Origin of the sequence: Pseudoalteromonas sp. NSLLW218 (assembly GCF_015864775.1) — a bacterium.
In the GTDB taxonomy this organism is placed as follows: Bacteria; Pseudomonadota; Gammaproteobacteria; order Enterobacterales; family Alteromonadaceae; genus Pseudoalteromonas.
In genome coordinates this window covers 115,343-323,760 of the sequence record NZ_JADYWO010000007.1, presented here as the reverse complement: position 1 = coordinate 323,760, position 208,418 = coordinate 115,343, and the positions used below count along the sequence as shown (strand labels likewise).

Annotated in this window: 189 protein-coding genes, 3 tRNA genes and 1 pseudogene (1 of these 193 cut by a window edge); 141 read left to right on the top strand and 52 right to left on the bottom strand. The window is 39.6% G+C overall.

Features of this window, described 5'->3' with window-relative positions; genetic code table 11:
* On the top strand, positions 1-7,044 hold a 7,044-nt coding region (locus I6E80_RS13160), incomplete at its 5' end, for an Ig-like domain-containing protein (protein WP_197185713.1).
* 147 nt (positions 7,045-7,191) lie between these two features.
* Here I6E80_RS13160 and flgN read toward each other — a convergent pair.
* The 3 genes from flgN to flgA all read right to left on the bottom strand — a co-directional run bounded on the left by flgN (position 7,192) and on the right by flgA (position 8,720).
* Positions 7,192-7,623, bottom strand: a complete 432-nt coding sequence (gene flgN, locus I6E80_RS13155; RefSeq protein ID WP_197185712.1) for a flagellar protein FlgN — start codon at positions 7,621-7,623, stop codon at positions 7,192-7,194.
* The gene (flgM, locus tag I6E80_RS13150) at positions 7,616-7,936 is read right to left on the bottom strand and encodes a flagellar biosynthesis anti-sigma factor FlgM (protein ID WP_002959436.1); all 321 of its coding nucleotides are present in this window, start codon (positions 7,934-7,936) and stop codon (positions 7,616-7,618) included. The genes flgN and flgM overlap by 8 nt, the downstream gene beginning before the upstream one ends.
* 76 nt (positions 7,937-8,012) lie before the next feature.
* Positions 8,013-8,720, bottom strand: coding sequence for a flagellar basal body P-ring formation chaperone FlgA (gene flgA / locus I6E80_RS13145; RefSeq protein ID WP_197185711.1), 708 nt, complete (start codon positions 8,718-8,720; stop codon positions 8,013-8,015).
* Positions 8,721-8,860: 140 nt separating this feature from the next.
* On the opposite strand from flgA, the gene I6E80_RS13140 reads away from it, so the two are divergent.
* The 18 genes from I6E80_RS13140 to fliD all read left to right on the top strand — a co-directional run bounded on the left by I6E80_RS13140 (position 8,861) and on the right by fliD (position 28,616).
* A complete protein-coding gene (locus I6E80_RS13140) occupies positions 8,861-9,793 on the top strand; it encodes a chemotaxis protein CheV (RefSeq protein WP_007581858.1) in 933 nt (310 codons plus the stop codon).
* Between the two features lie 20 nt (positions 9,794-9,813).
* Complete coding sequence (locus I6E80_RS13135; protein ID WP_024599234.1) at positions 9,814-10,644, top strand: protein-glutamate O-methyltransferase CheR; 831 nt, start codon at positions 9,814-9,816, stop codon at positions 10,642-10,644.
* A 145-nt stretch (positions 10,645-10,789) separates the two neighbouring features.
* The gene (gene flgB / locus I6E80_RS13130) at positions 10,790-11,197 is read left to right on the top strand and encodes a flagellar basal body rod protein FlgB (protein ID WP_010553246.1); all 408 of its coding nucleotides are present in this window, start codon (positions 10,790-10,792) and stop codon (positions 11,195-11,197) included.
* Between the two features lie 5 nt (positions 11,198-11,202).
* Complete coding sequence (gene flgC / locus I6E80_RS13125; protein WP_010553247.1) at positions 11,203-11,634, top strand: flagellar basal body rod protein FlgC; 432 nt, start codon at positions 11,203-11,205, stop codon at positions 11,632-11,634.
* A gap of 13 nt (positions 11,635-11,647) precedes the next feature.
* Positions 11,648-12,328, top strand: a complete 681-nt coding sequence (locus I6E80_RS13120) for a flagellar hook assembly protein FlgD (protein ID WP_024595787.1) — start codon at positions 11,648-11,650, stop codon at positions 12,326-12,328.
* A gap of 59 nt (positions 12,329-12,387) precedes the next feature.
* A complete protein-coding gene (gene flgE / locus I6E80_RS13115; protein ID WP_007581862.1) occupies positions 12,388-13,758 on the top strand; it encodes a flagellar hook protein FlgE in 1,371 nt (456 codons plus the stop codon).
* A 157-nt stretch (positions 13,759-13,915) separates the two neighbouring features.
* A complete protein-coding gene (locus I6E80_RS13110) occupies positions 13,916-14,659 on the top strand; it encodes a flagellar basal body rod protein FlgF (protein WP_007581863.1) in 744 nt (247 codons plus the stop codon).
* A gap of 21 nt (positions 14,660-14,680) precedes the next feature.
* Positions 14,681-15,469, top strand: coding sequence for a flagellar basal-body rod protein FlgG (flgG, locus tag I6E80_RS13105; RefSeq protein WP_002959420.1), 789 nt, complete (start codon positions 14,681-14,683; stop codon positions 15,467-15,469).
* Positions 15,470-15,485: 16 nt separating this feature from the next.
* Complete coding sequence (gene flgH, locus I6E80_RS13100) at positions 15,486-16,169, top strand: flagellar basal body L-ring protein FlgH (protein WP_024599232.1); 684 nt, start codon at positions 15,486-15,488, stop codon at positions 16,167-16,169.
* A gap of 11 nt (positions 16,170-16,180) precedes the next feature.
* Positions 16,181-17,275, top strand: coding sequence for a flagellar basal body P-ring protein FlgI (locus I6E80_RS13095; protein WP_024599231.1), 1,095 nt, complete (start codon positions 16,181-16,183; stop codon positions 17,273-17,275).
* 166 nt (positions 17,276-17,441) lie between these two features.
* Positions 17,442-18,458 carry a flagellar assembly peptidoglycan hydrolase FlgJ gene (gene flgJ, locus I6E80_RS13090; protein WP_197185710.1) on the top strand — a complete coding sequence of 339 codons (1,017 nt, stop codon included), beginning with the start codon at positions 17,442-17,444 and terminating at the stop codon, positions 18,456-18,458.
* Position 18,459: 1 nt separating this feature from the next.
* Positions 18,460-20,463, top strand: a complete 2,004-nt coding sequence (flgK, locus tag I6E80_RS13085; RefSeq protein WP_182724508.1) for a flagellar hook-associated protein FlgK — start codon at positions 18,460-18,462, stop codon at positions 20,461-20,463.
* Between the two features lie 2 nt (positions 20,464-20,465).
* Positions 20,466-21,719 carry a flagellar hook-associated protein FlgL gene (gene flgL, locus I6E80_RS13080; protein ID WP_197185709.1) on the top strand — a complete coding sequence of 418 codons (1,254 nt, stop codon included), beginning with the start codon at positions 20,466-20,468 and terminating at the stop codon, positions 21,717-21,719.
* A 277-nt stretch (positions 21,720-21,996) separates the two neighbouring features.
* Complete coding sequence (locus tag I6E80_RS20580) at positions 21,997-23,442, top strand: flagellin (RefSeq protein WP_024599227.1); 1,446 nt, start codon at positions 21,997-21,999, stop codon at positions 23,440-23,442.
* A gap of 69 nt (positions 23,443-23,511) precedes the next feature.
* The gene (locus I6E80_RS13070; protein WP_024599226.1) at positions 23,512-24,960 is read left to right on the top strand and encodes a tetratricopeptide repeat protein; all 1,449 of its coding nucleotides are present in this window, start codon (positions 23,512-23,514) and stop codon (positions 24,958-24,960) included.
* Between the two features lie 134 nt (positions 24,961-25,094).
* The gene (locus I6E80_RS13065) at positions 25,095-26,537 is read left to right on the top strand and encodes a flagellin (RefSeq protein ID WP_231616788.1); all 1,443 of its coding nucleotides are present in this window, start codon (positions 25,095-25,097) and stop codon (positions 26,535-26,537) included.
* A gap of 155 nt (positions 26,538-26,692) precedes the next feature.
* Positions 26,693-27,118 carry a flagellar protein FlaG gene (locus I6E80_RS13060; protein WP_024599224.1) on the top strand — a complete coding sequence of 142 codons (426 nt, stop codon included), beginning with the start codon at positions 26,693-26,695 and terminating at the stop codon, positions 27,116-27,118.
* A gap of 67 nt (positions 27,119-27,185) precedes the next feature.
* Positions 27,186-28,616, top strand: a complete 1,431-nt coding sequence (gene fliD / locus I6E80_RS13055) for a flagellar filament capping protein FliD (RefSeq protein ID WP_197185708.1) — start codon at positions 27,186-27,188, stop codon at positions 28,614-28,616.
* Between the two features lie 146 nt (positions 28,617-28,762).
* Here the strand turns inward: fliD and I6E80_RS13050 are convergent, their stop codons facing one another.
* Both I6E80_RS13050 and fliS read right to left on the bottom strand, forming a co-directional pair.
* Positions 28,763-29,074 carry a hypothetical protein gene (locus tag I6E80_RS13050; RefSeq protein ID WP_197185707.1) on the bottom strand — a complete coding sequence of 104 codons (312 nt, stop codon included), beginning with the start codon at positions 29,072-29,074 and terminating at the stop codon, positions 28,763-28,765.
* Positions 29,075-29,082: 8 nt separating this feature from the next.
* Positions 29,083-29,484 (bottom strand): flagellar export chaperone FliS, encoded by a 402-nt coding sequence (gene fliS / locus I6E80_RS13045; RefSeq protein WP_197185706.1) that lies wholly within the window; start codon positions 29,482-29,484, stop codon positions 29,083-29,085.
* Positions 29,485-29,894: 410 nt separating this feature from the next.
* Here fliS and I6E80_RS13040 point away from each other — a divergent pair, with 410 nt between their 5' ends.
* Positions 29,895-31,331, top strand: a complete 1,437-nt coding sequence (locus I6E80_RS13040) for a sigma-54-dependent Fis family transcriptional regulator (protein ID WP_197185705.1) — start codon at positions 29,895-29,897, stop codon at positions 31,329-31,331.
* Between the two features lie 290 nt (positions 31,332-31,621).
* On the opposite strand, the gene I6E80_RS13035 is transcribed toward I6E80_RS13040, so the two are convergent.
* Positions 31,622-32,215 carry a DNA-3-methyladenine glycosylase I gene (locus I6E80_RS13035; protein ID WP_197185704.1) on the bottom strand — a complete coding sequence of 198 codons (594 nt, stop codon included), beginning with the start codon at positions 32,213-32,215 and terminating at the stop codon, positions 31,622-31,624.
* 132 nt (positions 32,216-32,347) lie between these two features.
* On the opposite strand from I6E80_RS13035, the gene I6E80_RS13030 reads away from it, so the two are divergent.
* From I6E80_RS13030 to I6E80_RS12880, 31 genes and pseudogenes are all read left to right on the top strand, one after another.
* Positions 32,348-33,460, top strand: coding sequence for a PAS domain-containing sensor histidine kinase (locus tag I6E80_RS13030; protein WP_007581877.1), 1,113 nt, complete (start codon positions 32,348-32,350; stop codon positions 33,458-33,460).
* A complete protein-coding gene (locus I6E80_RS13025) occupies positions 33,457-34,923 on the top strand; it encodes a sigma-54 dependent transcriptional regulator (protein WP_197185703.1) in 1,467 nt (488 codons plus the stop codon). Before I6E80_RS13030 ends, I6E80_RS13025 begins: the two co-directional genes overlap by 4 nt.
* Before the next feature lie 156 nt (positions 34,924-35,079).
* Positions 35,080-35,412 carry a flagellar hook-basal body complex protein FliE gene (fliE, locus tag I6E80_RS13020; protein WP_008168784.1) on the top strand — a complete coding sequence of 111 codons (333 nt, stop codon included), beginning with the start codon at positions 35,080-35,082 and terminating at the stop codon, positions 35,410-35,412.
* 20 nt (positions 35,413-35,432) lie between these two features.
* Entirely contained in the window at positions 35,433-37,148 is a 1,716-nt protein-coding gene (gene fliF / locus I6E80_RS13015; RefSeq protein ID WP_197185702.1) for a flagellar basal-body MS-ring/collar protein FliF, read from the top strand.
* Complete coding sequence (gene fliG, locus I6E80_RS13010; RefSeq protein WP_007581881.1) at positions 37,141-38,181, top strand: flagellar motor switch protein FliG; 1,041 nt, start codon at positions 37,141-37,143, stop codon at positions 38,179-38,181. Before fliF ends, fliG begins: the two co-directional genes overlap by 8 nt.
* 3 nt (positions 38,182-38,184) lie before the next feature.
* Positions 38,185-38,991, top strand: coding sequence for a flagellar assembly protein FliH (gene fliH / locus I6E80_RS13005; protein WP_197185701.1), 807 nt, complete (start codon positions 38,185-38,187; stop codon positions 38,989-38,991).
* Positions 38,992-39,009: 18 nt separating this feature from the next.
* The gene (gene fliI / locus I6E80_RS13000) at positions 39,010-40,344 is read left to right on the top strand and encodes a flagellar protein export ATPase FliI (RefSeq protein WP_002959338.1); all 1,335 of its coding nucleotides are present in this window, start codon (positions 39,010-39,012) and stop codon (positions 40,342-40,344) included.
* Positions 40,344-40,790: a flagellar export protein FliJ gene (gene fliJ, locus I6E80_RS12995; RefSeq protein WP_010553907.1), complete on the top strand. Its 447-nt coding sequence runs from the start codon at positions 40,344-40,346 to the stop codon at positions 40,788-40,790. The genes fliI and fliJ overlap by 1 nt, the downstream gene beginning before the upstream one ends.
* An 89-nt stretch (positions 40,791-40,879) precedes the next feature.
* The gene (locus I6E80_RS12990) at positions 40,880-42,976 is read left to right on the top strand and encodes a flagellar hook-length control protein FliK (RefSeq protein ID WP_197185700.1); all 2,097 of its coding nucleotides are present in this window, start codon (positions 40,880-40,882) and stop codon (positions 42,974-42,976) included.
* A 57-nt stretch (positions 42,977-43,033) separates the two neighbouring features.
* Positions 43,034-43,564 (top strand): flagellar basal body-associated protein FliL, encoded by a 531-nt coding sequence (fliL, locus tag I6E80_RS12985; protein WP_024599213.1) that lies wholly within the window; start codon positions 43,034-43,036, stop codon positions 43,562-43,564.
* A gap of 9 nt (positions 43,565-43,573) precedes the next feature.
* Positions 43,574-44,665, top strand: a complete 1,092-nt coding sequence (gene fliM / locus I6E80_RS12980) for a flagellar motor switch protein FliM (protein ID WP_024599212.1) — start codon at positions 43,574-43,576, stop codon at positions 44,663-44,665.
* A 20-nt stretch (positions 44,666-44,685) separates the two neighbouring features.
* Entirely contained in the window at positions 44,686-45,084 is a 399-nt protein-coding gene (fliN, locus tag I6E80_RS12975) for a flagellar motor switch protein FliN (RefSeq protein ID WP_024599211.1), read from the top strand.
* A pseudogene (gene fliO, locus I6E80_RS12970) lies at positions 45,081-45,465 on the top strand (flagellar biosynthetic protein FliO). Before fliN ends, fliO begins: the two are co-directional and overlap by 4 nt.
* 4 nt (positions 45,466-45,469) lie before the next feature.
* The gene (gene fliP / locus I6E80_RS12965) at positions 45,470-46,210 is read left to right on the top strand and encodes a flagellar type III secretion system pore protein FliP (RefSeq protein WP_076923505.1); all 741 of its coding nucleotides are present in this window, start codon (positions 45,470-45,472) and stop codon (positions 46,208-46,210) included.
* Positions 46,211-46,250: 40 nt separating this feature from the next.
* Positions 46,251-46,520 carry a flagellar biosynthesis protein FliQ gene (fliQ, locus tag I6E80_RS12960; RefSeq protein ID WP_002959325.1) on the top strand — a complete coding sequence of 90 codons (270 nt, stop codon included), beginning with the start codon at positions 46,251-46,253 and terminating at the stop codon, positions 46,518-46,520.
* 2 nt (positions 46,521-46,522) lie between these two features.
* Complete coding sequence (fliR, locus tag I6E80_RS12955) at positions 46,523-47,302, top strand: flagellar biosynthetic protein FliR (protein ID WP_007585805.1); 780 nt, start codon at positions 46,523-46,525, stop codon at positions 47,300-47,302.
* 9 nt (positions 47,303-47,311) lie between these two features.
* A complete protein-coding gene (gene flhB / locus I6E80_RS12950; RefSeq protein ID WP_010553902.1) occupies positions 47,312-48,442 on the top strand; it encodes a flagellar biosynthesis protein FlhB in 1,131 nt (376 codons plus the stop codon).
* A 72-nt stretch (positions 48,443-48,514) separates the two neighbouring features.
* A complete protein-coding gene (gene flhA, locus I6E80_RS12945) occupies positions 48,515-50,626 on the top strand; it encodes a flagellar biosynthesis protein FlhA (RefSeq protein ID WP_197185698.1) in 2,112 nt (703 codons plus the stop codon).
* A gap of 21 nt (positions 50,627-50,647) precedes the next feature.
* The gene (gene flhF, locus I6E80_RS12940) at positions 50,648-52,132 is read left to right on the top strand and encodes a flagellar biosynthesis protein FlhF (protein ID WP_076923504.1); all 1,485 of its coding nucleotides are present in this window, start codon (positions 50,648-50,650) and stop codon (positions 52,130-52,132) included.
* Positions 52,125-52,985: a MinD/ParA family protein gene (locus tag I6E80_RS12935; protein WP_002959312.1), complete on the top strand. Its 861-nt coding sequence runs from the start codon at positions 52,125-52,127 to the stop codon at positions 52,983-52,985. Before flhF ends, I6E80_RS12935 begins: the two co-directional genes overlap by 8 nt.
* A 26-nt stretch (positions 52,986-53,011) precedes the next feature.
* On the top strand, positions 53,012-53,722 hold the full coding sequence (locus tag I6E80_RS12930) for an RNA polymerase sigma factor FliA (protein WP_024599207.1): 711 nt from the start codon (positions 53,012-53,014) through the stop codon (positions 53,720-53,722).
* 40 nt (positions 53,723-53,762) lie between these two features.
* Entirely contained in the window at positions 53,763-54,146 is a 384-nt protein-coding gene (gene cheY, locus I6E80_RS12925; protein ID WP_008132609.1) for a chemotaxis response regulator CheY, read from the top strand.
* Positions 54,147-54,163: 17 nt separating this feature from the next.
* Positions 54,164-54,937, top strand: a complete 774-nt coding sequence (locus tag I6E80_RS12920) for a protein phosphatase CheZ (RefSeq protein ID WP_197185697.1) — start codon at positions 54,164-54,166, stop codon at positions 54,935-54,937.
* Between the two features lie 15 nt (positions 54,938-54,952).
* Complete coding sequence (locus I6E80_RS12915; protein WP_197185696.1) at positions 54,953-57,160, top strand: chemotaxis protein CheA; 2,208 nt, start codon at positions 54,953-54,955, stop codon at positions 57,158-57,160.
* A 58-nt stretch (positions 57,161-57,218) separates the two neighbouring features.
* Entirely contained in the window at positions 57,219-58,364 is a 1,146-nt protein-coding gene (locus tag I6E80_RS12910) for a chemotaxis response regulator protein-glutamate methylesterase (RefSeq protein WP_197185695.1), read from the top strand.
* The gene (locus tag I6E80_RS12905; protein ID WP_024599203.1) at positions 58,357-59,121 is read left to right on the top strand and encodes a flagellar motor protein; all 765 of its coding nucleotides are present in this window, start codon (positions 58,357-58,359) and stop codon (positions 59,119-59,121) included. Before I6E80_RS12910 ends, I6E80_RS12905 begins: the two co-directional genes overlap by 8 nt.
* A gap of 1 nt (position 59,122) precedes the next feature.
* Positions 59,123-60,082, top strand: a complete 960-nt coding sequence (locus tag I6E80_RS12900; protein WP_197185694.1) for a flagellar motor protein MotB — start codon at positions 59,123-59,125, stop codon at positions 60,080-60,082.
* Positions 60,083-60,094: 12 nt separating this feature from the next.
* Positions 60,095-60,865 carry a ParA family protein gene (locus I6E80_RS12895; protein ID WP_197185693.1) on the top strand — a complete coding sequence of 257 codons (771 nt, stop codon included), beginning with the start codon at positions 60,095-60,097 and terminating at the stop codon, positions 60,863-60,865.
* 3 nt (positions 60,866-60,868) lie between these two features.
* The gene (locus I6E80_RS12890) at positions 60,869-61,669 is read left to right on the top strand and encodes a chemotaxis protein CheW (protein WP_076923501.1); all 801 of its coding nucleotides are present in this window, start codon (positions 60,869-60,871) and stop codon (positions 61,667-61,669) included.
* A gap of 24 nt (positions 61,670-61,693) precedes the next feature.
* Positions 61,694-62,191: a chemotaxis protein CheW gene (locus tag I6E80_RS12885; RefSeq protein ID WP_002959294.1), complete on the top strand. Its 498-nt coding sequence runs from the start codon at positions 61,694-61,696 to the stop codon at positions 62,189-62,191.
* Between the two features lie 17 nt (positions 62,192-62,208).
* On the top strand, positions 62,209-62,610 hold the full coding sequence (locus tag I6E80_RS12880; protein WP_076923500.1) for a DUF2802 domain-containing protein: 402 nt from the start codon (positions 62,209-62,211) through the stop codon (positions 62,608-62,610).
* 31 nt (positions 62,611-62,641) lie between these two features.
* On the opposite strand, the gene I6E80_RS12875 is transcribed toward I6E80_RS12880, so the two are convergent.
* Both I6E80_RS12875 and I6E80_RS12870 read right to left on the bottom strand, forming a co-directional pair.
* On the bottom strand, positions 62,642-62,950 hold the full coding sequence (locus tag I6E80_RS12875) for an EscU/YscU/HrcU family type III secretion system export apparatus switch protein (protein WP_076923499.1): 309 nt from the start codon (positions 62,948-62,950) through the stop codon (positions 62,642-62,644).
* A gap of 2 nt (positions 62,951-62,952) precedes the next feature.
* Entirely contained in the window at positions 62,953-65,406 is a 2,454-nt protein-coding gene (locus I6E80_RS12870; RefSeq protein WP_197185692.1) for a flagellar hook-length control protein FliK, read from the bottom strand.
* Between the two features lie 113 nt (positions 65,407-65,519).
* Here I6E80_RS12870 and ccmA point away from each other — a divergent pair, with 113 nt between their 5' ends.
* Genes ccmA through I6E80_RS12820 form a run of 10 tightly spaced genes read left to right on the top strand, consistent with a single transcriptional unit; the run spans position 65,520 to position 73,240 of the window.
* A complete protein-coding gene (gene ccmA, locus I6E80_RS12865; RefSeq protein ID WP_197185691.1) occupies positions 65,520-66,140 on the top strand; it encodes a cytochrome c biogenesis heme-transporting ATPase CcmA in 621 nt (206 codons plus the stop codon).
* Positions 66,140-66,826 (top strand): heme exporter protein CcmB, encoded by a 687-nt coding sequence (gene ccmB, locus I6E80_RS12860; protein WP_197185690.1) that lies wholly within the window; start codon positions 66,140-66,142, stop codon positions 66,824-66,826. Before ccmA ends, ccmB begins: the two co-directional genes overlap by 1 nt.
* A complete protein-coding gene (locus I6E80_RS12855) occupies positions 66,826-67,563 on the top strand; it encodes a heme ABC transporter permease (protein ID WP_024599194.1) in 738 nt (245 codons plus the stop codon). Before ccmB ends, I6E80_RS12855 begins: the two co-directional genes overlap by 1 nt.
* 2 nt (positions 67,564-67,565) lie before the next feature.
* Entirely contained in the window at positions 67,566-67,769 is a 204-nt protein-coding gene (gene ccmD / locus I6E80_RS12850) for a heme exporter protein CcmD (RefSeq protein ID WP_024599193.1), read from the top strand.
* Positions 67,766-68,245, top strand: coding sequence for a cytochrome c maturation protein CcmE (gene ccmE / locus I6E80_RS12845; RefSeq protein ID WP_024599192.1), 480 nt, complete (start codon positions 67,766-67,768; stop codon positions 68,243-68,245). Before ccmD ends, ccmE begins: the two co-directional genes overlap by 4 nt.
* Positions 68,246-68,247: 2 nt before the next feature.
* The gene (locus I6E80_RS12840) at positions 68,248-70,218 is read left to right on the top strand and encodes a heme lyase CcmF/NrfE family subunit (protein WP_076923497.1); all 1,971 of its coding nucleotides are present in this window, start codon (positions 68,248-68,250) and stop codon (positions 70,216-70,218) included.
* Positions 70,215-70,784 carry a redoxin family protein gene (locus I6E80_RS12835; protein WP_197185689.1) on the top strand — a complete coding sequence of 190 codons (570 nt, stop codon included), beginning with the start codon at positions 70,215-70,217 and terminating at the stop codon, positions 70,782-70,784. Before I6E80_RS12840 ends, I6E80_RS12835 begins: the two co-directional genes overlap by 4 nt.
* The gene (locus I6E80_RS12830) at positions 70,784-71,245 is read left to right on the top strand and encodes a cytochrome c-type biogenesis protein (RefSeq protein ID WP_024599189.1); all 462 of its coding nucleotides are present in this window, start codon (positions 70,784-70,786) and stop codon (positions 71,243-71,245) included. The genes I6E80_RS12835 and I6E80_RS12830 overlap by 1 nt, the downstream gene beginning before the upstream one ends.
* Entirely contained in the window at positions 71,246-72,499 is a 1,254-nt protein-coding gene (gene ccmI, locus I6E80_RS12825; protein ID WP_197185688.1) for a c-type cytochrome biogenesis protein CcmI, read from the top strand.
* A 9-nt stretch (positions 72,500-72,508) separates the two neighbouring features.
* A complete protein-coding gene (locus I6E80_RS12820) occupies positions 72,509-73,240 on the top strand; it encodes a VacJ family lipoprotein (RefSeq protein WP_197185687.1) in 732 nt (243 codons plus the stop codon).
* 62 nt (positions 73,241-73,302) lie between these two features.
* On the opposite strand, the gene I6E80_RS12815 is transcribed toward I6E80_RS12820, so the two are convergent.
* Positions 73,303-74,529, bottom strand: coding sequence for an EAL and HDOD domain-containing protein (locus tag I6E80_RS12815; RefSeq protein WP_170071849.1), 1,227 nt, complete (start codon positions 74,527-74,529; stop codon positions 73,303-73,305).
* 332 nt (positions 74,530-74,861) lie between these two features.
* Here I6E80_RS12815 and putP point away from each other — a divergent pair, with 332 nt between their 5' ends.
* Complete coding sequence (putP, locus tag I6E80_RS12810; RefSeq protein ID WP_024599185.1) at positions 74,862-76,340, top strand: sodium/proline symporter PutP; 1,479 nt, start codon at positions 74,862-74,864, stop codon at positions 76,338-76,340.
* A gap of 276 nt (positions 76,341-76,616) precedes the next feature.
* Here putP and I6E80_RS12805 read toward each other — a convergent pair whose 3' ends face one another.
* Positions 76,617-76,934 carry a YebG family protein gene (locus I6E80_RS12805; protein WP_007584105.1) on the bottom strand — a complete coding sequence of 106 codons (318 nt, stop codon included), beginning with the start codon at positions 76,932-76,934 and terminating at the stop codon, positions 76,617-76,619.
* A 314-nt stretch (positions 76,935-77,248) separates the two neighbouring features.
* Here I6E80_RS12805 and I6E80_RS12800 point away from each other — a divergent pair, with 314 nt between their 5' ends.
* Complete coding sequence (locus I6E80_RS12800) at positions 77,249-77,545, top strand: helix-hairpin-helix domain-containing protein (RefSeq protein ID WP_024599184.1); 297 nt, start codon at positions 77,249-77,251, stop codon at positions 77,543-77,545.
* Between the two features lie 24 nt (positions 77,546-77,569).
* Here the strand turns inward: I6E80_RS12800 and I6E80_RS12795 are convergent, their stop codons facing one another.
* Positions 77,570-77,872 (bottom strand): DUF6170 family protein, encoded by a 303-nt coding sequence (locus tag I6E80_RS12795; RefSeq protein WP_076923493.1) that lies wholly within the window; start codon positions 77,870-77,872, stop codon positions 77,570-77,572.
* Position 77,873: 1 nt separating this feature from the next.
* Positions 77,874-78,392, bottom strand: a complete 519-nt coding sequence (gene dsbB, locus I6E80_RS12790) for a disulfide bond formation protein DsbB (RefSeq protein ID WP_197185686.1) — start codon at positions 78,390-78,392, stop codon at positions 77,874-77,876.
* 386 nt (positions 78,393-78,778) lie between these two features.
* Between dsbB and fadR the strand changes: the two genes are divergently transcribed.
* Both fadR and I6E80_RS12780 read left to right on the top strand, forming a co-directional pair.
* On the top strand, positions 78,779-79,492 hold the full coding sequence (fadR, locus tag I6E80_RS12785; RefSeq protein WP_004335692.1) for a fatty acid metabolism transcriptional regulator FadR: 714 nt from the start codon (positions 78,779-78,781) through the stop codon (positions 79,490-79,492).
* A 364-nt stretch (positions 79,493-79,856) separates the two neighbouring features.
* Entirely contained in the window at positions 79,857-80,462 is a 606-nt protein-coding gene (locus tag I6E80_RS12780; RefSeq protein ID WP_007378637.1) for a peroxiredoxin, read from the top strand.
* Positions 80,463-80,521: 59 nt separating this feature from the next.
* Here I6E80_RS12780 and I6E80_RS12775 read toward each other — a convergent pair whose 3' ends face one another.
* Together I6E80_RS12775 and smpB are read right to left on the bottom strand one after the other, a co-directional pair.
* The gene (locus I6E80_RS12775) at positions 80,522-83,113 is read right to left on the bottom strand and encodes a TonB-dependent receptor (protein WP_197185685.1); all 2,592 of its coding nucleotides are present in this window, start codon (positions 83,111-83,113) and stop codon (positions 80,522-80,524) included.
* Positions 83,114-83,810: 697 nt separating this feature from the next.
* The gene (gene smpB / locus I6E80_RS12770; protein WP_024599180.1) at positions 83,811-84,290 is read right to left on the bottom strand and encodes an SsrA-binding protein SmpB; all 480 of its coding nucleotides are present in this window, start codon (positions 84,288-84,290) and stop codon (positions 83,811-83,813) included.
* Between the two features lie 147 nt (positions 84,291-84,437).
* Here smpB and I6E80_RS12765 point away from each other — a divergent pair, with 147 nt between their 5' ends.
* Complete coding sequence (locus I6E80_RS12765) at positions 84,438-84,878, top strand: type II toxin-antitoxin system RatA family toxin (protein WP_007584120.1); 441 nt, start codon at positions 84,438-84,440, stop codon at positions 84,876-84,878.
* Positions 84,875-85,198: an RnfH family protein gene (locus I6E80_RS12760; RefSeq protein ID WP_007584122.1), complete on the top strand. Its 324-nt coding sequence runs from the start codon at positions 84,875-84,877 to the stop codon at positions 85,196-85,198. Before I6E80_RS12765 ends, I6E80_RS12760 begins: the two co-directional genes overlap by 4 nt.
* A 134-nt stretch (positions 85,199-85,332) precedes the next feature.
* Here I6E80_RS12760 and I6E80_RS12755 read toward each other — a convergent pair whose 3' ends face one another.
* Positions 85,333-85,692, bottom strand: coding sequence for an outer membrane protein assembly factor BamE (locus I6E80_RS12755; protein WP_170071853.1), 360 nt, complete (start codon positions 85,690-85,692; stop codon positions 85,333-85,335).
* A 107-nt stretch (positions 85,693-85,799) separates the two neighbouring features.
* On the opposite strand from I6E80_RS12755, the gene I6E80_RS12750 reads away from it, so the two are divergent.
* Positions 85,800-86,129 (top strand): GIY-YIG nuclease family protein, encoded by a 330-nt coding sequence (locus tag I6E80_RS12750; protein WP_197185684.1) that lies wholly within the window; start codon positions 85,800-85,802, stop codon positions 86,127-86,129.
* A gap of 95 nt (positions 86,130-86,224) precedes the next feature.
* Here the strand turns inward: I6E80_RS12750 and I6E80_RS12745 are convergent, their stop codons facing one another.
* Positions 86,225-88,144, bottom strand: coding sequence for a methyl-accepting chemotaxis protein (locus tag I6E80_RS12745; protein WP_197185683.1), 1,920 nt, complete (start codon positions 88,142-88,144; stop codon positions 86,225-86,227).
* Between the two features lie 192 nt (positions 88,145-88,336).
* On the bottom strand, positions 88,337-89,809 hold the full coding sequence (gene ilvC / locus I6E80_RS12740) for a ketol-acid reductoisomerase (protein WP_024599175.1): 1,473 nt from the start codon (positions 89,807-89,809) through the stop codon (positions 88,337-88,339).
* A gap of 138 nt (positions 89,810-89,947) precedes the next feature.
* On the opposite strand from ilvC, the gene ilvY reads away from it, so the two are divergent.
* The 6 genes from ilvY (at position 89,948) to I6E80_RS12710 (ending at position 95,589) form a co-directional block, all read left to right on the top strand.
* Entirely contained in the window at positions 89,948-90,853 is a 906-nt protein-coding gene (ilvY, locus tag I6E80_RS12735) for an HTH-type transcriptional activator IlvY (RefSeq protein WP_197185682.1), read from the top strand.
* A 116-nt stretch (positions 90,854-90,969) separates the two neighbouring features.
* Complete coding sequence (locus tag I6E80_RS12730) at positions 90,970-92,016, top strand: GGDEF domain-containing protein (RefSeq protein ID WP_197185681.1); 1,047 nt, start codon at positions 90,970-90,972, stop codon at positions 92,014-92,016.
* Positions 92,017-92,351: 335 nt separating this feature from the next.
* Complete coding sequence (locus I6E80_RS12725) at positions 92,352-93,227, top strand: MipA/OmpV family protein (protein ID WP_231616787.1); 876 nt, start codon at positions 92,352-92,354, stop codon at positions 93,225-93,227.
* Position 93,228: 1 nt separating this feature from the next.
* Positions 93,229-93,609 carry a DUF3019 domain-containing protein gene (locus I6E80_RS12720; protein WP_197185680.1) on the top strand — a complete coding sequence of 127 codons (381 nt, stop codon included), beginning with the start codon at positions 93,229-93,231 and terminating at the stop codon, positions 93,607-93,609.
* A gap of 14 nt (positions 93,610-93,623) precedes the next feature.
* Positions 93,624-94,316 carry a response regulator gene (locus I6E80_RS12715; RefSeq protein WP_076924494.1) on the top strand — a complete coding sequence of 231 codons (693 nt, stop codon included), beginning with the start codon at positions 93,624-93,626 and terminating at the stop codon, positions 94,314-94,316.
* Positions 94,317-94,341: 25 nt separating this feature from the next.
* On the top strand, positions 94,342-95,589 hold the full coding sequence (locus tag I6E80_RS12710) for an ATP-binding protein (RefSeq protein WP_197185679.1): 1,248 nt from the start codon (positions 94,342-94,344) through the stop codon (positions 95,587-95,589).
* Positions 95,590-95,687: 98 nt separating this feature from the next.
* On the opposite strand, the gene I6E80_RS12705 is transcribed toward I6E80_RS12710, so the two are convergent.
* Both I6E80_RS12705 and I6E80_RS12700 read right to left on the bottom strand, forming a co-directional pair.
* Positions 95,688-95,903: a DUF3820 family protein gene (locus tag I6E80_RS12705; RefSeq protein WP_170071858.1), complete on the bottom strand. Its 216-nt coding sequence runs from the start codon at positions 95,901-95,903 to the stop codon at positions 95,688-95,690.
* Positions 95,904-96,254: 351 nt separating this feature from the next.
* Positions 96,255-97,829: a cation:proton antiporter family protein gene (locus I6E80_RS12700; RefSeq protein ID WP_024599168.1), complete on the bottom strand. Its 1,575-nt coding sequence runs from the start codon at positions 97,827-97,829 to the stop codon at positions 96,255-96,257.
* Positions 97,830-98,095: 266 nt separating this feature from the next.
* Here I6E80_RS12700 and I6E80_RS12695 point away from each other — a divergent pair, with 266 nt between their 5' ends.
* Both I6E80_RS12695 and I6E80_RS12690 read left to right on the top strand, forming a co-directional pair.
* Entirely contained in the window at positions 98,096-98,839 is a 744-nt protein-coding gene (locus I6E80_RS12695; protein WP_024599167.1) for a sporulation protein, read from the top strand.
* Between the two features lie 74 nt (positions 98,840-98,913).
* Positions 98,914-99,363 (top strand): GNAT family N-acetyltransferase, encoded by a 450-nt coding sequence (locus I6E80_RS12690; protein ID WP_024599166.1) that lies wholly within the window; start codon positions 98,914-98,916, stop codon positions 99,361-99,363.
* 78 nt (positions 99,364-99,441) lie between these two features.
* Here I6E80_RS12690 and I6E80_RS12685 read toward each other — a convergent pair whose 3' ends face one another.
* The 6 genes from I6E80_RS12685 to I6E80_RS12660 all read right to left on the bottom strand — a co-directional run bounded on the left by I6E80_RS12685 (position 99,442) and on the right by I6E80_RS12660 (position 105,478).
* Positions 99,442-100,797, bottom strand: a complete 1,356-nt coding sequence (locus tag I6E80_RS12685) for a sodium-dependent transporter (RefSeq protein WP_024599165.1) — start codon at positions 100,795-100,797, stop codon at positions 99,442-99,444.
* 203 nt (positions 100,798-101,000) lie between these two features.
* Positions 101,001-102,293: an ATP-binding protein gene (locus tag I6E80_RS12680; RefSeq protein WP_024599164.1), complete on the bottom strand. Its 1,293-nt coding sequence runs from the start codon at positions 102,291-102,293 to the stop codon at positions 101,001-101,003.
* 19 nt (positions 102,294-102,312) lie between these two features.
* Positions 102,313-103,017, bottom strand: coding sequence for a response regulator transcription factor (locus tag I6E80_RS12675; protein ID WP_024599163.1), 705 nt, complete (start codon positions 103,015-103,017; stop codon positions 102,313-102,315).
* Between the two features lie 25 nt (positions 103,018-103,042).
* Positions 103,043-103,426: a DUF3019 domain-containing protein gene (locus I6E80_RS12670; protein ID WP_024599162.1), complete on the bottom strand. Its 384-nt coding sequence runs from the start codon at positions 103,424-103,426 to the stop codon at positions 103,043-103,045.
* Positions 103,416-104,198 (bottom strand): MipA/OmpV family protein, encoded by a 783-nt coding sequence (locus tag I6E80_RS12665; RefSeq protein ID WP_231616786.1) that lies wholly within the window; start codon positions 104,196-104,198, stop codon positions 103,416-103,418. Before I6E80_RS12665 ends, I6E80_RS12670 begins: the two co-directional genes overlap by 11 nt.
* Before the next feature lie 476 nt (positions 104,199-104,674).
* Positions 104,675-105,478: a hypothetical protein gene (locus I6E80_RS12660; protein ID WP_024597864.1), complete on the bottom strand. Its 804-nt coding sequence runs from the start codon at positions 105,476-105,478 to the stop codon at positions 104,675-104,677.
* Between the two features lie 112 nt (positions 105,479-105,590).
* Here I6E80_RS12660 and I6E80_RS12655 point away from each other — a divergent pair, with 112 nt between their 5' ends.
* Positions 105,591-106,745, top strand: a complete 1,155-nt coding sequence (locus I6E80_RS12655; RefSeq protein ID WP_197185677.1) for a serine hydrolase — start codon at positions 105,591-105,593, stop codon at positions 106,743-106,745.
* Positions 106,742-107,242, top strand: coding sequence for a histidine phosphatase family protein (locus I6E80_RS12650; protein ID WP_197185676.1), 501 nt, complete (start codon positions 106,742-106,744; stop codon positions 107,240-107,242). The genes I6E80_RS12655 and I6E80_RS12650 overlap by 4 nt, the downstream gene beginning before the upstream one ends.
* An 80-nt stretch (positions 107,243-107,322) precedes the next feature.
* Here the strand turns inward: I6E80_RS12650 and yhbY are convergent, their stop codons facing one another.
* On the bottom strand, positions 107,323-107,619 hold the full coding sequence (gene yhbY, locus I6E80_RS12645; RefSeq protein WP_002963153.1) for a ribosome assembly RNA-binding protein YhbY: 297 nt from the start codon (positions 107,617-107,619) through the stop codon (positions 107,323-107,325).
* Between the two features lie 88 nt (positions 107,620-107,707).
* Here yhbY and rlmE point away from each other — a divergent pair, with 88 nt between their 5' ends.
* The 8 genes from rlmE to I6E80_RS12605 all read left to right on the top strand — a co-directional run bounded on the left by rlmE (position 107,708) and on the right by I6E80_RS12605 (position 115,785).
* Positions 107,708-108,337: a 23S rRNA (uridine(2552)-2'-O)-methyltransferase RlmE gene (rlmE, locus tag I6E80_RS12640; RefSeq protein ID WP_024597867.1), complete on the top strand. Its 630-nt coding sequence runs from the start codon at positions 107,708-107,710 to the stop codon at positions 108,335-108,337.
* A gap of 66 nt (positions 108,338-108,403) precedes the next feature.
* Positions 108,404-110,347 carry an ATP-dependent zinc metalloprotease FtsH gene (gene ftsH / locus I6E80_RS12635; RefSeq protein ID WP_033012255.1) on the top strand — a complete coding sequence of 648 codons (1,944 nt, stop codon included), beginning with the start codon at positions 108,404-108,406 and terminating at the stop codon, positions 110,345-110,347.
* Between the two features lie 78 nt (positions 110,348-110,425).
* Complete coding sequence (gene folP / locus I6E80_RS12630) at positions 110,426-111,274, top strand: dihydropteroate synthase (protein ID WP_197185675.1); 849 nt, start codon at positions 110,426-110,428, stop codon at positions 111,272-111,274.
* Positions 111,271-112,620, top strand: coding sequence for a phosphoglucosamine mutase (gene glmM, locus I6E80_RS12625; protein WP_024606173.1), 1,350 nt, complete (start codon positions 111,271-111,273; stop codon positions 112,618-112,620). Before folP ends, glmM begins: the two co-directional genes overlap by 4 nt.
* A 71-nt stretch (positions 112,621-112,691) precedes the next feature.
* On the top strand, positions 112,692-113,441 hold the full coding sequence (gene tpiA, locus I6E80_RS12620; RefSeq protein ID WP_170071862.1) for a triose-phosphate isomerase: 750 nt from the start codon (positions 112,692-112,694) through the stop codon (positions 113,439-113,441).
* 1 nt (position 113,442) lies between these two features.
* Positions 113,443-113,796, top strand: coding sequence for a preprotein translocase subunit SecG (gene secG / locus I6E80_RS12615; RefSeq protein ID WP_024597872.1), 354 nt, complete (start codon positions 113,443-113,445; stop codon positions 113,794-113,796).
* Positions 113,797-113,875: 79 nt separating this feature from the next.
* Positions 113,876-113,960: transfer RNA gene (locus tag I6E80_RS12610), tRNA-Leu, on the top strand.
* Between the two features lie 199 nt (positions 113,961-114,159).
* Entirely contained in the window at positions 114,160-115,785 is a 1,626-nt protein-coding gene (locus tag I6E80_RS12605; protein ID WP_076924485.1) for a methyl-accepting chemotaxis protein, read from the top strand.
* A gap of 430 nt (positions 115,786-116,215) precedes the next feature.
* On the opposite strand, the gene I6E80_RS12600 is transcribed toward I6E80_RS12605, so the two are convergent.
* Positions 116,216-116,623: a phosphate ABC transporter substrate-binding protein gene (locus I6E80_RS12600; protein ID WP_197185674.1), complete on the bottom strand. Its 408-nt coding sequence runs from the start codon at positions 116,621-116,623 to the stop codon at positions 116,216-116,218.
* A 12-nt stretch (positions 116,624-116,635) separates the two neighbouring features.
* On the bottom strand, positions 116,636-117,766 hold the full coding sequence (locus I6E80_RS12595) for a porin (protein WP_197185673.1): 1,131 nt from the start codon (positions 117,764-117,766) through the stop codon (positions 116,636-116,638).
* Positions 117,767-118,220: 454 nt separating this feature from the next.
* Here I6E80_RS12595 and I6E80_RS12590 point away from each other — a divergent pair, with 454 nt between their 5' ends.
* The 6 genes from I6E80_RS12590 (at position 118,221) to I6E80_RS12565 (ending at position 123,948) form a co-directional block, all read left to right on the top strand.
* Positions 118,221-118,691, top strand: a complete 471-nt coding sequence (locus I6E80_RS12590) for a hypothetical protein (RefSeq protein WP_076924483.1) — start codon at positions 118,221-118,223, stop codon at positions 118,689-118,691.
* 53 nt (positions 118,692-118,744) lie between these two features.
* Positions 118,745-119,221, top strand: a complete 477-nt coding sequence (locus I6E80_RS12585) for a hypothetical protein (protein WP_024597953.1) — start codon at positions 118,745-118,747, stop codon at positions 119,219-119,221.
* Between the two features lie 60 nt (positions 119,222-119,281).
* The gene (locus I6E80_RS12580) at positions 119,282-119,980 is read left to right on the top strand and encodes a molecular chaperone (RefSeq protein ID WP_024597954.1); all 699 of its coding nucleotides are present in this window, start codon (positions 119,282-119,284) and stop codon (positions 119,978-119,980) included.
* Between the two features lie 74 nt (positions 119,981-120,054).
* Positions 120,055-120,696: a hypothetical protein gene (locus I6E80_RS12575; protein WP_231616785.1), complete on the top strand. Its 642-nt coding sequence runs from the start codon at positions 120,055-120,057 to the stop codon at positions 120,694-120,696.
* A gap of 2 nt (positions 120,697-120,698) precedes the next feature.
* Positions 120,699-123,107, top strand: coding sequence for a fimbria/pilus outer membrane usher protein (locus I6E80_RS12570; RefSeq protein WP_197185671.1), 2,409 nt, complete (start codon positions 120,699-120,701; stop codon positions 123,105-123,107).
* The gene (locus tag I6E80_RS12565; protein WP_197185670.1) at positions 123,097-123,948 is read left to right on the top strand and encodes a hypothetical protein; all 852 of its coding nucleotides are present in this window, start codon (positions 123,097-123,099) and stop codon (positions 123,946-123,948) included. The genes I6E80_RS12570 and I6E80_RS12565 overlap by 11 nt, the downstream gene beginning before the upstream one ends.
* Here the strand turns inward: I6E80_RS12565 and I6E80_RS12560 are convergent.
* A complete protein-coding gene (locus I6E80_RS12560) occupies positions 123,938-124,528 on the bottom strand; it encodes a LuxR C-terminal-related transcriptional regulator (RefSeq protein WP_024597700.1) in 591 nt (196 codons plus the stop codon). The genes I6E80_RS12565 and I6E80_RS12560 overlap by 11 nt on opposite strands.
* A gap of 409 nt (positions 124,529-124,937) precedes the next feature.
* Between I6E80_RS12560 and I6E80_RS12555 the strand changes: the two genes are divergently transcribed.
* The 10 genes from I6E80_RS12555 (at position 124,938) to purF (ending at position 140,926) form a co-directional block, all read left to right on the top strand.
* Positions 124,938-127,160, top strand: coding sequence for a TonB-dependent receptor (locus I6E80_RS12555; RefSeq protein WP_024597699.1), 2,223 nt, complete (start codon positions 124,938-124,940; stop codon positions 127,158-127,160).
* 265 nt (positions 127,161-127,425) lie between these two features.
* The gene (locus tag I6E80_RS12550; RefSeq protein ID WP_197185669.1) at positions 127,426-128,547 is read left to right on the top strand and encodes a 4-phosphoerythronate dehydrogenase; all 1,122 of its coding nucleotides are present in this window, start codon (positions 127,426-127,428) and stop codon (positions 128,545-128,547) included.
* Positions 128,548-128,595: 48 nt separating this feature from the next.
* A complete protein-coding gene (locus tag I6E80_RS12545; protein ID WP_197185668.1) occupies positions 128,596-129,612 on the top strand; it encodes an aspartate-semialdehyde dehydrogenase in 1,017 nt (338 codons plus the stop codon).
* Between the two features lie 354 nt (positions 129,613-129,966).
* Positions 129,967-134,781 carry a FimV/HubP family polar landmark protein gene (locus I6E80_RS12540; protein WP_197185667.1) on the top strand — a complete coding sequence of 1,605 codons (4,815 nt, stop codon included), beginning with the start codon at positions 129,967-129,969 and terminating at the stop codon, positions 134,779-134,781.
* Between the two features lie 153 nt (positions 134,782-134,934).
* Positions 134,935-135,732 (top strand): tRNA pseudouridine(38-40) synthase TruA, encoded by a 798-nt coding sequence (gene truA / locus I6E80_RS12535; RefSeq protein ID WP_007584098.1) that lies wholly within the window; start codon positions 134,935-134,937, stop codon positions 135,730-135,732.
* A 140-nt stretch (positions 135,733-135,872) separates the two neighbouring features.
* Positions 135,873-136,748: an acetyl-CoA carboxylase, carboxyltransferase subunit beta gene (accD, locus tag I6E80_RS12530; protein ID WP_007376856.1), complete on the top strand. Its 876-nt coding sequence runs from the start codon at positions 135,873-135,875 to the stop codon at positions 136,746-136,748.
* A gap of 25 nt (positions 136,749-136,773) precedes the next feature.
* The gene (folC, locus tag I6E80_RS12525; RefSeq protein WP_197185666.1) at positions 136,774-138,039 is read left to right on the top strand and encodes a bifunctional tetrahydrofolate synthase/dihydrofolate synthase; all 1,266 of its coding nucleotides are present in this window, start codon (positions 136,774-136,776) and stop codon (positions 138,037-138,039) included.
* Positions 138,040-138,050: 11 nt separating this feature from the next.
* The gene (locus I6E80_RS12520; protein ID WP_024600092.1) at positions 138,051-138,692 is read left to right on the top strand and encodes an SPOR domain-containing protein; all 642 of its coding nucleotides are present in this window, start codon (positions 138,051-138,053) and stop codon (positions 138,690-138,692) included.
* Positions 138,693-138,886: 194 nt separating this feature from the next.
* A complete protein-coding gene (locus I6E80_RS12515) occupies positions 138,887-139,381 on the top strand; it encodes a CvpA family protein (protein ID WP_007376853.1) in 495 nt (164 codons plus the stop codon).
* A gap of 18 nt (positions 139,382-139,399) precedes the next feature.
* A complete protein-coding gene (purF, locus tag I6E80_RS12510) occupies positions 139,400-140,926 on the top strand; it encodes an amidophosphoribosyltransferase (protein WP_024600093.1) in 1,527 nt (508 codons plus the stop codon).
* Between the two features lie 100 nt (positions 140,927-141,026).
* Here purF and I6E80_RS12505 read toward each other — a convergent pair whose 3' ends face one another.
* A complete protein-coding gene (locus I6E80_RS12505) occupies positions 141,027-141,626 on the bottom strand; it encodes a Yip1 family protein (protein ID WP_197185665.1) in 600 nt (199 codons plus the stop codon).
* 206 nt (positions 141,627-141,832) lie between these two features.
* Here I6E80_RS12505 and miaE point away from each other — a divergent pair, with 206 nt between their 5' ends.
* Positions 141,833-142,594, top strand: a complete 762-nt coding sequence (gene miaE / locus I6E80_RS12500) for a tRNA isopentenyl-2-thiomethyl-A-37 hydroxylase MiaE (protein ID WP_197185664.1) — start codon at positions 141,833-141,835, stop codon at positions 142,592-142,594.
* Here the strand turns inward: miaE and I6E80_RS12495 are convergent.
* The 3 genes from I6E80_RS12495 to I6E80_RS12485 form a co-directional block, all read right to left on the bottom strand.
* A complete protein-coding gene (locus I6E80_RS12495; protein ID WP_197185663.1) occupies positions 142,591-143,385 on the bottom strand; it encodes a transporter substrate-binding domain-containing protein in 795 nt (264 codons plus the stop codon). The two genes, miaE and I6E80_RS12495, sit on opposite strands and share 4 nt — an antisense overlap.
* A 54-nt stretch (positions 143,386-143,439) precedes the next feature.
* The gene (locus tag I6E80_RS12490; RefSeq protein ID WP_197185662.1) at positions 143,440-144,177 is read right to left on the bottom strand and encodes a UDP-2,3-diacylglucosamine diphosphatase; all 738 of its coding nucleotides are present in this window, start codon (positions 144,175-144,177) and stop codon (positions 143,440-143,442) included.
* Between the two features lie 76 nt (positions 144,178-144,253).
* Entirely contained in the window at positions 144,254-144,745 is a 492-nt protein-coding gene (locus I6E80_RS12485) for a peptidylprolyl isomerase (protein ID WP_024600098.1), read from the bottom strand.
* Between the two features lie 155 nt (positions 144,746-144,900).
* Here I6E80_RS12485 and cysS point away from each other — a divergent pair, with 155 nt between their 5' ends.
* Complete coding sequence (gene cysS / locus I6E80_RS12480; protein ID WP_024600099.1) at positions 144,901-146,280, top strand: cysteine--tRNA ligase; 1,380 nt, start codon at positions 144,901-144,903, stop codon at positions 146,278-146,280.
* A gap of 72 nt (positions 146,281-146,352) precedes the next feature.
* Here the strand turns inward: cysS and folD are convergent, their stop codons facing one another.
* Positions 146,353-147,207 carry a bifunctional methylenetetrahydrofolate dehydrogenase/methenyltetrahydrofolate cyclohydrolase FolD gene (folD, locus tag I6E80_RS12475; protein ID WP_002958348.1) on the bottom strand — a complete coding sequence of 285 codons (855 nt, stop codon included), beginning with the start codon at positions 147,205-147,207 and terminating at the stop codon, positions 146,353-146,355.
* Positions 147,208-147,559: 352 nt separating this feature from the next.
* On the opposite strand from folD, the gene I6E80_RS12470 reads away from it, so the two are divergent.
* The 8 genes from I6E80_RS12470 (at position 147,560) to I6E80_RS12435 (ending at position 156,735) form a co-directional block, all read left to right on the top strand.
* Positions 147,560-147,636: transfer RNA gene (locus tag I6E80_RS12470), tRNA-Pro, on the top strand.
* A 70-nt stretch (positions 147,637-147,706) separates the two neighbouring features.
* Positions 147,707-147,783 (top strand) — tRNA-Pro (locus tag I6E80_RS12465).
* A 378-nt stretch (positions 147,784-148,161) separates the two neighbouring features.
* Entirely contained in the window at positions 148,162-149,466 is a 1,305-nt protein-coding gene (gene tig / locus I6E80_RS12460) for a trigger factor (RefSeq protein ID WP_197185661.1), read from the top strand.
* A 164-nt stretch (positions 149,467-149,630) separates the two neighbouring features.
* Positions 149,631-150,248: an ATP-dependent Clp endopeptidase proteolytic subunit ClpP gene (gene clpP, locus I6E80_RS12455; protein ID WP_024590978.1), complete on the top strand. Its 618-nt coding sequence runs from the start codon at positions 149,631-149,633 to the stop codon at positions 150,246-150,248.
* 135 nt (positions 150,249-150,383) lie between these two features.
* The gene (clpX, locus tag I6E80_RS12450; RefSeq protein WP_002958344.1) at positions 150,384-151,667 is read left to right on the top strand and encodes an ATP-dependent protease ATP-binding subunit ClpX; all 1,284 of its coding nucleotides are present in this window, start codon (positions 150,384-150,386) and stop codon (positions 151,665-151,667) included.
* A 151-nt stretch (positions 151,668-151,818) separates the two neighbouring features.
* Positions 151,819-154,188 (top strand): endopeptidase La, encoded by a 2,370-nt coding sequence (gene lon / locus I6E80_RS12445; RefSeq protein WP_024600101.1) that lies wholly within the window; start codon positions 151,819-151,821, stop codon positions 154,186-154,188.
* A gap of 183 nt (positions 154,189-154,371) precedes the next feature.
* Complete coding sequence (locus I6E80_RS12440) at positions 154,372-154,662, top strand: HU family DNA-binding protein (protein ID WP_157823336.1); 291 nt, start codon at positions 154,372-154,374, stop codon at positions 154,660-154,662.
* A gap of 171 nt (positions 154,663-154,833) precedes the next feature.
* Complete coding sequence (locus tag I6E80_RS12435) at positions 154,834-156,735, top strand: SurA N-terminal domain-containing protein (protein ID WP_076924469.1); 1,902 nt, start codon at positions 154,834-154,836, stop codon at positions 156,733-156,735.
* Between the two features lie 108 nt (positions 156,736-156,843).
* On the opposite strand, the gene I6E80_RS12430 is transcribed toward I6E80_RS12435, so the two are convergent.
* The 7 genes from I6E80_RS12430 to pspF form a co-directional block, all read right to left on the bottom strand.
* Positions 156,844-157,335: a VOC family protein gene (locus I6E80_RS12430; RefSeq protein ID WP_197185660.1), complete on the bottom strand. Its 492-nt coding sequence runs from the start codon at positions 157,333-157,335 to the stop codon at positions 156,844-156,846.
* Positions 157,336-157,440: 105 nt separating this feature from the next.
* A complete protein-coding gene (locus I6E80_RS12425) occupies positions 157,441-158,202 on the bottom strand; it encodes an ABC transporter ATP-binding protein (protein ID WP_024600104.1) in 762 nt (253 codons plus the stop codon).
* Positions 158,202-159,194 carry an oligopeptide/dipeptide ABC transporter ATP-binding protein gene (locus I6E80_RS12420; RefSeq protein WP_002958338.1) on the bottom strand — a complete coding sequence of 331 codons (993 nt, stop codon included), beginning with the start codon at positions 159,192-159,194 and terminating at the stop codon, positions 158,202-158,204. Before I6E80_RS12420 ends, I6E80_RS12425 begins: the two co-directional genes overlap by 1 nt.
* Positions 159,195-160,088, bottom strand: a complete 894-nt coding sequence (locus I6E80_RS12415) for an ABC transporter permease subunit (RefSeq protein ID WP_024600105.1) — start codon at positions 160,086-160,088, stop codon at positions 159,195-159,197.
* Positions 160,075-161,109: an ABC transporter permease subunit gene (locus I6E80_RS12410; RefSeq protein WP_024600106.1), complete on the bottom strand. Its 1,035-nt coding sequence runs from the start codon at positions 161,107-161,109 to the stop codon at positions 160,075-160,077. The genes I6E80_RS12415 and I6E80_RS12410 overlap by 14 nt, the downstream gene beginning before the upstream one ends.
* Complete coding sequence (locus I6E80_RS12405; protein ID WP_197185659.1) at positions 161,109-162,716, bottom strand: ABC transporter substrate-binding protein; 1,608 nt, start codon at positions 162,714-162,716, stop codon at positions 161,109-161,111. Before I6E80_RS12405 ends, I6E80_RS12410 begins: the two co-directional genes overlap by 1 nt.
* A gap of 15 nt (positions 162,717-162,731) precedes the next feature.
* Positions 162,732-163,796, bottom strand: a complete 1,065-nt coding sequence (gene pspF, locus I6E80_RS12400; protein WP_197185658.1) for a phage shock protein operon transcriptional activator — start codon at positions 163,794-163,796, stop codon at positions 162,732-162,734.
* Between the two features lie 186 nt (positions 163,797-163,982).
* On the opposite strand from pspF, the gene pspA reads away from it, so the two are divergent.
* The 8 genes from pspA to I6E80_RS12360 all read left to right on the top strand — a co-directional run bounded on the left by pspA (position 163,983) and on the right by I6E80_RS12360 (position 170,954).
* Positions 163,983-164,642 (top strand): phage shock protein PspA, encoded by a 660-nt coding sequence (gene pspA / locus I6E80_RS12395; RefSeq protein ID WP_024600109.1) that lies wholly within the window; start codon positions 163,983-163,985, stop codon positions 164,640-164,642.
* A 67-nt stretch (positions 164,643-164,709) separates the two neighbouring features.
* Positions 164,710-164,943, top strand: coding sequence for an envelope stress response membrane protein PspB (gene pspB, locus I6E80_RS12390; protein ID WP_002958332.1), 234 nt, complete (start codon positions 164,710-164,712; stop codon positions 164,941-164,943).
* Complete coding sequence (gene pspC / locus I6E80_RS12385) at positions 164,940-165,341, top strand: envelope stress response membrane protein PspC (RefSeq protein WP_007580963.1); 402 nt, start codon at positions 164,940-164,942, stop codon at positions 165,339-165,341. Before pspB ends, pspC begins: the two co-directional genes overlap by 4 nt.
* Positions 165,342-165,404: 63 nt before the next feature.
* Positions 165,405-166,823 carry a YcjX family protein gene (locus I6E80_RS12380; RefSeq protein ID WP_197185657.1) on the top strand — a complete coding sequence of 473 codons (1,419 nt, stop codon included), beginning with the start codon at positions 165,405-165,407 and terminating at the stop codon, positions 166,821-166,823.
* Positions 166,820-167,845 (top strand): TIGR01620 family protein, encoded by a 1,026-nt coding sequence (locus I6E80_RS12375; protein ID WP_197185656.1) that lies wholly within the window; start codon positions 166,820-166,822, stop codon positions 167,843-167,845. The genes I6E80_RS12380 and I6E80_RS12375 overlap by 4 nt, the downstream gene beginning before the upstream one ends.
* Positions 167,846-168,355: 510 nt before the next feature.
* Positions 168,356-169,537, top strand: a complete 1,182-nt coding sequence (gene megL, locus I6E80_RS12370) for a methionine gamma-lyase (RefSeq protein ID WP_197185655.1) — start codon at positions 168,356-168,358, stop codon at positions 169,535-169,537.
* A gap of 237 nt (positions 169,538-169,774) precedes the next feature.
* Positions 169,775-170,572, top strand: a complete 798-nt coding sequence (phhA, locus tag I6E80_RS12365; protein WP_002958327.1) for a phenylalanine 4-monooxygenase — start codon at positions 169,775-169,777, stop codon at positions 170,570-170,572.
* A 37-nt stretch (positions 170,573-170,609) separates the two neighbouring features.
* Positions 170,610-170,954 (top strand): 4a-hydroxytetrahydrobiopterin dehydratase, encoded by a 345-nt coding sequence (locus tag I6E80_RS12360; protein WP_002958326.1) that lies wholly within the window; start codon positions 170,610-170,612, stop codon positions 170,952-170,954.
* A 128-nt stretch (positions 170,955-171,082) separates the two neighbouring features.
* Here I6E80_RS12360 and I6E80_RS12355 read toward each other — a convergent pair whose 3' ends face one another.
* The 4 genes from I6E80_RS12355 to map form a co-directional block, all read right to left on the bottom strand.
* Positions 171,083-171,910 carry a hypothetical protein gene (locus tag I6E80_RS12355; protein ID WP_197185654.1) on the bottom strand — a complete coding sequence of 276 codons (828 nt, stop codon included), beginning with the start codon at positions 171,908-171,910 and terminating at the stop codon, positions 171,083-171,085.
* A 130-nt stretch (positions 171,911-172,040) separates the two neighbouring features.
* On the bottom strand, positions 172,041-172,868 hold the full coding sequence (gene dapD, locus I6E80_RS12350; RefSeq protein WP_197185653.1) for a 2,3,4,5-tetrahydropyridine-2,6-dicarboxylate N-succinyltransferase: 828 nt from the start codon (positions 172,866-172,868) through the stop codon (positions 172,041-172,043).
* A 9-nt stretch (positions 172,869-172,877) separates the two neighbouring features.
* Entirely contained in the window at positions 172,878-175,496 is a 2,619-nt protein-coding gene (gene glnD, locus I6E80_RS12345; RefSeq protein WP_024599055.1) for a [protein-PII] uridylyltransferase, read from the bottom strand.
* Between the two features lie 30 nt (positions 175,497-175,526).
* Positions 175,527-176,312 carry a type I methionyl aminopeptidase gene (gene map / locus I6E80_RS12340; protein ID WP_024599056.1) on the bottom strand — a complete coding sequence of 262 codons (786 nt, stop codon included), beginning with the start codon at positions 176,310-176,312 and terminating at the stop codon, positions 175,527-175,529.
* 271 nt (positions 176,313-176,583) lie between these two features.
* Between map and rpsB the strand changes: the two genes are divergently transcribed.
* From rpsB to I6E80_RS12270, 14 genes are all read left to right on the top strand, one after another.
* Positions 176,584-177,312, top strand: coding sequence for a 30S ribosomal protein S2 (rpsB, locus tag I6E80_RS12335; protein WP_024599057.1), 729 nt, complete (start codon positions 176,584-176,586; stop codon positions 177,310-177,312).
* 103 nt (positions 177,313-177,415) lie between these two features.
* Positions 177,416-178,267: a translation elongation factor Ts gene (gene tsf / locus I6E80_RS12330; RefSeq protein WP_008168613.1), complete on the top strand. Its 852-nt coding sequence runs from the start codon at positions 177,416-177,418 to the stop codon at positions 178,265-178,267.
* Positions 178,268-178,424: 157 nt separating this feature from the next.
* Positions 178,425-179,174 carry a UMP kinase gene (gene pyrH / locus I6E80_RS12325; protein WP_024596498.1) on the top strand — a complete coding sequence of 250 codons (750 nt, stop codon included), beginning with the start codon at positions 178,425-178,427 and terminating at the stop codon, positions 179,172-179,174.
* A gap of 13 nt (positions 179,175-179,187) precedes the next feature.
* Entirely contained in the window at positions 179,188-179,745 is a 558-nt protein-coding gene (frr, locus tag I6E80_RS12320; RefSeq protein WP_024599058.1) for a ribosome recycling factor, read from the top strand.
* A gap of 58 nt (positions 179,746-179,803) precedes the next feature.
* Positions 179,804-180,583, top strand: coding sequence for an isoprenyl transferase (locus I6E80_RS12315; RefSeq protein WP_024599059.1), 780 nt, complete (start codon positions 179,804-179,806; stop codon positions 180,581-180,583).
* A 19-nt stretch (positions 180,584-180,602) separates the two neighbouring features.
* Positions 180,603-181,469, top strand: a complete 867-nt coding sequence (locus I6E80_RS12310; RefSeq protein ID WP_076924457.1) for a phosphatidate cytidylyltransferase — start codon at positions 180,603-180,605, stop codon at positions 181,467-181,469.
* The gene (ispC, locus tag I6E80_RS12305) at positions 181,466-182,671 is read left to right on the top strand and encodes a 1-deoxy-D-xylulose-5-phosphate reductoisomerase (RefSeq protein WP_170071879.1); all 1,206 of its coding nucleotides are present in this window, start codon (positions 181,466-181,468) and stop codon (positions 182,669-182,671) included. The genes I6E80_RS12310 and ispC overlap by 4 nt, the downstream gene beginning before the upstream one ends.
* 1 nt (position 182,672) lies before the next feature.
* Complete coding sequence (gene rseP / locus I6E80_RS12300) at positions 182,673-184,025, top strand: sigma E protease regulator RseP (protein WP_024599062.1); 1,353 nt, start codon at positions 182,673-182,675, stop codon at positions 184,023-184,025.
* Positions 184,026-184,121: 96 nt separating this feature from the next.
* Positions 184,122-186,593: an outer membrane protein assembly factor BamA gene (bamA, locus tag I6E80_RS12295; RefSeq protein ID WP_024599063.1), complete on the top strand. Its 2,472-nt coding sequence runs from the start codon at positions 184,122-184,124 to the stop codon at positions 186,591-186,593.
* A gap of 11 nt (positions 186,594-186,604) precedes the next feature.
* Complete coding sequence (locus I6E80_RS12290; protein ID WP_007580993.1) at positions 186,605-187,123, top strand: OmpH family outer membrane protein; 519 nt, start codon at positions 186,605-186,607, stop codon at positions 187,121-187,123.
* A gap of 7 nt (positions 187,124-187,130) precedes the next feature.
* The gene (gene lpxD / locus I6E80_RS12285; protein WP_197185652.1) at positions 187,131-188,153 is read left to right on the top strand and encodes a UDP-3-O-(3-hydroxymyristoyl)glucosamine N-acyltransferase; all 1,023 of its coding nucleotides are present in this window, start codon (positions 187,131-187,133) and stop codon (positions 188,151-188,153) included.
* A 26-nt stretch (positions 188,154-188,179) separates the two neighbouring features.
* Entirely contained in the window at positions 188,180-188,632 is a 453-nt protein-coding gene (gene fabZ, locus I6E80_RS12280; protein WP_024599065.1) for a 3-hydroxyacyl-ACP dehydratase FabZ, read from the top strand.
* A 2-nt stretch (positions 188,633-188,634) separates the two neighbouring features.
* Positions 188,635-189,405, top strand: coding sequence for an acyl-ACP--UDP-N-acetylglucosamine O-acyltransferase (gene lpxA / locus I6E80_RS12275; protein ID WP_007580998.1), 771 nt, complete (start codon positions 188,635-188,637; stop codon positions 189,403-189,405).
* 148 nt (positions 189,406-189,553) lie between these two features.
* On the top strand, positions 189,554-189,946 hold the full coding sequence (locus I6E80_RS12270) for a septal ring lytic transglycosylase RlpA family protein (protein ID WP_197185651.1): 393 nt from the start codon (positions 189,554-189,556) through the stop codon (positions 189,944-189,946).
* Here I6E80_RS12270 and cydC read toward each other — a convergent pair.
* Genes cydC through I6E80_RS12245 form a run of 5 tightly spaced genes read right to left on the bottom strand, consistent with a single transcriptional unit; the run spans position 189,929 to position 196,346 of the window.
* Positions 189,929-191,674, bottom strand: a complete 1,746-nt coding sequence (cydC, locus tag I6E80_RS12265) for a thiol reductant ABC exporter subunit CydC (protein ID WP_197185650.1) — start codon at positions 191,672-191,674, stop codon at positions 189,929-189,931. The genes I6E80_RS12270 and cydC overlap by 18 nt on opposite strands.
* On the bottom strand, positions 191,667-193,460 hold the full coding sequence (cydD, locus tag I6E80_RS12260) for a thiol reductant ABC exporter subunit CydD (RefSeq protein ID WP_197185649.1): 1,794 nt from the start codon (positions 193,458-193,460) through the stop codon (positions 191,667-191,669). Before cydD ends, cydC begins: the two co-directional genes overlap by 8 nt.
* Positions 193,450-193,614, bottom strand: a complete 165-nt coding sequence (gene cydX / locus I6E80_RS12255) for a cytochrome bd-I oxidase subunit CydX (protein ID WP_002958303.1) — start codon at positions 193,612-193,614, stop codon at positions 193,450-193,452. Before cydX ends, cydD begins: the two co-directional genes overlap by 11 nt.
* A gap of 12 nt (positions 193,615-193,626) precedes the next feature.
* On the bottom strand, positions 193,627-194,766 hold the full coding sequence (gene cydB / locus I6E80_RS12250) for a cytochrome d ubiquinol oxidase subunit II (protein WP_024599069.1): 1,140 nt from the start codon (positions 194,764-194,766) through the stop codon (positions 193,627-193,629).
* Entirely contained in the window at positions 194,763-196,346 is a 1,584-nt protein-coding gene (locus tag I6E80_RS12245) for a cytochrome ubiquinol oxidase subunit I (protein ID WP_010553739.1), read from the bottom strand. Before I6E80_RS12245 ends, cydB begins: the two co-directional genes overlap by 4 nt.
* A gap of 301 nt (positions 196,347-196,647) precedes the next feature.
* On the opposite strand from I6E80_RS12245, the gene lpxB reads away from it, so the two are divergent.
* The 6 genes from lpxB to I6E80_RS12215 all read left to right on the top strand — a co-directional run bounded on the left by lpxB (position 196,648) and on the right by I6E80_RS12215 (position 204,594).
* Positions 196,648-197,805 carry a lipid-A-disaccharide synthase gene (lpxB, locus tag I6E80_RS12240; protein ID WP_076924449.1) on the top strand — a complete coding sequence of 386 codons (1,158 nt, stop codon included), beginning with the start codon at positions 196,648-196,650 and terminating at the stop codon, positions 197,803-197,805.
* Positions 197,795-198,397, top strand: a complete 603-nt coding sequence (rnhB, locus tag I6E80_RS12235; RefSeq protein WP_197185648.1) for a ribonuclease HII — start codon at positions 197,795-197,797, stop codon at positions 198,395-198,397. The genes lpxB and rnhB overlap by 11 nt, the downstream gene beginning before the upstream one ends.
* 2 nt (positions 198,398-198,399) lie before the next feature.
* Positions 198,400-201,891: a DNA polymerase III subunit alpha gene (gene dnaE / locus I6E80_RS12230; RefSeq protein WP_024606281.1), complete on the top strand. Its 3,492-nt coding sequence runs from the start codon at positions 198,400-198,402 to the stop codon at positions 201,889-201,891.
* A 16-nt stretch (positions 201,892-201,907) separates the two neighbouring features.
* Entirely contained in the window at positions 201,908-202,864 is a 957-nt protein-coding gene (gene accA / locus I6E80_RS12225) for an acetyl-CoA carboxylase carboxyl transferase subunit alpha (protein ID WP_024599973.1), read from the top strand.
* Positions 202,865-202,947: 83 nt separating this feature from the next.
* Positions 202,948-204,252 (top strand): tRNA lysidine(34) synthetase TilS, encoded by a 1,305-nt coding sequence (tilS, locus tag I6E80_RS12220; RefSeq protein WP_197185647.1) that lies wholly within the window; start codon positions 202,948-202,950, stop codon positions 204,250-204,252.
* Positions 204,253-204,594 carry a hypothetical protein gene (locus tag I6E80_RS12215; protein ID WP_024599975.1) on the top strand — a complete coding sequence of 114 codons (342 nt, stop codon included), beginning with the start codon at positions 204,253-204,255 and terminating at the stop codon, positions 204,592-204,594.
* 73 nt (positions 204,595-204,667) lie between these two features.
* Here I6E80_RS12215 and I6E80_RS12210 read toward each other — a convergent pair whose 3' ends face one another.
* The gene (locus tag I6E80_RS12210) at positions 204,668-205,564 is read right to left on the bottom strand and encodes a GGDEF domain-containing protein (RefSeq protein WP_024599976.1); all 897 of its coding nucleotides are present in this window, start codon (positions 205,562-205,564) and stop codon (positions 204,668-204,670) included.
* 133 nt (positions 205,565-205,697) lie between these two features.
* Here I6E80_RS12210 and I6E80_RS12205 point away from each other — a divergent pair, with 133 nt between their 5' ends.
* Positions 205,698-207,671, top strand: a complete 1,974-nt coding sequence (locus tag I6E80_RS12205) for a monovalent cation:proton antiporter-2 (CPA2) family protein (RefSeq protein WP_076924444.1) — start codon at positions 205,698-205,700, stop codon at positions 207,669-207,671.
* 15 nt (positions 207,672-207,686) lie between these two features.
* Here the strand turns inward: I6E80_RS12205 and I6E80_RS12200 are convergent, their stop codons facing one another.
* Positions 207,687-208,418, bottom strand: partial view of a patatin-like phospholipase family protein gene (locus tag I6E80_RS12200; protein WP_024599802.1) — the 3' portion only. Its footprint extends 414 nt past the window's final position; the window shows 732 of its 1,146 coding nt (coding positions 415-1,146); its start codon lies off the right edge, out of view — the gene reads right to left on this strand; it ends in the stop codon at positions 207,687-207,689.

The following is a 208,418-nucleotide window of genomic DNA, read 5'->3' as shown; positions in this document are numbered from 1 at the left end:
ATTAGTGGGACATCGAACGCGCCAGCAGGCACGGTTATAACGATTAACGTCACGGATGCAGATAATACAGAAACGTTCATCGCGACAGTGCAAGCCGATGGCAGTTGGTCAGCGGATGTACCGAACGCGCTAACGGATGGTCCATTAACGATTGAAGCAAGCGTCAGTGACAGTGCAGGTAATACCACCACATTAAGTGAAACAGCAACACTCAACACCACGGCCCCAAGCATCAGTATTAATACATTGGTTGATACCAACGACACCACCCCAACCATTAATGGTATAAGCGATGCGGCAGATAACACCACCATTAGCTTAACGTTTGAAGACAGTACAGGAAATATTACCACTGTTGATACAACCGTAACGGGTGGCGTCTGGAGCGTTGATGCACCAACTGATTTAGCCGAAGGCGAATACACCGTAACAGCTACCGTTAATGATGGACTGGGCAATATAGGGAGTGCAACAGAGACAGGTCAGATAGACCTTACTGGCCCGAGCCTTGTTATTACCGACAACGGCGTAGGCAACGATACCACCCCAACTATTACCGGTACCAGCGATGCACCGCAAGGCAGTACGGTAACGGTTATAGTGACAGATACCAGTGGCACACCACAAACAATGAGCGCCACCGTACTTGCCAATGGCACGTGGTCAATCCCTGTCCCGGTAGCACTTGCAGAAGGTGCATACACCATTAGCGCGAGTGTTGAAGACACCGCTGGTAATGAAGCCACCGCCACAGGCACTGGTGAAATAGATACCACCGCACCGACACTTGTACTTACCAGCCCAGGCTCAAGTAACGACATCACCCCGACACTCAGCGGAACAAGCGATGCCGTTGAAGGCACGGTTATTAACTTCATCGTTGTGGACGATCAAGGCAATCCACAAACGTTTACTACCACTGTTGATGCCGATGGCACCTTCTCAGTCGAAGTGCCAACAGCACTTGCAGAAGGGCCGTATAGTATTGAAGCCAGCATCAGCGATGTGGCAGGTAACAGCACGGACATTACAGGTAACGGCACAATAGACACCGCTGCACCAAGTATTACTGTGGATGCACCAGTATTAACAAACGACAGCACGCCAACCCTTACTGGCACCAGTGATGCACCTAACAGCACGATTACGGTTACGTTTACAGATGCAGCAAATGCCATCCAAAGCATTGATGTACAAACCGATGTTAATGGTAACTGGAGTGCGACACCAACAGGTACATTAGCTGAAGGTAATTATAGCGTCAGCGCCAGCATCACTGATGCTGCAGGCAATACAGGCACTGGCACAGATAATGGTGAACTAGATGTAACCGCTCCGGAGCTTGAAATTATTCCATCGTTTTTATTAGGAAATTTGGTTTCTCTTTCGGGGGATTCTGATTTACCAGGAGGCTCTGTGATCACTATTACAGAGTACCTAGTTGGTGGGTTAGTTGGTGCAACTTATACAGCAACGACAAATCCTGATGGCACGTGGGGGCTTGCAAACATAACAGTACCTTTACTAAGTCTTGCTTATGTAACAGCCAGTGCTAGTGATGCCGCTGGTAATGTCAGAACAATCAATACACTAGATTTTGATAACGTAGCGCCAGAACTAACCGTTAGTGTTGATGCACTTTCAAACGATAGTACCCCAGTAATTAGCGGCACCACTGATATGGGGCAAGGCACTGTAATTAATATGACGGTTACCGATAGTGCAGGGCAAAGCCAAGAGTTTACGGCGATTGTTCAAGCCGGTGGCGACTGGTCTGTTGCTGTACCTGCAGAGCTAGCGCAAGGTCAATATACCGTTGTTGCAGAGGTTAGAGACAGTGTTGGTAACTTAACAACGCAGCAGGCTCAAGGTGAAATAGACAGTGTTGATCCTACATTAATTGTGAACGAAGTTAACGCGACAATAGATACAACACCTACAATTTCAGGCACAAGTAATGAGATAGGTGCAGATGTAAGCATTATTATTGGTGGTCAAACACTAACAGCAACTGTGGGTACTGATGGCAATTGGCAAGTAGATGTCCCCGTAGCACTTGTTGATGGTGATTATACGGCGCAAGTAAGTATTACCGATGACGCTAATAATATCAGCAGCACGACTATTGATTTAACAATTGATACCCAAGTACCTGTTATTGTACTTAATGATATAACTGTATTTAACACTAATACACCAATTGTAAGTGGTACTTCAACTGAACCACAGAATACGGTGGTCGATATAGTCATTACAGATAGCAACGGTGATATACATACTTTAACCGCAATAGTTGATGCTAACGGCGATTGGCAAGTTACAGCGCCAAGCTTGCCAGATGGCGATTATGATGTAGAGGTAAGTATTACCGATGATGCTGGTAATACAGGCTCTGATACAGGTTCGAGTTTTGTTGATACTCAAGCACCAAGTATTACTATAAATGCATTAGGTACAATTAATAACAGCACGCCAACTATTTCAGGCACATCCAATGAACCTGAAAACACGAGTATTACAGTAACTGTGACCGATGGAGATAGTACCGAGACTTACACAACTGTTGTTGGCGCAGGAGGTGCTTGGAGTGTAGATATAACCGACGCACTGACTGATGGTGAAGTTATAGTTTCTGCAACTATTGTCGATACCGCAGGTAATAGTGCTTCAGCAAATGCTACCGCAACGCTAAATACTAATGCGCCAACAATCAACATTAATACAATTGTTGATACGAACGATCAAACACCAGCAATATCGGGCACAAGTAGTGCGGCAGATAATACAGAAATCACGGTTGTCATAACTGACGTTAATAACGTTTCACATACTGTAACTACTTCGGTAGTAGGCGGGATTTGGAGTGTTGATGCGACAGATATTCTACCTGAAGGTGAATTTACTGTTTCGGCAAGTGTAACTGAAGGAGGATTAACGAGTAATGCAACGGGCGGTGGTGTTATCGATTTAACAGCACCAGCACTTAGTATTACGCCGCTTGTAACTTTAAATGACACAACGCCAACTATTTCAGGTACAACCACTGCACCACAGGGCGCATTAGTTATTATTTTAATTACTGATAGCTTAGGTGCAGAGCAGACGGTTAATGCTACTGTTGGTGCAAATGGCACATGGTCAGTCGCTGCAAGTACAGAGTTGAGTGAGGGCATTTACACGGTTTTAGCTTCAACCACAGATACTGCCGGTAACCCTGTAAACACAAGTACTACAGGGGTAGTTGATATAACTGCGCCAGTTGTAACTATTAGCGATATTGTTGGAAGTACAGACCTAACCCCGGGTATTTCTGGAAGTGTGACAGGTGCCAATGTGGGTGATGCAGTTGCTGTGGTATTTACCGATGCACTAGGGAATAAGCATACTGTAAATACAACAGTTCAAACTGGTGGTGTATGGTCTGTAGAGGCAAGTAGTTCTCTTTCACAAGGAGATTATTCAGTTGAAGCATCTGTTACTGACAGCGCTGATAATACCGGGGATGCAACAAATACAGCAACTATAGATACAATTGCCCCCGAAATCAGTATTGATCAAAGTTCATTAATACTGACTCAAGATAGCACTCCATTAATTACAGGCGCATCTAACGAAGCAAATACAAACGTTATTGTTACCTTTACTGATTCTGCTGGAGCTTCTCATCAAATGACCGTTCAAACCGATGGCAATGGAGACTGGCAAGCGGCTGCTGATAATATTTTAGCTGACGGTGTTTACAGTGTTACTGCATCAATTTCAGATGCAGCAGGTAATACCTCAGTTGATAGTAAAACGGGCGGTGAGGTTGATACCGTTGGACCAGAGCTAACAATTGTGCCTTCCTTCCTATTAGGTCAGTTGGTTTCTTTATCTGGTACATCTGATTTGGGCGAAGGTAAAACCGTTACGGTTACTCTAGAGCTTGCAGGTGATTTACTCGATTTAACATACGATGTAACCACAGATGCAAATGGTGATTGGGAGCTATTAGGCCTAGCAGTTAATGTTATTGGCTTATCGGTTGTTGAAGCTTCTGCAACTGATGATGCTGGTAATACAACCACTATAACTACGGCTGATGTAGACGCTTCAACTCCAGTACTTAATGCGGTGGTTGACTTTGTAACTGGAGAGGGCGATTTACCAATAATTAGTGGTACGACCGACCAAGCACCAGGCACAGAAGTGCTAGTTAGAGTGGTAGATAGCGAAAATGTAGTACAAGAGCTTACTGCAATAGTACAAGATGACAATACGTGGGTTGTACAGGTACCTAAATCATTGGCTGAAGGTACATTTAGCGTAACAGTTGACGTGTTAAGTGAGGTCGGCATTACTACCACGCAACTACTTACCGCAGTGGTGGATACAATATCGCCAACACTTGGCTTACAGGTTATTGGCACAACATCGGATTCAACGCCAATTATCCAAGGTACCAGTGATTTAATTAATGGTGTTGTTGAAATACAACTTGATGGTGGTTCAGTTTTAACCACTACGGTTAATGCAGCTGGATTATTTTCACTCGAGGTAGATGCATTAACTGAAGGGCAACATGTTGCTAATGTAAGTATTACAGATGAAGCAGGAAACGTAGTTACTGATACGCTTGAATTCGTCGTTGATACGCTAGTGCCAGTGGTTGGAATTTTACCACTGAGCATTAGCAACACTGATATATTAACAATTTCAGGTACATCGGAAGAAACACCCGGTACAGACATTGACGTAACAGTTATTGGTAGCAATAGTGATGAAACAGTATTTGATGCTGTAGTTGGGAGTGATGGCACTTGGTCTTTAGTAACAACTAGCCTATCAGATGGTGTTTATGATGTTTATGCGAGTATTACTGATGCCGCAGGTAATATTGGGCAGTCAGCCATTGAACAAGTAACTATAGACACCATTCCACCAGCGTTAGAGATAGTTGCGTTTGGAGTACTTAATACTCTAACACCAACAATTACAGGCTCCAGCGATGAGGAAGTAGGAAGTTCAATTACAGTAAATATCACTGACTCAACAGCCGCAGTACAAACAGTTACTGCTACTGTTTTAGGCGATGGTACTTGGTCTGTCATTGCTCCTTTATTACCTGAAGGAGAAATTACAGTTGAGGCCATAAGTACCGATAGCGCTGGTAATACAACCACTGTAAATCAAATAGGTACTGTCAGTACAACCCTGCCAAGTTTGTTGATAAACCCAATAATTGATACAAGCGATACAACGCCTACTATTAGCGGTACAACTGATGTATTAAATGGAAACGTAGAAGTCGTTATTACTGACAGTGACGGCACGGCTACCACTTATAATACAACGGCTATAGCAGGTATATGGACTTTAGTACCTACAGTACCGTTAGCAGAGGGCGCTTTTACAGTCGATGCCACTGTAGAAAACTTATCACTTACGAGTAGTACAAGTCTTGATGGCATTGTTGATTTAACACCACCAACAGTTGAAGTTGACCAGTTATCCGTTACTAATAATCCACTACCAACTATTACTGGTACAAGTGATGCACCAGCAGGTACAACGCTGAGCGTGGTTATTACCGATGCTAATAATGATTCACAAACTGTTCCCGCTCAAGTTTCAGGAAGTGGCACATGGTCAGTAACAGCTACCACCGCGCTTAGTGAAGGTAGCTTTAGTGCAACAGCATCAATAAGCGATACAGCGGGTAACTCTGCTAGCGATACTATGGTTTCAAGCACAGACTACACAGCGCCAACTGTAGTCATAGATCCAATTATTGTAACAGTAGGGCAAGAAACAACCCCTACTGTTACAGGGTCAGTAATTGGAAGCTTTGCAGGACAAGATGTTATAGTTATGTTTACTGATTCAGCAGGCGCCACTCATGATGTTGAAACAACAGTTGGGCCTGATGGAACTTGGAGTGTGACCTCTGCAGAAGTACTTGCTGAGGGTAACTACAGCGTAGATGTAAGCATTGCTGATGATGCAGGTAATATCGGTACGCAATCATCAAGTAGCGTAATTGACTCAGGTATTACAATTGACTCGGGGTTAGAGCTAACCGCAGATCAAAATCCACTTGTTACGGGGACTGCGGGCGCTGGTGAAACTATATTAGTCACCTTTAGCGGTGCAACAGAAGTCACTAAACAGGTAACTGCTAACGCATCCGGTGCATGGAGTACTTCACCGGATACGGAGTTAGCTGATGGGGCTTATACTGTGACTGCAGTAGCAACTGATACATCAAATAATACAACATCAAGCGGTAGTTTATCTGGATTGGTTATTGATACTACACCAATTAACTTTACAGTAACGCCTGAGTACCTCCTAGATGTGTCACTACCATTTCTACCTCCTGTGAGTGTTTTAGTTGGTTACGAAGGTACATCTGATGGCGGTGAGGGAAGTAAGGTCTATATTTTCGATTCATTAGTTTTAGGCATTGATTTAGCATTAACTTCAGCGCCATATGCAGTTGTAGATGCTCAAGGTAATTGGGACTCTACTAATTTAGATCTGAATCTTTTAGGTTTACTGGGTACAGGTCTTGAAAACACGTATTTCTATACTGTGGACGAAGCAGGTAACTATCAAGTTAAAAATGGTAATGATGTATTTGTAGAGTCAGGCAATATTTACGATAATGGAGCAAGCGCTGCCTCTGGCGATACAATCCCTGCATCATTTAGTGAAGAATCTTCATTAGGCGATACAGACCCTAATGAGGTTTCAAGCAACAACATATTAAGTACTGAAACTATTGATTTAGGTAACTTGAGTGGTCTATCAACACCTGAGCAAACGGTGCAAATGAGTTCGGCGGAGCCGCTTAATATTGATGATGTAATCATTAACGAAGATGCAGAGCAGCTTATAGCGCTAAATACACTGGTTGAAGACGAAGGTTCTGCAATTGCTTATACCCCAGCCCAAAGCGGGGGAAGCATTGATACAGCAGCACCTGCAGTTGATGTACAAAATCAATCGGAGGAAATGATTAAACACTTAATTGAAAGTAGTAATAATCAAACGGATATTTAATACCAATAAAGCCCCCCTAATTATTTATTAAGGGGGCTTACATAATTAAGTGAATTGGTATTATTTATAACTAAATTTAAGAATAAAGGACATTAAAAAAGCCTTATTGATAAGTCAATAAGGCTTTTTTAATGTAAAATTTTGGGCTTAAGCTTTTAGATTACGAACCAGTGTACTTTCGGTATTTACAGACTTACCGGCTTGGTCGTAGGTCATTGACGTTGGTGCGCCAATTAATATCTCTTTTAATTGTTTAACACTTAGTTGCGCTTGGCGGGCAGCATGAGCATTAACGTTATTTTGTTTTTGGCATTGTGCAAGTTGAGTTTTAACTTGGCTTATTAGCTCAGATATTTCAGGATTTTGTGAGTCGTTACTAGCAATTAGCTTACTTAGCTCTTTATCAAGAGTGCTTAACTTAGTTAAAAAAGACATTTTTTGTTGGGCAATTTCTTTTAAACCAGCACCACGTCGTGAGGCAATAGCAGTAAGCTCGTCGTTTAATAGCGTATGCAAAGAATCTAAACAACTTACTTGTTGGTTTAGTTTTACGCTAATTAAACTATTATGATCAGCCATACACGTTAAACTCAAAATCAGCTAAGTTTTTAGCAAGCTTTTCACTATCCACTTGGTATTTACCTTCAGTTATTGCTTTTTTTAGCTCAGCAACTTTATCGCTGTCAAAGCCAGGCGATTGCTGCGCTTTATCTTGAAGCGTTTTTAATTGCTGTGCCTGCGGCGTTAAACTTACAGAATCACTAGCAGCTTTAGGCGAAGGAGCCTGAGCAGCTTGTGTATTAGCATTATCTTTTTTTAAATCAACTTGTTGCTGCTTTGCATTTGTAAGCGCATTAGCTTGTTGATTACTGCCATTAACTTGATTAACCATAATAATAAACCCGTATATTACCCAACTTATGCCATGTTATCGGCATATACGTGGGATACTTTAGTATAAATCTAAATTAAATATTCACTTGAACAGACTCTACACCATCTACTCGCGCATTTAAAACTTTACCTGATTTTTTGTTTTTTATTTGTATCTGTTCGCCCAAAGTACCGTCTTCTAAAGCAATACCTGTGGTTTTAATTCTAAGGCCTCTGAGATTAGCGTAAATATTAACAGAGTCACCTTTACACACCATACAAATTTGGTTTAGTAATACTGGCATACCACTTCTAATATTTCGTTTACTTCTGCTGCCTATTAGCATTGTAGGGTCATCTAAGTACTGAATTCGTACAAAGTGAGTTGGTTTCATTTCAATACTTAAATGCGATTTAGTTATTACTTCACCACGAGTTAAATTAGCAGTGGCAACAACAACTGGAGCCATTTCAACAACTCTTACATGAACGTATTGAGTCCACGTTAGCGCATCATTGCACTTGGCTTGTAAGGTTACTTGGCGGTTAAATGGTGGCTCATCGGATGTTGATAATTCAAGCTCAGTATTACAGACACGATCAGGGATGCGACTATCTAAAGGCAGTGCACTTAATTGAATATTAGTATTTTGTAATGTACCAATCTGCTTACCTATGTAAGTGACGGCCATGTCTTGTAATAAATCTTTACTAAACACTTTAGCGTGCAAAGGGAATGCAAAGCACAAGCTAGTAACAAAATAAAAAACACTGTATCTTCTGATTTTTTTTAACAAACTCATAATGTTTCGACTATGCTTATGGTTTCAAACAGGGTATAAATATTTTGCGTCAAAAAGTAGACGCACCCGCGATGTTATGTAGCTTTATAAATAGAAAGCAATTATCGTTCCGTATTATTTGTTTTCTTTAGGAGATTTGAATGGCAGGCATTTTAGACTCAGTAAACCAACGCACACAGTTGGTTGGGCAGAACCGCCTAGAATTACTTTTATTTAAGCTCAGAGGGCGTCAGCGTTTTGGTATTAATGTATTTAAAGTGAGAGAAGTGCTGCAATGCCCTCCACTAACAAGCATGCCAAAATCTAATCCGTATATTCGTGGTGTTGCACATATTCGTGGTCAAACTATTTCAGTAATCGACTTATCGATGGCTGTAGGTGGGCGCCCAATCGACAACATTAAAGACAGCTTCATAATCATTGCTGAATACAATCGCTCTGTACAAGGGTTTTTAGTGGGCGGAGTTGAACGTATTGTAAATATGAATTGGGAAAAAATAATGCCACCGCCATCAGGCGCCGGACGTTATTCATATTTAACGGCAGTGACCGAAATCGAAAATGAATTAGTCGAAATTCTCGATGTAGAAAAAATTCTCAACGAAATTTGCCCAGTAAACACAGAAGTAAGTGCTGAAGTTGCACAAAGTGGCGATATTCAAAAAGATTTAGGCGAACGTATCGTATTTATTGCAGACGACTCTGCTGTTGCGCGTAATCAAGTTAAACGTGCCCTAGAGCCTTTAGGCGTGCAAACAGAGCTTGCCAAAAATGGTAAAGAAGCACTTATAAGATTAAAAGAAATAGCAGAGCTTGATTGTAAAAACGATATTACTGAGCGGGTAGCATTACTCATCTCAGACGTTGAAATGCCAGAAATGGACGGCTATACCTTAACAGCTGAAATAAAAGCAGATCCCAAACTTGCACCTTTGCATGTTATTTTGCATACCTCTCTGAGTGGTGTTTTTAACCAAGCGATGATTGAAAAAGTAGGGGCTGATGACTTTATTGCTAAATTTAACCCAGACGAATTAGCAACAGCGGTTAAAAAGTGGGTTCATTGTGATTAACAAAAATAGGTGCTACTAACTTGAATAATAAAGATTTGCAGCAAAGTGAATACGACCAGTTTCGTTCGTTTTTAGAGCAGCAATGCGGCATTGTTTTAGGTGAAAATAAACAGTATTTAGTTAAAAGCCGACTTGCTCCGTTAATGACTCGATTTAATGTGGGATCTTTATCGGAGTTGGTTAGTAAAACACTTGGGCCTCACGAGCGGCAATTAAGAGCCGCTGTAGTTGATGCAATGACCACAAACGAAACTTTGTGGTTTAGAGATCAATACCCATTTGAGTTGCTCCAAAATAAGCTTTTTCCTGAGTTTAAAGACTTAAGGAGGCCTTTAAAAATTTGGTCTGCTGCCAGCTCGTCAGGACAAGAACCCTATTCAATAGCTATGTCAGTAGCTGAATTTAACGCCAAGCAACCAGGTGTGCTTCGTATGGGGGCACAAATTATTGGTACCGATATATCTAATACCATGCTTGATATGTGTAAAAATGCAGAATATGACGCGCTTGCACTTGCCAGAGGGTTATCTGCAGAGCGTCGTAAAAAGTTTTTTAAAGACAGCGGCAATGGTATGGCACAAGTAAACGATACAATAAAAAAACAAGTTAGTTTTAGGCACCTAAACCTGCTTGATTCTTACGCGTTAATGGGCAAGTTTGATATTATTTTTTGCCGTAATGTACTTATTTACTTTGCGCCTGAAATAAAAGCTAAAATTATTAATCAGTTTGCACAAGCATTAAACCCAAAAGGGTATTTGTTTTTAGGCGCGTCAGAGTCCCTAACAGGCCTAAGTACTGAATATGATATGGTTAGATGCAACCCCGGTATCATTTACCAAAAGAAATAACTAAGTTAATCCATTTCCCTAAAACGACGCCCTCAGCGTCGTTTTTCTATTTAGATACATAACCTTATAAAAATATAATACTTCCTAATATTAATGGCTTATTTTTTGCTTTATTCATGGGTAAGTCAATTTTTTGGAGAAGGTTATGGCTATCAGTTTTGATAAAGCATTAGGTGTGCATCCGCAAGCCATGTTGATACGTTCACAGCGAGCAGAATTAATTGCAACTAATATAGCTAACGCTGATACGCCTGGCTATAAAGCAAAAGATATAGACTTTGCCTCAGCTTTAAAAGCGGCAAGGTCAACTCAGCAAAGCGGCAATACTATGGTAAGAACTAATGATAAACACATTGGTGGAGGTACTCATAGTATGGGCAGCTCTGAATCATTTCGTTTGCCAAATCAATCAGATACAGGCGATGGTAACTCGGTTGATATACAAGTGGAACGAAACTTGTATACACAGAATGCTATGGAGTATCAGGCCAGCTTGCAATTTTTAAGCGGCAGATTCAAAGGTCTGAATAAAGCTCTCGGTAGTCAAGGATAAAAATTATGAGTTTATATAATGTTTTCGATATTGCAGGTTCGGGTATGAGCGCACAAAATGTTCGCTTAAATACCACAGCTAGTAATATTTCTAATGCTAATACCATTAGTTCATCTCAAGACAAAACGTACCGAGCGCGCCAACCTGTATTTGCGGCTGAGCTAACAAAAGCTTCAGCATCAGCAAGTAACCAGCAGGGCTCCGCAGTTGGTGTTAAAGTTTTGGGCATTGTTGAAAGCGATGCTCCATTACAAATTGAATATAACCCAAATCATCCAAGTGCGGATGAAAATGGCTATATCTATAAACCCAACGTTAATGTTGTAGAGGAGATGGCAAATATGATTTCTGCCTCTCGTTCTTACCAAACAAACGTGCAAGTTGCTGATGCAGCAAAGCAAATGCTAAGTAAAACACTGTTGCTAGGGCAGCGGTAACCGAGGGTAGGTTATGAGTAACGATATTAGTACATCTTCATCCTATTTAGACTCTATACGCTGGCAAGAGCAACAAGTTGCTACCAGTGATACTGAGAGTGATGCGTTAACACAAGAAGACTTTTTCTCTTTGTTAACTCAGCAATTATCGTTTCAAGATCCCAGTAACCCTGCGGATAACGATCAAATGATTGCTCAAATGACGAGCTTTACAATGGCGCAAGGGATCAGCGATTTAAATTCAAATTTTGATAGCTTAGCGTCATCTATGACATCAAATTCAGCATTGCAAGCATCAACACTTGTTGGCAAGCAAGCTTTACTTGAGTCAAACACCTTAGATTTAAATGAAACGGGTGATGCCAGAGGCTCCGCAGTGGCAGAAGAAGCCGTTGATAACTTAAAAATTAAAGTGACAGATGCATCAGGTCAGCTAGTAAGAACTATTGATATGGGTTCTCAATCAGCAGGTGCAGTTCGCTTTGCGTGGGATGGCAAAAATGAAGCCGGTGAGCGCTTACCTGAAGGTGAATATTCAGTAACCGCTGAAGGAAGCACTGACGGTGAATTTTCAAGCTTGCCCATTGCTACATTTAAAAACATTGAAAGCGTTAATATTAATGGCTCAAGTGGCATAATTATTAACACTAAAGAAGGTGCGGTTAGGCTGACAGATGTAGCAGAAATCGCGTAATAAATTTTAGTATTTTTCGCCTGCTAGCAGGCCACAGACTAACAGGTTAGAGGTGAATTATGAGCTTCAATATTGCATTAACCGGCCTTGCTGCCGCGCAAAAAGATTTAGACGTAACGGCAAATAATATTGCAAACGTTAATACCACAGGTTTTAAAGAGTCACGCGCTGAGTTTGCCGATGTTTACGCTTCATCAGTATTTAGCTCTGGTAAGACTAAAAATGGTGACGGTGTGCAAACAACCATGGTTGCGCAGCAGTTTCACCAAGGCTCACTGCAATTTACAAATAACTCACTTGATTTAGCAATCACTGGTGAAGGTTATTTTGCGATGACCGACGATTTATCTTCGCAAGATTTAACATATACACGTGCGGGTGCATTTAAGCTTAACCAAGATAACTTTATGGTTGACGCAAAAGGTAACTTTTTACAAGCATTCCCAGTTGATTCATCTACAGGTGATACAACGTCGGTAAGTTTGAGCACAACTGATCCAATTCAAATCCCTGATTCGTCTGGTTCTCCTCGCGCAACCGAAAATGTATTTTTGTCGTTTAATTTAGATGCAACGGCGGATCCATCAGGTCTAGATTTTGACCCTACGTCTAGTGGTACTTATAACTCATCTACGTCAACAACAGTATATGATTCACTAGGTGAACCTCATATTTTACAATACTTTTTTGCTAAAGAAGATGATGCCGCAGCAGGTGGTACAGATAACAGTTGGGAAGTATACGCAACACTCGATGGCAAAGTAGTTGATGGCACAACTGGTGGAGAACAAACAACGACACCTTATACACCACTGACTACCCTAGGTTTTAACTCAAGTGGTTTGCCATCAACAACAGGTGGTGTGGCAAATACAAATACAACTACTTTTGATGAAATACTACTGCCAGCGGGTTCTGGTGCTGGTTTATCAACATTACTAGACAATGGTGCAACTTTCCCAGGTACTGGTATTGAGCTTAACTGGCGCGATGAAAATAACACGGCAGGACGTATCCCAACTCAGTATTCAAGCGGTTTTGAAGTAAAAGCACTCGATCAAGATGGCTCAACAGTTGGTCGTTTAGCCGGAATTGATATTGGCACAGACGGTAAAATTGTTGCTTCTTACAGTAATGGCGACTCAACATTTTTAGGCCAAGTGGCTATGGTACGTTTTCCAAACTCACAAGGGTTATCACAAGTGGGTGATACAAGTTGGAAGCAAAGTATTGATTCAGGTGAACCTGTAGCGGGTGAAGCTGGTTCGGGTACGTTTGGTGGAATTAACTCATCAGCACTTGAGCAATCAAATACTAACCTTACTAATGAGCTTGTAGACTTAATTACTGCACAGCGTAATTACCAAGCAAACTCACGTGCGCTTGAAGTTAACTCAACTATTCAGCAAAGTATTTTGCAGATTCGATAAGTTAAACCCCATTGAATATATTAGGCTGCATTTTTGCAGCCTTTTTTATAAGTCCTCTTTGTAAGCCCTTCTAAATACCTCTCAATGTTGTGTCAAATTTAATCTGGCACCTATTTTGCATTTATAAGTTCAGAGATTTTTTATGTGAGTCGATACTATGGACAAAATGGTCTACATTGCGGCCTCTGGCGCTAAGCAAAGCCTACAAGGGCTTGCGCTTAAAGCCAATAATTTGGCGAATGCAAATACAACAGGATTTAAAGCCGACTTTGCGCAGGCGCGTTCTATGCAAGCGTTTGGCGAAGGTTTGCCTACCCGTGTATTTTCAATGCAAGAGCGTCCGGGTTCTAACATGGTATCGGGTGGCATTGTTCAAACCGGGCGCGACTTAGATATCGCGATGAGCGATAACGCATGGCTTGCTGTGCAAGATGCCTCCGGTAATGAAGCTTACACAAAAGTGGGTACGTTAAACGTTACTGCTCAAGGCATGCTCGTAACCAGCCACGGTCGTCAAGTTATTGGCGAAGGGGGACCTGTTATTTTACCCGTCCCAGTCGAAAAAATAGGGTTTAGTCAAGATGGCGCTATTCAAGTACGACCACAAGGCGCTCCCGCTAACTTTTTAGAAGAAATAGATACGCTTAGAGTGGTAGAAGCAAATAGCTCACAGCTCGAAAAAGGTAACGATGGTTTATTTAGACCAAAAGCAAATGTAACAGTAGATACCTCTGCCAATGTAAAAGTTTTAAGTGGTTCGCTTGAAATGTCGAATGTGAATCCTGTTCACGAAATGGTCGACATGATAAGCCACCAGCGCCAATTTGAATTACAAGTGAAATTAATGAAAACAGCTGAAGAAATTGACGAGCGTCAAGATCAGTTATTACGCATAGTTTAACTTTAAAGTGAGGACACGATTATGAATCCAGCATTGTGGATCAGTAAAACTGGGCTAGACGCTCAACAAACCGATATATCGGTTATTTCAAATAACTTAGCGAATGCGAGTACCGTAGGTTACAAAAAAAGCCGCGCTATATTTGAAGATTTACTTTATCAAAATATTAATCAACCAGGTGGTCGTTCATCGCAAGATACCGAAATGCCGTCGGGTTTAATGTTAGGTGCGGGTGCTAAAGTTGTAGCTAACCAAAAAGAGTTTACGCAAGGCAACATGTTGACCACCGAAAACTCACTAGATTGGATGATTTCTGGTGAAGGCTTTTTTGAAGTACTGCAACCAGATGGCAATATTGCTTACTCGCGCAATGGTCAGTTTACTACTGATGGCGATGGACGCATTGTAACATCGGGCGCTGGTTACGTTATTCAGCCAGAAATGAATGTACCTGATGACGCGCAATCAATTACGGTTTCGCAAGACGGCGAAGTATCTGTACGTGTTGCAGGGCAAGCCGATAACGTTGTAATTGGTCAGCTAACAATTAGTGACTTTATTAATCCATCAGGCCTTGAGCCAATTGGTCAAAACCTTTATACCGAAACCGCTGTAAGTGGTGCACCGGTACAAGGTAACCCGGGTGTTGAAGGGTTAGGTAGCATTATTCAAGGCTCTCTTGAAACTTCAAACGTAAATGTAACTGAAGAGCTAGTAAATCTAATCGAAACTCAGCGTATTTACGAAATGAACTCAAAAGTAATTTCGGCCGTTGACGAAATGATGAGTTACATCAATCAACAGCTTTAATAGAGTAGGGGGAATTATGCGTAATATTATTTTATTTGCAGCGGGCACATTATTTTTAAGTGGCTGTATGTCTACGCAAAATAGTGAAGTAGTGCAGGACGACCCTTACTACGCTCCTATGTACCCCGAGCCTATTTTAGAGCCGCTGGTAGCCACAGGTTCATTGTTTAATACTCATACATCAAACGACTTATATTCCGATAAAAAAGCGCTACGTACTGGCGATATAATCACGGTTAAGTTGCAAGAGTCTACTCAAGCAACAAAAGCCGCCAAAACAGAAACAGACAAAGAAACCGAGGCAAGCTTAGACCCCGTTATTGGATTAGGTGGCCTACCTGTCAATATAGGTGGTGACAGCATTCAGTTTGGTATTGGCAGTGATTCGTCGTTTACAGGCGATTCAAAGTCGAACCAGTCAAACAGCTTAGTGGGCGATATTTCGGTTAATGTAATGCGCGTTTTGCCTAACGGTAATTTAGTTATACGCGGCGAAAAATGGCTAACGCTTAATACCGGCGAGGAGTTTATCCGTTTAGAAGGGCTAGTACGCCCTCAAGACGTAAGCGCCGATAATACGGTTGAATCAAACCGTATTGCTAATGCACGTATTCAATACTCAGGTAAAGGGCAAACGCAAGAAGCGCAAAGTCCTGGTTGGCTTACACGTTTCTTTAGCAGTTCGCTGTTTCCATTTTAGAGGGTAACAACATGAATAGCCTTAAAGCTTTATGTTTAGTTGTGTTATTAGGTTGGCATTTTACTGCCAGTGCTGAGCGCATAAAAGATGTGTCTATGGTTGAAGGCGTACGCTCTAACCAGCTAGTTGGTTATGGCTTAGTGGTTGGTTTACCGGGCACTGGCGAGCAAAACTCATATACACAACAAAGTTTTAGAGGCATGTTGAACAGCTTTGGTATTACGCTACCTTCAACTCAAAGTCCTAAAATTAAAAATGTTGCCGCTGTGGCGGTGCATGCAGAACTACCTGCATTTAGAAAGCCTGGGCAAGCAATCGATATTACGGTTTCTTCTATTGGTAGTGCAGGCAGCTTACGTGGCGGTACTTTACTACAAACTTTTTTAAAAGGTGTAGACGGTAACGTGTACGCAATTGCACAAGGTAGTTTAATTGTCGGTGGCTTAGGCGCACAAGGCCTTGATGGTAGTAGAGTTGTAATTAACACCCCTACAGTTGGTCGTATACCAAATGGCGCTACAGTTGAGCGCGCCGTGGAAAGCCCATTTATGCAAGGCGATTACATTACTTTTAATTTAAACCGCCCAGACTTTACAACGGCAAAACGCCTAGAAAAAACAATTAATGACTTAGTTGGCCCAAATAGCGCACAGGCAATTGATTCTGTTTCTATTCGTGTTATAGCTCCACGCGATGCATCCCAACGTGTATCGTACTTATCGACACTCGAAAACTTAGAATTTAAGCCAGCTGATATGGCCGCTAAAATTATAGTTAACTCGCGCACTGGTACAATTGTCATTGGTAAAAACGTTAAGCTTCAGCCTGCCGCTATAACTCACGGTGGCTTAACAGTAACAATTGCAGAACAACAAAACGTGTCACAACCAAACCCGCTAGCAAACGGTGATACTGTTGTCACGCAGCAGAGCATTATTGATGTAAATCAAGATGACTCGCGCGCCTTTGTATTTAATCCAGGTGTAAGCCTTGACGATTTAGTTCGCGCAATTAACGAAGTAGGCGCAGCGCCTGGCGACTTAATGGCTATTTTAGAAGCACTAAAAGAAGCTGGCGCAATTAACGGACAGTTGGTTGTTATATAAATAACCCAAGCCAATAAATAACATACTACTTGAGCCCTATATTTTTGAAATTAGGGCTTTTTATTTACAGCAACCTAAGTTTATTATTTTTATCTCCCTCGTTTTATCGGTAGTGGCTCAATTTTTGCATTTTTAACTGCATTATTCATTTTGTGTCAAAAAGCCGATGGAAACTAATCACCTCGATAAACAAAACTTTTTTGATTTAGGCAACTTAGATTCACTTCGTAAAGAAGCCTTAACCAGTGGCGATGCATCAACTGATGCCTCTAAAGCTGCGCTCAAAAAAGCGGCCGCACAATTTGAAGCTATTTTTACGCAAATGTTGCTCAAAGGAATGCGCAAAGCTAACGAAGCATTTGAAGACAAAGACAGCCCATTTAATTCAAGTGGCGTAAAGTTTTTTGAAGAAATGCACGACCAGCAACTTTCAACAGAGCTTTCTTCAAATGGCTCGTTAGGCCTTGCCGATTTAATTGTTCAGCAGTTATCGCCTGAGTCTAAAAACTTTATGCCAGGCTCGGTGCTTAGAACAACCAACGATATCTTTAGCGATACACAAGTGGGATCTGCTCTTCCTTATGAGCAAAAAAATAAGCAATCCGATCTTATCGTTAATAACACTAAAGCCGATATTGCTGAGCCTAAAGTCGATACTGCAGGGTCTAAAACCGATAGCCCAACATTTAAAAATGCAGAAGAGTTTGTAAGTTCAGTATGGGAACACGCTAAAACTGCAGCGCAAAAAATTGGTTTAAATCCTGCGGTAATGGTTGCACAAGCGGCACTTGAAACCGGTTGGGGTAAACACATTATTAATAAAAGTGACGGTGGCAGCTCAAATAACTTATTTAATATTAAGTCAGATAAAAGCTGGGAAGGCGATAAAGCAAGCAAAGTAACGCTTGAGTTTGAGCAAGGTACACCCGTTAAAAAACAAGCCAGCTTTAGAGCCTACGATTCAATTAAAGATAGCGTGAACGACTTCGTTGATTTTTTAACGCAAAACCCACGCTACCAAGAAGCATTACAAAATACAGCAAAACCAAACGACTTTTTAGATTCATTACAAAAAGCAGGTTATGCAACCGATCCAAATTATGCCAGCAAAATAAAAAAAGTACTCAATAGCAGTCAGCTAAAAGACATTGCGGCAAACGTGATCCGCCAAGGAGTAGAGTAACATGTCGTTTAATTTATTAAACATTGCCAGTTCTGGGGTTAGAGCAAGCTCGGAGCTACTGCAAACGACAAGTAAAAATATCGCCAATGTCAATACCGAAGGCTATGTGCGCGAGCGTACAGAGTTTACTACTATGGTTGATAACCAAGTAGGGCGAGGCGAAACATACCGATTATTAAACGAGTTTGCTCAGTCACAGCTAAATCGTGATACCTCTAATAAATCGTTTTTCGATCAGTTTATTACTGAGGCTAATCGAGTTGATACTATTTTTTCTGAAGAGTCGAATAACCTTTCGACTGGTATTAACTCTTTATTTAATAACGTGCAAGAGGCGCTAAATCAGCCTTCGTCTACTGTTGCTCGCTCATTAGTAATGACAGATGCGCAAAGCTTAATTGATCAAATGGATAGGCTTTCGGGCATCGTGCTTGATCAAAAAAGTATAGTGAACGAGCAGCTCGAAATATTTTCAGATGAAGCAAACTCACTCATTCAAAGTATTAGTACGCTAAATCAAAATATTGCAGCCGTTAATGGCACTAATAATGCCGCAGATGCGAGCTCTACCTATAACGAACGCGATAAAGCAATACGCGACTTATCAGAGCTAATAGACATAGAAACGCTTGATGGTCCAAATGGCGAAAAACTCGTTTTTATGGGCACAGGCGAAGCGGTTGTTATGCAAAATGGCGCATTTAACTTATTTTCGATGACGGGCGACCCCGATCCTAACTTTAAAGAATTCACGCTTGACGTTAATGGTGGCAAAGCAGTGCCGCTTGAAGTTGATGTAAGCAAGCTTAAAGGCAAAATTGGCGGCTTACTTGCTTTTAGAGATGACATATTAGTCCCTGCGCAAAACCAAATTGGTCAAATGGGCTTAGCGATAGCCGACGCATTTAACGAGCAAAACAAATTGGGTATGGATGCAACAGGTCAGCTAGGTGGTAATATTTTTAATATTCCTACCGTTGGCGCTTATGCGTATCAAGCTAACACGGGTACTGCCGGTATGACTGCTACGGTAGAGCCAGGTAAAGGCAGTGAACTTCCTGCTAGTGACTTTATTATTACCTATACAGGCAATGCCAACGAAGTAAGTATTCAGCCTATAGATAACAAAGGGGATCCGCTGGGGCAGCCTTCACTTGCTGATATATCGTCAGGTGTTATTGATTCATCGACTATTACCTCAGGCGAATCATTTGGCCTTCAAGTGAATGTATCTGGGGCTGGTGTTGAAGGCGATCAGTTTCAAATAAAGCTTAATTCAGATGCCGCTTCAAGTATTACACTTGCAACAGGACGCGCAGAAGATTTAGCACTAGCATCGCCAATTCGTACTGCTAACGATTTAAATAATATAGGTACCGCTACTATTTCAGCGGGAGAAGTAACAAGTGTTACCTCCGGTGGATTTACTTCAACACCAAGCTTAACAAACGGTGAAATAACACTTGTTAAAACAGGTAATGCTAACGAGTATCAAATTACTGATAATAGCGGAACGAGTACTTTTACTATTACGCCTCCTGCAAAAGGAATGTTATCGCAAGCGGGTGCTCCATTTGATACCTACGGATTCGATTTTGATATAGAAGGTACACCAGCAACAGGCGACACCTTTACACTTGAGTTTAATGAAGGCGGCTTTGACGATAACCGTAATGGTTTAAAATTAGCTGATTTACAAAATGGCGAGTTAGTACGCTTAAACGTAGAAACAACAGCAACGGCCGATAACCATAAAACGTTCAACCAAGCTTATTCAGGATTAGTGAGTGATATAGGTGTTATAACTGGCCAAGCAATCACAAGTGGGGCTGCATTTGACGCACTAGCACAGCAATCTGAGGCATGGTATGAATCACTATCGGGTGTAAACCTTGATGAAGAGGCCGCGAATTTACTGCGTTTTCAACAATCATATTCAGCATCAGCACAAGTTTTAGCAGCAGCTCAAGAAATTTTTGACACCTTATTAAATGCGGCGAGGTAATTATGCGTTTATCAAATAATTTAATGTACCAAAACAACATAAATAAAATACTCGACAACCAACAAGGTGTTGCAAATGCTCAAGAGCGAGTAACGACAGGTGAAAAGTATTTAACCACCTCAGAAGCGCCAGCTGCTATTTCGCAAGCTATGCTGTATTCAAATAAAATACAAACTAATGAGCAATACACTAAAAATATCGATCAGCTTACCGGCAGGCTAGAAACTGAAGAAAGCGTATTACAAAGTATAAATAGTAATATTCAACAAGCGCAAGAACTCACTATTCAAGCTGGTAATGGTGCGTACACTAAAGACGATTTAAAATCGATTGCATCAGAACTTAGTGGCATTCAACAAACGCTAGCTAACTTAATGAACACCCGATCAGAAGACGGGAAGTTCATATTTTCAGGATACCAAGACAGCACGCAGCCGTATCAGTTTGATTCTGCAGCGGGTGAGTACACCTATAATGGCGACCAGGGCCAGCACCAAATAACTATAGCTGAAGGTGTATCAATTAAGGCAAGTGATAACGGCTTTGATACGTTTGAAAAAACTAACGCGCGATTAAATGTAGAATCTAACACGGCAAGTGTTTCAGGCTCTATTACAGCGGCAAGTGTATATGTTGACGGCCAAGCTGAGTTTGACAAGTTTCATCAAGCAAATTACAACGCAGACCCAACAGCTCTAGCAACTGCAAATACATATAGTGTATTAGTAAGCGCAGGTGCTACAGCAACGGATCCACAAACATACGAAATATACCGAGACGGCGCAGCACTAACCCCCGCAGTAACAGGTGAAGTTACTGATGAGCCTATCGATTTTGCAGGTATGAAAATTGAATTTGAAGGCACAGCACCAGGCCAACTCGATTTTAGACTTGAAAAACCAGGCAAAGAAAACGTACTTAATACGTTGCAATCGCTTATTACAGGTTTAAATGACGGCACACTTGAGGGTGATGACTTTCAGCAAGTACTTGCTGATGGCTTAGTGCAATTACAAAACGCCAGCGAGCAAGTTGTGTTTACCCAAGCAAGTTTAGGTGGACGTATGAACGCACTTGAAAGAGTAAGCGATTCAAACTTAGCACTCGATATTCAAAATAAAAGTAATCGCTCTAACTTAGTTGAAGTTGATATGGCAGAAGCTATTAGCGAACTAACCAAACAAGAAACGGCACTGCAAGCATCGCAAGCCACTTTTGGCCGTTTAACTAACCTCTCGTTATTTGATTACTTATAAGCAGAAATACCTTGCCGCTTTACCCACTTTAAAGCGGCAATACTTTGCGGCAAAAATCGGCTACAAAACCGCGGCAAAAAAATGTCACTCCCTTCTAAAATAACTTCACTATTTATTTACAATTCAATAAATTATATATTTCCAATTAAAAACAACAACTTAAAAATAAATTAAAGTTGGCACAGTAAATGCTTTTCTTATTGTAAGAAATTATCGAACAGTGGTTCCTGTTAAATCGTGTTGAACCACACTCTGTTTAAACCTAGGAGATGGTAAAATGGCATTAACAGTAAATACTAATGTGTCGTCACTAAACGCACAACGTAACTTAACTAAATCTGGCGAAGGCTTAGCTACTTCAATGGAACGCTTATCATCGGGCATGCGTATTAATAGCGCAAAAGATGATGCCGCCGGCCTACAAATTTCAAACCGCTTAACCTCACAGGTAAATGGACTAGCAGTTGCTCAGAGAAATGCTAATGATGGTATTTCAATGGCGCAAACGGCTGAAGGTGCAATGCAAGCTTCGACTGATATATTACAACGTATGCGAGAACTGGCATTGCAGTCTGCGAATGGTTCTAATTCAGATTCTGATAGAGAAGCGTTGCAGAAAGAGGTAAGCGCTTTACAAACCGAGTTAACTCGTATCTCAGATACAACATCATTTGGTTCTCAAAAGCTATTAGATGGCTCGTTTGGGACTAAAAGCTTTCAAGTTGGTGCTAATGCAAATGAGACTATTTCAATGAGCTTAAGTAGTATTGCATCCACTGATATAGGAACAAATCAATTAACTCTAGCAGGGACCGGTTTAGGTGCTGCTGTTACTGGTACTGGTAATAATGGAGTAACTACATTAAGCCCAGCTGTAACTATAACAGGTAAAGACGGGCAAGCTAAAGCATTTGCCACTACAGCAAACGATGGAGCAGATACTCTCGCTACCTTAATTAACTCAAAGACTACGGATACAGGCGTAACAGCAGATGCAAGAACCGTAGTCGCAATAGATACATTAAGTGCATCTGGAGCTACTTCGTTTACATTGAATGGATCATCAATTACAGCAACAACATCTAGTCAGACTGATTATATTTCTATTGCAGAAGCTGTAAATGAAAAATCAGGTGCGCATGGCGTTACAGCTACTGTTGATGAAACGTTAGGTCTTGTATTGACCGATGAAAGTGGAAAAGACATTACAATTGGAGCATTAACTGGTGCTACAGCATCTATTCGCGCCGTTGAGCACGACGGAAAAACAGCGAGTACCACTGTGTTGGCCACAGCAACCTCAGCAACAGTTGCAGGTTCTATTAAATTGAATTCTACTGAATCATTTGCAGTTGCTAGTGCTAATGTTGTAATCGAGCCTACAGGGGCACAAGTGTCCGCGAGCGTTGATGTTGGTACTATTAATTTAGGAACAACAAAAGGAGCGCAAGATGCGCTGGATATTATTGACGGAGCTCTTTCACAAATAGACTCTCAACGGGCTAGCTTAGGTGCAATTCAAAACAGATTTGGCCATACAATTAGTAATCTTGCAAATATTCAAGAAAATGTATCAGCGTCGCGTAGTAGAATTCAAGATACTGATTTTGCTACTGAAACAGCACAAATGACAAAAAATCAGATATTACAACAGGCCGGTACTTCAATTCTTTCTCAAGCTAACCAAATACCACAAGCTGCAATTAGTTTATTAGGCGGTTAGAGTTTAGTTTATTATTTGACGTAATAAGAAGGCTCCAATATAGAGCCTTCTTTTTTATATGGAGACGTTATGGGAATTAAAGAAAAGCTAAATAAGGCTTCTGTACTTTATAAGCAAAAAAAATTTGATTCGGCGAATGAAATTTTAAAAAAATTATTAAAAAAAAATCCTAAACTATTTGATGCTTTACAATTAATGGCACTTACACTTCATGGAATGAAAAGGTTTGATGAAGCTATCGAGTTATTTAATAAAGTTATAACTAAGAATCCACAGCATGTTGAAAGTGTTAACAATTTAGCTAATGTCTATAGTGATATGGGTCAATTGAAATTAGCTGAAAGTACTTATTTAAAAGCAATTAATATTAATAATGCTTATGGCGACGCGTTAAATAATCTAGCAAACGTACAACGTAAATTAGGCGACTATATTGGCGCGGAAAAGAATTACAACAAGGCAGTCTTATGTGAGCCAAGTAAAGCAGAGTACTATTTAAATTTAGGAGTGCTATTCAGCGAACGAGGGCTATTTGAATTAGCCCTTAATGTACAATTAAAAGTTTTAGAATTAGATCCAAGCCAGTCAATCGTATACTTTCATATATTTAATAACTTTATGTTTTTACACCGTTATCAAGATGCTCTGGAGTTCGCCGATTTAGGCTTGATAAATCATCAGTTAAATGACTTTCAGTTATGTGAGCTATTGATAGGGAAAGCTATTTTATTTTGGCTTTCCGGTAATGATGATGAAGGGCTAGAAGCGCTCGCTTTGAGTGAAATGATCCATCGGATAAATTCAGAGAACATAAATTTGAAAAACCATCGAGTGTTTCATAACTTACTCAAGTATTTATATCGATATAGGCAAACAAACCGACAAGTCTATGAGGCTAATGAATTACCCACTATTTATTTTATTTCTGAAAGCCATGGTTTTTCAGCAAATGGTATTACAGTTGAACACGAAAATGAAAAGCACAAAATAAAGTCTCTTTTTATTACTGGCGCTAAAATATTCCACTTTACTAAAAATGATGAACATAAATGCAAGGCTAGCCTAAATGTTCTGTTGAGCAATTTGCCCAAAGGAAGTACCTTAGCACTTGGGTTTGGTGAGATTGACTGCAGAATAAATGAAGGAGTTTTAAAATACAGCGTTAAATATAATAAAAACCCGCTTTCTATTATTGATGATATGTTGGAAAAATATATAGCTATACTTAATAATGCAGCAAGCCTTAGAGAATATTCACTCATTATATATGGTGTGCCTTCACCGCATCCCTTAGTTGTCGAAGGGCTAACAAAAGAGCAAGCAGAGGAGTTCAAAAATTTAGTTTTTCACTTTAATCATCAGCTTTATTTACAGTGTAAGAAAAGTGAAATTCCATTCTTAGATGTATACAAGCTTACGAATAACAATGGTGTTAGTAATTTAAAGTACCACAACGATTATGTGCATGTTAAGCCTGAAACTTTACCAAAACTTTTTGAATTGTTGAGCGAAGTATAAAAAAATAAAAAAAATATTAAAGTAATTCTTCAGACTGCCGTTAACTTAATCAGTACGGAGCTTGAACATATAATTGTGACAGCTCTTGGTTAAATCAAAACAGCAATATTACGAAAGTAATCAGGAGTTTTATTATGATTTCAGTAAACACAAATGTATCTTCATTAAACGCTCAACGTAACCTTTCTCAATCAGGTTCAGACTTAGCGACTTCAATGGAACGTCTATCATCAGGTATGCGTATTAATAGCGCAAAAGATGATGCGGCAGGCCTTCAAATTTCAAACCGTTTAACATCACAAGTAAATGGTTTGGGTGTAGCACAACGAAATGCGAACGATGGCATCTCAATGGCACAGACTGCTGAAGGTGCAATGTCAGCATCAACGGATATATTGCAACGCATGAGAGAGCTTGCACTCCAGTCAGCTAACGGTTCAAACTCAGACTCAGATAGAGAAGCTTTACAAAAAGAAGTTAGTGCATTGCAAACTGAATTAACACGTATCTCAGACACAACATCTTTTGGTTCACAAAATCTGTTAGACGGTAGTTTTGGAACAAAAAGTTTCCAAGTAGGCGCTAATGCTAACGAAACAATCTCTATGAGTTTAGGTAGTATAGCTGCTTCTGACATTGGCACTAATCAGTCTATACTTGCAGGTACTGCATTAGGAGCTGCCAATGCTAGTGGTACAGCTAATGGAGTTACAGCAATTTCTCCAGCAGTTACACTGACAGGTAAGGATGGTAAAGCAACAGCATTTGCTACTGGGCTAGCACAAACTGCAGAATCGCTTGCTAATGATATTAATGCTAAAACATCAGATACAGGAATTGTTGCTGACGCAAGAACAATTGCAGGTATAAATGGTATAATTGGCTCTGGTGCAGTGTCATTTTCGTTAAACGGTTCAACTATATCAGCTACCACATCAAGTACAACTGACTATAGCTCAATTGCTGAAGCTGTAAATGAAAAGTCGGGTTCACATGGTGTTACAGCTACAGTGGATGATACTAAAGGTTTAGTTTTAACTGATGAGAGCGGTAAAGATATTAAAATAACTGCTATGACTGGTATGACAGCTGCTATTAGCGGTTATGAAGCTGATGGAAAAACTTTAGCTGGTGTGGCCTTAGCTGCTACTTCAACTGAAGGTGTTGTATCTGGTTCGATTAAATTAAACTCAACTGAGTCATTTGCTGTCTTAGGCGCCGATGCTTCTATTGAGTCAACCACTGCCGCAGTTTCTAATAGCGTTAACGTTGGAGAGGTTAATTTAGGAACAACATCTGGAGCGCAAGATGCTTTAGATATCATTGACGGTGCATTAGCTGAAATAGACTCTCAAAGAGCTAGTTTAGGTGCGCTTCAGAATCGCTTTGATTACACCATAAGTAATTTAGCAAACATTGAAGAAAATGTGTCGGCTTCGCGTAGTCGTATTCAAGATACAGACTTTGCAACTGAAACCGCAGAGATGACGAAAAACCAAATATTGCAACAAGCGGGTACGTCAATCTTGTCGCAAGCGAACCAGTTACCACAGGCAGCACTTAGCTTATTAGGTTAATAAGCTAAAAGTAATAGCTTAATGGTTAGCTAACTAATACATAAAGTCAGTATTAGTATTTAAAAAAGGAGGTGGCTTTAGCTACCTCCTTTTGTGGTTTAAGAATATAAACTAAGCTATTGTTGGTTTAATTAAGTGAAAAATAGGAATCTGTTATGAATACAATTACTTCAAACGCAGAAATTACAACATTACCGACCCCCGTTGCTGGTGATGATAAGCAAGTAGGGCAAGCTGCTCACTCTTTAACTGAGCGAGCGATTGATGATGTAAAGCAGACGGAAGCGCAAAATCAACAAAAATTACAGCAAAACCAATACAAAAATAACAATCAAGATGAAAAAGCTCAGCCGTTAGAGCGCGAACAACTAGAACAAATGGCGCAACAATTGCAGGATTTTATGGGTGAAATGAACCGAAGTTTACAATTTAAAGTTGATGAAGATTCAGGCCGCGATGTCATTAAAGTGCTTGATAAAAACAGTGGCGAAGTTATTAAGCAATATCCTTCTGAGGAAGTTTTGAGTTTGGTTTCTAAATTGTCTGAATCTGCAGGTATTTTAATTGATCAAACAGTTTAGTAAGCACCTATAAGTGTTAACTTATAAAAGTTAGCTGGTTTATTTTTAAGTATTGAAGAGGTGAAGTATGGCTATTTCGTTTACTGGTTTAGGTTCTGGATTAGCAGTATCAGATATTGTTGATGCACTAGTAAATGCAGAACAAGCACCTGCTGAAGCTCGATTAAATACAAGAGAAGGCAAGTTAACAACTGATATTTCAGCTGTAGGCGCACTTAAGTCTGCGCTCGAAAAAGTGCAAACGTCAATGGAAGCATTGGGCGATAGTGATAACTATCAAAAGCGAACAGCATCTGGCAATGATGATTTTATATCAATTAGTGCAGATCAAGACGCTCAACCAGGTAGCTACAACGTAAAAGTGGATGCATTAGCGCAAGCTCATAAGTTATCATCCCCTGCATTTGCAGCAGACGAAGCAATTGGTGCTGGCGTAATTACGATAGGTTCTGGCACAAATAGTTTTTCTACGGTTTTATCGGCTACAAACACGTTAGAAGATTTACGAGACCAAATTAATAACGGCCCTTTTACTGGCAGTGATAGCAATGATTCTGTTGTTGCAACTATAATAACCAGCGATACCGGTCAGCATTTAGTGCTTACAAGTAAAGAAACCGGCGAAGACAACGCAATTACAATAACTGTACAAGACGATGACGGTAATAATACTGATACAGGTGGCCTATCTCGGTTAGCTTATGATGTATCAGACGCAGACCCAGCTAATCACACTACTAATCTTACTGAAGTAAACGCTGCGCAAAACGCACAAATAACGATTGATGGCACGTTAACTGTATCAAGCAATACTAATGAATTTAGTAATGTAATTGATGGCGTGGATATAACAGCTAAAAAATTACATGATGTTGACGACGACATTAGTGATATATCGGTTACCGAAAATAACAATAATATAAAATCTGGGCTAGAGAATTTCATTGAAAGTTACAATGATCTGCTTGAACTTAGTAAAAATTTAGGTGCGTCTAGTACTGATGGTGTAGGTGTCATGGCTGGTGATTCGCTGCTTCGTGGTGTTATGTCAAAGCTCCGTAGTGAAATAACTGAGTCAGTTGACTTAGGTGATGGTAATTCGTTATCGCTTTCGCAGTTAGGTGTTGAAACCGATCGCTATGGTGTTTTAACGTTAAATACTGAAACACTGGACGAGCAAATAGATGCAGATGTAGATTTAGTGCAGCAATTTTTTGTGGGTGATGATAGTGGGTTTGCAGAGTCATTTGATGAGCTAATGAGCTTTTATACAGACTCCGACGGTATTATCCAAAACCGAATCGACAGTAAAACGAATCAACTAGATGATTTAGATGATCAGCGTTTGAGCCTTACTAGTAAAATGGAGTCTCTATCTTCTCGACTATATGCTCAATATAATGCGATGGATTTACTAGTCGCGAGCCTTAATAACACCAGTAGTTATGTTCAAGCTCAGTTAGAGAACATGCCAGGCGTAGTTAGGCAATCAAATTAATAACTGGGTTAAAAGTATTACGAGTCAATAAAAAAACCGCTAAGTTTAAATCTAGCGGTTTTTTATTGTGTACTGCTCTTTGATTCAAATAGTAAGCTATAGCTATGTATTTAGTAAGAATAAAGGTTATTAATCAAACCTACTTACTAGGTGGCTTTATAAGCCTTAATCGCCTTACCAGACTTTTTATGTTTAATAATAGCTTTGGATGATTCGTTTTTTGCACTATTCGCTTTAACTAAAATAGTATTTATACGAAGCTGAATTAATTCTAATTGCTCTGCGCTTGGAGCTTTGCTGCTTTCGCACCATTGCTTTATATTAGTATTTAAAGTGTCTAAAAAAGGCTGAGCTTCGTCTGCGTTATTTTCATTTACTAACACTTCTATTTTACTAAGCAACGTTTGTATGAGCTCAGAGCAGTTTGTTAGTTGCTCTGAAGATGTTGGCGAGTCCATACTTAAAATTAAACCGCAGGGCTGCGTTGATCTAGCGGAATGTTATCCCAGCCTTCTTTAATTTCTTTAACAATACTTGATACTTCCACAATTGCTTCAATATCGTTGTGTAAGTTAGCTTGCGTTAAACGGCGTTGGCAGTAATCGTAAAGCGCCAATAAATTATTAGAAATACTAGGGTCTTGCTCTACGTCTAAATTAAGTGCGTCTTGCAGTGCACCAAATAATAAAACACAGGCTGAAATATTTTCACCTTTTTTTGCTATTTCTTTGCGCTCAATAAACCCTTTTGTTGCTGCTAAGCGACCGATAATATTACTGAATATAAGGTTTATTTGTTCGTAAGGAGCCATTTCGGCAATACTACTGGCACGAACTTGGCCGTATTTTTTTACTGAGACATGAGCCATGGGAAAATCCTAAAATTTAAAACGATAAAATTATGTGAAAGCTAATATAAAAAATCAATAAAGCTTTTATACTTTTATAAGAACAAAGCAATATTAATGCCAAGCATTTTCACTTATTTATGTATCGGCATTTGTAACTTCAACTTAAATTTATAATTGAGTTTATTTACTAACAATAGCATTTTTATAGCCGAGTAAATTAATTTTTAGAGCTAAGTTATAGCTAGGTAATAAATAAGTTAAAACTATAACCCATACTTAATGATTAACTATTAAGTATGGTTAACTTAACTAGCCCGTCTGTTTTTTGGCGTTTATGTCAAAAAACTGCCGCTATCACTTGCATCCATGCTGAACTGGCTTACAATTTAACTAATTATACAAATTAGTGAAAGTACGGCTCGCTAAATATGATCTTGATTTTAGATAATAATAACAACCGCGCAATAGGATTAAATGCTTCACTTGGCTTTATTGGTGAAGCTGTCCAACTATTAAGCGAAGACTGCTTTGAACAAGAATGCAAAAAATATCAGCAGCAAGAATGCATGATTATTTTAGGCGCGTTGCAATCACTTGACCACGAAAGCTTAATTAAACGCTATCCAACCCTACCGTTTTTATTAATTGGCGAAACGCTAAAACCACTATTAAGTATAGCTAATGTAGTGGGGCTTATTTGCGAGCCGTTTAATCACGAAGTAACCACTCAGTTACTTCACGATTGCCAGCAGTATCAGCGTATGCTGCCTAATGAGCATAAGCATACTAAACCGCATAAAACCTTTGACGGGCTAGTTGGTGAAACAGAGGCCGTAAAAGATGTTCGCTTTTTAATTGAACAAGTGGCAAAAACCGACGCTAATGTTTTAATTTTAGGCGAATCAGGCACAGGTAAAGAAGTGGTTGCCCGTAATGTACACTTGCTTTCAAAGCGTATTAATGGACCGTTTGTACCTGTTAACTGTGGTGCTATTCCGGCAGAGCTGCTCGAAAGTGAACTATTTGGCCACGAAAAAGGCGCGTTTACTGGTGCTATATCGGCTCGTAAAGGGCGCTTTGAACTAGCTCAAGGCGGGACACTATTTTTAGATGAAATAGGCGATATGCCACTGCAAATGCAAGTTAAGTTGCTGCGAGTATTGCAAGAACGCAGCTACGAGCGTGTTGGTGGTACAAAGGCTATTCAGGCTGATGTACGCGTTATTGCGGCCACGCATCGTAACCTAGAAACAATGATTGAAGAGGGCAGTTTTAGGGAAGATTTATATTACCGCTTAAATGTATTTCCTATCGAAAACCCATCGCTAAGTGAGCGAGCTGATGATATTCCGCTGCTTTTAAAAGAGCTAATGCGCCGTGTTAACGACCAAACAGGTTCTACTGCTAAGTTTACAGAACGCGCAGTTGAGAGTTTAAAAGAACATGCTTGGCCTGGTAATATTCGTGAGCTTGCTAACTTAGTGGAGCGTATGGTTATTATGTTTCCTGAAAAAGTGGTCGATATTCCCGATTTACCTAATAAATATCGTTACATTGAAGTTGAAGCCTACGAGCCAGAATACCCCGAAGAGTTAATGGAAAAAGATGCCTTTAACGACATATTTAGTACAGGCTTTAGTGATTACGAAACTGAGCCAGACGCTGAGTTTAGCCAAACGGGTAGTGGGCTATTGCCTGATGATGGTATTGAACTTAAAGATTATTTAGCAGAGCTTGAAATTAGCTTAATAACCCAAGCTCTAGAGCGCTATGATTACGTTGTAGCTCGCGCTGCAGAAATATTAGGTGTACGCAGAACCACACTCGTTGAGAAAATGAAAAAGTATAATCTTTCACGGGATTAAGGTTTAAAAGCAGCTGTCAGTGTTTAGTTATAAATTGGCCAAACACAGTAGATAAATAACCCCTCGTTTTGTAGGTGCGGTTTTATACCGCACTTTACTTAAAAAATATTAGCAAGAGCGCGAAGTAAATTCGCACCTACACGGTTTTTACTTTTGTTGTAGACGCTAGACTTGCTCGCGTGAAAAACGAGGATAAATGAGAAGCCATGGTCAACTTACGCGTTACTTCTCTAAAGCGCAGCGTCTCTTAACCTCTTTGTGAACAAATCACTTTTATGGTTATAAATCTCTTACTCACTAAAAGTCTTAATAATTTCTTCTTTTCTAAAACAATCATTACTGTGATCGTTAACCATACCGCAGGCCTGCATATGAGCGTAAACCGTTGTAGGACCTAAAAACTTAAAACCCCGTTTTTTTAAATCTTTCGCAAATGCGGTTGATGCCTCTGTAATTGCTGGGTAGTCTTCAATGTTATTTAAATTACTTATAATCGGCTTATTACCCACAAACTGCCATTGGTAGTTACTAAAACCTCCAAATTCATTTTGTATTTCTATAAAGCGCTTTGCGTTGTTAACAGTTGCCGAAATTTTTAAGCGATTGCGCACAATACCCTCATCAAGCATTAGTCTCTCAACGTCATCTTGTGTGAATTGTGATACTTTTTTTACATCAAAATTAGCAAATGCTTTTTTATAACCGCTGCGCTTTTTTAAAATTGTGTACCAGCTTAAGCCGGCTTGCGCGGATTCAAGTGTGATAAATTCAAACAGCTTTGTATCATCATAAAGGGGGACGCCCCATTCTTCATCATGGTAAATAACGTAGTCGGGTTTAGTGGTGTCGAGCCACGGGCAACGGCACTTTATTTGCTCACTCATTATTATTCCTTTTTGCGTGCGTCATTTTTATGTCGCTCAAATTGTTGATGTAACTTAATGATAAGTATGCAAATAAATTTTGGTATAAATCGTGCATTTAGACATATATCTACATCAATTCGAGATTTGATTATGGCCCTTGCTAGCGTGCTAAAACCACAGTTTTTTTCTGCAAATCAGTATAACCCATGTTTACTTCAAGAGGAGTACATTGGTGAATTAAGCGATCTGCGCAAGCAAGCAAGTTGGCTTTCGCATTTGGTTGATACAATGCCAGCAGGCGTGGTTGTACTTGATGGCAAAGGGTTGATTGCAAAAGCGAATCAAATAGCGATTGATATGCTTGGCGAGCCACTTGAAGGCGAACGCTGGTTTAATGTTATTCAGCGCTCTTTTAGGCCACATCAAGATGATGGTCACGAAGTGTCTTTAAAAGACGGGCGCCTAATAAAGCTTGATATTACTGCTTTAGCACCAGAGCCTGGGCAACTTATTTTAATGACGGATTTAACCGAAACCCGCCGCTTACAAAAACGTGTTGCACATATGCAGCGATTAAGCGCGCTGGGTAAAATGGTTGCGTCATTAGCGCATCAAGTCCGTACACCGCTCTCAGCCGCTATGCTTTACGCTGCTAATTTAGGGTCTAAGCGCTTACCCGAAGCTTCTCGCGATAACTTTCAAACAAAGTTAATGTCGCGTTTAAAAGATTTAGAAACTCAAGTAAACGACATGCTGTTATTTGCTAAAAGTGGCGATCAGCAAGTTGTTGAGCAAGTTTCAATGCAGCAGCTTTTAACAGAAGTTAAAGCAGGTGCTGATGCGATGGTCGCACTTAATGAAAGTGAACTGGATGTAAGCTTACCAGAACCCGATATACAGATAGTTGGTAATAAAACGGCATTGGCCAGTGCTATTCAAAATCTAGTGCACAATAGTATTCAAGTTATTGGCGGCGGCGCAAAAGTAAAAATAAGTGCACAAAGAGATTTAAAAGATTTAGATATGGTTCGTATTAGTGTGAGCGACAATGGCCCAGGTGTTGATTTAAGCCAAAGCGATAAAATTTTTGAACCATTTTTTACTACAAAAAGTCAGGGCACAGGTTTAGGGCTTGCTGTAGTGAGTTCGGTGGCTAGTGCGCACCAAGGTCGTGTTGATGTGACCAATAATACGCAGGGTGGTGCCTGCTTTAGTTTGTTACTGCCTATTAAGGCAACATCTAAACTAGAGGGATCATTATGAGTAACACTATTTTAGTTGTCGAAGATGACGCAGGGCTTCGTGAAGCCTTAATAGATACCCTTGAAATGTCGGGTATTGAATGTGTTGCAGCCAACAGTGCTGAGCAAGCAATGTTACTGCTTAAAAAAGATCAATTTTCGCTTGTTGTAAGCGACGTGCAAATGGGCGCAATGAGTGGACTTGATTTACTACGCAGTATTAAATTAAACCACCCTGACTTACCTGTATTGATGATGACGGCGTACGCCACAATTGACGATGCGGTAGAAGCCATGCGTCTAGGTGCAATTGACTACATGGCTAAACCATTTGCACCTGAAGTGCTGTTAAATATGGTGAGCCGTTATTTGCCTGAAAAAGCAAAAGAAACCGACGGACCTATTGTTGCTGACCCAACTAGTATTCAATTATTGGAGCTTGCGAGTAAAGTAGCACGCTCTGATGCAAGTGTAATGGTACTTGGCCCAAGTGGTTCAGGTAAGGAAGTACTTGCTCGCTATATTCATGATAAGTCGAGCCGCTGTAATGAGCCATTTGTGGCGATTAACTGCGCGGCTATTCCTGAAAATATGCTCGAAGCCACTTTATTTGGTTACGAAAAAGGGGCTTTTACAGGCGCGATTCAAGCATGTCCGGGTAAGTTTGAGCAAGCACAAGGCGGGACTATTTTACTTGATGAAATTACAGAGATGGACTTAGGGCTACAAGCAAAGCTGTTACGCGTACTGCAAGAGCGTGAAGTAGAGCGTTTAGGGGGTCGTAAAACAATCCAGCTCGATGTACGTATTTTGGCAACCAGTAATCGTGATTTAAAAGAAGCCGTGTCTGAAAACCAATTTAGAGAAGATCTATATTACAGGCTTAATGTTTTTCCACTAATGTGGCGACCATTGTGCCAACGCCCTGGCGATATTATTGTATTGGCTAAGCATTTAATTGAGCGCCATATCAGTAAAAGTAAAGAGCCCATGGCGTATTTAGATAAAGCTGCCGAGCAAAAGTTACTGGCCCACGCGTGGCCTGGAAATGTGCGCGAGCTTGATAACGTTATACAGCGTGCGCTTATACTGCGAAGTGGCGATACAATAAACGAGCATGCTATTTATATTGAAAACTTAGCGCCTAATAACTTTGTTATGGAGCCTTCATTGGCACCGGCGCAAACAGTATCGCCAACAGAATTAGCTCACGTAAATAAAGGCGTTGATAAAAGCACGCTAAGCTCGGCATACTACGATGAAAAAGCATCTGTTGAGGCTGAACCTAAGCAGGGCTTGCTAGCGGCAGATACCGGTAGCTATAAAGATGAGCTTAAAGACAAAGAGCATCGCATTATTTTAGAAACCCTTGCACGTTGCCAAGGTAAGCGTAAAGACGTTGCCGAAACGTTGGGCATAAGCCCACGAACTTTACGTTATAAACTAGCGCAAATGCGCGATTTAGGTATTTCACTTCCTGCATAACCTCCTATAAACCCTAAGTTTGCGCTGCGAACTTAGGGTTGTCAAAACTCTGACTCACATAATTTAAAGTTAACTGTATGTATTTTAACAATTAATTATTTGGCATGTTTTGTGCTTTATTACTTGTAAGAGTTCACTGCGTGTCAGAGATAAATTATGAAAATTCAAAACAGTGCTGTATTTCAAGAAATGCAATCAATGGCTTTAGAAGCCGGCCGTAATAATCAGATAAATAAATTGCCGACTCAAGTTCAGCCTACTTCTACTTCCCAGTTTGGCGACATGCTTAGTGATGCACTAAATACAGTGCACGGTTTACAGCAAGATGCAGGTCAAAAAGTAAAAGCGGTTGAAATGGGTGATCGAAGTGTATCGCTTGCTGAGGCGATGATTGCTTCTCAAAAATCGTCAGTTGCTTTTGAGGCTACAGTACAGGTTCGTAATAAACTTGTTGAAGCTTATAAAGAAATCATGAACATGCCTGTTTAATTAGGTAGTGGAGAATTATTGTGGCGCAATCTAACCAATCTACAGACCTAGCACTTGCTGGCGGCGGTATCGACCAAAGTGGTGGTGATGATCAACAAGAACAAAAGTCAGGCTACTTAAGTGCTTTAAGTGGTGTTGATGTATTGCGCCAAGTAACACTGGTAATAGCATTAGCGATTTGTTTGGCTATCGCGATTTTCATTATTATTTGGGCTCGTCAGCCAGATATGCGCCCGTTAGGCAAAATGCAAACTGAAGAGCTTATTCAAACATTAGACTTTTTAGATGCACAAAAAATTGAATATCAACTCGATGGCAATGTTGTATCGGTTGATGAAAGTGAATACAAAAACATTAAGCTACTAATGACCCGTGAAGGGTTAGAGCAAGGTCCAGCATCAGGCTCTGACATTATTATGCAAGATATGGGCTTTGGTGTAAGCCAACGCTTGGAGCGTGAGCGCCTTAAACATGGTCGTGAACAGCAATTAGCACGCACAATTGAAGAGCTTAACAACATTACTCGCGCCAAAGTATTGTTAGCCATTCCTAAAGAAAACGTATTTGCCCGCAGAGAGAAAAAACCATCAGCTACCGTTGTATTAACACTTAAACGTGGGCGCTCACTTGACCGTGAAGAAGTAGACTCTGTTGTTGATATGATTGCCTCAGCAGTACAAGGCTTAGAACCTGCACGTGTTACAGTTACCGATCAAAATGGTCGATTATTAAATTCAGGTTCGCAAAGCTCATTAGCAGCACGCTCTCGCAAAGAATACGATTTAGAGCGTAAGCGCGAACAAGAGTACCTTGAAAAAATAGACAGTATTTTAATACCGGTTGTTGGGCTTGCAAACTATACAGCTCAAGTTGATTTGAGTATGGACTTTAGCTCGATTGAGGAAACTCAAAAGCGTTATAACCCAGACTTACCAGCGGTTAGAAGCGAAACCACATTTGAAGAAAATAACATTGGCGGCCTAGCTGTTGGTATTCCAGGTGCGCTTACAAATCAGCCACCGCTAAATTCAAATATTCCTGAGGTTGCGGGGCAAGGTGGTGCAGGCACTGCTACTTCTCCAACACGCAGCCACAAAGAAGCTACACGTAATTATGAACTCGATACAACCATTTCGCACAAGCGCCAGCAAAGTGGTGTTATACGCAGAATAAGCGTATCAGTTGCTGTTGACTATATTCCTAAAGTGGGAGAAAACGGCGAAACAACCATGGCTCCACGCTCGGTTGAAGCATTGTCAAATATTCGTCGCTTACTACAAGGCGGTGTGGGCTTTGATATGCAACGTGGTGATGCACTTGAAGTAGTAACAGTGCCGTTTGTACGTGAAGCAACAGATTTAGCTATAGAAGTGCCACTGTGGGAACAAGACTGGTTTATGAAAATAGCCCGCCTTGTATTGGGCGCCTTAGTTATCATTGTATTAATAATGGCAGTGGTAAAACCAATGCTTAAACGCTTGATTTACCCAGACGATACACTAGAAGAATACGACGAAGATGCACTAAGCTCAGGCGTAGATATTGGCGACAATACTCTTGATATGCTAAATAAAGACTTTGATTCTGCTTCGGTTGGTTTCTCAAGTGATGGTACACTGCAGTTACCGGATTTACATGGCGACGAAGATCTACTTAAAGCAATTCGTGCCCTTGTAGCTAACGAACCAGAACTATCATCACAAGTAGTGAAAGCGTGGTTAACAGAAGATGACTGATCAAGAACAAAAACAACTCCCGCCAGCCTTTGATGTTGATAAGCTCGATGGGGTAGATAAAGCCGCTATATTACTTTTGAGTTTATCAGAAGAAGATGCCGCGCAAATCCTTAAACACTTAGAACCTAAACAGGTGCAAAAAGTGGGTATGGCGATGGCTGGGTTACAGGATTTATCTCAAGCTAAAATAAGCGCTGTACACAACTTGTTTATAGAACAAATTCAAAGTTTTAGTACCATTGGTTTTCAGTCAGAAGACTTTATTAAAAAAGCGCTTACAGCCGCTCTTGGTGAAGACAAAGCTGCTAGCCTTATTGACCAAATTGTTATGGGCTCAGGCGCTAAAGGCCTGGATTCATTAAAATGGATGGACTCTAAGCAAGTAGCGAATATTATACGTAATGAGCATCCACAAATTCAAACCATTGTATTATCGTATTTAGAACCAGAACAGTCAGCTGAGATTATTGCTCAGTTCCCTGAAAAAGTACGCTTAGATTTAACCATGCGTATTGCAAACCTCGAAGAAGTTCAGCCAGCAGCACTGCAAGAGCTAAACGAAATCATGGAAAAACAATTTGCCGGTCAAGCTGGTGCGCAAGCGGCTAAAATGGGCGGCTTAAAAGCTGCTGCAGATATTATGAACTACCTAGATACTAACGTAGAAGGGCAGTTAATGGATTCTATTCGTGAACATGACGAAGAGATGTCGCAGCAAATTCAAGACTTAATGTTTGTGTTTGAAAACTTAATGGATGTTGAAGACCGTGGTATTCAAGCAATCCTACGAGAAGTACAACAAGACGTATTAATGAAAGCAATTAAGGGCACCGACGATGCCCTTAAAGATAAAATACTGGGCAATATGTCTAAACGTGCAGCCGAAATGCTTGCTGATGATTTAGAAGCAATGGCACCGGTGCGTATAAGTGAAGTAGAAGCGGCGCAAAAAGAGATTTTATCAACAGCGCGTCGTTTATCTGACTCAGGTGAAATTCAGCTGGGCGGCGGCGGTGGCGAGGAGTTCCTGTAAACCATGAGCAAACTCAAAGGGCGCACACTTCACGCTGATGAAGCAGATGAACTATTAAAAAACTGGGCTATACCGGATGTAGCACCAGATGAGAGCAGCTTTGGCAATCGCTCTACAGCTTACGGCACACCGCTTAGTGAGCTGTACAAAAAAGAATTAGCTGAAGAAATGCCAGTTGATGAGCCACAAGAACCAGAACTCCCTGCGCTTACCATGGTTGAGCTTGAACGCATTAGACAAGACGCGTACGAAGAAGGCCTCAAACAAGGTCATGAGCAAGGCTACATAGACGGCTTTGAAAAAGGCGTTGGCGAGGGTAAAGAAGCAGGTTACAAAGAAGGGTTAGGGCAAGGTAAAACACAAGGCCTTGAAGATGTAAAACCATTAATTGAAGAGCAGTTAACAAGTTTAAAAGCCATTTTAGAGGGGTTAACTGCACCGCTAGATAAAGTGGACGAACAAGCCGAGAAGCAATTAGTACAACTTGCTAGCATGTTGGCGGAAGCTGTTATTTATCAAGAAGTAAAAACATCGCCAGGTGTGATTTTACACACGTTAAAGCAAAGTATTAATTCACTTAATGCGGAGCAAGAAAAAGTACGAATCCATTTAAACCCCGAAGACTTAGAACTCATAAAAGAGAGCTACGGCGAACAAACCATTATTGATAATAACTGGCAACTAATGGCAGAACCCACTCTTGAACGCGGTGGCTGTGAAGTTAAAACAGCGCAATCGTCACTCGATATGACTCTAAAAACACGTGTCAAAGAAACGTTGGATAGTTTTTTGCATAATAGTGGTATCTAACTATTTTATTGGCGTGTTATGTCAACTCAACGTGCACCTTTAAGCGAACGCTTATCTCAATATCAACAACATATTAAAACCCCAGCGCCTGCTGTTGCAGGTATTTTAACGCGTGTTGTTGGCCTTACCCTTGAGGCTAGAGGTTTACGTGCACCCGTTGGTAGCCAATGTAAAATAGAAACCATGAACGGCTTTGTTGACGCCGAAATAGTCGGTTTTAACGACCAAACTTTGTACTTAATGCCTAACGACCATATTTCTGGTGTATTACCTGGTGCGCGTGTTATTCCTCAAGTTAATAACTTAGGTTTGCCTGTAGGGATGAGTTTATTAGGCCGCGTGGTAGATGGTTTAGGCCGGCCGCTAGATGGCCTTGGTAAAATTAATGCTGAGCATCATTTAAAGTTTGCGCAAAATACTATAAACCCGCTTTCTAGAAGACCAATCACTAAGCCTATGGATGTAGGCGTGCGTGCCATAAACTCGGTAATTACAGTAGGGCAAGGCCAGCGTATGGGCTTGTTTGCAGGCTCTGGTGTGGGTAAATCTGTACTACTGGGTATGATGACCCGAGGTAGTGAAGCCGATGTTATTGTTGTTGGCTTGGTGGGGGAGCGTGGCCGCGAAGTAAAAGAATTTATTGAAGAAATACTCGGTGTAGAAGGACGCAAACGTTCAGTTGTTGTCGCAGCACCCGCTGATTCATCACCACTTATGCGTTTAAAAGGCTGCGAGAGCGCCGTAACTATTGCAGAGTATTTTAGAGATCAGGGTTTAAACGTATTATTGTTACTCGATTCGGTAACGCGTTACGCAATGGCGCAACGTGAAATTGCACTTGCTGTAGGCGAACCGCCGGCAACCAAAGGTTATCCGCCTTCGGTGTTTGCTAAATTACCTGCACTAGTAGAACGCGCCGGTAATGGCGGAGAAGGGCAAGGTTCAATTACTGCCTTTTTTACAGTGCTTAGTGAAGGCGATGATATGCAAGACCCTATTGCTGATGCAGCGCGAGCTATATTAGATGGCCACATTGTATTATCGCGTGATTTAGCCGACAGCGGGCACTATCCCGCTATAGATATAGAAAAGTCGATTTCGCGTGTTATGCCTCAAGTTGTTTCTGAGCCGCATATGCAACAAGCCCGAGTGCTTAAGCAAGTATATTCAATGTATCAACAAAACAAAGATATGATTACTTTAGGTGCCTATCAAAAAGGGACCGATCAAATGCTCGATCAAGCCATAAATATGATGCCAAGAGTAAATGCATTTTTACAACAAGGTATGCGAGATGTCATTAGTTACGATGATGGTCTGCAAGGTCTTGCTCAGTTACTAGGACAAGCATAATGGCTAAAAATAAACTCGATTTATTGCTCAAAATTGAAAATGACAAAGAAGAAAGTTTGCGCATGAGTTACTTACAAGCCAATCAAAACTTGCAATCGAATCAACAAAAGCTACAAGGTTTAAATAATTTTAGACTTGAGTACTCTCAGCAGTTACACCTTAAGGGAAAATCGGGTTTATCTAGTGCCGGATTTGGGCAGTATCATGCCTTTATAGCTAAAATTGAAGAAGCAATTCGCCAACAAGCAAGTACGGTAAATACCGCTAAGCAAGTTGTTACTCAACGTAAAACGCTATGGCTTAAGCAGCAAATTAAAGCTAAAGCAGTCGCCAAATTAATCGAAAATCAAAAACTCAAAGCAAATGCGTTAATGGCTAAAAATGAGCAAAAAATGTTAGATGAATTTTCAGCTAATCAGTTTTTTCAACGTCGTAAAGCTTTGTAATTCAGGCACGCTAATTGCTTTATTACTTAGTGGAATTCAACTTTTGGCGGTATGCGGTGGCATATTGCCGTAATGGTATTAGGTGATTTATGGCGATGAATAACATTTCGTTTTTAGTTTCTTCTGAAAAAGACTCTTTGTTAGCCTTTAAAGACAATAGCTTAGCTAATAATGAAGGCGATTTAGGCGCGGAGTTTTCAAGCCAATTACACGAAGCGCATAATTCTATGGAGCCTTTGCTTAAAGGCAATAAAAATCCCGGTGCCGAAAATTCGATTGCTATTCCAAAGCATAAACAGCCAGAAAAAAATGAAAACCTGAGCGTAAAGCTAGATGAAGTAGCAACGGGCGAAGTTACTTTTGTGTCTGTTGAGATGCTTGATCAGATTAATTCAGCACAAGCAATGAGCACTTCGGTCAATAAGCCTTTTGAGACAGCTGAAAATACAGATCTAGAAGCTACACAGGTAGAAAATACAGAATCAGAAAATACAGAATTAAAAAGCACATCAGGAATTGCATCAGCTAATGCAAGTGGCGAAGTATCGACTGAAGAAGCGAATGCAGCGAGTGTAGTGCAAAATCCAATTGCCACTAATGTAGACTCTAAAGCGGCTAAATTAACTGATTCAAAAAGCGATAACTTTAGCTCACTATCTTTAAATTCATTACCATTAAATGAAGGCAAGCATCGTAAAAGTGGTGTTGCTGAGGCAATTGAAGGGCCATTAAACCCTATAAGTAAAAAACCCGATGACAGCCTTGGCTCTATAGTTGATGACACTGAATTAGTTTCAATGGATATTAAGGGACAATTAGCTCAAGATAAATCCGTTGATAAAAGTGCAAAAAATATAGTGTTGCCGACACCAGTGCCTACGCCAGCTGCTCCATCTGTAGCGACACCTTCTTTAACTGAATCAGAAACGATGCAATCAAGTTCACAGACATCTGAGAGCGAAAAAGGCGCAGCAATTGACGCCTTAATAGCTAAAGATGCGAGCTTAATTAAATCTAATAATGTTATTGCTAGTTTAACGCCAGAGCAGCGCTCACAACTTAATGCGCAAGTTAAGGTGTTAGAAAATACTGATTCAATGAACGGCGCGACTAGCAGTACTACTGATCTTAAGCAAATGCTTGCGCAATTTATTACTGATAACGAAAAAGCACAGAGCACAGTAACTAAACACTCTTTTAGCACAGAAATAAATTCACTTAATACAGCTGAAAAACAAAGCTTATTAACGCAATTAAACACTTATATGAAAACAGATCAGCCTAAAGGCGAACAGTTGTCAGCGCTTAAGCAAACTGTTAATGAGTTAAAAGCTTCAATTGAAATAGGACTTGCCGACACAGCTAAATCAGACTCAAAAACGTTTGTAGCGTCAGAGACTCCTAATACAGTATATAATCCACAAAAGTTAAGCTTAAAGACATCGACAAACGAAGGGGCTGATTTAAATAAAGCCGTAACAACCTCAACTGAGGGTGATGATTTATTAAAATCACTTGAAGAATTACAAAAAGATGGCCTTAAAAAAATAACTGCAGAACAAACACCTGCACGCGTAGCACAAGTATTTACGCAAATTACAGCTGCTTTAAATACTCAGCAAACGAGCACATTAAGCCAATACGACTCATTAAATTACGAGCAGAGCTTACTTGATACCCAAATAATACAAACTCAACAATTACAAAGTACATCGCAAGTTAAGCAAGTAAGTATTGATCCTGGTGTAATGCAGGCAATTAATATTGTTAAAAGTGATGCAGCTAAATTACTGCAAGAGCGCGTTAGCTCAATGCTGAGCATTAATAACAAAGAAGCAGAAATTCGTTTAGATCCTCCCGAAATGGGTAGTATGCAAATACGTATTCGTAGCGATGCAGAACAAGCACATATAAACTTTGTAGTACAAAATCAGCAAGCCAAAGAAGCACTTGAACAATCAATGCCGCGCTTACGTGAAATGTTAGCGCAACAGGGGTTAGAGCTTGGTGAAAGCACTATTTCTTATGGGCAATCAGGTGGTGAAACTGCCGAGCACAGTGAAGGTGGAACTCAAAGTAATTTGGCTAATAATAAGTCAGTTAATGATGAAAACGACGAGCAAGCAAATAACACTGCACAAAGTTCTCGACAACAAACTTCATCATCAATAGATTACTATGCCTAAGTACTGCTATTATAATAGTTAAAACAAGCAAGTACCTTTGCGATTAAAGGAATCATGATGGCTGAAGAAGCAAGTTTAGAAATAGAAGAAACCGGTAAAAGCAAAAAGAAACTCATAATAATTATAGTGGCTGTACTACTTATAATAGGTGGTGCTGCGGGTTACTTTTTTATGTCAGGTTCGGATGCGTCAGTTGAAACCTTGGATGAAGAGACTGCAATATCAGCAGATACCCCCTCAGCTGAGCCTAGTGATTCAGCTGAGATAGGCAGTGCTTTATATGTTGCGATGCCACGCCCATTTGTATTTAATGTGCCTGGCTCAAGTCGCGACAGAATTGTGCAAATTAAAGTACAGTTATTAGTACGTGGTGAAGTAAACGAAGAAACCGCTAAAAAACATATTCCGCTAATAGAAGGGACGCTACTAAGTGTGTTTTCTACTACAACAGCCGATGAGTTAAGTACGAGTTCTGGTAAAGAAACACTTCGTTTTTCTGCACTTGAAAAGGTACAAAAAGCCTTGATGGATGTTGAAGGCAGCAAAGTAATTGAGCGGGTATTGTTTACCGGCTTTGTGATGCAATAAGGGGTTAGCGTGAGCGATTTATTATCCCAAGACGAAATTGATGCGCTATTACACGGCGTTGATGACGTTGAAGAGGAAGATATACACGAAGGTGAAGATGGCGGGGGAAGTACGCTTCAGTACGATTTTTCTTCGCAAGATCGGATCGTGCGTGGTCGTATGCCGACACTGGAAATTGTTAATGAACGCTTTGCTCGTCATATGCGAATTAGCCTATTTAACATGATGCGCCGCACCGCAGAGGTGTCTATTAATGGCGTGCAAATGATTAAATTTGGTGAGTATATCCATACTCTGTTTGTTCCAACCAGCTTAAATATGGTGCGTTTTAGACCGCTGAAAGGTACCGGCCTTATTACCATGGAAGCACGACTTGTGTTTATTTTGGTAGATAACTTTTTTGGTGGTGACGGGCGTTATCATGCAAAAATTGAAGGCCGAGAATTTACGCCTACAGAACGTCGTATTGTGCAAATGCTCCTTAAGATCATTTTCGAAGATTATAAAGAAGCATGGGCACCGGTTATGGATGTATCGTTTGAATATCTCGATTCTGAAGTAAACCCAGCTATGGCTAATATTGTAAGCCCAACCGAGGTTGTGGTTATTAGTTCTTTTCATATTGAACTCGATGGTGGCGGTGGCGATTTTCATATTGCACTTCCATATTCAATGCTTGAGCCAATTCGAGAGCTGTTAGACGCGGGTGTTCAATCTGATACTGAAGATACTGATTTACGTTGGAGCAAAGCACTTCGCGACGAAATAATGGATGTAGAGGTTGATATGTCGACTCAGTTACTTGAAGTCGATTTAACCTTAAGGCAGATTATGGAACTCAAAACTGGCGATATTATTCCGGTTGAAATGCCTGAGCATATAACCGTATTTGTTGAGGAATTACCTACATTTAGAGCCAAGATGGGCCGCTCTCGCGATAATGTTGCGCTTCAAATTAGTGAAAAAATTAAACGACCTGATTCAGTTAAATCTGAGCTGCATGTATTTACCAAAGGCGGCAAGAAAATTGACTCAGATGCAGAATTAGCAGAACTAGAAGATGATTTACACCTCTCTGACGGTGTAGACTTAGACTGGTAATTGATTAAAAGGTTAAAAGTATGAGCGATGATCAAGATACAATGGATGAATGGGCAGCAGCATTAGCAGAAGCCGAAGGTCCAGATGATAGTAGCGAAGCACATGTTGCAGAGCTTGATGAGTTAAGTGATTCAAAACACGAAATGAGTGGCGATGAAAAACGAAAACTCGACACTATTTTAGATATCCCCGTTACTATTTCAATGGAAGTAGGGCGCTCTAAAATTAATATTCGTAACTTACTGCAACTCAACCAAGGCTCTGTTGTTGAGCTTGACCGTGTCGCGGGCGAGCCGCTAGACGTACTAGTTAACGGTACTTTGATAGCTCATGGCGAAGTAGTTGTAGTAAACGACAAGTTTGGTATTCGCTTAACTGACGTGATAAGCCAAGTAGAGCGGATCAAAAAACTACGATGACCTTATTAGTTGCTTTAACTAGTTCCGTTTTTTCAAAAGCAGATGTGGCAACACCAACTGGAGATATACTCTCTATGGTGCTGTCGCTTGTAATGGTGCTGGTACTGATTATTGTGCTGGCATTTTTTGTTAAAAAGCTTAATCCAAATTTAGCTAACAGCGATGAATTTAAAGTAGTCAGAAGCCTGCCTTTGGGTTCTCGTGAGCGTTTAATGGTTGTTGAGATAGATAATGCTCAGCACTTACTTGGTGTAACTCCCCACAGTATTAATTACTTACACAAGTTAGAAACCCCATTAAGTGAAAAAGAACTGCCTGAACTCGCTAAACGATTTGGTAAACTTTTTAAACCCGCAATCAAACCAAAATAAAAAGAATTAAACCTATGACAAAGTGGCTGCTTATTATTTTTGCCATGGTGTTTGTACCAAGTGTAAGTGCAGAAGGAATTGATGCACTTACTATTACAACAAACACTGATGGCACACAAGATTACTCAGTAACGTTACAAGTTTTAGCCATTATGACGGCGCTGAGTTTTATACCGGCTGCCATAATTATGATGACCTCATTTACACGAATTATTGTTGTACTCGCTATTTTGCGCCAAGCAATTGGTTTACAGCAAACACCGTCAAACCAAGTGTTATTAGGCATGTCGCTTTTTTTAAGTATTTTTATAATGTCGCCTATTTATCAGCAGGTAAACGAGCGAGCTATAGAACCTTACTTAAATGAGCAGGTTACATCAGTAGAGGCATTAGAGCTTGCTAAAGAGCCAATGAAAGCCTTTATGCTTTCTCAAGTGCGTTTAAAAGATTTAGAAACATTTGCTAAAATTGCCGGTTATGATCAGCTAGATTCGCCACAAGATACGCCATTAATAGTATTGATACCTGCATTTGTAACCAGTGAACTGCAAACCGCATTTATAATCGGTTTTATGTTTTTTATTCCATTTTTAATCGTTGATTTAGTGGTCGCCTCGGTATTAATGGCAATGGGTATGATGATGCTTTCACCCATGATTGTGTCCTTGCCGTTTAAAATTATGTTATTTGTACTTGTAGACGGCTGGAGCTTAGTGATGGGGACTCTAGCCAAAAGCTTTGGTTTAGGAACTTAGTATGCAAAGCATTAACATGACTCAACAATAGGAGTACAACATGGAACCGGAAATTTTTGTTGATATCCTAAGTGACGCTTTATTTCTAGTTATTAAACTGGTGTCTGCAATTGTAGTCCCAGGCTTAATTATTGGTTTAGTTGTGGCTGTGTTTCAGGCCGCAACGTCAATCAATGAACAAACACTGAGCTTTTTACCTCGTTTATTAATTACTATTAGTGCGCTAATTGTTGGTGGGCATTGGCTTACTCAAGAACTAATGGACTTTTTTACTCGCCTAGTATTACTTATTCCTGAAATTGCAGGTTAAATGTGGAATATCCATTTGCTGTCGTTATTCAATGGTTGAGCGATTTTTTGTTGCCGCTGGTACGCATTAGCTCAATGATTATGATTATGGCGGGCTTAGGGGCTAAAAATGTTCCTACGCGTATAAAAATGGGTTTATCAGTTGTTGTAACTTTTGTTGTTGTCCCCGTCTTACCGCCAGCTACATTCACTAATCTATTTTCGTTTGAGATGATTTTAGTGGTTATTCAACAAATGTTGATTGGTGTTGCTATTGGTTTTGCATCTATACTTTTACTAAATACTTTTGTGTTAGCAGGGCAAATACTTGCGATGCAAACGGGTTTAGGTTTCGCTTCTGTTATTGACCCTTCTAATGGCGCGAGTGTGCCTGCTGTGGGTCAGTTTTTCCTTATTTTGGCCACCCTGCTATTTTTTGCTTTTAACGGTCATTTAATGATGATTCAAATGGTGGTGCATAGTTTTCAAGTGCTACCCATTGATGGCACATGGTGGTCTGTAGATCATTACTGGGACATAGTGACCTGGGGTGGCTGGATGTTTACGACAGCACTAGTACTCTCACTTGCACCGCTTACGGCTATGCTCGTTATTAATATGTCGTTTGGTATTATGACGCGCGCAGCACCGCAATTAAATATTTTCTCTATTGGTTTTCCGTTTACCTTGGTAGCGGGACTTATTATTATTTGGGCGACACTAGGTAACTTTGTTACTCAGTTTGAGTTTCAATGGTTAAAAATGGTTGAGCTAATGTGTACTTTAGTTGGTTGCTCACCTTAGGAGAAAGTCATGTCTGAAGACTCAGGGCAAGAAAAAACAGAAGAACCCACATCCAAAAAGCTTGAAGAATCTAAAAAGAAAGGCCAAATAGCACGCTCAAAAGAGCTAGGTACCATGTTTGTACTTATCTTTTCGGCTATATCGCTTTTGATGTATGGTCCTGAAATTGGCAAAGGTTTATACAATGTAATGGGCCGAACCCTTAGCTTAAACCGTAACGAAGCCTTTGATACCACTAAAATGTTTGCTGTATGGGGAGAGGTTGCAGATGCTTTAATGTTTCCTATGGCTATGTTTGTATTAATTATAGTTTTGGCTGCATTTATTGGGAATACGTTACTAGGTGGTTTTAATTTTAGCTGGGAAGCCGCTGCGCCTAAAGCAAGTAAAATGTCGCCAATGAAAGGCTTTAAACGTATGTTTGGCCCGCAAGCGGCTATTGAGCTTGTAAAGTCACTTTTAAAATTTGGTTTGGTTGCAAGTTTTGCTGTGTTTTTAATTAATACTTATTTTGATGAAATACTGCATTTAAGTTTAGAAAGTGCACCAGGTAATATTATTCATGCCTTAGAGATTTTAGGCTGGATGTTTTTAGGCCTTTCATGCACTTTAATTATTATTGCCGCCATCGATGCGCCATTTCAAAGTTATAACCACAACAAACAACTTAAAATGACCATGCAAGAAATTAAAGATGAGTATAAAAACTCTGAAGGTGACCCACAAATAAAAGCGCGTATTAGGCAAACACAAAGGCAAATGTCGCAAAACCGCATGATGCAAGATGTCCCTGACGCTGACGTTATTGTTACCAACCCAACTCACTACTCAGTAGCATTAAAATACGATACAGAGCGTGCAGGAGCGCCTATTGTGCTTGCTAAAGGTATTGATGAAATGGCGATGCAAATTCGAAAAGTAGCAATAGGGAATGAAGTACCTATTTTAGAATCCCCTATGTTGACCCGAGCGCTTTACCATACGGCTGAAGTAGGAGAGCAAATACCCGATCAGCTATTTACTGCTGTTGCGCAAGTTTTAGCGTATGTATTTCAGCTTAAGCGCTTTAATAAAGGGCGCGGTAAACGCCCAACTAAGCTTAATAATAAGCTCCCAATCCCCGATGCCTATAAGTATTAAATCGCTAACTTAATAACTTGGAATAGTTATTGCAAATTCTATGTAGTGTCAATTTTTTGAAATTGTAGAATTATGAGTTTTAAAGCGGTATTACAACAACTTAACAGAGACAAAAAAGACTATGCCAAAGGGGTAGGTACTCCTTTGCTTGTGCTTGCTGCCTTGGGAATGGTGATTCTACCGTTACCGCCATTTTTACTCGATATCCTTTTCTCGTTTAATATTGCTCTCGCATTAGTGGTTTTACTCGTGACCGTTTACACGATGAAGCCGGTTGAGTTTGGTATATTCCCCTCTGTATTATTAATCGCTACGATTATGCGCTTAGCGCTTAACGTTGCCAGTACTCGAGTTGTACTACTTGAAGGTCATAACGGAGGAGATTCTGCAGGTAAGGTGATTGAAGCGTTTGGCTCAGTTGTTATTGGTGGTAACTACGCTGTTGGTTTGGTCGTGTTTTTAATCCTGATCATTATTAACTTTGTGGTAATTACTAAAGGTGCAGGGCGTATATCTGAGGTATCTGCACGTTTTACCCTTGATGCAATGCCGGGTAAACAAATGGCAATTGACGCTGATTTAAACGCTGGTTTTATCAGTGCTGAACAAGCGCGTGACCGCCGAGAGGAAGTAACCCGAGAAGCCGATTTTTACGGTTCAATGGATGGTGCGAGTAAATTTGTAAAAGGCGATGCTATTGCAGGTATTGTTATATTAATCATCAACATTGTTGGTGGTTTATTTGTCGGTATGATTCAGCACAATTTGAGTTTTGGCGATGCAATGGAAGTATACACATTACTTACCATTGGTGATGGCTTAGTTGCTCAGCTCCCTTCTTTACTACTTTCAATTGGTACTGCGATTGTTGTAACACGCCAAAATGAGTCGCTCAATATGGGTGACCAATTTAAGAAGCAACTTGGTAACGAAAAATCTCTCTTCATTGCTTCAGGTATTTTGATCATCATGGGCTTAGTGCCTGGTATGCCACATTTTGCTTTTTTAAGTTTAGGTGTGTTACTTGGTTATTTAGCTTACTACACGCAGCAAAGTAAATTAAAAGCCGCTGCAGCAGAAGCTGAAGAAGCCGCCAGTGGTGGAAGCGCTGCAACGGGTATTGCCAATAAACAAGAGCAAAAAGAACTTGGCTGGGATGACGTTCAGCAGGTTGACGTAATTGGCCTAGAAGTAGGTTACAGATTAATTCCGTTGGTAGATCAATCTCAAGGTGGTGAGCTACTTAATCGTATTAAAGGTGTACGTAAAAAGCTTTCTCAAGAGCTTGGCTTTTTAGTACCACCTGTGCACATTCGCGACAATTTAGAGCTTGACCCTAATGCTTACAGAATAACGCTAATGGGTGTTTCAACAGGTGAAAGCGAACTTAAACATGGCGACGAGCTGGCGATTAATCCAGGGCAAGTATTTGGTCCAATTAAAGGCGTTGAAACTAAAGACCCTGCATTTGGCCTTGATGCAGTATGGATCAAACCAGATCAAAAAGATGAAGCTCAATCACTAGGTTACACCGTTGTAGATTCAGCCACGGTAGTTGCCACTCATATCAGCCAGTTATTAACTAACAGTGCGGCGTTACTACTAGGGCACGAAGAAGTTCAGAACCTGCTTGATATGCTTGCTAAAAGCCACCCTCGCTTAGTTGAAGGACTAGTACCAGATGTGTTGCCATTAACTGCAATTGTAAAAGTACTGCAAAATTTATTGAATGAAGGCGTTGCTATTCGCGATATGCGCTCAATTGTTCAAACCCTAGTTGAGTATGGCCCGCGTAGCCAAGACCCTGACGTATTAACGGCTGCAGTGCGTATTTCTCTGCGTAGATTAATTGTTCAAGATGCGGTTGGTATGTCATCAGAAATCCCTGTCATAACCTTGGCACCTGAGTTGGAACAGATGTTGCATCAGTCATTACAAAATGCAGGCGATGAAGGTGCCGGTATTGAGCCAGGACTTGCAGAGCGACTTCAAGTGTCATTGACACAAGCTCATCAAAATCAAGAAATGGCCGGTGAACCTTCTATATTGCTAACGTCAGGAATGTTACGCACTGTGTTATCTCGTTTTGTTAAGTACACCATTCCAGGATTGAGAGTGATGTCTTATCAAGAGGTACCAGACGAAAGACAGATCAAGATTGTTAGCTCAGTAGGCCAACAATAAGATTTTAAAAGGGGTTGAATCATGAAAATTAAACGTTTTTTTGCTAAAGATATGCGCACAGCACTTAAAGAAGTTAAAGATGAGTTAGGTGTTGATGCGGTTATTATGTCAAATAAAAAGCTGGCTAACGGTGTAGAAATTGTAGCGGCAGTTGATTATGACAAAGCAGCCCCTAAAGCAACAGCGCAACCACAAGGCAATGCAGAGCCGCGTGCTCAAGCGCCACAGCAAAGTATGCACAACTTTGTAAAATCAGAACCTCAGCGTGCCAAACCTGAACCTCAAGCAAAAGTAGCAGATAGCTTACAAGCCTTATTAGAGCGTCAATCACCGCGTCCTCGCTCCCCAGAGCTTGCGTCAATGTTTTCTCAATCAGGTATTGATACTACAGATAACTACCAGGAACCTGTAGCTAAAGCGCGCCCTACTAATAATATGTTTGCACGTGATGATGTAGCCCCTGCACGTCCTCATACGCAAGCCGATAGCTTAGGTTTTGACGATTTAGACAGCGACTTTGATGATTTAGACAGCCCAGTAACTGCTCGCCAGCAAAAACCTAATAATGAAAGCGAAGAAATGACAACAATGCGTGAAGAAATGAACGCAATTCGTCAGTTATTAGAGCATCAAGTATCGGGTTTAATGCAGCAAGATATGGCGCGTCGCGATCCAACACGTGCTTGCATGGTTGATCGTTTAGTCGGTATGGGCATTGATAAAGAAGTAGCACAACAAATGGCATGTTTTGTACCTGATGATGTGTCTCGTCAACAAGGCTGGAAAGCATTGTTAACGATGGTCGAAGATCAAATGCAAACAACCAATAATGAAATACTTCGCCAAGGTGGTGTATATGCATTAGTGGGTCCGACCGGTGTAGGCAAAACAACAACTGTGGCTAAGCTTGCAGCGTTAGGCGCACAAAAATATGGCGCTGATAAAGTGGCGTTAATAACCACTGATACGTACAGAATTGGAGCCTATGAGCAACTTGCAACATATGGCCGTATTATTGGTTGTGGTGTAAAGCAAGTTAAAGATGCTAATGAATTAGCTGAAGTTTTATATCATTTACGAAATAAACGTCTAGTATTAATTGATACAGCAGGTATGAGCCAACGAGATTTACGTTTAACTGAGCAGTTAAACACGTTAATGCGCAACCAACGTGTGGATATTCGCAGCTACCTAGTACTAAGCGCGACAGCACAAATTAATGTATTACAAGAAACAGTACGCCACTTTAAAAAAGTACAGTTAAGTGGTTGTATTTTCACTAAGTTAGATGAATCTTTGAGTTTGGGTGAGATTATTAGTATTGCGATTCAAAATCGTCTTCCAATAGGGTATCTTACTAACGGTCAACGAGTACCAGAAGATATTCGTGTTGCAAATGCTGAAAAACTAGTGAAAAAGGCTGAGCAATTGTATTTAAAAAGAATAAAAGCACAACATTCAAGGCACCAAGCAGTGGCGCCAAGTACAGTAGGGATGTATGATTAACACAGTATTAGATCAAGCAAGCGGCCTGCGCAAGATGAGTCAAAACAATAACAACGGCGTAAAAGTTATCGCTGTAACCGGTGGTAAGGGTGGAGTAGGGAAAACAAATGTTTCTCTAAATACAGCTATTGCACTAGGGCAACAAGGTAACAGAGTATTAGTGCTGGATGCTGACTTAGGTTTAGCAAACTGTGATGTAATGCTTGGTTTACGTGTAGAGCGTAATTTATCACACGTTTTGTCTGGTGAATGTGAGCTTGACGAAATTTTAGTTGAAGGCCCAGCAGGTATTAAAATTGTACCCGCTACGTCTGGTTCGCAAAGTATGGTGGAGTTATCGCCATCTGAGCATGCTGGACTAATTCGTGCGTTTAGCGAATTAAATACCGAATTTGATATTTTAATTGTAGATACCGCCGCAGGTATTTCAGACATGGTACTGAGCTTTTCTCGCGCGGCACAAGATGTAATGGTTGTCGTGTGCGATGAACCAACATCAATAACGGATGCTTACGCACTTATTAAAGTATTAAGCCGTGAGCACGGTGTTTATAAGTTTAAAATTGTCGCCAATATGGTCCGCAGTATGCGTGAAGGCACCGAATTATTTGCAAAGCTTTCTAAAGTAACAGATCGCTTTTTAGATGTATCAATGGAGCTAGTCGCAACGGTTCCTTATGACGAAAATATGCGCAAAGCAACACGTCGTCAAAAAGTAATCGTAGAACTCTTTCCAAATTCGCCAGCCGCTCTTGCGTTTAAAACACTGGCAACAAAAGCAGTTAAATGGCCAATACCAAATCAACCATCTGGGCATTTAGAGTTTTTCATTGAGAAACTAGTAAACGGCTAATTATGACAACACTGGTGAATAGAGCTATGGGATATCAATCAACACAAAACTTAAATGTGATTGTTGAGAAACATGCATCACTTGTAAAAAAAGTGGCATGTCATCTAATTGCTCGATTACCACCTAGCGTTCAGCTTGATGATTTAATTCAATCAGGAATGATAGGTTTAATAGAAGCTTCAAAAAACTTTGATGCAACAAAAGGTGCAAGCTTTGAGACCTTTGCTGGTATTCGTATTCGCGGTGCTATGCTTGATGAAATGCGCCGTGGTGATTGGGCTCCTCGTTCAGTACACCGTAAAAGCCGACAAGTTGCAGAAGCAATTACTGGGCTCGAAAGTAGTCTGAACCGCGAACCAACAGATACAGAAGTTGCTGAAAAACTTGAAATTTCGCTCAATGAGTACCATCATATTTTAAATGATGTTAATACCAGTAAAGTATTAGGCATAGAAGACCTTGGTGTCGATGAGGATGTTATTACTCCCGTAGGCCAAGATTTAGCGCTAGACAAACCTTTTAATAATGTTAAAAATGACCGGTTTAATGAGTCTTTGCTAAGCGCGATAAAGTCATTACCAGAGCGTGATGCAATGGTGCTTTCTTTGTACTATAACGATGAAATGAATTTAAAAGAAATAGGACATATACTCGATGTAAGCGAATCGCGTGTAAGTCAGATACATGGTCAGGCGATGATTAAGCTTAAAGCTAAAATCAATGACTGGATAAACTAGTAGTAAGTAAACTAAGGTTAATACCTCACTGGGGGATGTTTTGGATAAAAACATGAAAATTCTTGTAGTTGATGATTTTTCAACGATGAGACGAATTATAAAAAACCTATTACGTGACTTAGGTTTCACTAACGTTCAAGAAGCTGATGACGGGTCTACAGCTTTGCCTATGTTACAAAATCAAGTATTTGATTTTGTGGTTACAGATTGGAATATGCCTGGAATGCAAGGCATTGACCTTTTAAGAGCAATTCGTGCAGATGATAAGTTAAAACATATCCCTGTATTGATGGTAACGGCAGAAGCTAAAAAAGAACAAATAATAGCTGCAGCGCAAGCTGGCGTTAATGGTTATATTGTTAAGCCGTTTACGGCTGGAACATTAAAAACTAAATTAGAAAAAGTATTTGAACGCTTAGGCTAATGATGGGGGAGAGGCTTATGTCAGCACCAGCTGCGCCTCAAATAACGTTAGAACAAGCTCGTCAACTCGTCATTTTTTTAGAAAACGATGAGCAAGATAAAGCAAATGAGTTGATTTTAGAGACCGCTTCACAAGAGCAGTCTAAATTATTTGCTGAAGTTGGGAAGTTGACTCGTCAACTGCACGAAGCACTTAAAAGCTTTGAGCTTGATACTCGCTTAACTAATATAACGACTGATGCTATTCCAGATGCTAAAAAGCGGCTTAATTATGTCATAGAAATGACAGAGAATGCGGCTAATAAAACAATGGATGCTGTTGAGGCTAGTTTACCTATAGCTCAACAACTGGCAGATGAAATATCTCATATCAAACCGACATGGGATCGTTTAATGAGTCGCGAGATTGAGCTTGGTGAGTTTAAACAACTTTGCCATAGTATCGATAAGTTTATGAATAGCTCTCATCACAAAACTGATGAGCTTCAAAGCTTAATGACAAATGTACTAATGGCTCAAGATTATCAAGACTTAACGGGTCAAGTTATTCGTCGTGTTATAGAACTTGTTAGAGAAGTAGAAGAAAGCTTACTTCATCTTTTAACAGCGTTTGCTGAACAAGATGATAGTGACAACACAGCGAATAAAGTAGAACAACAAAAAATAAAAGAACCAGTTGCCACACAAACTTTAGCAGGTCCTGAAGGCCCTATTATTGATAAAGAATCGCGTAATGATGTTGTATCTGATCAAGATGAAGTCGATGATCTTTTATCAAGTTTGGGCTTCTAAGAGGAGAGTAACTGCATGTTTGAAGTCGATGAAGATATTTTACAAGACTTTCTTGTAGAGGCAGGAGAAATCCTAGAGCTTTTATCTGAACAGTTAGTTGAACTGGAAAATAATCCAGAAGATACAGAGTTACTAAACGCTATATTTAGAGGCTTTCACACTGTAAAAGGTGGAGCAGGCTTTTTAGCGATGACAGAACTTGTTGATGCTTGCCATGGCGCTGAAAACGTATTTGATTTATTACGTCAAGGCGTGCGAACTGTCAATTCAGAGTTAATGGATGTTATTTTACAAGCGCTCGACACCATTAATGAAATGTTCGCGACTATTCAAAATAGGGATAAGCCAGAACCTGCAGATCCTGAATTACTTCACACCCTCCATATTTTGGGCTTACCCCCAACAGAAGATGAGCTTAATGGAGTCTCTTCACAAACTGAAGTTGAACAGCCTCATAATGAAGTAGCTGATACGCCAATAGCTGATGATGAAGATCCGTTTGCATTTGATGAACTATTTAGTGGAACTCCTTCGGTTAGTGACGCTGAGATAGATGAAATCACTGAGGACGAATTTGAAAACTTGCTTGATGAACTACATGGTAAAGGTCAAAGTCCTGTAGTTGAAAAGCCAGCAGTAAGTAGTAGTGATTTTAATGGTGATATTACTGATGATGAATTTGACAGCTTATTAGACGAGTTACACGGTGTTGGCAGTTTTGGTGAGGTTGCGAGTGAAGCACCTGAACAAGATAACGCAGTTAAAGCGCCTGTAGATGCAGCTAAACCAGCCTCAAATACTTCTAATTTATCAGGTGATGAAATTAGTGATGATGAGTTTGAAGCACTCCTTGATGAACTTCATGGCAAAGGTACTGCACCTAAATCAACAGAAAGCGTTCCTGCGGTGAAACAGCCAAATATTCCTGCTAAACCAGCTGAAAAAGCGAGTGTGCCTGCAAGCAAACCTGAACCTGCAAAAGTACCCGTTTCTAAACCGGCAGAAAAACCGGTAGCTAAAGCAGCGCCAGTAACGCCTAAAAAATCAGCACCGCCAGCAGCAGAGACGACAGTTCGTGTAGACACAAAACGACTTGACCAAATTATGAATATGGTTGGTGAGTTAGTACTGGTACGAAACCGTTTGGTTAGTTTAGCTACTAACTCAGACAGTGAAGCCATGGGTAAAGCAATCTCTAACTTAGATGTGGTGACTGCTGATATTCAAGGTGCGGTTATGCAAACGCGAATGCAACCAATTAAAAAGGTATTTGGTCGTTTCCCTCGCGTGGTTCGCGATTTAGCTCGCAGCTTAAACAAAGATATTGACCTAAAACTTGTAGGTGAAGAAACTGATTTAGATAAAAACTTGGTTGAAGCCCTTGCCGATCCTCTTGTGCATTTAGTTCGAAACTCAGTTGACCATGGTATCGAAATGCCAGCTGTTCGTGAGGCTGCAGGAAAGCCGAGAACAGGTAATGTAACTTTATCAGCGTCTCAAGAAGGTGACCATATCTTGCTTACCATTAAAGATGATGGCGCAGGTATGGATGCTGAAAAACTGAAAAAAATAGCAATTAGTAAAGGTGTGCTTGATCACGACCAAGCAAGTCGACTTTCTGACACTGAAGCATATAACTTGATTTTTGCACCCGGCTTTTCTACAAAAGAAGAAATATCTGATATTTCAGGCCGTGGTGTTGGAATGGATGTGGTGAAAACTAAAATCACCCAATTAAACGGTTCTGTAAGTATTCAATCTGAGTTAGGCGTCGGTACTATTTTAGAGATTAAAGTACCACTTACCTTAGCTATATTACCAACCTTAATGGTCATTGTTGGCGCACAAACATTTGCGTTACCACTTGCTGGTGTTAGTGAGATATTCAACTTAGATTTAACGAAAACAAATGTGGTAGATGGGCAATTAACAATTATTGTGCGTAAAAAGGCAATACCGTTATTTTACCTCGAGCATTGGTTAGTTAAAGGGTCAGATCGTTCGAAGCGAAAATCACAAGGTCACGTCGTTATCGTGCAAATTGGTACTCAGCAAATTGGTTTTGTTGTTGACTCATTAATAGGTCAAGAAGAAGTTGTCATTAAACCACTTGATGCGTTACTACAAGGTACCCCAGGCATGGCAGGTGCTACAATTACTTCAGATGGTGGCATTGCACTAATTTTAGACGTTCCAAACATGTTAAAACATTACGCAGGCTAATAATAAAGTAGGTATATATTTAATATATACCTACGCATAAATTTAATAAGAGAGCTAAATGGCCGTTAAAGTTTTAGTTGTTGATGATTCAAGCTTTTTTCGCCGTAGAGTAAGCGAAATTCTTGAGCAAGACAGTGACATACAAGTTATAGGCTTTGCTGTTAATGGCAGAGAGGCTGTTGAAAAGGCAGCTCAGCTACGTCCAGATATGATCACTATGGATGTAGAAATGCCTGTGCTTGATGGTATTAGCGCAGTTAAAGAGATAATGGCGAGTAATCCAACGCCGATCTTAATGTTTTCATCTTTAACACGTGATGGCGCGACAGCAACGTTTGATGCGCTAGATGCGGGAGCAATGGATTTCTTACCGAAAAAATTTGAAGACATCGCTCGCAATAATGAAGACGCTATAAAGCTTTTGCAAAATAAAGTGAAAGATATAGGGCGAAGACGCTTACCGCGAACGTTTAAAGCTGCAACGCCACCTAAGTCAGTAATTCCAGCCAAACCAACAACAAGTACACTAACGCCTTCGATAAAACAACCCGATAGAAGTTTTCAAAGAGCAGCACCTAAATCACCGTCAGGTACAAGTATTGCCTCAATGCGAGCAAGTGGAAAGCAATACCAGCTTGTGGCTATAGGTACTTCTACAGGTGGTCCTGTTGCACTACAAACTATATTAACTCAATTACCAGCTAATTTTCCTCATCCAATTTTGCTTATTCAGCATATGCCTGCGGCTTTTACACCCGCATTTGCGGCACGCTTAAATGGCCTGTGCCAAATAAAAGTGAAAGAAGCGCAACAAGGTGACCGTTTACAGCCTGGAACAGCTTATTTAGCACCCGGCGGACAGCAGATGATGGTAGAAGGGCGTGGCGCAAATAGAACACTGCGGGTATTTGAAGATCATAGTGAGAGAATAAGCTATAAACCGAGTGTGGATGTAACTTTTGCCAGTGCAGCAAAAACGTATCAAGGCGATGTGCTTGCTATTGTTTTAACAGGTATGGGCGCTGATGGACGTGACGGTGCAAGAATGTTAAAACAAACAGGTGCAACTATTTGGGCGCAAGATGAGAAAAGCTGTGTTGTTTATGGAATGCCTCAAGCTATCGCTAATGCGGGACTTTCGAGTGAAAGCTTAGCACTGAATGATGTTGCAGCGCGTATAAAGAGAGAGGTGGGTTGTGGATAAGCTCTCAATATTTGGACTATTTGTAGCACTAGGTGCAATAGGACTAGGTTACTCTTTAGAAGGCGGCGTTGTTTCTGCACTATTTAATGGCCCTGCGCTTATTATTGTATTAGGCGGCACGCTTGGCGCTGTTATGTTACAAACATCGGCCAGTACATTCAAAAAAATGCTAAATATGAGCTCTTGGGTTTTTGTTGCGCCACAATACGATATTGAAGACGCAATAGAGCAAGTTAAACGATGGTCTTATAAGGCGCGTCAAGAAGGTTACTTAGCGCTTGAAAATGAGGCGCTAGCTCATCCAGATGCGTATGCTGCAAAAGGTTTAAGTCTACTTGTAGATGGTTGCTCAGAGCAAAAGCTACGTGACACTCTTGAAATTGACTTACTGTTAGAGCGTGATCGTTTACTTGAAGCCGCACGTGTTTATGAAGCAATGGGAGGCTACAGCCCTACCATTGGTATTTTAGGTGCGGTACTTGGTTTAATACAGGCTATGTCGTTTATTACCGACCCGCAAATGCTTGGTGCGGGTGTTGCTACTGCATTTATTGCGACCATTTATGGTGTTGGTTTAGCTAATTTATTGTTTTTACCTATGGCAAATAAGTTAAAACAGCGTGTAGAGCAAAAAATGCTTTATCATGAAATGCTTGCCGAAGGCGTGATTGCAATAAGTGTTGGCGAAAGCCCAGTAAATATTGAATTAAAGCTTGAAGCCTACCGTGTAGAGCGTCCTAATTTAGTGGACGAATAACATGTTACGCCGACGACTTCGTCACTCTGATACTAAAAGTCAGCATACAGAACGTTGGCTTGTATCGTATGCCGACTACATGACGATTATGTTTGCTTTTTTTGTGGTGCTGTATGCAATAGCGATTAACAAAGAAGAACAATTTCAAATATTGTCAGACTCCCTTGAACACGTTTTTGATAAATCTGCCCGCCAGCACTCCCAGCAAGGTGAGGGCGTCAATGGTAATGGAATATTGACAGATAGAGTTAGCCCAGAACAAGAAGTTCTTTATGGTGAAAGTATTTTAAAAGAAGAACAAGGTCCAGAGTTACTCGACGGTCAAAGTGATACAAGTAACATACAACAGAAATATTTAGGAAAACCACTCGATAGCTTACTTGCTAAGCTGCAGTCAGCGCTTATTGATGAAATTCGTGACGGAGAAGCCAGCTTAGAGCTGAATCAAGATTGGCTGATTATAGAGCTCAGCTCAGGTATGTTATTTTCAAGTGGTAGCTCAGTTGCACACTCGAGAGCAAAGCAAGTCGTCAAAATTGTTAAAGATATTATTGCTCCAGTAGATAACTATATTAGGGTGCGTGGCTATACTGATGATGAAAGTATTCGCAACGAGATATTTCGCTCAAATTGGGAACTCTCGGTTGCTAGAGCAACGTCTATCTTAGTAGAGCTAGAAGCATTAGGTATTAATTCTGCCAGAATGGCGATAGAAGGTTATGGTCAATATTCACCTTTTGTAAGTAATGATACAGAACAAGGGCGAGCAGAAAATCGTAAAGTTGTTATTGCACTTTCTAAGTATGGTTTACCACCAATACAAGACATTAAAGGTGATGAACAAGTTAATAAACCAGTAGTGGCAAAGCCTGAAATTGAGCTCCCTTCAGATGACGATACAATAAAAATAATTCGTTTGCCTCATGGTGGTATTCGCATAACAACGCGCAATGAACAGTAATTAGGATGTAATGTGAAGATTTGGACTGTCGCAAATCAAAAAGGTGGTGTTGGGAAAACAACAACTGCAGTGAGCCTTGCCGGTATTTTAGCTTTGCAGGGTAAGCGTGTGTTGCTTATAGATACAGACCCTCATGCATCACTCACTTATTACTTTGGCATTGACTCAGAAGATTTAGAAGTGAGTGTGTACGATATTTTTGCTCGTGGCACAAACATGCAAAGTGAAGAGATACTTCAAGCTTTATGCCCATCAACGCTTGAAAACCTGGATATTTTACCCGCAACAATGGCAATAGCCACGCTTGATAGAAGTATGGGTAATAAAACAGGAATGGGATTAATACTAAAAAAAGCACTTGCAAAAATCAGTGAACATTACGATTATGCAATTTTAGATTGCCCTCCCGTTTTAGGGGTGTTAATGGTTAATGCGCTTGCAGCAAGTGAGCGAATTTTAGTGCCAGTGCAAACGGAGTTTTTAGCACTTAAAGGGCTTGATAGAATGATGCGCACTATGGAATTAATGCAAACCTCTCAAGCGAAAGATTATCAATATACTATAATCCCTACTATGTATGATAAACGTACTAAAGCATCGTTAGAAGCATATAAAACACTGCAAAGTACGTATGGTGATAAAGTCTGGCCAGGTGTAATACCGGTAGATACTAAATTTAGAGATGCAAGCTTTGCGCAAAAAGTGCCTGTAGAGTATTGCCCTCGTTCGCGTGGTGTATACGCATATAAAGCACTGCTAGAATATTTAATTGAACAAGGTTAATGAATGAGTAAGCAATTATTTGCTAATGAAAAAGTAATGAAACAATACCTAGGGGCTTTGTTATGTGAAGACGAGCTTGTAGATAACCTTGAGCCAGTTGCAAAATTACTCGAGCAAATGCCGCACGACTCGCAGCAAGAACATATTCATTTAAAACCTAAAGAACAGATAAAAGCGGCAGGAAAAATATTTGATCAAGATTTACTTAATGCCGAAATTAAGCCAATAGTTGAACCGATTATTGAAGCCGAAAAAGTTAATAAAGCCATTGACGATGAAGTAATAGAGCCTGTAACTACTACTATAGAAGAATCAGAGCCACAACCACAGATTGTAACCACTAGCCAATCTGACTATTTTGATGGTGAATTTCAGGCATTATTTTTTGAAGTTGCTGGTTTAACATTGGCTGTACCCTTAAAAGCATTAGGCGGTATACATCAATTAGGTGAAGTTAATCATTTGTTTGGTAAGCCAAAGTGGTTTAAAGGCGTTATGCTCAATAGAGAAGAAAAGCTTAATGTTGTTGATACTGCTCGGTGGGTAATGCCAGAAAAGTATGATGATAAATTAGAAGCGTCTTTAGATTATCAGTATTTAATTACCTTAGGTGATAGCCAGTGGGGCTTATTAGCTGAAAAGTTGATAAATAACATTACATTGAGTAAAGAAGATGTAAAATGGCGTACAAATAAAAGTAAGCGCCCATGGCTTGCTGGTGTTATAAAAGAAAAAATGTGTGCTTTAATAGACGTAGATAATTTAAATATATTATTAGAGAAAGGCTTAGATAGCCGTCAGTAGTAATGACCATTACGGGGTAATAGCATGAATCAAGATAAATTACTGTCAGCAAATAAAAACGCAGATAATAATGATGAAATTTTACAGTGGGTTACGTTTAAGCTAGAAGAAGAAACCTACGGCGTAAATGTAATGCAAGTACAAGAAATACTTCGTTACACTGAGATAGCCCCTGTACCAGGTGCTCCTTCTTACGTTATTGGTATTATTAACTTACGCGGTAACGTTGTAACGGTTATAGATACTCGTGCACGTTTTGGTTTGTTAGCTGCTGATGCAACCGATAATTCTCGTATCTTAATTATTGAAGCTGAAGAGCAAGTTATCGGCATCTTAGCTGACAGCGTATCTGAAGTGGTTTATTTACGCAGCTCTGAAATCGATAGTGCACCAAATGTTGGTACTGAAGAAAGTGCTAAGTTTATTCAAGGCGTTTGTAATCGTGATAATGAATTACTGATTTTGGTTGATTTAAATAAGTTACTCAGTGATGACGAATGGGATGAGTTAAGCGATATATAAGCTTTACCAAATAAATTATGCTGTTACTTAGTATAGCTATATCAGCGTTAGCGATAGGACTCATATCGCTGGCGTTAATTATTGCATTAAAAAATAAACAAGCGAATGAAGTTAATGCAGTGTCGCAACAGCTCAAAGATAGCTCAGAGCAAACTCATATTTTGCGAAGTGAGATTTCAGAGCTTAGAACAGGGCTCTTAAGTATTGGTAAGCGAGTGCTTGAGGTTGAACAACAAAATCAAGATTTGGTTCAACAACAAGCTGCGCAAAAATACGATGACCCTGATGCTAAAATTTACTCTCGTGCAGTAAAAATGGTTGAATTAGGTGCCGATCTTGATGAGGTGATACGCGAATGCGAATTACCGCGAGCAGAAGCTGAATTACTATTTTCATTACATAAGCAAAAAGGCGCTTAGCGCCTTTGTGTTTACAAGTGCATAAATAAGCTCATGCTTTAATATTTAACTTACCTTGAAAGTCTTGCCAGCCTGGCGGAAACTGACCTCTTAATACATATGAAAACGCAATGAGTTCTGCAATTACATAATAAAGTTCTTTAGGAATTTCCTCCCCTAAGCTCAAATGAGACAACGTTTTAGCAAGCTCAGCATCTTCGTGAATCATAATTCCTTTGAGTTTTGCCGCCGCAATTATTTCGTCAGCTAATTCGCCAAACCCTTTTACACTTACAGTGGGTGTATTGCCTGCTTCATATAAAAGCCCAATGGCTGACTTATTAATAGGTGTATCACTCATAGCTAAACCTTAATATTAATAATTGCATGAGATTTATAAAATACCTGATTATTTGCATCGCCTCGCTTTAAGTTGAGCTCTCCAACTTGTAAACCATGTTTAGCTAGTTTGGATCTTAAATTATCTAAGTGAGGGTGAGCAATTGCGCTTATTTCTTGGCTCGAGGCTAATAGCTGGCAATCAAGTGCTTTATCCATTAACTCAGCGGTAATTTGTAACTGCCCAATCTGTGCATAATCAAAGTTTAACCTGACAAACCATACATTTTTATCTTCTAATTTATCTGCGCTTGGCTTTTTATATTGCCCCAATGTTATTTCTGTTTGGGCAGCTTCTGGCGGCAATTTCATTGGTAATAAAAATTGTGCAAGCGGGTTTGTGTCAGGTTGCTGATTTGGTGTTGAAACACTTACTTGGGTAAGTGTGTTTTTAACGTGTACGATTTCGCTAGCTAATGCTTGAACTTGAGCTTGCTGCAGTTGCTCAAGTATTTTTGCTCCCGCGTTACCGGTCTTAAAAGTAGGTATGAGAACTTGTAAAAGCGCATCTAAGCCAGTTTGGTTATTAAAGCTTATTGGTGTTACTGATAGGCTAATTATAGGGGCTGCTAAAATACTCACTGCAACTTGTTCAAGCCCTTTAGTGAAGCTACTTTGTAGTATATCACCCGTTAATTGAGATGGTTGTAAGGTGGCTAATACTTCACGCTGTATGGTCGCAGGGTTAATATTATTACTTGAGACCATGCGATTAAATGCTTGGTTAATTAAGCGAGTTAAATCGGGCGTATCTTTTGTTGCTCTATTTGTAATGTCAGTAATTTGACTACTTAAAAGCTGTTTGTTACCAGCCACTCTATCCGTAGGGATTGTGGTATCAGGAAGCTTTAATAATGTGCTTAATAGCTTTGCTTCTATTGGTTGTAGCATTTGACTACGAGAGGCAATATTAGATAACGGCTCTGCTAATGGGATCGTGTTTTTAATAGCGGCAGAGTTTACACTGTTTTGATTGTTGCCGTTTATTACTTGTTGCACTGAAGAAGTTGTTTGCCCTTTAGTAACAATTTCACTTGTAGGCTTAATTAACGTATCAACTTTACTGTTGGTACTAATACTCAGAGCACTCAATTGACTCGCGTTTGGATTACTTGGCTTAGCGCTCGCCACTTCACTTTGCGTAATATTATTTGTTATTGGCGTGTTGGTTGTTGCTGTGTTTGAAGGTGATTGCCAAACACTAACACTTCCTTTTATTTGCTGAGTTAATTGTACAAGTGGTGGGAGTCTTGAAAAGTGCTCTGGTAAAATGTTACTCGTATTGCTATTCAACGCAGTACTTACATGTTGGGTAATGTTAACTCTAGTTAGCGGTGATTCTGTTACTTGTACAATTAAGCCTGGCCTTTGTATTGCAGACAATACAAATGGTGGTGTTAGCTCAGGTTTATTTGCTGCTGCAAAGGGCTTATTTTCAAAGTATTTAACCGCATCATTAATTCGCGTTTTTAAATCACTAAAGCTATTTTGTAGCCACGATTTTATTGGACTATCTGGGGTCAATAATGGGTTTACTTTTACATTAGAAACAGACGATGGCACTGCCGGTGCGTTGCTTTTTTGCGCTAAAAGTAACTCGTTAAATGGTTTAGAAAATGAGTTATTAAGCGTCACTTTTATATTGTTAGCATCGGTTTGAATAAGTAATTTATCTGCCTGATTTATTAAATTTACTTTAATAGGCGTGTTGGGTAGCTCACTAACTTGTTGATTAGTAATAGGCGTTGTAAACGAACCTGGCTTTTGAGGATGAGTTAAAATAGCGAGCTTAGGTGTTGCTTGCAGTTGCGCACTAGGTAATAAAGCCACGAGTAATTTAGTAAGTTTAGTTTGGCTAAGTGGTTGCGTATGAACTGTATCTGCAAAGCGATTAATAACATTAAGCTGTGTGCCTTTATTGGTGGTGCTAACAACTACTTTTAAAGGCTGTTCGGTTATAAGTAACTGCGCTACGTCTTTATTTATGGCAATACTGGCGTTGAGTTTATCAATTACTAATTTGGGAGTTGGGGATACAACGACTTGTACATCCAGTGGTTTGCTTTGTACCTCAGTGCCCGTGCTTACATAATTTAATAAACGCTGTAATTGTACTGGTTGATTTAAAGTCAGGGTAGTAGTGTTTGGCGTGATGTTGAGCTGTTTGCCATCGGGGTTGAGCTGTATGTTGGCACTGGCTATTTTTTGTAAATTTTGAGGTGTGCTTGCAGTGCCAAGCCTTAATGTTTGCCAATGCTTATCAATCAATACATCAAGCGTAATCGAGTCTTTCGAAAATTGAATGTTTTTAGCCGCAAGTACCTCATTAGGTAATTGTGATAACTCATTGGGTTGGGGAGTCGTTGACTGATTGATAACCAATGAATTAGATAATGTTATTTGCGTTGGCGTATTCATTATTTTAAATCAAGTTTTCTCTATTTTAAGTGAATCGATTTTAAAGCAATATTCGTATTACCCTATCATTATGGTAGACTAACGCCTAATTTTTGGCAGAGAGAATCGTCATCTTGTTACACATTAAGTCCGTCACCTGCATCAAGCAAGATCGTTGTTTGTTTGCGGATCTTAATTTTAGCCTTAATAGCGGTCAAATCATGCAATTAGCGGGTCCTAATGGGGCTGGTAAAACATCGCTATTGCGTATTATCGCAGGCTTCTCTGTGCCTGATGAAGGTGCTGTTTTATTTCAAGAACAGCCCATATCTAAGTACTACGAAGAGTATGCCAGAGAACTACTCTTTATAGGCCATAAAACAGGTGTAAATACTCAGCTTAGTGCAGTTGAAAATGTTCGCCATTGGTTACAAATTAATGGCTACATAAACGAGCCTGACTTATATGCCATTCTAGCGCAACTTGGGCTTGTTGGACTTGAAGATGTACCCGTTAGAATGTTATCTGCTGGACAACAACGCCGTGTAGCTTTGGTAAGGCTTTGGTTAAGTGATGCTAAATTATGGGTACTTGATGAGCCATTTACTGCGCTTGATAAAAGCGGTGTTGCCTTTTTACAGCAACGATTTGCTGAACACTTACAAAGCGGTGGTGCTATTTTATTAACGACCCACCAAGACTTAACGACCCACTTTAGTAACTTACAAACGGTTACATTGGAGTATCGCCACTAATGACTCGTCAACACTCTTATTGGTTGCTATTTAGTGCGGTATTTACCAAAGATGTAAAGCTTGCGTTTCGTCAGCGCGCCGAAATTGTAAACCCTATTTTATTCTTCTTAATTGTAATTTCATTATTTCCGTTAGCAATTGGACCTGAGCCCGGTCTACTGGCGAGAATGGCGCCGGGAATTATTTGGGTTGCCGCATTACTCTCTACCATGCTGGGTTTAGATAAATTGTTTAAAGATGATTTTAACGATGGCTCATTGGAGCAGTTAATTGCGTCGTCTTACCCGTTATCGTTAACAGTACTCGCTAAAGTGGCTGCTCACTGGGTAGTAACAGGTTTACCGCTTGTATTAATGACTCCGTTATTTGCGTTGTTATTAAACCTAGAAAGTACGGCGCTAACAGCGACCGTTTTAACATTATTATTAGGCACACCACTATTGAGCTTTATTGGCGCAATTGGTGCTGGGCTTACTGTGGGGCTACAAAAAGGGGGTATTTTGATGAGTTTACTCGTACTGCCTTTGTATATTCCTGTTTTGATTTTTGCAACGTCAGCTATCGATACCAGCACAATGTCGCTGGATTATAGTGGGCAGCTTGCCATCCTTGGTGCAATGTTGCTTATTGCTATTATTAGTGCACCAATTGCCATATCGTCAGCTTTAAAAGTGAGTGTAAGTTAATGTGGAAGTGGTTACATCCCTATGCTAAAGCAGAGCGTGCATATCAGTTATGCAATACGTTACTGCCTTATTTTGCCGTAGTTACCGTGGTTAGTATGATTGTTGGATGGGTATGGGGGCTTGGTTTTGCACCTGCCGATTACCAACAAAAAGACAGCTACCGTATCATTTTTATTCATGTTCCTTCTGCCATTTTATCTATGGGCGCTTACTCCTCAATGGCAATTGCCGCCATTGTTGCACTTGTATGGCAACTACGAAATGCTGAACTTGCTGTTATTGCTATAGCTCCTGTTGGTGCATGCATTACTGCTATTGCGCTTATTACTGGCGCTGCATGGGGTAAACCTATGTGGGGTGCTTGGTGGGTGTGGGATGCACGTTTAACGTCTGAACTTATTTTATTATTTTTATATCTTGGGGTGCTTTCGCTTTACCATGCGTTTGAAGATAAAAAGTCAGCAGGGCGTGCGGCTTCTATTTTGGCGATTGTTGGCGTAATTAATTTACCTATTATTCATTACTCTGTTGAGTGGTGGAATACGTTACACCAAGGTGCAAGCATTACAAAACTAGACACCAAAGCAATAGACCCAAGTATGTTTTGGCCTCTTATGGTTAATATTTTAGCCTTTGCTGCTTTTGTAGGCACAGTGACTTTGATTCGTCTTAAAAATGAAATATTGCAACGCGAAAAGCACCGACCGTGGGTGCGCTCGTTGTTAAATAAGAGGTAATTATGCAGTTTGACTCTTTTTCTGATTTTATTGCAATGGGAGGCTATGGGTTTTATGTATGGCTTTCTTTTGGTACATGCGCACTTATTTTACTTGGTATTTTAGTGAACTCTTTGAGAGATACTAAACGTATTATGGCTTCAGTAGAGCAACAAATAGTACGTGAAGCGCGAATTAAAAAAGCTAAACAGGAACAAGTATCATGAATCCAAGACGTAAAAAGCGCCTATTGGTAATTATTGCCGTACTGTTTGGTATTGGTGGATCGATTGGTTTAGTGCTTTATGCACTTCAAGAAAATATAAACTTATTTTATACGCCAAGCGAGCTTATTGATGGTAAAGGTCCTAACAAAGAAAAACCACACATAGGCCAAAAGTTACGTATTGGCGGTATGGTTGTACCTGGTACAGTTGAGCGAAATGAACAAAGCTTGCAAGTAAGCTTTAAGTTAATTGATACAGGTCCATTAGTGACCGTGCGTTATCAAGGCATATTGCCAGACTTGTTTCGTGAGGGGCAAGGCATTGTAGCGCAAGGTGTGTTAATAGAACCTAATGTTATAGAAGCATTTGAAGTACTTGCAAAGCATGACGAAGAATACATGCCAGCAGAAGTTGCAGAGGCAGTTAAAGGTATCAAACACGAAAAACCAAAATACAACTTAGATAGTGGTAATTAGCTATGATCCCAGAAATTGGTTATTTTTCTTTAACGCTTGCCATGGTGCTAAGCGTTTTACTGTGTATTTTTCCTCTTTGGGGCGCGCATACCGGTAATCTTCGATTAATGCGTGCGGCTCCATCTTTAGCAATAGGACAGTTTGCCTTTGTACTAATCTCTTTTGCTGCACTTATTTATGCGAGTTTAACTGACGATTTTACCGTATCTTACGTAGCGTATCATTCAAGTAGTACGCTGCCTTGGTACTATAAAATCACCTCTACGTGGGGCGGTCATGAAGGTGCTATTTTATTATGGCTAGTTATGCAGGCGGGTTGGACTGCTGCTGTTGCAGCGCGTTCTAAATCATTACCTTGGGTACTACGTGCTCGCGTACTGGGTGTGCTTGGCTTTTTAGGTGTAGGTTTTATGATGTACACCTTGCTGCTTTCAAGCCCATTTGAGCGTCTACTTCCTTATTTTCCAGTAGAAGGGCGAGATTTGAATCCGCTGCTTCAAGATCCTGGAATGATTATTCATCCACCATTACTGTACATGGGTTATGTAGGGCTTTCGGTTGCTTTCTCTTTTGCTATAGCTGCATTATTAACCGGTAAACTTGATAATACATGGGCTAAATGGTCACGCCCGTGGACGATGACAGCATGGGGATTCTTAGGTTTAGGTCTTACTATTGGTAGCTGGTGGGCGTATTCAGAACTAGGCTGGGGCGGCTGGTGGTTTTGGGATCCTGTAGAGAATGCAGCGCTTATGCCTTGGCTTGTTGCAACTGCATTACTGCATTCATTAAGTGTGACAGAAAAGCGCGGTATATTTAAATCATGGACAGTGTTACTCGCGATTGCAGCATTCTCTTTAAGCTTGCTGGGTACGTTTATTGTACGTTCGGGTATTATTGTATCGGTACATGCTTTTGCGACTGACCCAGATAGAGGCTTATTTATACTCGCCTTTTTAGGCGTAGTTGTAGGTGGTGGCTTGGCATTATATGCAATGCGTGTGTCGCAAGTTCACAGTGAAGGTCGATATAAGCTCGTATCACGCGAAGTTGCGTTATGGCTCAATAATATATTTTTAGTCGTTGCTACATTAATTGTTATGTTAGGCACTTTATTGCCAATGGTTCATAAAGAAATGGGGCTGGGTAGTATTTCTATTGGTGAACCGTTTTTTAATAAGATGTTTGCAATAATTTTGGTTCCTTTTGCTATTTTGATGGGAATAGGACCACTTTTACGTTGGAAGCAAAATAAATGGGCTTTCTTACAAAACAAAATATTAATGGGTGTATTAGCAAGTGTCGTGATTACCTGCGCTTGGTTGTTCTCAAGTTACGATTTAGTAAAGCCTCTTACATTATTAGCGACAACGCTTGCAGTGTGGATTGCAATATCAACAGGGATTGATATTTACACCAAAGCCGCAGTGCACGGCACATTAAAAGAAGGTTTAAAACGCTTTACTGTCAGTTACTGGGCGATGGTGCTTGGGCATATTGGTATTGCATTTATTATTGCGGGCGTAACACTGACCTCTGCTTATTCAGTAGAGCGCGACGTATCAATGAAACCGGGTGAAACCGCACAGCTTAATGAGTATGAATATCGCTTTGATGGTGTTAAAACTATTCGCGGGCCAAACTACAGCGGCCATGCGGGCGTTGTATCGGTGCTTAAAAACGATGAGCTGGTAACACGCTTACATGCTGAAAAACGTAAATATGATATAGGTATGCAGTTTATGACTGAGGCAGCAATAGATGCCGGTTTTAAACGTGATTTATATTTAGCGTTAGGTGAGCAGTTAAGTGGTGATGCATGGTCACTTCGCATTTATCATAAACCATTTGTACGCTGGATATGGATTGGTGGTGTGCTTATGTCATTTGCAGGTTTCATGATTTTGTTTGATAAACGCTACCGTACATCAGCTAAAACAGCCCGTAAAGATGCACCGGAGAGTGTTTTATGAACCGTAAAATTTTAGCACTCGCGCCGCTTTTAGTATTTGCATTTGTTTGTGTGTTTTTATACCAAGGACTTTTTGCTAACCCTCGTGAAATTCAAACGGGGCGGTTAGGCCAAGAAATGCCCGCATTTAATTTACCAGATTTGATGCAAGGCAATAAAGAGTGGACTAACGAGTCGTTAAAAGGCGAAGTTTACTTATTAAACGTGTGGGGTACATGGTGCCCGACATGTTTAGTTGAACTTGGCTATTTAACTAAATTACGTGAGCAAGGCGTTAAAATTATTGGGCTTTATTACGTACAAGGTTACGACGCTGACTTTGATGGCCCATTTAATATGCAATCACTTCGTACAGAGGTGACTGATATGCTGCAACGTGCGGGCGACCCATATCAATTTAATATTTTAGACTTACATCGTACTTTGTCGTTGGATTTAGGTGTCTCGGGTGCGCCTGAGACATTTTTAGTTGATAAAAACGGCACTATTTTACTGCACCATACAGGTGATATAAACCCGCGAGTATGGCGAGCTAAATTTGCGCCAATTATGCAGGAGCTTAAATAATGAAGTGGTTTTTACTTACACTTAGTCTTTTTGTGAGCATGGGGGCGTTTGCAGAGCAAGATCGCTATCAATTTGATAACAATAAACAAGCAATACTATTTGAAGAGCTAACTAAAGAGCTACGTTGCCCTAAATGTCAAAATCAAAATATTGCTGATTCAGACGCCGTTGTTGCTAAAGATTTACGCGATAAAGTACTCGTATTGGTGAAAGAAGGTAAGAGCAAAGACGAAGTGATTGATTACATGATAGACCGCTTTGGTTATTTTGTTCATTACGACCCACCCGTTACACCCGCTACTTTAGTACTTTGGGTATTACCTGTATTAATTGTAATAGTCGGCTTTGGTTTTATTGTTATTCGTCAACGAAAAGCATCAGTAAAACAAACGTGGAGCAGCGACGACGAAATGCTGTTAGCTAAGCTAATTGAACAAAATAAACGTCAGGAGCAAAGTTAAATGATATTAATGTGGGCGTGTTTTGCTTTACTCACACTGGTTGCTCTTGGATTTGTGATGTTGCCTTTTTTAAAAAAAGAGCGCGTTCAAACAATTACTCATAATGCCAATGCTGAGCTAATTAGCATTTATGAGCAGCGTTTAGTTGATTTACAAACTGATTTAGATAATCAACGTATTGATGGCGTAAGTCATGCAGAATCAATTGTTGAATTAAAACGTCGCTTATTGAATGAGTTATCACCAGAAAAATCACTAAACAGCAAAGGTAATAATCGTATTTTTGCTTTAACTGGTGGTGCTTTTGTTCTTGCTCTAACAGGCGTTTTTTATGGTCTAACGGGTAGCCAGCAGCAAATTTCGGCTTGGCATGATGCAATGGATAATTTAGCTGATTATGGTGAACGGGCTGTAATGCAAAAAGGTGAGCCGCTTAGCCAAAATGAGCTGCAGGCTTTTGCTTTGGCGCTTCGTACTAAGCTTAGTCGTTCTGGCGATGATGAAGTTGCTTGGATGCTACTTGGGCGAGTTGCTATGTCGCTTAATGAATTTGACATGGCGCAGCAGTCATTTGACAAAGCACTACGTATGAATCCTGATAATATGCAGGTACTTATTAGTTATAGCCAAGTTTTATTACTAGAAGGCAGCGAAGCTAATATGACTCGTGCGGCAGGTATGCTCTCAAAAGTACTGAAAGTTGAGTCTACCAATTTAGATGCAATTTCGTTATTAGCACTTATTGCCTATGAACGTAAAGATTGGCCTCAAGCTAAAGCTGCATTTGAAGTTTTACTTGCCAGTATGGAAAAAAATGATTCTCGTTATAGCATGATTTCCGAGCGTATTAGTGATATTGAGCAGCAAATGCAAACGGAAGGCTCTGTTATGCCAGTTACTAATACAACGGGTGCTATTGCAGTTACAGTCGACATTGCAAAAGAGCTTATAGATAAACAGCCAAAAGACGGTATTTTGTTTATATTTGCAAAAGCAGCAAGTGGTTCGCCAATGCCGCTAGCTGCTGTTAAGCTCGCTAAATATTCATTTCCAATTACAGTTGAGTTGAGTGATAGTAGTGCAATGGTTGCTGGGCTAAACTTGTCTAGTGCAGAAAATATTATTATTTCAGCGCGTATCTCTATAGATGACTCTGTTATGCCAAGTTCTGGTGAGCTAGAAGGTCATTCAGAGTCGTTAAAGCGTGAAAGTGTAAGTGACTACCAACTTCAAATTGATACATTAATACCTTAAGGACGTTAGATGTTAAAACACAGTTTTACTTTTTTATGTTTATTGATACTAGCCGGGTGTGCTCAAGTACCACAAAGCAAAGTAGATGAAAGGGATCCGCTGCAAAGTATTAATCGTCCGTTATACGATTTTAATATGGATGTATTGGATGCTTATTTATTGCGCCCCGTTGCTGTAGGTTATGTTGAAGTAACGCCTGTACCGGTAAGAAACGGTATTGTTAATTTTACAGGTAATATTACAGCGCCTGTCGATATGATTAATGCGGGTTTGCAAGGTAAGCCGGGTAATGCAAGTGTGAGCTTAGCGCGATTTTTAGTTAACTCTACAGTTGGTATTTTTGGTATTTTTGATGTTGCTAGCTCATTAGGCCTTGAAATTGTAGATGAAGACTTTGGACAAACGTTGGGTGTATGGGGGGTGGGTGATGGCGCTTATTTAATGCTACCAGGCATGGGTCCTACAACAGCACGTAATCTGACTGGTGATGTAGTCGACAACTTTGTATTACCTGAAGTTGCGCTAACGACTCCACAAACTATTCTAGTGTTTGTTTTAAAAGCAGTTGAGGCACGTGCATCATTAATCCCACAAGAGGGGTTATTAAATGATTCACTTGATCCGTACTTATTTGTAAAAGATATTTACTTTCAGCGTCAAATTTATGAACTGTACGACGGCAACCCGCCAATTAAAGAAGAGCCAGCTGATTTTGATGAAGACTTTTTAGAAAGTTTATAATTGAAAAGCCACTCACAATAACGCCAGCTAAATGCTGGCGTTATTGTTTGCTGTTTAGATATTTATTTTTCGTTAACTATTAACTGCATTTGTTCATTAACCCAAGCTAGTGCTTCATGATAGGCATCGGGAACTTTTTCACCTAGGTTTAGTTCTTTCGTTAGTTCGTTTGCGGCAGACCAATTTGCTTGTTCATAATACTTAACTAAGTTTAAGTATTTTGCCAATAAGCCTTCGTCGTTTAATAGCGCTGCTTTTATATCATTAGAAAGTGGAAGTTTTTTCATGACGCTTTCCATGCTCTCATCCAAAATTGCATCCATAAGAGACATCATACCGGTTAAAAACGCCATGCCAGTGTCTTTAAATTGTCCGTGGGATATAGCCAGTAATTCAGCAAATCGAGCGCGTGTAAGCGATAGCCTAATTAGCTCTACAGGTTTATCTGCAGATACTTGTGCTGCAAACAGTAGTGACAATAGCTTTTTAATTTCATTGGCACCAAGCACTATAAGGGCTTGCTTAATGGTACTTATTTCAGCGCGGCGAGCAAATGCGGCAGAATTTGAATACCTAAGTAACTTATAAGACAGATTTACATCACGTTCAAACACGTCAGTGATTTTTTTAAGATCCATATCAATGTTTGATGTTTCGTAGAGTAATTCAGCTAATGCCATTTCTGAAGGCGGTAAAGCCTTACTTTGTACCATTTCAGGTTTTGAGAAGAAAAACCCTTGGAAATAATCAAACCCAAGCTCTAAAGCTTGTTGGTAAATTTCGTAGGTTTCAACTTTTTCGGCAAGTAACTTAATATGCGAGTGTGGTTTTAAATCGTTAAGAACCGTTTTTATTGTATCTATATCGCATGTTAAAAAGTCTATTTTAATGATATCAATGAACGGGTAAAAATGACGCCATACAGGTTGATGAATATAATCATCAAGAGCAATAGTGTAACCTTTATCTTTTAAATCTTTAACAATAGCTAATAAACGCTTACCAGGCTGAATCGTTTCAAGTATTTCTACTACTATTGTATCTTTACCTAGCAGAGTAGGATAACCCTTTGACAGCGTTTCTAGGGTGAAATTTATATAGGCAGGTTTATTATCGGTTAAATCTTCTAAACCAAAATTAAACTGGCTTCCCTCAATAAGTCGTGTTGTTGCTTCGTCACCATCTATATCGGGAAATACGTTATCAACGCCATCACGAAATAAAAGCTCATATCCGATGAGCTTTTTATCTCTGTCTAAAATCGGTTGACGTGCAGCGTAAAAATACATAAACAGTTCCGTAAGAGTGATGTAATTAGGTATTGTAATAATATATGGCAAAAGATTCAAAATAGCATTACGTATATTTGCATGATTAATAAATTATCATTATAAATTAAGGGGTTTCTTGTATTTAATTTATTATATTTTACCAATTAGCTTTAAAATTATTCAACATGAGTATTTTTGTATCAGCTGGGGGCAACAAGTTGGAGATTTTATTATTAAGCATGATATAGTCAGCGAGAATGGTTTTTATCCTAATAGTGTCTTTATTATAATATTTTAAGAGTCAATATTCGGATTAAGAGCCTGTTATTAATAATTATGCGGAGGCTAATTTGGAAACAGGAATGATTATTTCACTAGCATTATATTTTGTTGTAATGTTAGGTATCGGACTATATGCATATAAGCAATCTACTGACGATGTATCTGGTTACATGTTAGGTGGACGAAATCTATCTCCAAGCGTTGCTGCACTGTCTGCGGGTGCATCGGATATGAGTGGCTGGATTTTAATGGGCCTACCTGGTGCGATGTTTGTTACTGGTTTTAGTAGTACATGGATAGCAATTGGCTTGGTGATTGGTGCTTGGTTAAATTACCTGTTAGTTGCACCTAGATTACGTGTGTACACTGAAAAAGCAAATGACTCTATAACAATCCCAGATTACTTTTCAAATCGCTTCAATGATAAGTCAAACTTATTACGTGTTGTATCAGCTATAGTAATTATCGTCTTCTTTACCCTTTATACGTCATCAGGTGTTGTAGCCGGCGGAAAGCTGTTTGAAAGCTCATTTGGTCTAAGTTATGAAATGGGTTTATACATTACGACAGGTGTAGTTGTTTTATATACTTTGTTTGGCGGTTTTTTAGCGGTTAGCTTAACTGACTTTGTGCAAGGTTGTATTATGTTCATTGCACTTATTCTTGTGCCTACCGTTGCATACTCTTTACTAGAACAACCCCTAGAGTCAACTCTGCATAGCGTAAACCCAGATATGCTTAACTGGATTGGTGCAGGCTCTGCATTAGGTATTATTTCTGCAATGGCCTGGGGCTTAGGTTATTTTGGCCAACCACATATCATTGTTCGCTTTATGTCAGTACGTAGTGTTAAAGATATGCCTAAAGCACGCCGTATTGGTATGACATGGATGATTGTTGCTGCCATTGGTGCTGTTGGTACTGGTATATTTGGTGCTGCTTATACTTATGAGAATAATATTGTAGTTGAAGATCCTGAAACGATTTTCTTAATTCTTTCTGAGTTATTGTTTCACCCACTTATTGCTGGCTTTTTATTAGCTGCAATTTTAGCTGCCATTATGAGTACAATTTCTTCACAGTTACTTGTTAGTTCAAGCTCATTAACAGAAGATTTCTATAAAACATTCTTACGTAAAGATGCTAGCGATAAAGAACTAGTTGCTGTTGGCCGTATTAGTGTAGCCATAGTTGCTATGTTTGCTATTTACTTGGCTTACGACAGAGATAGCTCTATATTAGATTTAGTAAGTAATGCCTGGGCTGGCTTTGGAGCTGCGTTTGGACCACTTGTATTGTTTAGCCTTTATTGGAAACGTATGAATTTTGCTGGCGCCTTATCAGGTATGTTAGTAGGTGCGTTTACTGTACTAATTTGGATATATGGACCATTTACTATAAATGGTGAAGGCTTAAGCAGCTTTATGTACGAAATAGTACCAGGCTTTATTTTAGCGAGCATCGCAATTATTGTTGTTAGCTTAGTTACAAAAGAGCCTGAGAAAAACATTACCGCTTTATTTGATGAAGTAGAAAAAGAGCTTTAAATAGTAATTACTGCCCATTTTTGAATGGGTAGTAAATTAATACCAATCCGCAATAATACTTAATCATTTTGCGGGGCTAAACGTGTCACTACCTGTGTTGAAAAATTATCATTTAGAACAACTAAATAGCGAATTTTTTGACTGGCTATCAATACGTTTTTCCACCCTCAAAATAGATCACTTGATAAAGCGAATTGGTATAATAAAAAAGGGAGCAACTTAGTTGCTCCCTTTTTTATTTAGTTTGTCCCGACCGAGGAAAGGGCAATCTACGAGTTAACTTGCTTTTTTATCGTTGTTATCTTCAATTGATGCAACGTTATCTGACTTTTTACTTTTTGCTGGCGCTTTGGTAACAACTGGATCTTTACCGCCCTTTAGTATGGTCATAAAGTCATCTTTGCTTTTCGCTATTTCTAAAGCAAGTGATTCAATTTGTTGCTCACTAAGCGGTACGTCTACCTTTTCTAGCATTAGCTCAAGTGATTCTGCTATATCGAGCATCTTGTCATAAGCATCAGCTTCTTTTTTGGTAGTAAACGTCATACGCTCGACTCCGTTTCGTTCTACAACATATTTAACAACAACAGCCATGATTTCTCCTGCAAAATTGCTTGGCACCGTGGTTTGTAAAAACCATTAGATTACTGTTTTTATGTACAGTAATGGTTTGGGCGTAAATTTGCAAGCGCGAAGTATTAATTTTTAGGTGTCTTAAATTTGACAAAAAACGGTAACTTTACTTTAGTTAAGCAATCACTTTGTTGTACCAGCTGCATTTTCAGGATTTCGGATCATAGTGATAATGCGTTTAGGTACACTTTAAGTGATGAGCTTTACAGTTCCTTATTTTTTAGTTTTCCTGAGCAACATTCAAAATTAAGAAAAGAAGAATAAGGACAAGTTTGATGAAAACGTTAAAAAATTTATTAATTATAAGCTTATTATGCCTACTACCTGCAACTACCGTATATGCACAATTATCGGAAGTAACTAAGCAAATGCCTCATGTTGAGACAATTAGTATAAATAATGCAGATGCTGAGATGCTTGCTAAGCTACCTGGCATAGGAAAGAAAAAAGCGCAGGCAATTGTGGATTACCGAGAGGAAAACGGCGAATTTAAAAGCGTCAGTGATTTATCACAAGTTAAAGGAATTGGTAAAAAACTATTAGCCAAATTAGAAGGGAAAATATCACTTTAAAGCGAGTAAGGAATAATCAGGGCGTTATACGCCCTGATTAAGTTGTTTTAGTGCATCGCTTAAGTGCTTTTTAGCAAAGTTAATTTCAATAGGTGTTGTTAGTAGCGGATAGCAAAGCCCACCAAGTATCAAAAAAGGGATTAATATCCAGCCTTCAAATACCGTAAATATTAAAAATAAAGGGCTAAGTAACAATAATTTTATAATACGTAGTAAAACTTTATCTGTTGGCGATAGCATACTTAACGAAAGTGCTATTACGTCCTGACGCTTGCGTACTTTTAGATGTTTAAGCTCATCTAATTGGCTTGAAAAAAATGTAAACATATCAAATCGACTTTTTAATTAATAAACGGCCAATAACTATAATAAATAGTGTTAGTGAGAAAACCCCAAATATAATTTCCATCCAAGCAGGCATGCTCAAACCAACAAATTGCCAATCTATATTTCCACAATCCCCGGTCGCTTGAAAAAAGCTAGGTATCCATTCATGTAACGGCATAAATGACGGGAAGTTTGGCTCAAACTCACAGCTGAATGCAAAAGGATCTGTGGTGGTTTGCATATCAATATGTTCGCGAGCAATTAAATATCCCCAAACACTCGATACCCCCCAAATTACATACGCAAGTATACGAACTGTTTTGCTCTGTGGTTTAGTCGAACCTATAATTCCTGCACCTAATAAGCCTAGTACAGCGGTGCGTTGGTATATGCACATTATGCAAGGCGCTAACCCCATTTGGTATTGAAAGAAAAGAGCGGTCACTTCCAGTAAAAAAACGATGGCTGTAAATAAAAGCCATGGGGTACGTTGGGTGGGTAATTGCGCAAGCCAGTTCATAAAAATTCCGCGTTTTAATAAGACGTTAGATTATGACGCAGGATAAAGTATGCAGCAACAAAAAGGAGAAAAAAGCTACCGAAGTCACTTTTTTTAAGATGAAATTAGTGACTACTCGGTAATGCCCCAATAGGGGCGACATGATGATCTATTAGGCCTCATTAATACATAACAAATAACAATGTACCTACGATGAATATTACCAGTAGAACTGTGCAGTTTAGCTAAATTATAAAAATATAAATTTTATTATTTATTAATCTTTAATTTCTACTCATTTGCTTATTAATATACCTGACTTTACTTGTTAGTTATGCTTCGTCTGGTACAATCAGTCAGTTATTCGTGTAAAACGATGAGTGTTGATTAATTCGAGTGGGAACTGGATGAGAATTTTTAAAGCGAAAAGCCCAGCAGGATTTGCTGAAGAATATATAGTTGAATCTATTTGGAACGGCGATTTCCCTCCAGGTTCAATTCTACCTGCCGAGCGAGAACTTTCAGAGTTAATTGGTGTTACAAGAACGACCTTGAGAGAAGTATTACAGCGTTTAGCACGTGATGGTTGGTTAACAATTCAGCATGGTAAACCGACAAAAGTAAATAACTTTTGGGAAACGTCAGGCTTAAATATTCTTGAAACATTAGCGCGCTTAGATGAAGACAAGATGCCAGAGCTGACAGATCAGCTTTTATCTGCACGGACTAATATTAGTGCTATTTATACACGTGCTGCAATTAAGTTAAATCCTGAACGTGTAATTGAAATTTTATCACAAAGCCATGAGCTAGAAGACACTGCGCAGGCATTTGCTGACTACGATTATAAAGTTCATCACGAATTAGCCGTTGCGGGTAATAACCGTATTTATGTATTAATACTCAACGGTTTTAGGGGCTTTTATTCAAAGATTGGTTGTCATTATTTCTCTGATGCCGGAACTCGTGAACTTGCTCGTCAGTTTTATAAAGATTTAACAATTCTGGCAGAAAATAAAGAGCACGATGGTGCTATTTCGATGATGCGTAAATACGGTCATCAAACAGGTGAGATTTGGCAAAAAATCCGTGGCGATATGCCCTCAGATATAATGGATTAAATCTAAACGAGAAACCTGCATTTGCAGGTTTTTTTGTATCTGTAAAAATTAATACCACATTATATGATTTTTTAAACAATTTAACGTACTGACTCTTCTTTAGTAACGTCCAAAGCTCTATCTAATTACAACGCAGTTTACATTTCAAAATAGACATACTATTCAGGCAAATTTGTGCAAGTTGTAAGTGTTCGTTATTTTCGATTGCTCACATCGATAAATGCGATTGTTCTTTTGTGGTGAATAACTTTAGAATGCCAATTAATTATATGTATGCGCTATTGGTTTTTAATTTTTAGCGCCCATATAAGTACCAGCATTGCGAAAGCAATTGAAAACAAACTCAAAATATTTGGAGAATAAAATGGGTGTATTAGTAGGCCGCCAGGCACCAGACTTTACCGCTGCAGCTGTTCTTGGTAACGGTGAAATTGTAGATAGCTATAATCTTCATGAAACCATTAAAGGTAAAAAAGCAGTTATCTTCTTTTACCCACTAGATTTCACGTTTGTATGTCCTTCTGAACTTATTGCATTTGATAAGCGTTTTGAAGAGTTTCAAAAGCGTGGCGTAGAAGTAATTGGTGTTTCTATCGATTCACAATTCTCACATAACGCATGGCGTAACACTGCTGTTGCAGACGGCGGTATTGGTAAAGTTCAATACGCACTAGTTGCAGACGTTAAACACGAAATTTGTAAAGCGTATGACGTTGAGCATCCAGAAGCGGGTGTTGCATTTCGTGGTTCATTCTTAATCGACGAAGAAGGCAATGTACGTCACCAAGTAGTGAACGATTTACCACTAGGTCGTAACATCGACGAAATGCTTCGCATGGTTGACGCGTTAGCGTTCCACACTGAGCACGGTGAAGTATGTCCTGCTGGTTGGACTGAAGGTAAAAAAGGTATGGACGCAAGCCCTGAAGGCGTTGCTAAGTTCTTATCTGAAAACGAAGGCGAGCTATAATCTAGCCCTTAGTTTTAAATAAAAAAACCGCCAATTGGCGGTTTTTTTGTGTCTTTTATTTAGAAAGAAAAGCTTACTTTAGTGTACAGGTAGCGGCCACGAGGGTTATGCACAGCTGATGCATAACCGTATAAATCGCCATCGCCATCACCAATTGCAAATGGTGGCTCTTCATCAAATAAGTTATTAACACCTAAAGATATTTTAGCTGACTCAGTAATACGGTACGACGTTTGTAAATCAACAAGCGTTTGCGAGTCAATCATACGTGAAGTATTGCTATCAAAGTCTAAATTGCCATCAAAGTCGATATCAGGCGTATCTTCAAATTCACCTACATAACTGATATTTACATTGGTGTTAAACTCACCAATTTCCCAGTTGGTTGAGAAAATAAAGCGATGCTCTGGGTAGCCATATTCACCGGTGTAATCACGACCATCTTTTTCAAACTTATCTTGATATGCCCACTCTAGATTGAATTTAAGTAAACCTAAGTCATCAAGAGAGTGGTTATAGTTTGCTGAAACATCAACACCAGATACTTCCTGCGATGATAAATTTTTAAATGTGCTGTGTATTTTTTGTATTGTGCCTAAGCTTGCACCGCCTGTAGGGGCTAAACGAACACATACAGTACTATTTTGGTTACCGCATTCTGCTGCATAAATAGGACCAAATTCTTCTTCATCGATTTTGTTATCTTGAGTAATACTCCATACATCAACACTTAAACCAAACTCAGCTGTAGGTGCCCAGATAACGCCCACGTTCCATGATTCTGACTCTTCTGCTTGTAAATCAGGGTTACCAGAGAACTCAATGTTGTAATCAAGTGCTTGGCAATCTAATCCCGTTTGTTCACAGCGCTGCGTATCAACAAAAAATTGGCTTTTTTGCGACGGACCTAAGCCTATTTGCGCTAGCGAAGGCGCTCTAAAGCCTTGCGCCCAAGAGCCACGAACAGTTACTTCGTCAGTTGGTGCCCAGCGCAAAGCTATTTTTGGATTTGTTGTTGTACCAAAGTCGCTATAATCATCGTAACGACCTGCTAATTGTAGTTCGAGGTTTTCAGCAAGCGGGATTGAGAATTCAACATATGCAGCGTATTGTTCACGATCAGCAGAAGCTGATACTGATTCAGTACCAAATATTAAGCCACGTTGAAATTGATCATCAGGGATATCATTTACATCTTCTTCACGGTACTCAATACCGGCGGCCATCATTACAGCTTCGCCACCAAAACTAAACGCTTCACCTGTAATGTTAGCGTCAAAAGAGGTCATATGAGACTCACCGCGACGTACTAAGCTGGTTGTGATTCTGTCAATTACAGCAGGGTCGTTATATGTGCCACCGAATGGATTATAGTTACCGGCATCAATTTCTTGTTGTAAGAAATCGGTGCGTACCCAGCCTTGTGTACGATCGCCAGTTTGTAGTGATTTACTGCGACCTTTTTGTACCGCAGTCTCCCAGCTCCAATCGTTTATTTCGCCCTTCAACCCTGCAACAAAGCGTAAGGTATCTGACTCAATGTCCCATTGGCGAGCACCAGCATCTACTGTACGGTAGCGACCAATTTGAATATCTTCACCAAATGGATTGTTTGGATGACTAGCGGGTACAGTAAGGCCTGCATCTTCATCAAGTGGTGTTGGTGCACCAGCAGCGACAGAGCTATTATGCTGAACAGCCATTTCTAAAAAGCCAGTAATGCCGTTATCAAAGCGGTATTCAAATTGTGAAATAGCGCCTACACGCTCAGATGCTGGGGCAACATATCCATATGGACCGTAATCAAATAAGCAGCTACCACTTGAAGTTGCATTTTCAGCAGGACAGGCAGGGTCGATTGTTTTAACGCCATCTACGTAAAAGTAGCCCGGGAAACCACGAGATGAACGGAAATCTTCACCACCATAAGGTGCTTGGTTTGCAGTGCCAAGGCTGCCCATTTCATCAGAAGAAAGAGATGTGTTTTTAAAGTAATCGATAATAACAGATGCACTACTTTTTTCGCTTGTAGTACCCCAAACTAGGCTTGCTGTTGTTTCTTCATAATTTGGACCATCCGTACCGCCATAGCCTAGGTTAATCTCAACACCATCAATATCTTTCTTTAAAATAACGTTAACTACACCCGCTACTGCATCTGAGCCGTAGATTGCTGATGCGCCATCTTTGAGTATATCTATGCGCTCAATAGCAGAAACAGGGATACTGTTTATATCTACAAATGAGTTGGTGATCCCTTCAGCAAAGGCACTAATTGATACACGGCGGCCATTGATCAGTACGAGTGTTGCATCGGCACCTAACCCTCGTAAGCTTACTGCAGCTGAACCGTTAGCGGTTGAATCTTGGTTGTTACCACGAGTAGAGAAAGTACCGCTACCTGCTACAGGCATTCTTTCTAGAAGCTGCTGCAAGTTATCGTAACCCATGTTTTCGATTTCAGCTCTACCGATTGATTGCACCGGAGAAGGCCCTTCAATATCAGTTCGCTTAATACGAGAACCAGTAACCTGAATTCGCTCTACTTTTTTAGCTTCTTCAGCTGCGTAAGCCGTTGTTGTAAAACCTGCTGATAATGCGAGTGTTGCGCCCACAATAATGCTTGGTGTAAATGCAGTTGATTGCTTCATCCTTAAGTCCTTGTTGATATATTATAAAATTATTTGCTTAACAAGCGCGGGTATTAATATCATGTAACTTAAGTGTTAGCAATTAGCTTAATTTGTGATTTAAGTATTAGTTTCAATGCTTTTTTGTGGGTTTTATAACCTTATTTACACTTTTTTTTAGGTGGAACTAAGCGTGAATAGGACATAGACTTAATAATTGTTATATAGCTAGATGAAGCCATGTGTGGAGTTGCTAATGATCAAAATAATTTGTAATAATTTATTTCTATAAATTAAAAATTTTTGTTTTATCTGCTTTTAACTTGAGCGGGGAAGCTGATGCTAAAAGCGTTGAAACTTTCTGATTTACGACTGTGTAGATACAGGAGGTAGGGTAATGCAGGAGCAATTGCTGAGAATGGCTAAGTAATACCAACCAGCATAAATCTTTGATCAATTTAACGAATTAAATTGCACTATAACGTCGTTAAAAATTTTTATTTAGAACAACTAGATATAAAAGTTTTTGCCTAGTTCTAGCGTGATTTTCTTAACGTTAAATAGACCCCATATATAAGCAGATTGGTATAACAAGTTTTGTCTTGTTATCGATACGATTTTCTTATTTCAAAGTAGATTACTTAATTGAGCGAGCTGGTATTATTTGAGTTTTTATATATGTGAAATTAAAAACGCCTAATAAATTAGGCGTTTTTATTTATGCTTTATGCTTCATTAAGCGTTCTTTTTCACGCGACCAGTCTTTATCTTTACCGTCTTCGCGTTTGTCGTGTAGCTTTTTACCCTTTGCTAGGTGAAACTCAAGTTTTACCCAGCAGTTTTTCCAGTACATCGCTGTAGCTATTAAAGAATAGCCATCGCGCTCTGTAGCACCGAATAAACGGTCAAGTTCGCGTCTACTTAATAGCAATTTACGATAACGTAGCGGGTCGCAAATTACATGGGTCGAGGCACTAATAAGTGGCTGAATCTGACTGCCAAGTAAAAATGCTTCGCCATTTTTAAGATGAATATAAGTTTCTGTGATATTTACTTTACCAGCTCGGATACTTTTAACTTCCCAGCCTTGTAGTTCAATACCTGCTTCAAACTTATCGTGTAAAAAATACTCATGTCGCGCTTTTTTGTTTAGCGCGATGGTATTACTTGTCGATTTTGATGAATTTTTCTTAGCCATAGTGCCCTATAATATACGTAATGCGAGATGTTTTACATCGATTTTTTTAATAATGCTTTTAAAAATTTAGCTTTAATTTAAGCAGCATGAAAATTTGGGGAAACGCGCAAAGCTTGCTAAAATTCGCCCACACAGTTGGGAGTGAGTATGCCACAAATAGAAAAAAGTGCGCTGGTTATGTACAGCACTAAAGAGATGTTTGATCTAGTTAATGATGTAGAAGCTTATTCACAGTTTTTACCAAATTGCTCAGATTCAAAAATTGTTTCACAGCACGATAATAACATGACCGCGAGTTTAGAAATATCTAAGGCGGGTATAAAAAAGTGGTTTACCACCGAAAACACCTTTGTTGATGAACAAACCGTGTTACTACGCCTTGTTGATGGTCCGTTTAAGACGTTAAAAGGGCGCTGGCATTTTCAAGAGCTTGACGCCAAAGCATGTAAGGTTCATTTGCACCTCGAGTTTGAATTTTCAAGTAAGTTAATAGAGCTTGCCTTTGGAAAGATTTTTAACGATGTAGCAAAAAATATGGTGAGTGCATTTACTCAACGTGCAAAACAGGTTTATGGAGCGCGAGTATGATTAATGTTGAGGTAGTCTTTGCATTACCGACCACAGCCACGTGCTTATCAATTGAAGTGCCACAAGGGACTACAGTAGAGCAAGCTGTTATTCAGTCAGGTATTATAGAAAAGTGTCCGGAAATTGATGCTACATCGCTAACGTTAGGTGTGTGGAATCGAACTGTAAAAGCTAACTATGAATTAAAAGACGGTGATCGTATAGAAATATACCGGCCATTAATTGCAGACCCTAAAGATGCTCGCAGAAAACGTGCAGAAAAAGCAAAAGAAGAGGGGCGTGCAAATAAAATAACGGGTGGTCGCCCGCTCGAGAAGTAATACCTATCGGCGCATAAACCTCGAACCGTTTAACAGATTAAATCACACGCTAACGTGGTTAAAATGGTAAAAGCTTTTTAAGTAAACCAATAAAAAAGGTGAGCCATGCTCACCTTTTTTATTACTTGAGACGTTTATTGCTCTAGCGGTGTAGTAAAGTTTTCAGGTTGATCATAATCACCTGAGATTGAAACTAACTTTTCATTTTCAAAGTTAATTACTAACTCTTTATTTTGTTCGTTTTTACGGCCTTTATTAAAGCTGTAAATATAGCGCCAAGTATTGTTATCAAAGGCGTCCTCGGCAATAGGTCTACCTAATACATAAATAACTTGCTCTCGGGTCATATTTACACGAAGTTTTTCAACATCCGATTGCTCTAAAAAGTTGCCTTGCGGGATGTTAATTCGGTATACCCAGCTAGAGCAACCAGCTGCTGAGCTAAGTGTTAAAGCAACGATAAGCCAAAGAGAAAAAGTTTTTAACGACTGCATTGTTAGTTGTGATCCTTATTTTTTATAATCTGCATGATACCGATTAGTCACTGAAGGTAAAACCCTTTTAAGCAATTGTTTTATGTTAAGGGCGTTAAGGTAATGTTTTGACCACTAATAATGAAAAAAGTTTACAACACATTGAAACGAATATTTTAAAAGCTGAGTCTACTTGGTTTTTATATATAGTTGAAACACGATTTGGTCATTGGTACACAGGGATCACGACTAATGTTGAAAAACGCTTTGCAACTCATCAAGCAGGGAAAGGGGCTAAAAACCTTAGAGGCAAAGGGCCGCTTTTACTTATTCATCAACAACAAGTGGGCAACAAAAGTGAAGCAAGTAAGCTTGAATATCAATTAAAAAAGCTCTCTAGGGCCAAAAAGGAAGCGTACGTTTTAGCATTTAATAGCGGCGTAATTGAAAGCGCTTAACTTGTTCAAATTAAGCATATTCGCTGTGAGCAAAAACTACATTTGATTATAGTCTTTGCTCACGGTAAACATACAGTTTTATAGCTACTTACTACTTAGCGGTGTTTTTCAAAGGTCGCTACAAGTGCATCAAGTGTTTGTGCGCTGTTTGCTAAGTCTCTAATAGCTTGCTCTGTATTGATTTGCTCGCTCATTGCTTTATCGCTAATTTCGCTAATTTGCTCAATATTACGACTTACATCGGCAACCACGTTACTTTGCTGCTCAGTTGCAGTCGCTATGAGCGTAGCCATATCGTTAATTTGATTGGCTGTTTCGGTTATCGTATCGAGCAATTCTACTGAGTTTTGCATAGCACCAACGCTTTGCTGTGCTTTATCTTTCGATTGACCAATATCGTTAACTACATCTTCAGATATTCTTGTAAGTTCTTCAATCATAGATTGAATTTCGGTGGTTGATTGCGATGTACGGTTTGCCAGTGCACGTACTTCATCAGCAACAACAGCGAAACCGCGCCCGTGTTCACCAGCGCGAGCAGATTCAATTGCAGCATTTAAAGCAAGCAGGTTAGTTTGATCCGATATGCCTCTAATTGAGTCAACAATACTTGCTATATCAACCGTTTTTTTAGAAAGCAAAGTAACTTGCTCTGTTATGCCATCAATATCGCTGGCAAGGGCTGATATAGTTGCTTGGCTTTGGAGCACTTGTTTGTGACTTTGAATGGTGTTTTCGCGACTGTTATCGGTTAACTTTGCTGTATTTGCTGCGCTTTGCGCTATTTCTTGTACTGTAGCGCCCATTTCGTTGATTGCTGCTGCGACAGATATTGTTTGCTCTTTTTGGTTGTCTATTGCTTGAGAGTTTCGTTTTGCTTGTTCAAATACATGATCAGAACTTTGACGAATATCGTGGCTTTCGCTGGCAACCTGAGTAATAGCTACCTCTATTTTATTAATAAACTGATTGAAGCCATTACTTAGATTGTTAAGCTCTGGTTGGCTCGATTCTGGTAAGCGATATGCTAAATTTGCATCGCCTGAGCCTAAGCGTGAAAATAACTCAGCCATTTTAGAAAGTGGAGATGAAAGTGAGCGAGCAAGCAAATAACTGATTAAACTGGCAACCAATGCTGTAATTACCGTAAAAGTAAATATTTGCCATTGCAGGGTGTTTACGCTTGCGAAAACTTCACTTTTTGGCACTTGGGCTACAACATATAAGTCGGTGTTTTTAATAGGCATAGCAGCAACGAGTGTCGGTTCACCATTTAAATTGATTTCTTCTAGTGCAAAGCCATTACTATTAAATAGTTGGCTGTGGATATTTGCAGTATATAAATCATCAATATTTGCTTTAGCTACTTTACTTGCATCTTTATGAAGCTGAATCAATCCACTTTTATCTGCAATAAATACAAAGCCTGTTTGCTCAATTTTAAATTGCTGTAATAGCTTTTGCATATCAGTGATGCTTTTTGCAAGACCTGCTAAACCAGTACCATTAGCCTGCTGATGATTTACAAACATTTTCACATCATCGGCTGACTCTTGATAAATACTGATAGAGTAGGGTTGTTTTGATTGCTTAAAAGCAAAAAACCAGCCATCGGCTGCATCGTTTTTTAAAACACGCAAAAAACCATTCTGGTTCCAGTAATTTGCAGTGTCTCTATTTGCCCAAGATGCTGTGGCTAAATCGTATTGCTGGGCAACGCGATTTAATTCTTTTAATAGTAATGTATCGTCTTGGTTGTTTGATTGGGCCCATTGTAAAATAAATTCGTTTGATGATAGTTGCTGAGCAGCACCGAGTAACTCGTTGATTTCACCGCCTATGTGATTGCTGATTGTTTGCAGTTTACTAGGAAGCTCTGACTCAATCATACGTCGCTCGATAATATCCTCTGAGCTGTGTAGGGAAGTCAAACCAATCAGTGCGGCTACGCATATAGCAATAACACTGCCTAAAGCTGTGATTTTTTGAGTGATCGAAAGATTTTTTATCGTCATGATATTAATTAATTTTACAACTAAATAGAAAAACATATTAGCACATTATTTATTTGGAACTAAATATTGGCTAAGCAGAATAGGCAAAGATATACCAGATTGGTTAAAGTTTTATTAACAAGCATAAAAAAGCCCACATGCAAAAAGCATACGGGCTTGGTTTCTAACAAGCGAAACTTTTATTGTTTAGGATTAAACAATTTTTTTCATTGCTGACATGTAGCCACGTAATTTAGCACCTACTTTTTCAACAGGGTGTTCACGCAGTGCGGCATTGATTTGAATTAATGTTTGGTTATCAACTTGATTACTGTGCTCGCCAAGGCCTTTACCAATGATGTCTGTATCAACGTTTTTCATAAAATCAGCAAGTAATGGTAAACATGCATGGTTATATAAATAACAGCCGTATTCTGCAGTGTCAGAGATAGTACGGTTCATTTCAAAAAGCTTTTTACGCGCAATCGTATTGGCGATTAATGGCGTTTCGTGTAATGACTCGTAGTAAGCTGACTCTTCGATAATGCCAGCTGCTGTCATGGTTTCAAATGCAAGTTCAACACCCGCTTTAACCATTGCTACCATTAAAATACCGTTATCAAAAAATTCTTGTTCTGAGATTTCTACATCGCCAGCAGGAGTCTTTTCAAAGTTAGTTTCTGCTGTTTCGCTACGCCATTTAAGTAAGTTTACGTCATCGTTATTCCAGTCTTCCATCATAGTGCGTGAGAAAGTGCCGTCGATGATGTCATCTTGATGCTTATTATAAAGTGGACGCATAATTAGTTTTAGCTCTTCACTTAGTTCAAACGCTTTTACTTTTGCAGGGTTTGAAAGGCGGTCAAGCATGTTTGTAACGCCGCCGTACTTAAGTGCTTCGGTAATTACTTCCCAACCATATTGAATTAGTTTTGATGCGTAACCCGCATCAACGCCTTTTTCTATCATTTTATCAAAACATAAAATAGAGCCAGTTTGTAACATGCCACATAAAATGGTTTGTTCGCCCATTAGGTCAGACTTAACTTCAGCAATAAATGATGATTTAAGTACACCTGCGCGATGACCACCCGTACCCGCTGCATACGCTTTAGCTTGTGCTAAACCAAGACCTTGAGGGTCATTTTCTGGGTGAACTGCGATCAAAGTTGGCACACCAAAACCGCGCTTGTATTCTTCACGTACTTCAGAACCAGGACACTTAGGCGCAACCATGATTACAGTAATATCTTCGCGTACTTGCATGCCTTCTTCAACGATATTAAAGCCATGAGAGTAAGCAAGGGTAGAGTCTTTTTTCATAAGTGGCATAATTGCACTTACTACAGCGGTATGTTGTTTATCTGGCGTTAGGTTAAGTACTACATCAGCTGTTGGGATTAGTTCTTCGTAAGTGCCAACAGTAAAGCCGTTTTCAGATGCATTTAAAAATGATTGGCGACGCTCAGAAATAGCTGATGCGCGTAATGTGTAAGAAACATCTAAACCAGAGTCACGTAAGTTTAAGCCTTGGTTTAAACCTTGTGCGCCACAGCCTACAATAACTAGTTTTTTACCTTTAAGTGCGTCAACGCCATCGGCAAATTCGCCTGCGTCCATAAATTCACATTGCGCTAATTGCGCTAATTGCTCGCGTAAAGGTAAGGTATTGAAATAATTCGCCATTGTTAGTGTCCTATAAAGTCATGTTTGTTAGATGCGCAAAGTTTATTGCGCTTACAAACACCATATGTAAAATCGTTGCTTGCGTAAAATGATATATTTGAATTAAAGTGTTTCATAATATGAAATACTGGGTTTGACATGGATCATAAACATTTAAACTACTTTTTAGCGCTGGCTAAAACACTCCACTTTGGGCGCGCAAGCGAACTTTGTCACATAAGCGCACCCACTTTGAGCCGCAATATAAAACACTTGGAAGAAGAGGTAGGTGTTGCATTATTTGTACGCGATAACCGCAGTGTTAAATTAACGCGTGAAGGTGAGTCGTTTATTGATTACGCCACAGCGACGCTTGCTAACTGGCAGCGTTTTAAAACGAATGTAAAAGGCCCGCAACAACATATTTACGGCAAAGTAAGTATTTATTGCTCGGTTACTGCATCTTATAGTTTTTTACATCAAATATTAGAGCAACTACGTGCGCAGCATCAGTATATAGAAATAACATTAAATACAGGCGACCCTGCACTTGCTATAAACCGCGTGTTAGATGGACATGAATTAATGGCAATTGCAGCTAAGCCAAATAAGTTACCGGCACAAATTGCTTTTGTAGATATAGGGCATTCACCACTTTTATTAATTGGACCAAAAATTCAATGCCCGATCACACAAAAACTAACGCAGAATGGTGATGACATTAATTGGTCTGATTTAGAATTTATTGTGCCAGAACAAGGTTTTTCTCGCCAAAGGTTAGAACACTGGTGGCGCAAAAATAATATTCACGGGAAAATTTACGCACAAGTTGCTGGGCACGAAGCGATGGTATCTATGGTGAGCTTAGGATTAGGTGTCGCAATGGTTCCTAAAATAGTGCTAGATAACAGCCCGCTGCAAGATAAAGTACAAATACTAACACCAAAAATGCAAGCTCCTGATGGGTTTGATATTGGCTTGGCTGTATTAAGGAAAGAGTTAAATGACCCTGCAATCAGCGCTTTGTGGAATATTGCGCAAACTTTAGATGCAAAAGCGATTTAATGCGCGCAGAGAATAAGCAAGTTAGTTAAATAGTATGAATATAGGTTGCGTATAAGTTTACTATTACTTAACATTGAGCGCTAATAATAAAAACAATGACGCTTGAGAGTTTATTTATGAACCACGCTGTATCACTTGCTCATTCTGCCCAATGCCTGAAAAAGGCGATTCCTTTGATGGTAAAATACCGAATGCCGGTTACTCCCATCAACTATGCAATTTGGTACTGTTATATTCAAGGAAACAAACCGTCACTAAATGCTGAGTTAGACCACGTTATTGCTCAGCAACAAACATGTTCACAAGACAAAGCAAAAGAGATATTTGACAAACATTTAACGCAAGACGATCTCGTTTTTTTTCAAGAAATGACTGAAAAATTTCATACAACTATGGAGCAAGTTCAGCAAGATATAAGTACCACGCTTGATCACTCCAAAAGCTTTACGACGAGTTTGGTTGACTCTCAAAATGAATTAAATATGCTTGTTGATGTAAATTCTTACAATGAGATATTAGGTTGTGTTGAGCGTTTAACCGACGATTCTATTGCAATGCAAGATTATGCTCGCGAATTTCAAACTAAATTAGCCGTTGCCTACAATGAAATAAAAGACTTAAAAGAAGCACTCAATATTTCAAAAGAAGCAGCCGATACCGATACACTTACGGGTTTTTATAACCGAGGTAAGTTTGATTCTGATATTGTAAATTTTTGCTTTGAATATTCAGAGCAAGCGCAAGAAGACTCTCTTGCCGTCCTTATTATGTTTGATATTGATCACTTTAAGCGCTTTAACGATGATTTTGGCCATCAAAAGGGTGACGAAGTACTTAGGTTAGTTGCTAAAAAAGTGAGAGAGAATACAACGGAAGCTGCAAACGTGTATAGATATGGTGGCGAGGAGTTTTGCATAACAGCCTACTTTGACACTATTAACGATATAATAGCGTTTGCCGATTGTATTCGTTTAGCAATTGCAAAACTGGTGATTCGTAAAAAGCATGATGTAACTGCAAAACGAGCTATTTCAGCAAGTTTTGGTTTAGCAATTTTACGCCCATTTACCAATAGCTCCGTTTTAGTTGAGCGAGCAGATAGAGCTTTATATATCGCTAAAACACATGGACGAAACCGAATAGAAATAGCTCCAGATATTTAATAAGTATCTGGTGTTTATTTATCAGGTTTAAAGTCACTTAATTTGAGTTTTTTATCAAATATCAATCTCGTTAAACTATTAGGTTTCATGGGTAATAAAGCTGGCTGTAACGCGTTAGTTCCTAGCTGCCTTTATTTAGATATCTGTATTTCATCGCAGCATCTGATTTTCTAAGTATCTCAAAGTATAACTTCCGAAAGATAAATAGCCTGCAGAAACATAAAAGTTAACATTTTTGCATACAAATTGTGAATAATTGTAACCAGCTAGAGCTAGTTTAAAAAGACCTTGCTAGTATGGGGAACTCTCTTATTTTGATACTTTGATTTACGCTAATGCGGTATGCCTTCTCATTATTAACAGCTCTATGTTTTAGCACTTTATTTGTTTGCCTTTCGGTACAAGCAACACAGGCAAGCAAGCATGCTGACGATTATTCAGAGCAAGACATAATAACCGACCGTCTGCATTTGAGTTTAAGCGTGGGGGCTGGAGTTATAACCAACCCTTTGCATGGTGGAGATAATATTCCGCTCGTGCTTATTCCACAAATTGCGTTTTATGCAGAGCAATGGTTTTTTGATAATGGCCGTCTTGGTTATTCATTTTTGCAAACCCCTAAGCATCACTTTAATCTAGTTGGTGAACTCAATTCTGAGTCACGCTTTTTTATAGACTGGCACCCTAAAAATATATTTACACTACAAAGTAGTGCCCTCAGCAATCAGTTCGTAATGCAAGATGAAGCCTCGTCCACTCGCTATGTTGATATTGATAATTTACATAAACGGCAAATTGCACTGGATGCGGGTATTGCATATCATTATGTAAATGAAGACCAAGTTTTTTCGGTTCAGGCCCTGCATGATATAACCGATGTTTATCGAGGTGTACGCGCAGCATTGCAGTGGCAGTATCATACTGTGATAGGAAAGCTCAAAATAAAGCCAACACTTGGAATAAACTATAAATCTGCGGAACTAAATAGCTATTTTTATGGACTTAATGAGGGTGAAACTCAATTTGGCAAAATAGACGTTGGTAGTAGTTGGCAACCTTATGCTAAAATCGACGCCCGTTGGCCACTGAGTAAGGCTGACTCTCTTCGTTTTCATGTAGCATATTACGACTATTCGGCTATGGATGGCAGTCCGCTCTTTGAACGTACTTATTCAATGACTGCATTTATAGGATTCGATCGTACTTTTTAATATGAAGTATTCAATATTAGTTGTGTTTATTACCACTTTTTTTAGTGGTTTTAGTGTGGCACAACCCCCTTTTTTTAGCGTTTCTCCAAAAGTCTGCGTCGTCTCTGAACAGCAGGGTTTTTGCGATCTTGATTTACAATTTGAGTGGCAATTAAACGCCTATAGTGATGTCTGTTTGTATCAGCAAGAGCGACTGCTTCAATGCTGGGAGCAACAACTTTCTGGGCAATTTAATTATAAAGCGCGTGTTCAGGTGGAGACCATATACTCCTTAATCAATCCTCATACGGGTGTGTTATTAGCTAAGACACAAGTTGAAGTACAAAGCGCCCATGCTAAAAAAAATAGGCGTAGGCTTCGCTCTCCGTGGAGCTTTTTTTAATTTAGGAGCAACTAATGCCAAAAATTTTACTTGTTGAAGATGATCTAGGTTTACAACAGCTAACAAAAGATTACCTTGAACATAATGGCCTTGAAGTCGATGTGTTAGACCGCGGTGACGAAGTGTTTAATTACCTAGAGAATAATACACCCGATTTAATGATTTTAGATGTTATGCTGCCAGGTAAAGATGGCTTTAGCGTTTGCCGCCAAGTAAGAGATAAATTTACTCTACCAATTTTAATGTTGACTGCTAAAGGTGAGGATTTCGACCAAGTACTTGGCTTAGAGCTGGGCGCTGATGATTATGTAATAAAACCAGCAGAGCCACGTGTATTACTAGCGCGAATCAACGCATTACTGCGTCGTGGACAACCTATAGTAAAATCAAGTGAAGAGCTCCAGTTTGGTGATTTAGTCATTGATAAAACAAGTCGTATTGTAAAACTAAGTGATTCAGAGATTGTATTAACTTCGCACGAGTTTGAGTTACTATGGCTGTTAGCGTCAAATGCGGGTGAAGTACTAAGTCGAGAACACGTGCACCAACATATGATTGGCCGCCAATATGATGGACTTGATAGAACTGTGGATGTACGCGTATCACGCATTCGTAAAAAATTAGGCGATAACAGCGATAAGCCGTATCGTATAAAAACTGTATGGGGACAAGGTTATTTATTTGTTTCTGATGCGTGGGATCTCTAGAACTATTTAAGGTTAGTCGGCTTTAATGGGAAAACTGTTTACCAGTTTATACTTATACATCATCGTTTCTTTGTTTGTAGTAAGTGGTGTTATAGAGCAGTTGTGGCCTTATGAAGAGTCGCAACAGCAAGTTTTCTTAGACGATGAGTTTGGGCAATCACTATGGTTGCTCTCACAAACTCCTAACGGTCTTAAAAAACTAAAGCATAACTTTGATAGTAAAGTAATTGAACGACGTGATTTAATACTTCCTCAAAAGCAACAATCGCAGCTTAACCAAAACCACTACTTATACTTATACGATAAGCAACAGCGCATTGTTTGGTATGTAGATCTCGGTAATGACTCATTACTTCAAGTAGGGCCGGTAGGTGTATTAACGCAGCAATCATCTTCTGTTTGGCCCTATTTATTACTCCTTATTATTGTAGGTATACCTGTTGGGCTGTGGAGCTTTTTACTATGGCGCGATTTTGCAAAGCTACGTAAAGCGTGTGAAGCGGTGGAGGGTTTGCAAGACTTTCAACTTAACGACTCTTCTAAGTCTTTCTTTTTACCTATTACTGATACATTAAAGGTAATGCAGCAACGTATTGAGTTTTTACTTAGTGCGCAGCAAGAACTTACCTCATCTGTGTCGCATGAGTTTAGAACACCACTAGCACGTTTAAAGTTTGCAATTGTAATGCTGCAAGAACAAATGCTTGATGAAAAAGGTGAGAAATACCTAACAAACATGCAAACAGACATTAGCGAGCTTGAGTCACTAGTTTCTGAAATGCTTGAATATGCGCGATTAGACACTCAACAACCTAGTTTACAGCCAATAAACTGTGACTTGGCTGGGCTGGTAAAAACAACTGTTGAAAAGCTAAACTTTGAAGCCCGAACAACGCTTTCCGTAAACCTCCCTGAGCATTTAAATTATTACTGTGATAGTCACTTTATGGCGCGAGTATTTCAAAATTTAATTGGCAATGCGCTCAAATACACCCATAAGCAAGTCAAAATTTCATTGCTACAAGAGACAAAACACATCGTATTGATTGTTGAAGATGATGGTGAAGGGATAGATCCCGCTGAGCGAGAAAATGTATTTAAACCTTTTACTCGACTAGATAAAAGTAGAGGTAAGGATACCGGTGGTTTTGGTTTAGGGCTCGCCATAGTTGCTAAAATTGTGTCGTGGCACCAAGGAGAGTGTAAAGCAGAAAGCTCAAGCTTAGGTGGTGCTAAATTTATTGTATATTTACCCCTCAAATTAAAGACATAAAAAAAGCGCCTTGAGGCGCTTTTTTTGCGGTTAAAAACCAAAATCAACAAGTAGCAATATAATAGACCGCAAGTGCTTAAAAAAGTTCTCAACTATTTTTATTTTTTTTCAAGTAATGGCATTAACATTTGCTCAAGGCCATTTAGTTTTACTTCGTACATCATTGCAAGTTGGCTACCTAGCTTTGAATCGGGAAACCCTTGCTTGTTAAACCACACTAAATAAGGTTCTGGCAGTAACAACAATGGCCGTCCTGCATATTTTCCAAACGGCATTGTAGTATTTATCGCTATTTTTAATTGTTTTGGATCCATAAAGATTACTTAGGTATTTAAAGTCAGGGTAAGTGTAAGGGATTTTAGAGATATAAAATAGGCTGTGACGGGCAAGAAACAGCCTATTTTGCGAGGGAGTAGGCCCTCTGATTTAATAGTTTTATGTTAATTAATATAAACCTAGTTGAACTTTAATTAGCTGGGATCTAATTAAGTTATTATTAGAACATGGGTTCTTATTTAACCAACACAGCTAGTTTACCTGTTTTTTATTGCTATAGAGAATTGGCTTGTAAAGGAATGTAAATAGAATTGCTTTTTATTTAAAAACTAATAACAAAGCCTTAATGAATTTAAGGCTTTGTTATTTATAAACGATACAAAAGAGGACTATTCGTTAAATAGCTCTTGTTTTACGTGCTCTGCAAAACCACTACCGGCTTCTAAATAAAAGTTATAAGTAGAATGCACACCCATTTCTTCAAGCTCTTTTTGTTGATCCGGGTAGTTTGCAATAGCTGTTACTTGGCCTTTATAACCAGAGGCCTGTAATTGCTCTAAAGCAAAAATATTTTGCATATGCTTTGGCATTGCAAGCATAACCATTTCTACTTGTGAGTGATTTACTCGTTGCCAAAAGTCAGGGTCGGTTGCATCTGCAATTAAGACGTTGCGGCCTCTGTTAACGTGCTTGTCTACCACCTCTGGCTTTATATCTATGCCTGCAACAACATTTGGGTGAGTCGCGTTGATCGTTTCATAAGCACCAGTACCAATACGTCCCATCCCAAAAATGACTATTTTCGTATCATTAAGGTTAACGGGTAGCTCTTCAGCTAAACGAGTTTTACTTTCAAACTTTAATAACCAGTGCTCTATTTTTACATACAACTCATTTGAGCGTTTATTTAATGGGGAAGCAATTATGAATGTAATAGAAACAGCAATTGCCATTACAGCTAGCCACTCAGAGGTGATCATGCCTGTAGTCGCAGCCACTGCACATACAATTAATCCAAACTCACTGTAGTTAGATAAGCTAAAAGCGGTAAGTAATGATGTACGCGCACGTAATTTGAATATATTAGTGAACACATAGTAAAGTGCTATTTTAATGGGTAATACTAAAATAAGTATAATGGCAACAATCAAGGAGTTAGTGGTTAGCTCTGCGCTTAAACCAATACTTAAGAAAAAGCCAACTAGCAATATGTCCTTTAAATTAAGTAGAGATTTTGATAGCTCGCCAGCCTTTTTATGAGGGGCAAACATCATTCCTATTACTAGTGCACCTAAATCGCCTTTTAGGCCTGCAAATTCAAATGCATGATAACCAGCAACTAGCGCAAAGAAAAAACCAAACAATGGTAATAGTTCACCATGTTTAGATCGGTTCAACACGCCATACATTACAGGTCGTAATAAAGGCAAAGCAATTATTAATGCAATAGCCCATAAATTAGGGATTTTACCGGTGCTAATAGCTAAAAATATTACTGCAAAGATATCCTGCATTACCAATATTCCAATGGCTATTTTGCCGTGTAGGCTTGCCATTTCTCCGCGCTCTTCAAGTACTTTTACTGCAAATACAGTGCTTGAAAAACTAAGTGCAAATCCAACCAATAAAGCACTTTGCCAACTTAAATCAACAAATAGTGGAATGGCGAAAACGCCAAGCAGAAGCATAAAGCCACTAAATAACGCGCTGCTAAAAATGATATGCAATGTTGCAGGCGCCCAAACTTGAGGTTTAATTAAACTGTTAACTTTAAGTTTCAAGCCAATACTAAAAAGAAGAAGAGTAACCCCTAGGGCTGCAATTGTATCGAGCAACTCTGTACTTTTATAACCCGATAAATTTAAAGCAAAACCTGCAAGTAAAAACCCAATTAGAGGAGGTAGTTTTAACTGATAAACAGCAAAACCACAAACAAACGCGGCAGCAAAATAGATTAGTTCCATAATTCTTAATATCACTTCATTTGGTGTTGCAGTGTAACGAAAAATTTATACCATTGAAAATATAAATAGACCTAAAAATGAACGCGTCTAATCAATTACTTGTCCAGCTGCGTATAAAAAACGGGCATTAAACACCTATTTAATAGTAAATACTATGTAAATAACACTTTTTCACTGACATTAGCTTTTAAATATGGTTAAGATGCGATAACGAAGAAGTTTAAGCCGGAGCAAATAATACAGCCGCTCAGCTTAAGGAGAGATATATGTTTAAAAAGATTTTAGCGTCGGTAGGTATTGGTGCTGCAAAGGTAGACACTATTTTAGAAACTGAACACCTACAACCAGGTCAACTTTTTAACGCACAAATAGTCATTACTGCAGGTGATGTGAGCCAAGATATTTCAGGTTTAGATTTATTATTAATGACTCGTGTTAAAGTTGCAGGTGATAATGGCGATTATTTTACGAATCATGTGATTGAGCAATGGCGAATTACAGATATAGGTACAATTGAGCCAGGCGAAGTTAAAAATATCCCTTTTGAAGCGCGTCTTCATTCTGAAACTCCTATTACAGAAATTAATGCAGGTTATAATCAATCTCATGTGTGGCTTGAAACAGGCCTAGATATAGACTTAGCACTTGACCCAACAGATAAGGACCATTTACACATTTACCCTAATGAAGCGGTTAAAACGTGTATGCAAGCGATGGAAAAGTTAGGTTTTAGTTTAATGAAAGCTGACGTAGAAAAAGGTCACTTACGCGCTTCGACTTTTCAGTCATTATCTGGATGCTATCAAGAACTTGAATATAAACCAAATAGCCGCAGCTTATTTGGCATTCAGGAGATTGAATTATCGTTTGTCCCAGAAGCACATAAAACACATGTGCTTATAGAGCTAGACAGAGCCTTTAAAGGCGATGGTTATGTAGATTTGACCATAGAGCACGATCATGTGAATTTATCGCAGCTGTGTGATCAGCTAGAGCGATTATTTACTTAGTATAAGTTAACTAAGCTAGCGAGTGATTTTAATAAACCCAGCCTAAGCTGGGTTTTTTGCCTATAGGATTTGATATGCAGTTTAAATGTGAGCAGTTTGACGCTCTTGATACACAGACTCTTTTTACTATTATGCGCGGGCGTGTTGATGTGTTTGTTGTAGAGCAGGAGTGCCCTTACCCTGAACTTGATGATGTAGACATTGCTTTAAATACACAGCATTTATATACATTGAGTCATGGGCAACTACAAACTTACGCGCGATGCTATGAAAAAAGTGCACAATACAGCGCAATAGGTCGCGTGCTAGTAAGTGAAAGCGCGCGTGGCAATGGGTATGCTACTTTACTTATTACTGAAGCTATAGACTGCTGTAAAGCACAATGGCCTGAGCGAGATATTTATATAGGTGCACAAACTTACTTGCTTGATTTTTACCGCTCTTTTGGCTTTGAGGATTATAAAAGTGAATATCTAGAAGACGGTATCCCTCATCAAGATATGATTTTAAAACTCTCTAAATAAATCCAATTTAAGCAGCTATAAAAAAGCCCACTAATGTGGGCTATTTTAATTTAAGACTATTTAAGGTTAAGGTATTATTTAGCTTAATAGTGAGTGTAAAAACACCATACCAATAGCAAGTGGACACACAAACTTGGTATACCAAGGCCATACTTTCCAAAATAATGTGTTATGAACTTCAGGATTACCTTCTTTAATTGCTTTAAGTAATGAGCCTCTGTACCAAATCCAGCCTACAAATATACAACACATAAGGCCAAGCAAAGGTTGAGCTACTTTTGTAGTTAAAGTAATCACTAAGCCAAATAAGCTGCTAAGGTTACACACAATTGTAATGCTAACGATAGCAATTAAAGCTCCAATCAACCAGGTTGCCTGAACGCGTTTCATCCCAAAGCGTTCTACAGTGTATGATACTGGCGCCTCTAACATTGAAATAGATGACGTTAAAGCGGCAATACTCATTAACGCAAAAAATGAAAAGCCCACAAATAAGCCAACTTCGCCCATTCCATCAAATAAAGCAGGGAGTACCTGAAATACTAACGTATCTTCAGAGAGTAGTTTTCCCGTTGTGGCAGAGAATATTTCAACGCCTTGAGCTTGTGCTACATACATAGCCGGAATAATCAGTAAACCCGCTACAAAAGCTATAAATACATCAATAAGGGTTACATAGGCACCTAAAGAAACAAGGTTTTCTTTTTTACTAATGTACGAGCCATAAATAATCATTACGCTAGTACCTAGCGATAAAGAGAAGAAAGCTTGTCCTAGCGCACTCACTAATAATTTTGCGTCAAAAATAGATGAAAAATCGGGAACTAAGTAAGCCTTTAAACCTTCCATTGCGCCATCTTGGGTCATTACATATGCAATAAGTGCAAATAAAATACCTAAAAGAGCAGGCATTAAGCGTTTCGACCATTTTTCAATACCATTCTCAACGCCTCTACTGATAATAGCGACAGTTAGTACGATAAAGACGAGAGTAAATATTATGTTTCGGGTAAGTGATTGCTCACTTAGCCATGTCGATGCTGTGTTGGCACCAACAAGAGTAGCTATGGGGTCAGCTGTAGCGCTGAGCATCCAACCAGCAACAATGGCGTAAAAACTTAATATAAAGCCAGCACATAAAATACCGCCAAAACCAACAATAAAGGCAAAGTGTTTTTGCCATGGCTTATTAGATATTTTTTGAAGTGATGAAACCGCGTTTGCTTGGCCATGACGACCAATCATAAGTTCAGCCATTAAAGCGGGGTAGGCTAAAAAGAACGCAAGCACTAAATATGCTACTAAAAATGCAGCACCGCCATTACTTGCTGTTTGTGTAGGGAATCCCCAGATATTGCCCAAACCAACGGCAGAACCCGCGGCGGCCATAATAAAACCAAAGCGAGAGCTAAACTCGCCTCTAACTGCGCTCATATTATTGTACTTCTCTATTGTGTGACGGCGCTGACAATCTACTGGAAATGTTAAAAAATAAAAAGTGCTTATTTGCTGATCTGGCACAATTTAATAAGTAAATGCGTGTTATAACCATCGATTTTAATTGTTGTTATCGGGTCGTTTAAAATAACGAGTTGATTTTGTTTAATAATTGTTAATTACAGTCTGTAACTATTGCTTTACGAATTGTGATGCTGTGCAATAGTGAGAGTAAAACACGCACCACCTAGCTGGGTACTTTTACTAACTTTAACACTGCCATGATGCCAGTCGGCTACTTTTTCAACAATAGCTAAACCAAGGCCGTAACTTTTATCAGCTCTGTTACGGTGAGCCTCTTCTCTAAAAAATGGACTAAATACGTTGCTAAAGTTTTCTCGAGCTATGCCAGGGCCGTCATCTTCTACCGTTATTATAAGCTGTTGTTCGTGTAACTTCGCACTCAAGTAAATATGTTGGTTTGCGAAATCAGAGGCATTAGTTAATAAATTGGTAATTGCACGAGCAAGCCAGTGAAGATCTGCATTTATTATTTTATCGGTACTATTGAGCTGTACACTAAGCATTTGCATTTCAAGTTTAGGTGCAAGTTGCACTAAAATATCTTCAAGGTAGGACTTAATGTTTGTTGATGAATAGGTCAGCTTATTAGCATTTTGCTCTAAAGTAGCAAATGCTAAATAGCTACTAAGCATCGATTCCATATGGTCTAAATCATTTTCCATACGGGTTAAATACTGTTTTATTTTTTGCTCATCATGGCTATCTAATGCCGCATCTAAACCAAATCGCAGGCACGCGATAGGGGTGCGTATATCATGAGATAAGCTTGAGGCCATTAGCTTGTTTTCGGCGACAAGCTTCTCTATTTGGCTGGCCATGCGATTAAAGGTAAGCTCTACGTCTTTTATGTAAGTAAAATGCGATACTTTTATTCGGGCTTGAACATTACCTGAGGCAAACTTTTTAGCGGCTTCATTTAACACGGTTAATCGTTTAGCTAAGGGCGCAATAATAAAGCCCATAAATACACATAGGCCTGCGTAAAAGAGTAAGGTTAATATAATGTCGTTATGTTGCTCGCTATCAAAAATTTTATCTAAACGCATTGATAAGTGAAAAGGATTTAAAACATCGCTGCTATAAAGCATATAAAAGCCTTGCTGATCTTCTAAAATCAGCCCACCCGGCGTATGCATTTGTAATAATAAAGAAGGCGGTAAAGCAAGTGATTCATTAGGTTTGTAATCAATTAAAACATCAAACTCTAGCGCCAGTTGTTTTACATAATCGCTGCGCTCAGATGTGGGTATGTTAGCTAACTGCTTGCTAAAACCCATGATCATTTTACTTTGCTGACTAAATTCATCCTGTGGGGTATGCGCTTGTTGACTAAAAGCATCAATAAGCCAGCCCAATACCACAATAGATAAAAGTGCACTGCCTAGAAGCGATATATAAAACTTTTTCATTTATTTATTCATCACTTTATTACCACGCAGTAGAAACAAGTAAATATCCACGGCCCCAAATGGTTTTAATTTTTTCAGGGTTTTGTGGATCATCATTAAACTTTTTACGAAGTGCAGAAATAAGTACATCAACACTTCTATCAAGCCCATCATACTCTCTGCCTTTGGTTGCTTTAAATACAGCGTCGCGAGAGACTACTTGCCCTGCGTTACTCGCAAGGTAGTGAAGCAGTAAATATTCAGCACTTGATATATTTACGTCTTGCTCGTTAAGTTTTACATTTCTAGATTCGGTATCAATACTAAGAGCACCAACATTAATAACACTTTCGTTAACGTGTGGCGTATTTGGCTCATTTTTTTGGCGAAGGGCTGCTTTTATACGCGCTAGCAATGCACGAGGACGCACAGGTTTCATTATGTAGTCGCTTGCACCTACTTCTAGACCAATGACTTCATCCATTTCTTCATCGCGTGCAGTGAGCATTATGATAGGCGAATTATAAAAACTACGAAGCTCTCTACATACGCTTATACCATCTTGCCCTGGAAGCATAATATCTAGGAGCACGATATTTGGATTTAATGTTTTGACTTGGCTAATTACTTCGTCACCTCTGTGACAAACATGCGTTGTGTAGCCTTGCTCTGTTAAATATTCAGCAACCCATTGAGCAAGAGATACATCGTCTTCAACGAGTAAAATAGTGCCGTAGTTATCCATGAAAATATCCTTAATGCGATTGGTATTAAAATAGTCGCCAGCGGCGCTTTTTTTGCCTGTTTTGATATACCCATTGAAGCTTTACTTCGGCAACACTAATTATTTTAGATGTATTGCTGTCAAATAGTTCAAATGAAATACTTTGCTGTGAATCAAATGCATAATTAAAAGTACCGCTCTGTTGCTTGAGCCAACATTGCATTATGTACTTTGAGGTGGCGTCACGTAGGCAGTAATTACCAATGATAGGTTGCTCCCACGTTAGCGTAACGTCAGCATAGCAATTTCGCCCTTCGCGAAGTGCAACGCACGTGTCGGGTAGTGCTATGAGTGCTTCAGGAGGTTCCTGAGCTTTAACAGTAAAGGTACTGGGGAAGATCAGTAATACACAGATCCATCTAAAATACATAACGTAGGCCTACCTTGGCTTTATGTTGATATCCTTGGGAAATAATTGGGCTGTCGTCAATTTCTTTTGAAAACCATGTGGTAAGCCAGCCGGATAAAAACACCCAATCTTGGCTTATTGGGTACTCAGCATGGAGCTCAAAAACAATACTGGTACTGGCATTACTGCTGTAAATAGGGCGAAGGCTGGTGGCTTCATCGTTATCAATGCCAAAATAATAATTAGTAAAGTCAGCAGAGTAGGCGCTTAAGCCAACACCCGATCTAAACTCCCAGTTTCGCCATGGCAAAATGTGACTAAAAAAGCTGTTTATAACCCAGCCATTGTGCGCGCCAGATACATCATGAAGGTATTCAAAAGAGAATTGAGAATTTTCAAATCGACGAGAAAGTCGAAGGCCGACGTCAAAGTCGTAATTACGTTTTTTTATACCTTGGAGTTCTTGTATAACACCGTGGTTATAAAACCCTAGGCCTTTTTCGTCAAATCCAGCTTGAGTATTTGTGCCTAATATATCTAGGCCCCAATCAAATTTATCTATAAGACTGTAGCCTATTACAAGGCCGCCACTGAGCTGATTGTGATCGAAATCAAGGTAAAATTTATCGTAGGAAACAGCAAGACTTAAATCGAGCTCAACGCCTTTGTCGTAAGACTCAATGCCGACAAGGTAAGAATCTTCAATATAAAAGCCCGCGCCAGCACTCCAATCCCACGCAAAGCCTTGGGTTGGCTCTAACGTATTATCTGCATAATAGCGGTTACTTGCCATACTCGATGTGCTAAAAATGCAGCAAAAAAGCAGTGTTATGCTCAGTAAAGTATGGTTAAGCAAAGCGTTTCTCATCCCTTAGGGCCTAATTATTATTTGTTATTAACCGTAGTATATTGTTAATTCGTTCCTTTAATCTGTAAAAAAATGTAGTAAGTGTTAGGTCTGTTGATCTTTAAGGTTAAATTTGCAGCAGTCTGTTTGGTATTTAGGCAAGGCAGAGCCTATACAGTGTGGTTATTCGCCATAAATAGGCGATAACGTAGCATTAATGCCAAACAGGCGCTGCCCAAAGGGTTCTTCCTAGGGGCTATTTACTCTTTGTTGCTCGGTTTTTACTTATTCTTACATGGATGTAAGCCAGTAGAATAACGCAGGAGCAGTTATCGAGCCCACTAGGTTACAAATCTCGCGCCGCGATTAAATAGCCCCTAGTTTTAACAAATTTTAATCCGTAAAGAACAACAGACCCTAATTTACTGAACTTTAATTTTATCGATTAATATACTGCTCAAGTAAAACTGCATCATAGGTGTTAATGCACTTACTTCTGTTCTGTTACATGGACCGCTAAGTTTGGTAAGACTAGATAGTTTTGACAACGTTTTGTACTGAGGGATTTGAATGTCTTTCCCAAGTCTTTCAATGCGAGCTTCATCAGTGTTTTGTTGATGAACAAAAGCGACAACCTCAAGCTCATTAGTTATTTTTTGCTCTTCGGTAAAATTGTAAATTAGCGGCTCGCGATGAAAACTTGCACTGTCGATAGATGATTTAGCAAACCAAACAACATCACCCGATGACTTGTGCGTAAGACGCATACTAACTTGTGCGAACATAGCTGCGCACTGCTGGGTTGGATATTGTTGTGCAACATTTGAATATAAAGTAAAAGGGTTCTCTGGTTGCTTTATTGCGTACTTGGTATCGTCTGTAAAAGTTAAATCGAGTTGCTGAATTGTCAGTGTATAGTCGCTGTTATTTTTAGTTGTCACTTTTAGTTGCTTATCATTCAGTGCTTGGCTAATTTGCGATAGAAGTTTATCGGTCACGCTCGCTTTATCGGTAATGATTTTTACTGTCTGGTTTCTAACTACTTTATGTGCAGGTAGTTGCACAGATTTAACTTTTGGAGATGAGTGCTCTGTAGTGTACTCAAGCTGATAGGTCTGACTTTTTAATGTTGGCTTTAACGGCATAGCCAATGGCTCGGCTGGCTGCTTTGTAATAGCACAACCAGTTGATAATAATATAAAAAGTGACACAACTAAAAAACGCATAAGTACTAAACACCCGCTAAAAACCAAATAATCGTCGTATTGTACGTTAGTCCAAACAAAACTTCATGATATTATCTGCGCAGATGTGGTTAAAAAGATAAAATTTATAAAAATGAAGTATCTCAACTCTTTATTGTATAGCTTACCTGCTGTGTGTCTGTTGTTTAGCTCTGTGGGTTTTGCAGCAAAAGCGGATCCTGATTGGGATGCATTTGTAAAAAAATACGGCCGTTACGCACAAAAAAAATTAAAAAGTAAAGGTATACCTGGTGCAGCGCTTTCGATTGTAAGTATAAACAACTCAGACTACATCCACACTATGGGCGTAACTAAAACACGAAATGGACAAAAAGTTAATAAGCATACCCGCTTTAGACTTGCGTCTGTTTCTAAGACATTTGCAGGCTCGTTATCAGCTAAATTGGCTGCTAACGGCCTACTGGAGTTAGATAAGCCTGTTAGTGATTACATATCTGATTTTAAAGGAACTGTTTATGAAAATGATTTAAAGGTGTTTCATCTTTTAAGTCATTCAAGCGGGTTAGTTCCTAATGCATACGATAATTTAATTGAATCTCGTATGGATTACCCCGGTATTGTTGAAAAGCTACTTAGTGTCAAACCAATTTGTAAACCTGGTGAATGTTATGGCTATCAAAACGTTATGTTTAGCCTTATAGGTGATGTAATATTACAAAGCACCGATACAAGTTACAAACAGTGGTTAAAAGAAGCTATTTTTGAGCCATTGAAAATGAGTGATGCGAGCTTAGGCTTTGAATCAATGACAAATGACAAAAATTACGCGCTACCACACGTGCGTGGTAAAAAACGTTGGTATAGCGCTAAGCTTAAAAAAAATTACTATAAAGTGAGCCCGGCAGCCGGTGTAAATGCGAGCGCAAGTGATATGGCTATTTGGCTAAAAGCGCAGCTGGGCCAATATCCTGATGTTTTGTCATTGGATATTCTCGCAAAACAAACACGCCCTTATACGAATACAAAAAAAGAAATGTATCGTAGGGTGTGGAAAAAACACCTTAACGAAGCTTATTACGGGCTAGGTTGGCGCGTTTATAACTATGCTGATGAAACGCTTTATTATCATAGTGGCTGGGTGCAAGGGTATAGAAGTGATTTGGTTGTATTTCCTCATTTAAATATTGGTTTTAGCTTAATAGTTAACGCTGAAACCGGCGTAATTAATGAACTAACGACTGAATTTATCGACAGGCTATTAGAGTACAAACGGGGTAAAAAAATATGAATAAAATAATATTAGTAATCACTTGTTTAGTCACATTATCTAATAGTAGTTTAGCGCTTGCGGCACCTGATAAAATATATTTGTTTCGTCATAGCGAAAAGTTAACGGGCAAAAATCCAGCGCTCTCAGAGGTGGGAAAGGCACGTGCAAATAATTTAGTTACTTTTTTCAAAGAGTATCAAAATATACATATTTTCAGCAGTAACTATAAACGCACGTTACAAACAGCGGCCCCTTTGCAGACATATTTTAATACCGACGTAAATGTGTATAACGCAGGTGAGCTAAGTGATTTAAAAAAAGAGTTACTAAAACTAAAAGGTGTAGTTGTTGTTATAGGGCACAGTAATACCACACCGCAACTAGCCGAGCTGCTTTCGAATGAAAAAGTGTCAGCAATGAGTGAAACACAATTTACTCAGTACTTTATATTGAATAAGAAGCCGAGGAGCAATGGTAGCGAATATGATTTAACCCATCATAAAATGAGCTTTTGATTTAAAACGTTAAATAATAAAAAACCAGCATTAAGCTGGTTTTTTCAATTTAAACGCACTAAATCCTTTAACAGGAATAATTAGTTACGAGGTAAATGTATTTTTTTCTCAACGCTTTGACGATAAAGTACAATAGTGTGACCTATCGTTTGTAGCTTAGTCGCACCAGTTTCACGTACGATTGCTTCAAAAATTAGTGCTTTTGTTTCACGATCGTCAGTTGGAACTTTAACTTTGATTAATTCGTGAATTTCTAATGCACTTTGAATTTCTACTACTACGCCTTCGGTTAAACCGTTAGAACCTAGTAAAACTACAGGCTTAAGGCTATGTGCCTGACCTTTTAAAAATTGCTTTTGTTTGTTTGATAATGTCATGTTTATACAAATTTTGCTGAATATGGCTTGAATTAAGGGTATTCTAACGCCATCTAAAGAATATTACTAATTAGTTGCGTGTTAATTTATGACAAATAAAAAACAGTCAGCCAGTTCACAGCGATGGCTGAAAGAACATTTTGATGATAAATATGTTCAAGAAGCGCAAAAAAAAGGCTGGCGTTCCCGAGCGGTTTTTAAATTAGATGAAGTACAAAATAGAGATAAGATACTTCGTCCAGGTATGACAGTTGTTGATTTAGGGGCAGCGCCAGGAAGTTGGTCTCAATATTTGGCAGAGAAAGTCGGTGACAAAGGTCAAGTGATAGCGTGTGATATATTACCGATGGACTCACTTGCTGGTGTTGACTTCTTACAAGGCGACTTTCGTGAAGAATCAGTATTAAATGCGTTGTTAAAACGTATTGATGGTAAAAATGTTGATGTGGTACTCTCTGACATGGCACCAAATATGAGTGGCAATAACTCAGTAGATCAAGCAGGTAGCATGTATTTGGTAGAACTTGCGCTAGATATGTGTAGCCAAGTACTAAAGAAAAATGGCGCATTTATTGTTAAAGTTTTCCAAGGCGAAGGCTTTGATCAATACTTGCAAGATGTACGTAATAGTTTTAAAGCAGTGAAAATACGCAAACCTGATGCCTCACGTGCCCGTTCTCGGGAAGTATATATAGTAGCGACTGGATACAAACTGTAGTACAGTTGCTTGGCGTTTAGTTGAACTTAAATTAATTGGATACAAGAGGTTAACCCCTTGAGCGATATGGCGAAAAATTTAATACTATGGCTGGTGATTGCAGTTGTGCTGATGTCAGTCTTTCAGAGCTTTAATGGCGGCGAGCAAGTTGATCGTCAAACTAGTTACACTCAATTTGTTAAAGATGTCCGTAGTGGCTCTTTACAAGAAGTTATTATTGACCGTGGTACAGGTAATATTACTGGTACTAAGAGCAGTGGTGAGCGTTTTCAAACAACGATGCCAATGTACGATGAAGATTTAATTAATGACTTACTTAAAAATGATGTAAATGTGAAGGGTGTACAACCTGAAGAACAATCATTTTTAGCAAGTATATTTATTTCTTGGTTCCCGATGATACTGCTTATAGGTGTGTGGATATTCTTCATGCGTCAAATGCAAGGCGGCGGCGGTAAAGGCGCTATGTCATTTGGTAAGAGTAAAGCTCGGTTAATGAGCGAAGACCAAATTAAAACAACGTTTGCCGATGTGGCAGGTTGTGATGAAGCGAAAGAAGACGTTACTGAATTGGTCGACTTTTTACGTGACCCATCAAAATTTCAAAAGCTTGGCGGTAGTATTCCTAAAGGCGTACTGATGGTTGGCCCTCCAGGTACCGGTAAAACGCTACTTGCAAAGGCAGTTGCTGGTGAAGCAAAAGTACCTTTTTTTACAATTTCGGGTTCAGATTTTGTTGAAATGTTTGTGGGTGTTGGTGCATCACGTGTACGTGATATGTTTGAACAGGCTAAAAAAGCGGCGCCTTGTATTATCTTTATAGATGAGATTGATGCTGTTGGTCGTAAACGTGGTGCTGGTATGGGCGGCGGTAACGACGAGCGTGAGCAAACACTTAACCAAATGCTAGTAGAGATGGATGGCTTTGGTGGTAACGAAGGTATAATCGTTATTGCAGCAACTAACCGACCAGATGTATTAGACCCTGCATTACTTCGTCCAGGTCGTTTTGACCGTCAAGTTGAAGTAGGCTTACCTGATATTCGTGGTCGTGAGCAAATACTTAAAGTACACATGCGTAAAGTGCCATTAGGCGATAACGTAGAAGCGGCTCTTATAGCACGTGGTACTCCTGGTTTCTCAGGTGCTGATTTAGCAAACTTAGTAAACGAAGCTGCGCTTTATGCTGCACGTGGTAATAAACGTGTTGTAAGTATGGCTGAATTTGACGCTGCTAAAGACAAGATCATGATGGGCGCAGAGCGCAAGACTATGGTGATGAGCGAGCAAGAAAAAGCAATGACTGCGTACCACGAAGCAGGCCATGCAATTGTTGGTCGTATGGTGCCAGAGCATGATCCAGTTTATAAAGTATCTATTATTCCACGTGGCCGTGCGCTGGGTGTAACAATGTACCTACCAGAACAAGATCGTGTTAGCCATTCAAAAGAGCTTTTAGAATCAATGATTTCTAGTCTTTATGGTGGCCGTATTGCTGAAGCGCTTATTTACGGTGCAGATAAAGTAACAACGGGTGCAAGTAATGACATTGAACGAGCTACAGATATAGCGCGTAAAATGGTTACGCATTGGGGTTTAAGTGAAAAACTAGGTCCGTTACTTTACGCTGAAGATCAGAACGAAATGTATATGGGTGGCGGTGGTAGCCGTTCATCTAGCATGTCAGACGATACAGCTAAAATAATTGATGCAGAAGTACGTTTATTTTCAGATCGTAACTATCAAAGAGCAGAAGAAATATTAAAAGAAAACATTGATATTCTTCACTCAATGAAAGATGCATTAATGAAATACGAAACTATTGATGCTAAGCAAATTGATGATTTAATGGCGCGCCAACCAGTGCGTGAGCCGCGTGATGCACATGACCGTCATGAAGCAAAACCGGTAAAAGCGGAAGAACCTCAAGAGCCAGTAGTTGATGAAAGTCAAAATACTGACGATTCATCAAAAAAAGATGAAACAAACCTTGATGATAAAGCTGAATAATCGTTAAAATAGTAATGAAAGCCCCGAACTTCGGGGCTTTTTTGTATCAGCTATTTAGAAAAAGAATAAAGGTTGGCAATGACTAGCATACTAAAGCTTCCGAGAGGGCGTACGCTTAATCTTGAAAAGCCCGTTATTATGGGGATATTAAATGTAACGCCGGATTCGTTTTCTGATGGTGGGCAGTTTTTAGAACCCAAAATAGCGCTAAAGCGCGCTATGCAATTATTAGATGACGGTGCGACAATTTTAGATATAGGGGGCGAATCTACTCGCCCAGGCGCGCCAGATGTCAGCTTAGAGGATGAACTTGCTCGAGTAATCCCTGCTATTAAAGCGATACGTCAGCACAGTGATTGCGTTATTTCAATTGATACCAGTAAAGCACTGGTAATGGAGCAAGCAATACTCGCAGGGGCAGACATAGTCAATGATGTTAGAGCGTTACAAGAAATAGACGCCTTAGAAACGGTTGCGCAGTATGAAGATGTAGCAATTTGTTTAATGCATATGCAAGGGCAGCCCCGCAGCATGCAATCGGCACCTCATTACGATAATTTGTTTGCAGATATAAATATGTTTTTTAGTGAACGTATTAAAGCATGTGAAACAGCTGGGATTAAGTTTGAACGACTTATTCTAGACCCAGGTTTTGGATTTGGAAAAACGCTTAGTCATAACTATCAAATATTGGCTAGGTTTGATGATTTTAATAAGTTAGGTTTGCCATTATTGGCCGGATTATCTCGTAAATCGATGATAGGTAATTTATTAAATAGAGATACAAATGAACGGTTAGCGGGCAGCTTAGCGGGTGCGTTAATCGCAGCGCAAAATGGCGCAAAAATTATTCGTGTACATGACGTAAAAGAAACCGCAGATGTACTTGGTGTATATCAAGCCTGCGAACAAGGAATTTCACAATGAAAGAAAGAAAATATTTTGGCACCGATGGCGTGCGTGGACTTGTAGGCGCTGCTCCTATAAACCCTGAGTTTGCAATGAAGTTAGGCTGGGCTGCTGGACGTGTATTATCACAAAGTGGTACTAAAAAAGTAATTATAGGTAAAGATACACGTATTTCGGGCTACATGCTTGAAACCGCACTTGAAGCTGGTTTAATCGCCGCCGGTATTGATGTTGTATTATTGGGCCCTATGCCTACACCTGCTGTAGCCTACTTAGCTCAAACATTTCGTGCAGAGGCAGGAATTGTAATTAGTGCTTCACATAATCCGTATTATGATAACGGTATTAAGTTTTTTAATGGTCAAGGTCTAAAGCTCGATGATGCAGTAGAACTTGAAATAGAAGCAATGCTTGATGAGAAAATGACGTGTGTTGCTTCAGATAAATTAGGTAAAGCATCGCGTTTAGTTAGTGCGGATGGCAGGTATATAGAGTTTTGTAAGAGCCAGTTCCCGCAAGGCCTATCTTTAGAAGGTCTTAAAATTGTTGTCGATTGCGCAAATGGCGCTACTTATCATATTGCACCTTCTGTTATGCGTGAACTTGGCGCAGAAGTAATGACACATGCATGCGAGCCTAATGGCGTTAATATCAATCATGAATGTGGCGCTACTCACGTAGATGCCCTTAAACGTAAAGTGCTTGAACTTAAAGCCGACGTAGGTATTGCATACGATGGTGATGGTGACCGCGTAATGATGGTTGATCATAATGGCCGCGTTTTTGATGGTGATGATCTGGTTTATATTATTGCTTGCCAAGCAGCCCAAGATGATAATTTGGGTGGTGGTGTAGTTGGCACTGTTATGTCTAACATGGGCCTTGAAAATGCTTTAAAAGCAAAAGGTATCGAGTTTGCTCGCAGTAAAGTAGGGGACCGCTATGTTATGGAGTTACTACAGCAAAAAGGCTGGAAAATTGGCGGCGAAAGCTCAGGCCATGTACTTAATCTAGATTTAATTAGCACGGGTGATGGCATTATATCAAGCTTGCAAGTACTGGCTGCTATGGTTGCACAAAATCGTACATTACAAGATTTAGGTGCTGGTTTTACCAAGTATCCAATGAAAATGATAAACGTGCGTTATACCGCTGGAACTGACCCTACAAAAGCACCTGAAGTACTTTCAGCTGTAGCAGAAGTCGAGCTTGCTTTAGGCGATAAAGGCCGTGTTTTACTGCGTAAATCAGGCACTGAACCTGTGGTTCGTGTTATGGTTGAAGCCGAGCAAGAAAAAATTGTAATAGACAGCGCTCAAAAAATTGCAGCTGTTGTAGAATCTATGAGCAAACAAACTGATTAATAACAATAACCTCTTGTAACTTTGGGCGAGAAAAGTTAATATCTCGCCCGCTTTCTAATGTGGAGTGGATAATGGCAATACGCAAGGCGATGGTCGCAGGCAACTGGAAAATGAATGGCTCTTTAGAGTTAGTTAAAAAAATGTCTGACGCCATTAACGATGTAAAATCACAAGAGATGGACATTGTTTTATTTCCTCCATACCCACTTGTATCTGCAATGGTAGCTAGCGGTGTTTCTACAGGAGCTCAAACTGTTTCTGAAAATACACCTGGCGCATTTACTGGTGAAGTTGATGCGCAGCTTATAAAAGATTTAGGTGCAACTTACGTACTCGTTGGTCATTCTGAACGCCGCAGTATTTATAACGAAAGTAATGCAACAGTCGCTGAAAAGTTTGCTAGGGCACAGCAAGTTGGTTTAACACCAATTTTATGTGTAGGCGAAAGCGAAAGCGAGCAAGAGAACGGTCAAACTGAACAAGTAGTTGCTGCACAAATTGATGCAGTAATAGAGAAATTAGGTGTAGCAGCACTGAAAGATTCTGTGATAGCATACGAGCCCGTTTGGGCCATAGGCACAGGTAAGACTGCATCGCCAGAGCAGGCACAAACTGTTCATAAATTTATCCGTGACAAAATTGCATCACTTGACAGCAATTTATCACAAGGGCTTACCATCTTATACGGTGGTAGCGTTAATGAAAAAAATAGCGAATTATTATTTGCACAAACAGATATAGATGGCGGCTTAATTGGCGGCGCAAGTCTAAAGGCAGAGTCTTTTACTGCAATCTGTAACAGTGCAAAAGGGACTGTATAAGATGTACGAAATTTTATTAGTAGTTTATTTAGTTGTGGCTTTAGCTTTAGTTGGAATGGTTTTAATTCAACAAGGTAAAGGCGCAGATATGGGTTCTTCATTTGGCGCTGGTGCATCAGGCACTGTTTTTGGTTCGTCAGGTGCTGGTAACTTTATGACAAAAACAACCACAAGCTTAGCAACGGTATTTTTTGTTTTAAGCATTGTGTTAGGAAACCTAACAGCTGGTCAAATTAAAAAGACCGACGAATGGGAAAACCTAGAAGCAGCTCCAGCAGTAGAAACAGTAGTTCCTGTTGAAGAAGATGTTCCAGTAACATCTACAAAAGAGCAAAGCTCTGAAGTACCGAACTAATTTAGCGTAAAGCTATCGTTAAACGATTTATCTTCCTCAAATAAGTCACATGTTTAACACCTGAGCGAAAGCTTAAAATGCGGATGTGGTGGAATTGGTAGACACGCCACCTTGAGGGGGTGGTGCTTTAGGGCATGGGGGTTCAAGTCCCCCCATCCGCACCAAATTTAGAAACCAGTAGCAGTGATGTTACTGGTTTTTTTTGTATCTGGAATTTATTGTGGGTGTTTTTTGAGCGATGTGTGTTTGTTGTTAAATAATTCTTCTATTTGTTAGAAAAAACTAGAAATATTAAAAATTTAGCTCACACTTATAGATATCAAGCCGATAATAGATATAGACAATAAAATAAGGTAGCACAGTATGGCTTCAGGCTTCTCTTTTCAAAACCTAAGCATAACAAAAAAAATACATGCAATAACATGTATTGCGGTTGTGGCTTTTGTAGTGATCGTATTGATAAACTATTTAGCTATGAATGATAATAAGGTTTCTCTCGATGAAATGAGTAACTCATCGTATAAAGTTGTAAAAATAACGTCGCAAAACGTAGGGCTTTTAGAGAAACTTGATGAACTTTATACCCAAGCTGTTACGTTTGGTGAGCAAGACCTTATAGTTAAAGCAGATGAGGTATATCAAGCTTTAGAGTCTAATATTGCATTAATAACGCAACTTAATAACTCCTACATTAATAACGATATTATTAATGAGTTGTCAGATTATGAAAAAATATCCTCAAGTATTGCTACAGGTATGGTTAACGGTACAGCTGATTTTAGTAAGATTCAGCAACAAGCGCAGCTTAAAACAAGCTTATATGGATCTGTTTTAGAAAGCTTTAAAGGCGCTCAACAAAAAGCTGATAATCGTTTTTTTGAACTGGTTGCCAACACTAAAGCGCGCTCTGATGAAGCATTAACTCTAATGTTAGCTGTATCCATTATTTCATTAATTTTATTATTGTTTATGGCTATTTGGATTGCTAAGAATATAGGTTCATCTGCTAGTGATGCAGCTAACAACCTTAGTTTATTAGCAAGCGGGAATGGTTCTTTAAGCACCCAACTATCTGTTAATTCAGAAGACGAGATTGGCCAAGTTTCTATTAATTTCAATGCATTTATTTCCTTGCTAAGAGAAACGGTTCTTGAAGTTATTGCTGTATGTGAGCCTTTAATGGAAAACTCAACACGACTAGTTCAAGGTATGGAACAAGCTGAGCGTGCTACAACAAAACAAACCACTGATGCTGAAATTGTTAAGCAATCTATGGAAGAAATGAAGCAGAGTGTTGGTGACATATCAGAATCTGCGGCTAACGCTTCTCACGCTGCTGAAACGGCCGAAAAAGAAGTTGAACAAAGTCGTACACAAGTGCAAATGTCAGTTACCGCCTCTCGTACGCTCAGTGATGAAATTAATCGAGCTGCAAGTACTATCAATAAGCTTGCGGACGATACAAAAAATGTATCTCAAATTTTGAATGTAATCACGTCTATTGCAGATCAGACAAACTTACTTGCCCTTAATGCTGCTATTGAAGCCGCTCGAGCAGGTGAACATGGAAGAGGTTTTGCGGTAGTGGCTGATGAGGTTCGTGAACTGGCTTCTCGCACTGCACATTCTACTAATGAAATACGTGAACTATTGGGGTCATTAACGACTGCCGCAAATGAATCTGTAGCAGCTATGACTTCAGCACGAGATATGGCAACAGATAATGCTACAGCCGCAGAGAAAACAGGTATTTCAATAGAGAAAATCGCAGAGCAGATGTTAGAAATTAATGGTATGAATTCGCAAATAGCAGCAGCGACAGAGGAACAAACATCCGTTGCAGCTATGGTAGTAGATAATGTGTCAAATATGCATGTATCGTTCGAAGATACTATGGACTCATTACTTGCTGTTCGCGACGTAGCCAAAAACCTTCACTACCTATCAGACAACCTATTAGATGCAACAGCTAAGTTTAGAATTGAGTAAAGCTTAGTACTGAGTCAGTATAAAAATCTACCCAAGGGTTGATGCCAGTTAGTTAACCGCTGACTGGCTTTTTTTGGATATTTGACATACCTAGTTTATGCTCACCCTCGCTTTATTAGTAATATGTGATGCTCTACTTTAGCTTACGATTACTCTATTTATTTAGGGATACTCCCTGAGTTCTCAATAAACATAGTCTGAATTAAGTTAATAATATTAATTACACACGTCGCAACACTCAGTTCACAGAAGTCTTCTGAATTGGGTACGTAGCTATTGGCTAGATGAAGTGTTGTAGTGGGTTGGAAAAGAAAAGGCTTCTGAATAAATTCAGAAGCCTTTATAAACGAACCAGAAGGCCGGTTTATCGATTAGTTAAATACTTATCAACCTATCTGCATTAACCTCTGGGGTTATATCAATTTTACTGCTAAAAAGTAGCAATTACTTTAACTTTATCGGTCACTTTAGCGCTATCAACATAGCCAATAGCGTCGTTATTAGCGGCAACAAAATCAATAACAGCTTGGTCAGTTGTTAGTTTTTCAGGTGGGGTACCTTTACCTGTAAATACAAGCTTTGACCAATATGCATTTAACTGACTGCTAGACTTACCCACTACTTTGTCGTTAAATTCATCGGCTACAGATGTACCGTCTTGATTTATAGGATTAACTCTATCGCCATTACTAAATGACTTACTTTTTCCCAGATAAATCTTTTTTATTGTGTCAGCATCTACAGAGCTAGCATTGCTTGGATTAATAATCACAGCAACTTCTGCAAATACATTAATTGAGCACAATGAAAGTGCACTTACTAAAATTAATTTTTTCATCATAGGCTCCAATTAAAAGACAAGATCTACACCGACAGCTACAACATCCGTCTCTGTATCAGTTATGTCATCTTCAAAACGACTAAAGTCGATCTTGAAAGCAGCGGAAGGATGAAAATCATAACGTGCACCAATTGTGTATACGTTACTTTGTGCACGAAGACCTTCAAGAGCACCATTTACAGCTGAATTTAAGGTTGGTATTGACTCAATGGTATTAAAACGTGATGAGTCATGTTTGTCATCATTGTCTTCATAAGTAAAATGAACAATTACACTGTCAATACGGTAACCAACTGATGCGTAATACTGTGACTGTTCTGGTAGTATACTGTCTTCAACCTCAAATTGCGTATATTCGGCATCAAACAAAAAGTTTTCATAATCAATAGAAAAACCAACGCCAACGAAGCTCGTTTTATCTTCTTCAGTGATTAGGTCATTCGCAGTATTAGTTAAGCCACTATCAGACAATACACTTACGAGACCAATTAGGCCGCTATCCTCTGATGAAATGCTAGTGTCGGCCACAATGTATGCAGCTCGCGCACTGAACCAGTCGTATGATAGACTCCAGTTTATACCGCCTAAATTATTTAATTCAGCAGGTAATTCTGTTCCAAATACATCAATATCACCATCGAATGCACCATAAAAGCCTTGAAGCGTAGAATCCCAATCACCCAATTGAGAGCTGTAAACTACACTAACTCCTTCATAAGTTGAAAATGGGATACCGTATACTGATTTTGGCGGACGTACCCAGCGATAAGCATAACCTACATCCAAGAAATCAGAGTACTTGTAAAAAGGAACACGCATTTTACCAGCGCTAAATTGCAGTTCATCGCTGTATTCATAAGTAACGTATGCCCATTCGAATCTAGCGTCAAAGTCATCCTCTCCACGCGCAATAATTTGAGCCGTAGCTGTTAGCTTTTCATGTAGGTCTGCAGATAATTGTAAAGCGAATTTACTCTCATTTTTAAAAGAGATATCGTCATCATAGCCGTACAAAGTACTGTCACTATCCAGACTTTTACCACCGACAATTGATGCAAAACCATTAATTCTTACCTCAGCACTAGCATAGCTAGATGCTAAAACTGCACATACAGCCACTGCTACAGATAGCTTTTTCATATGTTGTTCCTATTTGTTATTTAAATGTTGATTTCTTTATTAGTATAAGTGCATAACGAGTATTTATCTAATAAACAGAATGGTTTGAGGTGTTTATTTAATTTTTAATCAATATTATTTTGTTTTTTAATTAATCAGGTGCGAATTTTTGTGTTTAAAAATGTTTAGTACTGGGGTTGAATATAAAATATACGCCTGATAATTCTTGTTTATAACGTCTGAATGTAACTCACAGGCCGTAACTATTACATTTACTGCTATATAGATTTGTTAACATCTAATTATAAGTGTTTTGCATAAGTTATTTAGTTTAAATGTTTATATTTTATATTGTTGTATAGTCGAAATTATCAATAAGTAAAGCTAGACATAAGCAAATAGAAACTTTCTAAACGGTGTTTTTATCATAGGATTACTCCTGTCTTAGCGAGGTTGTTCAAAGGAAATGGCGCTGATGAAGAAGCTAACTTGGTTTTTATTATGCTGCTTTGCAATGAATGCATTCAGTAACGATGAAGTAAGTTTAACTCTGGTAGGTCATATCTCACCAGTGTGCGGCTTTACTACTCAAAATAACAACCTACGTTTTTCTTCAGATGGCCTCGCGAGTACAAAGCTAGTGATTAATTGTAATTCACCTATGCGAGTATCAATGCAATCTGAAAACGGTGGCCTGCGCCATCAGCAAAGTACTCAAATAAATTCTTATAACCTAAATTGGTCAATAGAGGGGGTTTCAAGCGACGTTTCTGCAACAGCACTTGAGCTCAAATCTATGTACAATTTTGACGTTAATGAGATTTTATTTAACAGCGTAGCTAAATTACAACTAAAACTAGATGAGCCTTTAATTTATGCCGGAAGTTACCAGGATGTGCTTCGCATAGAAATGACACCATCGGTTGTATCTGGTGGAGTTTGGTAAAACACTAACTATTAAATATAAACAAATATGTCACATGGATAAGGAATATTAAAATGAAAAAGTTAATCGTGTTATCAGCAATCGCAACTCTAACATCTGGCGCAGCATTTGCTGAAAATCTAAATGTAGGTGGTGCAGTGTCATCGGTTTGTGGAGTGAGCAACATTAACACTACACAATTCTTTCAAACATTATCAAATGGTGCAACTAAAAATGTAGGTTTTGATTTGCAGTGTAATGATGTTGATGGTGCAACAATGTCATTAACAACATCTGAAGGACATTTACAAAATGCTGACCATGAAGATCGTGGTGTCGGCTACACAGCCAAGTTAACTGCAGGAACATTTGATTTTACGCTTTCAGCTGAAAATGGCCAAAATGATCAGTCTGAATCGCAAAGTCAGCCTGGTTCGCCAACGCTTGCTGCCGGAGGAGTCGCAGGTAATATTTTACTAACTGTGACGCAAGCCCCTGTTTATGCAGGTACTTACGCAGATACGCTGATGCTAGCAATTACAGCTAACTAATCATTCAGTATATTAAAAGGCAGTAGCTACTGCCTTTTAATTTATTAAGAGGGACTTTATATGCGCTATCTATTTTTAATTGTTTTTTTACTTACTTCATACTCATCACAGGCTTTTCAAGTAAAGCCAATGGTCGCAGAGCTTGAATCATCAGGTAGCCAGTCACAGCAAACCATTCGCATATCAAACCCTTCAGATAGCCCTTTAACTATCGAAATATCAGCTTTTGATTTACTAATTGCTCCTAACGGTGATGAAGCATTAAAAGCGAACGAAGATGACTTTTTAATTATTCCTATGACTACGATTATACCGTCCGGAAAGAGTCAATCAGTAATTGTTCGATATATTGGGGAGCCAATATTAGAAAATTCGAAAGCGTACCGTATAGCCATTGATCAGGTATCTGTTGATTTAGAGAAAGCGGGGCAATCAGGCGTTGGTATGTCAGTTAGCTTTAGGACTTTGTTTAATGTGGTGCCTAAAGGTGCTGAGGCAAAATTATTAATTAAAAATAAACGCCAAGTAGATACAGAAACATGGAATGTGCTTCTGGAAAATACAGGCAATAAATATATTCGCTTATCGCAGGCACAGTGGCTTATTAAAGGCGATGATCAAGAGCTATTATTAGAAGGTGCTGAATTGAGTAAAGCATTGACTGGAAAGATTTTATTACCAAAATCTAGCCGTGAGGTCTCAATAAAAATTCCAACAAAATTTAATGCAGCAAGCAGTGATCTAGAGGTCAATTTTTAATGCTGCGGATATGCAGTTACTTTTTTATATATATAATTGTAATTGCACCTGTTTTTGCTGTAGAGGTAACGCCTATGGTGGTTACTTTCTCTCCTGATAGTCGTTCAAGTAACGCTTCTAGCTTGGTCCATAATCAATTACCAAGAGACATTGCTTTTGATATTCAAATTTACGAAATTGACTTTTCTCAAGGCACGCCTAAATTAATTTCTTTAGATGACTCTCCATTGTGGGTTTTTCCTCCATCGCTATTTTTGCAATCAGGGCAAAGCCAACAGTTGCAATTTAGATGGTTAGATAAAAAACTTCCTAGTACAGATAAAAGCTATCAAGTTAGTTTGATTGAGCAGCCCATTGCAAATCAGTCTATAAATAAACAGTCACAACTTACGATGTTGTTAAATGTAAATTTAATTGTTCATTTGGATCAACCTAGATTAGTTCCTAAACTGATTATAAAAGAACCTCATGTTGAGGATGGCTTTATCGTCACTGAAGTATTAAATGAAGGAAAAGGGGCTGGACGATTAAGTGATTATGAAATAAAGATTACTAAAAATAAAACCTTGAGCGATCGAATTTTAAAAGATCAATTAAAAGCAAACGGATACGATGTTTTTTTTGCTCCTAATAGCACCAGTGTCATAAAAGTCCCTATTCCGCAATCTTTACAGAGAGGAAGTTTAAATCATTTACGTTTAGTGCTGGCTCGCTAGTTATGCGAGTTTTATTATGCATATTTTTATTGAGCTTTACTCAATTATGTTACTCAAAAATTAACCCGTCTAAAAGAACCATCGAACTCAGCGTTGAAGCAGAACTGAATAAAAATGCTATTGGTAAATTAACTCTCGCAGTTGATCCAAATGATAATCTATCACTTAAATGGAGTGAAATTAAAGTTTCATTCGAACGACTTTTATTTTCAGAAGATTTTGATTCTTTAGAGTCTAAAGTTCATAAGAATATTGTTGATACAAAAGCATTAGAGTCATTTGGATATAATATTTCATTCGATATGAGTGATTTTAGCTTAGCAATATCAGTACCTCTTACTCTGACTCGCCCTCAGCAGCTAAGTTTAAAATCTGATTCAAGGAATTTAACAGCATCCGAACCCGCTAAACTAAGTGGGTTTATTAATGCTTATTCAAGTTATTTTTATCAGCAAGATAAAAGCGAGGACACAACAGATGAGCTTTTAGCTATTCGCTCTGAAATGGTAGTGAGCTGGGAAGGGTGGGTTTTAGAAAACGAAGTTGAGTATTTATCTGAAGTAGCCCCTACTTCATCAAATATTAGGCGCTTAGGTACTCGTGTAATACATGACCTACCGCTCAGTGGGCTTCGTATATCAATTGGTGATAATTATAGTTCAGGTAGTTATTTTCAATCAACAGCACGGGTACTCGGTTTGTCGCTTTCACATGATTTTTCGCTAGTTTCTGACAGACCTATCAGGCCTAGCGCTTCACGTAGCTTTACCTTAGAGAGTCCATCCTCTGTAGAGGTGTTAGTTGGCGAGCGGATAGTACAAAAGCTTAACTTAGCCGCAGGTATATATTCTCTTGATGATATTCCCCTTACTGAAGGAAGCAATAATATTACTCTGAGGATCACTGATATAGCAGGAGTAGTCCGTTTTGTTGATTTTGATGTAACGACCGGTTTAGATCTTTTTGCTCAAGGGCAACTTGAATATGAGTTTCATTTAGGTGTTCCTTCACGCTTAGGTAGTGAGCTAGATTATGATTACGACGAGCCACTAGTCAGCTTTTATCTTGATTATGGTATTACACCTAGCTGGACAGCTGGTGCGGCAGTGCAAGGTGATGAGTATTCTCAGCAGGTTGGTTTTAAAAATATTTATGCAGCTAAAATTGGACAGATTGCGTTTGAAAATGCGATAAGTTTCAATGAAAAAACAGGCCATGCCTATCGCATTGTTTATAGTAACTATAGAAATCATAGTGATAATAACACTGATATTACGGTGGGTTATGAATACTCATCAAGATATTTTACTGGCCTTGGTTATCGGCCTGATTCTCAATCTAGTTCTCGCTTAAGAGAGCATTATATTCAGGCTAATTATAGTTTTTTTTGGGGAGATAATACGCAAACATCTTTTTTTACAAGCTTATCAAGGTCATATGATGAAGCTCAATTTGATAAATCAATTGGGGTTAGTCTTTCTGGTGAGATCGATAATAGCCAATGGAGATATAGTTTAGGTGGGCAGTGGGAGGGTCTCGCTGAAGAAAGTCAATGGGATGTAAGGTTGTCTGTCACTTATAAGTTTTCTAATACTCGACGGGCTAAATTATCTCATCAATCTAGGCGTGACAAAACACGTTTAGAATTCTCTCAAGATAGTAATCAGCGCTATGTTGGAGCTTTGAACATAAGAGCTGGGCTTGGAAAAAATGATCTAAATGAAGCCATTTTTGATTTAAATACTCAATATAATGCGAATCGTTTTGTTATGAACTTTGATCATGGGAGTTTTTATGAGCAATTTAATGAGGACTCAGCTTACCATCAGAGCCGATTAAGCTTGGCGTCAAGTATAGCATTTGCAGATAAGAGTTGGGCTGTTGGGAAACCCATATACGATAGCTTCGCTTTAATAAAACCTCACTCTAGCCTTAAAGGAAAAAAAGTTATATTGGGGCAATATGAAGATGTATATAGAGCAGATAATGAAGACTTCGAGACTATTTTATTAAACGATATAAGTTCATACGCCTCGACCAACGTTGCAGTCGATATTGACAACTTAGCGCCAGGGTATGATATAGGTTCTGGTATTATTACTCTTTATTCACCTTATCGAACGGGCCATGCAATTACAATAGGGACTGCTGCTAACATATCAGTCATTGCAACGTTGTACGACCAACAAAAAAAACCACTATCGTTACAGGTTGGAACAGCTATTTGTTTAGATAATAGTAGCAAGAAAGAGCATACATTTTTTACGAATAAAAAAGGACGATTTGCATTAACAGGTTTAACCGCCTGTAATTATGAAATTACACTTAAGAATGCAGAAAAGTCACATTTTACGATTGAAGTATCTGAAGGTGAGCAATTACAGCGCAAAGGAGCTATTTATGTACAATAAAAAAGTAAGTTTATTATTGGGTGGTTTAGCACTATTTATTTTTACGCCTTTAATTCATGCACAATGTGTTGCTAGGTTCGATAAGGTTGAACATATTTATGATGATTTTGAAAGCTACCATGCCTTACAGCAAGTAGACTCTAAGAAAGAGCTACGTATAAGCGTTATTAATGATGAGAATTGTCAATTACAGCTCTTGATTACAAGTGAGAACCAAGCTCAGTTAAAAGGGCAATTTCAAAGTGTTCCGTACCAAATGCAAAGTATACCGAGTCAGTTAGTAAGCATATCAACTTTAAAGTTGAGCTTTACTAATTCTTCGACGATATTGTCTTTACTAATACCATCAGGAACGCCTATTAAAGCTGGTGTTTATACAGATAGACTTCAAATGAAATTATACGACCAGGGGAGCAAGTTGTTAGATGAACGAGAATATAGCATTCAAGAAAATATTGCGCCTAGAACAAGTCTTTCTGTACTTGGGTATAATACATTTTCAAATACTATTAATTTGGGAGAGTTAATTCCGGGTAAGGAATACACTATGTTACCTAGCTTACAAGTTGTTACTAATTCAGATATTCAATTATCTGTAAGTTCAGATAATAATGGTAGATTAATACATAGTCTCTATAGAGATAAATATGCAATTAATTACAGTCTAGATCTGGCAGGAAGTTGGCTTGAACTAAATAACGTATCACAACATAAATTCTCATATTCAGGGCAGACCGTTTATTTATTACCTTTAAAAATTCAACTAAATGATTTTGAAAGGCAAGCTGCCGGTGAATATTCAGATACAATAAGGTTTCAAATAAGCCCGCTTAACTATTAATTCTATTTAAGTTTTTTTGACACCAAAGTAATGCTTGTTGCTTGTTCTTCACAGCAATCTTTTGATAAACCTTGTGTAAGTGCACGCGAACAGTAGCTTCACTTATAAATAAAGTGTCGGCAATTGCACTTGAATGTAAGCCAGAAAATAATAAGTTCAATACTTTCATTTCTTTACATGTTAAATTGTTGGATTGCAGTGTGGTTTGCTGTTCACTCGCTAGCATTTGTCTCATCCAACCGTCAGTTACAGCACGTGGAAACCAAAGTTTTCCTTGCTCTATAGCTTCTAACCCTTGCTGAAATAGTACCTCGTCAGTACCTTCATAAAACAACCCTTTTAAATTAGGCCATTCTTTTAATGCGAGTACATCTCCGTCTTTGGGTACGTCAAAAATAACGAGTCCTTGATGACCGTTTTTTAGCATAAACTGATTTATAAGTTCATAATTGGTAATGACGTTTAAAGCTTGATAATTAACGAGTAGGACGTTGAAGTCAGCTGCAACACAAAAAAGTGAGGTGTAATTTGAGTTGGTGAAGCATTTTGGGCTTTTATCTACTGTATTTACAATATTCATAATATTCTATCCATAGATTACATTTTAGTACTATATTCTTATTTTTAGTTAATTTCAATGATAGGAGAATGTGTTTTAGCTCTTTTTTTATACACTAAAGTGCATGTGTATAGTACATTTTATGTGTTTTTTAAAATTGTATTTATGCGATTTTTTGTTTTAAAACAGCTTTTTAGTGAGGTTGATATTAATGTTCTTTATTTGTGATAATCCACCAAAAACTAACAATGTCTAAATCACTTTTATTCTTTATACATTCATTCAAATAATTTATACATTTCTTCACAATTCTGTCATATAATACCCGTCCAGAGGAAAGGTGCTATTAAGCATCTTTTTTTATGCCTGAATTTTATACTCTTAAGTATAAATGCATAACTAAATCATCCGGTATCCTTTGGAGAATATTTTGAAATTACGTAACCTCTCACAGTTAAGCTTAGCAATTCTTGCTTCACTCACTACCTCTGTAAACAGCGAAGAAGCTAAAACAACAGCTAAACAAGACGCATTTGAAAAGATAGAAGTCACAGCTCGTAAACGTACAGAGAGCCTGTTTGAATCTCCAACTGCTATCACGTCAATTGGCGCTAATCTAATTGATAAAGCCAATATGAGTAACCTAGAAGATATTGGTAAATATGTTCCAAATTTAAATATTACCCGCTATGGCGTGGGTAATTCTGCGCATGCGTCTGTATTTATCCGCGGTATAGGCTTGCAAGATCATATAATAACTACCGATCCGGGTGTGGGTGTTTATCTTGATGGTGTGTACTTAGGTCGTCAAATGGGTTCTAACTTATCATTACCTAATGTTGAGCGTGTTGAAGTGCTTCGTGGCCCACAAGGTACTTTATATGGTCGTAATACATTAGGTGGCGCTGTAAATGTAATTACCAAACAACCTGGTGATGAAGGTATTGTAACTACTACAGCAAAGCTGGGGAGTCGTGGACGTATTGCGGGTGATGTTTATTTTAATAATTCACTAACAGATGATGTAAGTATGTCTGCAAGTGCATCGTACAAAACACGTGATGGCGTGGGCGAGGCAGTTAATTTAGCAAACCCAGAAAAAGAAATTGGTGAAGAAGAGGAGTTTAGCGGCCGTGTTGCACTTAAATGGCAAGCAAATACCGACTTAGCATTTACTTTTTCTTTAGATGGTGTCGATAACGAATCTGGCCAATCGCCCTATACAATTGAATTAACTGATCCGCTAGATGCAAGCGATGTGTTTAATGGAGATTTCCCATTATTGACTCAAGATTTAATTCCATCAGACCCTGATGATTTAGGTACAACCGTTGCGGGTATTGAATCTACCTCTTACTCAGGTTGGGGCACTTCGTTTTCAGCCGATTGGGCAATTAACGATACTTATACTACTAAGTTTATCTCAAGTTACCGTACATCTGAGTATGAAGGTGGCCTAGATGATGATGCATCACCTTTAAACTTGTCTGAGTTCCCAGAGGAGGGCGGTGCTGATCAATACTCTTTTGAAGTTCAGCTAAATGCAACATTCGATAATATGGACTTTGTATCTGGTCTTTACTTTTTTAATGAAGATGGCTTTACACGTTCAGGCCCGTTTGTATTTAGCCCATTTAATACACCTAATGGCTTGTTGAATGATGGTGTAACAGAATCATTTGGTGGTTACGGTGAATTTGAAATTAACCAAGAAACTAATTCGTATGCAGCATATATAAATGCCAGCTACGATTTAACTGACGATTTAACGGTTGGTGGTGGCCTTCGTTATTCAAAAGATAAGAAAGATGCAAATGCTATATTCCCATCATTTCCAACTCGTAAGTATGTAAGTGCGGATTTTGATGCAGTTACGTGGGATGTAAATGCATCTTATCAGCTTAGCAATAATATGAATGTGTATGGCCAGGTTCAAAAAGGTTATCAAACAGGTGGTTTTCCACCGCGTCCATTTGGTGGACCAGATCAATTTGTATCGTTTGACGAAACAAAAGCGGTTAACTACGAAATGGGTTTAAAAGGCCAAGTACACGAAAATGTATCTATGATGCTTGCGGTATTTGTGACTGATTACACCGATTTAGCATTACCGTTTTCAGATCCAACAGCGGGTGGTGGCTTTGTAACAATTGTAGAAAATGCGGGTCAATCTAAAGCGCAAGGTATTGAACTTGAAACAACCGTTGCTATTACCGATGACTTTACTATTCGTAGTGCAGTTGGTTATTTAGATTCTGAAATAACAGAAGTTGCTGAGGGCGTACAAGGCATAGGTAAAGGCGATTCACCAGCACTTACACCACGCTGGACTGTCATGGTTGCACCTTCTTACTTTATGGATTTAGAGAGTGGCGCAACACTTGCGTTTAATGCTAATTATTCGTATCGCAGTGAAATGCAAGGTCAATCAGTTTACAACCAAAGTGAGACTATTGATTCTCGTGAATTAGTTGGTTTTAATATTTCGTACACTAATCCATATGGCGATATGGAAGTTACACTGTATGGTGAAAACGTTCTAAACGAAGTTTACGATGTTGGTCGTCTACAACAATCAGGTTTTGTTGGTGTAATGCGTAGTAATGACCGCAGCGAATTTGGTTTAAAATTCAAAAAAGATTTTGAGCTATAAACTAAAATCAAGTAAATAAAATTCAATGTAATTGAAGTTTATTTTTCATAATAAAGGCCGAATCATGCTGTGATTCGGCCTTTATATATTCAATAGTAAAATTATTATCCGCATAATTTAAATCCCTAATTTAAATTGCTGATTTAAAACAATCAACATAACCACTTTTAAGTATTTGTATCAGCTTAAATGCGCCTTTTTAGTTTGTGTAAAGGCTTGGTTGTTCGTTACAATGGCGCCACTTAATTGCCAAACGGACTCAGTGATGAAAATTCTTGCCGATCAAAATATGCCTTTAGTTGAGCAGTACTTTGCAGACTTTGGTGAGGTTGAGCGTTTTGATGGTCGTAAATTAACGCCTGAACAATTAATAAATGTAGATGTACTCCTTACTCGTTCAGTGACTAATGTTAATCATGAACTATTGGCACAAGCTAACAAGCTGCGCTTTGTGGGGACTGCCACAATTGGCATTGACCATATTGATACGCAATTACTACATGATAGAAATATTGCTTTTACCAGTGCACCTGGTTGTAATGCCGTTGCTGTAGCTGAATATGTAATTAGTAGTTTATTTGCATTAAGCCAAGAAAATGCGCGCCCATTATGTGGTCAAACAATTGGTATTGTTGGTATGGGTAACATTGGCACGTGTTTGTCGCAAAAATTAAAAGCATTAAATGTCGACGTACTGCTGTGCGATCCAATTAAGCACGAAAAGGGCTTACTACAAGAGCATGTAGCGCTTGATGAGTTATTAGCGCAATCAGATGTTGTTACTTTTCATGTTCCACTTGTTATAAGTGGCGAGCACAAAACGCTGCACATGATGAATAAAGAGCGATTAAAAGCACTTAAGCCAGGACTCACGCTAATTAACGCAAGCCGAGGCGATGTAATTGATAATCAAGCTTTGCTTGAGGTAATGGAAGCTGGGGCTGATTTAGATTTAGTACTTGATGTATGGGAAAAAGAGCCCAATATTTTAACTGAATTACTAGAGCATGTGCGTTATGCCAGTGTGCATATCGCAGGGCATACACTTGAGGGGAAAGCACGAGGTACACAAATGTTGTATCAAAAATTGTGTGACCTAAAAGGTGTAGAGGTGAGTAAATCGTTGGATGATTTTTTACCAATGCCTGCTATTACAAATGCAACTGTCACGCAAAGCCTTAATGAGCAAGATATTGCCCGTTTGGTGCATTTAATTTATGACGTACGCCGCGATGACGGAATTTTACTTCGTCATTTAGAAGGTGAGGGCTTTGATAGTTTACGTAAAAACTATCCGGTAAGGCGAGAATTTAGCACCTTATTCCTACAAGGTGATAGCCCACAACTAGCAGCACTTAGTCAACTTGGCTTTAGCATAGCTAAATAATTATTTAACTAACGATGTTGTTTTAATGTCGTTTATAGAGGAAGAAATATGTCGCAAAAATATAACGTTGCCGTACTTGGCGCTACTGGTTTAGTAGGCCGTCAAATCATTGAAACGCTAGCAGATCGTAAGTTTCCTGTCGATCAGCTTTTTTTACTTGCGAGCAGCCGCAGCGCAGGTGAAGACATAAAGTTTCGTGGTGAGACCATTGAAGTACTTGACGTTGAAGGCTTTGACTTTAGCCAAGCGCATATAGGTTTGTTTTCTGCTGGTGGTAGTGTATCTGAAAAATATGCCCCTATTGCTGCTGATGCCGGCTGTATTGTAATTGATAATACATCGCACTTTAGAAATGATTTTGAAATCCCGCTAGTGGTGCCAGAAGTTAATGCTTCAAGTCTAGCTGATTTTAGAAACCGTAATATTATTGCTAACCCTAACTGTTCAACTATTCAGATGATGCTAGCACTTAAACCAATTTATGATGCTTATGGAATAGACCGTATCAACGTATCTACTTACCAAGCTGTATCGGGTGCAGGTAAAGAAGCGGTTGATGAACTTGCAAAGCAAACAGCTAATTTGATGAATGCACGCCCTATGGACAATAAAGTATTTCCAAAGCAAATTGCATTTAACGTTATTCCTCAAATTGATAGCTTTGAAGATAATGGCTACACGCGTGAAGAAATGAAAATGGTAAATGAAACTCATAAAATTTTGGGTGATACCACCATTGCAGTAAATCCTACATGTGTACGTGTTCCCGTATTTTTTGGTCACTCAGAATCAATTAATATTGAAACGCGCATGCCTTATGACTTTGAACACGTTAAGCAACTTTTAAAAGACGCGCCTGGTGTTGAGCTAATTGATGATGAAGGTGATTACCCTACAGCAGTGTCTGACGCTAGTGGTAACGATACTGTTTATATAGGCCGATTACGTGCTGATATTTCTCATCCTCATGGATTAAACATGTGGGTTGTAAGTGATAACACTCGTAAAGGTGCTGCAACTAACAGTATTCAAATTGCAGAAGAGCTTATTGCTAATTACATATAATAGTTAATAGCGTTGAACACACTTGAGAAGCGGTAAACATTATTTGTTTGCCGCTTTTTGTTTATAGAGCTTGTCAATTTTTTGCCGTTTAATTCTAAAAGTATATAAACTGATTGATAACACTCAATAAATTAATATTTATAAAGATGTTTTAAGGCATTTATTTTCAAGGTGTTGCGATGGATATTAAGCCCTAACTGGTTTATAGTTTGTAATTGGAATAGAGCTTGCAATAAAAATAGATTGTAATAATAAATGCGAGTCAGTCATTTGGCTGATAACAGCAATAATCAACAATATTTATGCACTTAAGCTTTAAGTGTTTTGTTAATATTTAAATATTAAAGGATCAGCATGCGCGGTTTAGTTACACTTATTATATTAGCGTCTGCATTGATAGTAACGCCAGTTTACTCTCAAGACAGTACCCAATTAAAGGGGCCTAAAGGCGTTGACTATGGTGCGCAAGGGCGATCTATTGGGCCAATTAAACCAACTGATACACTTTGGCGTATAGCGGCTAAAGTGCGCCCAGATAACTCCGTCAGCATTTATCAAGTTATGCAGGCCTTGTATAACAAAAACCCCAACTCATTTTTAGAACAAAATCTTAACCATATTCAAAATGGTGCCTATTTAAAAATCCCAACTTTAGCCGAAATAAAAGGTGTAAATACACAGCTTGCAAAGCAACGTTCTGAGCAAGATGATGCATTATGGGAAAAGAAAAAAAATGGCACACTTACGCAAAGCGAAATTACCTCAGCGCAAACAAAAGTAACTCAAGCTCGTAAAGTCGACGTAGACGATGCCAAAAAAGAGATACAGAAAGAATTAAATGAGATAAAAACAGAGCAAGGTACCAAGCTGATTGAGTTACAACAACAGTTTAAAAACTCTGTAAGTAATGTAGAAGAAATTTTAGTTGAAAATAATAATCTTAAAAAACAATTATCAGGAATTTCAAAAGAGCTCGAAAATTTACGTTTACAACTGGGACAAGACAGCGAAATTCAAAATCAATTAAAAGAACTAATTGTTAAGCAAAACGAGATTATTGCACAACAAAAAAAACAAGAGGTAATACCAAAAGAATCGTTTGATTTAAGCTCATTATTTTCAAATCCGATAGTGCTGGGTTTATTAATGTTTATCCCTGGGCTACTGATTATTTTTGCAATTGTTATGTTTTTACGCAAACGAGCAAGTAATCAAGAAGAGCCACAAAACGATGATGACTTTTTACCACAAACTCCAATTTACACTGGCGATGATGATTTAGGCCCAAGTTTAAATGACGATCCAATTGTACCCGACCCTTTAGATGACTTGAGTGTTCAACTTGATGATAGTCTCGAAAATGATATGTTGCCTGATGATGATTTAGATGACGGCCTAGATGATTTTTCAGGTGGTGAAAATTTACTCGATCAGGATGAGCTTGAAAGTCTACTAAGTGATGACATTGTTTTTGATGATGAAAATACCGATGACGATGATGAACTCGATATTTTTATGCAGCAAGGGTTTGATCAACCTTCAGATGAAAACGCTGAAGATATTGATTTAGACTTATCTGATGACTCAATAAACAATGATGAAATTCTAACTAATGACGATTTAGATAGCTTGTTTGATGAAGACGATAGTCTACCTGAGTTTGATGCACCGCAAACAAGCGAAGCTTTAGAGGATGATAGCTTAGAGTCTCATGATGAAATGGCGGCTTTAAGTGAGGAGCTTGCAGATGATGATAATTTTGATATAGATGAATTATTAGATCAAACATCAACAGAATTAGATACCTCAGATAACACTTTAGATGAACTTGATTCAAGCGACGACTTTGATTTAGATGATATAGATAGCTTAATTGATGAAGCGAATGAACCAAAAAGTGATGTGGTAGATGACTCAATTGATGCAGAGTTACTCGACAAAAATGAACTTCTAGAAGAAAACGACAACTTTGATTTAGACGACATAGATAGTTTAATTGATGAAGCAGCAGTTGATGCTGTAGATGGTTCATTAGTTGAGGAAAGTGACGACTTTGATTTAGACGACATAGATAGCTTAATTGATGAGGCCGCAGTTGATACAGCAGATAAATCTTTAGTTGAGGAAAGTGACGACTTTGATTTAGACGACATAGATAGTTTGATTGATGAGGCCGCAGTTGATACAGCAGATAAATCTTTAGTTGAGGAAAGTGACGACTTTGATTTAGACGACATAGATAGTTTGATTGATGAGGCCGCAGTTGATACAGCAGATAAATCTTTAGTTGAGGAAAGTGACGACTTTGATTTAGACGACATAGATAGTTTGATTGATGAGGCAGCGGTTAATACTGCAGATGACTTATTAGTTGAGGAAAGTGACGACTTTGATTTAGACGATATAGATAGCTTAATTGATGAGGCCGCGGTTGATACTGCAGATGATTTATTAGTTGAGGAAAGTGACGACTTTGATTTAGACGATATAGATAACCTAATTGACGATGAACTAAAAAATTCAGATGTAAGAGATTCAGAAATTGATAATGCATTGGCAGACTCAGTTGAGGATTTAGCAGATGCTCAAGAAGAATTAAATGTTGATGATATTGAGTCGCTTGCTTCATCATTAAATGAAGAGCCCGAGCTTTACGATGAGCCTGAACTTGCAGAAGAACCTGAGCTTGTAGAAGAACCCAATCTTTTAGAAGAACCTGAGCTTGTAGAAGAGCCCGAGCTTGCAGAAGAACCTGAAATTTTAGAAGAGCCTGAGCTTAACGATGAGGCAGAGCTTGCAGAAGAGCCTGAGCTTTTAGAAGAACCTGAGCTTGTAGAAGAACCTGAAATTTTAGAAGAGCCAGAGCTTAACGATGAGCCAGAGCTTGCAGAAGAACCTGAAATTTTAGAAGAGCCTGAGCTTAACGATGAGCCAGAGCTTGCAGAAGAGCCTGAGCTTGTAGAAGAGCCCGAGCTTGCAGAAGAGCCAGAGCTTAGCGATGAGCCGGAGCTTGTAGAAGAACCTGAAATTTTAGAAGAACCTGAAATTTTAGAAGAACCAGAACTTGAAGAAGAACCTGAGCTTGAAGAAGAGCCAGAGCTTGAAGAAGAGCCAGAGCTTGTAGAAGAGCCTGAAATTTTAGACGAACCTGAGCTTGAAGAAGAACCAGATCTTTTAGAAGAGCCTGAACTTGAAGAAGAGCCCGAGCTTGCAGGAGAGCCTGAGCTTGCAGAAGAGCCAGAGCTTTTAGAAGAACCTGAGCTTGTAGAAGAACCAGAGCTTTTAGAAGAACCAGAGCTTGAAGGAAAGCCTGAACTTTTAGAAGAGCCTGAGCTTATAGATATTACCGTAGATGATTTTTCAGACACATCAGAGTCGCTTCTTGATCCTGAAGATGCACTTGAAGAATATACAGATGATACTTTAAAGAGCGTTGATGAGCTTTTAAATGAGCTGCAGCAAACTACAGATGATGATTATTTAGAAACACCTGATTGGTCTTTAGACGAGCTTGATGATGATCTTGAAGAAATAGAAGTAGACCTTGGTGACGATCCGCTAGCAGGCGACGATGACTCAGATATTACAAGTACTGAAGATCAGCTTGATAGCGAGCTTGTAACGCCAAGTGAAGAACTCGATGAGTACCCTGAACTTGAATTAGACGACGCTCAACCATTATTAGAGAGTGAGCCATCGTTTGAGTCGCAAGAACCCAAAGAAGAAGCATTAGATGATGAAAATGCAGTAGCACTTAGTCAAACAGAGAAAGATCTTGCAAATGCGCTTATGGCAGATGGTGATTTAGATAGTTTAGAAGATGATTTTGATGATGAACTATTAATTGATAATAACTTCTCTGAATTAGAAACTGAGATTGAAGATGAGTCACTTGATGATGAATTACGTCAAAAAATTAATGATGAGGTTGATTCTGTTGAACCACCAAGTATAGAAGATGACACCAAACCCCTTAACCTTGATGAAGTTCAAGAAACATTAGAAGGTGAGTTGCCATTTCCCCCTGAAGAATTACAAGGGGATGATTTAGATGGCGAGGCACCGGGAATAGCTTCTAGTCAGGCTGAGCAAGATTTAGCAAATGCGCTTATGACAGATGCTGATTTAGATGGTTTAGAAGATGATTTTGATGATGAACTATTAATTGATAATGACTTCTCTGAATTAGAAACTGAGATTGAAGATGAGTCACTTGATGATGAATTACGTCAAAAAATTAATGATGAGGTTGATTCTGTTGAACCACCAAGTATAGAAGATGACACCAAACCCCTTAACCTTGATGAAGTCCAAGAAACATTAGAAAGTGAGTTGCCATTTACCCCTGAAGAATTACAAGGGGATGATTTAGATGGCGAGGCACCGGGAATAGCTTCTAGTCAGGCTGAGCAAGATTTAGCAAATGCGCTTATGACAGATGCTGATTTAGATGGTTTAGAAAATGATTTTGATGATGAGATTTTAATTGAAAATGATTTTTCTGAATTAGATGCTGAATTTGACGAAGATAGTTTAGAGCAAGCGCTAACTGATGAGTTATCAGACGAATCGCAAGAGCAAACAAATGTAGAGCGCGAAGCACAGTTAACAAGCTTAGATGAAGTGGGTAGCACTGATATTAGCTCTGACGACGAACTTGATGAAGAGTTTATGTCAAATTTAACGCAAACTGATTTTGATTCATTACTTAGTGAGTTAGCAGAGCCTGAAGAGTTAAGTGTTGATGACAGCAGTGAATTTGATGTTGACTTTGACAGCTTGTTAAAAGAAGACTTAGAGACAGATGACCCATTAACTACAAAAGAGTCACTTGTTGAAAGTAGTGATGTTGAGCAGTTTGATAATGATGAATTTGTAGATATTGATTCATTATTAGAAGAAAGTGACGACGCTGAACTTGAACATGAACCTTACACCGACGTTAATATGGATGTCGGTTTGAGTGAGTTTGATGCATTACTTGCCGGTGATAATCCGACGGATGTTGATGCTGAAAGTGGTGGCTACTCAGCTAAACTTGATTTAGCGCGTGCCTATATTGAAATTGATGATTTTGATTCTGCGCTTAAAGTCATTGAGGATGTCATTAACAAAGGTCCTGAAGAAGTTCAAGAGGAAGCACTTAGCTTAAAAGCTAAACTAAAATAAAATAATTAAAATGTTTATAAGAACCCGTATCTGGCTCAGCTAAATACGGGTTTTTTTATGTGTATTGGTTTGATTACGACAGGTCTCCTTTTATTGCATCGTTAGATAGCATAAAATGCCTCGTTCATTAGCACAGTAGGTAAAACGGTAATTATGCGAGTAGCACTTGGAGTTGAATACAACGGCGCACGTTACAGTGGTTGGCAGCGTCAATCACATGTAAATAGCGTACAGCAAGAAGTAGAAAAAGCGTTGTCGCGTATCTGTAATCATCCTGTTGAGGTTATATGTGCAGGGCGTACAGATGCTGGTGTGCACGGTACAGGCCAAGTAATACACTTTGAAACGCAAGCCGATCGCGATATGGTCGCATTTACACTAGGTATGAATACTTTAATGCCTAAAGATATTGCTATTCGCTTTGCCCAACCGGTTGCTGATGACTTTCATGCCCGTTTTAGTGCTACAGCCCGTCGTTATCGCTATGTTATTTATAACTCCCCCCTACGAGGAGCTGTATTAAACGAGGGTGTTACGCATTTTCATCATCATCTTGATGAAACAAAGATGCAAGAGGCGTGTCAGTATTTAATAGGTAAACACGATTTCACCTCTTTTAGGGCTATACATTGCCAAGCGAATACACCGACAAGAACAATTCATCATCTGTCGGTACAGCGCCAAGGTACTTACGTTATTATTGATATTAAAGCGAATGCATTTTTACATCATATGGTACGTAATATCACAGGCAGCTTAATGGATGTTGGTTTACATAAACAACAACCTATATGGATAAAAGAGCTACTTGATTGTAAAGAACGCGCAAAGGCCAGTGCTACCGCTAAGGCCGCTGGTTTGTATTTAGTGGATGTTGACTACCCTGAGCAATTTAATATTCCTCAAACACCTTTAGGCCCTTTATTTTTGCCTGATATAGATGTGGTATAAGTACTTTTTATAAGCACTTTGAACTACTAAGACCAGTTTTTTATACCGCGTTAGTGTAATTCATGTTTTAATTGAAAAAATTTGTCTGCTAATTGCTATTAGTAGGCTCGCGACACAGAACAGTATTAAGAGAGTTGCAAATGAGTTGGCTAGAAAAAATCTTACCTAAAACGACAAAATCATCAGGTCGTAAAGAAATCCCAGAAGGTGTTTGGGCTAAGTGTACATCGTGTGATTCAATTTTATATAAAGCTGAATTAGAAAAGTCATTAAACGTATGTCCTAAGTGTGACCACCACATGCGTGTTAGTGGCCGTAAGCGCCTAGAGCACTTTTTAGATGAAGGTGATCGTCAAGAGCTTGGTACACAACATGAGCCTAAAGACATTCTTAAGTTTAAAGATTCTAAAAAGTACTCTGACCGTATCAGTGCAGCGCAAAAAGCAAGTGGTGAAAAAGATGCACTTGTAGCTATGAAAGGCCGATTAAAAGGTATTCCGGTAGCAGCGGTAGCATTTGAATTCTCATTTATGGGGGGGTCAATGGCTTCTGTTGTTGGCGCTCGCTTTGTTGATGCTGTTGATCAATGTTTAGAGCATAACATGCCGCTTATTTGTTTTTCTGCATCAGGCGGAGCACGTATGCAAGAAGCGCTTATGTCGCTTATGCAAATGGCTAAAACAAGCGCTGCACTTGCAAAAATGACTGAAAAAGGTCTTCCATTTATTTCAGTAATGACCGATCCAACAATGGGTGGTGTATCGGCATCACTTGCTATGCTGGGTGATATTAACGTTGCTGAACCTAAAGCGTTAATTGGTTTTGCAGGTCCTCGTGTTATTGAACAAACTGTTCGCGAAACATTACCAGAAGGTTTTCAGCGTAGTGAATTTTTGCTAGAACACGGTGCAATTGACATGATTATTGACCGCCGTGAAATGCGCGATACCCTTGCACGCATTTTAGCTAAATTTATGAACTTGCCTTCTACGGAACAAGAGCATAGAGTAGCGTAAATTTCAGCTTTACTGATTACACGCTATGACAAAATCAATTCCTAGCCAATCATCAAGCCTTGATGATTGGCTTTTTTATTTAGAAAGTGTTCACCCAGCTAACATTGCAATGGGGTTAGAACGAGTTGCTAATGTTGCCAACAATATTGGCCTTTTAAACACCCCAAGTAAAATTATTCTTATTGCCGGTACAAACGGTAAAGGCACCACTGCACGTTGCTTAGAGTCGCTATTGCTAGCGCAGGGGTTTAGCGTGGGTACTTACGCATCTCCTCATTTAATTCGTTATAACGAGCGTGTACGAGTTAATGGCGAAGAACTGGCAGACCAATTCCATATAGATGCTTTTCACCAGCTTGAGCAAGGCCGTAAAGACACTCCTCTTACTTATTTTGAATACGGTACTTTGGGTGCGTTGGCAATTTTTAAACGCTGCAGCGTCGATTATGTATTACTAGAGGTGGGTCTAGGTGGGCGCTTTGATGCTACAAATATAGTAACTCCCTTTGCAAGCGTGATCACCACCATCGATTTAGATCATAAAGAGTACCTAGGTGATACACGAGAGTTAGTGGCTTATGATAAAGCCGGTATTTTTCGTGAAAATACGCCTGCTATTATAGGAGATTTAAATATTCCTCACACAATGACTGATTATGGCAAAGAAATTAATGCCAATATGACGTTGTCGGGCAGTGACTTTATTTTCAAAGAAAATGCTGAGAGCTTTAATTGGCAATATAAAGAACATAATCTTGAAATAGATAAGCCAGCAATACCATGTCAAAATGCAGCAACGGCGTTAACTGCACTAAGTGTTTTAAGCTTATTACCTAGTGAGCAAGTCATACGAAGTTGCCTCGCTAATTTAGTTGTAGAAGGGCGGTTTCAGCAGTTAAGTACTGAGCCTTTAGTCTTTACCGATGTAGCACATAACCCTGAGTCGGCACGTTATTTAGCCAATAAGTTATCAAGCTATAAAGATAAAGGCTTTAAAATTCATGCATTAGCCGCTATGCTTGCTGATAAAGATAAAGCAGGTGTACTTAAAGAAGTAAGTCACTTGGTCGATGAGTGGTCATTAGCTAGTTTAAGTGGCCCCCGAGGCGACACTGCAAGTAATTTACAAAATGCGCTGCAGGGTATATCTCATCATAATACTATCAATAGCTATGATAGTGTGGCACAGGCACTAAGTGTAATTTTACCAAAACAACAAAGTGATACTATGTTGATTGTATTTGGTTCATTTTTTACAGTGGCCGGCGCTATTAATTACTTTAAAAAATAGAGAGGATGTCGGTGAACTCAAGTTTTATTAATCGCTTAGTCGGAACAAGTATAGTAGTGATCGCAGCAATTGTGTTTATCCCTAATATACTCGATGGCGAAAAAGTGCATTATAAAGAAGGCTTTAAAGCGATTCCTGATAGCCCTGAGTTCAAAACAATCGATCTTCAAGAGTCAATTGATGAAAACATGGCTAATGCTGAACCACTAAAACAAGATGAAATTGAAGATATTCAAGCTGATGATGAAGCTTTTGAGCAGCAAAATGCTATGGATGAGAGTGACTACGCTGTAGAGAATAAAGTTGTTGAAGCGACTATTGAACCTAAAGCTACACCAATTACAAAAGCGCCTGTTCAAGCTAAACCAAAACCTATTGCGCCTCGTAAAAGTGATGAAAACCTAACAAGTATGGCTTACGTTATTCAATTAGGTAGTTTTTCACATGTTGCAAATGTAAAAGCATTACAGGCTAAATTAAAAGTTGAAGGGTTTAAAACATTTACTAAACCGATTAAAACCCCAAATGGGACGTTAACCAAGGTATTTGTTGGTCCTTCGCTTGATAAAAATGAATTACAAAAGCAGCTTCCCCAGCTGAAAGAGCTTACTAAATTGAATGGTAAAGTTACGCAATACGAAGTTACAAAATAATTATAAAGAGGCTTGTATCACAAGCCTTTTTTATTTATTTATATTTGTTTTTATCATTATCTTTATCTCATAATACCCATTCTATAATGTTAATTTTTTGTATTGACTACAACCCAGTAATCTCCCGTTTAAACTTGCATACTAACGATGTTTGGGTATAGAATGCGCCCCAAATTAGCGACTAATTGGTTCTTATGATCTGGGTTGATTACGCCATTATTGGCATCATTGCATTGTCTACCATCATCGGTTTAATACGCGGCTTTGTAAAAGAAGCAATGTCATTAGCGGTATGGGCTGGCGCCTTTATCATCTCTAGCTTATTTTACCAATATTTAGCTTCCTTCCTAACAACCATTTCTGAACCCCTTTTAAGAAATGCTGCGGCCATAGCCATATTATTCTTTGCGACGCTACTGTTAGGCGGTTTACTAAACTATATTTTAGGTGAGCTTGTACATCGTACTGGTTTATCGGGTACCGACCGTGTTTTTGGCATAGTGTTTGGTGCTCTACGAGGCGTGTTGGTCGTGAGCGCGTTACTCTTCTTTCTTGATGCTTTTACTGGTGCACCCAATACGCACTGGTGGGGCAATTCTATTTTGATTCCAGAATTTGGCTTTGTAGTTGAATGGTTCTTTTCGTACCTAGAAAACAACTCGAGCTTTTTAAATTCAGTAAACCGTTAATCGGCGAGGATAAATTACATGTGTGGTATCGTTGGAATAGTCGGAACATCCCCTGTGAATCAGGCGATTTATGATGGCTTAACTGTTTTGCAGCACCGTGGTCAAGATGCCGCGGGTATCATTACCATTGAGAATAATACGTTTAGCTTACGCAAAGCAAATGGCCTTGTGAAAGATGCCTTTCACACCCGTCATATGAAACGACTCCAAGGTACAATTGGCCTTGGCCATGTGCGTTATCCTACAGCAGGATCTTCAAGCTCATCTGAAGCACAACCTTTTTATGTTAACTCACCGTTTGGTATAGCGCTTGCCCATAATGGCAACCTTACTAATGCAGAAGCTTTAAAAGAGCAGTTATTCTCAGAAGCACGTCGTCACGTTAATACAACGTCAGACTCTGAAATTTTACTTAATATCATGGCACATGAATTAAGTAAGTCTGATAAGTTGCATTTAGACCCTGAAGATATTTTTACTGCGGTAACCGAAGTAAACAATAAAGTAAGCGGTGGCTATGCAACGATTGCTATGATTATCGGCCATGGCATTGTTGCTTTTCGCGACCCTAATGGTATCCGCCCACTTGTATTTGGTAAACGCGAAACCGAAAAAGGTACTGAGTACATGTTTGCCTCAGAAAGCGTTGCGTTGAAACCGGATGGTTTTGAGTTTGTACGTGATGTTGCACCTGGTGAAGCTATATATGTTACAGAAGAGGGTGAATTCCATTCACTTAGTTGTGCTGATAAGGCATCTTACTCGCCGTGTATTTTTGAATTTGTTTATTTTGCTCGACCTGACTCAACAATAGACCGTATGTCTGTGTATGCAACACGTGTAAATATGGGGACTAAACTAGGCGAAAAAATTGCACGCGAATGGGCAGACAAAGATATTGATGTAGTTATCCCAATTCCAGAAACTTCATGTGATGTAGCGCTGGAAATTGCACGTGTACTTGATTTACCGTATCGCCAAGGTTTTGTTAAAAACCGTTATATTGGACGTACATTTATCATGCCTGGTCAGGAAATGCGTAAAAAGTCAGTGCGTCAAAAGCTAAACGCAATTGATCGAGAATTTAAAGGTAAAAATGTATTATTGGTTGATGACTCAATTGTTCGTGGTACAACATCAGCACAAATTGTTGAAATGGCCCGAGAGTCTGGTGCTAAAAACGTTTACTTTGCATCAGCGGCACCTGAAATACGCTTCCCTAATGTGTACGGTATTGACATGCCTTCAGCAGCTGAGCTTATTGCTCACGGACGTGAAGTAGAAGATATTAATGCAAGCATAGGGTCTGACGGTTTAATCTTTCAATCGTTAAAAGATTTAATTGCAGCAGTTAGCCAAGAAAATCCTGAAATTACTAAGTTTGAAACTTCAGTATTTGATGGCCAATATATTACTGGCGATATTGATCAAAACTATTTAAATCGAATTGATAAGCTACGTAACGATTCAGCAAAAAGCACCCGCGAAAGTGCGATGTCTTCAAGTTTAGAAATACACAACCAAGACGAAAACGAAGCTGATTAATGGTTATTGATAAAAACTATTAAATATAAAAAAAGGAGCTAATTAGCTCCTTTTTTGCGAAGGAAAGAAAGGGAATATTTCTATCAAACACGACTCTTTATTAAGTAAACATAGGGCTAACAATCCCATTTGTCCAAAGCATCGCTGTTACAGCTAAAATAATAACCAGTAATATTAATCCACACGTTACTACCGAGCTGGCGTAAATAAAGCCACGCTCTTCGGGGATATGCATAAGTATAGGTACGCCGGTATAGAGTAAATAGACCGAGTAAGCTAGTGCAATAATTCCAGCGCAAACTACAAACCAAAGTACAGGCCAAAAAGCGGCGAGTGCTGACATAAACACTGGCGTTGCAGTATATGCTGCAAGTTCAAGTGTTTGTGTAAATGTAGGTTTAGAACCAAATGTAACGGCCATCCAATGGGCTAAATAAGCCAATGCGAATACGCCTGCTATTAAAGCAAAATACATTGCACCTGCAATTAGCACAGCACTATCGTGTGTTAAAAATACGGGATCGCCGGCACCTATACTCCACCCTAGATAAACAGATGAGTAGTAGCCCATTATTGAAGGGAATAAAGCAATCAATAAAATATGTGACAAACTATAGGTTAAACTTTCATGGCGATTATCTATTGTTTGCCATTCTTCAAGTGGATGAGCATAAATGCCCCAGAGGTGATTCAATATCATAGTGCTTACTCCATAAAAGGAACGTATTACTGTTTTGGTTGGTTTATTTTTATACAGTCTTTGTACAGTTATGGTTCACTTATTTTGCAAAGTCAAGTTAACTAGCTATTAACATTATCAAGTCGGTAAGTGCTTTGATTTATCCCAAGCAAAATTTCGTGTTAAAATAACGGTCTATCAAATTTATTTAGTAATGAGCAGTCAACGTGCCACATAGCCAACTTTTAGAGCCGATTAATAACTTTTTATTGTGTACCACCCCAGAGCAGTGGGTGCAGCAAGCAATTAAAAAAGAAAACTTATCAGTCATTTTAATAGATCACTTAATTTGTGAATTAAAAGCAGCTCAAAGTGCGATGTTTTTAATACGTAGATACGCGGTAGATAAAGAGGGTAGTGATGCATTACTCGAGTGGCTAAAGCCATTTGAAACGCTTATTTATAAACGAGAAGGTAATTGGCGCGATCTGGCAGCTAAAAATAAGCTAACTAAATCCATAATTCCTAAATCGAGTTCTCCATATGGGCAAGGGCTAATCGATAAAATGGTTTTGCTGATAAAAGAAGAGCTACATCATTTTTATCAAGTTCTCGAAATTATGGACGAGTACGGTGTTGAATATCGTAGTATTACACCATGTCGTTACGCAAAAGGTATGCTTCGTCATGTTAAAACGTTCGAGCCTGATGCATTAGTCGATAAGCTAATAGTAGGCGCTTATATTGAGGCGCGTTCGTGTGAGCGTTTTGCAAAGCTTGCACCGCATGTTGATAAACGCTTAGGTGATTTTTATATTTCGTTGTTACGTTCAGAAGCGCGTCATTACCAAGATTATTTAACTTTAGCGCAAGAAATTGCTGATTTTGATATTACCGAACGCGTAAACTTTTTTGGTGAAAAAGAAAAAGAGTTAATTTCTACAACCGATACTGATTTTAAATTTCATAGCGGTATTCCTACTGTTTAAATACCCTCATTTTCTTTTAAAAAATTAATATATTCTGTTATTTTCTGATTGCTGAAATTATGTTTTTTCATAATTTTAGCAATGCGACCATTGTTAATTATTATATCAATTCCTCTATTAAATTTTTGTAAGTATTCTTTGGCCCTATAATTTGATTTAGAGACAACTAAATATAGTTTATGAGAAGCAAGATCTGGCGATAAATACTCAATATTATTATCATCCGAATCTTCGCTTTTAGTGTTTTCAAGCCAATATTTTCCAACCTCTTTAGTACCCGCGACTAAATCAATACGCCCTTGTTGTAGTAAATATAAGCTTGTAGGAAGGCTTTTAGTGGACGTTATTGCCAGATCCGTATTTCTAGCAAACTCTTGGCTTACAACGGCATTGTCTTCTATACCAATACTATAAGGAGTTAATGATTGAACTGTACCATCGAAATTAATAATACTTTCTTTTCGCTTAAAAACTCCTGAGTGAGCAACTGCAAGTGGACGGGAGTAGTAAAAAACTTCATTTCTTTTTAATGAATAAAAAGCACCTAAAATAGCTGTTTTTCTGTTTTTTTCTAATAGCTTTAAAGCGCGATTCCATGTCGTAAACTCTACTTCGCTATTAATACCTTGTGTTTTAAGTGCTGATTGGGCTATTTCATATAACCAACCATTATTGGGCAAGTTTTCGCTAAAATAGGGAGGGTAGTTTTCAGTAACAATTTGCCATGTTTGTTCGCTAAATACTTTTGTTGGAATGGCAATTACTACGATGAAAATTAACAGCTTAATCATTAAACCTCTCACTATTATTCAAATGTATAGATAAATAATAGTCAGAATTTTAAATTATGCGAAAGGCGTGCTAATTAATTCTTGTGATTGAGGGGTAACGACTAAATAAGAGCCTTGGGTGTACCAGTCACCTAGCACTGTGCGAGTAAGTGTTTGTTCATTAACTTTATACGTATGAACATTAGGGCGGTGAGTATGACCATGAATCATATTCGTAACGTTATGTTTGGCAAAGGTTGCAAGTACAGCTTCATCGACAACGTCTAAAATTTCGATAGGTTTATCAGCCTGGCTTAATTTACTTTTTTCGCGGGCATTACGCGCTATTTTTTTACGATACCAAAGCGGCATTGCAAGCATCAATTTTGGCCACCACCAACCACGGCTCTTTTTACGAAATTTTTGATACTCAGTATCTTGAGTACACATTTCGTCGCCATGTAAAATTACGGTAGGCGTACCATATAAATCAATGACTGTTTGTTCATCGAGTAATGTCATTGCGGCCATGTTGGCATACTGCTTGCGCATAATGAAATCACGATTGCCATGGATAAAGTAAACAGGTGTGCCACCATCATTAATGGCGCTTAAATGTTTTGCTACATCGGCACTCAGAGCAGTAATGTAGTCATCTCCAACCCATACTTCAAAAAAATCACCCAAAATATAAAGTGCATCTACATCTTTATTTAGTATATGTGTATTTAAAAAGTCAAAAAATGCAGCGCTGATGTCGGGGCGGTTTTCGCTTAGGTGTAAATCTGCAATAAAGTAAGTTTGGTGAGTCATAGGTTAGTCTATTTTTTATTAAATAAAAGCGGGCAGATGCCCGCTTAAGTGCTCACAATAGTGTAAGCAAACGCTATTAGCTAACAGTAACACTTTCGATGATCACATCTTCAAGAGGTACGTCTTGGTGAAAACCAGTACTACCTGTTGCAACTGCTTTAATTTTATTTACTACGTCCATGCCTTCTACTACTTCAGCAAAAACACAATAACCCCAACCTTGCGATGTTTCGCTGCTATGGTTTAAAAAGTCGTTGTTGTTCACGTTAATGAAAAACTGTGCTGTAGCTGAATGAGGATCAGGTGTACGTGCCATAGCTAAAGTGCCTACTTTATTAGACAGACCGTTATTAGCTTCATTTTGAATTGGGTCGTTTACTTCTTTTTGTTCCATACCTGGAACAAAACCACCGCCTTGAACCATAAAACCATCGATTACGCGATGAAAGATAGTGCCGTTGAAAAAATCAGCATTTGCGTACTCTAAAAAGTTTTTAACTGTGTTTGGAGCTTCTTTCTCAAACATTTTAATGGTGATGTCACCAAAATTAGTGTGTAGAACAACCATGTGTTTTCCTATATCCGGTTTAAATATTGGCGCTATTTTATCGTAGTTGGCTAAGATTAACAAAGTAGATGTTTGGTTTGTTATAAAGCGCTAGAGCAGGGGCTTTTCAAGTGGTAACATAACTGTTCAAGTAAATAGTCAAGGACTCAAAGTAAATGGTAAATATATACAACACACTCACGCGACAAAAAGAGCAATTTAAACCTATGGTCGAAGGAAAAATCGACATGTATGTGTGTGGTATCACCATTTATGATTACTGCCATATTGGACACGCTCGTACTTTTGTAGGTTTTGACGTTATTGTGCGCTACTTACGTCATATTGGTTACGATTTAAAATATGTGCGAAACATTACAGATATCGACGATAAAATAATTAAACGGGCGAATGAAAATGGTGAGTCAATAAATGACTTAACTGTGCGCATGACTAAAGCAATGCATGAAGATTTTGATAGTTTAAATATGCTACGCCCAGATATTGAACCAACAGTTACAAGCCATATGGATGAAATTATCGTTATGGTTAAGCGCTTGATTGAAAAAGGCCATGCCTATGTTGCAGCTGACGGCGATGTTTTGTTTGATGTATCAACGTTTGAGCAATACGGTGCACTTTCTCAGCAAGATTTAACGATGTTGCAATCAGGTTCTCGCGTTGAAGTGGCTCAAGATAAAGACGATCCACTTGATTTTGTGTTATGGAAAAAAGCAAAAGCAGGTGAACCATCATGGTCATCACCGTGGGGTGAAGGGCGACCGGGTTGGCATATCGAATGTTCGGCAATGAGCTCAAAGCACTTAGGTGAGCATTTTGATATTCACGGTGGGGGGTCTGATTTACAGTTTCCACATCATGAAAACGAAATTGCGCAATCGTGCTGTGCAAACAACGGCAAGTATGTGAATACATGGATTCATACTGGCATGGTTCAGGTAAACAAAGAAAAAATGTCTAAGTCGTTAGATAACTTTTTTACTGTGCGAGAAGTTTTAAAAGCATACGATGCCGAATCTGTTCGTTACTTTTTAATTTCAGGCCATTACCGCAGCCAACTAAATTACTCACAAGAAAATTTAGACCAAGCGCGTTCATCACTTGAACGTATTTATACAGCGCTTCGTGATGTAGAACCGGTAGAGTGCGATTTAGAAGGCAATGAGTTTGTTGCTAAATTTAGAAAAGCAATGAATGACGACTTTAATACCCCAGAAGCACTACCTGTGTTGTTTGAACTTGCTAAAGAACTAAACCGCGTGAAAGACACTGATGCAGGCCAAGCTGGCAAATTAGCCTTTATATTGCGCAGCCTTGGTGAAGTGCTAGGGGTTGCTCAACAAGCACCGGAAGCTTTTTTACAAGGCGGGCAAGATGACGACGAAGTTGCGACAATTGAAGCATTAATTGTGAAACGTAATGAAGCACGTGCGAGTAAAAACTGGGCTGCTGCTGATGAAGCACGTGATGCGCTTAATGCATTAGGCGTAATACTTGAAGATTCAGCCGGTAAAACAACGTGGCGTAAAGCGTAAGCGTTTAAAGTAATTCACGTTTAACTAAAAAAGGGTTGCCAAATGGCAACCCTTTTTTGATTTTTTAACTGCTTAACTGTGATATTTCTCACATGCTTCAAGTGTGTTTTCAATTAAGCTAGCGACCGTCATCGGGCCAACGCCACCCGGTACAGGTGTAATAAAATGCGCTTTTTGTTCAGCTACACTGTATTGAACATCACCGACTAATTTACCCGTATCTAAACGGTTAATGCCTACATCGATAACGATAGCGCCTTCTTTTATCCAATCTCCAGGTATAAATTCAGGTTTACCCACTGCCACAACTAATAAGTCAGCGCGGCGAACATGTGTTTCTAAGTCTTGAGTAAACTTATGGCACACTGTGGTTGTACAACCGGCTAATAAAAGCTCTAACGACATTGGACGACCAACAATATTTGACGCGCCAACTACCACGGCATGCATCCCTTTATAACGTACACCCGTTGAATCAAGTAAGGTAATAATACCTTTAGGCGTGCATGGGCGAAGAGCAGGCATACGCTGTGCTAATCGGCCAATGTTATATGGATGAAATCCATCAACATCTTTATGTGGGGTAATGCGTTCTAAAATCTTTTCAGCATCAAGGCCTTTTGGCAGTGGTAACTGCACTAAAATCCCATCAACTTCGGCATCATTATTTAGCTCGTCAATTAAATCTAAAAGAGTTTGCTCTTGTGTGTCTGCTGGTAAATCAAATGATTTAGAGATAAAGCCAACTTCTTCACAGGCTTTACGTTTTGAACCAACATAAACTTGGCTTGCTGGATCAAGTCCAACGAGCACTACTGCAAGTCCTGGTGCACGTAAACCATTTGCTACACGTTCACTTACGCGTTCTGCTACAGCGCTACGTACTTGTTTTGCGATTGCCTTACCATCAATGATGTTTGCCGTCATGGGTGACCTTTAATTGGGGTTAATTAACTAGATACCGATACTCTAAAAACGAGTGCATAATAAAATAGGGGTAAAAATGCTAATAAAGAAAACATACTCTTTATATAACTCGTTTTATAATGTGCCTACTATTTTCGCAGAAAAGCATAGCAGCGCCAAGTTGCTTTTAATGTATATAACATTTGAGTTGTTAAATAGTTTAAATTTCAGCCTACTATTGTAATATTTAACCATTGTGCACTAAAAATGAGCACTTGATTGGTTTTATTAAAAAAACGTTTGACCTAACCCCGTCAAATCACTATTATGCACCCCGTTGTCAACGAGGTCACTCGCTAACAATAATAAGTTTCGGCGATTAGCGCAGTTTGGTAGCGCACTTGGTTTGGGTCCAAGGGGTCGCAGGTTCAAATCCTGCATCGCCGACCATTTTCTTAAAATGGTCTTAAACTCTCAGTTTAAGTGTTCAGTATGAAAAAAGAAGTTAACTCTTCAATGTCGGCGATTAGCGCAGTTTGGTAGCGCACTTGGTTTGGGTCCAAGGGGTCGCAGGTTCAAATCCTGCATCGCCGACCATTTTCTTATCTAGTAAGAATAATAAATAAAATCCTCTAAGTTATAAATCTAAATTCGTTAGCCTTTAATTCTATTAAATAATTTGTATTTTATTCTATTCAATGCTCAGTTAGCCTGTTTTTTATTCAGTTAGTCTCTATAGTCCCTTATCTAGTCCAAATAATTGCCCCCTATACTCGACTATCATAAATATTAGGTTATAATGCCGCGTCTATTGTTTAACATAGTGCCCGAAGGGCAAAGCAGCAATGGTATCTCATGGTAGCGACGGATGCTTTTAAGTGTGAAAAACCGCTTAAACTTTATCAAGACTCATGCAGATCACTTTGTTTGTAAAGGAAGGCGAACAGTCGCCAAAATTGAATATTGAGGTAAATCATGCAAGTTTCTGTTGAGACGACCCAAGGCCTTGAGCGCCGTATAACTATCACCGTTCCTTCAGAGAACGTTGAGACCGAAGTAAAAAAACGCCTACAACAACTGTCAAAAACACAGCGTATAGATGGTTTCCGTGCTGGTAAAGTTCCAGTATCTGTAATTAACAAGCGTTTTGGCCCTGCAGTTCGTCAAGAAGTTGCTGGCGAAGTAATGCAACGTAATTTTTACGAAGCAATCGTTTCTGAAAAAATCAATCCAGCTGGCGCGCCTACATTCGCACCTAAATCACTTGAAGCAGGTAAAGATTTAGAGTTCTCAGCAACGTTTGAAGTTTACCCTGAAGTTGAAGTTCAAGGTTTAGATAAAATTACTGTTGAGAAACCAGCGGTAACAGTAACTGACGAAGATTTAGCTAACATGCTAGAAACACTTCGTAAGCAACACGCTGAGTGGGCTGATGTTGATACAGCTGCTGGCGAAAACGACCGTGTAACAGTTGATTTCGTAGGTACTATCGACGGTGAAGTATTTGAAGGCGGCAAAGCTGAAGACTTCCCATTAGAACTTGGTCAAGGTCGTATGATCCCAGGTTTTGAAGATAACATCGTAGGTAAAAAAGCAGGCGAAGAAGTAGTTGCTGATGTAACTTTCCCTGATGATTACCACGCTGAAAACTTAAAAGGTAAAGCGGCTCAATTCACTATCACAGTGAAAAAAGTTGAAGCGCAAGAGTTACCAGAATTAAGCGAAGAGTTTGCAACTAAATTCGGTGTTACCGAAGGCGGCGTAGACGCGCTTAAAGAAGAAGTTAAAAAGAACATGACACGTGAGCTAGACCAAGCGGTTAAAGCAAGCGTTAAAGACCAAGCAATCAAAGGTCTTTTAGCTAACAACGAAATCGAAGTGCCTAAAGCACTAGTTGATCAAGAAGTTGATGCTCTACGTCAGCAAGCAGCTCAACGTTTTGGCGGCGACGCTCAAAACATGCCAGAGCTTCCTGCTGAATTGTTCCACGAGCAAGCTGTAACACGTGTTAAAACTGGCCTTTTATTAGGTGAAGTGATTAAAGTTAACGAGATTAAAGTTGATGACGCTAAAGTTGAAGCATTAATTGCAACGGTAGCTTCTGCATACGAAGATCCAACTGAAGTAGTAGAATACTACAAAGGTAATGATCAACTTATGCAGCAAATGCGTAATGTAGCAATGGAAGAGCAAGCTGTTGAAGCTATTTTAGCTAAAGCAGTTGTTACTGATGTTGAAAAAGCATTTGATGACATCATGAATCCACAGCAAGGTGCTTAATAAGTCATTGACTTAAGCTCTCGCTAACGATTAAATGGCTCGTGCTACTCTGTTTATACAGCGTGCCCGGGCCATTTTAGTTTTTGGCTCTAAATTTGCGAAAAACGATAACTATGCTTCCTTATAATAAGGATAAGTATAAGCGCATAAGGAATTAAATAAGTATGAATACTGGTATTACAGATCCCCTAAATGCATTGGTCCCAATGGTTGTTGAACAAACACCAAAAGGCGAGCGCTCGTATGATATTTATTCGAGATTATTAAAAGAGCGTATTATCTTTTTAACAGGTCAAGTTGAAGACAACATGGCAAATCTGATTTTAGCGCAAATGCTATTTTTAGAATCAGAAAATCCTGATAAAGATATCTTTTTATATATTAACTCACCAGGTGGTTCAGTAACTGCGGGTATGGCTATTTACGACACAATGAACTTCATCAAACCAGATGTAAGTACAATATGTGTAGGTCAAGCTGCAAGCATGGGTGCTTTTTTACTTACTGCTGGCGCTAAAGGTAAACGTTTTTGTTTACCAAACTCTCGTGTGATGATTCACCAACCATTAGGTGGTTTCCAAGGTCAAGCATCTGACTTTGAAATACACGCTAAAGAAATTCTGTCTATTAAAGCTAAGCTTAATCGCTTAATGGCTGAGCATACAGGCCAACCATTGGATATTATCTCTAAAGACACAGATCGTGATAACTTTATGAGTGCCACGCAAGCTGTAGATTACGGCTTGGTAGACTCAGTTTTTACAAATCGCGATAAAAAGTAAGCGCTTGGTGAGCGGGATTGCCTGTTTGCCACTTTGAGTTACTATGCGAAAACTAATAAATTTTGGTATAGTTAAAGCGTATTGAAATAGCCGCCAACAGTTTTGGTGGCCAACGTAATAAAATGAGGTAGCTGAATGTCTGACACTCCTACAGACGGCGACAAAAGTAATAAATTGTTATACTGCTCTTTTTGTGGCAAAAGCCAACATGAAGTGCGTAAATTAATTGCAGGCCCTTCAGTATACGTTTGTGATGAATGTGTAGAGTTGTGTAACGATATTATCAGGGAAGAGATCAAAGACATTGCTCCTAAGCATGATACGTCTGACAAACTACCTGTACCAAAAGAAATTCGTAAACACTTAGACGATTATGTTATTGGCCAAGATCATGCTAAAAAAGTATTGTCTGTTGCCGTTTATAACCATTATAAACGCCTGCGTAACCAATCGACTAAGCAAGACATTGAATTAAGTAAAAGTAATATTTTGCTTATCGGTCCAACAGGTAGTGGTAAAACATTACTTGCAGAAACGTTAGCGCGTCTACTTGATGTGCCGTTTACTATGGCCGATGCCACTACATTAACCGAAGCAGGTTATGTAGGTGAAGATGTTGAAAACATCATTCAAAAGCTTTTACAAAAGTGCGATTACGATGTTGAAAAAGCGCAACGTGGCATTGTTTACATTGATGAAATTGACAAAATTTCTCGTAAATCAGATAACCCGTCAATTACGCGTGATGTATCGGGCGAGGGCGTTCAACAGGCGCTACTTAAACTGATTGAAGGCACCGTTGCTTCTGTTCCACCGCAAGGTGGTCGTAAACATCCACAACAAGAGTTTTTACAAGTAGATACTTCTAAAATCTTGTTTATTTGTGGTGGCGCATTTTCAGGTTTAGATAAAGTAATTGAGCAACGTAGCCACAAAAATACCGGTATCGGTTTTGGCGTTAGCGTAAAAGAGTCTGCGGCGAGTCGTTCTTTAAGTGAAACATTTAAAGACGTAGAACCAGAAGATTTAGTTAAATACGGCTTAATTCCTGAGTTTATAGGTCGTTTGCCAGTAGTTGCTACGTTAACAGAACTTGACGAAGCTGCTCTTGTGCAAATATTAAGTGAACCTAAAAACGCGATTACTAAACAGTTTTCAGTATTGTTTGGTATGGAAGACGTTGAACTTGAGTTCCGTGATGATGCCTTAGCTGCAATTGCCCACAAAGCAATGGAGCGTAAAACAGGTGCACGTGGTCTTCGTTCAATCGTTGAAGGTGTGTTGCTTGATACTATGTACGAACTTCCTTCAATGGATGACGTAAGCAAAGTGGTTATTGATGAAACCGTTATTAAAGGTGAGTCAGACCCAATCTTGATTTATGAAAATAATAAACAAGATAAAGCTGCATCAGAATAGTTTTTAAGCTATTTGAGTGAAAAAAGGAGCCTTAGGCTCCTTTTTTTATAATTAATTTAATCGAGTAAGGGAAAATTGTTGAACTTTAATTAGGTTATCCCCATATACTTGAGTAATCTTTAAAATAAATTAAGTGCGAAGAGAAACTATAATGACGCTTGAGAGAACCGACCGAGTCGAAATCCCAGTCCTTGCACTGCGCGATGTTGTGGTATATCCGCACATGGTGATCCCGCTTTTTGTAGGCCGTGAAAAATCAATAAAATGCCTAGAAGCGGCAATGGACAAAGACAAACAAATTTTCTTGGTTGCACAAAAAGATGCAACTGTAGATGAACCTGAGCAAGAAGATATTTATCGTATCGGCACTATTGCCACTGTACTTCAGTTATTAAAATTACCGGACGGTACAGTTAAAGTTTTAGTAGAAGGTACACAGCGCGCACAAATCGAAGAATTTGTAGATAACGAAGACTTTTTTGTAGCTAATGCTCAATTTATTGAATCTGATTCGGTAGACGAGAAAGAACAAGAAATTTTTATTCGTAGCGCAATTAGCCAGTTTGAAGGCTATGTAAAGCTAAATAAAAAAATTCCTCCTGAAGTACTAACTTCAGTTTCAGGTATCGATGAGCCAGCGCGCCTTGCTGATACAATGGCAGCCCATATGCCATTAAAAGTACCTGAAAAACAAAAAGTGCTAGAAATTTCAAACGTGACAGAACGTCTTGAATATTTAATGGCATTAATGGAAGGCGAAATAGACTTACTGCAAGTTGAGAAGAAAATTCGTACCCGCGTTAAAAAGCAGATGGAAAAGTCACAGCGCGAGTATTACCTCAATGAGCAAATGAAAGCCATTCAAAAAGAATTGGGTGAGCTTGATGATGTACCTGATGAATTTGAAGCACTTAAAAAGCGCATTGAAGAATCGGGTATGCCAACAGAAGCACAAGACAAAGCGACGACAGAGCTTAATAAGCTTAAGATGATGTCGCCAATGTCTGCAGAGGCAACTGTAGTGCGTTCATACATTGATACGTTAATTAACGTACCTTGGAAAAAACGCTCTAAAGTGAAAAAAGATTTAGCGGGCGCGCAAAAAATTCTTGATAGCGATCACCATGGCTTAGATAAAGTAAAAGAACGCATTATCGAGTACCTCGCGGTACAACAGCGTACTAATAAGCTTAAAGGGCCAATTTTATGTTTAGTTGGGCCACCAGGTGTTGGTAAAACATCGCTAGGGCAATCTATCGCGCGTTCAACTGGTCGTAAGTATGTGCGTATGGCATTAGGCGGCGTACGTGATGAAGCTGAAATTCGTGGTCATCGCCGTACATATATCGGTTCAATGCCAGGTAAGTTAATTCAAAACATGACAAAAGTGGGCGTTAAAAATCCATTATTCTTGTTAGATGAAATTGATAAAATGTCAGCTGACATGCGTGGAGACCCAGCATCAGCTCTATTAGAAGTGCTTGATCCTGAGCAAAATAGCCATTTTGCTGATCATTATCTTGAAGTAGATTACGATTTATCTGATGTTATGTTTGTAGCAACATCAAACAGCTTTAACATTCCTGGCCCATTACTGGACCGTATGGAAGTTATCCGCTTATCGGGTTACACCGAAGATGAAAAGTTAAACATTGCAAAAGAGCACTTAATTACTAAACAAGTAAAACGTAACGGCTTAAAAGAGTCTGAAATTGAAATTGAGGATAGTGCAATTATTGGCATTATTCGTTACTACACACGTGAAGCGGGTGTACGTAACCTTGAGCGCGAAATTTCAAAACTATGCCGTAAAGCCGTTAAAAATATCTTACTCGAAAAAGACACTAAAACAGTGACTATCAATCAAGATAACCTAGAAGACTTTTTAGGTGTGCAACGCTTTGATTATGGTAAAGCTGAAGACGGCGACCGTATTGGTCAAGTTACAGGTTTAGCATGGACAGAAGTTGGCGGTGATTTGCTAACAATCGAATGTGCGGCTGTACCAGGTAAAGGCAAGTTAACTTATACCGGTTCACTGGGCGATGTAATGCAAGAGTCGATTCAAGCGGCAATGACGGTAGTACGTAATCGTGCAGATACATTTCGCATAAATAGCGACTTTTACGAAAAGCGTGATATTCACGTACACGTACCTGAAGGAGCAACACCAAAAGATGGCCCAAGTGCGGGTGCAGCAATGGTAACAGGTCTTGTATCTAGCTTAACGGGTAACCCTGTACGAGCAGATGTTGCAATGACCGGTGAAATTACGTTACGTGGTGAAGTACTTCCTATTGGTGGCTTAAAAGAGAAATTATTAGCAGCTCATCGTGGTGGAATTAAAACAGTCATCATTCCAAAAATTAACGAACGTGACTTAAAAGAGATCCCAGACAACGTGCTGGCAGGTCTTGATATTCACCCAGTTACTTGGATTGACGAGGTGTTAAAGCTTGCTTTAGTGCATCCTGTTGAGAGTTTTTCGGTCGAAACACCTAAAAACCAAGAAAAAAGCTAAAAAAAGTGCTTTTTAGGGCTTTTCAAATCTAAACGGTATGATAAGTTAAGCACTGGTTTTCAAGCCTAGCCCTTATGGGGCGTAGGCTTAAGAAAAATATAATCATGTGAGCATTAAAAGTTTGCTCTACAATTTTCAAAAAAGTGATGTTAGTTTAAAAAACCATCGCTCTTGATAATAACAATGAAAGAGGATGATATTGTGAATAAATCTCAATTAATCGATCAAATCGCAGCTGATGCTGACATTTCTAAAGCGGCTGCAGGTCGTGCACTAGATTCATTCATCGAATCTGTATCTGGCGCGCTAAAAGAAGGCGACTCAGTTGCACTTGTTGGTTTCGGTACTTTCTCAGTACGTGACCGTGCTGCACGTTCAGGCCGCAACCCGCAAACTGGTGAAACAATCCAAATTGCTGCTGCAACTATTCCTGCTTTTAAAGCCGGTAAAGCGCTTAAAGACGCAGTAAACTAATCACTGTTTTAAACACATTAGTTATGGCGAGTGTAAAGTTACTGATTCACCACAACAGATGAATTAAGTAACTTTACCGCCAGTTACTTCAAGTGAAAAAGCGTATCTGGTAAGATACGCTTTTTTTACATGTGACAAGGTAAAATACCTTGATCAAAAAGAGATAAACAAATGCTTGAGAAAATCAGAGAAGGTTCGCAAGGACCTGTAGCCAAAATAATTTTAGGCGCGGTGATTTTATCTTTTGCCTTAGCAGGGATCGGTAGTTACTTAGGTCAAACCACAGAACAACCCGTTGCTGAAGTAAATGGAATTAAAATTAGTCAAACCGATTTTAACCGTGCTTACCAAAATGAACGAAGCCGTTTAGAGCAACAATTTGGTGAATACTTTACACAAATTGCCGCTGATCCAAATTACATGGCGCAAATTCGCCAAGGTGTAGTTGACCGCTTAGTACAACAAGAATTGCAATCACAGCTAGCGGCTGATTTAGGCCTTCGCGTAAGCGACGAAAGTGTACGTAAAACAATTTTAGAACTACCGTACTTTCAAATTGGTGAAAAGTTTAATAACGATCGTTACTTACAAGTAATTCGTCAAATGAACTTTCAACCAGATGCTTTTCGTGAATACTTACGTAAAGATATGACACGTAGTCAGGTAGTATCTGCTGTTGCAGGTACAGACTTTGCACTAGAGAGCGAGCTTAAAAGCGCAATCGCTCTGCAGCAGCAAACTCGAAGCATTGATTACTTAGTTATTAATAAAGAAGCACTTGCCGCGAACGTAGAAGTATCAGAGCAAGAAGTGTCTGATTACTACGAGCTAAACGCATCACAATTTTTATCTCCAGAGCTTATCTCAGTAAGTTATATTGAGCTTAAAGCATCAGATATTAATGTTGAATCGGTAACCGAGGATGACGTTAAAGCGTATTACGAGCAAAATAAAGCACAATACGTTGAGCCAGAAAAGCGTCGCGTATCACATATCTTAATTGATAACAGTGAAGACGATGACGCAGCAAAAGAAAAAGCCAATGCACTTCATGCACAACTAGAACAAGGTGCAGACTTTGCTGAGTTAGCAGAATCATCATCTGACGATATCGTTAGTGGCGAAATGGGCGGCGATCTTGAATGGATAGAACGTGACGTAATGGACCCTGCATTTGAAGATGCGACTTTCGCACTTCAAAACAAAGGTGACATTTCTGAGGTTGTTGCTTCTGAGTTTGGTTATCACATAATTAAACTTACAGACATTCAACCACAACAAGTTAAAGCGTATGACGATGTTAAAGCTGACTTACGTGCTGAACTAGAACAAGCTGAAAAAGTAGATGCATTTTACGAAAAGCAAACTGAAATGGGTGCACTTGCATTTGAAATTTCAGACCGCTTAGACGATGCTGCAGAAGTTGCTGAAGTGGAAGTTAAATCTACGCCTCTTTTAGCACTTAATGCTCTTCCGGAGCCGTTAAACAGCCCTGCAGTTGTAACAGCACTAACATCAGTTGATTTACTTGAAGATAAAGTAAACTCTGAAGTTATTGAGCTTGGTGAGGAGCATGCAATTATTGTTCGTATTAACGAGCATAAAGCTGCTGCTACTAAACCGCTGGATGAAGTAAGCGAGCAAATTAAAGCGCGTTTAGTTAATGAAAAATCATCAGAGCTTGCTAAAGAAAAAGCGCGTAGCTTATTTGCAGAAGTACAAGCAGGTAAGAGCTTAAATGATGTAGCGAGCGAGCAAAGCTTAACTGTTCGTCAAGAAGCGCAGTTAACGCGTCAAAGCTATACTGTTTCACCTGCTATTGTGACTCAAGCATTCAAAATGGCTCACCCAGCAGACTCTGCGGTAGTTGAACTTGTTAATTTAAATAATGGTGATGCAGCAATTGTTGCGCTTAAGTCGGTAACAGATGCACAAGTTGCAGCTAATATTGATCCTCAAGCAAAACAAAGCATTACTATGGCGCAAGCTAATAAAAACTACATGGTGTTTATTGAAGCGCTGAAAGCAAATGCTGAACTTAACTTACCAACGGCTACACAAACTGTTGAATAATTAATTTTAGCTCATAAAGAAAGGCGCTTTTAAAGCGCCTTTTTTATTGTCTTGAGCAAAGTTGATATATTACCAATTCGCTTAATTAAGCATTATTGCGGATTGGTATTAATTACCTCTGGCAATAAACTCAATCCGATTGCCGCTAGGCTCTCTTATCATCATATGTTGGGTTGGACCTTTACCTAAGTTTTCTGGTGCAAACTCTATGATAATATTATTTTGCATTTTTAAGTGTGTATGTAGCTCGCTTAACTTTTTGATACTTTCAATACTGAGTGCTAAATGGTGTAGGCCCACATTTTCTGCCCGATTAAACTCCACACGTTTTTCATCATTTTTTACGCGCCATAATGTAATGGTTATTTTATTGTTTGATAAAAAATAAGCGGGATAGACAGGGTCATTTCCTAGCGTTTTAAAACCAAGTACATCAGTAAAAAATGCTTTGGATGCATTTAAGTTTGATACGGTTAAACCTAAATGATCAATGCCACCAACCCAACTTTTAGGGGCAGAGTTTTCGTCAGCTATTGAAGTTGTTGATAGCAGCAATAACGCTAATGATGAAATGCCTGTGAGTAATGTTTTTTTTAGCATAGATCCTCTTTATGGTTTTAGTTGTTAAATTACGCATTTAACAAAGACCTTCATAAACGAGGTTACATTGCAAAGAAGTCGAGTTTGGTGATTAGAAAGCTGCTTTTAGCAGCTCAGTAATCGCTGCGTTACTTTTGATTGGGGGTTTTGAAAAACATCTTCAGTAGGGCCGTATTCAACCACTTCGCCTTTGTCGAGTACAACCACATAATCACTGATGTGGCGCACTAGGCTTAAATGGTGGGTGATCATCACATACGTAAGGCCAGTGTCGCGCTGTAGCTTAAGTAATAAATTCACTATTTGCGCGCGTATAGAAGGGTCTAAAGACGAAACAGCTTCGTCGAGCACAATCACCTTAGGATCTAAAATTAATGCACGAGAAAACGCCACACGCTGTAGTTGCCCCACACTAAACATATGCGGGTAGTAGTGTTTATGATCAATTAATAGACCCACTTTTGAAAGCGTTGCATCAATCTTTTCAGCTCGTTCGCTGGCATCAAGCTCTGTATTATATTGCAGGCAATCATCAAGCATTTCACCTATGGTTAGCCCCGGGTTGAGCGATGCAGCTGAGTCTTGAAAAATCATACGAATATCCCGACATTGATTATCGCGTACGCCATTATCTTCAATAATATTATTTTCGAGTAAAATTTGCCCGCTGTCAGCAGTATCAGCCCCTGAAAGCAGCTTTGCTAATGTACTTTTACCTGCACCTGTTTCACCAATTATGGCAATACTTTCGCCTTTACCCACACAAAACGAAATATTTTTAAGTACTTCAAACTTTTTACGTGAAAAAAGCCCCGCTCGCACATTGAATGTTTTTGATAGTGCTTGTACTTTTAGTAGCGGCTGCATTATTTCATGTCCTTAATTAACGGAAAATGGCACGCATAACTATGACCATGATGCTTAGTAAGAGCTGGCGTTACCACGCAGGCTTTTTGTGCTTGCGGGCAACGCGGCCCGAGGCGACAGCCAATAGGCAAATGTTGCAGAGTAGGGATAGTCCCTTTAAGTGCATAAAAAGGTTCTTTATGCGCTAGACCTTGTTCGTAGTCTGGCAAGCTTTTTAATAATGCTTGTGTGTAAGGATGGCGAGGCTGTTTAAATATTTCATGGGTTGGGCCTGCTTCAACCATTTGCCCGCAATATAAAACATGAATGCCATGCGACCAATGTGCAATCTCTTCAAGCTCATGAGAGATCATTAAAATAGACATATTTTTAAGTTGGTTTAAGCTTTTTAATAACCTAAATACTTGTGCGCGAGTTGTGCTCTCAAGCGCTGTAGTTGGCTCATCAGCTATCAATAGCTTTGGAGTGCGGGCAATGGCCATTGCAATCATTACTTTTTGACATACGCCTTCTGAGAGCTCATGAGGGTAGCTACTTAGTACCGCTTCGTGGTTTTTAATACCCACTTTATGAATAAGCGCTTTTACTCTGTCTTTTCTCTCACGGTTGCGTTTTAAAAAGAAACCTTTAGTTGCGACCTCTGGGAGTGTTTCAGCAATTTGATCAAATATTTTAGCGGTCGGATCAAGACAGCGACTTGGATCTTGATAAATCATCGCTATATCTTGGCTTACTATCTTACGGCGTTTTTCTGGGCTTAAACGCATTAAGTCTACGCCGCGCCAATGAATACGGTCGGCCGTAATATCCCAGCGTTCGTTTAATACACCAATAATCGCTTTTGCTATTAGGCTTTTACCAGAGCCCGATTCGCCCACAAGCGCATGTACTTCGCCTTCTTTTAAGCTAAAGCTCACTCTGTCTACGGCTCTAATTACAGTTTCAGAGGTACGTAGTTCAATTGTTAAGTTACGAACATCGAGTAATTGCATTTAATCAGCCTTACGTGCTTTTAGCACTTGTCGTAGGCCATCGCCTACTAAATTAGTAGATAACACGGCTAAAAATAACAGTACACCAGGTAGCGCTACAGTCCAAGGTGCTAAATAAATAAGGCCTAAGTTTTCGGCTAATATTGCGCCCCATTCGGTCGTCGGTGGCTGAGCTCCTAATTTTAAAAATCCCAGTGCTGAAATGTCTAATATAGCGGTAGAAAGCGCCATCGTGAATATAACCACAATATGCTCATAAATATTAGGGAAAATACCACGCGATATAATATGCCAATTAGACGCACCATCGAGCCTAAACGCAGTAATGTAATCTTTACTTAATTCATCAACAATCAGGTTACGCACTGAGTGAATAAATTGCGGCAGTAACGCTAAAATAATTGCCCATACGGTATTCATTAAACCCGGGCCGAGTATAGCGATTATTATTATTGCTAATAACAAAGAAGGAATAGAAAGGGTTATATCAAGTAAGTGATTTAAAAAGCTTGAACGAAGTCCTTTGCTAATTCCTGCAAAAGTACCCACTAATACACCAAAAATGGTTGTGATCAGGGCGGCTACAACAGAAAGCCCAAACGTATACGTAGCACCATTCATTAAGCGCGAGAGTACATCGCGACCTAAATCATCGGTGCCTAAAATAAAGCGTACATCGCCCATTTCTCGCCACGATGGTGGAATAAGTAGTGCATCACTATGCTGTTGGTTTACACCATAAGGGGCTAAAAAAGGAGCTGTGGCGGCCAATAATGCAAACGCCATAAATATCCATAAACCAACCAAAGCAGGGTGGTTATTTTTAAACTTTCGCCAAAATCGCGCGAGTGGCGATTTATTCGACTCTTCAGAAAATAAATTAAACTTTGCCATGGGCCTGATTCCGCGAGAGTGGATCGAATAAAGTGTAAGTAAGTTCAGCTGTAATAGAGGCTAAAATAACAAATAAAGACACTGCCATTAATCCGCCTTGAATTGCTGGAAAGTCACGCTGATAAATACTATCGATTAACCACCGGCCAATACCCGGCCAAGAAAAAATAACTTCGGTAATCATCGCAAGCGTTATTAGCGTACTAAATTGCAAACCAATTTGCTTAATTACCGGCAGTAATGCATTACGCAGTGCATGGTGCATGATAAGTTGGCGGCGATTAAGGCCTTTTGCCCTAGCTGTTTTAATAAAGTTTTGATCCATTACTTTAAGCATAGATTCGCGAGTAAAGCGCACTAATACAGTGGTCGGATACATGGCCAGTACAATAGTAGGGAGCGTTAAATGGCGTAGCGCATCAATAAAGGCCATTCCTTTATATGGAAAACCAGCCAGTGCAATATCAATTAAAATAAACCCAGTATTTGCGGGTATCTCATAAAGGAGCCCCATTCGGCCTGACATAGGAAACCAGCCAAGCTTTAACGAAAAAACCATTATTAATAACAATGCGAGCCAAAATACAGGCATTGAATAGCCCACCATAGTGGTCGAGTTTATAAGTTTATCGGGCCAACGTTTATGGTAGCCAGAGCCTAAAATACCAGTAGGTACACCAATAACAACCGATACTATTAATGCGTACACGCTTAGTTCTAAAGTAGCCGGTAGCAAATCAACAATATGGCTAAATACACTGTTACCAGAGGCAAACGAAAGCCCCCAATCACCTTGGAATATTCGCCCCAGAAAGGCAATGTATTGCATAAAGTAATTGCTGTTATATAAATATTTGTCTTCAAGCTCACTATGCTGTGCAAAGTTACTACTTGGTATGCCACTTAAATTACTTAGCGGATCACCGGGAAATAAATACGCCAGTGAAAATGTAAATACGCTGAGCATCAGTATCATAAAAAAGAACAAACCAAGGCGGCGCAAAATATAATCTAAGATCATTATTTTTTCCTCGCATTGGCAAGCGAAATAGCGCCAAACGGGCCAAGTGTTATGCCTTCCACATCTGCGCTACTTGCTTGAAAACGCAGGCCATGAGCAATAGGCAATAATGGCAGCTCTTTAATAATTAAGCTTTGTGCGTCTTCGTAGTATTTTTTACGTTTGTTTAAATCAGTCGTATCGAGTGCTTGAGTAAGCAATAGATCAAATTGAGGATTACACCAGTTTGCTGGATTTTTACCACTAAAAGTAGCGGTACAGCTCAACAGTGGGCTAAAAAAGTTATCAGGATCGGGTGTATCTGCGGCCCAACCAAGTAATACACTGTCGTGCCTGTGCTCGCCAATACGTTGAATAAACGTATTCCACTCATATTCTACAATGCTTACATTAACGCCCACTTTGCGTAAATCACTTTGCATAAGCTCAGCCATTTTACGTGCGTTGGGGTTATAAATACGACTTACAGGCATTGCCCATATTGTCATATCAAAGCCATCAGGCAAGCCTGCTTCAATTAGTAACTTTTTAGCGAGTTCTGGATCAAATGTAGGTATATCTTCTTGCGGCTCAAACGCCCAAGAGGTTGGCGGTAAAATAGATTGTGCGCGAGTACCGTTACCGTAATAAACCGCTTGCATTATTTTATCTACATCTATTGCATGCGCGAGTGCTTGGCGCACGCGCAAGTCGTCGAACGGGGCACGTTCTGTATTAAATGCCCAATACCCTATGTTTAAATTTGTTTCTTTTTCAATATTTATATCATCACGTTGCGCTAAAATACTCAATTGTGCACTACTTGGATGAGCCGTTACATCGCACTCTTTAGTCAGCATTTTTGCTATGCGCGTAGTGCCGTTAGGCGTTATATCGTAAACTAATTGTTCAAGGACAACGTCGTGCTTCCAATAAAGTGGATTACGGTAAAAGCGTACAAGGTGATCTCGACGGTATTCTTTATAAATATACGGGCCGGTGCCAATAGGATACTGATCAAACAAGTTTTCTTGCTTGTTTTTCTTAAGTTCCATGGCGTATTCTTCTGAAAGTACCACAGCAAAGTCGGTAGCCATATTAGCTAAAAAGCTACTTTCAGGATTAAATAACTCAAAGCGCACTTGGTAGTCAGACACGCGCACAATTTTACGAATGAGTTGATCAATCCCCACACTTTGAAAATACGGGTAATTGGCATCGCCCACAAAGTGATATGGATTGTATACATCGAATAATCGGCTAAAGGTGAATATAACGTCGTCGGCGTTAAAATCACGCGACGGCGTAAAATAAGAAGTTGTATGAAACTTTACATCTTTACGCAGGGTAAAGGTAACCGATTTACCATCTTTACTAATTTTCCAATCGCTCGCCAGCTCACTTTGAAACTCTGCCGTAACAGGGTCAATGCTAATTAGGCGGTCGTATAATTGGTTAGCAATTATATCAATAGTTGAACCGGTGGTCGTTACTTGCGGATTAAACGACACAGGGTTAGCTTCAGCGCAATAAACTAAGCCTTGGTTTTTTTCTTCTATGATTTCTTCTTTGCTATCAAGGCAACCAACTAAAGTGGTGGCAAGCAAAACAAGTAATAATTTATGCACCCGCATAACCTCTGACTATTGTTGATCCAACAAGTTGTATTTTTTAAGATAACCACGTAATTGATGATACGTTAAACCAAGTACTTCTGCAGTTTTCTTTTGATTAAATTGGCTATGTTCGAGCGCTTTATTAATCATGTTTATTTCAAAGTCGTTTGAGCGCTCTTTTAAGCTACATGGAAATTGAATATCAACGGCTATATTACTGCTTGCTTGAGCAATCGGTGGCGCAACAGCAATAGGCTCTGCATTAACAGTTTGAGCCGCTATAGGTGATTTTATGCGCGCTTTTGGTCTAAATGGGCTATCAAATGGGTCTAAAATAATCTGGTGAACGGGGATATGTTCACTACCGTGGCGATACAAACTGCGTTCAACCACATTTTTAAGTTCACGAATATTACCAGGCCAATCATAACTAAGGAGTGTTTCTGTTGCGCTTCGAGTAAAACCGCTAAACAGTTCCCACTCTAAATCGCGTGCCATATTCATCGCAAATTGCTCCGCAAGAAGCATAATATCGTCTTGACGTTCGCGCAGTGGTGGCAGGGTAATTACATCAAAGGCAAGGCGATCGAGTAAATCACTTCTAAATTCACCTTGCTCAGCTAAATAAGGGAGGTCTTCGTTTGTCGCACATACTAAGCGGGTATCTACTTTTACAGTTTGTTTGCCGCCAACACGTTCAAACTCACCGTATTCTATAACGCGCAGCAGTTTTTCTTGTACCATAGCTGAGGTATTAGCTAATTCATCTAAAAATAGTGTGCCGCTGTTAGCGCGTTCAAAACGACCTTCGTGGCGTTTGCTTGCCCCCGTAAAAGCACCGCTTTCGTGGCCAAACAATTCACTTTCGAGTAAGTTTTCGTTAAGCGCTGCACAGTTAAGTTTTACGTAGTTTTGATCCCAACGTTTTGATAAAAAGTGCAAGCGTGCTGCTATTAACTCTTTACCTGTGCCGCGTTCACCAATAATAAGTACCGGTTTATCTAAATTAGCCAGTTGCGATACCTGATCGAGTACAGACAGAAAGCTATCTGATTGGCCGAGTAAATTATCCTGTTGGCGATATTGGCTCATATTTCCTAACTCTTGGTCATTTTTACTAACAGTTAGTGTATTTCATAATTAGGGATAACTAAAGAAATTTGTATATTTAGTTTAACGTAATGAAAATAAAGTGTATTTTAACTTTTAAAAAGTTGGCAAGCATATTGATACTAGTTATAGCAGACTAACTACGTTTTAATTACAGAGGTAAATGTTATGGGAATTTTTTCACGTTTTGCAGATATTGTTAATTCTAATATCAACGCCATTTTAGATAAAGCAGAAGACCCAGAAAAAATGGTTCGTCTGATTATTCAAGAAATGGAAGATACGCTTGTTGAAGTACGCTCTACATCAGCTAAAACACTGGCTGAGAAAAAAGAAATTGTACGCCGCTTAGATACACTTAAAGCGCAGGTAAGTGATTGGCAGGATAAAGCCGAACTGGCTTTAAGTAAAGACCGCGACGATTTAGCGCGTTCAGCCTTACTTGAAAAGCAAAAGTCGGCAGATGCCGTTGCTTCAGTCACTAGTGAACTTGAACATGTAGAGTCTCATATCGAGAAACTACAACAAGAAGTAACGACGCTACAAGAAAAACTAGCAGATGCGAAATCTCGTCAAAAGGCAATTATACTTCGCCAGCGTTCGGCTGAGTCGCGCCTTGAAGTGAAAAAGACGCTTGATAGCTCTAAAGTAGAAGACGCACTTAATCGCTTTGAACGTTACGAAACTAAAATTGATGGACTAGAATCTCAAATTGAGTCTTACGATTTAGGTAAAAAGACGTTAGCGGACGAAATTGCTAATCTACAAAAAAATGAAAAGATAGATGATGAGCTAGCCGAACTTAAAAAGAAGCTAGCTGATAAATAACTTATAAAGGGGTACTTAAAGTGCCCCACTGCTTAAAAACATCAAAACGGATTGTCAGGAGAGGATTATGTTTGATTCAGACGTAATAATTGTACCATTTGTTATATTTATGATTTTTGTTGCACCGCTGTGGTTAATTTTACATTACCGTAGCAAAAAACAAGTAAGCCAAGGTTTAAGTGAACACGAACATCGCCAGTTACTTGAGCTTGCACATAAAGCCGAAAAAATGGCAGACAGGGTTGAAACACTTGAAGCATTACTTGATCAAGAGTCACCACAATGGAGACGCAAAGTATGAGTGCCAAACGCGAATTATTAAGAGACCCACAACGCGGTAAAATAGCCGGAGTATGTGCGGGATTAAGTGACTACTTTAATATGGAGTTATGGTTAGTTCGCATTATATTTGTTAGTGCGGTACTGCTAACGGGTGGCCCATTATTTGTGGTAGCGTATATTGCAGCCTGGTTCATTTTAGATAAGAAAGAGCCCGCAACAGTGCAAACTAAAAGCTCAACTAAAACTGACGATCCGCTAGAAGTAAAATTTAAAGTATGGCAAAAGGGCGAGCCACCGCGCCGCGCATTGCAAGATTTAAAAGAGCGTTTAACGCGTGTAGATACTCGCCTTCAAGATATGGAGCGTCATGTAACTTCAAGCGAGTTTACGGTGAGCCGTGAAATTAACAAACTTTAAAGGATTTAATAGCACCTTATTTGCAGCGTGATAAATTACGGCAAATTAGGTGCAAGACACTTTATGAGCCAATCATTTGCAAAAAAGACCTTTAAAAGTATTAAAGGCAAAGCACAAAAAGCCCTTCATCGCAGTTTAGACCAACACGTAAAACTTGCCGTAACTGGCCTAAGTGGTAGTGGTAAAACAGCCTTTATTACCGCGCTTGTTAAACACTTAACAACCCAAGCGGACGATAAAAACTTACCTTTTTTTGATGTAATGCGCGAGCACCGCCATGTGGCCACTAAAGTTGTGCCGCAAGAGGCGTTAAAAGTTCCTACGTTTAATTATACGCGCGCGCTAAATTCATTATTACCTAGCGATGGGATGCCTACATGGCCTGCATCAACTGAGCGGATTAATACGCTGCGCTTGGCAATAAAGTATCAAAGCAACGCAGGGCTGCGCGGCCACTTTTCGCCGCAATCAACGCTTTATTTAGATATTATTGACTACCCGGGTGAATGGCTCCTTGATTTACCTATGCTTGAGCAAAGCTATTCTCAATGGTGCGAGCAGCAATATCCGTTATTAACTCAGCCTTCGCGCGTAAATACATCAAGTGATTTTCTAGCAGCCGTTGAGCAACTTGATTTAAATGCACCTGTAGATGAAAACGCACTGGCTCATATTGCTCAGCTTTATCAAAGCATGTTAGTAGGGCTTAAAAAAGACACCAAACTTGCCATGCTGCAACCTGGGCGTATGCTTATGCCTGGCGACTTACAAGGCGCGCCATTGTTATTGTTTTTTCCGGTATCGGGTGAAATAAATAGTGACGATGTCGTTGCGGGTTCTAATTTAGCGCATTTAATTAAGCGCTTTAACGCCTATATAAAAGAAGTTGTAAAACCATTTTATAATGAGCATTTTAGGCACTTTGATCGCCAAATCGTACTTGTAGATGTACTTAGTGCGCTAAACGAAGGGCACGAAACACTCCAAGAGCAAAGCAGTGTAATAAACCAATTACTCGCACACTTTAACTATGGTGAATCGGGCTTTTTTAAACGTTTATTTAAGCCCAACATAGACAAAATATTATTTGCAGCTAATAAGTCAGATCATATAAGTGCTAAGCACCATAAAGATTTAGCACTGCTACTTGATTCGCTCGTGCATGAGCAAAGCAATCATTTAAAGTTTGATGGTGTAAAAATAGAAACCATGGCTATGTCGTCAATTACAGCAACGCAGCCGCGCCAAATTGCCGACAAAGGCCAAACGCTTGACTGCATTTACGGTAAACCATTACACGAGCCTGATTGGCTTACGTATTTACCGCCGCAACCTCCCTCGCGGATGCTTAATAAAAATGAGTGGCCAGCACAGGGATTTGAGTTTTTATCGTTTTCTCCAATACCGAGCCCCGATAAACAACTAAAACATATTCGATTAGATCATGTCATGCAGTACCTGCTAGGAGACAAATTAACATGAGTGAGTCAAACCAACCATTTCAAGCAGGGCGTCGCATAGATACGCAAAGCATTGAGCAAAACGAACCCGTTTTAGCACCTGCAAAAATTATTCAGCACGGACAAAGTGATTACGAAGAACTTGAAGATGAAGCACTAGAGCCCGAAATAGATCTAGAACCTGTGTACAAAAAGTCAAAGTGGCAAACGCTTAAAGGTGTTTTTGCTATTAGTTTTATAGTACTGGTGCTTTTAGAGTTTGCATACTCGTTAGTATTTGCTTTCGAGCAATCAATTATTTTAGGCAGCGTTTATTTAACCGCGGTTGTAAGTGGCGTGCTGCTAATAGGGCGCTTATTGTGGCGAGAGTACCGAATGCTGCGCAGTTTAAAGCGAAACCAATTGCACCGAGTTGAAGCCGACAGGCTTTTAAACAGCGAGCAAGTAGGCGGTGCATTACCTTGGCTTGAAAAGCTCAATAAACACCAGGAGCTTGATAACTTTGAAACCTTTAAAAACCAAGTAGCGATGCATCACAGCGACAAAGAAATAATGACGTTGTACGCCAACAGTTTATTAATAACCCAAGACACCAAAGCTAAAAAGCTTATAAATCGTTTTGCGACTGAATCCGCACTGCTAGTTGCCCTAAGCCCACTTGCGCTGGTGGATATGATGGCCGTGCTTTGGCGCGGTACTAAGTTAATAGAACAAATTGGTAAAATTTATGGCATTGGTTTTGGCTACGCGAGCCGTATAAAGTTATACCGCATGCTAATAAGGCAAGTAATGTTTGTAGGCAGTGCTGAGCTTGTATCTGACCTTGCAGCAACTGCACTAAGTGCTGAGCTACTAGGTAAACTTTCGGGTCGGGCTGCGCAGGGCGTAAGCGCCGGTATTTTTACAGCGCGTATTGGTTACAAAGCAATGGAGCTTAGCCGTCCATTACCAAGGCTTGAAAACAAACGCAGCTTACTAAAAGGCACTGTACAAAGTATCGCAGGTAAAATTATGAGCCGTAAAAAGGCGGAGTCAACACAATAAAATACGAGGGCGTGTTGATCTTTGATGGTTGAATTTGCAGAAGTGTGTTTGGTGTTTAGGCAAGGCAGAGCCTATGAAGTGTGGTTATTCCCCATAAATAGGCGATAACGCAGTATAAATGCCAAACATGCGCTGCCCTTTGGGTTCTTTCTAGGGACGATTAACTCTTTGTTGCCTACATGGATGTAGGTAAGGGGCGTGAGCAGGACGCGGAAGCTTTGCTCGGTTTTTACTTATTCTTACATGGATGTAAGCCAGTAGAATAACGCAGGAGCAGTTATCGAGCCCACTAGGTTACAAACCTCGCGCCGCGATTTAATCGCCCCTAGATTGAACAAATTTCAATCCGCAAAGGTCAACACGCCCTAGTGGCAATATTTGTGTACAAATATGCGCTGCACGGTTTTTACACAAATAGCCATCTGAGCATCCGGCATGCTTGCTGTTTGTAAGCGCATACGTTTTGATTGTTGACTCGCTAAAACATAATAATCAAAAAATGAGCCTACAATGAGCAAGCATCATATAAACACCCAGTGTATTCACGGACCACAAAAAGCAAACGACCCGCACGGCGCACTCACTTCTCCTTTGTATCAAACCTCTACCTTTCATTTTGAAAATGCCGCACAAGGTGCTGCGCGTTTTGCAGGCGACGAACCTGGCTATATTTATACGCGTTTAGGAAACCCCACAACCACAGAGCTTGAGCAAAAAGTTGCTCAACTAGAGAGCTGTGAAGCAGCTGCTGCAACCGCAACGGGTATGGGGGCTGTATCTGCCTCAGTACTGAGCTTTTTATCGCAGGGAGATCACCTCGTTGCCTCAAGTGCTTTGTATGGTTGTACCTTTGCGTTTTTCTCGCATATGTTGCCGCGCTGGGGAATTGAAGTCACGTTTGTTGATATGACCAACGAGGACGAGCTACGCGCTGCCATCAAACCTAATTCAAAAATGATATTTGTAGAAACGCCAATCAACCCCACTATGGCGGTTATTGATTTGGCACTCATTGGCGCAGTTGCTAAAGAGCACAACTTAATTAGTGTGGTCGACAACACCTTTTTAACGCCGCTACTGCAATCACCAAAAAAATATGGCATCGACATTATAATGCACAGTGCGACCAAGTACTTAAATGGTCACGGAGACGTGGTCGCTGGTATTGTATGTGGATCGCTTGAGCACATAACACACATTAAAATGACCGTATTAAAAGACATTGGTGCAACCATAAGCCCGCACGATGCATGGCTAATTAATCGAGGTCTAAAAACACTCGCCATTAGAATAGAGCGCCATTGTCAAAGCGCACAAACAATAGCCGAATATCTAGAAGCGCACCCACAAGTAAGTACCGTATATTACCCAGGGCTTAAATCGCACCCAGGTCATAAGTTTATTGGCAACCAAATGAAAGCCGCTGGTGGTGTTATTGCATTTGAAATAAAAGGCACGCTACAAGATGGCGCACAATTTATTGATAGTATGAAACTTTGTACACTTGCAGTAAGCCTCGGCGACGCTGAAACACTGATTCAGCATCCTGCATCTATGACTCACTCGCCTTATACGCCAGAGGAGCGAGCCGCCGCTGGAATAAGTGATGGGCTGATCAGACTCTCGGTTGGGCTTGAAGATGTTAACGACATTATTAGTGATTTAGACCAAGCTTTTACTAAAATTGGTTAGGTGTATTTAATTATGTACACATAAAAATAAGCTGTAGGCCTTTATTTGAGGGCCTGTATTTTTAATGTGCCACAGGTGTAATTTTAACTTTACGATCTAAGTGATCGCGACAAATACTGATGTTAGCCTATCTATTAAACTTTTCTTCACTTTTGCATAGTATGGGGTCATTCGATATTCAATAGGTTTGAGTATCACACTGACACCGATTTAGGGCTCACACCCAAGAAGGTACTTATGGCTAAAGCAAGTAAATACACATCCAAAACACCAGACGAAAATGGTGTTATACACTGGAGTGATGAAGAAAATAAAATTTGGTCTGAGCTTGTAGCGCGTCAACTTGCATGCATTGAAGGCAAAGCCTGCAACGAGTACATGCAAGGGTTAAAAAAGATTAACCTGCCGCACGATCGTATTCCGCAGTTAAGCGAACTAAACGAAGTGTTACTAGCCACTACCGGTTGGCAAGTCGCGCCAGTACCTGCGCTTATCGACTTTGATGAGTTTTTTAGATTACTGGCAAACAAGCAGTTTCCGGTAGCTACATTTATTCGTAGCCGCGAAGAATTTGACTACCTACAAGAGCCAGATATTTTTCATGAAATATTTGGCCATTGCGCCATGCTAACTAACCCTGACTTTGCCGAGTTTACGCACAAGTACGGGCAATTAGGTTACGCAGCGCAGAAAAAGGACCGTGTATACCTTGCGCGTATATACTGGTTTACAGTTGAATTTGGTTTAATGCAAACCGAAGACGGCCTGCGTATTTACGGCGGCGGTATTTTATCAAGCCCAGGTGAAACTCAGTACGTATACTCAAACACGCCAGAAATCAGCCCAATGAATGTGCTTGATGTACTGCGTACGCCGTACCGTATTGATATTATGCAGCCACAGTACTACACCATAAATTCGATTCATGATCTGTTTGATATATCGCAAATGGATATTATGACTTTGGTTGAGCGAGCTAAAGAGCTTGGCTTGCACGACCCAAAATTTCCACCAAAAGAAAAATTAGCCAGTTAAACATTAATGCTAAAAAAGCTAAAAGTAAGGATTTAGAATGTCTTCATTAAGTGCACAAAAATGCGAAGCCTGTCATGTAGATGCGCCAAAAGTATCTGACGAAGAGCTTGCACAATTAATTACTAAAATCCCAGACTGGGTACCAGAAGTACGCGACGGCATTATGCAGCTTGAGCGTGTTTATAAATTTAAAAACTTTAAGCAAGCTATCGCGTTTACTAACAAAGTAGGCGACATGGCAGAAGACGAAGGCCATCACCCAGGTTTATTAACCGAGTGGGGCAAAGTAACGGTTACATGGTGGAGCCATTCAATTAAAGGCCTACACAAAAACGATTTTATTTGCGCAGCTAAAACAGACGACGTATTTAACGCACTGTAAACCACACTAATTGAGCAAACCAAAAAAAGCACTTATTTTATAAGTGCTTTTTTGGTTTTGGAGTGGTTATTAGCGTATGTTGGGTAGAGTGAAACGAAACCCAACGATTTAATTTATTGTTTAATAAGTTAATGTAAACCACGCCCATTGAGACTATTGGCTGAATTTAAACCGTAATGTTTTTTGAGGGCTTCAAACTTCAAATTAGAAAGCTCTTCAACCCCTTTTCTTGTTATGTTCACCTTATTGTTATTCCCATCTTCACTTTCTATTAAATCTTCTTCAAATCCCCATGTTGATAAATCGTTACTATTTTTTAAAATATATACTGAATTTGGATAGAAGCTTTCATAATTAACAGGGGAGCTTAAAAATTGCTCTAAGAATTTTATTTTATCTATTTCAGAGCTTCCTAGTTCTACTTTTAGGATGTTTTCATCTAATTTTACTGCAGCTAACAAATCAAACACATTATTAATTTTGCCTTTGTACTCTTTAAATATACCCTCATCTCTTGTTCTGTAATTTGTGATAGTTTTATTTGCTTTAGAAAGTTCTTTATTTAAAGAGGTAAATTCGGTTTCATAGAAATCTCTTAATGAGTTTGAATCTTCTAAAGTTAGGCTGTGGGGTTTAAAAAATTCAGGTAGTGACTTCATTTGAAACTCTTTAGTATAGGCTATGAAGCGTGTGTAAGCAGCGGTAAAAAGTGGTAACAAAAATACAAGTACTAGACTAGAGATGAGTGGTGTAAATAAATTCAGGCACCAATCAGAGTAATTTTCAGTAATACTTTTTATTTTATAAGTAGCATTTAGATTTGAGAAGCAGATGAAATAAACGGCTTTCCAGTTGAAAAAAAACCAAGATATAATAAAGCTACCTAATAAAGGGTGAGTAACTTTATCTGTTATAGATGATTTTATTGAGTTTGATAGGTCTGAAAGTGAAGACATTATAAATCCTTTTAATTAACAAAAAGCCCTAAACCAAAGGCTTAGAGCTTTCTATATACAATTAAAGTTCAGCTAAAACACTTAACTTCAATATATCGTTGGGTTTCGTTTCACTCAACCCAATCGACTGTTACTCATCAATTGAGCGTAGTAGGGCGTTTATGCCTACTTTTTCACGTGTTTGTTTATCTACTTTTTTCACGATGATTGCAGCATAAAGGCTGTGAGTGCCATCTTTTGACGGTAGTGCTCCTGGTACAACTACTGCGCCTGCTGGTACGCGGCCGTAGTGAATTTCGCCAGTTTCACGGTCGTAAATACGGGTGCTTTGGCTGATGTAAACGCCCATAGAAATTACAGCGCCTTCTTCTACTACTACGCCTTCAACAATTTCAGAACGTGCGCCAATAAAGCAGTTGTCTTCAATGATGGTTGGGTTAGCTTGTAGAGGCTCTAAAACGCCGCCTATGCCTACGCCACCTGATAAATGTACGTTCTTACCAATTTGTGCACACGAGCCTACAGTCGCCCATGTATCAACCATGGTGCCATCGTCAACGTATGCGCCAATATTTACATAAGATGGCATAAGTACAACATTTTTACCTACAAAGCTGCCTTTACGTGCTACAGCGTTTGGTACTACGCGCATACCGCCTTGCTGAAACTGCTCTGGGGTGTAGTCGCTAAATTTAAGCGGTACTTTGTCGTAAAACTGGTTTACGCCGTCGTTCATTGGTTGGTTGTCGCGAATACGAAACGACAGTAACACTGCTTTTTTAAGCCACTGGTGTACAACCCATTCACCTGATATTTTTTCAGCAACGCGTGCAGCGCCGCTATCAAGTAAATCAAGTGCGTCGATAATAGCTTGTTTTACGTCGTTTGATACTGTGCTTGGGCTAATGCTATCGCGGTTGTCCCATGCGTTTTCGATCATCGTTTTTAAATCTGACATGTGTGTCCTCTATTCTGTTTCGGCGTTGAATTTTTTACGTAATGCCTGATGAATTTTTGCTTGCTCTTCATCAGTCAGCGCTTGGTATTCGTTATTTGATACAACAAAGAAATCCTCGGCACGTTCACCTACCGTTGTAATACGGGCAGCGTGAATGTGTAGTAAATGCGCTTGGAAAACTTCGGCTATTTTGGTTAGTAAACCTTGTATATCGACGGCTTGAATTTCTATTAAGCTGCGGTCTTTGCGTGCATGTGGGCGCAACACAATTTTAGGTTTAATATTAAAATCTTTAAAACGTTGAGAGCGGCTCTTTTTAAAGCGAATCTTTTTACGCGGATCGCTCAGTGCTTGCTCAAGCCCGCGTTTAATTGATTGCGCTCGACCACTTGCAATAGGGTCACCACTTACTTCAAGTATTACAAAGCTAAACAAGACGTAACCGTCTTTAGTGGTCAGTACTTGCGCATGTTGTATTTGTGCTTTTTTAGAGCCAATTACACTTACTAATCGGGCAAACAGTGGGCCAGAGTAGGGGCTGTATACAAATACTTGTGTGCCACCATGCATAGCTTTGTTAGAGACAATAACACTTGGCTGGCTTAAGTCTGTGCTACTTAATAAATGCTCACTTTGCCATGATATTTGCTGTTCGCTAAAGGCGGTAAAGTAGTTAGCCTTAAAGCGGCTCCAAATTAAATCAATTTTTTCCTCGGCATAACCCAGATTTATTAAGCGTTGTTTAGCTTGGTGCTTTTTATCGCGAATTTGGTCGCGTTGATCCATTGGGTTTTCGAGCCCTAGACGCAAAGCGCGTTGCGTGTGTAAGTATAGCTCACGCAGTAGGGTGTTTTTCCAATCGTTCCACAAGTTGTCGTTGGTTGCACGTATGTCGGCAACGGTTAAACAATATAAGTAGTCGAGTTGGCGCTCTGTTTTAACGCGCGTAGCGAAGTCTTTTATTACAGCAGGGTCGTTAATATCTTTACGCTGTGCGGTAACCGACATAAGTAAATGGTTACTAACAAGCCATGCTATTAGTTTTCCATCTGATGACGCAAAACCATGTAATTTAGCAAATGCTATTGCATCAACAGCGCCAAGTTCTGAGTGGTCACCACCTCGGCCTTTAGCAATGTCGTGAAATATACCGGCTAAATAAAGTAGCTCTGGTTTATCCATTCGAGTGACTATTTCACTACAAATAGGAAACTCGCTAATGCCTGTTTTATCAAAATATTCGTAAATATTTTTGATTAATTTGTGGGTGTGCTCATCTACGGTGTAAGCGTGAAACAAATCAAACTGCATTTGCCCAAATATATTACGCCACTGCGGTAAGTAGGCGGCAAGCATGCCGTGCTTGTGCATTAACGTAAATGCGCGGCCCATGCCGTTAGGGTGTTTTACAAGGCGTAAAAAGGCTTCACGACAGGCTGCATAATCTTGTAAGTCACCCAATAAACGACGGCGCACTTGGCGAATAGTACGAATAGTACTTGGGTAAATATGCGTTATTGCTGGGTTATCGGCTATGTGCTCAAACAATACAAAGAGTTGGTCACGTCTAAAAAATACCGACGGATCTTTTACGCGTATTTGATGACCTACTTGCTCAAAGTTTCTGTCGAGTTCTATTGCTACCACAGCACTACTTTCGGGCATTATACTTTGTTCAAAGTATGAAAGTAGCATTTGGTTAAGTTCGCGCACGCGGCTCATTATTCTAAACAAGCGTTTCATCATACGCTCAACAGACGCTTTGCCGTCGCTACCAAAACCTAAAATTTCGGCGGCTAGCGGTTGATGATCAAACAATAAGCGGTTTTCCGCTCGACCTGCAGCTAAATGCAGTGCAAAGCGAATGTTCCATAGGTTTTCTAGGCACTCAGAAAGCTCTTGAAACTCTTCATGAGTTAAGTATCCATGGCTTATTAACTCTTGCAGGGTTTCGGTTCTAAAGTGCTTTTTTGCCACCCAAATAATGGTTTGTAAGTCGCGCAGACCACCTGGGTTTTCTTTAATGTTTGGCTCAAGATTATACGCGGTGCCGTGGCACTTTCTGTGGCGTAAATTTTGTTCTTGAACTTTGGCAGTAAAAAATTCACCAGAGCGCCATACTGGCGTTTCAAGAATGTGCATTTTGAGTTTTTCAAACTCAATGTGGTTACCAAAAATAAGGCGACTTTCGAGCAAGCTGGTGGCAAAAGTAACGTCTTCACGTTTTTGCTCAATGGCTTGTTCTATCGTGCGCACGCTGTGACCAATCTCTAAGTTGAGATCCCATAGCATGGTAACAAACTGGCCTATTTTTTCGCATATTTCTTCGCTTGGCGGTTTAGTTACAAGCAATAAAAAGTCGATGTCGGAGTAGGGGTGTAGCTCGCCACGTCCGTACCCGCCCACAGCTATTAATGCTAAATCAGGTTCGCGTGCTAAGTCGTAAACATGAAAAAGCTTAATGAGTAGGCGGTCAATAAACTCAGCCCGGGCATTAATTAAATTCCCAACCGGTTGTTTAGAAAATTCGTTATGTAACCATTTATAAAAATAGCTAGAACAATCGCGATAATCACTAAGTTGCTCAGCATCGCTAAGCAACTTTTTTACTTTGTTGGGTAATGCCACGTGGGCTGGCTCCTAATTTCTTATTTATTATTAGTGTTCTATGATCCTGTCGATTGTATCATCTGATCGTAGCGTTAAAATTTCAACACCATTTTCAGTCACTAATAATGTGTGTTCCCACTGTGCAGACAAACTACGGTCGCGTGTAACTACTGTCCACTCATCTTTAAGAAGCTTACATTGGCGTTTACCCGCATTAACCATAGGTTCAATAGTTAAACACATACCTGCTTTTAAGGCTTCGCCAGTACCGGCTTTACCGTAATGCATTATTTGTGGTTCTTCATGAAATCCTGCGCCAATACCGTGGCCGCAATACTCACGTACAATTGAGTAATTAAAGCTCTCTGCATATTTTTGAATTGCTTCACCAATATCACCCAAACGCACACCTGGTTTTACCATTTTAATAGCAAGGTATAGGCTTTCTTGTGTTACTTCAGCAAGACGTTTAGCTTGAATATTTGGTGTACCAACGTGAAACATTTTAGATGTATCGCCGTGGTAACCATCTTTAATGACCGTTACGTCAATATTAACGCTGTCACCTTCTTTTAATGCTTTGTCATTTGGAATTCCGTGACAAATAACATGATTAACTGACGTACAAACTGATTTTGGAAAGCCATGATAATTTAACGGAGCAGGGATTGCTTGTTGCACATTAACAATATAATCATGGCAAAGTGTATTTAGCTCATCGGTGGTAACACCTGGCACTACATGAGGGCCGATCATTTCAAGTACATCGGCCGCTAAGCGCCCAGCTACGCGCATTTTCTCTATTTCTTCAGGGGTCTTGATAATAGCGCTCATTGAGGCTCCAAAGTTGAGTTTTTAACATTTATCGCCGAACAAATTTTGCACGCGACGTTGAGTATTTAATTTTAATATGGTATAAAGCGCGCCGTCTTTTTACAAATAAATTCTTAAATGATTTTTTGTATTTAAGGCAAACACAATTTTATTTTAACACACACACGTATCGTCACATACACTTGGGTGCATTTGAAGTTTAATTACTTCGGTGTTGGTGCTATGGGATATGTGGAGGCCTAACCCTAAACAACTATAGAGGATCTATAAAATGGCAAACGTTTCAATGCGCGATATGCTTCAAGCTGGTGTTCACTTTGGTCACCAAGCACGTTACTGGAACCCTAAGATGAAGCCTTTCATCTTCGGCACACGTAACCGTGTACATATCATCAACCTTGAGCAAACTGTACCAATGTTCAATGACGCACTTAAGTTTTTATCAAGTGCTGCAGCAAACAAAGGTAAAGTTCTTTTCGTTGGTACTAAGCGCGCAGCAAGCGACGCAGTTAAATCAGCTGCTTTAGAAAGCGACCAGTTCTTCGTAAATCACCGTTGGTTAGGTGGTATGTTGACTAACTGGAAAACTGTACGTCAATCAATCAAGCGTCTTAAAGACCTTGAAGCACAAAGCCAAGACGGAACTTTCGAGAAGTTAACTAAGAAAGAAACGTTAATGCTTAACCGCGAAATGGAAAAGCTTGAAAAGAGCCTTGGTGGTATCAAAAACATGGGCGGTCTTCCAGACGCGCTTTTCGTTATCGATGCTGACCACGAGCACATTGCTATCCGTGAAGCAAACAACCTAGGTATTCCTGTTGTTGCAATCGTTGATACTAACTCTAACCCAGACGGTGTTGATTACATCGTTCCAGGTAATGATGATGCTATCCGTGCTGTAAGCCTTTACACTAGCGCTGTTGCAGCTGCTATTACTGAAGGTCGCGAGAATAACATCGTTGCTCAAGCTGAGAAAGACGATTTCGTTGAAGCTGAGTAATTAGCTGTCATCAAGTCTTCATCTTTTTAAGGTGAAGACTTGCTATTCTTGTCGAGCGGGTAACCCGCTTATCTAACCTGATTTCAGATTTGAGGATTTACTAATGGCTGTAACTACTGCCCTAGTTAAAGAATTACGCGAGCGCACAGGCGCTGGCATGATGGATTGTAAAAAAGCGTTAACTGAGACTGATGGCGACATCGAGTTAGCGATTGAAAACATGCGTAAAAGTGGCGCTGCTAAAGCTGCTAAAAAAGCAGGTAACATTGCTGCTGAAGGTACTATCATCATCAAGCAAAACGCTGGTGTTGCAGTGCTAGTAGAAGTTAACTGTCAAACAGATTTCGTTGCAAAAGACGTAAGCTTCTTAGCATTTGCTAATAAAGTTGCTGACGCTGCAATTGCTGACACTATCTCTATCGAAGACTTACAAGCTAAGTTTGAAGAAGATCGTGTTGAGCTAGTTACTAAAATTGGCGAAAACATCAATGTACGTCGTTTACAGTACGTAACTGGTGAAAACCTAGTTGAGTACCGTCATGGCGATCGTATCGGTGTTGTTGTTGCAGGTGTTGCTGATGAAGAAACACTTAAGCACGTTGCAATGCACGTTGCTGCATCTAGCCCTGAATACCTAACACCTTCAGATGTACCTGCTGACGTTGTTGAAAAAGAAAAGCAAGTACAAATCGAAATCGCGATGAATGAAGGCAAGCCTGCTGAAATCGCTGAGAAGATGGTTGTTGGCCGTATGAAAAAATTCACTGGTGAGGTTTCTCTTACTGGTCAAGCTTTCATCATGGAGCCTAAAAAATCTGTTGGCGATATTCTTAAAGAGAAAAACGCAACAGTTACTAGCTTCGTACGTGTAGAAGTTGGTGAAGGTATCGAGAAGAAAGAAGAAGATTTTGCTGCTGAAGTTGCTGCTCAAATCGCTGCTGCTAAAGCTAAGTAAGATTACTATTTGTGAAGCAAAAGGAAATTAGATGCAATTAAAGTACTATTTGGTTTTGCTTCGCAGCTAGAAATTCTTTAAAATAACCGCGCTTTTATGTTTAACATAAGCGCGGTTATTTTTTATCCATAATTCAATAAAAGTTGGCCCCAATACTATGACTATCAATCGCAAACCTATTTTTAGACGTGTTCTTCTCAAATTAAGTGGTGAAGCTTTAATGGGAGACGAAGGCTTCGGCATCGACCCTAAAGTTTTAGACCGTATGGCACAAGAAATTAAAGAGCTAGTTGAGCTCGACGTAGAAGTGGGTTTAGTTATTGGTGGAGGTAACTTTTTACGCGGTGGGTCACTTGCAGAAGCAGGTATGAATCGCGTAGTGGGCGATCACATGGGTATGCTTGCAACGGTTATGAACGGCCTTGCAATGCGTGATGCGCTACACCGTGCATTTGTAAATTGTCGTTTGATGTCGGCTATTCCGCTTAATGGTGTATGTGACGCTTATAACTGGGCTGAAGCAATTAGTTTATTGAAAACTGGCCGCGTTGTTATTTTTGCAGCGGGTACTGGTAATCCATTTTTTACTACCGATTCTGCAGCATGTTTACGCGGTATCGAAATTGAAGCAGATACAGTAATTAAAGCGACTAAAGTTGATGGCGTATACAGTGATGATCCTGTTAAAAACCCAGAAGCAACGCTTTACAGCCATTTAAGCTACAATGAAATCATTGAAAAAGAATTAAAAGTTATGGATTTAGCGGCATTTACTTTAGCCCGCGATCACAATATGCCATTGAGCGTATTTAACATGAATAAATCAGGCGCGCTAAAACGCGTAATTATGGGTGAAGAAGAAGGAACACTTATTTCTTCACAAGCCTCAGATGAAATAATCAAATAATTAGGATTACACCGTGATTAACGATATTCAAAAAGACGCGCAAGCGCGCATGCAAAAAAGTGTAACAGCACTAGGTAGCCAATTATCTAAAATTCGTACTGGCCGTGCACATCCTGCAATTTTAGATGGCATTATGGTATCGTACTACGGAGCACCAACGCCTTTAAACCAAGTTGCTAATGTAACAATTGAAGATTCTCGTACACTGGCTATTGGTGTATTTGATAAGTCTTTAGCGCAAGCTGTTGAAAAAGCAATTATGGCGTCTGATTTAGGTTTAAACCCTATGTCGGCAGGAACTGTTATTCGTGTACCACTTCCTCCACTTACAGAAGAACGTCGTAAAGACCTAATCAAAATTGTACGCGCTGAAGTTGAAGGCGGTCGTGTTGCTATTCGTAACATTCGTCGTGATGCTAATGGCGATGTAAAGGGTTTATTAAAAGATAAAGACATATCTGAAGATGAAGCGCGTCAATCAGATGATGCGATTCAAAAGCTTACTGATAAGTTTATTAAAGAAATGGATACTTTATTAGCTGCTAAAGAAACAGAATTGATGGAAATCTAAGCAACTAAAATTATTAGTTTTGAAACGCCGTCTAGGGTATACTAGGCGGCGTTTTTTTATGGAATACTCGATATTTATGGTTCTAGATGCTGACACAATTTCACAGCAATGTTTACCCAAACATGTTGCTATCATCATGGATGGGAACGGACGTTGGGCGCAAGCTAGAAATAGACCTCGTGTGTATGGGCATAAAAAAGGCGTAGACGCAGTTCGTCAATCTGTTCAGTTTTGTACTAAATTAGGGATACAATCGTTAACCTTATTTGCTTTTAGTAGTGAAAACTGGCGCCGCCCTGAAGACGAAGTAAACACTTTAATGGAGCTTTTCTTATTTGTTTTAACAAAGGAAGTTAAAAAGCTTCATAAAAACAATGTAAAACTGACCATTATTGGAGACTTATCACGATTTTCTGAAGGATTACGTAGCAAGGTAGACGCTGCGCATAAGCTGACTGAAAATAACACCGGGCTGTGTTTAAATGTTGCAGCCAATTATGGTGGTCGTTGGGATGTTGCCAATGCGGCTAAACAACTTGCTTTGCAAGTTGCGCAGGGCACACTCAACGCAGAAGATATTACAGAAGAGCGCTTAGCACAGCATATGAGCATGGCAGATCAGGCAGAACCTGATTTGCTTATTCGCACTGGTGGCGATGTTCGTATTAGTAATTTTTTACTATGGCAAGTTGCTTATGCAGAACTTTACTTTACCGAGACACTTTGGCCTGATTTTAATGAAGCAGCATTTGCTGAGGCCATTGCGTGTTACGTTGCCAGAGAGCGACGTTTTGGTTGTACGGGCGAACAAATAAAACAATTACTCGCTCAAACCTAAATAGAATAAGGGTCACATTTTGTTAAAACAACGAATTTTAACCTCACTTGTGCTTGCACCATCAGCATTGGCTTTGGTTTTTTATACACCGCTTACGTTATTTAGTTACTTTGCTGGTGCAATCGTATTATTAGGCGCATGGGAATGGTCTGCATTTATGGGCTTATGTAACAAGCTCAAACGTGGCGCCTTTGTTGTGTTGATTGCAGCCTTACTTGGCCTGCTTAATTTACATTGGCCTATTGAATCATTATGGGAAAATGGCAAGCTAGTAGGTGATGCAAATTATTTATTTACGCTTTCGTTTGCTTGGTGGATTGTTGCTAGTTATCTAATTTGGCGCTACCCAGAAATGGCTAAAGCGTGGAATGAAGGCTTAGTTATGCGCGGCATTGCAGGTTTATTAACGCTTGTACCGTTATGGCTTGCACTAAATACATTACGTAGCGCGCAGTACCTTGAATCAACTCATTTTGGTTCAGTTCTAATTTTAGTCGTACTTGGTATTGTATGGAGCGCTGATGTGGGTGCTTACTTTACAGGTAAGAGTTTTGGTAAACATAAATTAATGCCTAAAGTAAGCCCTAATAAAACAATTGAAGGGTTAGCAGGCGGTGTAGTTGCTTCTATTATTTTTGTATTAGCATTTTGCCACTTTACCGATGTTGATTTAGTTGTATGGCCTGTGTACGCGATAATGACAGCATTTATTGCTTTGTTTTCTGCGGTAGGTGATTTACTGGAAAGTATGTTTAAACGCGAAGCTGGTTTGAAAGATAGCGGTCGATGCTTACCAGGGCACGGCGGTATTTTAGATAGAATTGACAGCCTAACGGCTGCTGCTCCAATGTTTGTTATGTGCTATGCGTGGACTCTTAGTTTATGAGCCAAAAGCAATTGCTGGTTATTTTAGGCGCAACAGGCTCAATTGGTTTAAGTACACTTGATGTTGTATCGCGCAATAAAGAGTTATTTGATGTTTTTGTTTTGGCAGCAGGACAAAATGCAAAAAAAATGGCGGAGTTGTGTATTGAACATGAACCGCTTTATGCAATTATGGCCAACCAGCAGGCCGCAGAGCAGTTATCTGCTTATTTAGCTAATACCCAGTGCCAAACTCTTGTTATGCACGGTGAGCAAGCAATGAGCGATTTATGCGCTCACCCTGATGTTGACATTGTAATGTCGGCAATTGTAGGTGCAGCGGGTTTACTGCCAACATTAAGTGCTGTTGAAGCAGGTAAAAAAGTACTGCTTGCTAATAAAGAATCTTTAGTTATGTCAGGTCAGTTGTTTATTGACAAAGTTAAACAACATAAAGCCACTTTGCTGCCAATAGACAGCGAACATAATGCAATTTTTCAATGCCTACCTTCTTCGTTACAAAATGCCAAAGGCGATCAAAAACTACAGCAACATGGCGTAAGTAAAATTTTGCTTACCGGCTCTGGCGGCCCATTTTTAACGCGCGACATAAACACATTAAAAGATGTAACTATAAGTGAAGCCGTAGCGCACCCTAATTGGTCGATGGGTCAAAAAATATCAGTAGATTCCGCAACTATGATGAATAAAGGCTTAGAGTTTATTGAAGCTAAGTGGTTATTCAATTGTGATGCGAGTGATATTGATGTGGTTATTCATCCGCAAAGTATTATTCATTCAATGGTGCAGTACCATGATGGCTCTATTTTAGCGCAAATGGGCAACCCCGATATGCGTACACCTATTGCACACGCGCTTGCATATCCTGAGCGAATTAATGCGGGTGTTAAACCGTTAAACTTCTCTGATATTTGTGATTTTTCGTTTACTAAACCTGATTTTTCTCGTTACCCAAATTTACAATTAGCGATTGATGCGTGTAGTGCAGGGCAGGGCGCAACAACAACGGTTAACGCAGCAAATGAAATAGCTGTGGGCGCGTTCTTAAACGGTAAAATTGGTTTTACCGATATATACAAAATAAATGCACAGACGCTAGAAGCTGCAACTTACACCAATGTGCAAAGCCTAGATGAAATTTTAGAGTGTGATAAATTAGCGCGTATTAGCGCTTCAGAATTTATAACAAAAGTGGCGCATTAATATGTTTGATTTTTTTTGGAATCTTGGCTCGTTTATTTTAGCGCTTGGTATTTTAGTGGCCATACATGAATATGGCCATTTTTGGGTTGCACGAAAAATGGGCGTTAAAGTGCTGCGTTTTTCAATTGGTTTTGGTAAGCCACTGTTAAAATGGCATGACAAATATAATACCGAATACGTGATTGCCGCTATTCCATTAGGCGGATATGTAAAAATGCTTGATGAGCGAGTTGATGACGTACCAGCAAATCAACGTCACTTGTCGTTTAACGCTAAATCTGTACAAGCCCGTATTGCTATTGTTGCTGCGGGACCAATGGCTAACTTTTTGTTTGCCATTTTTGCTCTTGCGGTGATGTATATGGTAGGTGTGCAGTCGGTAAAGCCAGTTGTTGGCAGCATAACCGAAGGCAGTCGCGCAGAGCAGGCAGGCATTATGCCTTCTCAACATATCATAAAAATTGGTGATGATGACATAACGACATGGCAAGATGCCACGTTTGCGCTTATGTCTAACTTAGGCGAAGAAAGCGTTGAAGTTATTGTTCGTGATAAAAACCTGCAACCACGTGTTAAAACGCTTAATTTAGAGGGGTGGAAGCTTGATCAGCGAGACGTACCACCACTAAGTTCGTTGGGTATTGTGCCATTTAGACCTCAGGCAACTTTAACAATAGCCGCCGTAACTAAAGACTCAGCCGCAGAACACGCTAATTTACAAGTTAACGACACAATTTTAGCTGTAAACGGTGAAACAATAAGCAATTGGCAGCAATTAGTTAATCTTATTACGCAATCAGCTAACAAATCTTTACAATTTAGTGTAAAAAGACAAGATACTATACAAGCCATTACAGTTACCCCTAAAGGGCGCATAGATAATAACGGTATTGAGCAAGGCTTTTTAGGTGTTGCTCCTGTTGTTCAGCAATGGCCTGATGGTTATGTAGAGACTAGACATTACGGCCCGCTCGATAGTATCGTGCGAGGCACAAAAGAAACGTGGCGCTTAATTACTCTCAGTTTTGATATGATTGGTAATTTAATTACAGGCCAGGTTTCGGTTAAAAATTTAAGTGGTCCTGTGGGCATTGCAGTCGGCGCTGGAACTAGCGTAAGCTATGGGTTAGTGGCCTTTTTAAGCTTTCTAGCTTTAATAAGCGTTAACTTGGGTGTATTTAATTTATTACCCTTACCAGTGCTTGATGGCGGACACTTAATGTATTACATAATTGAACTTTTTCGTAAAAAGCCGGTCTCTGAAAAGACACAAGAGTTTGGTTTTAAAGTGGGTGCCTTGTTGCTCATTTTTCTAACATGTTTCGCTTTGTTCAATGATGTATCGCGTTTGTAGTTACAGCGTGGCAAATTACTAATTAGAACACGATTGTAAAGCACCACTAGTAAGGTGTTATGCGGTAATACAGTTGTAAAGGATAAAGATAATAAAATGGCTATAAAAAAACATTTGGCAATAACAAGTTTATTGGGTGCAAGTTTTGCAGCCCTAGGCCAAAACTCCTTTATTGTTGAAGACCTAAAAGTTGAAGGTTTGCAGCGCGTAGCACTTGGTGCAGCGCTAACACATATTCCTATTAACGTAGGCGATAATGTTGATGACTATACGATTTCAAAAACAATAAAGTCACTTTATCGTTCAGGGCACTTTGATAACATAAAAGCACTTCGTGATGGCAACAACGTTATTTTTAAAGTAACGGAACGTCCTACCATCAGCTTTATTGAGTTTGAAGGCAATAAAGACATTAAAGACGAGCAGCTTAATGAGTCTCTTGATCAGCAAGATATTCGCCAAGGTGAACCACTTGATAAAACCGTTATCGATAGTATCGAAAAAGGCTTAGTTGAGTTTTTCCACAGTATTGGTAAATACAACGCTAAAGTAGACATCAGTATTACTAAGCTGCCACGTAACCGCGTTAAACTTAAGTTAGAGTTTGATGAAGGTGATGCTGCTTCTATCCGCCAAATTAACTTAGTGGGTAATGAACTTTTTTCTAATGAAGAGCTTCTTAAACTTGCTGAATCGCAGCAAGATTTACCTTGGTGGCAGTTTATGGGTAGCGACCGCTACCAAAAGCAAACCATTGAAGGCGATTTAGAAAAAATTCGTAGTTATTATTTAGACCGTGGTTACCTACGTTTTAATATCGACTCAACGCAAGTTTCAGTGAGTCCTGAACGTGAATCAGTTTACGTTACAGCTAACTTAACTGAGGGCGTAAAATATAAAGTTAAAGGTTTTGACTTTATTGGTGACTTGCTTGGTCGTGAAGACTTAATTAAAAGTGTTATCCCCCTTAGAGCGGGTGAGCTTTATAACGGCTCTGTAGTTACTTCATCTGAAGAGTTTATTAAAAGCTACTTAGCACGTTTTGGTTATGCTAATGCTGAAGTTCGTACAATTCCAGAAATTGACGACGAAAACCAAGAAGTGCAATTAACACTATCGGTTAATCCAGGTAAGCGTGTATACGTTCGTCGTATTATTGTTGGCGGTAACCAAAATACGGCTGATGAAGTACTTCGTCGTGAAATGACACAACTTGAAGGCGCATGGTTATCTAATCAAAACCTTGAGCGTTCAAAACTGCAAATTCAACGTTTACCTTACATGGAAACTGTTGATTTTAACGTAGTGCCTGTACCGGGTGTGGATGACCAAGTTGACGTAGACTTTACTGTAAAAGAGCAATCAGCAGGTAGCTTTAATGCTGGTCTTGCTTATGGCTCTTACTTAGGTCTGCAGTTTAATATTGGTGTAACAGAATCTAACTTTTTAGGCACAGGTAACCAAATTGGTTTAAACCTTAATACGTCTACAGGTTCTGAAAGCTTAAGCTTATCGTACACAGACCCGTACTTTACGCCAGATGGTGTATCGCAAGGCAGTAGCATCTTTTACAGAAACTACGATGCAAGTAAATTTAGTCTTGTTGAATATAAATCGAAAAGTTATGGTTTAGGCACAAATATTGGTTTTCCAATTGATGCTGTAAATCGTGTTAACTTTGGCGCTCGTTGGATTAAAGAAGAGCTTTCGGATATTGCAGAGTACGAGCAAACGCGTGTACTTCGTGAAACATTCTTAGATCCAGATAACCCAGATGCAGGCTTTGATTTTACTAAGTACGAGCTGAGTGTAGGTTGGTCGCGTATTACCGTTAACCGTGGTTTATTCCCAACAGCGGGTTCGCGTCAAACTCTAAACTTAACAGCAACAACGCCTAACTCAGATCTTCAGTACTTTAAACTGAATTACGATTCGCGTTTTTACTGGCCTATATCAAATGACCACCGTTGGGTATTCTCAACGCGTGCAGCACTTGGTTATGGTAATGGTTATGGTTCTACAAACGGGTATGAGCAAACACTTCCATTCCAAGAGTACTTCCGTATAACTGAAATGGAACTTCGTGGCTTTGACCGTAATACAATATTACCACGTGCTGTATCACGTATACCGCAGTCTATTCCGGGTACGCCAGGTGCAGACGGTACTACAACCGGTAGCATTGGTGGTGCATCAGAATTTGATATTTTAGTGCCACAAGGCCGTATTGGTGGTAATGCTAAAGCAGTGGCAGGTATGGAGCTAATTGTTCCTACGCCATTCTTAGATGAAGAAAATACCAGCTCTGTACGAACTAGCTTCTTTGTTGATGCTGCAAACGTATGGGATACTGAGTTTAACGTAGACCGCTATCAAAACTTAGGCGTTGATGAACGTGCTAAGTTAGATGACTATTCAGACCCAATGCGCTTTAGGGTTTCAACCGGTCTTTCATTACAATGGATCTCTCCAATGGGTCCAATGCTGATCAGTTTTGCGTATCCATTGCAAAAAGAAGAAGATGACGATACGAAAACCATCAGCTTTAACATTAGTAACACTTTCTAAAGGAGTTTTTTGTGAAAAAATTATTTAAATCAACAGCTGTAGCAGTTTTAGCAACTTTAATGATGGGTACTTCTGTGAATGCATTTGCACACAAAGTAGGTATTGTTGATATGCAGGAAATCTACAAGCAAATTCCTCAAATGGCTAAAATTGAACAGTCTTTACAAACTGAGTTTGCTGAACGTCGTCAAGAGCTTGAAAAGTTACAAGGCGATATTCGTTTTGAAGCTGAAAAATTTAAACGTGAAAGTACCACTATGAGCCAAGCTCAAAAAGATACTTTACGTGAAAAAATTCAAGGCATGCAAAAAAATCTTGCTGAACAGGGTCGCCCTTTAGAGCAAGAAATCAAAGCGCGTCAAAACCAAGAGCTTGCTAAAGTTCAAGGTGTAATCATCAAAACAATTGAAGAGATTGCTAAAGACGGCGACTTCGACGAAGTTAAAGTAAAAGACACTACTATTTACTTTAACCCTAAAGAAGTGACTGATCTTTCATCTAAAGTTGTAGCCGCTGTTAGTAAGAAATAATCACTCTATGCAAAATTATACGCTTTCGCAAATTGCGGAACTTCTAGGCGCCGAACTTCAGGGTGATGGCGCTTTAGAAATAAAAAAAATAGCGACACTTGCAAATGCCCATTCTGGGCATATTGCATTTTTAGCGAACTCAAAATATCGCTCGCAACTTGAGACTACTCAAGCCAGCGCTGTAATAGTAAGCCAAGCTGATGCAGAGTACTTTAGTGGTAGCAAAGTTATTGTTGCTAATCCGTATGTAAGTTACGCAAAATTAGCGCAATTTATGGATACTACACCATGCTCAGCCTCGACGGGTATTCATCCAAGTGCAACTGTTCATTCGACTGCGATTGTTAGTGATAGCGCCGCTATTGGTGCTAACGCAGTCATTGAAGCTGATGCAGTGATAGGTGACAACGCGCAAATTGGTCCGAACAGTTTTATCGGGGAACGTGTTAAAATAGGTTCTGGCACTAAGCTTTGGCCTAGTGTGACTATTTATCACGATGTTGAAATTGGTTCAGATTGTTTGTTTCAAGCAAATAGTGTTGTAGGTAGTGATGGGTTTGGCTATGCAAATGAGCGCGGGCAGTGGGTTAAAATACCTCAGCTTGGTTCAGTGATCATAGGCAACAAAGTTGAAATTGGTGCTAGTACGACAATTGATCGTGGTGCACTGGACAATACCATCATTCATAGCAATGTTATTATCGATAATCAGTGTCAAATAGCGCACAACGTTGAAGTTAATTCAGGCACCGCAATTGCGGGCTGCACTGTTCTTGCAGGAAGCGTTACCATTGGCAAGAACTGTCAAATTGGTGGCATGGTTGCAATTAATGGTCACATGTCTGTATGTGATGGTGTTATAATTACCGGCATGAGTATGGTGACAAAATCAATCACCGAACCAGGTATTTACTCATCTGGTATGCCCCATACAACAAACAAAGAATGGCGTAAAACTATTGCTCACTTGCGTAACCTTTCAGATATGAAGTCTCGTCTTAAAGCGCTTGAAGCATTGGCTAAGTCATAATATTGAACACTAATAAGGATGCTATTTTGGCAAACGAATTAAATAGCCTTGATATTCAAGAAATTTTAGCTTTATTACCGCATCGTTACCCGATGCTACTAATTGATCGTGTTATCGATTTTACTCCAGGTAAATCTTTACATGCTATTAAAAATGTTTCTATAAACGAACCTATTTTCACTGGGCACTTTCCAAACCAGCCTATCTTTCCGGGTGTGTTAATTTTAGAAGCGATGGCACAAGCAACGGGTTTATTGGGTTTTAAAACGGTTGAAAATCGCAGCGAAAATGAGCTTTATTTGTTTGCAGCTGTTGATAATGCGCGCTTTAAGCAACCCGTAATACCAGGCGATACAATGCATCTTCATGTTGAGTTTTTAAAAGAACGTCGCAACATTTGGAAGTTTTCTGCAGAAGCAAAAGTCGACGGCAAAGTAGTATGTAGTGCCGAAATTATGTGTGCTAGAAGAGAGTTTTAATAGTGATCCATTCTACAGCAATAATCGAACCTGGCGCTAAACTAGGCAACAATGTCTCAGTTGGTCCGTATAGTTATATTGGCAATGATGTTGTTATCGGTGATAACTGTATTATTGAGTCTCACGTTGTTGTTAAAGGGCCGTCAACTATTGGCTCTGGCAATCATATTTTTCAATTTGCGTCTGTAGGCGAAGCCTGCCAAGACAAAAAATACAATAACGAGCCAACTACATTGATCATGGGTGATAACAACGTTATCCGTGAATGTGCCACAATTCACCGTGGAACGATTCAAGACCAAGGCGTTACTAAAATTGGTAGTAATAATTTGTTTATGGCTTATACCCACGTTGCACATGACGCGGTAATTGGCGATAACGTAATTTTTGCTAACAACGCAAGTGTAGCCGGCCATGTACATGTTGGTGACTGGGTTATCCTTGGTGGTAATTCGGGTGTTCATCAGTTTTGTAAAATTGGTGCACATGCCTTTATTGGTATGTATTCAGGTGTTAACAAAGATGTACCACCATTTGTTACTACCATTGGTATGCCTGCAGGTCCTGCAGCTATCAATAAAGAAGGCATGAAGCGTCGTGGTTTCGAAAGTGATGAAATTATGGCTGTACGCCGAGCATACAAAGCATTTTATCGTAAAAGCTTAGGTGCTGAAGAAGCTATTGAGTCGCTTAGTGAGGATGCCGCAAAGTATCCTGCTGTGAAATTGATGGTCGACTTTGTTAAAAACTCAGAGCGCGGCATCGTAAGATAATTCGCGAGTTTTGCTATAAGCATTTAAAAAACCACCCTAGATGATAAATCGAAGGTGGTTTTTTATTGCCCATGGTTAGACCCAATTCAGTTAATACTCAGCGAACTCAAGTTAGTATGCATCTAATTTGTATAATAAAAGTCATCCTATGCGTTTACCTAAGTTAGTTGTCACTCTTTTTATTACTTCAGCTTTAGCCGCTTGTAGTAGCCAGCCTATTGTTAAATCATCTACTGGGGAAATCACACAAGTTGGTAAAGCATCTTTTTATGCTGATAAATACCACGGGAGAACAACTGCCAACGGAGAGCGCTTTAGCCAACAAGCTGCAACGGCTGCCCATTTAGGATTCGATTTTGGTACTAAAGTAATTGTTACCAACCTAGCTAATAATAAATCAGTCACAGTAAGAATAAATGACAGAGGCCCGTATGTGCGAGGTCGTATTATTGATTTATCAAAAAGTATGTTTAAAAAGATAGCCGACCCTAAAGTCGGCGTTATTGATGTATCAGTAGAGGTATTAAAACCGGGTAGTTAGTGCTACATAATCTGGATAAGCGCTACTGAGCTCTTTGTGAGAGCCTTGTGCCACTACTTTACCGTCTTCTAGCCATACAACATTATCCATTTGAGTAAGAAGAGCCGGATCGTGCGTAATTGTGAGTACACTCGCGTTATTCATAACATGCATGATTGCTTGCATTACCCCTTGCTTAGATTGATTATCGAGACCTTCTGTTGGTTCATCAAGGACTAAAATAGCAGGGTTTTTAAGTAATGCTTGCGCGATGGCTATACGCCTAGATTGGCCTTGCGATACGTTACGTCCGCCAGTGCCTAATCGTGTTTTTAAGCCTTCTTTTAGTTCATTAAACCATGGGCTTAATTGCGCTAACGTTAGCGCTTCAATCAATTGCTCTTTAGTGGCACTCGGTGCGGCATAACGCAAATTTTCACTCAGTGTGCCATCAAAAATATGATGCTGCTGAGCGAGTATATTTATAACCTTTGCGCGTATATCGCTATTTAATGAATGTAAATTAACAACACTATTTTGATTATTTAGAGTGATGCTACCTTGTTGCAAAGGCCATAAACCAGTAAGTAAATTTACAAGCGTGGTTTTACCGCTGCCGCTTCTACCGACAATCGCTACTTTTTGCTGAGGCATCAGCTCAAAGCTAACATCAGTTAGTGCTATTTGTTCACCATATTGATAGCTGATATTGTTAAGTGCCAATGTGTTATTTTGCGGACTAAATTTTTCATCAACGTCTACATGTGTATCTTTAACTTGTGAGTTAGCTGCTTTATCCTCAAGCGAAAATAATCGCTCTGCTGCTTTTAATACACTAGGAAGCTCTATAAACGCGTTAGGTAGTAGCAATACGCTTTCAAAACTTGCCAGTACAAATAGACTTAACATAGCAAGTTCTACATTTACCATACTGTTGGCGTAAACCAGCGGGACAATGGTAGCTATGCTAGCAAGCATGGCTAATTGAACAACCAACAAGCTCAACCCATCTGAGTTTGCCAGTGCTTTGTGGCGAATAAATAATTGCTGATTGTACTGCTCACTTAATTCGTCGCACTTATTAAGCTGCTGCGAACGGGCTTGATAAATACTAAGCTCTCTAAGCCCTGTGAGTGTATCTGAAAGCTCAGAGCGAAGTTGTGCACTAAGTTGTGTTTCTTTATGGCTGTTTTTAGTGAGCTTTGCGCTGAGTAGGGCAGGTATAACCACACCAATAAGTATAATGCCAGTAAAGCAAATAAGGGCGACGTTGCCATTATAGGCCGACATAAACAACATGATGATTGGTACACTCAAAAGAGCGACCAGCATAGGCAGTAAAACGTTTAAATAAAACTTGTCGAGTGCGTCTACATCGTTTTGTAATCGGTTAACTAAATCGGCGCTGCGGCTCATTGCTAAATCAACGTTGTTAAGCTTACTTAACGTTGCAAATACATTGGTACGTATTTCACTTAGTAATAAAAACGTGGCGTTATGAGTGACCAAACGTTCTCCATAGCGCGATGCAGTTCGTACGATTGCTAAAAACCGAATCGTACCTGCTGGAGTAAAGTAGTTCATTTGCACGCCCGCAATACCTGCAGCCGCCATTGATGCTAAAAACCAGCCAGATATAGCCAATAAACCCACATTAGCTAATACCGTAATCGTCGCTAAAAATGTGCCTAGTAGCATTGCTTTGTAATGAGGAGCGCAAAGCTTTAATAAGCGAATAAAGTTATGCATGCGCCACCCCTTGTTTAGCCGTTTTTAATAAGTTAGCAAATACACCATTTTGCGCTGCAAGTTTATCAAAGTGACCTTGCTCAGCTATTTTTCCATCGTGCATAACAACTATGTTACTAGCGTGTTTAACGGTATTTAATCGATGAGCAATGACTAATACTAAGTTGTTTTTAGCGTATTCATTAATAGCATCTTGAATAAGCTGCTCTGTTTGGCTATCAAGGTGCGCTGTAGGCTCATCAAGCACTAAGACTGGTGCTTGCTTTATAAATGCGCGAGCCAGTGCGATGCGTTGCTTTTGTCCGCCAGAAAGCCCTTCCCCTTGTTCACCTATCAGCGTGTTAAAGCCATCGGGTAGGGTATTTATAAATTCAAGCACACCAGCTTGCTTTGCTGCATGTTCAAGCTCTTGCTGTGTGGCAGTTGGTTTGGCCAATTTAATGTTGGCAGCAATGGTGTCGTAAAACAGCGTCGCTTTTTGTGGTATCCATGCAATGTTATTTTGCAGGTAAGTAATATCGGTTGTACTTAAACTCTGCTCATTAATAGATAGGTGGTTTATCACCTCAGGATGAAACCCTAATAGGCAATCAAACAACGTGCTTTTACCTGATCCACTACTGCCCACAACTGCAATTAAGCCTTTATTTGGCAGTGTTAAATCTATATTTTTGATGCCTTCGTTACTATCTGGGTATATAAAATTAAGGTCGGTAATACTTATGGAGTTAATTGCATTTAAAGTTAAATTGTTTTCAAGCGTACTTGTAGTCCCTGACGCATTTTCGTCACTTGGCAATGGTGCATTTAAAATCGCAACCATATCGGCCGCTGCACTAATGCCTTGTAAGCGTGCATGGTAATGGCTACCCAGTTGGCGCAATGGTAAATAAAATTCAGGCGCTAAAAGTAGCACTACAAAGCCAGTGGCAAAATCAAGAGTACCAAAAAACAGTCTAAAACCAATAATTACGGCAACGAGTGCAACACTAATGGTAGCTAAAAACTCAAGTGCAAATGATGATAAAAACGCGATTTTTAAAACATCGAGTGTAGCGTGTCTAAAATCATCTGAAATTTTAGCTATTTGTTTCAGCTCGGTACGTGTTGCATTAAATAGCTTGAGTTGAGTTAAACCTTGTACGCGGTCAAAAAAGTAATTGCCTAGCACGGCAAGTTGCTTCCAGCGTTTTTGGTTTAAAGCTTCGGCTTTTGAGCCTACCAAAATCATGAAAAAAGGAATGAGCGGGGCGGTTAATAAAAATATCAGCCCAGCTTTATAATCTGTCGGAAAAATAACAACCAATATTGCCAGCGGAATAAGCGCGCTGTAAGCAGCACCGGGTAGATATTTAGCATAATAGTCGTGGAGTGCTTCTACGCCATTATGCAGGGTATTTAATGTAGCGCCTTGGCCGTGTTGTTCTATATAGCTTGGCCCAAGTAAGCTGAGCTTATTTAGAAGTGTTTGGCGCATAGCCGATTTTATTTTAAGTGTAGCATATGCACTCAAGCGTTCGCTTAACGCTAAAAACACCGCGCGCAATAAAATAATGCCTGCTAAGGGCCATAGTAAGTGAGTAACTTGGGCTAAATTATTACCTTCAAACATTACATTGTGAATAGTTTGCGCAAGTAAATAAGCACCCGCAATCATTAGTAATGCGTTAAAAGTACCCAGTGCAATGCTTAACTTTAACCACACTGCAGCGGGTTTACTTTGACGCTTTAAAAAAGCGCGCAGTGATTGCTGCTGCGCGCGATCTGGTCGGGGGTTAGTCGTCATCTTTTGTGTTGTTAGCATCGTTTAATAAATCGTGCATGGCTTGTTCATCATCAGCAATGCTGTTTTTATTTTGATGAAATTCGTACCACATTACATTTATTACACCTAAGGTACAGGCTAAAAGTACACCTAAAATCCAAGCGAAATACCACATAGTTTAGTCTCCTTAGTAGCTACCGTGAGTGTTGTTTTCAATTTCTTCAACCGTTACTCTGCGCCACATTTTTACGTAACACCAAGTGGTATAAGCTAAAATAAGTGGAACAAAAATACACACTGCAACAAACATTACATTGAGCGTTTTATGGCTCGATACCGCATCCCAAATTGTTAAGCTAATATTTGGATTATTGCTTGATGGCATAATAAATGGGAACAGTGAAACACCTGCTGTCATAATCACGCCAATTAACATTAAGCTTGTTGAAATAAGTCCAAGTGCTGGCTTATTTAATTTAGAAAACACAAGTGCACTTAATGCCATTGCAAAGGCTAAAATAGGGAAGGTCATTGTCCACGGACGATCGCTGTAATTACTTAACCAAGCACCTTGCGCTGTAGTGACTACTTTAGCTAAAGGGTCTGCATGACTTTGCGTATCAGCCATTGATACAATTTGGTAACCCGTTAAATTAGCAACCCAAAAGCCAGCTGCAGCAAATAACACAATAAATACAATTAGTGAATAACGTCCATATTGACCCGAACGCTCAGCTACTGCATCGGCTGTACGAAGCTGTAACCACATACCAGCATGAGCAACCAACATAGTAATACTGACTAAGCCAGCAAGTAATCCGAATGGGTTTAGTAATCCAAAGAATGAGCCTTGGTAGCTAACACGCATTAGGTTATCAATATTAAACGGTACGCCTAAAAATAAATTACCAAATGCAACGCCAAAAACGAGAGCTGGAATCGCGCTGCCTGCAAGCAAGCCCCAATCCCAGTTGTTGCGCCAGCGTTTTGAGTCTACTTTACTGCGGTAATCAAACCCAAGTGGTCTAAAAAACAAAGCAAATAGTACTAGCATCATGGCAAAGTAAAAGCCCGAAAATGCAGCTGCATAAACCATAGGCCACGCTGCAAATAACGCGCCGCCGGCGGTAATAAACCATACTTGGTTACCATCCCAGTGTGGACCAATGGTATTAATTACCGTACGGCGCTCTGAATCTGTTTTACCAACTAGGCGAAGCAACATAGCAACGCCCATATCCATGCCATCGGTAATAGCAAAGCCAATAAGCAGCACACCAATGATCAACCACCAAAGCATTTTTAATGTTTCATAATCAAAAATCATGATTGCTCTCCTTCAGTTTGATCAGTTTTATTTGGCAATTCAAAATGATATTTACCAGTATGTAGCGAGCTTGGTCCTTGCTTAACAAAGCGGATCATCAACCAACCTTCAACAATGGCTAAACCAGTATAGAAAACAATAAATCCAGTTAAGCTAATTAAAATATCGTTTACTGTTAGTGACGACGTGGCTAAAAAGGTCGGCAGTATTTCAGATATAGCCCAAGGTTGACGTCCATACTCAGCAACTATCCAGCCAAATTCAATAGCTATCCAAGGTAGTGGAATACTCAATACGGCAGCCCATAACAACCAGCGTTTTTGCTCAATAACGCGATGTGCGTTGTAGTAAAATGCCAATATAAATACACCCAACATGGCTACACCACAGGCAACCATAATTCTAAATGACCAAAACATAGGGCCTACTTTAGGGAAAGAGTCTTTAACCGCTTTTTGAATGTGCTCTTCGGTAGCATCTACAACATCAGGTGTGTAGCGCTTAAGTAGCAAGCCATAACCTAAATCATCTTTTAGGGTATTAAACTTAGCAACATTTTCTGGCGTATCTTCACCGTTTCTGAGTTTTGTAAGGTATTCATAAGCAATCATACCGTTGCGAATACGTACTTCGTGTTGTTTTTCTAGGTCGTTAATACCCGTTACTTGCTCATCAAGTGAACGCGTAGCAATTAACCCAAGTGCGTAAGGTATTTTAACCGCAGCATGTGTTACTTGCTCTTCTGAATCAGGAAAACCAAATGCGGTAAACGCAGCCGGAGCCTCTTCTGTGTGCCATTCAGCTTCAATCGTGGCAAGTTTTACTTTTTGAACTTCACCTACCTCGTAGCCTGATTCGTCACCGAGTAAAATTACACATAAAATTGATGCTAAACCAAAGCCCGATGCGACCGAAAAAGAACGTTTAGCAAACGCTAAATCACGACCTTTTAATATGTACCAACTACTTATGCCCAGTACAAACATAGATGCAGCTACATAACCTGCCGATACGGTATGAATAAACTTAACTTGTGCTACAGGATTAAACACAAGCTCTGCAAAGCTGGTCATTTCCATGCGCATGGTTTGATAGTTAAATTCAGCACCTACTGGGTTTTGCATCCAACCGTTGGCAATCAAGATCCACAGCGCCGACATGTTAGTACCAATGGCCATTAAAAAGGTTGCACCTAAATGTTGGCGTTTAGAGAGTCTGTCCCAGCCTAAAAAGAACATACCTACAAAGGTCGATTCTAAAAAGAATGCCATTAAACCTTCAATAGCCAGGGGAGCCCCAAAAACATCACCTACATAATGGGAGTAATAAGACCAGTTAGTACCAAACTCAAACTCCATGGTAAGGCCTGTCGCCACACCAATTGCAAAGTTAATACCAAACAATTTTCCCCAAAACTTAGTCATGTCACGATAAATTTCGCGACCGGTCATAACATAAACCGATTCCATAATAACTAAAATCCAGGTCATACCTATAGTTAGCGGTACGAATAAGAAATGAAAGAGAGCGGTAACAGCAAACTGTAATCGCGATAGATCCACAAAGGTTTCATCTATCATTATTGGCTCCTTGAGAGTGACGGATTAACAGGACAATATTTAATTGGCAAAGTTAATATTTAATGAACTTTCAGTAATTACTGAAAGTTTGTAATATTATTTACGTTTGTGCAATTTTTGTCAATATGTATATTAGTAAAACTTAATATATATTTTATATGCTACATCAGTATTAAAAACAAACAATACAATAAATTAAATTTAATGATAAAAAACCAGTTATTTAAAGCGTTTAACCAAACAGTAAAACACGGTAAACTAGTACTCATGAACGCCTGGTTTACTTGTGAAATAAAATCAAATGAATGAAGATAAAAAACAACTACGAATTGGTATTGTGGCAGGTGAACTGTCGGGCGATATTTTAGGCGAAGGCTTAATTAAAGCCCTTAAAAAGCACTTCCCGGATGCTATTTTTGAAGGTATAGCTGGGCCTAAAATGCAAGCGCAAGGCTGTAAAACACTTTACGACATGGATGAGCTTTCGGTAATGGGACTTGTTGAGGTACTTGGTCGTTTGCCGCGTTTGCTTAAAATACGTAAACAACTCGTGCAGCATTTTGTAGATAATCCACCTGATGTATTTATAGGTATAGACGCACCCGACTTTAACTTACGTGTAGAAAAACCACTTAAAGATGCGGGCATTAAAACCGTACAGTATGTAAGTCCGTCTGTTTGGGCGTGGCGCGAAAAGCGTATTCATACAATTAGTGCAGCGACTAACTTAGTGTTGGCGTTATTACCATTCGAAAAAGAATTTTATGATAAACACCAAGTGCCATGTACATTTGTAGGGCATACTTTGGCTGACGATATAGCGCTTGAGCACGACGATAGTAAAGCACGTGCAGAACTCGGCTTAAGCCTTGATGACAAAGTACTGGCGTTGCTACCTGGTAGTAGAGGCTCTGAAGTTGGTTTGCTAAGTGAAACTTACATTAAAACAGCCGCGCAGTTGCAAGCTAAAAACCCAAATCTTAAAGTTGTGGTGCCACTGGTTAACGAAAAACGCAAAGCGCAGTTTACTGATATATTAAATGCTACCGCGCCAAACCTTAATGTTAACCTGCTTGATGGACAATCAAAATTAGCTATGCAAGCTGCTGATGCTATTTTATTAGCGTCGGGCACCGCAACACTTGAAGGCATGCTTTATAAAAAGCCAATGGTAGTGGGCTATAAAATAAAGCCTTTAAGCTATTGGATTTTTAAAACCTTATTTACGTTTAATATTAAGTACTTTTCGCTGCCTAATTTATTAGCCGACGAAGAGCTAGTACCTGAGTTTTTACAAAGTGAGTGTAATGTGGCTAATTTAACAAATGCGCTTACTCCTATGCTTAATACAGATAACATTGAGCTAAAAGCACGCTTTTTAGCTATTCATGAAAAAATTAGATTAAATGCCAGCGAACAAGCAGCCAATGCTGTGGCGGAGTTAATAAATGCAAATTGATAGACCCAACGTAGCCTTAATTGCCGGTGTAGACGAAGTAGGGCGCGGCCCACTTGTTGGCGACGTAGTCACTGCCGCCGTTATTTTAGATCCCACTAAACCTATTGCAGGCTTAGCAGATTCTAAAAAATTAACAGATAAAAAACGCCAAGCACTCGCGATTGAAATAAAAGAAAATGCATTGTGTTACGCCTATGGTCGCTGCAATCCGACAGAGATTGATGAATTAAATATTCTGCACGCAACGATGCTTGCCATGACCCGTGCAGTAGAGGCATTAAGTACGCAACCTGAATTTGTATTTATAGATGGTAACCGCTTACCTAAACTCACTATGCCCGCGCAAGCTATTGTTAAAGGCGATAGCTTAGTGGCAGAAATTTCAGCGGCGTCTATTTTAGCTAAAGTAGCACGTGATGATGAAATGATTGAACTTGATAAACGCCACCCAGAATATGGCTTTGCAGGGCACAAAGGATATCCGACTAAAGCGCATTTTGCGGCGCTTGAGCAGTACGGCGCGATTGACGAGCATCGTAAAAGCTTTAAGCCTGTGCAGCGTGTATTGGCGCAAGCCAATGGCGAGGGTTAAGTATGGCGGCTCCTGATTTTGTCCATTTAAGGGTTCATTCTGACTTCTCGATGGTTGACGGCCTCGCTAAAACAAAGCCGATAGTCGCTAAAGCGCAAGAGCTGCAAATGCCAGCCATTGCGATTACCGATCAAATGAACTTTTGTGGTTTAGTGCGTTTTTATGGCGCCACGCATAATGCAGGTATTAAACCTATAGTGGGTGCTGACTTTTGGGTTCGTAGCCCAGAGTTTCCTGATGAGCCAAGCCGCTTAACCATATTAGCCAAAGACAACGACGGCTATAAAAATATTACCTTGTTAATATCTAAAGCGTATCAACGTGGGCATGTGTTTCATCGGCCAGTGATTGACCGAGAATGGCTGGTGGAACATAAAACGGGCTTAATTATTCTCTCTGGCGCTAAAGACGGTGACTTAGGTAAAGCATTACTAAAAAATAACCCAAGTGTCATTGAATCGGTAGTTAGTTTTTACAAGCAGCATTTTAGCGATAACTACTACCTTGAGCTAGTTCGCACCAATCGACCGCTTGAAGAAGACTACTTACACATGGCGGTAGAGCTTGCTACCAAAGAGCAGTTACCTGTTGTAGCCACCAACGAAGTGGTATTTTTAAAGCCAGAAAACTTTGAAGCGCACGAAATTCGCGTTGCTATTTTTGACGGCTACACGCTTGATGATAAACGCCGCCCTAAACGGTTCTCTGAAGAACAATACCTAAAAACATCAGAGCAAATGGCAGAGCTGTTTAGCGATATTCCAGAAGCGCTACAAAATACGGTAGAAATAGCTAAACGTTGTAATGTAACGGTTCAGCTAGGGACTTACTTTTTACCTGATTACCCAACTGGCTCACTTAAGATTGATGAGTTTTTAGTTAAAGTCTCAGAAGACGGTCTTGAAGAGCGGCTGCAGTTTTTATTCCCCGATGAAGAAGAGCGAAAAGTAAAACGTGTTGAATACGACGAGCGACTTGATATAGAGCTTGGCGTAATTAACCAAATGGGATTCCCCGGTTACTTCTTAATCGTAATGGAGTTTATTCAGTGGAGTAAAGATAACAATATTCCTGTTGGACCTGGTCGTGGTTCAGGTGCGGGTTCGTTAGTTGCGTACGCACTGAAAATTACCGATTTGGATCCACTAGAATTCGACTTGCTTTTTGAGCGATTTTTGAATCCAGAACGTGTATCAATGCCCGATTTCGACGTCGATTTCTGTATGGATAGACGTGACGAGGTAATTGATCACGTGTCGGCTTTGTATGGTCGAAACGCCGTATCGCAAATTATTACCTTTGGTACTATGGCTGCAAAAGCGGTAATACGCGATGTAGGGCGAGTGCTTGGGCATCCTTATGGGTTTGTTGATCGTATTTCAAAAATGATTCCAGGCGATCCAGGGATGACGCTTGCTAAAGCGTTTGATATAGAACCACGCTTGCAAGAAGCCTACGATGGCGACAACGAAGTAAAAGATTTAATCGACATGTGTCGCATCCTTGAAGGGTGTACACGTAACGCAGGTAAACATGCGGGTGGCGTAGTAATATCGCCAACCACTATTACCGACTTTGCCGCGCTTTATTGCGATGACGAAGGTAAGTTTCCGGTCACACAGTTTGATAAAAACGACGTAGAAACCGCAGGCTTAGTTAAGTTCGATTTCTTGGGTTTACGTACACTGACTATATTGCAGTGGGCAGTCGATATGACCAACGTGCGCATGGAGCGCCAAGGTAAAGACCCTGTTGATATAAATACTATCCCACTGGATGATAAAAAAAGTATTGAGTTACTACTTCGCGCTGAGACTACCGCTGTATTCCAGTTAGAATCGCGCGGTATGAAAGACTTAGTACGCCGACTTAAGCCCGATTGCTTTGAAGATATGATTGCACTTGTGGCCTTGTTCCGACCAGGTCCGCTGCAATCAGGCATGGTAGATAACTTTATCGACCGAAAATTGGGCCGAGAAGAAATTTCATACCCAGATGCGCAGTATCAGCACGAAAGCTTAAAACCAATACTTGATCCAACGTACGGCATTATCTTGTATCAAGAGCAAGTAATGCAAATTGCGCAAGTACTAGCAGGCTACACGCTAGGTGGCGCCGACATGCTGCGTCGTGCAATGGGTAAGAAAAAACCCGAAGAAATGGCAAAGCAGCGTTCAACGTTTGAAGATGGCGCAAGAAATAACGGCATCGACGGCGAGCTCGCGATAAAAATCTTCGACTTGGTAGAAAAATTCGCTGGTTACGGCTTTAATAAATCTCACTCAGCGGCATATGCACTCGTTTCGTATCAAACGCTGTGGATGAAAACGCATCATCCTGCTGAGTTTATGGCTGCGGTAATGTCGGCCGATATGGATAACACCGACAAAATAGTTATTTTGGTGGACGAATGTGAAAACATGAAGCTCACTTTATTGCCGCCAGACGTAAATGCAGGTGAGTTTAAGTTTACAGTAAACCTGCAAGGTGAAATTGTTTACGGCATCGGCGCTATTAAAGGCGTGGGTGAAGCACCGGTTGATGCAATATTAGAAGCACGTGCGAAAGGTGGCCCATTTAAAGATTTATTTGATTTTTGTGCCCGAGTTGATTTAAAACGCTTAAATAAACGCGTCACTGAAAAATTAATTTACTCAGGTGCACTAGATAATTTAGGGCCAGAAAAAACCCAATCTGGACGTGCTACATTACTGGCCAGTTTAAAAGATGCAATGCGTGCAGCTGATCAACACAACAAAGCTGAGCTATTAGGGCAAAGTGATTTGTTTGGTTTATTAGCCACCGAGCCTGACGAAGTTGAACAAGCCTTTATTAAGGCCACAGGACTAACTGATAACGAATGGTTAGATGGTGAAAAAGAAACGTTAGGCCTTTATTTAACTGGGCATCCGATAAATCAGTACCGACGTGAGCTTAGGCATTATACCAGCGGGAAAATAGTTGATTTACAGCCAACTAACCGTGATGTATTTGCAACGGCCGCAGGTTTAGTGATTGCTTCAAGGGTATTAATTAATAAAAAAGGAAATCGTTGGGCCTTAGTAACTTTAGATGACAAGAGTGCACGGATTGATGTACGCTTGTATTCAGACGAGTTTGAAAAGTACCAAGATATGCTCCAAGTTAACAATATCTTGGTAATATCTGGACAGGTCAGCTTTGATAACTTCTCCGGTGGTATTACAATGACCGCCAGAGAAATAAACACCATTGCTCAAGCGCGTGAAAAACGTATTAAAGCGATTAAAATGACGCTGAACATGGTGCAAGTCGAGGCAGGTTTCTTCGATAAATTACAAAAAGTACTCGAACCCTATAAAATGGGAACGTGTCCGATCAAGGTTTATTACCAACGTCCAGATGCGTTGGCTCAATTAACTCTTGGGATCGAATGGTGTGTTACGCCAAGTGACGACTTAATACATAAGTTATCATTAATGGCAGCGCAAGATGTAGAACTAGAATTTAACTAATTAGGTAGTTTAGAGCATGAGCCTCAATTATCTTGATTTTGAGCTTCCAATTGCAGAATTAGAAGCAAAAATTGAAGAATTACAAAATATAAGCCGCGCTGGCGAATTAGACCTTGAGTTAGAAGAGGAAGTCAGCAAACTAAAAGAAAAAAGTGCCAAACAAAAACAGGAGATTTTTTCTAATTTAGGCGCTTGGCAAGTATCACAGTTAGCACGTCATCCGTTGCGTCCTTACACTCGAGATTATATCGAGCGCATTTTCACGGAATTTGACGAGTTTGCTGGCGATCGTACTTTTGCTAACGATCCGGCTATTTTAGGTGGCGTTGCGCGTTTAGATGGCGAACCAGTAATGGTTATTGGCCAACAAAAAGGCCGTGACACTGCTGAAAAAATTAAACGCAACTTTGGTATGCCAAAGCCAGAAGGTTACCGTAAAGCATTACGCTTAATGGAAATGGCTGAGCGTTTTAAAATGCCAATCATGACTTTTATCGACACACCGGGTGCATACCCAGGCGTTGGCGCTGAAGAGCGTGGTCAATCTGAAGCAATCGCACGTAACTTAAAAGTAATGGCGACACTTAAAGTGCCGACAATATGTACGGTTATAGGCGAAGGCGGTTCAGGTGGTGCATTAGCGATTGGTGTTGGCGACAGAGTTAACATGTTGCAATACAGCACTTATTCTGTAATTTCGCCTGAAGGTTGTGCGTCAATTCTTTGGAAAAGCGCCGACAAAGCACCACTTGCAGCAGAAGCTATGGGTGTAACCGCAGAGCGCGTGAAAGAACTAGATTTAATCAGTAATTTAATTGATGAACCTCTAGGTGGAGCGCACCGCAATTACGATGGTATGGCACGTAACTTAAAAGAACGCCTAAAACGTGACTTAGCTGATCTTCAAGCGCTTACGCTTGAAGAAATGCTTGACCAACGTTACAAACGTTTAATGTCGTTTGGTTATTGCTAAACGCATTAAATGTTAAAAAAAAGCCGCTTATGCGGCTTTTTTGCTTTAAAATGTTCAGAGTTTTTATATTAAAGTGCGCCCATATGCATAAATCAGCAATTTATCAGCAATTAAAAAAATCACTAAATAGCTATATTGAGCAAGGCAACACTGCTTTTACAGTGGCGCTCTCTGGTGGCGTTGATTCTGTGGTGTTGTTGCATTTAATGCGCACTTTAAAAGCAGATAACCCTGGAATTAATGTCTCGGCTATTTATGTTCACCATGGCTTGAGCCAGTATGCTGATGACTGGCAACGCTTTTGCAAAAATGTATGTATTGAGCTTAGTGTGCCTTTTGAAGCTGCGAAAGTTGTCATTGATCAGCAGTCGCGCACAAGTCTTGAAGCCCAAGCACGCGACGCCCGTTATAAAGCACTTGATGAACTAAGCCCACAAAGCAGCATTATTTTACTGGGCCAACACTTAAACGACCAAGTAGAAACGTTTTTACTGCGCTTAAAGCGTGGCTCAGGTTTAAAAGGGCTTGGTGCTATGCACCAAGCGCGTTTACTGCAAAGTGGCCGTGTATGTTTTCGGCCATTGTTGAACGTTAAGCGAAGCGATATAGAAGCGTTTGCAGCGCAGTTCGGTATTAACCACATAACCGATGACTCTAATACAGATGAAAGTTTTGATCGTAATTTTTTACGCTCAAAAATAGTGCCTGTGTTAGCTGAGCGCTTTAATGGGTTTGAGCAATGCACTGCACGAAGCATTGAGCTACTACAGCAACAACAAACTCTACTTGATGAATATACCCAGCTTGATTTAAATAAGTGTGTTAACGAGCATCAAGCACTGTGCATTAGCCAAATAAGTGAATACAGCGCAGCGCGCATAGCAAATATAGTACGTGCGTGGCTTGCTCTATTTACTCAAGTGATGCCATCACAAAAGCAACTTGAGCAAATTATTAATCAAGCAATGTGCGCAAAAAACGATGCACAAATGCGTATCGACTTGCTAGATGGACAAATACGCCGACATCAAGGTTATTTGTATTTTGTAACACCAAGTGAAGTATTAACAGATACAGAGCTGAATCATTCAGAACTAAAACTTGCTGATGGGCGTTTATTAATTAAAAGGGCTGGTAGCGGTGTAAGACCTCCACACGCTAATGAGCAAGTAATAGTGCGCTTTAATTGCAATAGTGCGCGTATAAAACCACTTAAAAAGCCTGGTAGTAATACAGTTAAGCATTGGTTTAAAGATGCAAAAATAGCACCTTGGCTTCGCGCCAGCGTACCGCTTATTTTCTATAATGATGAATTAGTGCAAGTGGTTGGTTATTTTATAAGTGCTAAGCATGTTGATGAAAATGGTATTTTTTGGGAGTGTAAATAAATGGGTAAACAGCCGCATGTTGGTTTGTCGTTAGTGACTAAAGCGCCAATGGGTATGCTGATAACGGCCGTAATAGCTATTATCGCTAATGTTTTACTTGAGTTAAATATAGTTACGTTAGGTTATGCAGTTGCGGGTGGGATTGTATCTTCAGTACTTTTATTAGCTTATTGGTTAGGTAAAGGTGGATTGTTTTTTATTTTAGGCGTGAGCCTGCCACTGCTTTTAGTGTTATTTACACCGCTTGCTACAATTACCGCATTACTTAATTTAATTAGCGGATTCTTTTTCGGCTTTTGTGCTGCTTTGTTTATTTATAAATTGGTAAGTGTAAAACCTTAGGCGTGAAATTTTAGCAATAAAAAAGCCTAGCGGGGGAAGCTAGGCTTTTTTATTCAATTAGTTTAAGCAAATATTAGTAGGCTTTTGCGCAGTTTCTGCCAGATGCTTTTGCTTTGTATAAGCCTTTATCTGCTCGAGCAAATATTTCAGTTTCGCTGTCTTGGCTGTTAGCTAAAGTAAAACCAATACTGGTTGTTACTTTGTACTTAGACATTAATGGCGATTTTCTTACTAAGCACATTATGCGTTCAGCAATCACTTTATTAGTGGTAAACTCAGGGTCTTCAATAAGTAAAGCAAACTCATCACCACCAAATCTAAACACTGAGTCAGTGCCACGTATGCTGCTACACAGTACTTTTGAAAATTCTTTAAGTGTATCGTCACCAATTTTATGACCAAAGTTATCGTTAACTTGTTTAAAGTTATCCAGATCAAGTAGCATTAAACTAAATGGACGCTGATAACGACGGCAGTTTTCAAGTTTTTGCAGTAAAAAGTCATTAAATTGACTGCGGTTGTTTAAACCGGTTAATGCATCTTTTGTAGCAAGCTTTAATACTCTGCTATACATCATTGCATTGCGAAGTGGATAAACCAGCGCAGTATGTAAAATATTTAGCTTTTTCTCAATTGCTTGCCCAAGCGGAAACTTACTAAAATAAATTAGTTGCCCTAAGTGTTCATTACCAATAGCTAAATCAAAAATATAGGGAGTACTATTTGTGTCACTTTCTGATGTTTGTGTAGTTCCTAATGTTGATTGAAACTGTAAACCAGAGAAATTTAACAATTGTTTTGTAAATTTTGCGTATATAGCTAAAACATCCTCAATCACTAAGCTTGTTTGTAGCTCTGTAACGAGTTTATGTGTTTCTGTTATTTCGTTTGTTGGTGAATGTTCAGCCGAAAACGGCAAAAAATCACCGCGACCTGACACACGTTGCGTCAAAATATGGACGTTTTCCATTAAATTCTCCCCCGAGGGTGTTACTTTGCAATAACTAAGCTATTTTTGTGCCATATTTTAAAATTGCCTGAAAAACATATGGTTGCTATATTTACTTACAAGCTACTAGTTTAATTTAAGCGCGAGGCTGCATTTGCAAAGTATTAATGCTCAAATTTTTGGCTTATTAGTAGCGGCAGTGCTTTTTGTGTGGTTTTTTAAACGCATTGGCTTGCCGCCTATTTTAGCGTACCTAGCAACTGGGGTTTTAGCCGGTAGCCATGGTATTGGTTGGTTAGCGCAATCTCATGAAATAGAGTTTGTAGCAGAGCTTGGTATTGTCTTTTTGTTATTTAGTTTGGGGTTAGAATTTTCTATCTCGCGGTTAATGGCAATGCGAAACCTAGTATTTGGACTGGGATCTCTGCAAGTAGGCATAACCAGTTTACTCTTCATTATTATCTTATATTGTTTAGACTTTTCCCTACTCACCAGCTTTACTATTGGCACAATTATGGCGCTTTCTTCAACTGCGGTGGTTGTTAAACTATTAAAAGAGACGGGTGAGCTTAATCAGCGACGAGGGCAGTTAGCCGTTGGTGTGCTGCTTTTTCAAGATATTGCCGTGGTGCCTCTACTAATAATTCTTCCCTTATTTGCATCAAGCGACTCACAAAGTATTGGCTGGGCTTTAGCCTTTGCCCTAAGTAAAGGTGCATTTGTATGTGTGCTCCTTTGGGCAATTGGTAAATGGGTATTGCCCATTGTATTTAAAGAAATAGCGCAAGTACGAACCGATGAATTGTTTGTACTTACCACTATATTAGTAGCGCTATTTGCGGGCTTTTTAACGTATATGTTTGGCTTGTCTATGGCATTGGGCGCATTTTTAGCGGGAATGATGTTAGGTGAGAGCCATTATAGGCATCAGTTAGAGGCCGATATACGTCCATTTCGCGATATATTAATGGGGCTGTTTTTTGTAACTGTGGGTATGCAGCTAGATATTTTATTTGTACTGGCGCACATAGTAATAATTATTGGCGCATTGCTTGGGTTACTCATATTAAAAATTACAGTAGTAGCACTTAGTGCGCGGCTAATGCATGAACGAAACCAAGATTCACTCGCCTGTGGCATTATGTTGTGGCAAATGGGAGAGTTTGGTTTTGTACTTATCGCACTTGCTGGCCAGCATCAGTTATTAAACTCAGAGCAAGCTTCATTTTTAATTGCATTGGGTGTGCTTTCAATGGCATTTACACCATTTTTGATTGATAAAACGCCATTCATTTTAAATCGTTTAGGCATACTCGATCGGCCAAGTTTAGCGCTGGAGAGTGAGCCACAAAGTAGTACACTTTATAGCGATCATGTTGTTATTTGTGGTTTTTCGCGTGTTGGACAAACTATAGCGCGTTTTTTAAAGCCCGAAGCAATAGACTACGTTGCCATCGAAAGTAACCCAATACTTGTACAAGAAGGCAAAGCGGCTGGCGAGCCTGTAATATTTGGTTATGTTAAGCAAAAAGATATTTTAAAATGCGCAGGAGTAGAGCGAGCTCGGTTGGTGATTATTACTTTTACTGAGTTTGATCACGCGCAAGTTGTTATTGATGCCATAAAGCAAATAGCACCTAACGTTAAAATACTTATTAGGACTCGTGACGACAGCCAGCTCGATTATTTAAAAGCGCTAGGTGTAACCGAAGTGGTGCCCGAGTCGTTAGAGGCGAGCTTAATGCTCGTGTCGCATGTGTTGTCTATGTCGGGCGTACCCATGACACGCATTGTTCGCCGAGTAAGTAAAGAGCGACGTAATCGTTATCCATTAATGCAAAGTTTTTACGCGGGGTATTTTAAAGATAGCGAAGATGCCTCAACCGACCGATTAGAATATTTACACGTTGTAGCATTGCCCAAGCAAGCTTATGCGGTGAGTAAAACAATTGAAGATCTAAATTTAGAAAAGCGGCGAGTACTCGTAAAAGCACTTCGCAGAGAAGGGTCCGAAATAGACACGCCATCAGCGCAAACAACCTTGTTACCTAACGACGTTTTAGTACTACAAGGTAAACCAAGGCGTGTTGAGCGGGTAGAGCACTACCTGCTCGACGGGATAGAATAATGTGCTTGTTTGGACTTAATCTAACTCTAAAAACTCACGCATTTTAGGCAACTGCGCCATGCCATCTTCATAGCCAATTTGCATTAAATGTTGGGTATAGCGTTTTTCAAACAATAGGTAACTGGTCAAACTCGATTGCGAATGTTTTTTAACACCGATCGTACGCAGTAATACTTTAATCGCCCACGGCATATCGTCGTAATACTGCGCGGCAATGGCGTTAAAGTTTTGCGAAGGGTTAATAACAAAAGTATCAATTTGCTTAAGTTCTTGATGTTTATCACGAGCGGGGAGTAATCCTAAAGTGCGGTTAACGCGTTCCAGTCGCTCTAAATCCGACTGCATAGTGTCGGTAAATACGCTATCGAGTAAATGCCCTGCAACAGCTGATAAGCCAGGGTAATGTGGCGAATAACCCGGTGGGTGAAGCTCTTTAGGCTGGTCGACCCCAATAATAAATATTTTTTCAGCACCTAAATGAATCGACGGACTCAAGGGAGAAAGCTGATGTATAGAGCCATCACCAAAGTAATGGTTATAAATATTTACACTTGGAAACACCATAGGAATAGCACTCGAAGCCATTAAATGCTCAACGTTAATACGAGTGGCTTGGCCTTCGCGTTTAGCGCGTTGCCATGGTGTTTGTGTATTTGATTGAAAAAACGCAACAGAGTCGCCCGTCGTATAACTAGAAGCTGTAATAGACAGCGCATCTAAATAATTACGGTGTAAGTTACGCTCTAT

Coding starts and splice junctions, on each gene's coding strand:
- flgN (WP_197185712.1), bottom strand. CDS start 7,623: ATGGCTGATCATAATAGTTTAATTAGCGTAAAACTAAACCAACAAGTA.
- flgM (WP_002959436.1), bottom strand. CDS start 7,936: ATGGTTAATCAAGTTAATGGCAGTAATCAACAAGCTAATGCGCTTACA.
- flgA (WP_197185711.1), bottom strand. CDS start 8,720: ATGAGTTTGTTAAAAAAAATCAGAAGATACAGTGTTTTTTATTTTGTT.
- I6E80_RS13140 (WP_007581858.1), top strand. CDS start 8,861: ATGGCAGGCATTTTAGACTCAGTAAACCAACGCACACAGTTGGTTGGG.
- flgB (WP_010553246.1), top strand. CDS start 10,790: ATGGCTATCAGTTTTGATAAAGCATTAGGTGTGCATCCGCAAGCCATG.
- flgC (WP_010553247.1), top strand. CDS start 11,203: ATGAGTTTATATAATGTTTTCGATATTGCAGGTTCGGGTATGAGCGCA.
- I6E80_RS13120 (WP_024595787.1), top strand. CDS start 11,648: ATGAGTAACGATATTAGTACATCTTCATCCTATTTAGACTCTATACGC.
- flgE (WP_007581862.1), top strand. CDS start 12,388: ATGAGCTTCAATATTGCATTAACCGGCCTTGCTGCCGCGCAAAAAGAT.
- I6E80_RS13110 (WP_007581863.1), top strand. CDS start 13,916: ATGGACAAAATGGTCTACATTGCGGCCTCTGGCGCTAAGCAAAGCCTA.
- flgG (WP_002959420.1), top strand. CDS start 14,681: ATGAATCCAGCATTGTGGATCAGTAAAACTGGGCTAGACGCTCAACAA.
- flgH (WP_024599232.1), top strand. CDS start 15,486: ATGCGTAATATTATTTTATTTGCAGCGGGCACATTATTTTTAAGTGGC.
- I6E80_RS13095 (WP_024599231.1), top strand. CDS start 16,181: ATGAATAGCCTTAAAGCTTTATGTTTAGTTGTGTTATTAGGTTGGCAT.
- flgJ (WP_197185710.1), top strand. CDS start 17,442: ATGGAAACTAATCACCTCGATAAACAAAACTTTTTTGATTTAGGCAAC.
- flgK (WP_182724508.1), top strand. CDS start 18,460: ATGTCGTTTAATTTATTAAACATTGCCAGTTCTGGGGTTAGAGCAAGC.
- flgL (WP_197185709.1), top strand. CDS start 20,466: ATGCGTTTATCAAATAATTTAATGTACCAAAACAACATAAATAAAATA.
- I6E80_RS20580 (WP_024599227.1), top strand. CDS start 21,997: ATGGCATTAACAGTAAATACTAATGTGTCGTCACTAAACGCACAACGT.
- I6E80_RS13070 (WP_024599226.1), top strand. CDS start 23,512: ATGGGAATTAAAGAAAAGCTAAATAAGGCTTCTGTACTTTATAAGCAA.
- I6E80_RS13065 (WP_231616788.1), top strand. CDS start 25,095: ATGATTTCAGTAAACACAAATGTATCTTCATTAAACGCTCAACGTAAC.
- I6E80_RS13060 (WP_024599224.1), top strand. CDS start 26,693: ATGAATACAATTACTTCAAACGCAGAAATTACAACATTACCGACCCCC.
- fliD (WP_197185708.1), top strand. CDS start 27,186: ATGGCTATTTCGTTTACTGGTTTAGGTTCTGGATTAGCAGTATCAGAT.
- I6E80_RS13050 (WP_197185707.1), bottom strand. CDS start 29,074: ATGGACTCGCCAACATCTTCAGAGCAACTAACAAACTGCTCTGAGCTC.
- fliS (WP_197185706.1), bottom strand. CDS start 29,484: ATGGCTCATGTCTCAGTAAAAAAATACGGCCAAGTTCGTGCCAGTAGT.
- I6E80_RS13040 (WP_197185705.1), top strand. CDS start 29,895: ATGATCTTGATTTTAGATAATAATAACAACCGCGCAATAGGATTAAAT.
- I6E80_RS13035 (WP_197185704.1), bottom strand. CDS start 32,215: ATGAGTGAGCAAATAAAGTGCCGTTGCCCGTGGCTCGACACCACTAAA.
- I6E80_RS13030 (WP_007581877.1), top strand. CDS start 32,348: ATGGCCCTTGCTAGCGTGCTAAAACCACAGTTTTTTTCTGCAAATCAG.
- I6E80_RS13025 (WP_197185703.1), top strand. CDS start 33,457: ATGAGTAACACTATTTTAGTTGTCGAAGATGACGCAGGGCTTCGTGAA.
- fliE (WP_008168784.1), top strand. CDS start 35,080: ATGAAAATTCAAAACAGTGCTGTATTTCAAGAAATGCAATCAATGGCT.
- fliG (WP_007581881.1), top strand. CDS start 37,141: ATGACTGATCAAGAACAAAAACAACTCCCGCCAGCCTTTGATGTTGAT.
- fliH (WP_197185701.1), top strand. CDS start 38,185: ATGAGCAAACTCAAAGGGCGCACACTTCACGCTGATGAAGCAGATGAA.
- fliI (WP_002959338.1), top strand. CDS start 39,010: ATGTCAACTCAACGTGCACCTTTAAGCGAACGCTTATCTCAATATCAA.
- fliJ (WP_010553907.1), top strand. CDS start 40,344: ATGGCTAAAAATAAACTCGATTTATTGCTCAAAATTGAAAATGACAAA.
- I6E80_RS12990 (WP_197185700.1), top strand. CDS start 40,880: ATGGCGATGAATAACATTTCGTTTTTAGTTTCTTCTGAAAAAGACTCT.
- fliL (WP_024599213.1), top strand. CDS start 43,034: ATGGCTGAAGAAGCAAGTTTAGAAATAGAAGAAACCGGTAAAAGCAAA.
- fliN (WP_024599211.1), top strand. CDS start 44,686: ATGAGCGATGATCAAGATACAATGGATGAATGGGCAGCAGCATTAGCA.
- fliP (WP_076923505.1), top strand. CDS start 45,470: ATGACAAAGTGGCTGCTTATTATTTTTGCCATGGTGTTTGTACCAAGT.
- fliQ (WP_002959325.1), top strand. CDS start 46,251: ATGGAACCGGAAATTTTTGTTGATATCCTAAGTGACGCTTTATTTCTA.
- flhB (WP_010553902.1), top strand. CDS start 47,312: ATGTCTGAAGACTCAGGGCAAGAAAAAACAGAAGAACCCACATCCAAA.
- flhA (WP_197185698.1), top strand. CDS start 48,515: ATGAGTTTTAAAGCGGTATTACAACAACTTAACAGAGACAAAAAAGAC.
- flhF (WP_076923504.1), top strand. CDS start 50,648: ATGAAAATTAAACGTTTTTTTGCTAAAGATATGCGCACAGCACTTAAA.
- I6E80_RS12935 (WP_002959312.1), top strand. CDS start 52,125: ATGATTAACACAGTATTAGATCAAGCAAGCGGCCTGCGCAAGATGAGT.
- I6E80_RS12930 (WP_024599207.1), top strand. CDS start 53,012: ATGGGATATCAATCAACACAAAACTTAAATGTGATTGTTGAGAAACAT.
- I6E80_RS12920 (WP_197185697.1), top strand. CDS start 54,164: ATGTCAGCACCAGCTGCGCCTCAAATAACGTTAGAACAAGCTCGTCAA.
- I6E80_RS12915 (WP_197185696.1), top strand. CDS start 54,953: ATGTTTGAAGTCGATGAAGATATTTTACAAGACTTTCTTGTAGAGGCA.
- I6E80_RS12910 (WP_197185695.1), top strand. CDS start 57,219: ATGGCCGTTAAAGTTTTAGTTGTTGATGATTCAAGCTTTTTTCGCCGT.
- I6E80_RS12900 (WP_197185694.1), top strand. CDS start 59,123: ATGTTACGCCGACGACTTCGTCACTCTGATACTAAAAGTCAGCATACA.
- I6E80_RS12890 (WP_076923501.1), top strand. CDS start 60,869: ATGAGTAAGCAATTATTTGCTAATGAAAAAGTAATGAAACAATACCTA.
- I6E80_RS12885 (WP_002959294.1), top strand. CDS start 61,694: ATGAATCAAGATAAATTACTGTCAGCAAATAAAAACGCAGATAATAAT.
- I6E80_RS12880 (WP_076923500.1), top strand. CDS start 62,209: ATGCTGTTACTTAGTATAGCTATATCAGCGTTAGCGATAGGACTCATA.
- I6E80_RS12875 (WP_076923499.1), bottom strand. CDS start 62,950: ATGAGTGATACACCTATTAATAAGTCAGCCATTGGGCTTTTATATGAA.
- I6E80_RS12870 (WP_197185692.1), bottom strand. CDS start 65,406: ATGAATACGCCAACGCAAATAACATTATCTAATTCATTGGTTATCAAT.
- ccmB (WP_197185690.1), top strand. CDS start 66,140: ATGACTCGTCAACACTCTTATTGGTTGCTATTTAGTGCGGTATTTACC.
- I6E80_RS12855 (WP_024599194.1), top strand. CDS start 66,826: ATGTGGAAGTGGTTACATCCCTATGCTAAAGCAGAGCGTGCATATCAG.
- ccmD (WP_024599193.1), top strand. CDS start 67,566: ATGCAGTTTGACTCTTTTTCTGATTTTATTGCAATGGGAGGCTATGGG.
- ccmE (WP_024599192.1), top strand. CDS start 67,766: ATGAATCCAAGACGTAAAAAGCGCCTATTGGTAATTATTGCCGTACTG.
- I6E80_RS12840 (WP_076923497.1), top strand. CDS start 68,248: ATGATCCCAGAAATTGGTTATTTTTCTTTAACGCTTGCCATGGTGCTA.
- I6E80_RS12835 (WP_197185689.1), top strand. CDS start 70,215: ATGAACCGTAAAATTTTAGCACTCGCGCCGCTTTTAGTATTTGCATTT.
- I6E80_RS12830 (WP_024599189.1), top strand. CDS start 70,784: ATGAAGTGGTTTTTACTTACACTTAGTCTTTTTGTGAGCATGGGGGCG.
- ccmI (WP_197185688.1), top strand. CDS start 71,246: ATGATATTAATGTGGGCGTGTTTTGCTTTACTCACACTGGTTGCTCTT.
- I6E80_RS12820 (WP_197185687.1), top strand. CDS start 72,509: ATGTTAAAACACAGTTTTACTTTTTTATGTTTATTGATACTAGCCGGG.
- I6E80_RS12815 (WP_170071849.1), bottom strand. CDS start 74,529: ATGTATTTTTACGCTGCACGTCAACCGATTTTAGACAGAGATAAAAAG.
- I6E80_RS12805 (WP_007584105.1), bottom strand. CDS start 76,934: ATGGCTGTTGTTGTTAAATATGTTGTAGAACGAAACGGAGTCGAGCGT.
- I6E80_RS12800 (WP_024599184.1), top strand. CDS start 77,249: ATGAAAACGTTAAAAAATTTATTAATTATAAGCTTATTATGCCTACTA.
- I6E80_RS12795 (WP_076923493.1), bottom strand. CDS start 77,872: ATGTTTACATTTTTTTCAAGCCAATTAGATGAGCTTAAACATCTAAAA.
- dsbB (WP_197185686.1), bottom strand. CDS start 78,392: ATGAACTGGCTTGCGCAATTACCCACCCAACGTACCCCATGGCTTTTA.
- fadR (WP_004335692.1), top strand. CDS start 78,779: ATGAGAATTTTTAAAGCGAAAAGCCCAGCAGGATTTGCTGAAGAATAT.
- I6E80_RS12780 (WP_007378637.1), top strand. CDS start 79,857: ATGGGTGTATTAGTAGGCCGCCAGGCACCAGACTTTACCGCTGCAGCT.
- I6E80_RS12775 (WP_197185685.1), bottom strand. CDS start 83,113: ATGAAGCAATCAACTGCATTTACACCAAGCATTATTGTGGGCGCAACA.
- smpB (WP_024599180.1), bottom strand. CDS start 84,290: ATGGCTAAGAAAAATTCATCAAAATCGACAAGTAATACCATCGCGCTA.
- I6E80_RS12765 (WP_007584120.1), top strand. CDS start 84,438: ATGCCACAAATAGAAAAAAGTGCGCTGGTTATGTACAGCACTAAAGAG.
- I6E80_RS12760 (WP_007584122.1), top strand. CDS start 84,875: ATGATTAATGTTGAGGTAGTCTTTGCATTACCGACCACAGCCACGTGC.
- I6E80_RS12755 (WP_170071853.1), bottom strand. CDS start 85,692: ATGCAGTCGTTAAAAACTTTTTCTCTTTGGCTTATCGTTGCTTTAACA.
- I6E80_RS12745 (WP_197185683.1), bottom strand. CDS start 88,144: ATGACGATAAAAAATCTTTCGATCACTCAAAAAATCACAGCTTTAGGC.
- ilvC (WP_024599175.1), bottom strand. CDS start 89,809: ATGGCGAATTATTTCAATACCTTACCTTTACGCGAGCAATTAGCGCAA.
- ilvY (WP_197185682.1), top strand. CDS start 89,948: ATGGATCATAAACATTTAAACTACTTTTTAGCGCTGGCTAAAACACTC.
- I6E80_RS12730 (WP_197185681.1), top strand. CDS start 90,970: ATGAACCACGCTGTATCACTTGCTCATTCTGCCCAATGCCTGAAAAAG.
- I6E80_RS12725 (WP_231616787.1), top strand. CDS start 92,352: ATGCGGTATGCCTTCTCATTATTAACAGCTCTATGTTTTAGCACTTTA.
- I6E80_RS12720 (WP_197185680.1), top strand. CDS start 93,229: ATGAAGTATTCAATATTAGTTGTGTTTATTACCACTTTTTTTAGTGGT.
- I6E80_RS12715 (WP_076924494.1), top strand. CDS start 93,624: ATGCCAAAAATTTTACTTGTTGAAGATGATCTAGGTTTACAACAGCTA.
- I6E80_RS12710 (WP_197185679.1), top strand. CDS start 94,342: ATGGGAAAACTGTTTACCAGTTTATACTTATACATCATCGTTTCTTTG.
- I6E80_RS12705 (WP_170071858.1), bottom strand. CDS start 95,903: ATGGATCCAAAACAATTAAAAATAGCGATAAATACTACAATGCCGTTT.
- I6E80_RS12700 (WP_024599168.1), bottom strand. CDS start 97,829: ATGGAACTAATCTATTTTGCTGCCGCGTTTGTTTGTGGTTTTGCTGTT.
- I6E80_RS12695 (WP_024599167.1), top strand. CDS start 98,096: ATGTTTAAAAAGATTTTAGCGTCGGTAGGTATTGGTGCTGCAAAGGTA.
- I6E80_RS12690 (WP_024599166.1), top strand. CDS start 98,914: ATGCAGTTTAAATGTGAGCAGTTTGACGCTCTTGATACACAGACTCTT.
- I6E80_RS12685 (WP_024599165.1), bottom strand. CDS start 100,797: ATGAGCGCAGTTAGAGGCGAGTTTAGCTCTCGCTTTGGTTTTATTATG.
- I6E80_RS12680 (WP_024599164.1), bottom strand. CDS start 102,293: ATGAAAAAGTTTTATATATCGCTTCTAGGCAGTGCACTTTTATCTATT.
- I6E80_RS12675 (WP_024599163.1), bottom strand. CDS start 103,017: ATGGATAACTACGGCACTATTTTACTCGTTGAAGACGATGTATCTCTT.
- I6E80_RS12670 (WP_024599162.1), bottom strand. CDS start 103,426: ATGTATTTTAGATGGATCTGTGTATTACTGATCTTCCCCAGTACCTTT.
- I6E80_RS12665 (WP_231616786.1), bottom strand. CDS start 104,198: ATGGCAAGTAACCGCTATTATGCAGATAATACGTTAGAGCCAACCCAA.
- I6E80_RS12660 (WP_024597864.1), bottom strand. CDS start 105,478: ATGCGTTTTTTAGTTGTGTCACTTTTTATATTATTATCAACTGGTTGT.
- I6E80_RS12655 (WP_197185677.1), top strand. CDS start 105,591: ATGAAGTATCTCAACTCTTTATTGTATAGCTTACCTGCTGTGTGTCTG.
- I6E80_RS12650 (WP_197185676.1), top strand. CDS start 106,742: ATGAATAAAATAATATTAGTAATCACTTGTTTAGTCACATTATCTAAT.
- yhbY (WP_002963153.1), bottom strand. CDS start 107,619: ATGACATTATCAAACAAACAAAAGCAATTTTTAAAAGGTCAGGCACAT.
- rlmE (WP_024597867.1), top strand. CDS start 107,708: ATGACAAATAAAAAACAGTCAGCCAGTTCACAGCGATGGCTGAAAGAA.
- ftsH (WP_033012255.1), top strand. CDS start 108,404: ATGGCGAAAAATTTAATACTATGGCTGGTGATTGCAGTTGTGCTGATG.
- folP (WP_197185675.1), top strand. CDS start 110,426: ATGACTAGCATACTAAAGCTTCCGAGAGGGCGTACGCTTAATCTTGAA.
- glmM (WP_024606173.1), top strand. CDS start 111,271: ATGAAAGAAAGAAAATATTTTGGCACCGATGGCGTGCGTGGACTTGTA.
- tpiA (WP_170071862.1), top strand. CDS start 112,692: ATGGCAATACGCAAGGCGATGGTCGCAGGCAACTGGAAAATGAATGGC.
- secG (WP_024597872.1), top strand. CDS start 113,443: ATGTACGAAATTTTATTAGTAGTTTATTTAGTTGTGGCTTTAGCTTTA.
- I6E80_RS12605 (WP_076924485.1), top strand. CDS start 114,160: ATGGCTTCAGGCTTCTCTTTTCAAAACCTAAGCATAACAAAAAAAATA.
- I6E80_RS12600 (WP_197185674.1), bottom strand. CDS start 116,623: ATGAAAAAATTAATTTTAGTAAGTGCACTTTCATTGTGCTCAATTAAT.
- I6E80_RS12595 (WP_197185673.1), bottom strand. CDS start 117,766: ATGAAAAAGCTATCTGTAGCAGTGGCTGTATGTGCAGTTTTAGCATCT.
- I6E80_RS12590 (WP_076924483.1), top strand. CDS start 118,221: ATGAAGAAGCTAACTTGGTTTTTATTATGCTGCTTTGCAATGAATGCA.
- I6E80_RS12585 (WP_024597953.1), top strand. CDS start 118,745: ATGAAAAAGTTAATCGTGTTATCAGCAATCGCAACTCTAACATCTGGC.
- I6E80_RS12580 (WP_024597954.1), top strand. CDS start 119,282: ATGCGCTATCTATTTTTAATTGTTTTTTTACTTACTTCATACTCATCA.
- I6E80_RS12575 (WP_231616785.1), top strand. CDS start 120,055: ATGGTGGTTACTTTCTCTCCTGATAGTCGTTCAAGTAACGCTTCTAGC.
- I6E80_RS12570 (WP_197185671.1), top strand. CDS start 120,699: ATGCGAGTTTTATTATGCATATTTTTATTGAGCTTTACTCAATTATGT.
- I6E80_RS12565 (WP_197185670.1), top strand. CDS start 123,097: ATGTACAATAAAAAAGTAAGTTTATTATTGGGTGGTTTAGCACTATTT.
- I6E80_RS12560 (WP_024597700.1), bottom strand. CDS start 124,528: ATGAATATTGTAAATACAGTAGATAAAAGCCCAAAATGCTTCACCAAC.
- I6E80_RS12550 (WP_197185669.1), top strand. CDS start 127,426: ATGAAAATTCTTGCCGATCAAAATATGCCTTTAGTTGAGCAGTACTTT.
- I6E80_RS12545 (WP_197185668.1), top strand. CDS start 128,596: ATGTCGCAAAAATATAACGTTGCCGTACTTGGCGCTACTGGTTTAGTA.
- I6E80_RS12540 (WP_197185667.1), top strand. CDS start 129,967: ATGCGCGGTTTAGTTACACTTATTATATTAGCGTCTGCATTGATAGTA.
- truA (WP_007584098.1), top strand. CDS start 134,935: ATGCGAGTAGCACTTGGAGTTGAATACAACGGCGCACGTTACAGTGGT.
- accD (WP_007376856.1), top strand. CDS start 135,873: ATGAGTTGGCTAGAAAAAATCTTACCTAAAACGACAAAATCATCAGGT.
- folC (WP_197185666.1), top strand. CDS start 136,774: ATGACAAAATCAATTCCTAGCCAATCATCAAGCCTTGATGATTGGCTT.
- I6E80_RS12515 (WP_007376853.1), top strand. CDS start 138,887: ATGATCTGGGTTGATTACGCCATTATTGGCATCATTGCATTGTCTACC.
- purF (WP_024600093.1), top strand. CDS start 139,400: ATGTGTGGTATCGTTGGAATAGTCGGAACATCCCCTGTGAATCAGGCG.
- I6E80_RS12505 (WP_197185665.1), bottom strand. CDS start 141,626: ATGATATTGAATCACCTCTGGGGCATTTATGCTCATCCACTTGAAGAA.
- I6E80_RS12495 (WP_197185663.1), bottom strand. CDS start 143,385: ATGATTAAGCTGTTAATTTTCATCGTAGTAATTGCCATTCCAACAAAA.
- I6E80_RS12490 (WP_197185662.1), bottom strand. CDS start 144,177: ATGACTCACCAAACTTACTTTATTGCAGATTTACACCTAAGCGAAAAC.
- I6E80_RS12485 (WP_024600098.1), bottom strand. CDS start 144,745: ATGGTTGTTCTACACACTAATTTTGGTGACATCACCATTAAAATGTTT.
- cysS (WP_024600099.1), top strand. CDS start 144,901: ATGGTAAATATATACAACACACTCACGCGACAAAAAGAGCAATTTAAA.
- folD (WP_002958348.1), bottom strand. CDS start 147,207: ATGACGGCAAACATCATTGATGGTAAGGCAATCGCAAAACAAGTACGT.
- tig (WP_197185661.1), top strand. CDS start 148,162: ATGCAAGTTTCTGTTGAGACGACCCAAGGCCTTGAGCGCCGTATAACT.
- clpP (WP_024590978.1), top strand. CDS start 149,631: ATGAATACTGGTATTACAGATCCCCTAAATGCATTGGTCCCAATGGTT.
- clpX (WP_002958344.1), top strand. CDS start 150,384: ATGTCTGACACTCCTACAGACGGCGACAAAAGTAATAAATTGTTATAC.
- lon (WP_024600101.1), top strand. CDS start 151,819: ATGACGCTTGAGAGAACCGACCGAGTCGAAATCCCAGTCCTTGCACTG.
- I6E80_RS12440 (WP_157823336.1), top strand. CDS start 154,372: ATGAAAGAGGATGATATTGTGAATAAATCTCAATTAATCGATCAAATC.
- I6E80_RS12435 (WP_076924469.1), top strand. CDS start 154,834: ATGCTTGAGAAAATCAGAGAAGGTTCGCAAGGACCTGTAGCCAAAATA.
- I6E80_RS12430 (WP_197185660.1), bottom strand. CDS start 157,335: ATGCTAAAAAAAACATTACTCACAGGCATTTCATCATTAGCGTTATTG.
- I6E80_RS12425 (WP_024600104.1), bottom strand. CDS start 158,202: ATGCAGCCGCTACTAAAAGTACAAGCACTATCAAAAACATTCAATGTG.
- I6E80_RS12420 (WP_002958338.1), bottom strand. CDS start 159,194: ATGCAATTACTCGATGTTCGTAACTTAACAATTGAACTACGTACCTCT.
- I6E80_RS12415 (WP_024600105.1), bottom strand. CDS start 160,088: ATGGCAAAGTTTAATTTATTTTCTGAAGAGTCGAATAAATCGCCACTC.
- I6E80_RS12410 (WP_024600106.1), bottom strand. CDS start 161,109: ATGATCTTAGATTATATTTTGCGCCGCCTTGGTTTGTTCTTTTTTATG.
- pspF (WP_197185658.1), bottom strand. CDS start 163,796: ATGAGCCAATATCGCCAACAGGATAATTTACTCGGCCAATCAGATAGC.
- pspA (WP_024600109.1), top strand. CDS start 163,983: ATGGGAATTTTTTCACGTTTTGCAGATATTGTTAATTCTAATATCAAC.
- pspB (WP_002958332.1), top strand. CDS start 164,710: ATGTTTGATTCAGACGTAATAATTGTACCATTTGTTATATTTATGATT.
- pspC (WP_007580963.1), top strand. CDS start 164,940: ATGAGTGCCAAACGCGAATTATTAAGAGACCCACAACGCGGTAAAATA.
- I6E80_RS12380 (WP_197185657.1), top strand. CDS start 165,405: ATGAGCCAATCATTTGCAAAAAAGACCTTTAAAAGTATTAAAGGCAAA.
- I6E80_RS12375 (WP_197185656.1), top strand. CDS start 166,820: ATGAGTGAGTCAAACCAACCATTTCAAGCAGGGCGTCGCATAGATACG.
- megL (WP_197185655.1), top strand. CDS start 168,356: ATGAGCAAGCATCATATAAACACCCAGTGTATTCACGGACCACAAAAA.
- phhA (WP_002958327.1), top strand. CDS start 169,775: ATGGCTAAAGCAAGTAAATACACATCCAAAACACCAGACGAAAATGGT.
- I6E80_RS12360 (WP_002958326.1), top strand. CDS start 170,610: ATGTCTTCATTAAGTGCACAAAAATGCGAAGCCTGTCATGTAGATGCG.
- I6E80_RS12355 (WP_197185654.1), bottom strand. CDS start 171,910: ATGTCTTCACTTTCAGACCTATCAAACTCAATAAAATCATCTATAACA.
- dapD (WP_197185653.1), bottom strand. CDS start 172,868: ATGTCAGATTTAAAAACGATGATCGAAAACGCATGGGACAACCGCGAT.
- map (WP_024599056.1), bottom strand. CDS start 176,312: ATGAGCGCTATTATCAAGACCCCTGAAGAAATAGAGAAAATGCGCGTA.
- rpsB (WP_024599057.1), top strand. CDS start 176,584: ATGGCAAACGTTTCAATGCGCGATATGCTTCAAGCTGGTGTTCACTTT.
- tsf (WP_008168613.1), top strand. CDS start 177,416: ATGGCTGTAACTACTGCCCTAGTTAAAGAATTACGCGAGCGCACAGGC.
- pyrH (WP_024596498.1), top strand. CDS start 178,425: ATGACTATCAATCGCAAACCTATTTTTAGACGTGTTCTTCTCAAATTA.
- I6E80_RS12315 (WP_024599059.1), top strand. CDS start 179,804: ATGGAATACTCGATATTTATGGTTCTAGATGCTGACACAATTTCACAG.
- ispC (WP_170071879.1), top strand. CDS start 181,466: ATGAGCCAAAAGCAATTGCTGGTTATTTTAGGCGCAACAGGCTCAATT.
- rseP (WP_024599062.1), top strand. CDS start 182,673: ATGTTTGATTTTTTTTGGAATCTTGGCTCGTTTATTTTAGCGCTTGGT.
- bamA (WP_024599063.1), top strand. CDS start 184,122: ATGGCTATAAAAAAACATTTGGCAATAACAAGTTTATTGGGTGCAAGT.
- lpxD (WP_197185652.1), top strand. CDS start 187,131: ATGCAAAATTATACGCTTTCGCAAATTGCGGAACTTCTAGGCGCCGAA.
- I6E80_RS12270 (WP_197185651.1), top strand. CDS start 189,554: ATGCGTTTACCTAAGTTAGTTGTCACTCTTTTTATTACTTCAGCTTTA.
- cydC (WP_197185650.1), bottom strand. CDS start 191,674: ATGCATAACTTTATTCGCTTATTAAAGCTTTGCGCTCCTCATTACAAA.
- cydD (WP_197185649.1), bottom strand. CDS start 193,460: ATGACGACTAACCCCCGACCAGATCGCGCGCAGCAGCAATCACTGCGC.
- cydX (WP_002958303.1), bottom strand. CDS start 193,614: ATGTGGTATTTCGCTTGGATTTTAGGTGTACTTTTAGCCTGTACCTTA.
- cydB (WP_024599069.1), bottom strand. CDS start 194,766: ATGATTTTTGATTATGAAACATTAAAAATGCTTTGGTGGTTGATCATT.
- I6E80_RS12245 (WP_010553739.1), bottom strand. CDS start 196,346: ATGATAGATGAAACCTTTGTGGATCTATCGCGATTACAGTTTGCTGTT.
- lpxB (WP_076924449.1), top strand. CDS start 196,648: ATGAATGAAGATAAAAAACAACTACGAATTGGTATTGTGGCAGGTGAA.
- rnhB (WP_197185648.1), top strand. CDS start 197,795: ATGCAAATTGATAGACCCAACGTAGCCTTAATTGCCGGTGTAGACGAA.
- dnaE (WP_024606281.1), top strand. CDS start 198,400: ATGGCGGCTCCTGATTTTGTCCATTTAAGGGTTCATTCTGACTTCTCG.
- accA (WP_024599973.1), top strand. CDS start 201,908: ATGAGCCTCAATTATCTTGATTTTGAGCTTCCAATTGCAGAATTAGAA.
- tilS (WP_197185647.1), top strand. CDS start 202,948: ATGCATAAATCAGCAATTTATCAGCAATTAAAAAAATCACTAAATAGC.
- I6E80_RS12215 (WP_024599975.1), top strand. CDS start 204,253: ATGGGTAAACAGCCGCATGTTGGTTTGTCGTTAGTGACTAAAGCGCCA.
- I6E80_RS12210 (WP_024599976.1), bottom strand. CDS start 205,564: ATGGAAAACGTCCATATTTTGACGCAACGTGTGTCAGGTCGCGGTGAT.